Origin of the sequence: Mycobacterium basiliense (genome assembly GCF_900292015.1) — a bacterium.
Lineage (GTDB): Bacteria > Actinomycetota > Actinomycetes > Mycobacteriales > Mycobacteriaceae > Mycobacterium > Mycobacterium basiliense.
Genome location: NZ_LR130759.1, coordinates 2,476,061 through 2,706,746, shown reverse-complemented (window position 1 = coordinate 2,706,746; position 230,686 = coordinate 2,476,061). Strand labels below are relative to the sequence as shown.

The following is a 230,686-nucleotide window of genomic DNA, read 5'->3' as shown; positions in this document are numbered from 1 at the left end:
ACTACCAGGGCCAGCAGCACGATCACCCGCGTGCGGGCGGGACCGCCAACTGCATCGGCTAATCCCGCCGCAACAGCGCTGCCGTGGCAATTCATCTCACCTGCGGTCCGGCCAGTGCTCAGCACCCGACGCCCGACACTGCTCGTCCATCACATGCAAATGCATTCCCGAGATACCGACCCAGCAAACAGGCGTCGCTACCGGGGACTGCGGAAACGCTGGCTGGGCGCGAGCACCCACAGTCGTCAGATCCAGCCCAAGGCTTGGGGAATCATGTACAGCCCGAACACGATGACCACGAGACACAGCGTGCGCGTGGTGTATTTGCGCAGCCCGCTCATGCGCCACTGCTCGGGTAACGCGTGGGCTTCGAGCACTAGCAGCAAGCCCAGGACAATGGGCAGCAACAGGGCATTCATTACTTCGACATCGACCGCCAAGTTGACCAGATCGACACTGCCCAAGACGAGCACAGCGCCAATGAGGTGGGCGAGCGCGTAGGTGATGTAGAACTTGGCGGTAGCGCGGTTGGGTCGCTGATTGAGGGTGTGCCGCCACCCGAAGACCTCGGATAGCCCCCACGCACCAGCCAGCGAGGCGACGATCGCGGCGACCAAGGCCGCCCCCAGCATCCCCAACCCGAACAAGATGGTGCCGCCGACTCTGCCCAGGTATGGGGTGAGGGCAGTGGAAATCTGGCCGACCGTGTGCAGCGTCGCACCGCCCTGATGTGTCCCCGCGGTCGCGGCAACGGTCACGACCACAGCGATCATGATCAGTTGGGTTAGCACCGCGCCCGCGGCGGTGTCGTAGCGGGCCTGGCGGATCGTGGCGACCGACAGTTGCTTGTCCACCACCGCGCCCTGCTGGTAGAAGACCATCCAGGGCATGATGACCGCACCAACATTGGCGGCCACCAACAGTAGGTAGGAAGAATTCCCCAGCGGCATCGACGACAAGCCCGCCAACAATGCGTCCAGCCGCGGACGGGCCATCACCATGGCCGCCAGAAACGCCAACTCGGCAGCACCGATGGCCAGGCCGATGCGTTCGACGCGCCGATAACTACCGGTCAGCGCCAACGCCAGCAGCATCACGGTGGCAATCGGGATGCTGACCCAGCGGGACACACCGAAGAGTTCACCAACCCCCGCCACCCCGGCGAACTCCGTCAGCAGTGCTCCGATCGCCGAGGCGAACAGGGTGAATGCCGACAACCACGCCCACCCGCGACCAAACCGCTCCCTGATCAGGGCACCGTGTCCCCGCCCGGTGACGATGCCCAGCCGCACGGTCATCTCTTGGACGACGTAGAGAATCGGCATCAGGATCAGTTGGGGCAGGACCATCCGATAACCCCACCCGGCGCCCGACTGCGCAGCAGTAATGAGCGATCCCGCGTCGGTGTCGGCCAGCATGACCACCAGGCCGGGGCCCCACACCGCGAGCAGCCCCCACCGGAGCCACACGCCACGCCGATACACCGATTCCGCTGGCAGACGGCCGATCTCGTCCGCGGGTTCGGATGTATCTGTCACGGCCAACTCATCCTTTGGTTGCCATTGCGGCTTGATCGGCCACGAGCCGCCCCAACCTCCGAAAGACTGCCAGCCCGGGCATGTGTACGACAACTGCACGATGTTCGCCGAACACTGCGCCCCAGTCGTCCTCGCCGATATCGACGCCCAGCCGGCTTAGCAAACCGCCGACGAAATCGGCGATTCGGCGGTAGTGGTCGGTGACCATGTCCCCACCTGGCAGGGACCGTCGCGCATCTTCTGTCACGCGAGTTAGGCCCCGAAACATGTCGTTCAACAGAACCGTGAACACGGCCACAGTGTCCATGTTCAAGAGAAATGGAAATGTCGCATTCGGTACTCGCTGAGGTGTGTGATCCGCACCACGGGTGCCAACAACGGCGCGCCAGTAACAATGCAAAAGCTTGATGAGATGAGCTAACAGGCGCACCATGACCGGATGGTTGTTTCCATTTGTGCTGCGGGCCCAGCCACGCCCTCGCCGCGAGCAACATGACCGACACGGGTGCCACCCGCGTGGCGGTCTATTTCGACTTCGACAACATCGTGATCTCACGCTACGAGCAAGTGCACGGCCGGAACACGTTTCATAAGGACAAGGCGAAGGGCCTCGAGGAGGACCGAGTCAAGTTGGCGACCGTCGACCTCGGCGCAATCATCGACTTCGCCTCTTCATTCGGCACCCTGGTACTTACCCGCGCCTACGCGGACTGGTCCGCCGATGTCAATGCCGGCTACCACGGTCAGCTCGTGGGCCGCGCCGTCGACCTGGTGCAGCTCTTTCCAGCGGCCGCCTACGGAAAAAACGGGGCGGACATCCGCTTGGCCGTTGATGCGGTGGAGGACATGTTCCGGCTTCCCGACCTCACGCATGTGGTGATCGTGGGGGGCGACTCCGACTACATCGCTCTTGCGCAACGCTGCAAACGTCTCGGTCGCTATGTCGTGGGGATCGGCGTCGCTGGAGCCAGCAGCCAGTCGCTGGCCGCCGCCTGCGACGAGTTCGTCACCTATGATGCGCTCCCCGGGATACCCACCATCGCTTCGCCATCCCCGCAGCCCAAGAAGCGCAGCCGCCGAGCGAACGCTACCGAAGACGGCGAGCCATCGCCCACCGACGTCCAGACCGCGGCCACCGGCTTGCTCGAACGGGCGCTGCGGATCAGCCAGGAAAAGGACGACACCGAGTGGCTGCACAACTCTGCGGTCAAGGCGCAGATGAAGCGCATGGATCCCTCATTTAGTGAAAAGTCACTCGGATTCAAGTCGTTCAGTGATTTCCTGCGCTCGCGAAGCGACCTGGTCGACCTCGACGAAAGCAGCACCACCAGGCTGGTCCGCCTTCGCAACGACACGTCCTCATGATCGACCCCGAAGCCCCCATGTTCATCGTCATCACCCGTACACGGAACGTCGAAACCTGAAGCACCGAAGGTGAATTCAGTGCGTCCGCAGATCCTGCCAGGCAGGAGAATTCGGTGAGCCGCCAACGCGTCGTCATCGCCGGCCTCGGCGACGTCGGCGTCCTGACCGCGATCAGGCTCGCCCGGCATTTCGACGTCGTCGGGATCTCGGTCAAACCCGCCCTGGTCAGCGGCCAGGAGCTCGGTGTCCGAATCGCTCGCCCGCACGATTGGGCCCGCGACTACTGGATACCGTTCGACCGGTTCCGGCGCCTGGATGCGGTACGCACGATCCAGGCCACGCTGACGGGAGTAGACCTGGCGGCCAGGTGCATATTCGGCCGGCGCGTTGACGGCACGACGATCACCGAACACTATGACGCGTTGGTGATATCGACTGGAGTCAGCAACGGCTTCTGGCGTCAACCGACACTGCAATCCGCCCAGGACATCGGTGCCGACCTGTACACCGCACACCAACGGCTTCGGGCCGCCGAGTCGGTGGCCGTTGTGGGCGGCGGCGGCGCCGCGGTCAGTAGCGCTGTCAACGTGGCTACCACCTGGCCACACAAGCGGATTGACCTCTACTTTCCCGGGGAACGCCCGCTGATTGCCTATCATTCGCGGGTCTGGGAACGCATCGGCGGCCGTCTTGCCGAGCTGGGGGTGGGCCTGCATCCGGGCCACCGGGCCGAGGTTTCCGACGGCTTTACCGGCGATGAGATCACCGGCGGCCCAGTGCACTGGAGCACCGGGCAACCCGAGTCCGCCGCCGCGGCCGTCCTTTGGGCGATAGGGCGGGTGCGACCAAATACCCACTGGTTGCCGCAGCAGCTGCTCGATGAGCGCGGATTCGTATGTGTGACTCCGGAACTGTGCGTACCCGGTCAACGAGGACTGTTTGCCGTCGGAGACGTCGCAGCCACCGATCCACTCCGCAGCTCGGCTCGCAACCGTGGAGATGCACTGGTAGCAAACAACATCCGCGCCCAATTCGCTGGCCGTCGGCTGCATACCTATCGGGCGCCGGACCGCCGCTGGGGTTCGCTACTCGGAATACAGACCGACGGGCTGGAGGTCTTTTTACCCACCGGCCATGCGTTCCGGCTCCCGCCATGGTCGGTGCACCGGGTGGTTATGCCCTGGATCGTCCGGTGGGGCATGTACCACGGCATCCGGGAGAACGATCCGCTGAGATAGCCCCCTTCCGGTGCTATGCCAGCTCGGTGTGCATCAACATGACGTTGTATGCCGACCACAACGAAAGGTTGAAGTACACGTCTTTGCCCGTTGACCAAGGATGCATCATCGGCGCGTAGATGCCGCCGGGCATCTGCCATGACGACACCAGCATTTGCTCCGCACTCCAGGGACCTTGCGGCGCCGGCGCGGTCCGCGCCACCACGTCATTGGCTCCGTTGGTGTACATCACCAAATATTGCTTGAGATAGCTGTTGTACTGGCCCGACATCTCGGCCACCGGGCCGGGGATGACCGGCGTGGCCGCCCCCGGGTTGTTCGGAACCCAGGCGTTGGAGTCGCCGTTCCAGTATTGGTATTTGGTTAGGTCGGGCACGAAGTTCTGCGGAACACGCGCCAGATACGCCGAGCCGCCGCGTCCGGATGGGGTCCCGAACGAGTACAGGTAACCGTCATTGGCCTTGACAAACGCACCCATCTGGAAATTCTCGTTCCCCGGAACAAACTTGGCGCGTCCGCTGTCGGGCCCCGCCGCGCGGATGGTGCCCGGGTAAACGCCCCAGTTCTGGCCGTTGTCTTTTGACACCGCGATACCGGAATAGTTGGTCGACCATTCGCCGTCGCGGCCCCAGTCTCGGATCGACATGAAGTTGATGTATTGGGTTCTACCCACCGAGATACCGGCCGTCGGAATGATGCCTGTCTCCTCCGGTGACCACTTGATGCTGCTGATGATCTGCTTGGAAAAGCCCGGTTGGCGTATCGGCGATCCCGAATATCTGTTGGCGGCATCGCCATTGGCTACGTGGAGTCCATTGGCCAAATCCCGGTCCTGGCTGCGAAACAGCGTGTTGTATCGCCATTGATGTTCCTTGACGGCGCAATAACCGAACGTATCGCCGAAGGCCATCAGCACCTGGTGGTTGGCGGGATCACCGTTGTCCCAAAGGATCCCGAGGTCAGTCCCGGAGATGCCGAATCGGTCGAGAGTCTTGTTGGGACTGTCGGGTCCGGTCACCCATTCGGCGAGCGATGTGGTGGCCCCAGCGAGTGCGGCGCCTGAATCAGGTGCGCCGGGTGGTGGCGCCGGGACCGGCACCGCGTTGGGCGCCGGGGCCGCGGCATTTGGCGCCGGGTTGCCCGGGTTGGGCGGGGTGGGAGCGGGCACCGCCGCTTGGTGCGGAGGGACCGCCGCTTGTTGTTGCAGCGGAGCGCTGCGTCGAGCACCGGGGTTGAGTAAGCGCGACAGTGGACCCAGCCTCGGCAGTGGTGCCCGCTCGTTGGCCCCACGAGGTCTGAGCCCCCGAGTCATCGGGCCCAGCGTCCTGGCCGGCGGTGAGGTCACCACCGCGTTCGGTGGTGGAGGGGCATTGGCCGCATCCCCACTGCAGGGCACCGCGTTTGCTGCCGGCGCCAGACCTACCGCACCGATGAACCCAAATGCGGCCGCCGACGCCACCGATAACGACACGACTCGATGAATCGTCGACATGTCACACCTTCCGAGGGCGGAACGCCATATTGACGACCGCAGTGGGCTGATGTGACGATAGTGATCTATGGGGCCTTTGTGATCGATGATCCCCGGATAGGTATGCGTCCGTGACCGTGTCGCAACGCATTTGTTCGGCCCGGACGCGCGCGGCCTGGACGACTTGGCCTCGGTAGCGGCGGCCGCATGTATCGTTTCGTCTGCGGTGGCGCCGTGGTGGCGATGCCCCGCTGCCGACTGCTACCGGGGCACCGTGCCACGGTAGTGCTATCGGCCGAAGCCTGCGTCGCGCAACGCCTGAGCCATCGAGCCTCCCGGCGCATGTGAAGCCCGGCGGTCGAAACTTCCACCGGCCGGCGGCTTTCGTTGCTGCCGTTGCTGGTTGTTGGCCCGGCCACGGGCCGAGACAGAGGCGGGCTCCGACCGGGTGCGGCCGGCGGACGGTTCGTCGTTGAGCCGCAGACTCAACCCGATGCGCTGGCGTTCGACATCGACATCGATGACCTTTACCCGCACTACCTGCCCGGACCGCACCACCTCGTGTGGGTCGGAGACAAAGCGCTCGGCCATCGCCGAAACATGCACCAGGCCGTCCTGATGCACGCCCACGTCCACGAAAGCGCCGAAAGCGGCGACGTTGGTCACCACACCCTCTAGGACCATGCCCGCCTTGAGGTCGGCCACCTTCTCGATGCCAGCGGCGAAGGTGGCGGTGGTGAAAACCGGCCGCGGATCACGTCCCGGCTTTTCGAGCTCGGCGAGGATATCGGTCACCGTGGGGATCCCGAACCGCTCGTCTGCAAACTCAGCGGGCCGAAGCGATCGCAACGCGGGCGCGTTGCCGATGATTTCGGTCAGCGTGACCCCCGCACGGCTCAAGATGCGGCGAACCACCGGGTAGGCCTCTGGGTGGACACCGGATGTGTCCAGCGGGTCCTCGCCGTCGCGGATCCGAAGGAAACCGGCGCACTGTTCAAATGCCTTGGGCCCCAGTCTCGGAACGTCCAACAGCGCACGGCGATTGGTAAACGGTCCGGTGCCGTCGCGATGGGTGACGATGGCCTCGGCCAGTGATTCGGAGATCCCCGACACCCGGGCCAGCAACGGCACCGACGCCGTGTTCAGATCAACACCCACCGCGTTCACCGCGTCCTCGACCACGGCGTCCAAGCTGCGGGCGAGGATCCCCGGCGTGACGTCATGCTGGTACTGCCCCACCCCGATCGATTTTGGCTCGATCTTCACTAGTTCGGCCAGTGGATCCTGGAGTCGCCGGGCGATTGACACCGCGCCGCGCAACGTCACATCGAGGTCGGGTAGCTCATGGGCGGCGTAGGCGGACGCCGAATACACCGACGCGCCGGCTTCGCTCACCATCGCCTTTGCCGGGACTGCGGCACCGGCGGCACGCATCTCGCCGAGGAGTTCGGTGACCAGAGCGTCGGTCTCACGGGAGGCGGTGCCATTGCCGATCGCGATTAGTTCGACACCGTGACGGGCGACAAGTGCGGCCAGCGATGCCTTGGCCGAATCCCATTGTCGCTGTGGTTGATGCGGGTAGATCGCGCGGGTCTCCACCACCTTTCCGGTGGTGTCGACAACCGCCACCTTGACCCCAGTCCGGAAACCTGGATCCAGCCCGAGAGTCGTGCGCGCCCCGGCCGGAGCCGCAAGCAGGAGGTCTTTGAGGTTTTTCGCGAAGACCACGACGGCGTCCTCTTCGGCACGTTGCTTCAATCGCACGCGAGCGTCGATTGCTGCCGACATCATCATCCTGGTCCGCCACGCGAAGCTGACGGTATCGACCAGCCATTCGGTCGCGGCAGCCTTGGCCGACCTATCGATGCCTAGGGTCGCAGCGATCATGGCGTGGTACCCGTCGTCGTCGCCGCAATCGAAGCTGAGGCCAAGAATCCGCTCTTTCTCCCCGCGCAACACCGCCAGCACCCGGTGTGAGGGCATGGTCTGCAGCGACTCAGCGAACTCGAAGTAGTCACGGAACTTCTGCGCTGCAGCACTTTTAGCGGCATCCGTGGACCACGGCGCGGTCCGTATCGACGCTTGCGACCAGAACTTCTCCCGTATCGCACCGACCAGCTCCGCATCCTCGGCAGCGCGCTCAACCAGGATGTGTCGCGCCCCCTCCAAAGCCGCGGCGGCATCGGCGACGTGTTCGTTGACAAACTCGGCGGCCGCGGATGCCGGGACCAGGGCCGGGTCGGCGAGTAGGCGCTCGGCCAGCGGACCCAGCCCCGCTTCCCGAGCGATTTGTGCCTTGGTCCGCCGCTTCGGTTTGTAGGGCAGGTAGATGTCCTCGACACGCGCTTTGGTGTCGGCCGCCAGTAGCGCTGCCCGCACCTCGTCGGTGAGTTTGCCCTGTTCTTCGATGGACGCCAGCACCGCGGCTCGGCGTTCGTCGAGCTCCCGCAGATACCGCAGGCGCTCCTCGAGGGTGCGCAGCTGGCCGTCGTCCAGGCTTCCGGTGGCCTCCTTGCGGTAGCGGGCAATGAACGGGACCGTTGCACCTTCGTCAAGGAGTCGGACAGCGGCCAGCACTTGGGTCTCCCCTATGGCCAGTTCCTCAGCGAGACGGGCATTTACAGATTTGACGGCGTCGCGTGGCTTCACGCGCTAGGACCCTACCGAATCGGTGCGACACGGTCTGGCAGCCGGGTCTGGCGTGCCGGATGAGAGATCTAGCCGAGCGGATAACGCAGCGCTGACGGGAGGCCGGCCAACTTGGTGACGGCACGTGCCGGCATGGCGCTATACAGCGCCGCCCAGATCGATCGCTCGAGGAAGCTATCGGCGATGAACAGCAACTCGTCGCCGCCTTCAAGCGTGTCGTCCGGTTGCGGAACTTTGACCTCGTCGCCGCGCAGCACGGTGACCAACGCGGTGTTGCTAGGCAGATCCAATTCCCGCACAAGCTTGCCCACCAGCGGATTATCTTCGGGCAGAGTCAGTTTCGTCAGCGCCGCCCGGCCCTCCCGGAGCCCCATCATGCGTACCAGGTGACCCACGTCAATCGCGCCCTCGATTCCAGCCACCATGGCACCAGGCGTTGAGACAGCTACGTCGATACCCCAAGCCTGGCCGAACAGCCACTCGTTGCGCAGGTCGTTGATCCTCGCCACCACCCTGGGCACACCGAATTCGGTCTTGCCGAGTAGACCCACTACCAGGTTGGCTTTGTCATCACCGGTAGCGGCGATCAAAACATCGCAGGTTTGGGCACCGGCCTCCTGCAGGGTGGTCAGCTCGCAGGCGTCGCCATGTAGCCAATCCGCACCAGCAACCGTGTGCGGTTCGAAATCGTTCCGTTCCCGTTCGATCAACAAGATCTTGTGGCCGCGATCCAGCAACTCTTGCGCCAGCGAACGCCCCACCCTGCCCGCGCCGGCAATTCCGATCCGCATCTTTCGAGTCGCCACCCAGCCATCTTGGCCCATCGGCTCGGCTGCTTCACGCAGTACACCGAGCAGGCCGCGAGCCGGGTACTGATTTACTGGCAGCACGCCGATGTCGCAGCCTCGTCAGACCACCTTCGGACGCAGTTCGGGGCAGACAACACCGCCGAGATTACCTCTAGACGGGAACGAATGAGCCTTCAGCAGCTGTACCTCACATTGTTGATCGGTGGGCTCGTGCTGCTGGCCAGCATTGTGGGCACTCGGTTGGCGAGTCGGGTGGGGTTTCCCAGCTTGCTGCTGTTCCTGCTGGTCGGTGTCGTGGTCGGCGAAGACGGGTTCGGCCTTCGATTCGACGACGTGCAACTCGCCCGGAATCTGGGCACCGCGGCTCTGGCCTTGATATTGGTCGAAGGCGGCTTAACCACTCGGTTCAGCGATATCCGGCAGGTCCTTGCACCGGCGGCCACGTTGGCGACCGTCGGCGTGGTCCTCAGCATGGGCATCACCGCGGTTGGTGCGCACCTGCTGCTGCGGGTCGACTGGCAGGTGGCGTTGCTGCTGGGAGCCATCGTCTCCTCCACCGACGCCGCGGCGGTCTTCTCAGTGCTGCGGGTGCTGCCGTTGCCCCGGCGGGTGGCGGGGCTACTCGAGGCCGAATCGGGTTTCAACGACGCGCCCGCGGTGATACTGGTGCTCGCGTTCAGCGCGGTGCCATTTGTGTTCAAGCCCCAGGGTGCGGTCATCTACTTGGTGTTCGAGCTCCTCGTGGGCGCCGCCATCGGATTGGCGATCGGATACCTCGGGGCGTTCGCGCTGCGACGCATCGCGCTGCCCGCCTCCGGCCTGTACCCCATCGCCACCTTTGGCTTGGGTCTGGTCGCGTTCGCCGCAGCCGGTGAAAGTCATGCCAGCGGATTCATTGCCGCCTACCTGGCCGCGGTGGTGTTGGCCAACTCGGGGCTGCCACACCGCGCGGCGACCCGGTCGTTCGCCGAAGGGATCGGCTGGTTGGCGCAGATCGGGCTGTTCGTGCTGCTCGGTTTGCTGGTGGACCCCGGCGCGGTTGCGGTTGACCTGGTGGCCGCTCTTGTCGTCGGACTGCTGCTACTGCTGGTCGCCCGGCCGGTGTCGGTCGTGGTATCGCTGGCCTGGTTCGGTGTGCCGTGGCGAGACCAGGCCTTCTTGTCCTGGGCTGGACTGCGCGGTGCCGTCCCCATCGTGCTTGCCACCTTCCCGGTCGTGGCAGGCGTTCCCGATAGCTATCGGCTACTCAACGTGGTGTTCATGCTGGTGGTGGTCTTCACCCTGATACAGGGTCCCAGCTTGGGCCCGATCGCGCACCGGTTGGGACTGATTTCCCGCGAGGCCACTCGTGAGATCCAGGTTGACGCGGCACCGCTAGACGTGCTGGACGCAGAACTGCTGACCATGACCGTGCAGGCGCCGTCGCGGCTGCACAATGTCACCGTGCTGGAACTGCGGCTGCCCGATCCTGCCGTGATCACGCTGATCATCCGCAATGGACACACGTTCGTCCCAATGCCCGACACCCGCATCCAACGCGGCGATGAACTGCTGATCGTCACTACCAGCAAGACGCGGGCGGCCGCCGAGTCCCGACTTCGCGCCGTCAGCCGGCGCGGAAAACTCGCATACTGGTTCGACGAGTATGGCGAGCCGGACTGATGCCGCCCGAAACGATCGGCCCGCGACTAGGACCCCGAACTCAGCCGCGCGCCCACCGACGACGCCAGGAAGCAACCCAGCGCCGTCCAGCCTTCCCACCCGGCTAGCCCATTCTTGGCCAGCAGCACCAGCGCCACCCCGGCAATGCAAACCAGCGCACCCGCGGCGACGGAACCGGTGCCGGCGCCACCAACCGGACCGTCCCACCACGGCAGCCGCCGATGTTCCAGGGGAGACAGCAGCCAGAACGTCACAGCCATGACGACCGAAAACAGCAGGGCGCGCAATGCAAGCAGGCCCCAGAATCCGGGCTGGTGCACCTCGTAGGCGTCGAGACCGACGGCGTGCAGACAAAACGCGGCAACGGCGATCGCCGGAATGTGCCACAAGTACAGCGTCATTGCGCCGCCGTTGCCCACCGCGACCACGTGCCACACCCGGGGTCTGGCCGCCCACCGCCGGATGACTCCCGATGCCGCGACGAACACACACGACATCCAGATGCAGTGCATCGCGAGCAGCAATGTCGGCGGGGACACATTGGACGATCGCTCGGCGCCGGTCACCACCAGTGACACGTCATACTTTCCCGCTGTGGCCAGCCCCAGCTGCGCGATGAACACGCCCGCTGCGACAACGAGCGCCACCCGAGTGTCGATCAATCGGCGCGCATAGCCCACGCCGATCGCCACCGGAATCAGCCACACGAAGACGAAGTTGGCGACCCCTGACTCCGGAGCGCCAACAGCGAACCGGATCTGGTCGACAACGCCGGCCGCGGTGACCAGCGATGCGATCACGATGGCGACCGCCCGCCCCGTCGGCAACCGTGTCAGGGCCGGCACGAACGCAAGCACCACCAGGTAGACGCCAAGGAACCAGAGCAAGGCCACACCTTCTCGGCCCAGCCCCGCCGCGGATTCGGCACCCAACGTCACGCGCACAACCAGCAACGCAAGCGCCCACAGGGCCAGATACCAGAACACTGGTCGGCACAATCGCAGGGCACGGGCCAGCAGCCAACTGCCCCACGGCGTACCGGAATGCCAGCCATAGCCCCCCGCGGCGCCGCCGGCGAGGAAGAACAACGGCATGATCTGAAGCAGCCACGTGGCCGGCGCCAGTGCGGGCATCTCGCCCAGCAGATTGCCGATCCACACCCCGCGCGAATCAATGGTGGCAAGCAGCAGCGCACAGTGCCCGAACATCACCACCAGCAGCGCGGTCAGCCGCGCTACGTCGACGGCGCGGTCGCGGACGGCTGGAGCGGCATTGGCGAGCCCGGACGGGTGAGACGGGCGAACAGCTAGCGTTGATGCGGGCATGCAACCAGCATGATCGGGCCCAGATGCGCCGCGAATGAGTAGGAATACGCGTCGTGGCGGGATTAGCCGATCAGATTCGTCAGCCAGCTTGGATTTTGCAGATCGACCGACCGGTTTCCGTCCCATACGAACGGCGTACCGCTGGCATTGAACCCGGCCAGTGTCGCGTCGGCATTGGCCGCCTTCGTTTTGGCGGTGCCGACGTCGGTTCCTGACCTGATACAGCTGGTCGCGTCCGCGTTGGCGCCCACGGTTTGGGCCAAATGGGCCAGTTCGGCATCCGTGCGATCAGAGGCGGCCCCTTCCTGCGGCTGAAAGTCGCTGGCGAACAGGCCCGCATAGAAGTCCGTGTAGACCTTGGGATCGTTTTGACTTGCGACGCAGTAGGAGGCCGCCACCGCGCGCGTCGAATAGCTCTTGGTGTGCGACTGGTCGTCGAGGAAGTTGAGCAGGTGATAGCGCACCGCGAGGTCCTTGTTTGCGATCGCGGTATCGATATCGCTCGCATAGGACCTGATGAAGGCACCACACGGCGGGCAAATGGGTTCATTGAAAACATCGATCGTTGTGGGCGCCGAGGAAGTCCCGACAAAGACGCCGTCATCGAGCAGGCGCAGGTCAACGGCATCGGCTGGCGGCGGCGGCGACGGCGCCGAATTCGGCGCGGACCGCTGCCACGGATGGGCAAGCACAATCCCGAGTCCGCCGGCCATAGCGATCACAACGGCAACCGCGAGGCCAACCCAAAGCCAGGGCTTACTACCGGCACCCGAGGGCTGACCCGGCGGTTGGCTCCACGGCGGAGCGCCGGTGCTGCCCGTCTGGGCCACGCCCCAACCCGGCGCACCGGCCCACGGTGTTGGCTGGTGGGGCCCGGCGGGAGCGGTTGGTAACCGAGGCGCCGACGGCGCGGCCCACCCCGAGCTTTGGGGAGCGGCGGCGGTGGGCGCTATGGGTGAGTTGGGTGCAAATCCGCTCGCTGGCGGCCCGCCGAACGACGGTGGCAGCTGCGCCACCTGGCTGCGCTCCAAGATGTTGGTAGCCCGATCCTGGTCGGGTGTCGCCAGCGCCGCATACGCGGCCGAGGACAGGTCACCACAGGTGGCGTAACGATCCGCCGGATCCTTGGCCATGCCGCGGGCGATCACGTCGTCGAACGCAACCGGGATGCCCGGGCGGGCCGCGCTGGGCCGAGGGATCGCCTGGCTCAGGTGTGCCCCCATCACGCTGAGCTGGTCGCCCCGATAGGGCGGGGACCCCGTCATGCACTCGAACAGCACGCACGCCAGCGCGTAGATGTCGGCCCGATAGGTCGCTTCATTGGTGCTGAACCGTTCCGGCGCCATGTAGTAGAGGGTGCCCACGGTGCTGCCAAGCTGCGTCAACTTTTCGTCGGAGGTGGCGCTCGCGATCCCGAAATCGACGAGGTAGGCGAAGTCATCCCCGCTGACCAGGATATTTTCCGGCTTTACGTCACGATGGGTCACCCCCGCGGCGTGCGCTGCGTCCAGCGCCGAGCCGATCTGGCGCACGATCGCCACCGCCCGCGGTGGAGTCAGTGGACCATAGCGCCGCAGCATGGCGGCCAAGTCTTTGCCGTCGATCAGACGCATATCCACATACAGCTGCCCGTCGATCTCGCCGTAGTCGTGAATCGGCACGACATGCGGTTCCTGCAGCCGACCGGCGGTGCGAGCCTCGCGCTGCATCCGCGTGCGGAAGACCGGATCGCTGGACAGCGTCTGGGACATCAGCTTCAGTGCCACGACCCGCTCACGCACGGTGTCCTCGGCTTCGTAGACATCTCCCATGGCGCCGCGCCCGACCAGCCGGCGCAATCGATACGGACCGAACTGCGTGCCCTCACGCGACTCCGCGGTCGTGTCACCCATCGCCGACTCCTCACCCGCCTTTCCACGCAGCAAACCGACTACGGGCGCCGTCGCGCCGTGGTTATCGACCGCGCCGGATCCGATACGCGGTGGCGTGCAGGCATAAGGCTAATGGTTGCGCCATCCGCCGGGCGCGGTGAATGGAGAGAATTCCGATTGCAGGCCGCCATGCTAGTCGGTGTGGACCCGCACGTCGGCTAGTTGTATGGACACCAGCGTCGGGATGGGCAGCGAACGATTGCCAGGGCCGATCGGGTGGACCCACCGCCGCGTGGGAAACAGCAGCCCGCCGGCAGGAACGGGCTCGGTGCAGTAGTGGGCGGCCCGCGCCCAGTGACCGATCACCTCGGGGATGTAGTCGTGGCGGCGCAAGTGACCGCGGCCATCGAAGTAGTAGGTCTGCCGGGGCGAGTGGGTATCGATGTGCGACGGGAAGGTCACGTTCAGCCGCCGCCAGGTCTCCCCTTGCTCCAGCCACGGATCGCCCTGCTGGACCTGCACGCCTTCACGGGTCAACAAGTACGGCGTGCTGAGGTAGTTCCACATGGCATAGCCGGCGAAGTAGACCGAATCCAACGGATCCCATCGAATGTTGCGTCGCATGCCCGAACGGCCGAAGAACGCCGAACGCGGATTTGCCCGTGAGCTGATGACCTCGCCTTCGTCCGTCTCAATCCGCACCGACCCGTGCTCGAAGACCCCACGCTGACCGTCCCGCGGAAACGGGTCCAGAACCGTGCGGGCGTCTTGGACATGGACCGTGATGTGATAGTCGGCCAGCCGGTTGCCGGGCACCCGCGTTCGTAGCAACAGCCCTCCCGTGCGCACCCGCGCTTGAAGCGTGGTGACGCTGCGCCACCGTTGCATACCCCCGTGGGCGTGCACAACCTCGTCCAACAGGGTGCTCATCGGCGACGCTTTCCTGGCTCAACCTGATCGGTGTTCATCGAAACAATCGAACACCATGCCCCACGACCTGTTTGCATGGCAGCGGTTATCCATAGGTGGGCGGTAGCCCGGGATGACTCGCCTGGCGCCCGCGCATGCGAACCAGGCCTTCAACGACAATCGCTCCTAATAGGAACCCGACCAGAACCCAGAGATGCTCGGGCATCTTGGTGGCCGCGTAGGCCGTCATGGCGCCAAACGATCCCAGGCAGGCGACGGCCCCGGTGATCGCGAGCAGTTTGGTTGCACGGCCAGCACGCAGGCGCAGTACAGCGAGGTTGACGGCGGCAAAAATGAGGAGGAATCCGGCCGACCCAATCAGGCTGATGCCCTGGATGTCAACGCCATTCACCACGACCAATGTGCCGGCGGTGGTCGCGAGCAGCCCACCGATCGGCCGATCCCAGACCGGTTTACCCAGGGCGGCAGGTAGTTCACCGTTGCGGGCCATGAGGTACGTGAATTTTCCGGTGCCGTACAGGGTGGCGTTGATCGCGCTTGCCGTTGAAATCACTGCGGCGATCCCGATCAAGATGAAGCCGGCGGAGCCAAGAAACGGCCGCGCCGCGGCGGCTAGCGCGTAGTCCCGGTCGTGATCGATCTGCGCGATATCAAGATTTCCCACCGCAACGAACGCGACCAGAACATACAGCCCGATCACCACCCCGATCGAGATGAGGTAGGCCAGCGGCAGACTGCGTCGCGGATCGCGTGCGTCCTCGGCCGCATTGGCGATGAGCTCAAAACCCTCGTAGCCCAAGAAGATCAGAGCGCCCGCGTAAACGATCACGCCGAAAGAGGGATAGTGCGCCGGGGACACCCGTCCGCCGTCCACAAACGCCAACCCCACAATGCAGAACAGCATCAGGATCGCCAATTTGCCATACACCAGGAACACCTCGGCGCGTCCGACGATGCGCGCGTCGGCCAGGTTCAGGGCGGCAAACACCAGCACCACGGCGCTGGCCAGGCCTCGGCGCCAGGGTCCGTCCGGAACCTCACCCACCAACGCCGCGCTATAGCTGCCGAACGCGACCGCGTACAACCCCAGCATCACGAAGTAGCTCAGCCACAGCAGCACATTGAGTGGGCCGGCGATCGCGGTACCGAAACACTTATCGAGGAAGAATGCGGTGCCCCCGCGGCTCCGGATGCGCACCGACAGCAGCGCCACCAAAGCGCCTACACCGAGCTCGCCCGCTCGCGGTGCCGCGGTGTTGCGGTGGCGCTGCACTGACATGCTCAGCCGCCTTGGCGCCGTAGCCGGTTCGGATCCGAACCGACGTGGTGATCGAGCCAGTCGTGGGTGGCTCGCTTGACCCGGTCTTCCAGGAGGAACCAGAACAGTGCGTAGCCCCACACCAACCCCGCCAAGCCCCAGCCCAACGGGGTCATCAGCGCCCCGTAGACGGCGATCAGGGTGGCGACGGTTTGGGTTCCCACCACCGCGATCAGCAGCATCGGCGCCGGTAGCGGCTGCGACCAGAAGGGGCGGCGACTGCGGGTGACGAAAACGGTGAGATGACCCGAGACCGACAGCTTGAGGAAGATCAGGGTGCGGATCAGCTGCGGATCCAGGCCGAACACCTGGTCGGCGAGGAGCAGGAGTAGGAAGGTCTCCAGGACACCCATCATCCCGAGCGCCGTGGCGATGGTGAGCACGCTACGCATGTCCCAGGCGGCGGGCTTGCTGGCGCCGCGGACGCGGTCGTAGGCGATCGCCAGAATCGCGCCGTCGTTGAGCAGCGCCAGAAACACGATCATGACCGCGGTGACCGGGAAGAAGTTCATAAAGACGATCGCCAGGGTGATCAACAGCAACACACGAATGGTTTCGGCAATCCGATAGGTGGCATAGCTGGTCATGCGGGCGAAGATCTCGCGTGCTTGCCGGATCGCGTGCACGATTACCGACAACCCGTCTGCCAGCAGCACCACGTCGGCCGCAGCGCGCGCCGCATCGGTCGCACCGGCAACGGCGATGCCGGCATCGGCCTGTTTGAGCGCAGGGGCATCGTTGAGGCCGTCGCCCGTCATACCAACGATGTGTCCGCGCGCTTGGAGCAGACGCACGATGCGGAATTTGTGTTCGGGAAACACCTGGGCGAAGCCGGCGGCGGCTTCCACCCGAGTGGTCAATTCGTCGTCGTCGACCGCGGCGTCCAGGGTCTCGGCGTCGAAGATCTTCTCCCCCAAGCCTATTCGGCCGGCGATCTCGCGACCGATGGCGACCTGATCACCGGTGACCATCTTGACCTCGACGCCAAGTTCCCGTGCGGCGGCGATGGTGGCCGCCGAATCGTCGCGCGGCGGGTCGGCCAATGCCAGCACACCTAAGAGTCGCCACACGCCGTCGTCATCGGTGCGGGCGACGCCCAGCGAGCGATACCCGTGGCCGGCGAACCCGTTGACCACATCGCTCACGTCGCCCGCCACGCCATCGGCTCCGTCTCGCCCGCACAGCGTGGCGATGACTTGCGGTGCCCCTTTGCTGACCCGGAAACGTCCCCCGTCGTCATCCTGTACGAGCGCTTCGGTGCGCTTGCTGACCGGGTCGAATGGGGTGAATTCCAGCACCCGCACCGACGGGGGTGCACCGGCCGCGGTCAGCACGGCAAGGTCGATGGCGTCGTTGTCCTCGGCGCGTGAAGCCAACGCGGCCACCAGCAGCAGATCGCGCTCCCCAACTCCCGGAGCGGCCCACCGGCCGGTGAGCGCCAACCGGTTTTGGGTCAGGGTGCCGGTTTTGTCCGAGCACAATAGGTCTACCCCGCCAAGCTCTTCGACGGCCGGAAGGTGGCTGACCACCGCCTGGTGTCGGGCAAGTCGGCGGGCACCAACGGCCATGGTCACCGACAGCACGGCCGGTAGCGCTACCGGCACCGAGGCGATCGTGACGACCAGCGCAAATTCCAGCGTCTGCAACACCGCATTGCCGCGGATCAACGACACCACCACGGTCAACGTCACCAACGCCGCGGCCAGCAGGATGAGATAGTTGCCGATCCGTAACACCGCGCGTTGGAAATGGCTGATCGTGCCCGCGGCACCGACGAGCGTGGTGGTGCGTCCGAAATACGATGCGGCGCCGGTGGCGTAGACCACCGCATCGGCCTCGCCACGGACCAGGATCGATCCCGAATACAGCACCTGCCCCTGCCGGCGCGCTACGGCCAGCGATTCGCCGGTCAGCGCAGACTGGTCCACCTCGAGAGTGACGTCGTCGAGCACTCGCGCATCCGCGGGCACTACATCACCGAGTCGCACCCGCACCACATCGCCGGGCACCAACTCCCGCAGTGCGACGGTTGCCCAGGCACCATCGCGGAGCACCCGCGCCGACGCGGCAAGACGCTCCTTGAGCGCGGCGATTGCGTTGGCCGCCTGGTGCTCTTCAACAAAGGCCACACCTCCGTTCATCATCAGCAACGCCCCGATGATGACCGCGTCGGTCCAATGCTGCGCCGCCAGCGACAACATCAGTGCGGCCTCGATCATCCATGGGATCGGCGCCCAAAAGTAGCCCAGCAACACCAGCACCGGATGGCGTCGTTGCTCGGCAATCTCGTTGGCGCCGTATCGCCGCAGCCGAACAGTCGCCTCCGAAGACGTCAAGCCTTCTGCGGAACTGTCCAATTCGTCAAGCAACTGCCCTAGCGACAGCTTCGTCAATGCGCCGGTGGCGTCTGTCACGCTCGCACCTCTCACCTCGGCTACCACACCGCCACGCGACCACGCCGGCGCTGATTCTTACGGTGACACCGTGTTCGGGCACCGTAAAGGGGCCGAATGACCCCATTGACACGGGCCGCGGTCCCCGCCGCACCCCCGTGGGGCGCTTCGGCGCCTGCATCCCAACCCGATCGGCCGCCGTTGTTGCGGGTACTGAAAGGATCTAAGCCGCGCCACGTGGGGACCATTGCCTCTAACTGGGTTTGCGGCACACCGCCTTCGTTGCCCGCCCGTCTCGGTTCGGTTGAGCCATGCCGGTGACGTGACGAGGAGGCGCGCATGGTCGAGCGCCCAATAGCCGGCCCGGCCCGCAGCATCCAACGCCACAACCGATCGATCGGCATCCAAATAGCCGGCCAGGCATTCGAGTTCGATACCGTGCGATTCATCCGTTGCCCGCGACCACCGGGCCATCGATGGACTCGGTCGGCATCACCGATAAGTTTTCGCGCCGGTGCCGGTCGATATTGGTATGAGGGAAAAGACCATGGTCGCGAGGACCGTCATCGACGCAGTGACCGAAACCGTGTTCGACCTGCTGGCAGATCCGTCGACCCATGCGGCGATCGACGGCACCGGTTGGGTGCGGCAACCTGTCGAGGAGGCCTGCCTGACCGGAACCGGCCAGATCTTTCGGATGCGGATGTACCACGACGATCACCCCAACAAGCACTACGAAATGGCCAACCGGGTCGAGGTGTTCGAGCGACCGCGGGCCATCGGGTGGCTACCCGGGGCCGAACCCCGGCACATCCCCGGTCGCCAAGCGTCCGAGGACGCCCCCATCGAGTACGGCGGGTGGGTCTGGCGCTACGACCTCGAACCGGTCGGTGCCGACCAGACCGCGGTGACACTGACCTACGACTGGTCAGGCGTGCCGCCGCACCAGCGCAACATCGAGTTTCCGCCGTTCGGGCGGCAGCACCTGGACGACTCACTGAAACATCTGGCCGAGCTGGCCGAGCGGGCCTCGCTGCCCTAACACATGTCGGCCGCCTTGTGCTCACGCACTCGGTGTGACCTCGAATTTGCGCATCATGTCGTAGTCTTCGTGGCTGATGATGTGACAATGCCAGACATACGTTCCCACCAGGTCGAAATGAGCAATCACCCGGGTCACCTGGCCAGCCAATGCGATAGCCGTGTCTTTTCTTCCCTGTTCATTGGGTTGCGGCCAAACGGGATCGCCTCTTAACCCATGGAGCTCGAGCCTGGCCCCTTGAAATGTCCGGTCGGGGAAGTGCATTAGCTGCTGGGTTCTATGAACGAGCACACCGTCGAACTGTTGGCGGTTAACGATCTCGAACTGCACCTGATGAAGGTGGATCGGGTGGGCAGAATTCGTCGTATTGTAGATCTCCCAAATTTCGGTGGATCCTTGCCGAATGACCTCGGTGATTTCGTCGGCGTAGAACCGTGAACCGGATGCCAACGACCCCAGCAACACCAGGGTCCGGTCCATGTCGTCACGCAGATTGAATAGCGCCAGTTGACGTACCACCGCTGGATTGTCCCGGGGCAGCGACCGTAGGGGCGCCCGCAGCGAGACCGCCGGACCGAAGTTGCCGGCCTGCACATCCGCGGGCGCGTTGCGCTCGGCGATGTCAAAGCGCATGACCAAGCCGGTGGTCTCGGGATCGGCGATGGGTGCCAGTCCCCCCGCACCATCGGTGATCCGCAATGCCTCTCCGGCGTTGTACACCAATTTCATAAAGTGTTCAGGATCGGCCGGATCCACATAGCCGCGAAACGGCAACTCTGGACCGAGGTTCTTCAACACGATTCGCTGGCCGGCGTGCCCGGTGAAATCAGCGATGATATCCATCCGCTCGGCCGGTGCGATAACCAGCTGGGTTAACCGCACGGGCGAGTTCAAGAATCCGCCGTCCGATCCGATTTGGAAAAATTCCATTCCGTTTGCGAACTCAAGAACGTAGGTGCGCGAGATGGAGCCGTTCAGCAAGCGCAGCCGGTATCGATTTGGCGTCAATTCTATTTTCGGCCAAGCCATCCCGTTGGCCAAAATATGGGTACCGAAGAACTCGTCGAACACCGTCGGATTGGGCCAGTTGCCTACAATTTCTTTCCCGGCGATCGGGTCGATCGGCTCGCCGTGCCGGCCCGGGAGATACAGGTTGCCGCCCGAGTCAAACAATGCATCGTGTAGGACAACCTCGATCATATGGTCGTCATCGGGAATGACCCTGTCCCGGATCATCCGGTCTTCATTGGCGTCTTTGAGTAGATACATCCCGGCCAGGCCCGCGTACACGTTGAGCCGCGTCATACCGACCGTGTGGTCGTGGTACCACAACCCCGCCGCTTCCTGGGTGTTTGCGTAGCGGTAGGTCCGCCCGGTCCAGTCGGGTCCTTTCGTCTGGTAATCCCGTGTGTACCAGGCTTCGGGGTTGCCATCACTTTCGGAAACCGTGTGGCCGCCGTGTAGGTGTATGACCAGGGGCTTTTGCGTAATGAATTGGCCGCTGGGATCGCCAACGTCGGGAATGTGGACCGTCAGGTCAATCGGCAGCAGGTAAGGCGCATCGTTGGGCAGCTGGTTTTGCCATTCCACCGCCAGTGCTTGATGTGATCGGGCGATGATCGTCGGCCCGGGCGAGGCCGTGTGCTCGGCATGCTCAAAGCCGTACACGGTGGTCATCAAGGGGCTGCCGTCGGGCGCCCGCAACCCCATCCACTGCCGTGTCGCCTTGATCGGCACCGTCAGGGTAGTTCCGGGTCTGGGGTGGATTCTGACGGGCTTCGGTAGCGGATTGCGAAACTTCTGCTGGGTGCCGGCGTCCAGCAGAGTCACCGACTTCGCGGGCTCACCCGGGCGTGCGCAGCCGACCAGGCCCCAGCCGGCAAGATTGAGCCCCACAGCGGCTCCGGCGGAAGCCGACGCTCGTAGGAAGCTGCGACGGGTCGGGGTTGGTCCGGTGGTTCTGTGGTCGCCGCTGCTGGTCATTTGGCTTCGCTCTCGAAGGACCGAGGTGCGGTCGCGCGGGCACCATCGTAGGACTCACAGACTATTGCAAACCGCAACACCACGCAGGCCGCGCATTGCGATCACGCCGTCGGCCCGGTCGATACCACGAATGAAACGCCCTATTAGGCAGATTCATTGGAGGTATCGCCCGCTAGCGTAAGCCTTCGGCCGATTCTTCGGCCGACGCGTCGGCGACGGTCAACGGCAACGCCAATTCTTCCAGCGGTCGCTGTTCTGCTGCCACACCGAGCCACAGTTCAACCAGGCCGGCGCCGGCCATCACCACCGCTCCGATGAGGAATGACCAGACCACCAGGCCGCGTTGTCCGGACTCGATCAACTGACCGAACAGCAAGGGGCCGCTGATTCCGCCGATCGCGGTGCCGATCGCGTAGAAGAACGCGATCGCCAGCGCCCGGGTCTCCATCGGGAAGATCTCGCTCACCGTGAGGTATGCAGCGCTGGCACCCGCCGACGCCAAGAAGAACGCCACTGCCAACACCAGGATGAATCCCCAGACGCCGCCGGCCTGGGTCACGAACACCACCGCAAGCACCACCGCCACCACGGCAGACCCGATGTAGCACAACGTGATCATCGGTTTGCGGCCAACGGTGTCGAACAGCCGGCCGAGTATGAGGGGACCGACAAAGTTGCTCAGCGCCCACACGATAAAGAACAGCGGCACCGTTCCGGACGCGACGCCGTAGAAACCACTGAGCAACGTGCCGAGATTGAACGTCACACCGTTGTATAGGAACGCCTGGCCGACAAAGAGTGCCAGTCCCAGGACCGCGCGCCGCGGATAGAGCGTGAACGCCACCCTGGCGATCTCCCAAAACGAAATCGACTTGCGCTGGCGTATTTTAAGCGGGCGCCCTTCGGGCTCCGGAAGCCGTTGGCCGGTGTCGCGCTCCACTTCACTCTCGATCTCGCCGACGATCCGCTCGGCTTCTTGCTCACGTCCGTGAATGAACAACCACCGCGGACTTTCCGGAACGTTGCGCCGCACGAGAAGGACGAAAATCCCGAAGATCGCGCCGACGCCGAACGCCAGCCGCCACCCGATGTTCGGCGGAAAGTTCGACGTATCCAATACCACCAGCGCACCCGCCGCTCCCGCCGCCGAGCCAAGCCAGTAGGTGCCATTGATCACCAAGTCCACCCGACCGCGTACACGCGCGGGAATCAGCTCGTCGATCGCCGAATTGATGGCCGCATATTCGCCGCCGATCCCGGCGCCGGTGAAAAAGCGCGTGATGAAGAAATACCAAGGCGCAAAGGCGAATGCGGTTGCCACGGTGGCGGTCAGATACACCAGCAGGGTCAGCAGGAATAGGTTGCGCCGGCCGAACCGGTCGGTCAGATGCCCGAAGAATAGCGCCCCTAAGCAGGCCCCGGCGATGTAGAACGACGCCGCCACACCGATCTGCGCGGCGCTGAGGTCGATGCCGCTGCTTCGTTCCGTCAGGCGAGACGACACGTTGCCGACCATGGTGACCTCAAGCCCGTCGAGGATCCACACCCCGCCCAACCCGATCACAACGCGCCAGTGGAACCGGCCCCAGGGCAGCCGGTCCAGCCGTTCCGGCACATGGGTCGTGATGGTTCCGGTTTGCGCGCCTGCGCTCATTGCTGCTCCGTTCTAGCTCGACAGAGATGGAACTCGCCACCGCGCCTCGCAAGCCTCGGTCACAGCTAGTCGAGTGCGGGAGGGATGCCACGGCCGCAGTGCCGGCACCAGAGTCACACAGTACTTATCGCCGCGACGTCCGCACTGCGGCCATGGCATGCCCGGCCACCCGCCGCAGGAGCGCTCGCGCCCACACCCGGCGCATCCGCTGTTCACGCAGGCGCGCCGCGGTGGGGCCATTCGATGCCCGCCCGACGGACGCTGACCGCGGTGTGCCCGGACAACGCCCATCCCGGCCGCGGCCGGTCGACCCACGGCCGCGGGTTTGAACATGCGCCGCAGCGGGTGGTTAACTGCGACGGTGCGCAGACAACCAGCGCTGGCGCGACGTTTCTACGATCGGTTCGAGCCGGTGCATGCGGTGACGTACTTCGCGCCCGAAGCCCGGGCGGCGCTCGACGGGTTGGGCTACCGGGGCTTCTGGATGGGCTACTTTGCCGCCCGTTCGGCCCCACTGGGCACCGCGCCACCTGAGGTGGTGACGGCAGTCTTCTACAACTTTGCCCCCGAGCGCGTCACCAAAGCCCTGCCGGCGGCCTGGCAGATCGCCGGTCCCGAAGCCGCGCTGCGTGCCCGGCAGGATTCCGCGGTGGCGGCACTGCGCCGCTACGGGCTCGACTCGGATGAAAACGTCCGCGTCGCAGCGGAATTAGCAGCTAAGGCGGCACGTCATGCTCCCCTGGATGGTCGACCCCTGTTCGCCGGAAATCGCGCACTGCCCTGGCCGGACGAGCCACTGGCCGCCCTCTGGCATGCGACCACGCTGCTGCGCGAACACCGCGGCGACGCGCACGTGGCGGTGCTGACCGCTGCCGGCGTCTCCGGCCGGGAGTCCAACGTGCTGCACGTCGCCGCGGGGCGGACCCCACGCGAATTCATCGTCAAAACCCGCGACTACGACGACGCCGCCTGGCAACATCATGAAGAAGTCCTCGCCGAACGCGGACTACTCAACGCCGACGGGACGCTCACCGCAACCGGCCGGGAGTTGAAAGATCGAATCGAAGCGAACACCGATCGGCTTGCCTTGTCAGCGCTCGACGCCCTCAGCGACGACGAGGTGGAAACCCTATTTCGAGCCCTGACCCCGATCACCCGGGCCGCGGTCGCCGGCGGCGATGTGCCTGCCGTTACGCCGATGGCGTTGAGCCGCGCCGAATTGAACGACGACAGTGCCCATTTGGATTGACAAACCAACCTGTGGGCGCGCAAGACCCCGGCAAACCGTCCGCTGCGCTTAGCGCTTGGTCGCGACATAGAGGCGAACACTGCCAAACCCACCGACCGAATGTTCCCAAACGTCCAAGCCGTATCTATCGAACAGTACCGGCATGTCATGTATTAGGTCGCCGGCCCACTTCCACATCACGATGAGACCGGACCCAAGCAGATTGCCATTTCGGGGGTAGCCGATGTCGACCAACACGATTCGCCCTTGCGGGCGAAGCATCCGGGACAACTCCGACATGGCTCGCTCGCCATCCGGATAGCCGCTGAACGCCATCGTGTTGACCACGGTGTCGAACAAGCCGTCGGGGTAGGGCAATTGTTCGACGTTTGCCCGGCGCAGTTCGGCAACGACCCCTGCCCGCTGGAGATTGCGCCGCGCGATGTGCACCATACGCTCGTTGAGGTCTACCCCGTGGGTCTCGAAGTTCGCCGCATACCGGGTCAGCAACCAGCCAGTGCCGAACGACACCTCGAGCACCCGTGGGCCGCGGATATGGGGCAACGCGGCACTCACCCAGGTCCTCCACACCGGTAGCAGCTTGACCGCAACGTCGTAAGGTCGGGCCAGCCGCGAATACCAACGATCAAACCGCGCGGTGTACGCCTGTTTGTCAGCTGGCTCGTGCGGGTAGACGCCGCCATGTTGGCTCACCAGCTCACCTCCCTTACTCCGGTAGGCTCTCCACAATCGCTGTACACCAACATGATTCGCCGGTACCGCCAATCGCGCCAGCGGACGGCACTAGCCGCCTGGCCGCTGGCCGGTCATGGCTGCGGCCCGGTTTCTTCGGTCAGGCACAACGCCAGGTCGAGCACCGCGGGGATACACGGGTCGGCTATCGAATACAGGATGCGAGGGCCCACGCGGCGCGTGGTAACCATTCTGCGATCAGACAACCGCTGCAGCTGATTCGACACCGCCTGCACCCGCAGTCCCACCCGCCCAGCCAGATCGCCGACCGACACCTCCCCCTCGCGATGCATGGCATGCAGCAATCGAAGTCGAGTGTCGTTGCCCAGCGCCTTGAACAACCCCACCACGGCCTCTGTTTGCTCCGCCGTCACCAACGGCCGCAGCGCAAGCGCCGGCTTGCCCGCGGCCCCGGCCGATCCGGCTGCCGCGCATACCTCAACAGGCGTCATCCTTCCACTATTACACGAGATGATGTAATCCCAAGCCGACCTGGCGCCGATGATCAGCGCGACCATGATCATCGGCTGGCTAAGGATGGCCGGCCTACTAGTCTGGTGCCGTAGACCGATGCGATTCTCCGAGAGGTAACGATATGCCTGCACCATCAGCCGAGGTCTTCGACCGCTTGGGCAAGCTGGCCGCGATCAACGACATCCCCGCGCGCCCGACCAGGACGATCGACGAAGTTTTCACCGGCAAACCGCTGACCACCATTCCGGTCGGCACCGCCGACGACGTCGAGGCGGCATTCGCCGACGCGCGAGCGGCACAGGTCGAGTGGGCGAAGCGTCCGGCCACTGAGCGTGCCGAGGTCATCCGCCGTTATCGGGACCTGGTCATCGACAACCGCGAGTTCCTGATGGATCTTCTGCAGGCCGAGGCGGGCAAGGCCCGGTGGGCGGCGCAAGAGGAGGTCGTCGACCTGATCGCGAACGCCAACTACTACGCGCGTGTTTCGGCAGACCTGCTCAAGCCGCACAAGGTGCAGGCCCTGCTGCCGGGGATCGGCAAAACTACGGTTTGTTATCAGCCCAAAGGCGTGGTCGGGGTGATCTCGCCGTGGAACTATCCCATGACGCTGACGGTGTCGGACTCGGTGCCCGCACTCGTCGCAGGCAACGCGGTGGTGCTCAAACCGGACAGCCAAACGCCCTATTGCGCGCTCGCATGCGCCGAACTGTTGTACAAGGCCGGGCTGCCGCGCGCGCTGTACGCGATCGTGCCGGGGCCGGGCTCGGTGGTCGGTACCGCGATCACCGACAACTGCGACTATCTAATGTTCACCGGCTCGTCGGCCACGGGCAGCCAGCTCGCCGAGCATGCGGGCCGTCGCCTTATTGGTTTTTCGGCCGAACTTGGCGGCAAGAACGCCATGATCGTGACCCGCGGCGCCAACCTGGACAAGGTTGCCAAGGCGGCCACCCGTGCCTGCTTTTCCAACGCGGGTCAGCTCTGCATCTCCATCGAACGGATCTACGTCGAGAAAGATGTTGCTGGCGAATTCACCCGCAAGTTCGGCGACGCCGTACGCAATATGAAGCTTGGCACTGCCTACGACTTCTCGGTCGACATGGGGAGTTTGATCTCCGAGGGTCAGCTGAAGACAGTGTCAGGCCATGTCAATGACGCGACGGCCAAGGGCGCCAAGGTGATTGCCGGCGGCAAAGCCCGGCCCGACATCGGACCGCTGTTTTACGAGCCGACCGTGCTGACCGACGTCACGCAGGAAATGGAATGCGCGGACAATGAGACCTTCGGACCCCTCGTATCGATCTATCCGGTCGACGACGTGGACGAAGCCGTTGCGAAGGCCAACGACACCCCGTACGGGCTCAACGCCAGTGTGTGGGCGGGCTCCACCGCGGAGGGCGAAAAGATCGCCGCCCGGTTGCGGTCGGGGACAGTCAACGTCGACGAGGGCTACGCGTTCGCCTGGGGCAGCCTCAGCGCGCCGATGGGCGGGATGGGCCTATCGGGCGTCGGCCGCCGGCACGGCCCGGAGGGACTGCTGAAATACACCGAATCACAGACGATCGCGACCGCGCGCGTGTTCAATCTTGACCCGCCTCTTGGGCTTCCGCCGACGCTATGGCAAAAGTCGCTGTTGCCCATCGTGCGCACGGTGATGAAGCTCCCCGGCCGAAAGTGACCCCCTCAAGGCGGCTGGAACAACCCGGTGCTGATAAGCGACTATTGACACGTGGACTGTGACGTCGCCCGAGAGGCGCTGTCTGCCCGGATCGACGGTGAACGCGAACCCGTCCCGACTGCCCGGGTCGACGAGCATCTTGCGTCGTGTGTCGACTGCCGTGACTGGTATGCGCGCGCGGTCGAGCAGACGCAGCAGCTGCGCCGCCTCGCCGGGCGCGCACAGGTCTCTTCCGTCCCGCAACCGCGGGACGAACCGTCGGCCAAGATCCGGCTACGCGCGCGGGCAACGGCGACGTGGCAGCGCTGGGCGCTCGGCGTGGTCGGGGTGGTTCAGATCGCGTTGGCTGGCGCGCAGGGTTTCGGCGCCGATGTGGGCATCCCGTCGCGCGGACACCTGCTCAACGAATCGACCGCCTGGTCGGCCGCGCTGGGCGTGGTCATGGTCGTGGCCGCACTGCGTCCGGCGGCCTCGTCCGGGCTGGCCGCCGTGTTGGTGGTGTTCACCGTGGTCCTGTCGGGATTTGTCATCAACGACGCGACGGAGGGCGCGGTGACCGTGCTGCGGCTGATGAGTCATCTGCCGGTCCTGGCCGGAACCGTCCTGGCGCTGCTTGTCTGGCGGGCAACCCGCGCACCCGAGCCCTGGCCGTGGTCGGACGCCGCCCCGTTCTCCGACGACGTCGTGTTGCCTGAGCACGCGACCCGGGGACGCCGCCGCGGTCATCTCCACCCGACCGATGGATCGGCGGCCTGAACACCAACCTAAAGCAATACACCGAACATGATCGTCATCCCGGCCGCCATCAGCGCCTGGCCGAAGATGCCCGAACGGCGATCCGCACATTCCGCCGAATCCCCGTTCTGCGGGGTGAAATACCGGTAGGCCCACACCAGGGCCGCCAGCGCGAACACTAGGGCGATCAACCAATTCACGGCATTGATCCACCCGGGATAGCCGGCGTGCACCGCGGACGCGTGCATTTCCGACATACCGGGCATCGTGCCGCCGTGCTGTCCAGCTTGCTGCCTCGGCAGCAGCCGAGGATTCATCACCGCATACATCCACGCCATCGCCAGCATCATCAGGGTGTGGTAACTGTTGACCACCCGGTGGCGTGCTCCCGCGCGGGACAGGGCGACGACGCTGAACCAGACGGCAGCGAACAGGAAAAACATCATCGGCGCGGTAGTGGGCAACCGCGCACCCCCGGGCCAGGCCATGGCGATCATCGCCGCCGCCATCACGATATGCAGCAGCTGTCCGACGATGCTGGTTGCGCGGCGGTGGCCACCGCCTACCGCAAGGATGAAGCCGCCGGCACTCAGCGCGAAGAGCACGGTAACGACCCACCGCAGGCCCAAATCATGGATCACTGCGGCACCCTCGGGACCTCGGTCTGCTCCGAATCGAATTTCTCCTCCGGTTCGAAAATCTGTCCACCGCCACGAGGTCAGCGCGGACTACCGCACGACGGAGTAATCGCCCTCTTCGGCGAGGGCCGCCTGAACCTGCTCGGCGCTGAGTTCGCCGTCGGTATCGACACGAACGATCGAGGCGCCATCGGTGACCAGGTCGACATCGACTGCGCTCACGCCCGGCAATGCGCTCAAAGCCTCACTGATGGTTCTGACGCAGCTTTGGCAATGCAGCCCGTCGACGGCGAACGTTTGAACTGACATGGTGGTCGGCCTTTCACCTGGGTGTCTTGGGGGTCGGGACGTCGGCGAGTATGCAGTGCGGGGCGCCGCGATCCGCTCGGGAACCGACGGTGCGCAGCCGCAAGCTGTTGGACACTACGAAGAACGACGAGAACGCCATCGCCGCACCCGCGATGAGGGGGTTGAGCAGACCCGCCGCCGCGATCGGGATTGCGGCGATGTTGTAGCCGAACGCCCAGCTCATGTTGATCCTGATGGTGCGCAGGGTGGCCCGGGCCAGGTCGAGCGCCTGCGGCACGATATCGAGGTTGTCACGGACCAGGATGATGTCAGCAGCACCGATGGCGACGTCGGTACCACGTCCGATGGCCAACCCCAGATCCGCAGCCGCCAGCGCCGGCCCATCGTTGATGCCGTCGCCGACCATCGCGACGACTCGGCCGCGGTCACGCAGCTGCTCGATCACATCGACCTTGCCCTCGGGCAGCACCTCGGCGATCACCTCATCGATGCCGACCCGCGCCGCCACCGCTCCCGCGGCGGCCGCGTTGTCGCCGGTGAGCAACACCGTGCGTAGCCCCCTCCGGTGCAGCGCCGCGACCGCGTCGGCCGCGGAGTCCTTGACCGCGTCGGCGACCGCAACGGCCCCACACACAGCGTCGTCGACGGAAACGAAAACGACTGTTTCGCCCCTTCTTTCAGCATCCCAGCGCGCGCGCTTGAGGGCACTGGGCACCGCAGACCTGCGCGACACCCAAGAGGGGCGGCCAACGGTGACCCGGCGCCCATCGACGGTTCCGGTCACACCGCTGCCCGCGATCGCACAAAAGTCGACCACCGAGCGGCGATCATCGGCGGCGGTCATGATCGCTGTCGCCACGGCGTGCTCGGAGGCGGCCTCCACGGCGGCCCCCAGCGCCAGCACCTCGTCGGGTTCCCACCCGTCGGCGGCCACGACGTCGGTCACCGCCAGCTGTCCGGTAGTCAGGGTGCCGGTCTTGTCGAACACCACGGTGTCGACACCGCGGATCGTCTCCAATGCGCGGTATCCCTTGAGAAATATGCCCAACTGCGCTCCGCGACCCGAGGCCACCATCATCGCGGTCGGGGTGGCCAGTCCCAAGGCGCACGGACAGGCGATCACCAACACCGCCAACGCGGCCGAGAAAGCGTAGTCGGACCCCGCACCGCCAAGCACCCAACCCAACAGCGTCAGCAGCGCAATGGCGAAGACCACCGGGACAAACACGGCTGCGATGCGATCGGCCAGCCGTTGCGCATCGGCCTTTTGCGCTTGCGCTTCGCCGACCAACCGGACCATTCCCGCGAACTGGGTATCTGCCCCGACCGCGGCGGCCTCAACGATGAGTCGGCCGTCGCACACGATGGTGCCGCCGATCACGCTGGCACCCGGGTGCGCCCGTACCGGTTTGGCCTCACCGGTCATCGCACTCATGTCGATCACCGCGGTGCCCTCCATCACCAGCCCGTCGGCGGCGATGGTCTCCCCCGGTCGAACGACAAAGCGCTGTTGCTCCTTGAGTTCGTCTGCAGGAATCACCATTTCAGCACCATCAGGCAGCACGATGGTGACGTTCTTGGCGCTCAGCGCCGCCAGCGCTCGCAATGCGCTGCCCGCCCGGGATCTCGCTCGCGCTTCCAGATACCGGCCCGCAAGAACAAACACCGTGACCCCCGCGGCCACCTCGAGATAGATCGCGTCACTGGCCATCAACGCTTGCCAGATCCCGTGGCTGTCGCGGGGCTGGGTGGCCGCGAAAATAGTGTGGAGTGACCAAAACGTGGCGGCGATGATGCCCACCGAGATGAGCGTCTCCATGGCTGCGGCGCCGCGGCGCGCGTTGCGTAATGCGACGCGGTGAAACGGCCAGGCCGCCCACGTCACGATCGGCACAGCCAGCCCGGTGAGCACCCATTGCCATCCGGTGAACCGGGTGCTGGACACTACGGCGAACATCACCGACAAATCGGACAGCGGCACGAACAAGACCGCGGCGACCAAGAGCCGAAGCAACAGCCCGCGCGCCGTCACATCGTCGGAGTCGACCCGATCAACGGGCAGCTGCGCGCGCGGTACCGCCCGGTAGCCCGCCTGGCGCACTACCTCGCACAGGTCCTGGACACCAAAAACCTCCGGGGCGTCGATGGTGGCAACCCGGGTCGCGAAATTCACCGACGCGCGCACACCGTCAACCTTGTTGAGCTTGTTCTCCACCCGGGCGGCGCATGCGGAGCACGACATACCCGACACATCTAGCTCGACTCGGCGAAGCTGCGACGCGTCGGGGTTGGCCGCGACGAATACCGTCATCGTCCTCCCTGTTTGCCTCTACGTCAGCTAGTCGGGCCGCGCCACCGATTGGTTCCCACGGCTTGGCAATCACCGCAATCACCGCGCGCTCACCCGACCAAAGGTACCCGGGCGGCCACGGCAGACCGTTGGGCTGGCCGCGGCCAATCGCCTAAGGTGGCTGCCCGTGGGTGAGCGCTGCGATGACGACGCGGTCACCCGGCTAGCCCTGGCCGCCGCACGCGGCGACGGCGCCGCGCGTCAACGGCTCATCCGGGCAACCGAGCGTGACGTCTGGCGGACCGTCGCGTTGCTGGGCAGCCCAGGCACCGCCGATGATCTCACTCAGGAGACTTTCCGGCGCGCATCGGGATCGTTGCCCCGGTTCACCGGCCGCGCCAGCGCGCGCATCTGGCTACTGTGCCTCGCCCACCGGGTCGTCGTCGATCAACTCCGCCACGCCCAAATCCATGCCCGCTCTGCGCACGATCTCGAGTGGGTTGCCGGCGCGCCACAAGAGCTGGCCGACATCATCGCGGTGCGGTTGCTGCTCGACGGGCTAGCCCTCGATCGTCGGCACGCGTTGGTCCTGACCCAGGTGATCGGGCTGTCCTATACGGAGGCGGCCGAGGTCTGCGGCTGCCCGGTTGGCACCATCCGCTCCCGCGTCGCGCACGCCCGCATTGATCTGCTTAACGCGCAGCACCGCGACGACCAGGTGAGCTAGGCACGCGGCGCTACTTCGAAATGGATTGTGGCGTCGTCATTTCGCCATCCACAGCGTTGGCGATGCCATCGGATTGAGCACGGCGCTTGCGGGGTCTCTAGCCCTCGTCTTGTGCCGTTAACCTCGCCGACTTGCAATTCTGCACCCGCCTATCGATCTGCGATGCCATACTCGCACCCACCAGGCGCCCGGACACAGGTGGAGAAGCGCGAACATGAGCGATGTCATTCAGAATTCGGCCCAATCACCCGCTGCGACTTCGGCCGTCGACGCGACACCAGCCAGCGTCGAGGACGTCCGCACCGGCATGAGCTCTGAGGCCCTGCGCCAGGCGATCGAGGACCACCTGCGCTACACGCTCGGCCGTCCGGCGGCCCTGCTGGAGCCGAAGCACTACTATCGCGCGCTGGCCCTCGCCGTGCGTGACCGCATGCAACAGCGGTGGATGCAGACCACCCAGACCTATCTCGATCTTTCCCGCAAGGTGGCCTGCTATTTGTCGGCAGAGTTCCTGCTGGGCCCGCACCTGGGCAACAACTTGCTCAACCTGCAGATCGAGGAGCAGGCCCGCACCGCGCTGGGCGCTCTGGGTCAAGACCTCGACGAGGTGCTGTCGTGTGAGGAGGAGCCGGGTTTGGGCAATGGCGGTCTGGGCCGGTTGGCCGCCTGCTATCTAGATTCGCTGGCCACCCTGCAGCGACCCGCCATCGGCTATGGCATCCGCTACGAGTTCGGCATCTTCGACCAGGAAATCCGCGACGGCTGGCAGCTGGAGAAGACCGACAACTGGCTGGCCGACGGGAATCCCTGGGAGATCGCCAAGCCCGAATTGAACTATCGGGTCGGCTGGGGTGGCCACACCGAGTCGTATGTCGACGAGCGGGGTTGGTACCGGGTGCGGTGGATTCCGCAGCGCTCCGCCAAAGGGGTGTACTACGGCACCCCGATCCAGGGCTACGGTGTGAACACCTGCAACACGCTGACGCTATGGAGTGCGCGGGCCATCCAGTCGCTGGCCCTGGAGGCCTTCAACGCCGGCGAGTACTACCGGGCGGTGGACGACCAGGTGGTGTCGGAGACCCTGACCAAGGTGCTCTACCCCAACGACGAGCCCGAGATCGGCAAGCAACTCCGGCTGGCGCAGCAGTATTTCTTCGTGTCCTGCTCGCTGCAGGACATCCTGCGCCTGCTCGAGGATTTCGCCCGTCTGCCTGTGCGGGAACTCCCGAATCGGGTGGCGATCCAACTCAACGACACCCACCCATCCATCGCCGTCGCCGAACTCATGCGGCTGCTGGTCGACGAACGCGACCTAGGCTGGGACGAGGCGTGGCGGATCACGGTGGCGACGCTTGGCTATACCAACCACACGCTGCTGCCCGAAGCGCTGGAAACCTGGCCGCTATCCATGTTCGCGCGGTTCCTACCCCGGCATTTGGAAATCATCTACGAGATCAACCGCCGTTTCCTCGACGAGGTACGCGCCCGCTTCCCCGGCGACGAGCAGCGAGCCCAACGGATGTCGCTGATCAGTGAGGACGGCGACCGCAGCATCCGCATGGCCCATCTGGCCACCGTCGGCAGCCATGCCATCAACGGCGTCGCGGCCCTACACTCGGAGCTGCTGAAAACTACTGTGCTCAAAGACTTCTACGAGATGTGGCCGGAGCGGTTCAGCAACAAGACCAACGGGGTGACGCCGCGCCGCTTCGTCGCCCTGGCCAATCCCGGCCTGCGCGGTTTGCTCGACGAGGCTCTCGACCCCGGATGGTTGACCGATTTGGCGCGACTGAGCGAACTGGCACCCCTGGCCGATGACCCGGGGTTGCAACAACGCTGGCGAGCCATCAAGCGGCAGAACAAGGCGCGACTGTCGGACTATGTGCGCGGCCACACCGGTATCGCCCTGGATCCGGACTGGCTCTTCGACATCCAAGCCAAACGCATACACGAGTACAAACGCCAGCACCTCAACGTGCTGCACATCGTCACCGCCTACCTTCGGCTCAAACGCCAGCCGGATCTCGAAATCGCACCGCGCGCCTATATTTTCGGCGGCAAGGCGGCACCCGGCTACCAGATGGCCAAACTCATCATCAAACTGATCAACGCCGTCGCGGAAACAATCAACGCCGACCCGGACGTCAACGACCGCATGCGGGTCGCGTTCATCCCGAACTTCAACGTGCAAAACGCGCAATTGATCTATCCAGCAGCCGATCTCTCCGAGCAGATCTCGACGGCGGGCAAAGAAGCCTCCGGTACCGGGAACATGAAATTCATGATGAACGGCGCGCTGACCATCGGAACCCTCGACGGGGCCAATGTCGAGATGCGCGAGCAGGTCGGAGCGGAGAATTTCTTCCTGTTCGGGCTCACCGTTGAGGAGGTGCACCGTGTGCTCAATCAGGGGTATCGGCCGAGCAGTTTCATCGCGAAAAACGACGAGCTGGCAGCGGTTCTCGAGCTGATCGGCGGGGGCCGGTTCGCACCCGGCGACACCGGGTTGTTTGCTCCGCTGATCGCCAATTTGACCGACCGCGATCCATTTCTGGTCATCGCTGACTATGCCGACTACCTGCACGCGCAGCAGCAGGTCAACACCAGCTGGCAAAGCACCGAAGCCTGGACCCGCAAGTCGATCCTCAACACCGCGCACAGCGGCAAGTTCTCCTCGGACCGCGCGATCGCCGAATACTGCGACGACATCTGGAACATCGCGCCGGTCACGATTTCTGCTTGACTGCCGATAGGCGGCGCCGCCGCGGCGATGTACCGTTCGACCGTGCAGGTCGATGTCATGACTATTCCCCAGCCGCTCGCGCAGGTCGGCGAGGTCGCCAAGCTCACCCAGGCCTCGGGGTTCGACGGTCTGCTGTTCACCGAGACGGGTCGCACCGCCTATCTCAGCGCCGCCGTGGCCGCTCAGGTAGCGCCCGGTCTGCAGCTTTCGACCGGTGTTGCGGTCGCCTTTCCGCGCAGCCCGTTTGTCACCGCAGCCACGACGTGGGAACTGCAAGAGGCCACCAACGGCAACTTCCGCCTGGGCCTCGGAACGCAGGTGCGCAAGCATGTCGAACAGCGCTACGGGGCGGCCTTTAGTCGTCCCGGTCCACGGTTGCGTGACTACGTGCTGGCCGTAAAGGCGTGCTTCGCCGCGTTTCGAACCGGGACTCTCGACTACCACGGCGCGTTTTATGACCTGGACTTCATTACTCCGCAGTGGAACCCGGGCCCGATCGAGGCCCCCGATCCCAAAGTCGACATCGCCGCGGTCAACCCGTGGATGCTGCGCATGGCGGGCGAAGTTGCCGACGGGGTGCACATCCATCCGCTCGGCGAGCCGGGATATCTTGCCCGCCATGTCGCGCCGAATGTCGCAGCGGGGGCGACCAAGTCGGGACGCTCACCATCCGAGGTGGCGGTGATCGTGCCGGTCATGACGATCGTGGGCGACAGCGAAGAAGAGCGCCGCAACGAGCGTGAGTACGTGCGGGCCAGCCTCAGCTTCTACGGCAGCACACCCAACTACGCGTTCATCATGGACGAGGCAGGGTTCGAGGGGACAACCGCCCGGATCCGCGAGAAGCAGAAGGCGGGCGACTTCACGGGCATGACGGCCCAGATCACCGACGAGCACATTGCCGCCTTCGCCACCGAGGCGACCTGGGACGGCTTGGCAGACGCGCTGCTGGCCAAGTACGAAGGAAGCGCGACGCGCATCGTGTTGTACAACGCGATCGGCGACCCGCAGCGCTTTGCGCGATATGGTGAGGTCGCACAACGCATTTCGGCCCGCTAGCCGGTAGCTGGGATAACGTTCACCCGTGGCGCCCGACAGCCGTTGGCGGAATGTGCCGCCAAGATCGCCACTTCTGTCGCATTCGACACTAGAGTGCTGTCCGTGGGTACAAAGTTGTTAGCCAACGGCCGAGGCCGCTGGTTGGCAATCGTGACCTCGCTGGTGGTGGCCGGCGGCATGTTCTACGCCCAAAACGCCGAGCATCGATGTTGCACCCCGACCCCGTCGCCGTCGCCGACGCCGGGCCCCGTGGTGGCCGCACCGGCACCGCCCAACACCCCGCAGGTGGCCAGTCCGGCCGAGGCGCAGTCCCTGCAGGCCTTGGCGGCAGCGGTGGCCGACACCCCGGTGACGGCCCAGCAATTCCAAGTCGCGCTGCCCGCCGGCATCGCACCGGAGAACGGGCTGCAGGTCAAGACCATCTGGGCCGCCCGCGCGATCAGCGTGCTGTTTCCCGAAATCACCACGATCGGCGGCTATCGCCAGGATGCGCTGCCGTGGCACCCCAATGGGCTGGCCATCGACGTGATGATCCCGAACTTTCACACCCTTGAAGGGATCGCACTCGGCAACCAAATCGCCGGGTATGCCTTGGCGAATGCGAAGCGATGGGGTGTGCTGCATGTGATCTGGCGACAGAAGTTGTACCCGGGCATTGGTGCGCCGAGCTGGACCGCCGACTACGGCTCGGAAACCCTCAACCACTACGACCACGTTCATATCGCCACCAACGGCGGTGGTTATCCGACCGGGAAAGAAACATATTTCATCGGATCGATGAATCCCGCACCGTCGCAGTGACCCCGGCGTCGCTCGGCGACCCACCATCACTTTCGGAGACCGCATTAACCATCCGGTGCCGGAAAAATGGAACACTACAGGCATGACAGCAGGCCCCAGCATGGTGCGTTCGGCGACTCCGGATGATGCCGCCGCGTGTATTGCGATATACCGCCCCTACGTGGAGGACACGGCAATCAGCTTCGAAACCGAAGTTCCGAGCGTGTCCCAGATGGCAGCGCGTATTGCCTCGGCCCGCGAGTCCCACGAGTGGCTCGTCCTCGAGGTCGCCGATCAGGTCATCGGCTATGCCTACGCGCACATATTCAATCCGCGAGCCGCCTACCAATGGTCGACCGAAACCAGCATCTACGTCGCCAACACTCACCGTGGCACCGGCGGCGGGCGCAAACTCTACGCACAACTGCTGCACCGACTCACCGAGCGCGGCTACCGCCGCGCCTTCGCCGGCATCACCCAACCCAACGAAGCCAGCAACGCGCTTCATCGATCCTTCGGCTTTCAGGACACGGGCCTCTACCGCCGCGTCGGTTGGAAACACCACCGTTGGCACGACGTGGCGTGGATGCAACTCGATCTGGCTCCCAGTGAGCAGGACCGCCCGCCGACGCCAATCACCTAGTCCAGCACGGGTGGGCGGGGTGCGCCTTGAGGTACCAAGCCACCCGAGGAGATCCTTGCCGGGCTCCCGGCAATTCGAGAAGCTGGATCAGGCTGACGGGCCAGGCCGGCGCGGTCCCACGAGAATTGCACACCTGTCAACAACGCAGCGGAGGCAAGGCTATGGGTACGCCCCCATTCATGGTGTTCGACAGCGCGCCCGACGCGTGTGCACCGTATAGCCATGCTGTCGAAAGCGACGGCTGGTTATGGATCACCGGTCAGATGCCCAACTACCCCAACGACCACACAAAGCCGCTCCCTGCGGGGATCGAGGCCCAGACCCGAAACGTGTCGCAACCGCGGTGGTGGTGCGTAAGGTACGCCCCGAACATGTCGAGGCCTATCGAGCTTGGCAATCTGAAATAGACGCCGCAACCAGCGAGAGTCCCGGGTTCATCGGAACCGAGACGATTCCCCCGGTACCGAATGTCCATACGACTGCGTGACCATCTTTCGATTCGATTCCACCGAGAACCTGTCGTGTTGGATGCAGTCCGAACGACGCCGCGAGTTGATCGCACGTGGCGAGCGCCCGCTGCAGGCTCCGCCGACGAACACACCATGGTCGGTGGCCGACCGACCGTCCACACGGTCACCGTTGTCGCCTACGCGACTCGCCGCGGAAAAGGCCATCGAGGCCGCGGCGCGGTCGTTCGACGGCGTCACCGGCTACGAACTTCTCCAACCAGCTCACGACGGGGGCGAGTGGACGAGTCTGTATCGGTTCACCGGGCCGCGTCGCTACGCCGATGAGTGGCTCACAGTTTCTGGCTCAATCCCGGTGTGCCGACTCGGATCACCATTCGAGGAGCCGTCCTGGTCGTCGTGCTCTACGTCGGTGCTGCTTGGCTTTGGGCGCTGATAACGCTTTGAACGCCGGGCTCCGGTCATGGGTCGCGCCCTGGCCGGCGCCTATTCGGTGCCGAAGGCAAAAACCGTTGTCGAATCGTAGGTCTGGTCCGGGTTGAGCATGGTGCTCGGGAAGTTGGGGTGATTCGGCGAATCCGGGTAATGCTGGGTCTCCAGCGTAAATCCTGCACCCTGCCGGTAGATATGCCCGCTGGTCCCCGTGAACGTCCCGTCGATGAAGTTGGACGTGTAGAACTGCACACCGGGTTCGGTCGTCAAAACAGTCATGGTGCGCCCCGTCTGCGGATCCTGGGCCCTGGCCGCCTCCACCAGCCCGGTGTTGTTGCCACGGTTGATCACCCAGTTGTGGTCATAACCGTGGCCCAGTAGCAACTGTGGATCATTCGCGGTGATTTGCGCGCCGATGGCGGTCGGTGAGGTGAAATCGAATGGTGTGCCCAGCACCGGGCTGATCTGACCGGTCGGAATCATTGTGGGGTCGATTGGCGTGTAATGGTCGGCATCGATAGTTATCTTCTGGTCGTAGATGTCGAGCGTGCCCTCTCCCGCCAGGTTGAAGTAGCTGTGATTGGTCAGGTTGATCACGGTGGGCGCATCGGTGGTCGCGTGGTAGTCGATGCGCAGTCGGTTCTTCTGGTCCAGGGTGTAGGTGACGGTCGTCGTCAGCGTCCCAGGAAACCCCATTTCGCCTGCAGGACTAACGTATTGGAGTTTCACAGCCACGCCGTTGTTACCGTTGTCCTGACTGGCCTGCCACACCTTGGTATCGAATCCGGCGGTACCGCCGTGCAGGCTGTTGCCGTTGTTGTTGATGGGCAGGTGATACTCGTCGCCGTTCAAAGAAAATGCTCCCTTGGCGATCCGGTTACCGTACCGGCCGATGATCGCACCGAAATACGTCTTGGCGGATCCGGTGTTGTCCAGGTAGCCGGCCAGGTTCGGAAAGCCCAGCACCACGTTATCGACCTGCCCGGTGCGATCGGGGACCTCGATCGATTGAATGATGCCACCGTAGTTCAGGATTCGTACCCGCATGCCGTGCCCGCTGGTCAGCGTATAGCGATTGACCGGGCGTCCATCCACCCGACCGAATGGCTCGCTGGTGATCGCCGGCGGCACAGCGGATATCGACTCAGCGCCGCCGTTAGAGGTGGGGTTCGTTGTGGTGTTACTACATGCCGCCAAGCCCGCTACGCCGACGGTTGAGATCAGTTGACGTAAGCGTTTGCCGCCCATGGGCGCTCCTCGCACTCGATGACCGTAATCATGGTGCCGGTCGCGATACCGACTCTCAAGGGGTGAGACTTCCCGGGCGAGTTGTTGGCACACACCATGCGTCCAGCGCCGCAGGCCGGCACCGTCAACCTTCGGCGGCTGTCGTAGCTCGACGTTAGCGCGAGGACCTAAGTGCGATGCGTGTTTGGGTTTGAGCCGCCCCTGCAGTGGCTTTGAGCGTGCGAAGCAGGCGGTCTAGGTCCGCGGTGTCACGGACCCGGATGTGAAGGAGGTAGTCATAGGGACCGGTTACGTGCACGGCATCGTTGATCGCGGCGTCCTTGGTCGCCCACGCGAGGAATTCGTGCCCATCCTGATCGGGTCGAAGACGCACGTCCACGAATGCCTCGATGCCCCCGCCGGGGACGTTTTCTGCGGCAAGAACTGCGCGGTAGCCGATGATGACGCCGGCCGTCTCCAGTTTCCGGATCCGGGCTCCGACAGCGTTCGTACTCAGCCCGATGGTGCGTCCAAGAGCGCTGAAAGATGCTCTGCCGTCCGTCGCCAAAATGGCGATAATTTCACTGTCGATAGCATCCATACCGAGAATCTACTTGCTGCGCTGAGATATTTGTCGTCGGCGGGGAAAACTAGCGCGACAGTGGGTAGCTATGACAACTGTTGTGGAGATTGCATCAGCGTTAGGGGTCGGAATAGCTGCCGGGCTTGGGGTCGCCGTGCCATTGGGTGCGATCGGCGTGCTGCTCCTACGCGAGGGCGTTGAGCAAGGCGTTCGTCGCGCTATTCCGGCGGCAATCGCAGTGTCGTGTGTCGACGTGATGTATTGCGCCGCAGCAATTCTTGTTGGGACCGTCGCGGCGCCGACGGTCAATCAGTTGGGTGCCTGGCCCAAGGTCATCGGCGCAGTACTCCTGCTTATCGTCGCTGCGGTGGGGATAGCGTGCGGGTTACGTCGGTCTGAGCAGCCAACGGAGCCTTCGCGACCATCGCTGAGTAGCAGCCGATTCGGGCTCTTTTTTGGTCTGACCGCGATGAACCCCGCCACGCTGGTCTACTTCACCGCCGTAGCTGCGACGCTGGCGCACTCGTTGCATTCCACTACGGCAATCGCCGTTACTGCCGGGGTGGGGCTGGCGTCGTTACTGTGGCAGTCGTTGCTGGTGTGGGCCGGTGCATTGCTTGGGAGTCGTGCCACTGCCTATACCCGCCGCTTCACCGTCCTTGTCGGCAACGTCGTCGTCGCCGCTTTCGGGGCGGTCATGCTCGTGTCCGCGACGCTGTAATGTATCGCCTGCCGGCCGTGGCACCGACAAGGCGCAGGCCGAAACCGAACGAGGAATTGTCAAAAACCCGGGGTGCCTTTTCGCCGAGCGTGACGTCAGTGCGAAAAAACCGCCGAAATCTCGCAGTGAGTTCACGCTCGGTGTGTCAAGTTTCGGTACCCGCTTGACGAACGAGTTCCGGTAGGTGCTTTACAGGGCTTGCGCCTTGGTGGTTAAGGGCGTTTCCCGCGTCGGTGCGGTGGGCGCCGGTCAAGGGGCCGGGGTCAAGGCTCGGCCCTCGGGCCGACCGCGCAGCGGCGTGGCCTTGACCCCGGGACCGTCCGGCGCATCCTGGCGCGGCTTGCGGGGACGACCATGCGGGGTGGCGAAGGCGCCGTGTTGCTTGGCCCGGTCATGGCGGATCGCGTGCGTGCGCACAATCGTGCTCTGGTGGCTGATCTGCACCGAGCCGGCCACGATCGACACCTCGACTTGCTTTTTGCGCCATGGCCTTCCGGCCCGATACATGGTCCCGGCGAAAGATACATCTCCGTTGTTGTCGACGACCCTGGTCACCACGATCCCGCTCGTCACCGGCCGAGCCGTCCGCCGGCCCTGACGCGGCGGGCGCGGTGTGCTGTCGGCAGCCTTGCGCTGCGCGTGCGAGGCGACCAGCACGTCGCGGTGATAGATCTGCACCAAGTTGTCGGCCACCACGGCCTGCACCGGCTCACCGGCCAACACGATGGGCACCCGATACCGAAACCCCGCCAACCGGATCGCCCCGTGTTGATCCACCCACCGCTGCACACCGGCACTGCGCAGATCCGCACGCAGGGATGCGGCGCGCCACTGCCCATTGGTCGCGACCGCCGCAACGGGCTTCACGACCACGAGTTCGGGACCAGTAGCGAATGCGAACCGCTGCGCCGGTGGTCGCATTCCCAGCGACTGATGCGGGCGCTCGGTGTTGTAATAGCCCACCCACCGATCCAAGGCTGCCTGCAGCTCGGCGATGGTGGCGAACACCCGATCGGCGTCGGTGAAGAATTCCCCACGCATCGTCTTATGAAGGCGCTCAACCTTTCCCGTTGTGGTGGGCGAGCGCGGCGCGGTCAACACATGCCGGATCCCGTTCTCCACGCAGACCCGATCAAACAACACCTCCGACGACGAACCGCCCGGGCCGAACCGCCCCGTGAACACCTTCCCGTTGTCGGTCAAAATCTGCTCGGGTACACCATGGCGGGCCAGGGCACCCAGCAGCGCCTCACAGACCGGCTGCGCCGTGGCGCGCGCGACAACCTTCGCCGACACCACAAACCGGGAGTTGTCATCGATACCGGTCACCACCTTTACCTCCACCCCGTCACGCAGATGGACCCCGCCCACCACGTCCATCTGCCACAACTCCATCGGTCGGCCCCGCTCCCACCGCTTGTAATCACCACGCCGCCGACGACGCTTGGCCGGGTCAATGCGCCCGTTGCGTACCAACGCCCGATACACACTCGAGCGCCCTGGTACCGGCGCCACACCCTCGCGACCGAGCTCGTAGACGATGCGGGTAGGACCCCAACGCGGATGGGCGTCACGTAAAACCAACACCCGTGCCTCCACCGCGGCCGCCATCTGATGCGGACACCCATGCGGACGCGACGACCGATCCTTCAGATTCAGCACCGCCCCATCGCGCGCATACCGCCGCAGCCAGGTGTGCACCGTCTGCCGCGACACCCCATAGCGGCGGGCAACAGCGCTGATCACAGCCCCATCCAAGACCTCAAGCACCGCCCGATAACGCATCTCGGACACCCGCAACTCCCGCAACATGCCGGCCCCTTCCGCAGTCCACACACGACCACGAAAGAAGCCATAACCCACCAGCCGCAACCAACCGGGTGTAAAGCACCTACCGGAACCGTTGTCGCGGACCTACCGAAACCGCGTCCCAGAACCGTCAAGCACCAACCGGAACCACAATGTCAAGCATGAGCCGGAATCGCACACATCGCACACACGGGGGCGGTTCGAACAGCGCAGAACAAAGCGGCTCCGGATTTCTCCGAAACCGCCTCGGAAACCGCCTCTGACCTCTGTCGGGCTGACAGGATTTGAACCTGCGACCACTTGACCCCCAGTCAAGTGCGCTACCAAACTGCGCCACAGCCCGGTGCCACCGATGAGTCCACCGACGGCAGGTCGAAAGCCTACCTCAGCCCCGGGCCAAGCTCGCCAAAGGCCTAGCCGACCTGCCCGACGCGCCCGGCCCGCGCCCACACCAGCGACGAGCACACCGTGCGCCCGTCGGGCAGGGCCAACTCGGACGACAGGGTCAACCGATCGCCGTCGAGGTCGCTATGCCGCAGATGCAACCGGCCCAGGTAGTTGGGTATCAGGGACAGTTTCGCCTCATGCCGGATATCGCCGGTCGCCTCATCGACGAAATAACGTCCGCTGTAGGCCAGGTATCCCAGCGCGGCAGCGGCGGCCTGCTCGGGGGTGCCCCCGCTGGCAACCGGGCGGTCGTAGTCGGGCCGTCCGGATGACTGGATCTGCGCCGACATGTAGCCGTCGGGGGTGTACATGATCAGGCCCTGGGCATCTTCGCCGTGCGGGTAGCGGATCGGCCCATCGGGGCCTTCGCGCTCCACATAAGACACCAGCTCCCAGGCTCCAACCAACTTGTCGCGCAACGCTGCTGTCATGGGAACTCCTCCTCATGCCGTGGTTTTAAACCAGGCGTTGACTTTGTCCACCCAGGCCAGCAGCGCCTGGGTCAGCTCTTGTTCGCGGCCATAGAACCGCTGAGCGGGCACCGGCACGCTGACGGCCACCAGCTGATCGGTCACCGCCGGCACTACCGTCCCGATCGCGCAGATGCCGTTGGTTTGCTCCTCCCGGTCGTAGGCCACCCCTTCGGCCACGATGCGCCGCAGCTCCTCTCGGAGGGCCGCCCGATCGGTAAGGGTGTGGGCGGTCAGCGGCATCAGCCGGGTCGGCAGCGCCTGAGCTTGCCGCTCGGGCGGTAGCGACGCCAGCAGTGCCTTGCCGTTGGCGCAGCAGTACAGCGGAAACGACTCCCCCACCGAACTCACCGCCCGCAACCGACGCGGCGGAACGACCTGATCGATGAAGTTAGCTCGGTCCCCGTCCAGGATGGACAGGTCGACGGTCTCGTCCAGCTGACGCGACAGCTCGGTCAGGAAGGGGTGCAGATCCGCCACCACGCCGTGCTGCACGGTGCTGGCCATGCGCGCTATCTCCGGCCCCAGTCGGTAAGGCCCCCGCGCACCGCGCGAGCCCACCAGGCCCTCGTCTTCGAGTGCGTTGAGGATCCGGCTCACCGTGGACCGGGCCATGCCCACTCGCTCGCCGATCTCGGCTTGGCTAAGACCGCCGGGGTGCGCTTGCAGCACCCGCAGGATCTCGGCCGCGCGGGCGATCACCTGGATTCCGCCGCGGGCGTCGGGTGCCTCACTGTTTGCGCTCATCGGGGAATTCCTCTCACGACCTAGCGGGCAGACTCAGCAGTGCCTCGGTTTCCTCCGCCGACGCCACCGGCAAGTCCAGGGCCTCGACAATGCGCACCGTGCGCGCCTCCAGCGCCGGATTGCTCGGCGCCAACTCACCCTTACGCAGATACAAGGTGTCCTCCAGACCCACACGTGCATTACCGCCCAGGGCCAGACCCATCGCGGTCAGTTCCACGTTGGACCGGCCGACCGCGATGACTTGCCAGCTCGCCCCGGACGGCAGCCGGCGCACCATCGTGAGCAGATTATCGGCGGTGGCGGCCATGCCACCCCGCACCCCGAGCACGATGCTGAACTGCAACGGCTCGGCCAGCAGGCCCTCGTCCCGCGGCCCCAGACACGCCTCCAGGTGCCCGGTGTCATAGATTTCCAACTCCGGCTTGATGTCCAGTTCGAGCATCCGCGCCGCGAGTCGCCGGACACCATCGGGAGGATTGCGGAACTCGCCGTCCCCAAAACTCATCGAGCAGGGGTTGAGCGTAGCCATCGGCGGCCGTAGCTCCACCAACTTTTCGCGGTCCTCGAACGGCACCGCCAACCCGACCCCGGTCGATAGCTGGATCAGGATCGGGCAGCGCTCACCGATCAGGTCCATGGTCTGACGCGCGATCGCGAGATCTGCTGTAGGCCTCTCGTTTTCATCTCGCAGATGGATATGGGCCACCGCGGCACCAGCGTGGTAGGCCTGCTCGACCGCAATCGCGATCTCCTGCGGAGAGGTTGGCAACGACGGATTGTCGGCTTTGGTCGCGATGGGGCCGGTGGGCGCGACCGTGATCACCACGCTCATGACGCCCTCCACTCGGGATGGGCGATGGTGACCAGCAGCAACGCATCCCGGTCCGAGCGGTTGTGGATCGATCGAACTTCACCTTTGGCGAAATGCACGCTGTCTAGGCGCCCCAACACCGTCTCGGAATCGGCGGTGGCGATGATCAACTCGCCGTCGAGCACGACATAGACGGTCTCTTCACGTGTGGCCGTCCACTCGGCCTCCGCGCCCGGGCGATAGCGCGAGACTCCGACCCAGAATCGCTCGGTGTGCCCGGCCTCGTGCCCCTGCAGCCGCACCGTGTCCACATCGTGGTGCGCCGCGGCCACATACGTTGGGGCCTGCGACGCTCGGGTCACGTTCATCAGGACCCCGTCTCGATCCGGTAGCTCCCGGTGGGATCGACCATCGCCACCAACCGCACAATGCAGCCGTCACCACCCACCCAGCGCCAGGGGAACGCGGCGAAGGTGACCCGCTTGCCGGTGACCTTGTCCACGTCGCCACCGATATTTTCGAAGCCATAGATACCATTGGACAGGATTTCGCGGTGGCATGGCTCCCACTCGGGGAAGTCGTCGAGCACCTTGCGGCCGGTCTCCTGCTCGTATTCGCGTACCGCCCAGGGCAATAGACCGCCCTGGGATTCGGCGGGGCCGTGGGGTGCGATCGCCGTAGCCAGCGGGTGATCCAGGGCCTGGGTATCGGTGCCCACCGCCTTGACGCCCTTGGCGGCAAACCACTCCCCGGCCTCTTTGTAGAAGCCCGGCGAATAGGCGTAGTACTCGGCACTGTCGGCGTATTTGTGATGCCAGCCGGTGTTGACGATGACGATGTCGCCCGCTCGGATCCGCGGCGTGGCCCGCTGCAGATCCTCGGCGGTGACGACGCCCCACTTGCTCTTCGGGATCGAAACGACCACGCCGGTGCCGAAAAAGGCGCTCAGCGGGATCTCGTCGAGAAACGGAGTTCCTTCGACGACGTGCGCCGGCGCGTCAATGTGGGTGCCGGAATGCATGACGGTGGTGATCTTTTGGGTGAGCACTCGGCTTTTGGCCATACCGTGCAATCGCTCGATCTTGACATCTTCGAAGTACGGCCACGCCGGCACTCCGTGCCCCCACGGATGCGACAGGTCATAGAACTCCAACTTTGACTCGGCGTCGCCGAGGGGCCAGCTGAACGCCATCGCTAAAACGTCCTTTCTCGTGTGAGCTGTGCACTGATGTGCTCGGCAAGCCGCGCCGCAGTGCGTTCCCGAGCACCCGCAGGCCATGCAAGAAAGCCGCGTCCCGTGCGTGCCCCAAGTCGCCCTTCGGCAACCAGCGTGCGCAGCAGTGGGCTGGCATACGGGTCGCTGTTGAGGCTGGGGATCACCGCATCGTGGATGGCCAAGGTGAGATCCAAGCCGATGTAGTCGGCGTTTTCCAAGGGACCCAGCGCCGCCAACCGCAGTCCAATGGTGTTGCGTACCACCAGATCCACCGTTTCGGCATCACACACCCCCTCGTCGACGAGTGCGATCGCCTCCCGCCACAACGCGTGCTGGAGCCGATTCCCGATGAATCCGGGGAGATCGCGTTCAACGCGCACGGGCAACTTCCCGGCTTCGGTGAGCAGCGCGATCACGCGATCGGCCGTTTCCGGTGCGGTGCGGGCGCTGGGTATCACCTCGACGATCGGGATGAGATCTGGCGGGTTCCAGAAGTGCGTCCCGATCGCGCGGCTGCCGTCGTCGACCCGCTCCGTGACGGCACGAATCGGCAACACCGAGGTGTTGGTCGCCAGCACGGCAGCAGGTGCGAGATCGGCTAGTTGCGCGAAGAGTTCCTGCTTGATGGCAAGGTCTTCGATGATCGCCTCGACGACCAGGTCGGCGTTGCGCACCGCAGCGGCCAAGTCGCCGGTTGCGCTTACAGACCCGTGTTCGGCACCCGTGACTTGGCCGGCCTCGGCGGCCGCGATGGCAAGGATTTCGGTCTTGGTGTCGGTGACGACGACATCGAGCCCAGCCGAGGCCAATACGCCGGCGATGCGGCGGCCCATCAGACCGGCACCGACGATCGCGGCACGCGAAAACCCGTGGCCGGGTGGCTGAGTCAGCATGCCGTATACCCCCCGTCCAGATACATCACCTGGCCGGTGAAAAAGCTGGATGCATCGCTGAGTAGATAGACCAGCGCGCCGAGGAAATCCTCCGGTTCAGCGAAGCGGCCCAGCGGGATCCGGGCGAACATCGCTTCTCTGGTCGTCCGGCCCTTTTCGTTGTCGGCGTACATCCACTCGGTCAGCTCGGAGCGGAAAACCGTAGGGGCAATTGCATTTACTCGGATACCGTGGGCGCCCCATTCCGCGGCCAGCGACTTGGCGAGCAGGTCGGTGCCTGCTTTGGACGGGCAGTAGGCGCTGTATCCGGCGGCGCTACCGAGCGCCCCGCGAACCGAGGACACCAGCACGATGCTGCCGCCGTCGCCTTGTTCGAGCAGCACCCGTCCGGCTGCCTGACAGACCAGCCAGGCCCCGCGGACATTGGCGTTCATCACCTTGTCGAAGTCGTCCACGCTCATCTCGGTGATGGACTCGACATGGTTCATGCCTGAGGCCACCAACACCCCGTCTAGACGGCCATGGCGGCTGACTGCGGCCTCGACCATGGCCTGCGCGTCCTCCGGTGTCGCGGGCCGGCGTGCGACCACTGCGACGTCGTCCAGGCCGGCGTCATTGATCAGCTCGGCCAGGCCGGCCACGTTGCCACCAGCCAGGGTCAACCGGGCACCGCCCTCGGCGAGTGCGCGAGCGGCGACGCTGCCCAGGGCACCGGTCGCCCCGGTGATCAATATCGATTTGTCCTGCACGCTGAACCGCGTCGCTGCCTGGTTGGTCGCCTGGTGCATGGCCCTCATGGTGCACCTTCCTTACTCCCACAATACGGGTGATTACACCCGATATATGAGAGATCGTAGGGACGCTTCGGTCGCCAAGTCAACGAGATAATCCTGTGATATAGGTGTCAATGTTCGTATCGCGGGAAGTATCAAGCCGCATCGGGCGTGTTCGGCCGCAAGCCGCGACCATCACCGCGTGCCCCCGCCGCAACTCAGCGGCGCTTAGTGCCCCGCTTTTCCCGAACCCGGACATTGACGCGGATCGGGCTGCCGTCAAATCCGAACGTCTCGCGCAGCCGCCGCTCCAGGAACCGTCGGTAACCGGCCTCCAGAAATCCCGTGGTGAACAATACGAACGTCGGCGGCCGGGCGGTGGCCTGAGTGGCGAAAAGAATACGGGGCTGTCTGCCGCCCCGCACTGGAGGCGGCGTAGCCGCCACCACCTCCTTGATCCAGCTATTCAGCGGACCGGTGGCGATCCGGGTGTCCCACGACGCCAGGGCGCTCTCCATCGCCGGCACCAGCTTTTGCAGCGCGCGTCCGGTCTTGGCGGAGACATTGACCCGCTGGGCCCATCGCACCTGCACCAATTCCCGATCGATCTCACGCTCCAGCAGTTCGCGGCGATCCTCGTCGATGAGGTCCCACTTGTTGTAGGCCAGCACCAACGCCCGCCCGGCCTCGATCACCATGGACAGCACCCGCAGATCCTGTTCGGTGAGCGGCTGCGAGGCGTCGATCAGCACGATCACCACCTCGGCGGCGTCAATAGCGCCGTGGGTACGCACCGAAGCATAAAACTCGTGTCCGCTGGCCTGGCCGACCTTGCGGCGCAAGCCCGCGGTGTCCACGAATCGCCAGACCTTGCCGCCCAGGTCGATCAGCGAGTCCACCGGATCGACCGTGGTGCCCGCGACCTCATGCACGACCGAGCGCTGGTCACCGGCCAGCTTGTTCAGGAGAGAGCTCTTGCCCACATTGGGTTTGCCAACCAGCGCCACCCGTCGGGGCCCGCCGCCCGCCGATGCCAACTCGCCCACCTCGGGCAACGCAGCCAGCAACTCGTCGAGCAAATCCGCCACGCCGCGGCCGTGCATGGCACTGATCGGATGGGGTTGGCCCAGGCCCAATGACCACAGGGCCGCCGCGTCCGCTTCTGCCTTGTCGCTGTCAACCTTGTTGGCGGCCAGAAAGACCGGTTTACCCGAGCGCAGCAGGATGCCGGCAGCTGCCTCGTCCGCCGTGGTGGCACCGACGCTGGCATCCACCACCAGGACCACCGCGTCAGCGGTGCGCATGGCCACCGACGCCTGCTCGGCCACCAGTTGCTGCAGGCCCTTGGCATCCGGCTCCCAGCCCCCGGTGTCCTGCACGACAAACCGGCGTCCGCTCCACAGCGCGTCGTAGGAGACGCGGTCTCGCGTCACACCTGGAACGTCTTGCACCACCGCCTCACGCCGACCCAGAATCCGATTGACCAGAGTCGATTTGCCGACGTTGGGCCGACCCACTATGGCCACGACCGGCGCCGATCCAGACGCCCCCAGCTCTTCGAGATCGGAATCGCTAAGTTCCCAATCGCTTTCGTCTACCCACGTGCCGTCCTTGGTCACCGCACCGCTCCGCTTCGCTGAGTCACCAAGTCCTGCAGGTGAGCGATCACTTCGGCCTCGGTCATCTCGCTGGTGTCCACGACGATCGCATCAGCGGCGGCACGCAATGGCGACACCGCACGTGTGGAATCGAGGTGGTCGCGGCGGCGCACGTCGGCCAGCACCGAGTCGTAGTCGTCCACCAAACCCGCCGCAATGTTTTGGGTATTGCGTCGCCGCGCCCGGGTCTCCGCCGACGCGGTTAAAAAAATCTTGACGGGCGCGTCCGGGAACACCACGGTCCCGATGTCACGCCCCTCCACCACAATGCTGCCCGGCCCCCGCGCCATCGCCCGCTGCAGGTCCACCAGCCGGGTCCGCACCGCGGGTACCGCCGAAACCGCCGAAACCGCACGGGTTACCGCGTCGCCCCGGATCTCTGACGAAACATCTTGTCCAGCAAGGTAGAACCGACTTGCGTTGGGGTCATAACCAACCGACAGCTCCACGGCCGAAGCAAGATCCGCGACGCCCTCGGCATCGTCCGGGTCCACTCCAGCGCGTAGCACCGCCAATGTCACCATGCGATACATCGCTCCGGTATCCAAGAAACGGGTACCCAGCCCACGCGCCAATCCCTTTGACACCGAGGACTTCCCGGTCCCGGCCGGACCATCGATCGCGATAACCACATCGTCACTCACGTCGTTCGTTCCGCTCGCTCCGCTCACAGCCCGATGGTTCGCTGCACTCCCGTCACTCACGTCGTTCGTTCCGCTCGCTCCGCTCACAGCCCCACCGCTTTGTATAGGTGCCCAATCTCGTCTCGCCGCAGCGCCCGAACGGTGCCCGGCCGCTGCTTGCCCAACGACACCGCACCAATGTCGGTGCGCACCAAAGCCTCCACTGGAAATCCCACCGCGGCTAGCATCCGGCGCACGATTCGATTGCGTCCCTCGTGCAACGTCACCCTCACCAATGTTCTGCCGGGTATGGCGTCGACAACGGCGAAGCCGTCCACGGCCACCGGTCCGTCCTCCAACTCGATTCCCGCCCGCAGCTTTTTGCCCAGGCCGCGAGGCACCGCACCGGTCACAGTCGCCAAATACGTCTTGGGTACCTCGTGCGAGGGATGCATCAGCCGGTGCGCCAGCTCGCCGTCGTTGGTCAGCAGGATCAGCCCCTCGGTGTCGGCGTCGAGCCGTCCAACGTGAAACAGTTTCTTATTGCCCCGAACTTTCCGTTCGATCAGGTCGCCGATACAAGGCCGGCCACGATCGTCGGACATGGTCGAGTGCATGCCGCGCGGCTTGTTCAGCGCCAGGTACACCAGCGTGTCGTCGAGCACCACCCTGGCGCCGTCGACCCGGATCACCGAGAGGTTCGGGTCAACCCGAGTGCCCAATTCGGTCACCACATGTCCGTCCACCTCGACCCGGCCATCGACGATCATCTTTTCCGCAGCCCGCCTCGAAGCAACCCCGGCCTGAGACAACACTTTCTGCAAACGAGTCCCCTCAGCGGGCTCAAAATCCACCATCAGTCGCGGTCCACGTCAAACGTCAACGTAGGGTCGGCCATCTGACCGCCGGAGAGCTTCATGAACCGCGGCTCATTGTCCAGTGACGCGCTCAAATCTTCGATGGTATCGACGTCGGGAAGCAGCGGTGCGATATCGGGAAGGTCCGACAGCGACGTCAAACCCAAACGTTCCAAAAACATCTCGGTGGTGGCGAACGTTACGGCACCAGAGTCCTCGTCTGCGCCGACCTCGGTAATCAGGCCGCGCGCAAGCAGGGTTCGCATTACGGCGTCCACGTTGACCCCGCGCACCGCGCTCACCCGCGCACGAGTCACCGGCTGGCGGTAGGCCACCACGGCCAGCGTCTCCAACGCGGCCCGAGTGAGCTTGGTCCGCGCGCCATCCAGCAACAGCTTCTCGACATACGGCGCGAAACGGGCACGCGTATACAGCCGCCAGCCCTCATCGCTGTGCCGTAGTTCGATTCCGCTGTCGCGTTCGGTGAGCTCGTCGGCCATCAGCCGCAGCTTCGCGGCGACCCGGTAGACCGGTTGTTCGGTGACCGAGGCCAGCGCCTCGGCAGTCACCGGGGTGTCCACCACCAACAGCAGCGCCTCGAGCACCGAACCGAGTTCAACCGGGTCCATCTCCGCGGGCTCGGCGATATCGGGGATGCCATAGCTCAGGTCGTCCGCGGGCGCGTCCTCAGTCACCAGCGCCGCTCCATTCTCATCACTGTGTCCCCCGCAAGCGGGCGGCGCCCCCGCTGCATCGTCGTCGCCGGAGCGGATCATCATTGGTCTCGCACTTCTACCAAGGCTTCGCTGGTCGGCCGATCCCCGGTCCACGACACCTGGAGCGCGCCAAGGGGCTCTGACTGGTCGAATGCTACCGCCCGGGACCGATACAGTTCGAGCAGCGCCAGGAACCGTCCGACCACCTGCATCGACGTCTGGCAATCGGCGACCAACTCGGAAAATGAAGCCCATTGGCCGCTGCCCCGTGCTTCTAACAGCGTCAGCAACTGTTTGGCCTGCTCGGCAACCGAGACCGTCACTTGGTGCAGGTGCCCGGTGGCCACGGTCGGCACCGGCCTCGGGGTCAAGGCCACCGCGGCGATCTGGGCGAACCGTTGAGCATCGACGCCCAGCATCACCTCCGGCAGCAGGCCGGCAAACCGCTCTTCAAGAGACACCGCGCGCGGATAACTGCGCAACGCGGTGGCCTCCAACTCGGCGAACATCTCCGCGACGTGCTTAAACGCCCGATACTGCAACAGCCGAGCAAACAGCAGGTCGCGGACCTCGAGCAAGGCCAGATCCTCTTCGTCGTCGACCTGCCCGCTCGGCAACAACCGGGCCGCCTTGAGATCCAGCAAGGTCGCCGCGACCACTAAAAATGCCGTGGTCTCCTCGAGGTCCAGGTGGGCGCCAATCGCTTTGGTGTAGGCAATGAAATCGTCGGTGACCTGGTGTAACGCCACTTCGGTGACATCGAGGCGATGGGCGAAGATCAGCTGTAGCAGCAGATCGAACGGTCCCTCGAAGTTGGTCAGCCTGACTCGGAATCCATCGGCGTAACCGTCCGGGTAGCCGTTTTGGGGTTCCGCCGTCGAGTTCGCGGTGCCGTTCACACGCCGAATCGGTCGATGAACTCGCGAGCCAACGCCCGGTAAGCGATGGCACCGCTGGACTTCGGGGCCCAGGTGGTGATGGGTTCGCCGGCGACACTGGTTTCCGGGAAGCGAACCGTGCGGGTGATCACGGTATCGAACACTAGGTCACCGAACCGCTCCACGACACGGGCCATCACCTCTCGGGAGTTGACCGTGCGCGGGTCGTAGCGGGTGAGCAAAATCCCGCTGATATCCAGCTTGGGGTTCAGCCGGTCGCGCACCTTGTCGACGGTGTCGGTCAGCAATGCCAGACCACGCAGCGAAAAGAACTCGCATTCGGTCGGGATGACCACACCATCCGCGCAGGCCAGCCCATTGACGGTGAGCAGGCCCAACGACGGCTGACAATCGATCAGCACATAGTCATAGCGGTCCAGCAGTGGGTATAGCGCCCGACCCAAAGTCTGTTCCCGACCCACCTCATTGACCAGCTGAATCTCCGCCGCCGACAGGTCGATGTTGCTGGGCACCAGATCCATGTTTTTCATCCGGGTGTGGATCAATACGTCGTCGATCGACACCCGAGGCTCCACCAGCACGTTGTGGATCGTCTTTTCCAGCTCGTAGTGCGGCACGCCCAAGCCAGCGGACAGCGCGCCCTGAGGATCCATGTCCACCAGCAGCACCCGCCGGTCATACTCGGCTAGGGCGGCACCGAGGTTGATTGTCGACGTGGTTTTGCCGACGCCACCCTTCTGGTTGCACATCGCGACGACCTTGGCCGGGCCATGCGAGCTGCGCGGCGTGGGTTCAGGGATCGCCCGCGGCGGCCTTCCGGTCAGGCCGACCTCAACGCCACTGTCGGGGTGGTGGTTCATACCCGGTCGCGGGGCGTCGTAACGCACGTCAGGGTGGACATTGCAGGAAAGTCTAACGGCTGCATCCGCCTGCGCAGGGAGACCCGCGGGCAATCATCACCGCCTTGTGATTGCGTCCCTCGGACCCGGATTCCGGATGGCCGGGCGATGCCGAACGGCTGCGGCTCGCGCGGCCTCGCTGCCGGGACACCGTAGCGCGGGCCCGTCACGGCCAAGCCTGATCTCCAGGGCCTGAAATCCGGCCGGCACAACGCCGCAACAGATTTCAACACGGCGTCCAAATCGGCCCGACCGATCGGTATAGGAATTGCAAATTCGAATTTTTTACAAGACGCGTTGGAAATTAGCCAAGTAATTGGGATCGGCCCCCTCAGCAAGGCCACTCTGTGAAACGATTCCCATGCCAGTTGCGCTGAAACGCCAAGGCGCACATGGTCAAACTGCAGGTAGGTCAAGCGTATGACGACCTGTCCCCCAATTGGGGGACAGGCGGTTGTCATTCGGTGGACAAAAGATATCTTGGCCTGCGGAATTAACGTGGATTTAACATAGAATGGTTGTTTCTCAACCCATATCGACGGTAAAAACTAATGCGCTAGGACACTGTTACCTCGATTAATTACTTACCGACGAAGGCGTCGCGCCCGAGCATCAGCCCAATCGCTAGGCGGTCCCCAATGACACTCGATCTAACGTTGCCGAATTCCGGCGTACGTTGCCGGCGCCCGTAATGGGCGCAGCTGTCATTGCGCTCAGTGACAGCGTCCCGACCCCCCCATCGGACTATGGAGCACTACCTCCCGAAATCAATTCAGGTCGAATGTATTGCGGCCCAGGGTCGGCATCACTGCTCGCAGCTGCGGGAGCCTGGGACAGCTTGGCCGCGGAACTGTATTCGACGGCGGCTGGCTACGGCTTGGTGATCTCAGAGCTGCCCACCATGTGCTGGTTCGGGCCGGCGGCGGACGCGATGGTCGCCGCGGCATTGCCGTTCGTCGGCTGGCTCAGCACCACCGCGACACTGGCCGAACAAGCGGGGATGCAGGCCAGGGCGGCTGCGGCGGCGTACGAAATGGCGTTTGCCATGACGGTGCCCCCATCGGTGATCGCGAGCAACCGGGCCCTGTTGCTCGCGCTTGTCGCGACCAACTGGTTCGGCCAGAATTCCGCAGCGATCGCCGCCACCGAGGCCCAGTACGCCGAGATGTGGGCCCAGGACGCCGCCGCTATGTACGAATACGCTGGCTCCGCGGCAGCAGCTTCGACGCTAACCCCGTTCACAACGCCGCCCCACACCACGGCCCCAGGCGGCATCGCCCGGCAGGCCGCCGCCGCGGCGAGCAAACCCGCGACGGTGCTGTCCGAAGCTGCCGCGCGGCTGGCGTCGTCCTATTCGCTGGCCAGCCAGCTCGGACAGCAGTTCGCGCTGGGGGCATCGGGTGACGCGCAAAAGTATTGGATCGAGATTTTGAGCGCCCTGGCGACGACGGAGGGGTTCATCTACGACGGCGGCGGATTAACTCTTAACGCGCTGCAGGTGGTCGGCGCGATGCTGTTTGCTCCTGCGGTGGCAGCGGCCGATGCGGTTGCCGGCCCGGCCGGGGCCGCCGCACTGTCGGCCCTAGCACCGTTGGGCGCGGGTCCCCCGGTGGTGGCCAGCGCCGGTCTGGCCTCGGCGATCGGGCCGATGTCGGTGCCACCGGCGTGGTCCGCTCAGGCCGCAGTGTCCCAGGCGCGGACCGTGGCGTTGTCACTTCCCCAAACAAACGCCGAGACGGCGGGACTGTCCGGGCTACTTCAAGGCATGCCTATGCGGGCGCAAGGCCAGCATGGCCGCAACTTCGGACGCCGATACGGGGTACGACACCGAGTGGTATGTCGTCCACCGAGTGCGGGATAGCGCATTGATGAACACAACAGGAAGGCAAAACAGCGGGTGCGTACGACGTCCCCGAACGACAGGTCCAGCGATGAACAGTCCGACACCACTTGAAACGCTGCATCAAAAAAGTTGGATTCGCCTTGGGCTCAACAATATTGGGATGTTTACAACGCTTCAGGAGTTCATAGGAAGCGACATGGTGCCAGCAGCAATGCAATTCGAGTTGTCATCGGTGGCCGAAGCCAAGGCCGCAGCCCATGACCAGACAAGGAGTTCGTAGCAATGGATTTTGGGGCGTTGCCGCCGGAGATCAACTCTGGCCGCATGTATTCCGGGCCGGGTTCGGCGCCGTTGGTAGGTGCCGCTTCGGCCTGGAACCAGTTGGCCGCTGAGCTGACGCTCACCGCGGAGGGCTACGAGCGAGTACTCAAGACGCTGCAGGGCGAAGAGTGGTTTGGCCCCGCGTCGATGTTGATGATGGAAGCGGTCACCCCATATGTGGTGTGGATGCGCACCACGGCCGCTAACGCTGAGATGGCGGCCAAACAGGCCGAGGCCGCGATCGCTGCATTCGAAACCGCCGTCGCGGGTGTGGTTCCCCCGCCGCTCATCGCGGCCAATCGAGTTGAGCTGACCTCCCTGATGGCAAAGAACATTTACGGCCAATACACCGCGGCAATCGCCTCCCTGGAAGCGCAATACGCCGAGATGTGGGCACAAGACGCGCGGGCGATGTACAGCTATGCGGGGTCCTCGGCGAGTGCCGCGCAATTGACTCCATTCAACCCGCCGCCGGAAACCGCCAATCCCGCCGCGACGGCGCTGCAAACCGCCGCCACCAAGAGCGCCGCTGCCACCGCCGCGGGCGCGGCACAGAGCACCCTATCGGGGCTGATTTCTGAACTGCCGAACACATTGTCGAATCTGACATCTCCGTTCTCCTCGTTGTTGAGCTCCGCGGGATCGGCTCCGGAATGGCTGGACTGGCTGGTGAATTGGTACTTGCCGATCTCGCAGCTTTTCTACAACACGGTCGGTCTGCCGTATTTCGGCATTGGTATCGGAAACAGCCTCATCACGTCATGGCGGGCGCTGGGGTGGATCGGTCCCAACGTCGCCGCCGATGCCGCGGCCGGAGCACCAGGTGTCGCCGCCGCCCTGCCCGCGCTAGGCGGTGCCGGTTCGGTATCAGCCGGGATGGGCAACGCAGCCTCGCTGAGTAAGTTGTCGGTGCCGCCCACCTGGGCCGATGCCGGCGCGAGTCTCGCCCCTGCCGCGAAGTCCGCCCTACCCCTGGCCAGCGACATCGTCAATCCACCCGAGGCCGCTGCGCCCGGAAGCCTGTTGGGCGGCATGCCGCTCGCCGGCGCGGGTACGGGCGCGGCCGGTGCGGGTCCCAAGTACGGATTCCGGGTCACCGTGATGTCACGCCCCCCCTTCGCGGGCTGATAGCGAACGCCCTGGGCCGGTTGCCTACCGGACCGGCCGCCCCAAAGGTAGCGGTGTGACATGCTTTCCCGGCAGAGGCCTGTTGCGAGGAGCTGACGCCATGGACGGCACGGACGCAGACCCACGCGGCGACGCCCAACGAATCGACGCGAGACTGCTGCGGATCGCCGGCGTATGCGTGCTGGGCTCGATGATGGCGATCGTGGACACGACGGTCGTCACCGTTGCACAGCGCACCTTCGTCGCCACCTTCCATTCCACGCAGGCCATCGTGGCGTGGACCATGACCGGCTACACACTGGCCCTGGCCGCTGTGATCCCGTTGGCGGGTTGGGCGGCCGACCGGTTTGGCACCAAGCGTCCGTTCATCGGCTCCTTGCTTTCTTTCACGTTCGGCTCGCTGCTGTGTGCGATGGCACCAAACATCGCTGTGCTCATCGCATTCCGGGTCGTTCAGGGCCTCGGGGGCGGCATGCTCATGCCGCTGGTGCTGACCATCTTGACCCGGGAGGCGGGTCCCCAGCGACTCGGCCGAGTCCTGGCTATCCTGGGCGTTCCGATGCTCCTGGGCCCGGTCTTCGGCCCGGTCCTGGGCGGCTGGCTGATCGATAGCTTCAGCTGGCAGTGGATCTTCTGGATCAACGTGCCGATCGGCCTGACCACCGTAGTACTGGCCGCGATCGTGCTCCCCCACGACGAGCCGACACCGTCGGAAACCTTCGATGTGGTCGGCATGCTGCTGCTATCACCCGGGCTGGCGGCGTTCCTCTACGGGGTCTCGGCGCTACCCGGCCGCGGCACCGTCGCCGATCACCACGTATGGATACCGGCCACCGCCGGTCTGGCGTTGATCATCGCCTTCGTCCTCCATGCGCTCTACCGAGCGGACCACCCGCTAATCGACCTGCGCCTGTTCGAAAACCGCACCGTCACCCTGGCCAACGCGGCAATGTTTCTCTTCGCAACTTCCTTCTTCGGCGCCGGGTTGCTGTTTCCCAGCTTCTTCCAGGAATTGCTGCACCAGAGGCCTTTACAGGCCGGGATGAGCCTGGTACCCCGCGGAATCGGAGCCATGGTCACGATGCCCATTGCCGGCGCGCTGATGGACAAGCGCGGAGTCGGACGGGTCTTGATGGTCGGCGTTACACTCATCGCCTTGGGCATGGGCGTTTTCGCCTTCGGGGTCGCGCTGCGGGCCGACTACCTGCCAACCCTGGTGATCGGACTGGCCATCATGGGTTTGGGCATGGGCGCCACAATGATGCCGCTTTCTGCGGTGGCAGTACAGACCTTGGCGCCGCATCAGATTGCGCGAGGGTCGACACTAGTCAATGTCAATCAACAAGTGGCGGCATCTATCGGAACGGCTCTGATGTCGGTCATATTGACCAGCCAGTTCAACCGCAGCGCAAACATTCCCATCGCACGCCAGATCGACGGCCTACGCGAGGAAGCCGCCCGCCGCGGCGTGCCGATTGACCCACTGACGCTGCCCGCGCCGGCCCGGGCCCCGGACTTTCCGATCAACCTGATGGACGACCTCTCGCACGCCTACACCGTGGTTTTCGTCGTCGCCGTCGCATTGGTGGCGTTGACATTTGTTCCGATAGCGTTTCTTCCAACAACACCCGCCGCCCACGATGCCCGGCAGCCCAACTAGCGCTGCCCCGCTTCGATGTCGAAGTCGATCGGTAGCGCCAGCGGCCCCGTGATTGGCGTGAACGGCTTCCACGGTGCAGGACCGGCAAGCCGTGGATTGAGCATGCGCTGGGTCATAACCCGCAATGCCGCAACGAGTTCAGCTCTGGCCAGGTTTGCACCCAGGCACAGATGCAAGCCGGATCCAAAGGTCAACATCGGGGCGGGATTGTCCCGGGCGACATCGAGGCGGTTCGGGTTCTCGTACACGTCAGGGTCCCGATTTGCCGCGGCGGTGTTAACGATAACTAGGGTTCCAGCCGGAAAGACCACCCCGCCCAGCTCCACATCCTCGTAGGCTTGTCGGATGGTGGACAACGCTATCGGAGTGTGCCGCATCAGCTCCTCGACCGCTGCCGGCATCAACTGAGGCTGATCGGCCAACAATGCCCATTGCTCGGGGTAATCGCAGAGCACCTGCACCGCCGCAGACAGCTGATTTCGGGTGGTATCCGTCCCGGCCGACAGCAGCACACTAACCACCCCACACAGCTCCTCGCGGGTGAGTCTATCGCCGTCCTCCTCCACCGTGATCAACTCGGAGATCAAGTCATCCCCGGGACTCACAGCGCGCTGATCGACCATATCGACGATGTACGCATCAAGCTCGTCATAGGCCTTCATGATGACATCCTCATTGCCGGCAACTCGCCAGGTGAAGAGCATGAAGATGGCGTCCGCCCAGCCCGAGAACAGCCGCCAATCCTGCAGCGGAGCACCAATCAGGGCGCAGATGACCGGGATTGGATACCGCCGGGCGATGTCCTCGACGACGTCACACCTGCCCACCGAGATCAGCGGATCCACCAGGCCGGACATCAACTCTGTCATCATCGTGTCCAACCGTGCTAACGACCGGGGGCCAAACGATGGCGAAACACACCGACGCAACCGGTGATGTTCGGCCCCCTCCAGACTGGGCAGGCTCTTGCCGAACCGGTCCCACAACCGCCCAGACGTAACACCCTGGGCGGCCAGAAAGAATCCCCTGGGCACACCGAACCTGCTATCCCGCAACACACTTCGAACCAGTTCATAGCTGAGAATCTCCGGACCACGCTGTCCCATGGCGATCGGCGCGCGCTGCAGCGCCGCACTCATCCTCCGGTGGGCCTCTTCCGGCGTTTGGGCGTCCTCATAGGCGATAGGCGGCAGGTCGGCTTCGAACACGCTTGGGCACATGGGAATAAAGACCTTACGTTTGCAATCTATGGGCGTCCAGGACAAGATCACGCACGACCGTGGCCGGCATGGGCGACGACGAGCGCGAGAGCAGATTCGCCGCGGAGCTAATGACCACCGGCCGTTCCTCGTCGGAGTCGGGTAGGCGCCCATGTGTGCCACGAACTGCGGCGCCGTTGAGCGCGACGACGTTCATCGTGTAGCGAAGTCCGAGAGCCTTTGTGGCCAGTGCCGCTGCCGCTTTAGCCTTGGCGGCCCGATCGTCGGGGTTCATCAAGAGTTCGGCCGGGTCGTAGCCGGGCTTGCGGTGAATGTCCACGCACGGCGCGAACTCCGGGGCCCGACCGTCGTCGAGCCAGTAATAATAGGTGAACCACGCGGCGGGTTCCGCAATCGCCACCAACTCACCCGATCGGGGGTGATCAATGGCTAACGCCTGCTGTGCGTTTCGATCCAGCACCGTATCCACACCGTCCAGGTCGCTGACCGCACTGGCCACCCGGGCGACATCGGCCTCGTCGCGCACGTAAATATGGGCGGCTTGATGGTCGGCGACAGCGAAGGCACGTGACGTCCACGGATCCAGGTACTCGCGGCCCTGCTGCGTGTAGACACGGAGGTAGCCTTCGCGCCGAAGCAATCGGTTGATATCCACTGGATTGTCGGCCGGCGAGATCCCATATTCGGAAACGACGATGGTCGTCATGCCGTGCTCATCGGCATAACTCAGCAGCGGGGCCAGCGCCGCGTCGACCTCCGCAGCGGCGGCTATGGCCAACGGCGAATGCGGACCGAAGCGCTGGAAATCGTAGTCCAGGTGCGGAACATAGGCGGTCAACAGGGTTGGCGAATAACGTTGCAGGATTTCAACGGACGCGTTGACAAGCCACCGCGACGACGTGATGTCAGCCGTTGGACCCCAGTATTGGAACAACGGGAACGTGCCAAGCTTCTCGGTCAAGACATCATGCAGCTCCGGCGGCACCACGTAGCAATCCGGCGACTTGCGACCGTCTTGGTGATACACCGGCCGCGGCGTGATGATCACGTCGTTGCTGGCGTTCATCGCATACCACCAGCCGACGTTCGCCGAGCGATATCCCTCGAAGCGACCAGCCGCCGTCTCCCAGACCTTTTCGCCCATCACCAGCTTGTTGCTTTGACGCCACAGCAGTATTTCCCCCAGATCGCGAAAATACCAGCCGTTGCCGACGATTCCGTGCCGGTTGGGCATCAGCCCAGTGACCATCGACGACTGCACCGAGCAGGTGACGGCCGGGAACACCGGGGAAAGTGCTCGCAACCCGCCCCGAGCGGCGAGCGCAGACAGGTTCGGCATATGCCGCAGTAAGGGTTGCGTGAGGCCAACCACATTGACTAGCAGCACACGTTGGGTCACGCCGGGTCCCGCACACACATCAGCTCGTCAAGCCAACTGATTTCGGCCGCGAGGTCTTCTGCCAGGCTTCCCATGCGCAAGGAGGACGGAAGGACTTCCCAGGTGTACGTCTCGATTTCGATGTGGACAGGCTCCGACAACACCCCTTCGCGCAGCATGGCCATGGTCTCGGTAAGGATGTGTGCGGTATTGCGCAGCGGTGCGGGCGGACTTATGTGCAAGGGTACGTGGTAATGCACACGTGCACTACCGGTTTTCGGTGTTGAACGGTCGCCGAGAGACAGGTCGTCCCGAAACCACTGGCGACCGTCACCGTCGACGCCGAAAACCTGATGCAGATACGGGGAATTGGCGAATTCGGCAAATGCGTCAGCAATTTTCCCATCGGCCAGGTCGTCGATCTGGATGGCGTTGGAGGCCTGTATCTTGACCACGTCGAAGCCAATGCTGGATAGCCCGGCCAGCACCTCCGCGGTGTTCTCGTGCATCACCGCTAGATGGCAGATATCCAGACAAAGGCCGACGTGTTGTGGATCCACCCCCGCCCCGCCGAACCAGTCAATGGCGTCGCGACAGGACCCGATTACACAGCCAGGCTCCGGTTCGATGGCCAATCTGATCCGATGTCCCGACTCTGCTTCGATGCGTTGTAGTTCATCGCTCAGCGTGCGAAGGTGCTGCCGCGATGAAGCGTCCGACTCGTCGTCCCATGGGGCGCTCCAGCCCAACGGCAGTGTCGAGATGGAGCCACACTCCCCTTCGGGCAATAGATCGCTGAGCACCTCCGCACAGTTGCGGGTGTACGCCAATCGGGTCGACTCGGCCCAATTTGGTTGATAAACCGCGTGTTTTATCGTATCGCCGTGAAAGTCGCCGTAAGGAAAGGCGTTCATGGTGACCACGGCGAGCCCGTTGTCCGCGAGTACCTGGGCCAGGCGACGACGCCCGGGACGGTCCTCCGCCAGTTGGGCCATCGTACGGGCGGGTAACCACAGCCCAACGCCGAGTTGCTCGACATGGGCGAGCTCCCGCGCCGCGGAAAACAGCGACACCAGTCGGTGTTCCAGCGCTGAGAGGCTGTCGGCAGCAACGACATTACTGCAGTAGGACAACATTACGGCTTTTCCCCGCGGTTGATCGTGTTGCCGGCAAACGCGGCTTCCTGATCTTCGCTGAGTAGTCGAAGTTGACCGCTCTGGCCATAGAACTCGACCGGATTTCGCCACATGACGCGATCGACGTCGTCGTCGCTGAACCCGCCGACCAGCATTGCCTGCGCGGTCTTTGCCGTCTTAAGCGGGTCGGACCGTCCCCAATCCGCCGCCGAATTGACGATGATTCGTTCCAGCCCGAAGCGCTGCATTAAGACGACCATCCGCTCCTCATCCATTTTGGTGTCCGGATAAATCGAGAATCCCATCCAGCACCCGCTGTCCCGGGCGGGCTCGATGGTGACCTCGTTGAGGTGGTCCAGCAGCACCATGCCCGGATTGATGCCGACCCGCTTGACCATGTCGATACTGGCCACGGTCCCACCGAGCTTGTCACGATGCGGGGTGTGCACCAGTGCGGGCATGTCGCGTTCGGCCGCCATTTCCAACTGGGTTTGGAATACTGCGGTTTCGTCGGGTGTCATCGAGTCGTAGCCGATCTCGCCGACAGCGACCACCCCGCTCTTGGACAGGTACCGCGGTACCTGCTCGAGCACTTTGCGGCAGCGGCTATCGTTGGCTTCTTTAGGATTTAGTGCGATGGTGCAGTTGTGGGCAATTCCGAACTGGGAAGCGCGATAGCGTTCCCACCCGATAAGGCTGTCGAAATAGTCGATGAACGATGCCGCGTCAGTGCGGGGCTGCCCGAGCCAGAATGCAGGTTCCACGATGGCGCGGACCCCTGCTGCATACATCGTCTCGTAGTCGTCGGTGGTACGAGACGTCATGTGAATGTGTGGATCGAAGATCCTCACCGGGCTACCTCCGACTTGGTGGCGGTCAGGTTTTGCAGCGTCTGTGCGTCGTCCGGTACGGAGCGGCCGGCCGCGCGACGTTCACTGATGTAATCCCTTACCATGCGCCCTAACTCAGGGTCAGCTCGATTGCTCAGGCCGTATACGGCACTCAACGGGACTTCCATGAAGATCAACTTCATCACACCGTGGCGCCAGGTGTGTTGACCCAGAAACCGTGACCCGAAGCCACCGAGCGCCGCAGCGACTAGCCGCGGATCGTTGCACCGCAGGGCATCCTCGGTCAGTTCAACACCGGCCGCCGTCGCCACCGGTCCCAGCCTGCCGTCCAGCGCCGACAACTCCAGGCCACGCAGCACCGCAAGGCGTTCATCGCTGTCGCCCCATTGGTAGAGCTTTCCGATGAGCGGGCCGACCGTCTCGTCAAAGGTCTCGGCCACCAACGTGGTGAGCAGCTGCACCCGAGCAAGGAGCGCCGCGTCGCCGGATGCCCGCGACATCGCACGCTCCGCCCCGGAGAAGCGCTCCACGATCTTATCTGGGCTGCGGCGGATTTCTGCTGCAGCGTCCTCGATCCAGGAACGTGTTCCGATCGGCAACCTCGCCAGGTTGATCGCTCGCATGCTCCGGCGCGCCACATTTGGTGCATCGTGCGAATGACGGGGTAGTTCGACTGACGCGACCCCAGCAAACCCGGTACCGTCCAGTGCGTCCATAACGGCGCCCAGATCAACCTCACCGTAGCCGAATTCGAGGTGTTCATGCTTGAGAGGTGTCATGTCGTCGAGATGGACATTGACCAACTTGTCGCCGAGATCCACGATGGCGGTCTGCGCGCCGGCCGGCTCGGTCATCACACAATGACCGACGTCGAGCGTGATGCCCAGCCGCGGAGGATCATCCAGCGCCCGGCACACGTCGAGCGCTTGTGCCACGGTCTCCACGAACATGCCGGGTTCGGGCTCGAACCCGAGCGTGACCGCCCGACGGTCGGCGTAGTCCACCACCTGCGCCAGCCGACTCACCAACTGGTCGCGCGTGGCAGCGGGATCGGTGTAGCTGACCGGATAGCCCGACCACAGCGACACGCAGGTTGCTCCCAGGTCGGCGGCGATATCGATGGCCCGCCGCAAAAATTCGATGCGAGGCTCGGCGGCGACGTCAACCAATGACGGCTTGTGCTTGTTGCGCGGATCCAGCAGGTAGCGCGCCCCGGTTTCGACCGCCACCGTCAGCTCATACGTGTCCAGCGAGGCACGAAGGGCGCCGAGCTGAGCGCCGAGATCGGAGTCGAACGGCCGCACGTGCGGATAGCCGATAGTCAAGGCGACGGCGGTATACCCCTGCTCGGCGATCAGCGCGAGTGCATCGGCAAGCGGGTGATCGGCCAAGCTATTTGTGTTGTAGCCAACGCGCATTAGGTCACCTCAGTGGGTTTTGACGCGGACACTTTGAGCCGCAAGCCGATTGCCAGCCCACATAGCGCGAGCATGGCGTGCGGTCGCGGTGCACGCGCGGCCAACATCGCCTGCACCGCGATCGTCGAAGCGATACCGCTGCGCACCGCACCCCGGATCACCTCCGCGGTGGGCCGCTGCCACGCCCTGAACAAGCCGGGGCCGAAGGACCACGCGTACACTGCCGCCGCCGGGGCCGCGCGTCGACCCGCCGCGCTGAGCATCGCCGCGGTGATTACCGCGGCACCCATCCCCCCGACCATCACCGGTAGGTCGCGATGGGAACCGGTGACCTCGCTTCGGGATAGCACCGTGATCGCGGTGGTGTGCCCACCGACAACCGACGCCGCAACCAGCGCACGACGATGATTCGGGCCGGCACCCAGCAGAACATCAAAGAACCGGCAACTCGACATGACCAACGGCCCGGCGGCGGTGTCCTTGGCGGCTAGGTCATAAGTGGCCACGCACAACGCGATTCGGCCCCCGGCAGTCAGCCCGTCGCGTCCCGCGGCTGCCGTTGCGGTCGCCAGTCCCGCCCCAGCGAGCGTGGCCGCGGTCGCTAGTGCCGTGCCGGCTGGCACTTGACCAGACGGTATGGGCCGCTCGGGGCGTTCGATCGCGTCCCGCTCGCGGTCGGCCCAGTCGTTGAGCACCATGCCGCTCCAATACAACAACGCCGACGCCAATGGCAGCGCCAGACGCCGCCCGGTCAGCGGACGTCCCGACCAGATCGCACCCACAATGCTGTCGCCGAGCACGGTAAGCGCGGCGGGCGCCCTCATCAGGTCGAGGTACGCCTTGACCTTCACGGTCAGCCGAACGACTTCGATGACGACGAAAAAGACCTAGCCCAGGCCACCAGCGCTTCGTACTGCGCCGCAAGGGAATGCGTTGACGAAGCCCACGGCTCCTTGAAGAAAAAGCCCAGCTGCCCCACGATGCCGTGCACACCGCGAATTCGGGCCATCGCCAGCAGGCGCGCCACGTCGAGAACCAAGGGCGCCGCCAATGCCGAATCCGGTGCGGACCAAATCGTCTGCAGCGTGATCTGCCCGCCGAGAAATCCGGTGGCATGCACGTAGTCCCATGCGACCTTCGTTTCCCCGAGGTCTGGCACGTAGTCGATGTGCAGCGGAGCGGTGACGTTACCGCCCAGCATGTCCTGAATGCCCCGCTGCTTGCTCGCGAGCTTGGACTGGACAGCGATCGGATCGGCCAGCGTGGCCCCGTCACCGCCACCGAGCAAGTTCGACCCGGACCACGACTGGACGTTCATTGCGCGGTTGGCGAACATCGGTGCCAGCACGGTGCGCAACAATGTCTGCCCGGTCTTGGCATCCTGACCCGCGCAGAGCAGGCGGGAGTTGTCTGCCAATCGGTGCACCGCGGGAATGCCCAGTGTGGGCGATGGGGTGAAACACGAGTATGCGGCGCCGACCCGCACCGCGGCAAGCGCGGTTAACGCGCTCGCCGGCAACACAGCACGGTTCTTCTCGCAAACGGCCGCCCGCAGCAGATCCGGCTCACGATATTCAGGTAGGTCGGCCACCGGCGGCTGGGTGGAAGCCACATCGATGACAATCAGTACATCGAGGGCATGGCGCGCGACGAAGGACGCCATCGCGTCGCTGAGGCGGTCGATCAGTTCGGCCTGCGTGCTCGCTCCGGCGGTGGCGGGATCCGGCGTGGCCACGCATGCCGGCCCGATGATCTCTTCGTCGGTGGCCGCCAGTCGATCCGCCACCGCGGCTACCACGCGGTGCGGTAGCAGTCCCGCCTCGACCAGCGACTCCGCTCGCTTGACCAACGGGATGCTAGTGAGATCACGTCCACCCACCACGAAATCGGAATACTTCGGCAATGGCACTTTGGCAAAGTCGGAATTGCCTGTCACACAGCCAGTCTCAGCTACCAGACCCGCGCTGAGTGCATACAAACCCACGATCGAGGTGGTGGCCACCGATCCTCGCGCTCCGCTGAGCCACAGACCGCAGCGCCGCGCCCCAGCTACCTGGGATCTGGTGGCGTACTGGTCCATAGAGCCCTTCCCGTTTGCAAACGTCGCGAAAACTCCGCGTGTCAAACTAGGTTTTCTAGGCAATTGATGCTAGCACCGCCGGGCGCGGTTGGTGCTCTACTCAGCGAGGTCCCAGTAACCTAGTAGCGTGAATCGTCGCGAACCGGACTCTGGCGGACCACGATGAGCTGGAAACAACGCTTTGCCCCGTTACGGTGGTCGGTCTGGCGCATGCTGCCGGCGATGCCCAAGATCGCCCAGACGGGTCAGATCGGCGACGGTCGCGAGAGTGCGGTCGTCGACTACGTGCTCAAGCACGCCCAGGCCGGCGATATCGACGACGTGTTGGCCACCATCGACGAGTTCGCCTACAACAAGTCGTACCTGTTCAATGTCGGCGACGAGAAGGGGCAACTCCTCGATTCGGCGGTGCGACGATCCAACCCCGCCCTGGCGCTCGAATTGGGCACTTACTGCGGGTACGGCGCGCTGCGAATCGCCCGCGCCGCTCCGAACGCCAAGGTCTTCTCGGTCGAACTCGTCGAAGCCAACGCCGCCAATGCCCGGCGAATCTGGGCTCATGCCGGCGTGACCGACCGAGTGACGTGCGTGGTGGGCACCATCGGAGACGGCGGACGAACACTCGATACGTTGACCAATGAACACGGATTCGCTTCCGGTGGTGTTGATTTCGTGTTCATCGACCACGATAAGAAGGTCTATCTAGACGACTTGCAGCGCATTTTGGACCGGCGCTGGTTGCATCCGGGCTCCATCGTGGTGGCCGACAATGTCAAGGTGCCGGGTGCGCCGAAGTATCGCGCTTACATGCGCACACAACAAGGCGCGCGATGGAGCACCGTCGAGCACAGGGCGCACCTGGAATACCAGGCCCTGGTACCCGATCTGGTGCTCGAATCCGAATACCTGGGCTGATCTGCCAGAGGAGCGCCGCGCAAGGTTGGGCACACCCGCAACGGATTAAGTGGCCCGCGGGTGCGCTCCGGCCCACACCTCCCGCAGCGCGTGCACGGTGACCAGGGTGTAGATCTGTGTTGTGGTCACCGAGGCGTGGCCGAGCAACTCCTGCACGACCCGCACATCCGCACCACCCTCAAGCAAGTGGGTAGCGAACGAATGCCGCAGCATGTGTGGCGACACACCAGACGTGATGCCGGCGCGCTCGGCGGCATCCTGAAGTACCTGCCACGCGCTTTGCCGGGACAATCGGCCACCCCGAGCGTTGAGAAAAATCGCTGGTGTTCCGCGGCCCCGCCGTGCCAAATCGGGGCGTCCCCGCACCAGGTAGGCATCCAGCGCGCCCACCGCTGGACGTCCCACCGGCACCAGCCGCTGTTTACCACCCTTGCCGCGCAACAACACCGCCCGGGCTTGGGTGTCGATGTCGTCGACATCGAGGCCGACGGCCTCGGAGATCCGCGCCCCGGTGGAATACAACAGTTCCAGTAGCGCCCGGTTGCGCAGGGTCAGCGGGCCGTCGGCCGGGTTATCGCCACCGGCGCCCTCCAGCAGTGCCAGCACCTCATCGACCGTCAGGCTCTTAGGCAGCCGCCGTCCCGGTGTCGGCGGCCGCACCGCGCGCGCCACGTCCAGATCTGCCAGCCCCTCGGCCGCGGCAAACCGGTGCAACCCGCGCACGGCGATCAGCGCTCGAGCCGCAGATACCGCCGACAGCGCGGTCGCCCCAGATTCGGGATCGCCCCGACGCAACGACACCAGAAACTCGCTGACGTCATCCTCGCCCACCTTGGCCAAATCGGTGATCCCCCGGTCTTCGAGGTGCTTGGAATAGCGGCGTAAGTCTCGACGGTAGGAACTCAACGTATTCGGCGCAACGCCCCGCTCGATCGTCAGATGATCGAGATAACCCTGCAGTTGTGTCTGCAGAGCAAGCGTGGTCAACGCGCGGTCTTTCGCGCCATGAACGACGTGGGCTTGTCCATCCACGGGCTCTGCAAAGGTCGCGGCTGGATTCTTCCCATGGTCACCATCTGCGTCGCCAAAATTCCTGCAACCGCAATGGCATTGACGATTTCGCCGGTGAGCACCTTCGCTACGACCTCGGCGAGGGGAAACCACTGCAACGTCATGTCCGCCTCTTCGTGGTGCGCCTCTGGGCGCTCTGCGGCACTGAGACCGGTGGCCAAGTACACCCGCACCGACTCATCGCTAAAGCCCGGTGTGGAGGCCAGATCGACCAGCACCTGCCAGGTGGTGGCCTGCAACCCGGCCTCCTCCTGCAGCTCGCGTGCTGCGGTCAGATGCGGAGGCTCTCCCGAGGCGTCCAGCAGGCCCGCGGGCAGTTCCCAGAGCCGTCGCCCCAGTGCGTGGCGGTATTGATAGACCATCGCGATGTTCCCGTCGTGATCCATCGCCACTATGGCAACCGCACCGTAGTGCTCCACGACTTCTCGGACCGCAGTGGTGTCGCCGGGCATGCGCACCCGGTCCCGGCGCAGCGCGAAGATGGCACCCGTGTATATGGTTTCGGACGACGTGGTCTCGAAATCGTGTTCAGCCACGAGACGCGGGCTCGGGTAGCGGCTGCCCGACACTGCCTCGATGCTCGTTGCCGTTGGACACCCGCTCGGGAATCTCGGGGATATCGACAGGCAGCAGTTCGCCCGCCTTGTAGTCGATGGCCGCCTTGACGAACGCGACAAACAACGGATGCGGCCGGGTAGGCCGGCTTTTCAGTTCCGGGTGTGCTTGCGTGCCCACCAGGAATGGGTGCAGGTCTCGCGGGTACTCGACGAACTCGACCAGATGGCCGTCGGGTGAGGTCCCACAGAACCGAAGTCCGCTTTCCGCGATGCGATCCCGGTAGGCGTTGTTGACCTCGTAGCGGTGCCGGTGCCGCTCGGATACCTTGGTTGTTTGATACGCCTCGGCCACAATCGAATCCGGCTCCAGCACCGCGGGATAGGCGCCCAGGCGCATGGTGCCGCCCAGGTCGGCTTCGCCGGCGACGATATGTTTCTGATCGGCCATGGTTGAGATAACCGGATCCGGTGTGTCCGGTTCGAACTCGGCCGAATTTGCCTCAGCCAACCCTACCGAACGGGCGGCATCGATCACGATGCATTGCAGTCCGAGGCACAATCCCAGCACCGGCACGCCCCGCGCCCGGGCGTATGCGATGGCGGCAATCTTGCCCTCGATGCCCCGAATGCCGAACCCGCCAGGAATCAGCACCCCGTGAACATCACCCAGCGCGGCCGCGACACCGCCGTCGGTCTGGCAATCGTCGGAGCCGACCCAAAGTATTTCTACCTTGGCCCGATGCTTGAACCCGCCGGCACGCAACGCCTCCATAACCGACAGGTAGGCGTCCGACAGCTCAACGTATTTACCCACCAGAGCAATTCGCACGGTGTCGTGCGGTTCATGTACCCGGCGCAACAGGTCGTCCCATTCGGTCCAATCCACGTCGCGGAACGGCAGGTTGAGCCGACGCACCACGTAGGCGTCAAGTTCCTCCCGATGCAACACCTTGGGGATGTCGTAGATCGAGGGTGCATCCGGGGTGGAGATGATGCCGTCTATGTCGACGTCGCACATCAAAGCGATCTTGTTCTTCAGGGCTTCGGGGACCTCGCGGTCACAACGCAATATCAGTGCATCCGGGGTGATACCGATACTGCGCAGGGCCGCGACCGAGTGCTGGGTCGGCTTGGTCTTGAGTTCACCCGAGGGAGCCAGATAGGGCACCAGCGACACATGCAAGAAGAAGACGTTCTCCCGGCCGAGGTCGTGGCGGACCTGGCGGGCTGCCTCCAAGAAGGGCTGCGATTCGATATCCCCAACGGTGCCGCCGATTTCGGTGATGACGACATCGGGGCGATGACCGGCGGCGTTCGGTTCGGCCATCTCGAGGATGCGGCGTTTGATTTCGTCGGTGATGTGAGGGATCACCTGAACCGTGTCACCGAGGTACTCGCCCCGACGTTCTTTGGCGATCACTGTCGAATACACCTGGCCGGTAGTGACATTGGCGGAACCGGACAGGTTGCGATCAAGGAACCGCTCGTAGTGGCCGACGTCGAGATCGGTCTCCGCGCCGTCTTCGGTGACGAAAACCTCGCCGTGTTGAAACGGGTTCATGGTGCCCGGGTCCACATTGAGGTACGGGTCGAGCTTTTGCATCGTGACCTGCAACCCGCGGGCGGTCAACAGCTGACCGAGGCTACTTGCGGTTAGCCCCTTGCCGAGCGAGGACGCGACACCGCCGCTGACGAAGAGGTGCTTGGTGGCGGTTTGCGGATGCTTGCGCAAATGAGCGACCTCCGTGAAGACGGGCAGGGCGTGCGGTATAGCCGTTACTAGCTGGGCCTGCCGACCCACGGAAACCCACCCTAACACCCGCGGCGCCGCGCCGCGGCTAACACGCCCGACCGGATCGTCAGGTAGCTCCGGGTGAATTACTGGGGAATTGTGACCGCTGTCGCGCCGCGACCGATGCCGTACTGCCCCGGACGCCCCCCGTTGACCAGGTCCTGCAACGCCAGCACGGTGGTGATCCGACCGGGCGCACCATCAACGTCGTCAACGGTGCTGATCGTGGCCGCCATGCCGGTGTCGGCGCGGGTCACGGCGACCGCCGCGCCGCCAGTCGACGACCCGTCGCGGCCGGCGAGCACGGTGCCGGAACCGTGCGGTGCCAGGGCCGCGGCGAACCGTGCCACGCTGACTCCCTGATTGCCGGCGTCGGCCGGCAGCGCACCGCCGGTGATGACGATGGCAGCATTTGCCGCTGCCAGGTGGTCGCTGGGCTGATAGGTGATGAATCCGGTTTCACGCAGAGCGCCCAGCACGGTATCGCGCTGAGTGTCGTCGACAGTGGTGCCGGCGGGCGCATCCGGCTTGGCGCTGATCAGCAAGGCGATCCCGAGCAGGTCGCCGGCCTGTGAACCCTGGTCGACGAGCGTGGTGCTCAATTGGGTCCCGGCCGGCAGGATGGACGAGTTCACCACGGATCGCAGTTTCTCCGCAGAGTGAGCTTCGACGAACTCCTGCGTCAGCGACACGGTACCGGTAACCGAACCACCAGCCCGCCCGACGACCTTCGCCACCGCGGCAACGTCATCGTCGTTAGCGTCCGGGGTTCGGAAGATGATCACCGTCTTGCCGCCCAGCGCGTCATGTACTATTCGGCCCACCATCTGATTATCGAAATTGTTTGCCGCACTAAGCTTTTGATTCAGCACGTTGCGCTGGTCGTTGAGTCCGTTGATCTGCGCATACAGATCGCGCTTCTCGTTACGCAGGCTGGACAGCAAGGTATCCGAAAAAAAGCCCGAACCCAGCACAACGCCGATTGCCAGTGCCAAAAATACGGCGGCCAGCGAGATCGCATGTTGGCGTAACGAGATCATGAACGCACCGTCCTAGCTCACCAAGTTCTGCACCCAGAGGGTGAACCGGTTCCAGTAGTCGATGATCCAGTGCACCACCACGCCGTCGGTGCGCGACACCCACAAGACCACGATGATGGCGATCAGCATGGTCAACGCCAACAGCGCGATGGCGCCACCCGAAATATGGTTGCGATACAGGGTCGAGACGGCCTTGGCGTCCACCAGCTTCTCCCCCACCCGCAGCCTGGTCAGGAAGGTGGACGGGTTGCTCTGAGTCCGGGTCCGGTCGAAGAACGTCTCAATATTGGCGGTGTGACCGGCGGTGACCAACAGCGCGGCGCCATGGTGATCGGCGAGCAACAACGCCAGATCGGCCGCCGAACCCGCGGCCGGGAACGTCATCGCCCCGACACCAAGGTCCTGAATCCGCTCCAGGCCGGGCGCGTGGCCGTCGGCATCGGCGGGCAACACCACCTGGGCACCGCACTTGAGGACCTCGGTGCTGATTTGGTCGGGATCACCGACGATGAGTTGCGGACGATAGCCAGCCTTGCGCAGCACATCCGCGCCGGTACCAACACCGACCAGTACCGGCTGGTACTCCTTGATGAACGGCTTGAGGGCTTTCAGATCATCGGCGGCGGTGGGCTCTTCGGCAACGATTACCACGTGGCGCCGGCGCATGTCGACGTCGATGTCGGGGATGCCGATACCGTCGATCAGCAGTGGGCTTTCGCTGCGGATGAACTCAATCGTGTTGCCGGCGAAGGCCTCCAAATGAGCGGCTAGCCCACTCTTGGCTTCCCGCATCAGATCGGCAATATCGTGGTCGGTGCGTTCGGTGCCGCGGATCAGCCGACGGTCGCCGGAGTACACGCCGCCCTCGAAAAGGCGGATCTTGGCGCCGTCTTTGATCTTCTTGAAGACTTCCGGTCCGGTCTCGTCGATAAGGGCGATGCCGTTGTTGACCAACACTTCCGGGCCGAGGTTTGGGTAGCGGCCCGAGACCGATGAGGATGCGTTGACAACGGCAGCGACGTCGGCTTCCACCAGCGCATCCGCGGTGATGCGGTCCAGGTCCAGGATGTCGAGGACCACGATGTCGCCGGGACAAATCCTGCGCAGCAGGCGGTCGACATTCTTGTCCACTCGAGCGGTGCCTGTGAGGCCTGGCCGGGCGGTGTTACGAGATAGAAGCGCTGACATCTTCATGGGGGGATTCTGTCGGTGATGCCCGGTTGGAGCGGGGAGGCGCGCCGTAACAGGAGCCCCATAAGTTATATGACGTCACACCTGTCACACCAGCGTGTGCACGCCGACGGCGGGAAGTTGGCCGAATCGTTGCCGTAATTGCACGAAACCTTGATCGTCGGCGGTTAGATCTCGTCGTTTTGGGCGGCGTCGAGCAACTCCCGGGCATGGGCGCGGCCGCTGTCGGACTCGCCCAGTCCGGCCAGCATCCGGGCCAACTCGGCGACCCGCTCATCGCTGGTCAGGCGCCGCACGCCGCTGGCACCGTCACGTCCGGTGCCGTGCACCATCAGGTGCACATCGGCATAGGCCGCGACCTGTGGCAGATGTGTCACGACGATGACTTGGTGGGTACGCGCCAACCGAGCCAGACGCCGTCCGATCTGGACGGCGGCCCAGCCGCCGACTCCGGCGTCGACCTCGTCGAACACCATGGTGGTGCCGGCGGCCGACGCGGCCAGCACAACTTCGAGTGCCAGCATCACCCGGGACAGCTCACCGCCGGACGCGCTTTTGGCCAGCGGCAATTCGGTCATCCCGCGGTGCGCGGCGAAGCCGAACTCGACCTGATCGATGCCGTCGACACCGGCACGGACCCGCTCGCCCGTGGGCAACGTCAACGCGGCGGGATCACCCTCGTCGGCGAGGTCGGTGTTGACCGCGATGGTGAATGCGGCGTCCGCCATTGCCAAAGCGGACAGCTCGGCAGTGACCTCTTTGGCCAGCCGCTTAGCGCCTTTACGCCGAATATTGCTCAGATCACCCGCAGCTTGGGCCAATTCGCGTCCCAGTTCGTCGGCCTGGCGCTCCAACGCGGCCAGGCCTTCTTCCGACACATCGAGCTGGGCCAGCTGGGCGCGAGACTCCTGCGCCCAACGCAGCACCCCATCGACGTCGGCGGCGTATTTGCGCGTCAACGTGCGCAGCTGGGCTTGACGGGCAAGTTTGGCATCCAGTGCGCTGGCGTCGGCCGGCAATTCATCCGCGTAGTCGCCCAGCTCACCCACCGCGTCAAGGACCACCGTCAGCGCTTCGCCGATTTGTTCGGCCAGGGCCCGCAACGTGGCGTCGTCGGTGGACTCCAGCGCCGCTCTTGCCCGCCCGAGGCAATCCACAGCGCTGGGCCCGAATGTGTCGTCCGACATGCCCGACAGCGCCGCACGTGCCATCGACGCGGCTTCCCGCAGCGTATCCAGCTCGGAAAGTCGGACGATATCGGCGACCAACGCATCGTCCTCTCCCGGCTGCGGGTCCACAGTGTCGATCTCATTCAGGGCAAAGTGCAATCGATCCGCCTCTTGGGCCAGCTCGCGGGCCCGGTTGCGCCTGTCGATGAGATCGCGCCGCGCCGATAGCCACGCATCGCGCAGCTTGCGGTACCGCTCCAGCGCGGGGACGCTGGCGGCAAAACGGTCCAGCGCGCCGCGTTGCTCCTCGGGGCGCATCAACCGCAGCTGATCGTTTTGCCCGTGCAGGGCGAGCAGCTCGTTGGTAAACCCACTAAGCGATTTGGCGGGCACACTGCGACCACCGAGGTAGGCGCGCGACGGCCCGCTGCTGGCGACCGAGCGCAGCGCGATCACGCTGCCGTCCTCATCACGTTGTGACCCAGACGCATCCAGGATCTCCTCCAGCCGTGCGACCATGGCATCATCGAGATCGATTGTGGTGAAACGACCTTCCACAACGGCACGCTCGGCGCCGGAGCGCACGCGGGTGGGGTCCGCCCGGGCACCGCCGAGTAGATGCAACCCGGTGACCACCATGGTCTTCCCGGTGCCGGTCTCGCCGGTGAGTACCGTCAGGCCGCGATCGAACTCGGCGTTGGCGGAGCTGATGGCGCCCAGCGAGTCGATTCGAATTTCCGTTAGCACCAGTTACTTCCCGCGCCAGCCTGTCACCGGCAACTGGAACTTGGTCACCAGACGGTCGGTGAATGGCGCGCTGTCCAACCGGGCCCATTTCACCGGTGTGGCACAGCGCGTCACCTCGAGCCGCCCCCCGGCGGGTATCAACATTTCCCGGCGTCCGTCGCAGAACACCAGCGCATCATGACCGTCGGCCTCGATCTCGATGGCGATGGTGGCTTCCGGACTGGTGACCATCGGTCGACCGAACAACGCATGCGCATTGTTGGGCACGACCAGGATGGCTTCGAGGTCCGGCCACAACACCGGACCGCCCGCGGAGAACGCGTAGGCCGTAGACCCAGTGGGCGTGGATACCAGCACCCCGTCGCAGCCGAAGGTCGACACGGGTCTGCCGTCGATTTCGATGACCACCCCGAGCACGCCCAGCCGGGGGCCCTTCTCCAGGCTGGCCTCGTTAAGAGCCCAGCCCTGGGCGAGGACGCCGCCCGCGTGCCGCACCACGATGTCGAGCGTCAGCCGGTCCTCCACCCGGTAGTCGCGCGCCACCACGTGCTCAAGCACCAGGTCAATCGCCTCGGCTTCGGCCTCAGCCAAAAAGCCGATCCGGCCCAGGTTGACCCCCAACACCGGAATATTGGCATTGCGCGCCAGCTCGGCGGCCCGCAGGAAGGTGCCGTCACCGCCTAATACCAGCACCAGTTCGCAACCGTCAGCCGCGTCTGGGTCCGCGTCGACCACCTCGATTTCGACGCCCCTGGCCCGCAGGTAGTCCGGAGACAGGTGCAACGAACCCCGATCGACGGCCTCGGCGGAAAGCGCCCGAAGCGCAATTTCGTTGTCGCCCAGCACCTTCTCGACGCGCCGCGCCGTTTCGGTCGCTTCATCGCGCCCGGTGTGGACCACCAACAAGACGGTGCGTTGAGCGGTCATTCCGGCCCCTCCCTGATCGCCCGCCGCACCGCGTCCGCCAGGTCGTGGCCGACCAGCGCTCGATCGGATTCCGCGCGCAACCACAGGAAGTATTCGACATTGCCCGAGGGGCCGGGTAGCGGGCTGGCGGTGACGCCGAGGGTGTGCCAACCTAGCTGTTCGGCACTCCGCGCAACGGCAACCACTGCATCCGCGCGCAACTGCGGGTCGTGGACTACTCCGCCAGGGCCGACCTGACCCTTCCCCACTTCGAACTGCGGCTTCACCATGGGAACGATATCGGCGCTGGGTGAAGCGCATCCAACCAGCGCGGGTAACACGGTGGCCAATGAGATAAACGACAGGTCAGCGACGATGAGGTCAACGGGCCCGCCGATAACCTCCGGCACCAGGTCGCGGGCGTTGGTCCGCTCCACGACCACCACCCGCGGATCGCTGCGCAACGACCACGCCAGTTGGCCGTAGCCGACATCGGCGGCAACCACCTCGGCGGCCCCGCGATCCAACAGCACCTCGGTGAACCCGCCGGTCGATGCGCCAGCATCCAGGCAGCGGCGGCCGGACACGGCGAGCCCGAACGCATCCAGCGCTCCGATGAGTTTGTGCGCTCCGCGTGAAACCCAACTGCGCTCGCCGTCTGCGGCGACGGTCAGGGCCGCGCTGGCTGCAACGGCGGTGGCCGGCTTGACGGCGGGCAGGCCGTCGATGCGCACCTTGCCCGCGGTGATCAATTCCGCGGCCTGCTGACGAGACCGCGCGAGGCCTCGCCGGACCAGCTCGGCGTCAACGCGGGCACGCCGTGCCACCGTGCACTCAGCCTTTCTCCGCCGACTCCAGGGCCTGCATCAATACGTCGTGTGCCTCGGAGAGCCGGCGGGCGATGTCTTCTAGCTCGGCAAGGGACGGCCCGCTTTCGGCATCGGCGACGTCGGGCAACTGGGCTACCAACGCTTCGATTTCTGAGCGAATCTGTTCGGGATCAATAGTCATTGGACTCCCTACGCTAGTTGCCGGCTAATCACCATGCATCAGCGACCAGTGGCACAAGGCGCCGCGCGCCTGCTCATCGCCGGCCTCGATGCTGAATGACCGACCGTCGAACTGAGCGTTCCACACCGCATTGGCAACCGCCCGCACCACCGATAGATCGTCCCCGCGCTGTTCGCCGTTGGCGCTGACCGTCACCGACCGATCCGCCACGCGCAATTGCCAGCCGGGCTGCGGTGCCACCGCGAGCAGCGTGGGATCTTGGCGCAAGCAGCGCAGGTCGTGTCCGATGTAGGTGGGTCGGTGCGCGGGTTGGGCGTATACCGCGTCACGCGCGCTATTGACCCCCGTCAGCACCATCAGGCTGGGCAGCCCGGCGGCGTTGGCTCCCTCAATGTCGGTGTCCAACCGATCACCGATCACCAGAGGGGCGCGGAAATCACCGCGACCCACCGCGTCCTTCATCAACTGTGGCGCCGGCTTGCCCGCCACTTGGGGCTGCGCGCCGGTGGCGGTGCGCAGCGCTGCCACCAGGGATCCGTTGCCGGGCAAAAGACCGCGCTCGGTCGGCAGGGTGGGATCGACGTTTGCCGCCACCCACAATGCACCTTCCCGAATAGCCAGCGCAGCCTCGGCAAGTTCCGGCCAACCGACGGTCAGTGAAAGGCCCTGGACAACCGCAACGGGATCATCGTCGTGGCGGCGGACCGGGCGCAACCCAACCGCGGTGACCTCATTGGCCAGCGCCTCGGTGCCAACGATCAGCACCTTGGAACCGGGCGGCAACTGGCCGGCCAGCAAGCGAGCGGCACTTTGGGCGCTGGTGACGACGTCGTCACCGGTGGCGGGGAAACCCAGTTCACGCAGGTGCTCGGCAACCTCGTCGGCACTGCGGGAGGCGTTGTTGGTGACAAACAATTTGCGGCTATGGACCTCTGCCAGCGCATCGACGGCGCCTTCGGTGGCGCGGCGGCCACGATACACCGTCCCGTCCAGATCGATCAGCAAGCAGTCGTACTGCTGGGCAATGCTGTTCACCGTTGCTCAGCCCAACTCACTGACCCGATCTTCGGCGTCGGTGACACCTTCGATGTCCGCCGCCGTCGAGTGCAGGAACCATTGCAACGCCTCATCACGACGGCCGAGGGCTAGCAGGGTGTCGGCGTAGGCATAGAACAGCCGCGCCGACGTGGAACCGGTCCGGGTCGGGTCGAGTTGCGGGGTAGACAGCAACGTCAGCGCCTGCGCGAACTGCCCGAGATCGGCGCGCGCGCCGGCAGCGACAATACGCAGTTCATCGGCGTCGTCGCCGGTCAGCTGGGTGGCCTCGGGTCCGCGCGCAAGGTCGATAGCCCGCTCCGGACGGCCCAAACCGCGTTCGCAATCGGCAATCAGCGCCAACAACGCCGACTTGCTGCCCATTCTTCGGGCGGCGCGCAATTCGGCCAGCGCCTGAGCCCAGTCGCCGCATTGGTAGGCCGCGATTCCGACGGCCTCGCGAATCGCGCCGATTCGGCTGGATCGGGCCCGGGCAGCACGGGCATGTTCCAGGGCGGCCTGCGGATCGTCATCGAGCAGCTCCCCCGCGGCAACCAGGTGGCGGGCCACGGCGTCGGCGGTGGCGCGGTCCAAGGTGCTTAGTTCGCGCCGGATCTCGGGCGACAATTGCTTGGCCTCCACCCCAGGCGGGATGGTCGGCGCATCGCGGGTGACGCGGGGAGCATCCGCCGGCGCGGCCTGGGGCTGGGCTGGGCGCGCCCGCCCGGGGCCCGACCAGGAACCGGCGCGGTCGCGCCGTGGACCGCGGCGCGGGGTGTCTGCGGATGTCGATCGCGGTCGTCGCGCACCACGGCGAGCTTCCCTGTCGTCGACCATTCGCTAGAGGTTACGGGCACGTTCGGCCGGCTCACAATCGACGTGCCGCGGTCGCCTTGTCCGCGGTGAACCTCATCGCCCGATCCCCATCGGAGCGGGCACGACCTGGGCATTCCACCTTTCCTCAAGCTGTGCGCAACATCGGCTCAACACACTGAGCCCGATCAGCTTTCCCGCTCCTCGACACCAGCCGACCGCGGGTCACTGAGGTTGACATCGCGATGCGACCAGCGCGGGTGACCGGGGAACCGGACGCTGACGGGGTCGCGGCGCCACCGAATGGGAGGACTGGACATGTCGTTTGTGAGTGTGCTGCCGGATTTGCTGGCTACCGCGGCATCGGATGTGACCGGAATCGGGTCATCGATCCAGGCGGCCAACCTGGCCGCGGCATTACCGACCACCACGGTGACCGCGGCCGGCGCCGACGAGGTATCGGCGGCTATCGCGGCGTTATTCGGCGGCCACGCCCAGCAGTATCAGCAGCTCAGCGCCCAGGTTGCGGGGCTTCATCAACGATTCGTGCAGGCGTTGACTGCGGCTGGGAACTCCTATGCCGCCGCTGAGACCACCAATGTCGAGCAAGTCTTGCTCACCGCCGTCAACACACGATCGGTGGCGCTGACCGGGCGGGCGCTGATCGGCAATGGCGCCGACGCGAGGGCCCCCGGCGGCGACGGCGGGGCCGGCGGCTGGCTCTACGGCAACGGCGGCGCGGGAGCGGCCGGCGCTACGGGTCAGGCCGGCGGGAACGGCGGCGCCGCCGGCCTCATCGGCAACGGTGGCCCCGGCGGCAGCGGCGGCATCGGCGCGGCCGGAGGCAACGGCGGCGCGGGCGGCTGGTTCTACGGCAACGGCGGCGGCGGTGGGATAGGCGGCGCCGGAACTAACAACACGAGCATCGGCGGCAACGGCGGTGGTGGCGGGACGGGCGGTGCCGGCGGTGCCGGCGGCATCTTCGGCGCCGGCGGCCTCGGTGGCGACGGCGGCGCCGGCGGGCACGCCGGCCAACTCGGCGGCGTGGGCGGTTCCGGCGGGACCGCCGGCGCCGGCGGCAATGCCGGCTGCCTCGGCACCGGGGGCGCCGGCGGGAACGGCGGGCTCGGCGGCACCGGCACCACCGGCGGCACCGGAGGAACGGCGGGCAATGGTGGCGTGGGCGGCAACATCTACGGCAACGGCGGCGCCGGCGGCCTGGGCGGGCACGGCGGCGGCGGCTTTTCCGGCGGTAACGGCGGCCTCGGCGGTCACGGCGGCGCCGCCGGGCTGGTCGGGGCCGGCGGAGCCGGCGGCAGCGGCGGCGACGCCAGCGGTGTCCTACTGCCCGCCAATCTCGGCGGGGCCGGCGGTAGCGGCGGCCCCGGCGGAATGCTCTACGGCAACGGCGGCAACGGCGGATCCGGCGGCACGGCCACCGTGTTCGGCGGGCATGGCGGCCAGGCCGGCAACGGCGGGTCGGCTCGATTCATCGGTATCGGCGGGGCCGGCGGCGACGGCGGGATAGGCATGGCCGGCGGCAACGGTGGTGAGGGCGGGCAACTCTTCGGCAATGGCGGAGCCGGCGGCCGGGGCGGATCCGGCTTGGCGGCGTTCTCCCTGTTTGGGCACGACTCACCGGCGGTCGAGCCCGGGCAGGGCGGCAGCGGCGGCAACGCCTACCTCTTCGGCAACGGCGGCGCCGGCGGTACCGGCGGCACCGGTTGGGCGGGCGCAAATGCCCACGACGCGAGTGCGTCCCTGCCCAACTCCCAGACCGGCACCGATGCTGGACCGACCGGCACCCGGGACAACCCGTACGCCGACTACAACGGTTTCACCGGACAGGCGGGCGGCACCGGTGCCAGCGGCGCAACAGGACAAGACGGCGGCGCTGGCGGCTCCGGCGGGGCGGTGTACTCCCAGTCAGGAAACCCATCCGGTGGTCGAGGTGGTGACGGCGGCGCCGCAGGAGCCGGTGGCGCCAACGGCGGTAGCGGCGGTGCCGGCGGCGACGCCGGCGCCACGTCTGACGGTCTCCTGGACACCGTCTGGGGCGGCAACGGTGGTAACGGTGCCAACGGCAGCGCGCCCGGTGGTTCGGGCGGGAACGGCGGGGCCGGCGGCAGCGCCAGCGGCGACGGCAGCGAAAGTTTCGCCGGTTCGGGCGGTACCGGTGGCACTGGCGGGGTCGGCAACTCACCCGCTGGCCTTGGCGGCACTGGTGGCGCGGGGGGCCACGGCGGCCACGCCGGCATGCTGATCGGCAACGGCGGCGCCGGGGGCGCTGGCGGCCAAGGTGGCCTGGGTGGCGCGGGCGCCCAGGGCGGATCCGGGGGCATCGGCGGTGATGGCGGGGCCGCAAACGCCGGCGGCTTTGGCGCCGTCGCGGGCTCTGGCGGCGATGGTGGCGGCGGTGGCTATGGCGGCGCCGGCGGCACAGGTGGCAACGGCGGCGTCGGCGGCAACGGCGGTGCCGGCGGACACCTCATCGGGACCGGCGGTGCCGGCGGCGACGGCGGGGTCGGCGGCATCGGCGGACACGGCGGCAACGGCGGCAACGGCGGCAACGGCGGCAACGGCGGCAACGCCTACGACCCCGAGACAAGCACCGGCGGCAACGGCGGCGACGGCGGCGACGGCGGGCAGGGCGGGCAGAGCGGTCGCGGCGGTGCCGGCGGGTCATCGGGCGGCGCCGGCGGGTCCGGCGGGTTCATCGGCTGGCCCGGTCACTCCGGTAACGCCGGCGCCGGCGGCACTGGCGGCGAGGGCGGCGCCGGCGGCACCCGCGGCACTGGCGGAGCACCTGGTGAAGCCAATGGCGGCTCGATCGACCACGTTCCGGGTAGCGCCGGCGAGGACGGCAACCCAGGCGGCGACGGTGGCACCGGCAGGCATGGATAGCACGTGCTTTCCCCCGCGTCATCGCCGAGAGTTTGCGGGCCGCGTCTTGCCGATCGGGGTCGAGCAATGTCGATGGTGAGCGCGGTACCCGGCGTCGGCAACTCCGCGAATGGGGATTTCTACGGAGGTGCCGGGGGTAACGGCGGCAACGGAGGACTGCTGATCGGCAACGGGGGCGCCGGCGGCATCGGCGGTGCCGGCGGTAACGGCGGTTCCGCGGGTCGACTCATCGGATTCGGCGGAAACGGCGGTGACGCCGGCACCGGTGGCGGTGGCGGTGGCGGCCCAGGCGGCGCGGGCGGTCTCGGAGGCAGCGGAGGCGCTGGCGGAGAAGTCAACAAGGGATTTCTGGTCGGCCGCGACGGCAACAGCGGCCACGGCGGTCTCGGAGGAAATGTCGGTCAACCGGGGCCGGTCGGCTAGCCGTGTCCCTGCCGAGAAGCCCGGTAAACAGCCGATGCATGGTTGCGTCGGGATTTGCTCCACTGTCGTTTCAAGCAGGGTTTTCGAGTGTTGCAGCGGGCGCACCCGCCGGGGCAAACGCGATGTGCAGAGCGGAGGTTTGGAAATGGCTTATCTGATTGCCGCCCCGGAGCTGCTGGCGGCCGCGGCCGCCGATGTGGCCGGCATCGGCTCCAGCGTCAGTGCGGCCAATCTGGCCGCCGCTTTCCCTACCACTGCAGTAACCACCGCCGCGGGAGATGAGGTCTCAGCGGCGATTGCTGCGCTGTTCGGTGCCCACGCTCAGCAATACCTAGCCATCAGCGCACAGATCGCGGTGTTTCACGAGCGATTTGTGCAGGCCTTGACCGGCGCATCCGGCGGGTACGCGACCGCCGAGGCGACCAATGCCTCTCCCCTGCAGGGCCTGCTGGACACCGTCAACTCCCAATCGATGACGCTGACCGGGCGGCTGTTAATCGGCAATGGCACCGACGCGGTAACGCCCGGCGGCACCGGCGGCGCCGCCGGCTGGCTCTGCGGCAACGGCGGGGCCGGCGCGGCCGGCTCCGCAGGTCAGGCAGGCGGCAACGGCGGATCCGCCGGCCTCATCGGCACCGGCGGCAACGGCGGTGCCGGTGGCGCCAACGGCGCGGCAGGCGGCAACGGTGGCGCGGGCGGCTGGCTCTACGGCATCGGCGGCAACGGCGGGATCGGCGGCCCCGGAACCAACAACACCGCTCTGGCCGGCAACGGCGGTGACGGCGGGATCGGCGGGGCCGGGGGCCACGGCGGACTGTTCGGAGCCGGCGGGATGGGTGGCGCCGGCGGGGTCGGCGGACACGCCGGCCAACTAGGCGGCCTCGGTGGTACCGGCGGGACCGCCGGGGTCGGCGGTGCTGCCGGCCATTTCGGCACCGGCGGTGGTGGCGGCCACGGCGGGCTCGGCGGCACCGGGACCAGCGGTGGAACCGGAGGAACTGCCGGTAACGGTGGCGCGGGCGGAACGGTCTTCGGCAATGGCGGCGCCGGCGGGCTTGGTGGCGAGGGTGGAGGCGGCTTCGCAGGCGGCAACGGCGGGCACGGCGGGCAGGGCGGTGCCGCCGGGCTGATCGGCGCCGGCGGATCCGGGGGAAACGGCGGCAACGGTTTGGGCTTCGCGTTGGCCGCCAACGTGGGCGGCGACGGCGGCACCGGCGGTGCCGGCGGCATGCTCTACGGCGACGGCGGTGATGGCGGCTCCGGGGGCGCGGCCACCATATTCGGCGGTCACGGCGGGCTGGCGGGCAATGGCGGGTCCGCCCGGTTCATCGGCACCGGCGGCACCGGCGGAAGCGGCGGGATCGGCATGGCCGGCGGCAATGGCGGTGACGGGGGGCAACTCGTCGGCAACGGCGGCGCCGGCGGGCCGGGCGGACAGGGCCTGGCTGCGATTTCGTCTTTCGCCACTTCGCCAGCCGTCGACCCCGGACAAGGCGGCAACGGGGGTAGCGCCTATCTCATCGGCAACGGCGGCGCCGGCGGAACTGGCGGCACCGGCTGGACCGGCACCGCGGCGACCAACCCCATGATCACCGCCGCAGCCGACAACGGATCACCCATCCCAGATATCCATACGGACTCGGCGACCCCCGTGACCGGTCCATCCGGCGGAGTCGGAAGTCCCGGAAGTTCAACGCAAAATGGGGGCGACGGCGCCGCGGGCGCAAACGTGTACTCCACAGCGGCCGGTCCCACCGGAGGCGCTGGTGGCAATGGCGGCGACGGCGCCAACGGTGGCGCTGGCGGTGCCGGCGGATACGCCAACGGATCGGACACTGCCGCCAGAGCGCATGGCGGCAACGGCGGAAACGGCGGAAACGCTTCCGGCGCGGGCGGTGCCGGCGGCAACGGCGGCGATGGCGGCTCGGCAGATGCGCTCAGTTTCGGCGAGGCCTACGCCGGTTCCGGGGGCAACGGCGGCAACGGCGCCACCGGCGGCAACGGTGGTGCCGGCGGCAACGGTGGTGCCGGCGGCCACGGCGGCAACGCCGGCCAGATCTTCGGCCACGGCGGCCGCGGCGGGGACGGCGGCACCGGTGGAGTAGGCGGAGCCGCCGCCCCGGGCGGCATCGGTGGCGCCGGCGGCACCGGTGGAACCGCGCATGGCGGCATCTACTCGCAGGGGTATCCAGACGGTGGCAACCCCGCCTCAGGAGGTGGCGGGGGCAACGGCGGCAACGCTGGTAGCGCGGGCCCTGGCGGCAATGGCGGTACCGGCGGAAACGGTGGGGCCGGCGCGCACTTCTTCGGATCCGGTGGCGACGGCGGCAACGCCGGCCACGGCGGTGCTGGCGGCTCCGGCGCCGGTGGTGGCGCCGGCGGCGCTGGCGGCGCCGGTGGTAGCGGCGCAGTCCTGGGGGGCACCGGGGGCACCGGGGGCACCGGAGGTACCGGTGGCGACGGCGGTGATGGCGGACATGGTGGTCTCGCCGGCGGAACGGGCGGCCAAGGCGGAATCTTCGGTAGCCCAGGCAACGCGGGCAGCGCCGGTTCGGGCGGAGCGGGCGGCGCCGGAGGACCAGCGGGTGCCGGCGGAGCTCGTGGGGCGACTGGCTCCGGTCCCGGCGGCGTGGCGGGAGCCGAGGGGGCTAGCGGCGGCCAAGGGCACGTGGGTGCAACTGGCTAATCCGGCTGAGCGATGCCACGCTTCAAGGCTCTCTACGCCTGTAGCCGGTCGGGCAGGAGCGGCCAAATGATCGCCGGGCAGTAGGTCGCTATCGCAACGATAGTAAACGCGGCCGCCGTATCGCGGCGCATGCCGTTGTAATCCGCCATCGTTGAGACGACCGATTCGAATGTCCCGCCCGGCTCCACGGCCATTGGGCAGACCGACCTGCCCATCGCCATTGCCGCCGCCGGCTGGCCGTATGCGATGCCGGCGTTGTTGAGGGCCGTCAAGAACGCGTTGCCCATCATGTCAGCGTGAATGGGAGCAGCCATGGTCGCCGACACACCAAACACGCCGGCGGTCAACGCCAGAAGCCGCAGGGTTGCGGCTGCACCGCCCGAACGCCGCGTCCGCATCTCACCGTCCGACTGTGCCGTCATCTCATTTCTCATCTGCCACTTATTGAACACATGCCACTTGGTGCACCGTGACTACAGTGCTCAACAACAGTCACATTGACAACACGAGACGATAAAACTTTGCCCACTAACGCGTTTCGGGAGTAGCTGCGCGGGCGACCGGCACTAGGGCCCGGGCGGTATGTCCCCCGATTGGGGGACATGGGCTGTCACACCGTTGGAGGAACGGGATTTCCCCTTGCAATCAACTGGTCGTGGGATACCGGCGGATCGGGATACCCCCAAGAATTGGTCTCGAAGCGGAAATGGAAAACCAAATTCGCACCGAGCGTTACGAAGTGAGGTTCGCAACATGTCCTACGAGCTCCTGTTCTGCGAGACCGAGGCCACCTACTCCGCTCCGGCGTTCCACGTCGGCGACCCCGAGTGAACTAAAGCTCACTGTTAGACCTTCGGCGGGGGTCTCATCACCTCCCACCCCCCAAGTTCTGAGATCCCCGCCGAAGGACCCCCAACCAGAAAGCCGAACTCGTGTCATACGACCTGCTATTCGACGACAACCAGACCGTTTACTCGTTTACCGTGTTCAGCTGCATCGATACCACCGAGTGAGATAGACACTCGGCCCTAGACCCTTCCGGCGGGGATCTCATCGCCCCCCACCCCCCCAAGTTCTGGGATCCCCGCCGAAGGACCTTCAATAAATAAACAGAGCCTGTCCCGCGCACTCCGGTTCTGCCAGCGCAGACCGAGGACGTTGCGACACCACGAACGAGCTATTGACACATGACCTTCGGCGGGGATCTCATCGCCTCCCACCCCCCATGTTTTGAGATCCCTGCCGAAGGCCCCTAACCGGAACGTCGAGGCCCGTCCGCAAAAAGCTTTCGCTGTACACACAACTGAATACTCACTGATCCCACCCCTGCCAGCGGGGTCTCATCGCCGCCCCCCCTCCCCCTCGCGATGAGATCCCGCTGGATCTTTTTCTTCCGGCCTGTTTTCGCCGCTGTTACTGCTTCCAGCGGACTCCGACTGACTAACGTAAAGCCATGTCGGAACGGCCGAACCTCGGCATTCAGCAACCAACGAAGTCGCTGGTCGGTCCCGATTGGTCGCATTGGCCCGCACGTGTATTGGGTCACGCCGATCCCACCACCATCGGGCACCGCGCCGGGACGCACCGCATCATCTCTCCCGACCAGACCTGGCAGGCGGTCGAACCCCTCCTGGAACCGGCGGGTATTACCCGCGTCGCCGACCTGACCTGGTTAGACGACCTCGGAATTCCGACCGTACAGGCCGTGCGGCCGGCCTCATTGACCTTGTCGGTCAGTCAGGGCAAGGCAACCACCTACCGCGCCGCGCAGGTCTCAGCGGTGATGGAATCCCTAGAAAACTGGCACGCTGAGAACATCGTTCCGGACATACATTCGATGGCCGCAAGAGACCTTGCGGACGTCCTGACCTACGACCCGGCCGACCTCAACCGCCCGGCCGGCAGCTTGTACCACGCCGGGGCGAAGCTCGACTGGATGATCGCGACGACGTTGCTCACCGGCCGGCGCACCTTGGTGCCGTGGCTGGCCACCGTTGTCAATGTGGCCGTCATCGACTCTTGGGGGCCACCCCTGTTCGGCATGGACACCACGGGGCTGGCCTCGGGCAACAGCTACCACGAAGCCACATTGCATGCGCTCTACGAAATCATGGAGCGCCACGGCATGGCCGCCGCCGAGCCGGGATCGACCCTGTTCGAGGTCCCTCTCGACGACATTGTTCAGTCGGACAGCGCCGAGCTGGTGGAAATGATTCACCGGACCGGCAACGAGATTCAGGTCGCCCGCATTGACACCTGGGATGGCTTCTACTGCTTTGCCGCCGAATTGACCTCCCCGATGATGCAGGTCCCGTTCAGCGGAAGCGGACTACACCACGACCCGAATGTGGCTCTGTCACGAGCAATCACCGAGGCCGCGCAATCCCGCCTGACCGCTATCAGCGGAGCGCGTGAAGACCTGCCTTCGGCGATCTACCACAGATTTGCCCGCGTGCACACCTACGCTCCCGCTCGCCGCTCGATGCAGTCGTTGACCACCGCTGAACCTACGCCGTGGCATGTCGAGTGCACCGACTCGCTAGCCGCGCTGCTGGCCTCGGCGACAACCGCGGTGACCGACCGGTCCGGTATTGAGCCGCTGGCGGTGGTGTGCGACTTCGCCGACGCCTGCGTTCCCGTGGTGAAGGTCATCGCCCCCCGCGTATCGGCTTCGGTTGCGTCGCCGATGCGGACCCCGCTACAGGAGCACCAATGAGTTCTCGTGGACGGCTTGTCGTTACCGCAGGGCCAACGATCAGCTCCGACGATATCCATGCCATAGCCCCCAATGCTGAGGTAGTGCCACCGATAGCGTTCGGCGACGCCCTCCGATATGGATTGCGGCCGGGCGACACGTTGCTCGTCGTCGACGGGCTTTTCTTTCAGCAGGCATCAGTGCGGCACAAGGAACTGCTGACCTTGATCGCCGATGGCATCCGAGTCGTCGGATCATCCAGCATGGGAGCATTGCGCGCCGCGGAGCTGCATCCCTTCGGCATGCAGGGGTACGGCTGGGTCTTCACGGCGTACCTCGACGGGGCGTTGGAGGCCGACGACGAGGTGGGAATGGTGCACGGCGCCCCCGAGGATGGCTATCCCGTCTTTGTCGACGCGCTGGTGAATATTCGTCAAACCGTGCAGCGTGGTGTCCAATCCGGTGTGTTGTCAGCGCCCCTGGCCGATCGGCTCATCGAAGCCGCCCGCAGCACAACGTTTACCCAACGCAATTGGAACCGTCTGCTCGATGCGGTCGACGCACCTAACAGTCGTGGCCTGGCAAAACAGCTGAGGTCGCTGCGGGTCGACATCAAACATGCCGACGCGGTGCTCGCGCTGCGGGAGGTCCTCGCTTGTCAAGGCGGGGGCGCGAGACGACCCGGCCCGCCCCCGACCATATGGTCGGAGCGCTGGCGGCAGCGTTGGGCGCCGCCCACACCGGTCTCCGTGGTCCACGAGAGCGGCAGCGGATCCGCCGTCGAGGTCATCGACCTCGACGTACTTTCATTGCTGAGTGTGAGCGCGACCGATCGGTGGGCGTATCTGCCCGCGCTGGAGCAGGTCGCTGCCTGGCACTGGACCTTCACCCACCCCAACGACGACGGCGACGTTGCTGACCGGGCCGCCAAGGCCGCCGCGGAGGTCGCGGCCGAAAGCTATCGACGCGCGCTGGAGACAGTCGCCCACCGCTACGCGGTGACCATCGGCATCATCGACGAGTCGGGCTTTCCCGCTCAGGTCCGGGCCCAATGGCTGACCGCCGAAGAGAATGCGGCCCTCAGCGACGATCCGATTGCGGTGTCGGCCCGGTTGACCACCCGCACGCTCTTTTTTGCTCGCTCGCTGCCGGCAATCGAGCACTTTCTCAACCTGTTGCGTGCCGACGCCCGCTTTCCCAGCTGGCGTAACGAGGCCGCGCGCGCTTTGGCTCGCCGAGACGAATTAGCCAGCCAAAAACCACATTTGAACCTGAGCCGGCCAGATCCCAACCAGCTGAAGGTCCTGTTCGGCAGGCGTTGGGGCACCGAGGTGAACCGCATTGAACTAGCCCAGCGGGGCCTGATGACCGAGGACGCCTTCTACAACGCCGCCACCCTGTTCGCGGTGGCGGCCGCCGACGACCGGTTGCCGGCATTCGAAGTCGGCACCCTGGGCCCCGCCTAGCCACCTCGTCACGCGCGTTTATAGCACGACATACTGAAGACTATTGCGTTGCTGGCGGTCCTAGTTGCCGACCCGACGCCGCATCAGACTCATTACTTGCGGATGCCACGACTGCAAAATCCTGATAAATTCCGGTCGCAACTATAGTATTGATTCCTTCGCCCGACACTTACTGCGCAATTGCGTACGTCGATATTTCACCCGGTTGCGAATTGATGGGAGTTAAAGCGTGTCGTTTGTGATTGCCGCACCGGAAATGGTGTCCGCAGCCGCGAGGGACCTCGCCGAGCTCGGTTCCGCCATCGCAACCGCCAATGCCGCCGCGGCCGCGTCAACCACCTCGGTCCTGTCCGCGGCCTCCGATGAAGTGTCGACCGCCGTCTCGGCGCTGTTCGAGACCTACGCGCACGAATACCAGGCGCTGGGCACCCGGATGGCGGCGTTTCACGATGAGTTTGTACGTACCTTGACCATCGGTGCCGGCTCTTATGCCAGCGCGGAGGCCGCGAATGCTTCTCCGCTGCAGGAGCTGCTCACCGCGATCAACACACCGACCCGGGCGCTCACCGGCCGCCCGCTGATCGGCAACGGCACCGACGGAGCTCCCGGGACTGGCGCCAACGGCGGTGCCGGAGGATTGCTCTGGGGCAACGGCGGCAACGGTGGCTCCGGTGCGTCCGGTCAGGTCGGCGGCAACGGCGGTGCCGCCGGCCTCATCGGGAACGGCGGCAGCGGTGGCGCTGGGGGCATCGGGGCGGCGGGTGGCACCGGTGGAGCGGCAGGCGTTTTCGGTAGCGGCGGCAGCGGCGGCGTCGGGGGGGCCGGTGCCTCCGGCGGTAGTGGCGGTACCGGCGGACTGCTGCTCGGCAGCGGCGGCGCCGGCGGCGCCGGCGGCGTTGGCATGGCGGGCGTCAACGGCGGTGTCGCCGGGCACGGAGGTAGCGGCGGGCACGCGATCCTGTTCGGCGATGGTGGCGCCGGCGGGCAGGGTGGCACCGGCATGGCCGGTGCCGACGCGACCGACCCCACCCCTACCGGGACCGCAGCATCCGGGTCAAACGGCTCCAGCTCGATGGACAACCACGGCCCCGCCACCAACGGTGGCACCGGCGCTAATGGCGGCCCCGGCGAAAATGGTGGAACCGGTGGAACTGGAGGATCTGGTGGGTATTTCTCGCACGTAGTGAGCGAGCCCGGCGGCAACGGCGGCGACGGGGGTAAAGCGGGTACCGGTGGCGCCAATGGCGGCGACGGGGGCGCCGGCGGCTCGGCGACGCCCCAGGAAACAACCGGTATTCAAAACGTCTACGCCGGCAACGGCGGTAACGGGGCCCACGGCAGCGGGCCCGGCGGTGCGGGTGGTGCGGGCGGCAACGGGGGCGAGGCCGAAGCGTTCCATCCCCATACCGACTTCGGCCAAGGTGGGGCCGTGGGGGGTAAGGGCGGCAATGGTGGCAATGGAGCAGCCAGCAACCTTTCCGGCGGCCATGCGGGCACCGCGGGCGACGGCGGGACCGGGGGTAATGCCGGGCTGCTGGCCGGCAATGGCGGCGCCGGGGGCGCCGGGGGCACGGGCGGCGTCGGCGGCACGGGTGCCCCCGGCGGTGACGGCGGTGACGGCGGTGACGGCGGCCACGCGCATGGAAACCTCCCCCTCGGCGGCGACCCCGACGGGTCTTACTCCGCGGTAGGACAAGAGGGAGGATCGGGCGGCCAGGGCGCCAACTCTACGGGTGTCGGCGGCAACGGCGGCGCCGGCGGCGTCGGCGGCAACGGCGGCAACGCCGGGCTGTTGTTCGGACTGGGCGGGGCCGGCGGCGACGCCGGCGATGGCGGCGCGGGCGGCATCGGTGGCGCCGGCGGTGCCGGCGGTGTCGGAGGGGCCGGCGGCAGTGCAGACAGCGGCCTGCTCAACAAGGGCGGCAACGGCGGCAACGGCGGCGGTGGGGGCAACGGCGCGGATGGCGGCAACGGCGGCGCCGCCGGCCAGCTCGGAGGCACAGGCGGCCGAGGCGGACTGATCGGAGTCGAGGGCGTCGACGGCGGGTCCGGTGTCGGAGGCAGGGGCGGCGCCGGCGGGGCCGGCGGCGAATTGGGATCCGGTGGCGCCGGAGGTGTCGCCACTGGCGCCTTGAGCCCAAACGGCGACCCCGGCATCGACGGCGTATCAGGCACGGCGGGCGCGGCCGGCCAGCACGGCTAGAGCGCTGGTGGCTACCCGCCGGGCGCTACTTCGAACACGCTCATTCGTCCCGATTCTTAATGTCGCCCCGGTAGGCTGCGGGGTACAAATTTGCCTGAAACCGGCGCGCTGAATTGACTTCATACGCCGCCGCCCGGCAGCGCCAACACGCACAGTAGCTCAATCGTTATTCCGACCTGGGTGAATTTCGTCGGCCACCCCAATAATCATCAAGGTATGAATATTGTTTTTTCTCATTCGCTACATTCTGCTATTTCCCCGAGTAGCGTTGCCGAGTGTCCAATTTAATGCACACAGGACAATGCGACGGCCAACAAATGATGCGAAAGCCTCCGATCCCGACCATTTCCAGCGCACCGTCGGACGACGACCCGACACCGCGTGCGCGGCCGCCGAGACGGCACGACGCCATACCTCGTCGTCACGGTCATACCTGTGAACCACAAGCACAAGAACGCGTTTGGCCACAACGTCGACGTCAGTGGCGGCGTGCGACCGCGCCCATCCAAACTGGCGCCAGTGACCATTCCGGCGGCCCACGGGCCGGCACAAGTCAACAAGTGATGGGAGCAGCAGATGCCGTTCGTGATCGCGACACCCGAACTGGTGGCGGCGGCAGCAACCGATTTGGCCGGCATCGGTTCGACGATCAACGTCGCCAACGCGGCCGCGTCCGTCCCGACCACCGCGCTGGCGGCCGCTGCCGCCGATGAGGTGTCGGCCGCGGTGGCCGCGCTGTTCGGCAGCCACGCGCAGCAATATCAAACGCTGAGTGCCCAAATTTCAGAGTTTCATGACCGATTCGTGCGTGTCTTAGCCGGCGGTGCTCACACCTACAGCGCCGCGGAGGCCGCCAACGCGTCACCGTTGCAACCACTGCTCGAACTCATCAATGCACCCACCCAGGCCCTCATCGGTCGTCCGCTGATCGGCAACGGCGCCGATGGCGCATTCCCCGGGCAGGACGGCCGCGACGGTGGGCTGTTGTTCGGCAACGGCGGCAACGGCGCCGCGGGAGATCCCAGCCAAACGGGCGGCAACGGCGGGGCCGCAGGGCTGTTCGGCAACGGCGGCAACGGCGGGACCGGTGGCGATTCAGCAAACGGCGGTGCCGGCGGCACGGGCGGACTGTTGTACGGCAACGGCGGCACCGGTGGCCATGGCGGGGTCGGCGTGCACGGGTTCAACGGAGGCATCGGCGGCGCGGGCGGTGCCGGCGGCAGCGCGGTGCTGTTCGGTTCGGGCGGCGCCGGCGGTCAGGGCGGCACCGGTGTGGCCGGCCCGGGTGGGGCCAATCCTCTGGTCTTCGACACCGCCAACCCGGGGCAGAGCGGTCAGAATGTGGACACAACTTCCGACCCGCTTGCAAACCCGTTAGCCGCCCCGGCAGGTGACACCGGCGGAACCGGCAATCCCACACAAAATGGTGGCCACGGCGGAGACGGCGGCACCGCGCAATCCACCAACGCCAACAGCGCCGTCGGCGGCGACGGAGGCGGTGGCGGCGCGGGAGCCAATGGCGGTATCGGTGGAGACGCCGGCGACGGGGTCGCCTCGGGCGTCGCGGCAACCGGCGAGGGCGGCGCCGGAGGGGCCGGTGGCGATGCGCTGGCTCCCGGGGGTAGCGGCGGCAATGGCGGTTTCGGCGGTGATGGCGTCTCGGTCGGCGGGCAAGCAACCGGGGGTACTGGGGGCAAGGGCGGCGCCGGCTTTGGCACCACCGTACCCGGTGGTGACGGATCGGCGGGGGGCAGCGGCGGTCAAGGCGGCAATGGTGGGCTGCTCTTCGGCAATGGCGGCGCCGGTGGTGTTGGTGGCATCGGCGGTGCCGGAGGTGCCGGCGCCGGGGGCGGTGACGGCGGCAATGGTGGTCACGCGGGCTTCGCGATCAGCGATGGCAAAGCCACCGGGCAACTCGGCGGCGGTGGCGGCGACGGCGGCGCCTCCACCGGCGTTGGCGGCATGGGCGGCCGCGGCGGCGACGGCGGTAACGGCGGCGCCGCCGGGTTGCTCTTCGGTACCGGCGGCGCCGGGGGCAACTCCGGCGCCGGCGGTGTTGGCGGTGTCGGCGGTGCCGGCGGCGCCGGTGGGACCGGGGGGATCGGCGGCGGGATCTCAACGAATGACAACTCGTCGGTCGCAGGCGATGGCGGTCACGGCGGCAACGGCGGCGATGGCGCCAACGGCGGCGCCGGCGGAGCTGCCGGCGCCAAGGCCGGGACGGGCGGTCGCGGAGGATTAGTCGGGGGCACCGGCCCAGCCGGCTCGGCCGGTAGTGGTGGAGCCGGCGGAGCGGGAGGCGCCGGCGGCGCGTTCGGCGAGGGCGGTGAAGGCGGTACCGTCGGTGAATCGGGAAACGGGACCCCCGGTGCCCGCGGCAGCAACGGCAATGCCGGTAGCGACGGCGTGTCGGGTGCACACGGCTGATTCCTTCGCACCGGCGCGCCACAGCGGTAGACGCGCGGCGACGGCTTAGCCGACTCGTTCCACCCCGGCGATATTGCGCTTGCCGCGCCGCAGCACCAGCCACCGACCATGCAGGAAGTCCGAGGTTTGCGGTTTCCAGTCGTCGGTGTCGATGCGAGCGTTGTTGACCGAAACGCCGCCTTCGCTGATGGTGCGCCGCGCCGCGCCCTTGCTGGCCGATAGGCCGCTGGCCACCAACAGGTCCACGATGCCGTCTGCGCTACCCGGTTTAAGCTCGGCGATGGTTGTTTCCCGCAGCGCCGCGCCCAGCGTCGCCTCGTCGAGCCGGTCCAGCTCGCCGTGCCCGAACAACGCCCGACTGGCGTGCTCAACGGCTTGGGTGGCCGCCTCTCCGTGCACCAGATTGGTGAGCTCAGCGGCCAGCCGTCGTTGGGCAAGGCGTTGTTGGGGACGTTCGGCGGTCGCCTGTTCCAGCTCGGCCAGCTCGTCGGCGGACAGGAAGGTGAACCAGCGCAGGTACCGGATCACGTCGGCGTCGACGGTATTGACGAAGTACTGATACCAGGCATAGGGACTGGTCAGCTGCGGATCTAGCCACAGGCTCCCACCGCCGGTGGATTTGCCGAACTTTGTGCCGTCGGCGGCGGTCACCAGCGGCACCGTCAGGGCATGTACCGCGGCACCCAGCTTTTGGCGCACCAGACGGACCCCGGCGATGATGTTCCCCCACTGGTCCGAACCGCCAATTTGCAGCGTGCAGCCATGCCGACGGTGTAACTCGACGTAGTCGTTGGCCTGTAGCAGCATGTAGCTGAACTCGGTGTAGGAGATGCCCTCCCCGGCGAGGCGCCGTCTGATCGTGTCGCGATCCAGCATCACGTTGACCGAAAAGTGCTTGCCGACATCGCGTAGAAACTCGATGGTCGACATGGCGGCCGTCCATTCCAGGTTGTTCTCGACGATCGCGCCGTTCGCAGATCCGTCGAAGTCGACAAACCGTTCCAGCTGCCCACGGATCCGCTCGGTCCACTCGGCTACGGTGTCGGAGTCGCGCAGACTGCGCTCCCCCACCTCGCGCGGGTCACCGATCATGCCGGTGGCTCCGCCGGCGAGCACGATGGGGCGGTGACCGGCCCGCTGAAAACGGCGCAACGCCAGCAACGGCACCAGGTGACCGGCATGCAGGCTGGCCGCCGTGGGGTCGAACCCCGCATACACCGTCATGGGGGCCCGCCGCGCTTCGGCGGACAGTTCGTCACGGTCGGTGGACTGCGCGATCAACCCGCGCCAACCCAGCTCCTCGAGGATCCCGCTTGACCCAAAAGACTCAGATGACATCGCGCAAGACTCTAGTCGCTGGCACCCGCTACCGGCGCCCGCGGACTTCGCCGGTAAGCCGACACCTCGGGTCGCCCCGCGAGCCACAACCGCCAGGGCCGGTCGGCGGCCTGACTAATCCCGACCCGTGGTCCCGACTCCGCGCGCAGCGGTTCATGCAGCCGCACCGTCACCGGACTGGCCTCATCGAATAGATCAATCCCGTTGTCGTCCATGGTGATTCCCAACGCAGAGCACAAATTGCCCGGACCACGCGCCAGCGCGGCGGTGCGGACCAATTCACCGCGGCGCGTTCGTGCCACATCGACACCGTCGGCGATGGCGCAGGCCCTAAGCAAGACCGCCGCCGCGGTGCCGTCCGGACCGCACGCGACATTTGCACAGACGTGGATTCCGTGGCTGCGGTAGGTGTAGAGCCGGCCGGGCGGCCCAAACATCACCGCGTTTCGGACGCTGCGGCCCCGGTAGGAATGCGCGGCGGCGTCCGGCCAGGGGCCGTCGGGCATCCCGCCATAGGCCTCGACTTCGACGACGACGCCGCACACACCTCGCCCGGTGATGGTGGCACCGAGCAGTCGGTGCGCGGCGGCGAGCGGATCGACCACCAACTGCTCAGGATTCATCGAAGAGATTGTGCACCATGTCCGTTGACTTTTGCGGGCATGAGGCCCACAATTCAACACATGATGACTTCATCGTCTGATGAATTCTTTCCAGGTGTCTCACAGCCGGCTATCAGCATTGCGCATCTGCGGGTGCTGCGCGGCAAACACACCGCACTACATGACTTTTCGGTTGATATCGCCCGCGGCACCATCACCGGCCTGCTGGGACCGTCGGGCTGCGGCAAGACCACCTTGATGCGCAGCATTGTCGGCACGCAGATCGTGGCGTCCGGCAGCGTGACCGTTCTCGATCAGCCGGCCGGCTCCGGTGCGCTGCGCCGCCAAGTCGGGTACTTACCGCAGGACCCCGCGATTTACTACGACCTGCGGATCATCGACAACGTTCGCTACTTCGCGTCGATCTACGGTTACGACGGCCGAGCCGCCGACGATGCCATCGCGCGGGTGGGTCTGACCGATCACCGCACCGACTACTGCGCCAACCTTTCCGGCGGCCAACGCACCAGAGTGTCGCTGGCGTGCGCCCTGGTGTGCCATCCCGCCCTGCTTGTGCTCGATGAACCCACGGTGGGCCTCGATCCGGTTCTGCGCTTCGACCTTTGGCAGCAGTTCGCCGAATTGGCGAGTGCCGGAACCACATTGCTGGTCTCCAGTCACGTGATGGACGAAGCCGACCACTGCGCTGATTTGTTGCTGATGCGCGACGGCCGCCTGGTGGCGCACACCACCCCGACTCAACTACGAGAGGACACTGGATGCATGTCGCTGGAGGAAGCGTTTCTTTCCATAATCCGACGCACCACGGCGCGCCCAACCGGATAGGTCTGCGGGCATACACCGCCACCACCGCCCGTATCTTGCGCCAGCTGGCAGCCGATCATCGCAGCGTCGCGATGATCCTGCTGGTACCGGTGCTGGTGATCACGCTGATGTATTTCATGTTCCACGATGCACCCCACCCCCCTGACACCCCGACTCCGTTCAACAATGCTTGCCTGATACTGCTGGGCCTCTTTCCGCTCTTCGTGATGTTCATCATCACGTCGATCACGATGCAGCGTGAGCGCGCGTCGGGGACCTTGGAACGCGTACTGACCACACCACTTCGTCGGCTGGACTTGCTGATCGGCTACGGCACGGCTTTCTCGATCGCGGCGGCACTGCAAGCGACGGTGGCGTGCATCATGTCGTTTTGGGTGTTGGGCTTCGACACCGCGGGCAGCCCGATCTGGGTGTTCGTGATCGCGATCGTCAACGCAATTCTCGGCGTCGGGCTGGGCTTGTTGTTCAGCGCCTTTGCCCGTACCGAGTTTCAGGCCGTGCAGTTCATCCCCCTGGTGATGGTGCCGCAGCTGCTGCTGGCCGGCATTATCGTTCCCCGAGCGGTGATGCCCACCTGGTTGGAGTGGATCAGCAACGCGATGCCGGCCAGCTACGCGCTGGAGGCACTACAGCAAGTGGGAGCCCATCCGGAGCTGACCTATGTGGCCATTCGCGACATCGTCGTCGTGCTGGTTTTCGCGGTTGCCTCGCTATGCCTGGCTGCTGCGACCCTGCGGCGACGGACATCGTAACGTGGAGACCATCAACAACGGACGCAGACGACCCGGTCGGCCCGCCGGCAACTCCGACACCAAGGGACGCATCCTGTCCAGCGCGCGAGAGTTGTTTGCGCACAACGGTATCGATAGGACATCGATCCGTGCGGTCGCCGCGGCGGCCGGGGTGGATGCCGCGCTGGTCCATCACTATTTCGGCAACAAGGAACGGCTTTTCGCGGCCGCAATTCGTCTCCCGATCGACCCGACGATCGTGCTAGCACAAATGGCACAGACACCCGTCGACCAACTCGGGCTAAAGCTGCCATCGGTGCTGCTGCCGCTGTGGGATTCGGAGCTGGGCGCCGGGCTCATCGCCACTTTGAGGTCCATCATGGCTGGCTCTGAGGTCGCGCTGGCGAGGTCGTTCATCGAAGAGGTGGTGGCGGCGGAAGTCGGTTCCCGAGTGGACAATCCGGCGGGAACAGGCATGCTGCGTGCCCAGTTCGTTGCCTCGCAGTTATTGGGCGTGGTGATGGCTCGCTACATCTTGAAGATCGAGCCATTCGCATCGCTGCCGCCCGAAATCGTCGCGGAGACGATCGCTCCGAACCTGCAGCGCTACCTCACGGGCGATCTGCCGGAAGACCTGTTGCCGTGAATCCGGCGTGCTCGTCGTCGCCCACGTCACGGGCCTGATCGACCAGCAGGACCGGGATGCCATCCTCGACCGGGTAGGCGCGGCGCAGCCGCGGGTTATAGAGCGCTCTACCCTCATCCACGAGCAAGAGCGGACCCCGGTCAGCCGGGCACACCAGAATTTTCAACAGCTTTTCGTCAAGCATGGGCGGGTTTCTCCCCGATGAGGTCGGCGCGTGCAGCCGAAGTCAGCCGACGGAACTCCCTAGTTGCGGCGTCGAAGAACCACGCTTGGCGCCCCGACTTAGGAACCCCGGCCGCCCGCAGCGCACCCGCGGTTGGACGATAGGTCGCGCCGAGGGATAGCTTTGGCACCACGTGCACGATGTCGGGGCCTACCCCGACCGGCATGGCCGCCACCGCGTCGGTCAAATCGGCCGCGGTGATGGTGGCTCCGGGTCGCAATGTCACCGCTGATATCGCAAGCTCATGACCGCCGACGGAGACGTCGTAGGTGACCGCCAGGTCGACGCCGGTGATGAGTCCGATCGCATCGGTAACCGGCTCGGCATAGACCATTCCGCGCGCGGTGCGCACCACCGACCCGCGCCGTCCTGCCAGCCAGAAATCCCCTTCGTCGTCGCGCCGGAACAGATACTCGGTGGAAATCCAGGTGTCGGCCGGCGCAAAGACCCCGCGTTTGACCGACGCGGTGGGATCGATGGGGCCCCGCGACTGGGCCAGCAGTACGCCGATCTGGTTGACCTCCGCGATCTGGACGAAGCCGAGGTCGTTCTCCAGAATCAGGTCATTCTCGGCGTCGTAGGCGCCCAGCTCAACGCGTCCGGCGCCGGGCAACGGCCGGCCTTTGCTGCCAACCTTGGCGCCGGACACATTGGCCAACACGGCTTGTCCGTCAGTGGTGGCAAAGAACTCGACGACGTGCGCCGGCGCGAACGCGTCGACGACGCGCTCCCACAGCCCGGTGGGCATGCCCGAGCCGATGAACAGGCGTACCGGATGGTTGCCGTGCAAGGCAAAACCCGGGTCGTCAACGACGTCGCGCAGCATCGCCCAGGTGTAGGACACGACGGTGACCCCGTACTGTCGCACTTCCTGGATAAACCGGTCCGAGCGCAGGCCGCGCGAAAGTGCGATGCGGGCGCCACCCACGACGGCACCGCCCAAGCTGACCAGCAGCGCGGACTCATGGTGCAGCGGGGTCAAGCAATACACGGTGTCCTTGCGGTCCAGGGCCGCGGTGGATGCCGTTCCGAAGGCCGACACCGCCCAGCGGTAATTGGTGATCTGCTTGGCAACCAGCTCGCCGCCGATCCCGCTAAACGCGATGAACGCTAGGTCCCGGGCCAGACCGGGGTTCTGCCGATACCAGGCGGGCAGTTGGACAGCATCTGGGTCGATCTGCTCCATGTCGATGACGTCGGCATCCTCCGGCAGGTCCAGATCGCGCGACTCGCCACCGCCCAGCACCAGCACCTGCCCCGGCAACTGGCGGGCGGCACTGAGGTTGGTGGGGTCGGTGATGATCTCGGTCGCTCCCCCGAGCCGAACCTGCGCGGACAGATCGACGTCTTGGCGCATCAACACGGCGACCGCGCCCAACCGGGACAGCGCCGCGATCGCGACCAGGGCGCTGGGCCGGGTCTCCATCAACACGCCCACTCGGTCGCCTTGGCGTACTCCCACTTCGATTAGTCCGCGAACGACGTTGTTGATGCGCCGGTTGACGGCCTCGTAGGTATGCACGCGGCCGTCGAACAACAGGAATTCGCCACGCGGAGCGTCGTGTGCCTGTTCGTCAATAATGCGGCCCAGCGAAATTCGGGTGTGGTCATTGAGCTGTCCGAGTCGGGCCAGACGCGGCAGGGTGCGAACCGTTTCGACGGCCAACGTCCGCACGGAGCGGTTGGCGGCGACGACGGCGTCGGCGGTACCGCGGGCAAGGGCCAGTGCCGCCTCGGAAACCTCTCCGAGGCCGTGCGCGAGCCGCGAGCTCCACACCACCCCGCTGTCGGTGTGTTCGGCCGGCTGCTCGACCATCGGGTTGATGTGGGCCGGCTTGTCACCACCGCTGGAAAGCCAGTCCACCCAATCGGCGACGGTCGGCCAGCTCTGCTGCGCCGCTCTGGATCCAACGACCAGGCCAAAATGGCCGGTCCGGATCAAACATTCGTAAACATCGGTATTGGGAGCCGCTCGCCTGATGCCGCGCACCGAGGCCGGCTGACCGATGTCGTCGACCTCGCCGACGAACGCCAGCACAGGGCAGGTGATGTCGGTGAGTGTCACCAATTGGCCGTTGATGGCAAAGCCGCCGGTCATCATGCGGTTGTGTGCGATGAACTGCTTCAGCAGTTCTGAAATCGCCGGGCCGGACCAGGCAATCCAGCCTTCGCGCTCGAGGAATCTGCGCTGCTGTTCCCGCGGGAGTAGCGCCTCGCGGTCGTGCAGCTGACGTACGAAGTCGACCCGGGCCTTGGCGGTCTTGAGTGGATCCATCATTTGAAAACCCATGCGCGCCATCCAGCTTGGGATGTTCAACCGGTTGAACACGTGATCGGCCATGAAATCGGCGATGCTGGGAGCCATGTTGGCCGGAATACCCATCGGTAGCGCGGCCAGGGTGTCCACAGGCGAGCCGAACGCCACGATGCTGGCGAGGTTCTTGGAGCGCCGATAGGCGGCGACCTGATAGCACCACATCCCGCCTTGCGAGTAGCCGACCAGGTGCACGTCATGGCCGGTGGTCTCGTACACCGTGTCGATGGCCTGGCTGAGGGCAACGATGTGGTCGGCCAGGTTGCGTCGCATGCCGCCCTCAACCTTGTCCGGTGAGCCGAAGTCGATGACCCAGGGATCCAACCCACGCGCGCGCAGGATGCCCACCGCGCCGTCTTCGCGAGTGACGTCCCACATGTCGGCCGACATCATCATCGGGTGCACCATCAGCACCGGCATACCGACGGGTGGCTGACCGGGCCGATTGTCCGGCGGGAAGTATCGTCTGAGCTTGTACATGGGAACGCTCTCGACGATCTGCGAAGGCGAGGGAACGCTGCCCGTTTCCAGGCCTCCGAGACGGAGTACTTCCAAGCCATTCTGGGCTGTGGCCACTAGTCGCTCGACCGGGCGTGTGACCATCGACAAATTGAGATCCACGACTGCTCCTGGGTGCTCCCTTGGTAGGCCTTGACAGCGTGGTCATCATGGCACATCTGCGCGCCGCGCGGTTTTGGTCACGTCGTTTGCGGGGCTGCGCTAACCGGCCCGCGAGCGAGCCGTCTTCGGCCGCTTCACCAGCCGGCGATCGGGAACCGGCCGAGCGCCGATTGAGCACTACCCCGATCGCTTCAGGCAGCACCGCGCGTGGCGAGCATGCCGTACGCCAAATCGGCAACTTCTTGAGCGCAGCCCCATGACAGGGTGACCCCATCGCCACCGTGACCGTAGTTGTGCACGATTCGGCTACCGGGCTGAGCTTCCACCCGCGCCCCATCGCGGCGGAAAGGTCGCAGCCCGACCTGCACTGGACAGAGTGCGTCCGGTTGAGAGCCGCGTAGCGCGGGTAAGAACTCGATGCAGCGATCGAAGATCTCTTGCAGCGGCGGGTAGCCGGTCAGGTCGAGTTCGGTGTCGTGCTGACCTGGTTCAACGAGACCACCCAGCAGGAGCCGATCCGCCCCGCGCGGCACGATGGAAAGGACATTCTGGCCATCGGATCCCGCATCGCTTTCCAACACATGAGCCGCCGTCACCCGCGACTGCCTGGTCCCGTCGTTGACCACCCACAAGAACGCGCCCCGATGCGGATCCACGGTCTCATCCTGGGCCAGCTCGCGGGCGCCCAGCCCGGCGCAATTGACGATGAGCTGCGCGCCGTACTCGGCACACAAACGCTGCTCCTGCTCGATCAAAGGCCCACGGATGCGTCGGCGGTCCGCGACCACGCCTGCAGCCTTAGCCTCGCGCGCCAGCCATACCAGGTACCAGTCGGTGTCAATGGTGGGTGCCAGGTAGCAATAGGAGTCGATCACGCCGGTCGCACGGTTGATGCCGTGGGTGTCGATAAGGGCGGAGTCGTGCACAAATGCGGGCACGAACTGTTCGATCATGGTCATCTTCGCCAACTCGACCGGATCCTCTTCGATGCGGTGGGGGAAGGAGAACACGGCCGGGCGCAGGCTCACGCCGGTGCGGGTGTCGGCGGCGAATTGAGCGAAGCGCAGGTACGAGCGAATCGCCCAGACGGCGGATCGGGCCGGTGCGGCGTGGTCGTCGAGCGCACCGCGCCCCGCCGACGGCCATTCCCACAATGCACCGGCCATCGTCGACACCGTGTCGAGGCCGAACCGGTCGGCGGCGACAATGACCCGCCACCCCCGCTTCGCTAGCACCAGCGCCGTGGTCCATCCGCTGACACCGGCCCCGATCACCACTGCCGTGGGCCGATCGGTGGGCGTCATGACCACACCCGCCCTGCGTTGTTGTCAGCACATCCTGGGGAAAAAACACGATTCACGAGACTGTCTCTCTTCTGCATTAGATGCCGCGAGTACGCGGCAGCGGACCTACCCGGCAGCGCGTTGCCATGGCGGTGGGCACACGGCACACCGCTGGCGGGTCAGCAACGAGAGATGCAGAGACGGGTCAGAACGTTTCGCCCTGTACCCGCGAAGGCCACCTGACCGAGCCGCGGTGGTGCGCGCGCTGTCACCAGCGCCGTTCCGGCCAGTCGAACAACCAAAGCCAGCACCGTAACTACGACGGCGAGCACAACCAAGTGGACCGCCACTCCGGTCTGAACCGCAGCGGCACACGAATGCGTACCCGGTAAGCAGCAATCCGCGTCGGGACGGCTCACGGCCGGAGCCTTCGCAAACAGATTGCCAGCAACGGTAACGAGGGTGGGCGATGCTGGCCTGGCCGCGATGTCACGAACGGGAGCCTGGCAAGCCGCGGCGATACCGAGCAGCCAGCCGACAGCGGCTACGGCAATCAAGTACCGCAGCCACCGTCGTGGGCGGGGCGCTCCAAACTGCATGGCAGCGACAACGGTAACACTCCGTGGGGGGTATATCCCAGAGACAAGACTCCACCACCCCAGCACACGGCGCGCCTGTCGAGGTATATCCGCAGTACACCAACGCATTCCGGCGCAGCTTGCGCCAGGAAAATCATCGCCCGAAAATGCGTCTTCTTCAGATACCCCTACCAGGTAGTGGATCTTGTGGGGCGGCGCACAACCGGCGATGGCTCGGGCCGCCGGTGTCAGCAGCGGGGTCACCCGGTCTGCCGACCTCCCCGTCCCGCCCGCAGAACTGCTACCGGGCGACGGCCCCACCCGGGTCCTCGACAACCCGCGACACATCGCGCCGGTAGTTTTGAGCCGGTGGCACACCTAATCGGGGCCGAAGCGGTACACCTGGCATATCCGACTCAGGTGGTATTCGACTCGCTGACGCTCGGCGTCAACGATGGCGCACGCATCGGCATCGTCGGACGAAACGGGGACGGCAAATCCAGCCTGCTGGGCCTGCTCACCGGGCAGGTGCGCCCGGACTCCGGTCGGGTGACACGGCGCAGCGACTTACGGGTCGGCGCGGTGAGCCAGCAGGACACCTTGGACCCCAGCCGCACCGTTGGCTGGACCCTCGTCGGCGACCAACCGGAACACCAGTGGGCAGGCAAGGCACGCATCCGTGACGTGGTGGCCGGCCTGGTGGCCGACATCGCCTGGGACGCAAAGGTCGCCACACTCAGTGGCGGCCAGCGCCGCCGTGTCCAGCTGGCCAGCCTGCTGATCGGCGACTGGGATGTGATCGCTCTCGACGAACCCACCAACCACCTCGATATCGAGGGCATCACCTGGCTGGCCGACCACCTACAACAACGTTGGGCCCGCACCGCCGGCGGACTCTTGGTGGTCACCCACGATCGCTGGTTTCTCGACGAAGTCGCGACGGCCACCTGGGAAGTGCACGACGGAATTGTCGAGCCATTTGAGGGCGGATACGCGGCGTACGTCCTGCAGCGCGTGGAGCGCGACCGACTGGCCGCCGCGGCCGAGGCCAAGCGGCAGAACCTGATGCGCAAAGAATTGGCCTGGCTGCGTCGGGGCCCACCGGCGCGTACCTCGAAACCCAAATTCCGCATCGAGGCGGCCAACCAGCTGATCGCCGACGTACCCCCGCTGCGGAACACGGTCGAACTGGCCAAGCTGGCGACGGCCCGGCTGGGCAAGGACGTCATCGATCTGCTCGACGTGTCGGTCTCGTTCGAACCGGGTGGGGACCGGCCGGTGCTGCGCGATCTCGAGTGGCGGATCGGCCCGGGTGAACGCACGGGCATCGTCGGAGCCAATGGCGCCGGCAAGTCCACCCTGCTGGGCCTGATCGCCGGCGCCGTCCAACCGGACTCGGGGCGCGTGAAACGCGGCAAGACCGTTCGGTTGGCGGTGCTCGATCAGCAAGGCGACGCGCTAGCGGCGGTCACCGAGGAGCGGATCGCCGACGTGTTGGGCAGACTGCGCGGCGGCTATGAGGTCGACGGCCGCGAGGTCACCCCAACCCAACTGCTGGAACGGCTCGGCTTTGGCCGCGGTCAGCTCTCGGCGCGAGTCAGCGAGCTTTCCGGCGGTCAACGGCGGCGGTTGCAGCTGATGCTCACGTTGCTGTCGGAGCCGAATGTGCTGCTCCTCGACGAGCCCACCAACGACGTCGATACCGACATGCTGACCGCCACCGAGGATCTGCTCGACTCGTGGGCGGGCACCTTGATCGTCGTGTCGCACGACCGCTATCTGCTCGAACGTGTCACCGATCAGCAGTACGCGATTCTGGACGGCCGGTTGCGCCATCTACCCGGCGGCGTCGACGAATACCTGCGGTTGGCGGCTCGTACGACCGCCAGGCCTGCCGAGTCAGCACCGACGCCGCCCCGCACGATGTCGGGCGCACAGCGCCGCGCCACCGAGAAGGAATTGGCCACAATCGACCGGCAACTTGCGCGCCTGGCCGAGCGTATCGCCACCAAGCACACCGAACTGGCCGAGCATGACCACTCCGACCACCTCGGCGTGGCCCGGCTGACCGAGGAGCTGCGCATCCTGGAACAAGAGGTTTCCGCGACCGAGGAGCGCTGGCTGGAACTGTCCGAGGTGCTCGAATGACCGCCTACCGAACGGTGCCCTACCCTCCCGGAGAAGTGTTGCTGGCGCTGCATCGGCGCCGCGGCCCGGTGATTAACGCCGGAGTCGGCCGGCATGGCTTCGTCTATCTGCTGGGCGGGGAGGCGAACAAGTTCGTGTTCGCCAATTCCGACGCATTCAGCTGGCGCGAGACGTTCGAGAGTCTGGTCCCCGTCGACGGACCGACCGCCTTGATCGTCAGTGACGGCCCCGAGCACCGTCGTCGACGCAGCGTTGTGGCACCCGGCCTACGTCACCGTCAGGTCCAGGACTATGTGCAAACCATGGTGGCGACGGCTGACGCCATGATCAACAGCTGGCGACCGGGACAGCGGCTGGACATCTACCAACAATTCCGGACCGCGGTGCGGCGCAGCATCGCGGAGAGCCTGTTCGGCTCGCGGATCGCCGTGCACTCAGACTTTCTGGGCGAACAACTGCAGCCCTTGCTGGACTTGACCCACCGTCCGCCGCAGGTGATGCGGCTTCAGCAACGGTTCAGTACGCCGGGCTGGCGACGGGCGATGGCCGCGCGCAAACGCATCGATGCGCTCATCAACGCGCAAATCGCCAAGGCGCGCACCCATCCCAGACCCGATGACCACATGTTGCAGACCCTGATCAGCGGCCGCTCCGAAGAGGGCCAGCTGTTGAGCGACAACGAGATTCGCGATGAAGTCGTCTCGCTCATTACCGCCGGCTACGAGACCACCAGCGGCGCGTTGGCATGGGCGGCCTACACGCTGCTCACCCTCCCCGGCGCGTGGGATACCGCGGCACAAGAAGTACAGCGAGCGCTCGGTGGCGCAGCGCCGACCGCCGACGACCTTCCCGCGCTCCCCTACCTCAATGGCGTTGTCCACGAAACCCTGCGGCTGTACTCGCCGGGAGTGATCTCGGCGCGGCGGGTACTGCGCGACCTCTGGTTCGACGGACGCAAGATCCCGTCCGGGCGGCTGCTGATCTTCAGCGCGTACGTCACCCATCGACTTCCCGAGTTATGGCCCGCACCAACACAATTCCGCCCGCAGCGGTGGGACCCCGACGCCGCCGGGTACCGCAAACCCGCGCCGCACGAATTCATCCCCTTCAGCGGCGGACTGCACCGATGCATCGGAGCGAGCATGGCTACCACCGAGATGACGGTCATGCTTGCGCGGCTGGTCGCCAGAACCACCCTTCGACTGCCAGCTCAGCGGGTTCGCGCGGCCAATTTTGCTGCGTTGTCACCACGGCCCGGATTGACCGTCGAAGTCGCTGCTTTAGTGCCAGCGAAGTAACACCAATTCGGAGCAGAATCCGGGACCCATCGCCATCATCAGCCCCGGGCTTCCGCTGGCCGGCGGTTTGGCCATGGCGTCGCGCAAGATGTGCAGCACCGAAGCCGACGAGAGGTTGCCGATCTCACCCAGCGAACGCCAGGACAGCTCAAGGGCGTCCGCTGGCAGGCCGAGGCTGTCGGTGATCGCGTCGATGACCTTGGGGCCGCCGGGATGGCTCACCCAGGAGCCAATGTCGTCTTTGGTCAACTGGTGGGCGGCGAGGAAACCGTCCACGTCGTTGGCCAGGTACTGCTCAATGAGGTCAGTGAGGTCGGGCGAAAGTCGCAGTTGAAGGCCTTGGGAACCGACGTCCCAGCCCATTATGTGCAGCGACTCGGGATACAGACTGCTGCGCGAATCGACGATGTCGGGACCGCTGGCTCCGATCTGTTCGGCCCGCCGGTCACCAACGGCGACCACCGCGGCCGCACCATCACCGAACAGCGCGGTTCCGATCAGCCCCGACACGGTGGGTTTGATCGCAGGGTAGGTCAGCGAGCACAGCTCGACGGCAATCACGACCGCGACGCCGTCGGGGTCTCCCCGCAGGTAGTCGTTGAGGCGGGCCACACCCGCTGCACCAGCTACGCAGCCCAGGCCGAACAATGGCATCCTGCGCACATCGGGTCGCAGGCCGAGCCGCCCGGCGATGCGGGCATCTAGCGAGGGCACCGCGATGCCGGTGACCGTGGTAGTGGCGATCATGTCAACGTCTTGCGGCTCCAGCTCGGCCTCATCGAGCGCACCGGTCAAGGCCTCGACGCCGAGGTCCACCGCCTTTTCGATAAAGATCTCGTTGGCATCACCAAAATCAGTCAGCGACGGGTACTGCTCCAACGGCAGAACCAATTGGCGGCTGTTCACCTTGACGGCACCGTGCAGGCGCCGAACGATCTCTTCGTGTTCCTTCAGACCGGGGAACTGGACAAACGAATCGGTGATCTCACTTTGGCTATAGCGGTGCGGTGGCAATGCACCGAACACACCTGCGATGACGCTCATGACCCTGTCCTCAGTTAGCGAATTTGTCAGCCAGCCCACCCAAAGAAGACTTCAAATTTTATCCGTCTTTGTCGGGTCCCGCAAAATCGCCGCTATTCAACATACGTCGCATTCACATCCGGCGATGTCGTCGAAATTCACCGTGGCCGGACAAATTTCACGTCGGCGGTATTACTGACCATCGACGCCGCACAGTCAACAATCTTGACGGCCTGGCGGTGATCCGGCCTAGCCGATCAGCTCACCGCGGAGTCGACCGGCCAATTCACCAACGAGATTCAGTTGTTCGATGACTCGACGGGGCGCGGTGCCACCGCGCGCATCACGCGACGACACCGACCCTTCGATCGTGAGCACCTCGCGAACCCGCGGCGTCAGATCTTTGCTGATGGCGGCCAGCTCGTCGTCGGTCAACTCCTGCAGGCCCACGCCGCGGTTTTCCGCAGCGCGCACCGCCGCGCCCGCGGTCTCATGGGCCGACCGAAACGGGACACCTTGCCGCACAAGCCATTCTGCGATGTCGGTGGCCAAGGTGTAACCGGCGGGCGCCAGAGCCGCCATCCGTTCGACGTGGAAAGTCAGGCTGCCCACCAGTCCCGCCATCGCCGGCAGCAACAGCTGCAATTGAGTTACCGAGTCGAACACCGGCTCCTTGTCTTCCTGAAGGTCACGGTTGTAAGCCAAGGGTTGGGCCTTCAGCGTCGCCAGCAGTCCAGCCAGGTTTCCGATCAAGCGCCCGGATTTTCCGCGGGCCAGCTCCGCGATATCGGGGTTTTTCTTCTGCGGCATGATCGAACTCCCGGTGGACCAGGAGTCGTGCAAAGTCACATAGCCAAATTCCGTCGAACTCCAAATGATGATGTCCTCGGCCAGCCGCGACAGATCGACACCGATCATAGCGAACACGAACGCCGCCTCTGCAGCAAAATCCCGGGCCGCGGTCGCATCGACGGAATTGTCCGCCGCGGCCAAGAATCCCAGATCGGCGGCGATCGCGTCTGGATCCAGGCCCAGCGAAGAGCCGGCCAGCGCGCCCGAGCCGTACGGGGACACTGCCGCACGCTTGTCGAAGTCGACGATCCGCTCCACGTCGCGCAGCAACGGATGAGCATGCGCCAGCAGATGATGGGCCAGCAGGATGGGCTGGGCGGACTGCAAGTGGGTCTTGCCGGGCATGATGGCGGTGGGGTGGGCGGCGGCCTGATCGGCCAGCGCCGTGACGACGTCGAGCACACCGCCGCCGACCCGGCGCACCGCGTCGCGCAACCACATCCGGAACAGGGTGGCCACCTGGTCGTTGCGCGAGCGGCCGGCCCGCAACCGGCCGCCCAGGTCGGACCCGACCCGGTCGATCAGCCCCCGTTCCAGCGCGGCATGCACGTCCTCGTCGCTGGCCAGCGGGCCGAAACTACCGTCGGCAACGTCCTGGGCGAGGCTGTCGAGTCCCACCAGCAAGCCGTCGCGCTGTTCCTCAGTGAGCAGGCCCGCCCGAAAAAGCACCAGCGCGTGGGCCCGGGACGCGGTGATGTCGTAGGGCGCCAGCACCCAGTCGAAGTGGGTGGACTTGCTGAGCGCGGCCAGCGCGTCTGAAGGTCCACCCGCGAACCGCCCGCCCCACAGCGAGCCCTGCCGGGTGCTCATTTCTTCATGCCGAGCAGACACAGAGTCGCATCAATATCCGGCTGTGCGTGCGATTGTGTGTCTGCTCGCGGAGAGAGGGCGGTCACTGTAGGTCCCGGCGAGCGGAGAGTTTGGAGGACAGGCCGTGCACGTAGACAAATCCCTTCGCAGCCGATTGATCGAAGGTGTCACCCTCGTCATAGGTCGCGAGGTTGAAGTCGTACAACGATTCAGCACTGCGCCGACCGTTGACGGCGATGTGCCCGCCGTGCAACACCAGTCGAACCTCACCGGATACGTGCTCCTGCGTCTTGGCGACGAAACTCTCCAACGCGATCTTCAGCGGCGAGTACCACAGACCGTCATAGACTAGCTCGGCCCAGCGTTGATCGGTGTGCCGCTTGAACCGGCCCAACTCACGCTCCAGGGTGACGTGTTCGAGTTCGGTATGGGCGGTGATGAGCACCATCGCCCCCGGCGCCTCGTAAATCTCGCGGCTCTTGATGCCAACCAACCGATCTTCGACGACATCGAGACGCCCGACCCCCTGCGCTCCAGCGCGCCGATTGAGCTCCTCGATGGCCTGCAGCATCGACCTCCGCTTGCCGTCGATGGACACCGGTACACCGCGTTCGAACCCGACGATCACCTCGTCGGGAGTGTTCCAGTTGACGGTGGGGTCTTCGGTGTAGTCGTAGATGTCCTTCGTCGGCGCGTTCCACAAATGCTCGAGGAACCCGGTTTCCACCGCTCGACCCCAGACGTTCTGATCGATCGAGAACGGCGAGCGCTTAGAGACGTTGATCGGGATGGCGTTCTCTTCGGCGAACGCGATCGCCTTCTCCCGCGTCCACGCATAGTCGCGCACCGGTGCCATCACTTCCAGATCCGGCGCCAACGAAGCAAATCCGACTTCAAAGCGAACTTGGTCGTTGCCCTTGCCAGTACAGCCGTGGGCGACAATGCCACCGCCATGCTCGCGTGCGGCCGTAACCAGGTGCTTGGCGATCAGCGGGCGGCTGATCGCGGACACCAACGGGTAACGATCCATGTAGAGGGCGTTGTTCAGGATGGTCGGCAGGCAGTAACCCTCGGCGAACTCGTCGCGGGCGTCCACGACGACGGCCTCCACAGCGCCGCAGTCCAGCGCTCGCTGACGGATGACCTCCATGTCCTCGCCACCCTGACCGAGGTCGATCGCAACCGCCACGACCTCACGGCCGGTCTCCTTGCCGATCCAGCTAATGGCCACCGAGGTGTCCAAACCGCCGGAATACGCCAGGATGACGCGTTCTGACATCAACCAACTCCTTAACTTCGGCAAACCGGCAGCAGTCTATTTCAGGCTTACTTCAAGTCTTCTAAGGCATTCGCCAACTCCGCACCGGTCATCGGCGCGCGGGCCGCCACGAACACGGTGTCATCACCGGCGATCGTGCCCACCACGTAGGGCAGCGCCGCGCGATCGATGGCGCTGGCAAGGTAGTGGGCCCCGCCGGGTGGGGTACGTAACACGGCGAGGTTGGCGCTGGCGTCACTGGACACCAACAGCTCGCCCAGCAGCCGGGACAGCCGGTCGGTGCCCCCGGCAACCCCGCGCACTGGGCTGCCGTCTTCAGGCACGACGTAGACCCCGACTCCCCCGTCGGCTCCCCGCAGTTTCACCGCGCCGAGCTCTTCAAGGTCACGTGACAGCGTGGCCTGGGTTACCTCGATACCTTCTGCGGCCAGCAGCGCCGCCAGCTCGGTCTGGCTGCGGACCGACTCGGTCGACAGGATGGCCACCACGCGGGCCTGGCGACCGGCGCGGGTTGCGCTGATTTCTGGTGCCGCCTTGGCTGTGCCGCTCTTCATCGGGCTCGCTCCAGCAGCCATACCAGCAGGGCTTTCTGGGCGTGCAGCCGGTTCTCTGCCTCGTCCCACACCGCGCTGGCCGGCCCGTCCATCACCGCGTCGGTGATCTCGTCACCGCGATGCGCCGGAAGGCAGTGCAACACAATGGCTTCCGAGTTCGCCAGGCCTAGCAGTCGCTCGTTCACCTGGAATGGTCGAAACGGCTTGACGCGGTCCAGCCCGTCATCCTCCTGCCCCATGGAAGTCCAGGTGTCGGTCACCAAAACGTCGGCGCCGGTCGCGGCGGCCTCGGCGTCGGCAGTCACTGCCACCGAGGCCCCGGTTTCCTGTGCACGCTGTTCGGCCGCGGCCAGCACCGACGGGTCGGGCACAAAACCGCTGGGGGCGGCGACCGTGACGTGGATACCCGCAGTGACCCCACCGAGCATCAACGAGTGGGCCATGTTGTTGGCACCGTCGCCAAAGTAGGACATCCGCAATCCGCTCAGCGACCCTTTGCGCTCGGTGATGGTCTGCAGATCGGCCAACACCTGGCAGGGATGGAATTCATCGGAAAGCGCGTTAACGATGGGCACCGTGGCGGTAGCGGCCATGGCTTCCAGTCGATCTTGACCAAAAGTTCGCCACACGATGGCATCGACATAGCCGGACAACACTTTTGCGGTATCTTGCAGGGTTTCTTCGCGGCCCAGCTGAGTGACGTGGCTGTCGACGACGACGGCATGGCCACCAAGCTGCGCAACACCAATTTCGAAGGAGAACCGAGTTCGGGTCGAGTTCTTATCGAAGATGACCGCGACGCCGCGCGGCCCATCTAGCGGGCGGCGGCCGAACGGGTCGCTCTTCAGTTCGGCCGCAAGCGCGAGGATCTCAGCTTGTTCGGCCGGGGTCAGGTCGTCGTCGCGCAAGAAATGTCTGATCATGACTGTGCTCCGGCGGTGTCGAGGATTCCCGGCAGCTCGGCGACGAAACCTTCGAGCTGCGATTCGGTGATAATCAGCGGCGGTGCCAGCCGAAGGACATTGGGCGCGGCCGCGTTCACCAGGTAGCCGGCGCTGCGGGCCGCCGCCTCAGCGGCCTTGGCGTGCGGAACGGCAAGCACGATTCCGGTCAGCAGCCCGCGGCCGCGGGTATGGTCAATGTCCTTGTGCCCCAGTGACTCAAGTCCGTGCCGCAACGTCTTACCCAGCACCTCGGCGCGGCGAACGAGATCCTCTGCCGCCAACACTCGTAGCACCGCGAGGGCTGCTGCGGTGCACACCGGGTTGCCGCCGAACGTACTGCCGTGCAGGCCGGGTGTGAGCAGGTCGGCGGCGCGCCCCACCGCCAGGCAAGCCCCGATCGGCAGCCCGCCCCCCAGCCCCTTGGCCAAAGTCACCACATCTGGCGTAATCCCGTCGTGTTGGTGGGCGTAGAAGAGCCCAGTACGGCCCATTCCGGTTTGCACTTCGTCAACCACCAGTAGGGTGCCGTTCCGCGCGGTGACGTCGCGCGCGGCCTGCAGATAGCCCGCGGGCGGAACCACGACACCGCACTCGCCCATGATCGGCTCGAGAAAGACCGCGGCAGTCTCCGCGTCGACCGCGGCTGCTAATGCGTCGACATCGCCGTACGGAACGTGGGTGACGTAGCCTGGCAACGGCTCGAACGGCGCTTGTTTGGTCGGCTGTCCGGTCAGCGCCAACGACCCCATTGTTCTGCCGTGGAACGCTTCTTGGGCGGCAACCAGTTTCGAGCGGCCGGTGAGACGTGACAACTTGAACGCGAGTTCATTGGCCTCGGTTCCGGAGTTACAGAAGAATACCCGCGCTTGCGCGTCGGTCTGCAGCAGGGCGATCAATTCCTCGGCCAGCGCGATACCAGGTTCGGTGGCGTATAGGTTGGAAGTGTGACCCAAAGTCGAGATCTGCTGGGTGACGGCCTCGATGACCGCTGGGTGACGATGGCCGAGAACGTTGACCGCGATGCCGCCGAGCAGATCGATATAGGTCTTGCCGTCGAAGTCGGTGACGACGGCGCCGTCCCCGCTGGCCAGCGCGATTGGCGGGGTGCCGTAATTGTTCATCATCACGGCTTCCCACCGCTGCCGAACCACATCGGTATTCGTCTTCAGGTCCGTCACGTGCTCACCACCTTGGTGCCGGTGCCCGCGTCGGTGAATAGCTCAACCAACACACAGTGTTCGACCCGACCATCAATCACGTGCGCGCTGGGCACACCGCCGTTGACAGCACGCAGACACGCTTCGATCTTTGGGATCATGCCCGTTTCCAACGTGGGCAGGAGTTGCGCCAATGTGGCGGTGTCGATTTCACTGACCAACGAATCCCGGTCCGGCCAGCTGGTGTAGAGCCCCTCAACATCGGTGAGCATCAAAAGCTTTTCAGCGCCCAGCGCTTCGGCCAGCGCGGCCGCCGCAGTGTCGGAGTTGATGTTGTGCACCACGCCGTCGGCATCGGGAGCCAGCGTCGACACCACCGGGATGCGCCCCGCACCAATGAGATCGAGCAATGCCACCGTGTTGACCTGGTCCACGTCGCCCACCAGGCCGATGTCGGTGGCTACGCCGTCAACGGTGACGCTGCGGCGCACAGCGGTGAACAGCTGCGCATCCTCGCCGGTGATACCCACCGCGTAGGGTCCATGGGCGTTGATCATGTTGACCAGTTCGCGCCCAACCTGGCCGAATAACACCATGCGTGCCACATCGAGCACTGCCGGTGTGGTGACCCGGAATCCACCCTTGAAGTCACCTTCGATGCCAAGTCGCCGCAGCATTGCGGTGATCTGTGGTCCACCGCCGTGCACAACAACGGGATGCACCCCGCAGTTGCGCAAGAACGCCATGTCCGCCGCGAACGCTTGGCGCAGTGTGTCGTCGATCATCGCGTTGCCGCCGTATTTGACCACGACGATTTTGTCGTGCAGCTGCTTAAGCCAGGGCAGCGCCTCGGCAAGCACCTGAGCTTTGACGCGGGTAGGCAATGCGTCGGTATTCACGGTCATGAGCTGTAGGCCGAGTTCTCTTCGACGTAGGCATGGGAGAGATCGGTGGTCCGAATGGCCGCCTGACCGTCGCCGACACCAAGATCGACGGCAATGTCGATATCGGCCGCTGACAGGTCTACTTCGCGCGCCCCGGGCGCCCCGACCCCATCGATACACACTGCAGAACCATTGAACGACACGCTGATTCGATCGGGATCAAGTGTCACTGGCGCCATCCCCACCGCGGCAAGCACTCGACCCCAGTTCGGGTCTGCTCCGAACACCGCGGTCTTGACCAAGCTGTCACGAGCGATCACCCGGGCCGCGGCCAGCGCGTCGTCGTCGGTGGCGGCACCGGTCACCGTGACGGTGACACGCTTGGTGACACCCTCGGCGTCGGCTTGTAGCTGTGCACACAGGTCATCGCAGATCCGCAGGACCGCTTCATCCAGGTCGTCTTGCGACGGTGCGATTTCGCTGGCTCCCGAGGCCAACAGCAAAACCGTGTCGTTGGTCGACGAACTGCCGTCGATGTCGAGGCGGTCAAAGGTGCGAGCGGCGGCCTTGCGCAGCGCCTGATCGAGTGCCGCCGGCTCGGCAACCGCGTCGGTAGTGAGCACACACAACATGGTGGCCAGTGACGGCGCCAACATGCCCGCACCTTTGGCCATCCCGCCGACCGTCCACTTGTTCCGATGGTGCAGCGCAACTTGTTTGGCCACGGTGTCGGTGGTCATGATGGCGTGCGCGGCCTCATCGCCCCCGGCTAGACCGCCATGCATCTCGTGGACGATGTCAGCGACACCTGCGAGAATTTTGTCCATGGGTAACCGGTCCCCGATCAGGCCGGTGGAGCAGACGGCCACCTCGATAGCCCCGGTCTCGGTTCCCCAGTCCGACAACGCCGCAGCGACCGCCTCGGCGGTGGCATGCGCGTCCTGAAAGCCTCCGGGCCCGGTGCAGGCGTTGGCGCCACCGGAATTGAGGATCACCGCCCGCAAGTGCCCGGTGGCCAGCACCTGCTGAGTCCATAGCACCGGTGCCGCCTTGACCTTGTTGCGGGTGAATACTGCGGCCGCCGCATAGTCGGGGCCTTCGTTGAAGACCAGCGCAAGGTCGCGGGCCCCCGACGCTTTGATCCCCGCGGCTATCCCGGCCGCCCGGAATCCGGCCGGGGCGGTAACGCCCTGAGTGCGCAGCAGCCGCTCGGTTCCGACAACTTCGGTCACGGCGCCACTCCAACCACCGAAAGGCCGTCGGTCTCCGGCCAACCCAATGCCAGGTTCATCGCCTGTACCGCGGCCCCGCCGGTGCCCTTGACCAGATTGTCGATCGCCGAGATCGCCACGAATGTCTCGGCGGCCTCGTCCACCGCCACGGCGATATGCACCGCGTTACTGCCGATCACCGCGCCGGTGCGGGGCAGCTGGCCCTCGGGCATCAGATAGATGAACGGCTCTGGACCGTAAGCCTTTTCGTAGGCCGCCCGCAATTGCGATAGCGGTGCCCGGGTACGCGCGGTGCAGGTGGCCAGGATACCGCGGGCGGTCGGGATAAGGACCGGGTTGAACGACGCCGTAACGTCGCGATCGGTCACACACCGTAGTCCTTGCACGATCTCCGGGGTGTGCCGATGGGCGCCGGCAATGCTGTACGCCCGCGCAGAGCCGATGACCTCCGAGCCGAGCAAGTCGGTCCTGGCGGCGCGACCCGCTCCAGAGGTGCCGCTGACGGCGACCACCGTCACCGCGGGTTCGATCAGGTCCGCCGCCATCGCTGGCAACAATGCCAGCAGTGCCGCGGTCGGATAGCAGCCCGGAACCGCGACGCGACGCGTTCCGCGCAATCGCTGACGCGCGCCAGGCAGCTCCGGCAAACCGTAGGGCCAGCTGCCAGCATGCCGGGAGCCGTAGAACCGCTCCCACGCGTTTGGGTCGGTGAGCCGAAAATCCGCCCCGCAGTCGATGATCAGTGTCTCCGGGCCGAGCTGGTCGGCCAGGGCAGCCGAGTGCCCGTGCGGCAAGGCTAGGAAAACCACGTCGTGCTCGCGCAACACGTCGAGCTCGGTGGGTTCGAGCAGCCGCTGGGCCAGCGGCGTGAGGTGCGGGTGGTGTTCGCCCAGCGAGGTTCCCGCGCTGGCCGCGGCGGTCAACGCACCGATCGTCAGCCGGTCCTCAACAAGCGCCGGATGCCCGAGTAGCAGTCGGAGAATCTCACCACCCGCGTACCCGCTGGCACCCGCAACCGCCACCCTTATCACGTCGGCCATTTCGATGATTTTGCATGGTTATGCAGTTCTTTGCAAATCCATTCTGTGCATTGCCCGGGCGGTGTCGTCGCCGTCAAGCCGTCGGCTTCGGCCCACCGTTCTTGCCGATCCTAGATTGGGCTGGCCGATGTCGGATCGCGGCCTAGATGATGGCAGCCGCCGCGGGTTGGGTGTAGCGCTGCAGCGACCCTCGCGCCCGGGTGACCGCCGCGGGACCATCGGCGCCCGCCGCCCATTCAACGTCCAGCCGCCCTGCACCCAGGCGGTCCTCCAGGGCCGTCAGCTGAGTTGCACGCAACGGCGACGGCTTGCCCGCCGTCAGCAGTGCGAAGTGCAAAAACAACGCATCCTCGTCAGCGCCGAGCCGAACCAGCAACCGAGTGACGTAGCGCAGGCTGATCCACATCTCTGACCAGTCTCCGACTCTGTCCCAGTGGTCAAGCACTTCAACGAAGAGCCGGGCCGCTTCTCTGGGATCGCCGTGCACGCCTCGCGTAGCCGCGGCCTCCATTAATGCGATGCCATACCACCAGAAATTTTGCGCCTGCCCGGCCAACCTCGCGGCCTCGTCAAACAGGGCCAGCGCACGTGCGGGCTCAGACTTCTTGAGCAAGAAGCCCAGGGAAAAATAGGCGCCCGACCGGGTCGTGGGGTTGGCGGTGCTTTCGGCGACCTCCACCGCCTCCCGGCCCGCCAGCAACGCGTCCTCGGAATTGAACAACACGCGCTGACACACCGCCACCGTGCTAAGCGTCTGCGACAGCCGGATCGGATCGCCAACGCGCCGCGCATGATCTGCCGCGCCCCGCCAGTACGCGAGGACACCGTGCACGTCACCCTCGAACAGCGCGACGTCGGTCAGCGCGTCCGCCGGGTAGGCAAAGCGCGCGGTACCAGGGCCGGGAATGCGCCCGGCGGCGAGCGGCGCCAGACGACGTACCCGACCAAAGTCGCCCTGGGCCCAGGCGGCCCGCGCGGCGGTACCCACAACGGCGGCATACAACGGGTGGTCCGCATCGGCGATGTCGATGACGCGCTCGGCCCAACCGGCCACCTCATAGCCGATCCTGAGCGCGCAGAGCTCCGATGCCGACGCGACCAGCCGTAACCCAAGATCGGCGTCTTCATCGGCCATTGCGCACTCGAACGCGGCCCGCAGGTTGTCGTAGTCCGGCAACATCCGCTTGACCCAATCCCGTTCATCGGGACCCTGTACACCAACGCCGGCACGCTCAACAAGCTCGGTGTAATACGTCGCATGCCGCCTCGCATATTGCTCGGCGGTCCCACACTCCTGCAACCGATCTCGCGCGCACGCGCGCAAGGTTTCTAGCAAGCCGTAGCGAGTCCGATCGCTCACGCTGCGCACGACCACCATCGATTTGTCCACTAGCCCAGCTAGTAGCTCGAGCGTGTCGTCCTCGGTAGCACCGTCCAACCCACACACTCCGTGTGCGGCGTCCAGGTCGAACGAGCCAGCAAACACGGACAGGCGGGAAAAAAGGGCTTGCTCGGATTCGCTGAGCAATCTATACGACCAGTCGATGGTCGCGGCCAGGCTCTGCTGGCGAGGAAGCGCCCCGCGCGAGCCGCCGCGCAGGAATTCCAGGCGGTCCAGGCGGCGAACCACGTCGGGGGCACTCATCACCCGCATCCGCGCCGCCGCGAGTTCCACTCCTAGCGGCAGGCAGTCAACCCGCCGACAGATCTCGGCCACCACGCCGTCCGGCTGATCCTCCAGCTTGAAGTCCGGCCGGCCCGCCCTGGCCCGATCGGCGAACAACTGGGTGGCATCGGTCACGGCTAGCGGTGGCGTCACCACGATTCGCTCACCCTCGATGCCCAGGGGTTGCCTGCTGGTGGCCAATACTGACACCCGCGGGCACTGTTGCACGATTCGCTCTACCAGTCTTGCGGCCGCCTCCACGACGTGCTCACAGTTGTCGACGACTACCAATGCCGCACGCGCCCTTAGGTATTCGATTACGGATTCTTCTATGTCCAAGCCCGGTTGTTGCCGCAATCCCAGCGCGGCCGCAACAGTGTGTCCCACCGCGTCGGGGTGATCTAGCGGTGCCAGTTCGCAGATCCATACCCGGTCAGCAGACTCCGCCTGGGCGTCGCGCGCGACCTCCAGCGCCAACCGAGTCTTACCGACACCGCCCACTCCGGTTAGCGTCACCAGCGGGCTCTCCCGCAGGGCGCCGATGACGCTGGCCTGCTCCTGCTGGTGTCCCACGAAGCTAGTCACCCGCCGCGCCAGGCCCGGATGTGCGACCTGCGCCGGCACCGTTGCCGGGTGGCCTGGCCCGGTCCGATCCGGCTGTGGCATCGCGCCGTCGGTCTCGCCGGCAAGGATGTGTTGATGCATCTGCTTTAAGGTCGAACCGGGATCAACGCCGAGTTCGTCAACCAGCCGCTGGCGCATATGCCGGTAGGTGGCCAGCGCGTCGGCTTGGCGGCCGCTGCGGTATTGGGCCAGCATCAATTGACCGGCCAACCGTTCATCCAGCGGGTGGACCGCTAGTTCAGCGGTCAGCCCCGCCAGCAGCTCACTGTGGCGTCCAGTGCGCAATTTGGCGTCGTTGCGGTCCAGTTCCACCGAACGCCGCTCGGACTGCAAAGCGCGCCGCATTTCGTTTGCCCATGGCGTGTCCAGAGATGCAAAGGGTTCGCCACCCCACAGGGCGAGCGAACGATCAAACAGCGCCGCCGCCTCAATCGGGTCCGGGGTCGACCGCGCTTGAGATGCCATTGCTCGGAAGCGGAACAGGTCGATCGACAACGAATCCGCTTCCAGCACATAGCCACCCGAGCCACGCGAAATCACCACGCCACGAACTTCGGCGAGCAACGTTCGCAGCCGAGACACGTAGCTTGTCAACGAACCACGGGCCGAGTACGGCGGCCGGTCCGACCAAACCCGATCAACTAGATGATCCACCGAGACAGGATGGTTCACATCGACCAGCAGCGCGGCCAGCACACACCGCTGACGCGCATGTCCTAGGTCGAGCCGTTGCCCGTCGACCAAGACCTCGACATCGCCGAGCAGGCGGAACTCGACGGTCATTGAGGTACACCCTCTCTGCAAAGGCGCACAGCAAACGGTGTGGCGGGTACTGCGAGCATACGCGGCAATTAGTCGCGCAATGAATATGCCGCAGCATTCGCACCGTCAGATCGACACGCTATACGTCGAGGTGGCATGGTCCGGCATAGCGTCGCAGGCGCGACGCCGCCCGAGCGACTGCGTTCGCCCCGCTGACCTCCCCGCTTGGGCTGGCAGCCAAGCCGTCCGCGCCCACCCGTGCGGTGAGCCCCTGCAGCAGTTCTGCACGTAGCGGCGGGGGCTTGCCCGCGGCGACAACGGCGCTGTGGACAAACAGGGCATCCTCGTCGGCGCCGAGCCGGGCCAACAGACGCGCGACGTAGCGAAGGCACACCCACTGCTCAGCCCAGTCTCCGACGCGATCCCAATGGTCGAGCACCTCGATGAACATTCGTGCCGCGGTTGCCGGATCTCCTTGCACCGCACGTGTTCCCGCGGCCTCCATCAACGCGATGCCATACCACCAGAAATTCTGCACATCCCAGGCGAGCCGAGCCGCCTCGTCGAACAATTCCAGCGCACGCTCGGGCTCGGATTTTTTGAGCAAAAAGCCCAACCCGAAGTAGGCCATCGACTGCGCCGTCGGGTTGGCCATGCGATCGGCGACGGCCACCGCCTCCAGGGCGGCCGGCGAAGCTGCTTCTGTGTTACCCAGCACGCCCTGACAGCCCGCGAGTGCGGAGATCGCTTGCACCAACCGAAGCGGGTTGTCCTCACGCCGAGCGCGATCTACCTCGGCTGCCCAGTACGTTGACGCTTTGCTCGCGTCGCCAACAGCGAGGGCCGCATCGGCCAGCACGTCGGCCGGATATGAGATGCGTGCGCAATCTCGCCTTGGAAGACGATCCTCGGCCAGGGCCACCAGGTGGCGCGCCCGCGAGGAATCACCGAGATTCCAGGCACCCCGCGCCGCCACGCCCACGACCTCGGCGAACAGCCGATGCCCCGGATCGGCAACCGCAACCAGTCGCTCGGCCCAGCCGGCTACTTCGTAACCGACACGCACCCCGATAAGTTCAGGCAACGATGCGATCAGTCGCATCGCAACATCGATTGCGCCGCTGAGCATTGCCCACTCGAACGCCGCGCGCAGATTGTCATTGTCGGGCAGAATCCGCTCAATCCAGTCACGCTCGTCGGGGCCGTGCACACCCACGCCGGCCAACTCGGCGAGTTCGGTGAAGTACATCGCATGGCGTGAGGCATAACGGGAATCACTTCCCTTCTCCTGCAGTCGTTCTCGTGCGTAGGCGCGCAGCGTTTCGAGGATCCCGTACCGGGTCCGGCCAGCAACACTCAGCACGGTCACCATCGATTTGTCGACCAGACTGGCTATCAACTCCAAGGTTTCGTCGTCACCGACGCCGTCTGCACCGCACACCTCGTGAGCGGCATCCAAATCGAAAGACCCCGCGAACACCGAAAGCCTGGCAAAAAACGCTTGTTCGGATTCGGTAAGCAAGTGATACGACCAATCGATTGTCGCGTTCAGACTCTGATGTCGAACGAGCGCTCCCCGCGCACCGCCACGCAGTAGACGCGAATCATTTAGGCGCCGAAGCATATCGGCTGCACTCATCGCCCGCGTGCGTGCCGCGGCCAGCTCTATGCCCAACGGCAGACAATCCACCCGCCAACAAATCTCGGCTACCACCCCCACCGGCTGGTCGTCCAATGTGAAGTCTGGCCGGCTCGCACGAGCCCGGTCGGCGAACAACCGGGCCGCATCCTCCACCGCCATGGGTGGCACCACAATGATCCGCTCACCCTCAATGCCCAACGGTTGCCGGCTAGTCGCCAATACGCAGACGCCGGGGCAGTGCCGTACGATCCGCTGAACCAAGTTCGCGGCAGTCTCAAGCACGTGTTCGCAGTTATCGACCACCAACAGACCTTCTCGCGCCCGCAGGTACCCGATTACCGATTCCTCGATGTCAAGGCCCGGCTGTTGGCGCAACCTCAGCGCCAAAGCAACGGTGTGCCCCACCGCATCAGCGCTGTCCAACGGTCCCAGCTCGCAGATCCACACATTGTCCGCGACGCGCTGCTGCTGCTGGCGCCGAGCTACCTCGAATGCCAACCGCGTCTTGCCCACCCCACCGACCCCAGCCAATGTCAGCAGAGGAGCCTGTCGCAATGCGTCTGCAGCCTGCGCCAATTCTTGTGCGCGACCCACGAAGCCGGTCACGCGCCGCAAGAGACTCGATGCCGATTCAGCACCGACCGGCGCTATCCACGGACCCGAGCCACCCCGCGATGCACCCTCCGATGCCTGCATACCCGGTTCTTCGGCAAGAATGCGCTGATGCACCTGGTGTAGCTCCGGGCCGGGATCCACCCCTAGCTCCTCGGCGAGCCGCTTGCGCATCTCCCAATAGGTGCGCAGCGCTTCCGCGCGCCGACCACTGCGGTACTGGGCCAGCATCAATTGGCCCGCAACACGTTCGTCCAATGGGTGGGCGCCCAACGTCGTAGCAAGCCCCGCTAGCAGCTCGGCGTGGCGTCCCGCTTTCAAAGCGATGTCGTTGCGGTCCAGTTGTACCGCAAGTCGCTCGTGAACAAGGGAACCGCGAAGGTTGTTCACCCAAGGTGTGTCAAGGAATGCGAGGGGCTGCCCTTTCCACATGTCCAGTGCACGGTCAAGTACATCTGCGGACTCGCCCGGGTCCAGCATCGCGCGTGCCTGGGCAACCAAGTGCCGAAAGCGATGCAAATCCACCGACGCTGCGTCAGTGGTAAGCACATAACCGCTCGACCTACGCGAAATCGACGCACTTTGGGTACCAGCAACCAGATTCCGCAATCGAGACACGTAGCTTGTCAAGGAATTGCGAGCCGAAAAAGGCGGCGCATCCCCCCAAACGCGGTCAATTAACTGCGCCACGGAAATCGTACGGTTCGCCTCGACCATCAACGCGGCGAGCACGCACCGTTGACGCGCATGGCCAAGTTCTAGTCGCCGCCCGTCGACGAGAACTTCCACTTCTCCGAGAAGGCAGAACTCGACCATCATCCGAGTGCAACCCTTCTGCGGAGGCGCGCGGCAATCGCAGCGTATAGGCAATGCGTAACATACGACGCGAATGGCAGTCGTTGTTCGAACAGTATTACAGAGGTCGTATCTCGTCGCTGCCAAATTGTCCCTGTATTGCCCTATGCCTCTATGCCGCACGCCTTTCGGGCATCGGCGCAAGCGACCGCGCCAGCCGGTCCCACCAGCGTCCTTGACCACGGCCTGGTCACCGTCGCGCTCGCGCTGCTTTGACGCCTGCGCGTCAGGCCACTACCTTGGCTTGCAGCCAGTAATGCGGTGTGCCACTCGTCTCAGGCCACCAGGCTACGTACCGACCTGAACGCCGAAGCTAGCGCTTAAGGCCGCCTGGATCGCCAGTTCAAGGTTGGCCAAAGCTGCGCGGATATCGGCCGCTAGACCGAGAGCACCCTGGTCCAAAGCGGTCAAAATGACGCCGCCGGTCTGGCCAAGTCCAGCAGTGGCATTCACAATCCCAGTCACGAGCGTCGTACCTGCCTGCGACAGCCCCGGGAACGCGACACCCAGGGTCGCCCCCAGCGCACTAGTTAATGTTCCGCCAATCTGCGCGGCGGTGTTCTGCCAGATCATGGCGAGTGCTTCTCCCGTTTGCAAGAGCCCGGAAGCACCCGCACCGAAGGTGCCCACCAACGCTTCACCGGTACCGATGAGACCCGAAAGCGCACCGCCAAAGCTGCCCGCCAGCGTTGCACCGGTCTGCGCCAACCCCGATAGCGTGTTGCTAATACCCGCCGTTAGGGCGGTGCTCAGCTCCGCCGACAGGTTCCCACTTAAGCTGGCCGACAAGGCCGTTGATAAGTTGGCGGCCAACTCCGGCAAGCTTCCGCCAAAGGCGCCTGCCAGGGTGCCGGCCAGGGCTTCGCCGGTTTGGACCAACCCGTTGAGCCCGCCGCTAAACGCGCCAACCATCGCCGGAATCGAGCCGCCCAGTCCAGCCTGCAATGCCGCACTTAGCTGGGCCGCCAACGCCGGCACGTTGAAGCCACCCATAAGGCTGGTCGCCAACGACTGTCCGGTCTGGATCAACCCGCTAAGGCCCCCATTAAAGGCGCCCACCAGCGCCGGAACCGAACCGCCCAGGCCGGCCTGTAGCGCCGCGCTCAGCTGGGCCGCCAAAGCCGGCGCATTAAAGCTACCCGCGAGGTTGATTGCCAGCGCCTGTCCGGTCTGGATCAAACCGTTGAGCCCGCCGTTGAGAGCAGCCACGAACGCCGGCGCGTTAAACCCCGCCGCCAAATTGACTGCCACAGCTTGCGTTGTGTCGATCAGCCCATTAAGCCCTGCGTTGAATGCGGCGACCAACGCCGGGGCGTTGAAACTCCCGGCCAAACCTGCGGCGAACGTCTGCCCGATCTGAACCAGGCCATTCAACCCACCACTAAACGCCCCCACCAACTCCGGAAACGCCGCACCAAAACTGGCCTGCAACGCCGCATTAAACTGCGCCGCCAACGCCGGCAAACTCAACCCACCAGCCAAATTCACCAGCAGTGTTTGCCCGGCCTGCACCAACCCACTCAACCCACCACCAAAACCAGCCGCCACATTGGCCAACAACTCCTGACCGGCCTGCACCAACCCACTCAACCCACCACTAAACGCCCCCACCAACTCCGGAAACGCCCCACCAAAACTGGCCTGCAACGCCGCATTAAACTGCGCCGCCAACGCCGGCAAACTCAACCCACCACTTAACGCCGCCAGCAGTGTTTGCCCGGCCTGCACCAACCCACTCAACCCACCACCAAAACCAGCCGCCACATTGGCCAACAACTCCTGACCGGCCTGCACCAACCCACTCAACCCACCACTAAACGCCCCCACCAACTCCGGAAACGCCCCACCAAAACTGGCCTGCAACGCCGCATTAAACTGCGCCGCCAACGCCGGCAAACTCAACCCACCAGCCAAATTCACCAGCAGTGTTTGCCCGGCCTGCACCAACCCACTCAACCCACCACCAAAACCAGCCGCCACATTGGCCAACAACTCCTGACCGGCCTGCACCAACCCACTCAACCCACCACTAAACGCCCCCACCAACTCCGGAAACGCCCCACCAAAACTGGCCTGCAACGCCGCATTAAACTGCGCCGCCAACGCCGGCAAACTCAACCCACCAGCCAAATTCACCAGCAGTGTTTGCCCGGCCTGCACCAACCCACTCAACCCACCACCAAAACCAGCCGCCACATTGGCCAACAACTCCTGACCGGCCTGCACCAACCCACTCAACCCACCACTAAACGCCCCCACCAACTCCGGAAACGCCCCACCAAAACTGGCCTGCAACGCCGCATTAAACTGCGCCGCCAACGCCGGCAAACTCAACCCACCAGCCAAATTCACCAGCAGTGTTTGCCCGGCCTGCACCAACCCACTCAACCCACCACCAAAACCAGCCGCCACATTGGCCAACAACTCCTGACCGGCCTGCACCAACCCACTCAACCCACCACTAAACGCCCCCACCAACTCCGGAAACGCCCCACCAAAACTGGCCTGCAACGCCGCATTAAACTGCGCCGCCAACGCCGGCAAACTCAACCCACCACTTAACGCCGCCAGCAGTGTTTGCCCGGCCTGCACCAACCCACTCAACCCACCACCAAAACCAGCCGCCACATTGGCCAACAACTCCTGACCGGCCTGCACCAACCCACTCAACCCACCACTAAACGCCCCCACCAACTCCGGAAACGCCCCACCAAAACTGGCCTGCAACGCCGCATTAAACTGCGCCGCCAACGCCGGCAAACTCAACCCACCACTTAACGCCGCCAGCAGTGTTTGCCCGGCCTGCACCAACCCACTCAACCCACCACCAAAACCAGCCGCCACATTGGCCAACAACTCCTGACCGGCCTGCACCAACCCACTCAACCCACCACTAAACGCCCCCACCAACTCCGGAAACGCCCCACCAAAACTGGCCTGCAACGCCGCATTAAACTGCGCCGCCAACGCCGGCAAACTCAACCCACCACTTAACGCCGCCAGCAGTGTTTGCCCGGCCTGCACCAACCCACTCAACCCACCACCAAAACCAGCCGCCACATTGGCCAACAACTCCTGACCGGCCTGCACCAACCCACTCAACCCACCACTAAACGCCCCCACCAACTCCGGAAACGCCCCACCAAAACTGGCCTGCAACGCCGCATTAAACTGCGCCGCCAACGCCGGCAAACTCAACCCACCAGCCAAATTCACCAGCAGTGTTTGCCCGGCCTGCACCAACCCACTCAACCCACCACCAAAACCAGCCGCCACATTGGCCAACAACTCCTGACCGGCCTGCACCAACCCACTCAACCCACCACTAAACGCCCCCACCAACTCCGGAAACGCCCCACCAAAACTGGCCTGCAACGCCGCATTAAACTGCGCCGCCAACGCCGGCAAACTCAACCCACCACTTAACGCCGCCAGCAGTGTTTGCCCGGCCTGCACCAACCCACTCAACCCACCACCAAAACCAGCCGCCACATTGGCCAACAACTCCTGACCGGCCTGCACCAACCCACTCAACCCACCACTAAACGCCCCCACCAACTCCGGAAACGCCCCACCAAAACTGGCCTGCAACGCCGCATTAAACTGCGCCGCCAACGCCGGCAAACTCAACCCACCACTTAACGCCGCCAGCAGTGTTTGCCCGGCCTGCACCAACCCACTCAACCCACCACCAAAACCAGCCGCCACATTGGCCAACAACTCCTGACCGGCCTGCACCAACCCACTCAACCCACCACTAAACGCCCCCACCAACTCCGGAAACGCCCCACCAAAACTGGCCTGCAACGCCGCATTAAACTGCGCCGCCAACGCCGGCAAACTCAACCCACCAGCCAAATTCACCAGCAGTGTTTGCCCGGCCTGCACCAAACCACTCAACCCACCACCAAAACCAGCCGCCACATTGGCCAACAACTCCTGACCGGCCTGCACCAACCCACTCAACCCACCACTAAACGCCCCCACCAACTCCGGAAACGCCCCACCAAAACTGGCCTGCAACGCCGCATTAAACTGCGCCGCCAGGTCGGGCAGACTGCCACCGAAGTTAGCCAAAATGCTTCCGCCGGTTTGGATTAGTCCGCTAATCCCCCCACTGACGTTTCCAATCAGGTTTGCCGTCACGGTTTGGCCGGTCTGAAGCAGCCCGCTAAATCCGCTATTGAACGCCGCAATCAGCTCAGGAAGACCGAGATCGAAGCTGCCTGACAGTGACGCGCTCAGCTGGGCGCCTAACGAACCACCCAAGGTCAGGGCCTGGGTGAGAGCGGCGTTTGCCTGGGCACTTAGTCCAACGCCGAAGCCCGATATCAACGCACCGAAGTTCTGCAGCGAGTTGCCCATCGCGACGATGGCCTCACCGGTTTGAACCAGCCCCGTGCCGATGCCGGACACGATGGCGCCACCGGTCTGCAACGCTAGACCCGAGACGCCCGAGCCGAAAGCCGTCGCCAGCGAGCTGGCGGTTTGAAGCGCAAGCTCACCCGTCAAACCGGCCATTAGCCCACCACTGAGCTCCGCGCCCACTGCGGCGGCGGCGCTTTGACCCGTTAAGAGGGCAACACCATTCGCTACCTCCGCTTCCAGATACGAAGCGGCGGACCCGCCCATCGCCTTGACGAACGCATCATGGAAGGCCGACGCTTGTGCGCTGACGGCTTGATATTCCTTGCCGAACGTGCCGAATAGCGCTGCGATTGCGGCTGATACCTCGTCCTCCCCCGCAGCCGCCAATGCGGTGGTGGGCGCTGCGACCGCAGCACTCACCTCTTGCAGCGCTGATTGAATACCTGCCAAGTCTTGGGCTGCCGCTTCGAGTACCTCGGGCACCACGTTAACAAAAGACATGTTCATCGTCCCCACGCAAATGAACGGTCTGTAACGCGATGAGGCCCGATCCCATCAGCGAACTCAACGTAATCCGCTGTGGCACAGCAATTGCGGAAAATCATCATTTTCACGTGATTGAACCCATCGCCGCACACTGTGGCCTGAAGGACGAACTCAACTCGGGGTGGCGGGTCCCACTGCTCGGTGCGGCAGCCTGTCAGCGAAGAGGCCGCGTTGCCCCATGTGGAGTGGGCGCCACCGGCTAACAAATTGCCGCATAGTAAATTTCACATCATGCTCGACTCCGCCGTTCCGGCGCTGGACTCCGGCTTGGCATCACGTCGATCATCAGCTGTCTTATCGTGCCGCGCAACATGTTAGACATATTGTGAGCGTCTAGATGAACACACGACAAATAGCGAAGCGGAGACCACCGCGACACCCGGATACCTTGAAAGCCGAAAGGCGAACGCTGAGCGCCCTTTCCACCACAGTGCTAGGCACCACCATCACAACCAACGTCGGGAGTGGTTGCCTAAGAACGCACCGGGTTTGGACTCCTCTTCAATTCCGGGTTACGGCACCGATAGCAATCACGCTGTATACCAATAATTTAGGTTCGTGAGAATCGCGAAGATGCTTTTCGAGGCGTCTTCGCGCAGTTATCCCGTTGACACATTGAGACGGTTCCGGCGAGCGTCGCATGGATCAACGACGAAATGCCGATGGCCCATACGATGTGCACTGCGGATCGGCGTTCCGGCGCACGGGTACTACGCTGGTTTGATTGCCTCAGCAAGTTGGTGGGGCACGTTGTTGACCAGGGTGGGGACCAATCCGCCGAATTGGGTACCGCCAAGGGTCAAGTCGATCGGGATATCGATACCAAGAATTTCGAGCGGCACCGTCGCCGTAATGGGGTGCGGTGGAACGAGAAGCCCCTGGAAGGGCAAATGAATGACGACCGGTATGTTGAGGGGCCCAATGATCGGCACGTCGAACGTCACCGGCAACGCCATATCGACGATGGTTTCGCCATTGAGGAAGCCATCCAGGAAGAGCGCTGGAGCGTCAATGAGACCGCTTGCCACCATAAGTGGATTTCCGGTCGCGACTCCATTTCCAATCGTCGTCCCTGCGGTTGCGAGCCCGTCAAGTCCGGCAACCGGCGCTCCGGCTACCCCGAACAAGACGGATAGCGGCAATCCAAAGTTTGCTCCGAGAACCAGCGCCGGAGGATCTAGGGTTCCCGAGATCGTGGTCGAGATGCTGGTATCTGTGAGCACATTGACGACGTTGGCCAAGTTGTGTGTCATCTGGGCCGGAATCGAACCGGCAGGCAAGAGGTTGCTCAAACCTTGAATGTCTTGACCAGGGATGGCCAGGATCGGGAACAGATCGGCTACCGGTCCCAGCAACCGAATATCGTTCAAGTCGCTGGTATCAAATCCAGTGATAAAGACATTGAGCAAGGCCTTCGTAGCGTCATTGACTGCCAGGTGGTAGTCCCCGGCCGCAAATGCCTGTACAGCGGTTTGCATGTCGGACGGGAAACCGGCCAGCCCGATCTGCAGGTCGCGGCCCGCTTCACCTAAAGATGTACCGATCGTCTGGAAGTCGTCAAACGTGCCGTCGGCGAACTGCTGAGCGTACAAGCCCGGGTTGAAGGCGAGCAGGTTCTGGATGCCGGCTTCGATGGTCTCCGGAAGGAGCACTACCTCGGCGGGGAAATTCTGGATAGCCAGGCTCAGATCCTGCCCAAGCAAGTACGCGTAGCCCTGCTGGTTGGCGATGACCTGACGCAAAAGCGGAAATGGGTCGGCCGCCCAAGCATCGGTGAGGGCCATCAAGTTGGTGTTGGTGTTCACGGCAAGTTGCTGCCATGCACCGCCGGGCGCAGGTGCGGTGGGAGTGCCGCCGCTGGGTGGGAACAGACCCGGCAACAATGCCTGCAGCCCACCCAGGCCGGGCAGGCCAGCGAGGTCCCCGGTGATCGCTCCGATCTGCTCAGACAGCAGCGCGGCTCCGTTGCCACTGATCAGGGCCGACAATGCGGTTCCGACCTGTTGGCCTGCGCCGTCGAAGAACGGGGCAAGCGGCCCGTTGCCGATCAGCGCGGTGAGAGCCCCATTGCCGCCGATGAGCGGACCAAAAAGCCCGCCGGTGCCCCCAAAGACAATCGGGTCCAATAACCCACCACTGCCACCGAGGATCCCTCCTACGCCTCCGGTGCCGGCGCCAAACAGCGCTCCCAACAGCCCGCCGCTGGTTTCCGCGGCGGCCGCTGTGCCACCACCCGTAACGGTGGCCAGTGCGGCGTCGCCCAGTGAGCCTTGCATCATCTGGACAGGCGCATTCACAGCACTCAGGAGGTTCTTTTCCGCGTTGGCCAGTTCGGTGCCGAGATATGCGGCAGCACCGCCATTCAACAACCGCACAAACTCGGCATGAAAGGCTGCCGCTTGGGCGTTGACGGCCTGAAATTCCCGCCCGTAGGTGTCGAAAAGTGTGGCGATGGCGCTCGATACCTCATCGGCGGCCGCAGCTGCCACTCCGGTCGTGGGGCCGGCAGCCGCCCCAGCTGCCGCGCCGAGGGCCGAACGAATGTCGGCCAAACTTGCCGCCGCCGCACTCACCGACTCCGGATCAGCAACCACAAACGACATAGCCATCTCCCCTCGAGGCACGACGCGCAACGCTTCGCGCGAGTACCCGATGGTTGTCGATCCCAAACCCGCGAAGTCGCGTTTTCACCGCCGACCTCGCCGGTTCACGCAAAGTTGTCGGCGCGCGATTAGCCAGGGCAGACGCCCAGGAGCGCCTAACGGCCCCGATACGGCTAGCTGAGCTTAATGGCATTCGCTAGCTGTGCCGAGCCATTCAGCAAGCCAGGAATGATGCCGCCGAACTGCGTACCACCAAGCTGGACTGTTTGCTGGATGGGAGGCCCAACAATGGGCTTGAGCACTGCAGTTGCCTGCACGGGCTGGAGCGGGGTGAGGATGCCACCGACCGGAATGTCCGAGGTTAATGATTCAGTTGTGAACCCCGGAAAGGTGAACAAGTCTGTGGGCAGGTCCAGCGTTATCGTCGCTTCGCCATTGAGGAAACCGTTGGCGATAACTGCCGGCGCATCAATAAGCGCACCGACTGCCCCTCCGATATCACCGGTCTGCACGGCATTGATAAAGGTCGTGGCGCTTTGCAGGGCCGCCTGGCCGGTGACAATCGGGGCGCCGATCGCGTCAAGGGCCAGCGTCAGCGGAAGCCCGGTGGTGAACGAGGGATCTAGTAGGGAAATGTTGGCCAGTATCGACGTGTCGGTAAGCGTCACAAGCACGTTGGTCATGTTCTGCGATATCAGACCCGGTATGCCGACGATCGGGAGGAGGTCTCCCAACGCGCCATTGATGGTGACCACCGGCACGTTGCTGTAATCGAAGCCGGTAAACACGAGGTTGAGGTAGCCCTTGCCCAGGGTCTCGACTGCGCCGGTGACGTCGCCGGCGGCCAGCGCTTGGAAAGCCGCCTGGTAGGCCGAAGGCAAGGCAACCAGCCCGGCGCCAAAGTCCTGGGCCGCGCTGGATAGCGACGTCCCGATGGTGTTGGCGTAGACCAGCTGATTGTCCAGGAACTGGCTCAGGAAGGGCGCGGGGTCCGCATCCCAGGTTGCGCCAAGGCTTTGCAGGTTGGCCCAGGTATTGGTGAAGAGGTCCTGATAGGCACCGCCGACCGTGGCGGCCGGGGCCGCCGCCGCCGCGCTGCTCTGTAGCAACGCCGGTGTAGACACGCCAAGCGCCTGCAGGGCACCAGAGACGCCCGACACACTAAGGGCGGAGCCAGCCGCGGTCTCCAGACTCGCGGGGATCCGCAGCAGCGAGGCCGCGCTGCCTTGGGCCGCGGTCAGGGTTGCCGGTGCTGCCACGGCAACGGCGGCCCCCGCATCCGTAACCGCCCCGGTCGCTGTGGCGACACCCGCCCCGGCGGTAGCCGTAACACCACCGACAGCTCCGCCTACCGCCGCCCCCACGGCAGGGACTACGGGGACCACCTGACTGGGTGTGGCGGCGCCAACATCGATCAACGGGTACCCAAGCAGCGCCTGCGCCGGCGCATTTATCAGGTTGATCAGGGTCTGCTGGGCGTTTACCAACTCGGCACTGACATACGCGCCCGCACCGGTATTTAACAGGGCAACGAACTCGGCATGAAACGCTGCCGCCTGGGCGCTGACGAGTTGAAAATCCTGAGCGAAGGAACCGAACAATCGCGAAACCGCAAGCGATATCTCATCGGCGGCGGCAGCCGCCACCTCAGTGGTAGGGATAGCGGCAGCCGCGGTGGCTTCGCCCAACGCCGAGCGAATTCCTGCCAAATCCCCGGCCGCCGCCGTGACCATGTCCGGAACTGTGCTCACAAATGACATAGCCCTCTCCCATCAATTTAATGTGACGGTCACGCGGTGGTCATGAATGCAAAATGAGAATATGCCGGGCCATCTCGGTGGCGCAGGAAAACACATTATTTTGATCGACTACAGCCGACCAGGCCCTGGCGGCTGGTCCAAGACAAACAAGAGTCGTTCGCCGGTGCCGCTTCCTGACGGCTGGGTGCCGCGGTCAGGCCACAGGCATGACCACAATGTGGTGCCCGCTGGCCGCTCGCGTTCAGCTACGCAGGACGGCGCCGACCCGCTCGGCAGCGCACTGCACCGCAGCGTCTCTAGCCGCACTCGCATCGTCTTCAGTCAGCGTGCGATCTGGCGCGCGAAACCGCAGCGCGAAGGTCAGTGACTTGCGAGCCGCACCGATCTGCGGCCCGGTGAAGACGTCGAACAACTGAATGTCTTCCAGCAGGTCGCCGGCTCCTTCCCGCACGGCATCGGCCACCGACTGGGCGGCGACATCTGCGGCTACCACAAGGCTGACATCCTGGAAAACGGCGGGAAATGGCGACACTCTGGGTGCAGGCAGCGCTTCGGCAATGGGTATTGCATCGAGGTTCAGTTCGATCGCGCACGTACCCTTCGGGAGGCCGGCCCGCTCAATGACGGCCGGGTGCAGTTGCCCCGCATGCCCAACGGGAGTCTCGCCAACCAAAACTTCTGCACATCGCCCCGGGTGCCAAGGCAGATGTTGCGCCGCTCGCAGGGTCACGTCGACACCGCTTGCACGCGCGATGATCCGTACCGCCTCAAATGCATCGGCCGCTTCGACGGCGCGACCGGCACCCCACGGGCCGCGCGACTCGCGCAACCCCGCCAGCACCGCGGCCACATGTTGCGGTTGCCGAGGCAAGGACGCGTCCAACGCCGCAATTTCCCCGTCGGTGGGCCGGCGGTGCACCGGGATCAGCTCGATGCCGCGGGTCTGCTCGGTCGGCTGGACTACCTGGGCAATGGCAAACAACGCAACGTCGATCAAACCGCGGGAAACGTTGCGGCTCAATGCTTCCAGCAGCGCCGGGACCAGGGTCGTGGCCAGCTGCGGACGGTCAGATTCCAGGGGGTTGACCACATTCGTCGTGCTGCGTCGCGGGTCATCGGACGCCAACCCCCACAAGTCGAAAACACCGGCGGGCAGAAACGGTGTCGGCAGGATTTCGACGTAGCCGGACAGTGCCAACGATTTGCCGATTGCGCGACGCCGCCGCTGCCGGGCCGTCAGACCTCGGCCCGCGGGAGCGGCGGGCAGCACCGAAGGAATGACCTCGAGTCCTTCGAGCCGCATCACCTCCTCGACCAGGTCGGCCGGCTGCAGGAGATCCGGGCGCCAACTCGGCGGCGTCACAACCAGCACCCCTTGGCCGTCGTCGGCCACCCCGGCACCGATTTGGGCGAGTCGGCGGGCCGTTGTGCCTTGGGCGTAGTCCACCCCGGAGAAACGGTCCGGTAAGTCCGCAGCGATCCGGATCGGGGGCAGTGACCAGTCGTCTCGTGGCGGTTCTCCCCGCCAATCGGTCAAGGTGGGCGCCACTGTTCCCCCGGCGATATCTGCCAGCAATGCCGCGCACCGATCCAAGGCTGCCACCGAAATGGCCGGGTCGACCCCGCGTTCGTAGCGGCGGGCGGCCTCACTGGGCAGGTGCAACCGCCGTTGGGTGCGCGATACCGCAGCGGGATCCCATATCGCCGCCTCGAGCAGAACATCGGTGGAGTCGGCACGCACCTCGGTGCTCGACGCACCCATCACGCCGCCGATTGCCGCGGTAGCGGCATCGTCGACGATGAGCACGTCTCCCGAGTCGAGCCGGCGTTCGACGTCGTCGAGGGTGACGACGGCCTCGCCGGGCCGGGCAAAGCGCACCGCTAACGCGCCTGCGATCCGGCTGCGGTCGTGCGCGTGCATCGGGTGGCCCAGTTCGAGCATCACGTAGTTGGTCACGTCGACAGCCGGTGAGGTGGCGCGGATGCCGCACAGCAGCAGCCGGCGTTGCAGCCACCAGGGTGACAAGGCGGCCGGATCTATTCCGGTGACCGGACGCAGCGCAAATCGGCGGACCTCGGTTTCGGACTGCACGGTCAACGGCCACGCGGGCCCCTCGACCGGCAATGGCGATACGTCGGCGGGGTCGACGAAGTCGAGGTCGTAGGCGCAGGCGATCTCGCGAGCCAAGCCGCGCACCGACATGCAGTAGCCACGATCGGGCGTGATCGCCAGATGGAATACGACATCGGCCAATCCGAGTACACCGGCGGCGTCGGCGCCGGGCTCGGCGGTGCCAGGGGGCAGCACCAGGATCCCGGAATGGTCTGCGCCCAAACCGAGTTCGGCCGCCGAACAGATCATTCCTGCGGATGTGCGGCCGTAGGTCTTGCGGGCCGTGATGGAAAATCCACCCGGCAGTGTGGTCCCGGGAAGCGCCACAACGACCAGGTCGTCCACAACAAAGTTTGTTGCACCGCAAACGATTTCCTGCTGGCTGTCGCCACCGACGTCTACCAGGCAGGCACGGATCGGCTTCTTGAAGCCGTCGAGCTCCTCGATGTCGGCGACTCGGCCCACGGTCAACGGCCCCTCGACCGGACCGAGCGTGATCACCTCTTCGATCTCGTGGCCGATACGCACCAGCGTCGCCTCTAGTTCGGCAGCGGGTACATCCCAGTCCGGCGCTCCAGCCGAAACAACCTCACGCAACCAGCTGTACGGAACGCGCATCAGGCGCCCACCCCGAACGGCAACGAGAAGCGGACGTCGCCCTCCACCATGTCGCGCATATCGGGAATACCGTTGCGGAACTGCAGTGTGCGCTCAAGGCCCATACCGAAGGCAAAGCCGGAGTACACTTCGGGGTCAATTCCTGCGGCCCGCAGCACGTTTGGATGTACCATTCCGCATCCACCCCATTCCACCCAGTCAGCGCCACCCTTCTTGTTGGCGAACCAAACGTCCACTTCGGCGGACGGTTCGGTGAAGGGAAAGAAGTGCGGGCGGATCCGCGTGCGTGCCAATGGCCCGAACTGGGCGCGGGCAAAGGCATCGAGCGTTCCCCGCAGGTGGGCCATGGTCAGCCCGCGATCCACCGCCAATCCCTCGACTTGATGGAATACCGGCGTGTGGGTGGCGTCGAGTTCGTCGGTACGGAAGGTCCTGCCGATCGAAACGATGTACACCGGCAATTCCCGCTCGAGCAGGGTGCGAACCTGCACCGGCGATGTGTGGGTCCGCAATAGCTGCCGGGAATCCTCCGGCGAGATATAGAACGTGTCCTGCTCGCTGCGTGCGGGGTGGTCGGGCGGGAAATTCAGCGCATCGAAGTTGAACTGCTCGGCCTCGACCTCTGGCCCCTCGGCCAGCTCCCATCCCATCGCGATGAAGGTGTCGGCGATGTGCTCGGCCAATATGGTGATCGGATGCCGCGCGCCGGTCGGCTGGCGAGTCGATGGCAACGTCACGTCGATGCCTTCGGCGACCAGCACGGCCGCGTCACGTGCTGCCCGCAGAGCCGCCAACCGTTGGTCGTAGCCCTGCTGAGCGTCACTGCGGGCGATATTGACCCTCTTGCCGGCGTCGGCTCGCTCCGGCTTGGGAAGGGTGCCCAGCGCCTGCCGCGCGAGTGCCAGCGGTGAGCGATCACCGAGGTGCTCGGTCTTGCTGCGCGCCAACGCCTCTAGGCTGTCGGCGAGCGCGAAGGCCTGTTGGGCGGCATTGACCGCCTTTGCCAATCCTTCCGGCGACAAATCCACGGGTTGATCCCCCACGCGGCGACACTCTCCTTGCTGACGAGGCTGTTCAGGCTGCCCGCATCGTCGCGAGCGGTTGGGCCGCTGGACATCGACGACTACCCGGCCCGGCACGGCGTGACGCAAGTGCCGATCATAGGTCAGCAGTTGGCGATGATCTTATTTGGCTACGGGATTGTCAGCCGCTGGGCACCGGGCAGGGCGCGGTCCCCGAATCTCGACGCCCCTGTACACCGCGCAGCGTTATCCGCCGCGCGATCGAATGCGCGGCCACGGCGCCGGCGATGCCCAGCACCAGTCCATTCGCCGACGTCCAGGTCGTATGAGCCAGCAACAGGAAACCGAACCCCGACGACGCCACCAACAGCGCATACCGCGGCGGCGTCCATCGGATCGGGTGGCTGAACCGCATCGTCATCAACATGCCCAGTGCCAACGCGATCGCGTGGCCGCAGTCGGTGAAACCACCGCCGGTGATCGCGGCGGCGATGCCCAGCGACACCCACCAGCCGACCCATGCCGGCCGCCACCGGCGGGCGATTGTCGCCGTCAGCGCCCCAAGAACCGCCAGGGCACCATAGCTCATCCCCACGTCGCTGACGCGCGTCATCGACCACGGCAGCCAGCCGAACGTGACCGCTCCCGCTAGCGCGCTTGCTACCAGCAATGTCGCCCCGAGATGGCCGACGATAAACGCCGCGGCCAGCCGACCGGTGCGCAAATGTAACTCCGCAAGTGCGAGCAGGCATGCCAGGCACGGCAGCCAAAAGTAGAGCGGCCCCTCATCGATGACAAAGGCGCTGTTCCACAACGTTCCGAGGCGACCGTGCGCCAGGTTGTGCAGGTTCGTGCTCGCGTGCCGAATGGCCCGCTCGTGAGCCTGCGGGCCAAGCATCAAAAGCGCGATACTCACCGAAGCAAGAGCGGCCAAGTAGCTGAGGGTGAACCGGACCCGGGCGAGTCGGAACGCAATCCCGTACATCATCAACATCAACTATGCCTGTACACCTGTTTCGGCCGCGTCACCGGAAGTCGACGGCTCCTTACTAGCACTGAGACGATATATAGCCAAGTCCGGGGGAATGCCGGTGAGCTTGCTGGCAAACATCGGCCGGCGTGCCCGCTTGGCGACGACGCCCATGGCGTCCAGCTCGCTTTGCGGGATCAAGTCCAAGGTGGGGCTCGATATCATGATGCCACCTCTGGTGGCGCGTTCCATAACGCGAGCGGCGATGTTGACGTCGACGCCCAGCCAGTCGGCGGCCAAACGTTGCGGCCGGCCGGTATGAATGCCCACCCGCATTCGGGGCGTGTAACCCTCCACGGTGACGGCTTTCATGGCCTCCTGTGCGACGAAAACAGCCCGCACCGCGACTGTCGGGTTGCGGAACACGGCCATGATCCCGTCACCCATTCGCTTGACGATGTGGCCGCCGGCGTCGAGCAGCGGGGACTCGACGGCGCGCGCCACTTGGCGCAACAAGGTGAGGGCAGCATCGTCGCCAGCATGCAATGACCACGTCGAGAAGCCCACGAGATCAGTGAAGATCAGGGTCACTTCCGGGTTCGCGGGCTTTCGCGAGACCGCCTCGGTCAACGCCTGCCATACCTGCAGGACACCCAGGCTGAGCTCACGAGATGCCGCCTCGCGGTCCCCCATCAGCCGATCGGCGGCGCGGGCCGCGGCACGCGGCCCGCCTTCCCCGGCGGTCGACAAGGGGTCACCGAACTCGGGATCACCCGGTAACAACCGTCGCGCCCGCCGAACGAACGCCACCACGCCCGGGCTGTGGTTGGTCGAACGCAGCCACCGCAATGGGGAATGTCGATGCGATTCGGACGACGCTAGCGCAGTCTCCGCTTCGTCGGGCGCGACGGGCTCTCCACCGACAGCCCCGGCCTCCTCCACCTCGCAAGGGTAGGTGCTTTCGGCGGAGCTAGGCAATCACCGCCGCGGCCGGTTAGCTCACAGCCGCGCCAAACGCCCTGATCATGCGGGGCGTGAGTGATTCGACACGCCTAGAAGCCGGGCACGAAATCGTCGAGCAGGCCAGTGAGCAAGCCGCCGAACTGCGTTCCATCCAATTGGATGGCGGTCGGTGCCCCGCTCGTCGGCGTCAGCGTGAGCGTTGCGACCTGGGTTGGCGCCAGCAGCCCCCCTACCGGAACGCTGATCTCCGCGGAGGTGTATCCCGAACCGTCGGGTGCCGGCATCGCCTGCGATATCGCCGTTTGACCGAGCAGGAAGCCGTACAGCGCACTGCCCGGAGCCTGGATGACCGCGCCGGCGGCCCCCAGGATATCGCCGGTTTGCACGGCGTTGGCGAATGCCGCGCCGCTCGCTTGCAGCGCGGCCGAGGTGGTTATAAACGGCCCCAGCGCACCCACCCCGTACTTGAGCGCGGCGGGCACGGTGAGGGATCCGGAGTCGAAGGTGGCTTGCCCAGTCACCGGCGAGTACGTCCCGTTCAGCGTCAGCGCCACCGGACCCAACGGGGTGTCCATACTCACCGGGTAGCTGATCGGAATGCCAATACCCGGCAGCGGGTCGCCGGGCAGCTCGAGAACGCCGCCACCTAGCGACCCCCCAACCGAGGCGGCCGCCGGGCCGGCGGACCCGGGATCGATCAGTGGGTGCCCCAGCAGCGCCTGCGCGGGCCCATTCACGGCATTCAGCAAACCCTGTTGAATGCTGGACTCGGCATTGGAGTATGCGGCGGCACCGGCGTTCATCAGATTCACGAACTGCTCATGGAACGCCGACGCTTGGACGCTGAGGGCTTGAAATTCCTGAGCGTGCGAGCCGAATACTGCGGTAATGGCAGCCGATACGTCATCCAGGGCCGGCGCCATGATCTCGACCGTGGGCACGGCGGCCGCCGCGTTGGCCGCGTTGAGCGCCGAGCCGATGCTCTCGACGTTCCCGGCCGCGGCCGCCACCATGTCCGGCACCACGTTGACAAACGACATAGCCCGTCTCCTTTGACTGACCGCATACAACCATCAGACAATTACCGAGAGAAACAGTGTGCTGCTGGGCAAACCATACTTGCTCGACATGCTTTTGGCAGCCTTACCGACAAAACACCCCCAGATGGGTGCCCCGGTTTTGCGCGGGTCTGCCGTCGACCCCGCCGACCCGGGCCGATCGACTGTCCGGTCTGGCTTCGCGGGTTGCAACGGTCGGCGTGATCACTTAGTCGCCACGCCGCTGTGGACGCTCGGTAACACCTGCGGTGACACCCGCCCAAAACGTAGACAACATGCGTTGTCAAGTTTATCGTGGGCGCAAATCATGGGTAGGAGGCCGCGATGACTGCCACATCGAGGACACCGGCTGAACCGCTCGGGCCCGACTCGCTGACCTGGAAATACTTTGGCGACCTGCGCACAGGAATGATGGGTGTGTGGATCGGCGCAATCCAGAACATGTATCCGGAGCTGGGCGCCGGGGTGGAGGAACATTCGATCCTGCTGCGCGAACCGTTGCAGCGAGTGGCCCGGTCGGTGTACCCGATCATGGGCGTGGTCTACGACGGCGAGCGAGCCACCCAGACCGGACAGCAGATCAAGGGCTACCACCGCACCATCAAGGGTGTCGATGCTGAGGGGCGTCGTTATCACGCGCTCAACCCGGACACGTTCTACTGGGCCCACGCCACCTTCTTCATGCTCGTCATCAAGGTGGCCGAATACTTCTGCGGCGGTTTGACCGACCGGGAGAAGCGCAAGCTGTTCGACGAGCACGTGCAGTGGTACCGGATGTACGGGATGAGCATGCGGCCGGTGCCCAAATCGTGGGACGAATTTCAGGACTACTGGGATCGGGTGTGCCGCGACGAGCTGGAGATCAACCGAGCCACCCTGGACATCTTGCAGATGCGCATTCCCAAGCCGAAATTTGTCCTGATGCCCACGCCGATATGGGACCAGTTGTTCAAGCCGTTGGTGGCCAGTCAGCGCTGGATCGCGGCCGGTCTATTCGATCCGGCTGTCCGGGAGAAAGCCGGAATGCGCTGGACCCCCGGCGACGAGATACTGCTGCGATTGTTCGGCAAGATGGTGGAGTTCGCATTCCTGGCAGTGCCCGAGGAGATCCGGTTGCACCCGCGCGCGCTGGCCGCCTACCGACGGGCTGAGGGGCGAACTCGTAGCGATGCGCCGTTGGTCGAAGCACCCAGCTTCATGGCGCCGCCGCCTGACCGCCGTGGGCTGCCCATGCACTACTTTCCGCCACGCACGCATCCAGCCAAGGTGCTGCTCGAACGGGCCGGAACACTGGTGCACAGCACTCTGTCGATCGCCGGCCGACGACCGGCGTGGAGACCAAAAAAGGCCCGAAACGTCGCCTGACTTAGCAAGTTCGCCCCTGCACCCGGGCACTTTGATACAGACAAATCGCCGCCGCCGCGGCAACGTTCAGACTCTCCGCTCCCCCAATCATGGGGATACGCACCCGGTGATCGGCCTGCATAGCAATTTCAGCCGACAGCCCATGGGATTCGGGCCCGAACAGCCAGGCCGTGGGGGCACCGAGAAGCCGCTGAGCCTCATCGAGGGACATCTCGCCGTCGACCGCACTGGCTAGCACCCGTAGCCCGGCCGTGCGTAAGGCGGCGACGACGGCAGAGGTGTCGGCTGCGACCACGACCGGGACCGAGAAGATACTGCCGGCCGATGCCCGCACACATTTGCCGTTGTAAGGGTCGACGCTGTGCCCGGCGAGAATCACAGCGGCCGCCCCCATGGCATCGGCGATGCGGATCAGCGTGCCGGCGTTGCCGGGCTCATTGATGTCGACGGCGGTGGCAACCAGCTGCGGCGAACCGGCCAGCACGTCCGCCATCCGGGTCGCCGGCACTTCGCAGACCGCGACCAGGCCCGCCGGAGTGACCGTGTCCGACAGGGCCTTTGCGGCGCGCTCGGTAACCAGGTGTACCGGTGCGTTCTGCTCGGCCAGCAAGGACTGATGGCGTCGGGCCGCAACCTCGGTGGCAAACACGTCCAGGACCAGCCCCCGCGCTGACGCGGCCTCGACGAGATTGGGGCCCTCGGCGAGAAAACGGTTCGCTCGGCGCCGGCCGACGTGACGGTGCAGTTTGACCGCGGCGGCAACTCTGGCGGACCGCTCGGTGAGCACCTGGCTGGGTCTGTCCGCGTTCGGTCCCTGCACAGCCAGCCTTGTCGGTGCTACGCAGCCTCTCCGGACGGGGCGTTGACGTCCTCGGGCAACGCCGCCCGAGCGACCTCGACGAGCGCGGTGAACGCCGCCGGGTCGGTGACCGCGACATCGGCAAGGTTCTTGCGGTCCACCTCGACGCCGGCCGCTTTCAGACCCTGGATCAGCCGGTTGTAGGTGATGTCGTTAGCACGCGCGGCCGCGTTGATCCGCGAAATCCACAACTTCCGGAACTCGCCCTTGCGCGCGCGGCGGTCGCGGTAGGCGTAGTTCAGCGAATGCAGCTGCTGTTCCTTGGCTTTGCGGTAAAGCCGAGACCGCTGGCCGCGATAGCCTTTCGAGGCCTTCAGGATGGAGCGCCGCTTCTTGTGGGCGTTGACTGCCCGCTTTACGCGTGCCATAAGAATTTTTCCTACTCTCGATCGGACGTAATGGTCAGGTACCGGCGTCAGCCGGACGCGCCGGGCGCCGGCTAGCCGTTCAGCAGCGAATTGACCCGCTTGGTGTCGTTGGCCGCCACCGTCGTTCGGCCGTCCAGTCGTCGGGTTCGCTTGCTCGGCTTGTGCTCCAGCAGATGGCGACGGTTGGCCTGCTGCCGGACGATCTTTCCGGTACCGGTGCGCCGGAACCGCTTCGAGGCCCCACTGTGGGTCTTGGCCTTGGGCATGTTTCCTCAGTTCTTCGCTAGCGGGTTAGTTCGATGACGGTGTGACTTCGCCGCCCGCCGGTCCGGCAGGTGGTTCGTCAGGATGCCGAGCTCTGGCTCGCGTTTTTGCGCCGCGGTGGGGTGCCAGCACCATCGTCATGTTGCGTCCGTCCTGCTTGGCAGAGGTCTCGACGAATCCGTACTCGGCAACGTCGGCGCCTAGCCGCTGTAGCAACCGGTAGCCCAACTCGGGCCGCGACTGCTCACGTCCGCGAAACATGATGGTGACCTTGACCTTCGATCCGGCCTCCAAGAAGCGGATTACGTGCCCCTTCTTGGTCTCGTAGTCGTGATCATCGATCTTCGGTCGCAGCTTCTGTTCTTTGACGACGGTCTGCTGCTGGTTCCGGCGGGATTCGCGCGCCTTTTGCGCCGCCTCGTATTTGTACTTGCCGTAGTCCATGATTTTGCAGACCGGTGGCCTGGCGTTCGGGGCAACTTCGACAAGGTCGAGATCGGCATCCGCGGCAACGCGGAGTGCGTCTTCGATACGCACTATGCCTACCTGCTCCCCCCCTGGGCCGATTAGTCGGACTTCAGGTACGCGAATACGCTCGTTGACGCGGGTCTCAGTGCTGATGGGGCCTCCCTGGTTGGTTTTCTATCCGCCGCAGCCAGAGCCTGGACGGGCCGGAATCAGCGGATGGAATGCCCTGCCATCAGCAAAAAAGCCCTGCACCGCAGGGCCCAATGCCGACCGATCGCGGCTCAAAACTTTCAAGCCGCCCGCGCCACGCGCAGAACAGGCATGCCAAGATGCCTGTGACCGGACCGCATAACCTTGGGAAAGGCCTTCAAACCTTCTCGTGGCCTTCTCGTGGCTAGCGGTGGGAGTGGGACTCCACTTAACTGTCCTGGCCTTCGCCGGGATGGTCGCGACGGCCAGTCTAACAGCCATTACCGGTCACACTGGTAATGAGCTGGCCTCAGCGGCGACCCAAGCGCGCGGCGCGAGCACAATCTGGCTACCGCTTCACCGGGATTTTCCCGCTATTAAGGAATATCCTCGCGGTCTGTGACCGTCACAAAGCCTCGCTCGATGGAGAGCAGGTCTACCTCGCGGTATTACTGGGTTCCCGCGGCCGCCGGCTGGACCGTCGGCGTCATCGCGACGCTGTCGCTGCTAGCCAGTATTTCGCCGCTGATCCGGTGGATCATCAAGGTTCCCCGGGAGTTCATCAACAGCTACCTGTTCAATTTCCCCGACACCAGCTTCGCGTGGTCGTTCGTGCTGGCGTTGCTGGCAGCCGCGTTGACCGCGCGCAAACGGATTGCCTGGTTGCTGCTGCTGGGGAATGTGGTTCTTGCCGCTTTCCTGAATGTCGCCGACATCGCCGCGGGCGACAACACCGCCGCCGAGAACTTCGGTGAGAACCTCGGGTTCGCCTTCCACGTGGTCGCCATCGTTGTGCTGGTGCTGGGCTATCGGCAGTTCTGGGCCAAGGTCCGCCGGGGCGCGTTGTTCAAATCGGCCGCGGTGCTGCTCGCCGGCGGCACCATCGGGATCCTGGTGTCCTGGGGGCTGGTCGAACTGTTCCCGGGATCACTCGCCCCGCAGGACCGCTTGCCCTATGTGGCCAACCGGGTGATCGGTTTCGCCCTCGCCGACCCGGAGCTGTTCACCGGCCGACCGCACGTCTTGCTCAAAGTCGTCTTCGGGTTGTTCGGTGCCCTAGCCTTGATCGCCGCGACGATCGTGCTGTTCCAGTCCCAGCGCGCCGAGAACGCACTGACCGGCGAAGACGAATCGGCCATCCGGGGATTGCTCGAGTTGTACGGCAACAATGACTCGCTGGGCTACTTCGCCACCCGCCGCGACAAGTCGGTGGTTTTCGCGCCGAGTGGCCGCGCCGCCGTAACCTACCGTGTCGAGATCGGGGTCTGCCTCGCCAGCGGCGACCCGATTGGCGACCCACGGTCGTGGCCGCAGGCCGTCGACGCGTGGCTTGGGCTTTGCCAAACCTACGGCTGGTCGCCAGGTGTGATGGGCGCCAGTTCGCAAGGGGCTCAAACATATCGAGAGGCGGGTCTGAACGCGCTCGAGTTGGGTGACGAAGCGATCCTTCGGCCCGCCGAGTTCACCTTGTCCGGCCCCGACATGCGCGGGGTGCGCCAGGCTGTGACCCGAGCGCGTCGGGCCGGTCTGACGGTGCGGATCAGACGGCACCGCGATATCCCCACGGCCGAGATGGAACAGACCATCGCCCGCACCGATGCCTGGCGCGACACCGAATCCGAGCGCGGTTTCTCGATGGCCCTGGGCCGGCTTGGCGACCCAATGGACTCCGATTGTCTGCTCGTCGAGGCGCTGGATCCCGACGACGAGGTGGTCGCGATGCTATCGCTGGTGCCCTGGGGCACCACCGGCGTTTCCCTCGACTTGATGCGTCGCTCACCGCAATCTCCGAACGGCACCATTGAACTGATGGTCAGCGAACTCACGCTGCGCGCCGAAAACCTGGGTATCAGCCGTATCTCGCTGAACTTTGCAATGTTTCGGTCCGCCTTCGAGCAGGGCGCCCAACTCGGCGCGGGGCCGGTCGCCCGATTGTGGCGGTGGCTACTGATCTTCTTCTCGCGGTGGTGGCAGATCGAAACGCTCTACCGCTCGAACCAGAAGTATCACCCCCAATGGGTTCCCCGCTACGCGTGCTACGACGACGCGCGGGTGATCCCCAAGGTGGGTGTCGCCTCGGTCATCGCCGAGGGGTTTCTCGTGTTGCCGTTCAGCCGGCGCAAGAAAAACCACACCGGTCACCATCCCGCCGTTCCCGAACGGCTCGCGGCCAGCGGCCTGTTACACCCTGACGGTTCAGCACCCGATGTGAACTTGCTGCAAAACGCGACGCACATCGACGGCCACGGAGGCCGACGCCGCCTGCCCGAGCAGGTACGGGTTCGTCTCGACAAGCTAAAGAAGTTGCAGTACAACGGCATTGAAGCCTATCCGGTGGGCAAGCCACCCAGTCACACCGTCGTACAAGCCGTGGATGCCGACGACCAGGACACCCTGTCGGTTTCCGGTCGAATATTGCGGATACGCAACTACGGTGGCGTCCTTTTCGCTCACCTGCGCGACTGGACAGGCGAAATGCAAGTGCTTCTGGATAATTCACGCTTGCTGCAGGGCCGCGCCGCTGATTTCAATGCGACGATAGATCTCGGCGACCTGGTGGAGATGACCGGGCACATGGGCTCGAGCAAGACCGGAACTCGATCACTGATCGTCACCGACTGGCGCCTGATTGGTAAGTGCCTGCGCCCCCTGCCGAATAAGTGGAAGGGGTTGACCGATCCCGAGGCCCGAGTGCGGACCCGTTATGTCGATCTGGCGGTCAACGCCGAGGCCCGTGAGTTGATCACCGCCCGCAGCTCCGTATTGCGTTCCGTCCGAGAGACATTGTTTGCAAAGGGCTTTATCGAAGTCGAGACCCCGATGTTGCAGCAGGTGCACGGCGGAGCCGCGGCCCGGCCCTTCGTCACCCACATCAACAGCTATTCCATGGATTTGTTCTTGCGCATTGCGCCGGAGCTGTATTTGAAGCGGCTCTGTGTCGGCGGCGTGGAACGGGTATTCGAACTGGGCCGAGCCTTTCGAAACGAGGGCGTCGACTTCAGCCACAATCCGGAGTTCACCCTGCTCGAGGCCTATCAAGCGCATGCCGACTACACCGTGTGGATCGACGGCTGCCGCGAACTCGTCCAGAACGCCGCACAAGCGGCAAATGGAACGTTGACTGCGATGCGGCCCACCGGCGACGGCTACCTCGAGCCGGTTGATATCTCCGGGATCTGGCCGGTAAAGACCGTTCACGATGCGGTGTCAGAAGCGCTGGGTGAACGGATTGACGCCGACACACAGCTGGCCACGCTGCGCAGGTTGTCCGACGCCGCCCGGGTTCCCTACCGGGCACAATGGGACGCCGGCGCGTTGGTCCTGGAGCTGTATGAGCACCTGGTTGAAAGCCGTACCGAGCAACCGACCTTCTACACCGACTTCCCAACCTCGGTGTCGCCGCTGACCCGGCCGCACCGCAGCAAGCCCGGAGTCGCCGAACGTTGGGACCTGGTGGCGTGGGGCGTCGAACTCGGTACTGCCTACAGCGAACTCACCGACCCAATTGAGCAACGGCGCCGTCTGCAGGAACAGTCCCTGCTGGCCGCCGGTGGCGACCCCGAGGCAATGCAGCTTGATGAAGACTTCTTGCAGGCCATGGAATACGCAATGCCACCCACCGGCGGGTTGGGCATGGGCATCGACCGGGTAGTCATGTTGGTCACCGGGCGCAGCATTCGCGAGACGCTGCCCTTCCCTTTGGCGAAGCCGCACTAATCCTAGGCAGCTCAAAACAATTCCTAGAAAACACGGTAGGCGATGCCGCACAATTGATCCGTGACAGCGTCGGTGCCGCCGACCGTGGGGCAGTTGGCGAATGCTCATACCTCGCTCATGCACGGTTGGGTGCCGGTCACGGTGCAAGGCATGACCGCGGCCGTGCTGCTGCTCGCGGTCGGGTGGCGCTCCCCTCAGTGGCGGCTGCGGCGGCTGCCGGCGGTGGTGACCATCGGCGCCGTGACGGCCTGTTGGACCCGCTGGTACGTCGGCGGACTGGCCAATGAGGCTCCCCCGGGCTCGCTGTGGGTCTGGGTCGGTTTACTGAGTGTGGCTATGGCGGTGCTGGTGCTCGGCTGGCGCCGGGCCCGCCGATGGCGCCGCGGCGCGTCGGTGTTGGCCGTACCGCTGTGTGCGCTCAGCGCGGCGTTGGCGCTCAACGTGTGGGTGGGCTACTTCCCCACCGTCCAGGACGCGTGGAATCAACTAACCTCCGGGCCGCTACCCGATCAGACGGATCAGGCCACCGTTGCCGCGATGGTAGGCAAGGGAGAGCTGCCAACGCACGGCAGTGTGGTCCCGGTGGCGATCCCGTCCGATGCATCGCACTTCAAGCACCGCGGCGAACTCGTCTATCTGCCGCCCGCCTGGTTCGCCAGCTACCCCCCGCCCCAGTTGCCGACGGTGATGATGATCGGCGGCCAATTCAACACGCCCGCCGACTGGGCGCGGGCAGGCAGGGCCGTGCATACGGTCGACGCTTTGGCGCGCTCGCACGATGGCAACGCGCCGGTTCTCGTCTTTGTGGACTCCGGCGGCGCGTTCAACAACGACACCGAATGCGTCAATGGCCGACGCGGCAATGCCGCCGATCACCTCACCAAAGACGTCGTGCCCTACATGATCTCGACCTTCGGCGTCAGCGCCGAACAGCACAACTGGGGCATTGTCGGCTGGTCGATGGGCGGTACCTGTGCGGTGGATCTAACCGTCATGCACCCCGACATGTTCAGCAGTTTTGTGGATGTCGCCGGCGATCTCTATCCGAACGTCGGCAACAAGGCGGAGACCATCGCCAGGCTGTTCGGCGGCGACGCCGAGGCCTGGTCGGCGTTCGACCCGACGACAGTGATCACCCGCCATGGCCCCTACACCGGAGTCTCGGGCTGGTTCGCGATCCCCTCTTCGGGTCCAGCCAGCGGGCGCCGCGATATCCCGACTGTCGACACCGCTGCCATGCAGGTAGCCGGGCGTAATGCCGCCGCCAACCCCAGTAACCAAACCGCGGCAGCATATGCGCTGTGCGCGCTGGGCCGCACCAATGGCATCGACTGCGCGGTAGTACCCCAGCCGGGCAAACACGACTGGCCGTTCGCCGACCAGGTGTTCGCAGCCGCCCTGCCGTGGCTGGCAGGCGAGCTGGGCACTCCGCGGGCTCCCCGGATTCCGCTGCCGGGTAGCTCCTCGCCGACCGCACAAGTTGCCCCGGCGGAGAGATAACTCGGTCGCGGCCTCCTACAGCGACGACACCGGTCGCCAATCTTCATCGGCGCCGCTAATCCGTTGTCCTGCGACCGCAGTAACGTTGCGGCATGCCCGACGAACCAGAGACTGCCGACACCACGCCGTCCGCGCAACCCGATGCTGGGTTCGACGCGTCGGGCGTGCCGACCTTCGACTCCGTCCGCGAAAAGATCGAATCGCGCTACACGACGGCACTGGGCGCCACGGAACTCGACGCCGAAACATCCGAAGGGCGGGCTGTCGAGGAAGAGTACGAGCAGCGCCAGCGAGCCGCGGCCGAACGCCTAGCCCAGATCCGCGAGTCGATGCGAACCGATGAGTGACACCGTGCCGACGTTGCGGGTGGGCACCCGGTTCGGGCCCTACCGGCTGGCAGCGACTACTGGGTCGCGGTGGGATGGGCGAAGTCTACGAGTGGCCCATGACACCGTTAAAGACCGCACCGTCGCACTTAAACTGATGGCCCAGCCATTTCAACTCCGAGAACGTGTTTCGGCGACGCATGCAGCGCGAAGCCCACACCGCCGGGCAACTTCAAGAACCGCAGATCGTGCCCCTCCACGACCCACCCAAGATTTCACTGCACCGCGGTCCGGAAGGCAGCGTTGTGATTTGCCAGCATGTGCTCAGCGCGGTGTCCAACGTCGTCCTCGAAGTCAACGTCTGCGCACCGCAGGTGACCGACCAATCCAGTCGAATTGCCGACGCTATGGCAGCCAAAGTACCTGCATGAGGTGGTGATTCGCCGGCAAGGCGAGGACAGTCAGGCACTTACCTTTCGCCGCCGAGTCGGCCGGGTTGTGCTGGCCGACGCGCGTCCGGTGCCGACGACGTCGGCCAGGAATTTGCCGGTGTAGCTTTCTGGCACCGCGGCGACATGCTCCGGCGCGCCTTGGGCGACAACGGTTCCGCCGCCGGCACCGCCCTCCGGGCCCATGTCGATGATCCAGTCCGACGTCTTGATCACGTCCAAGTTGTGCTCGATGACGATCACCGTGTTGCCCTTGTCCACAAGCCCACTGATGACATTCAACAACTTTCGTATGTCGTCGAAATGCAGCCCGGTGGTGGGCTCGTCGAGGATATAGATGGTGCGGCCGGTTGAGCGCTTCTGCAACTCGGACGCCAACTTGACCCGCTGCGCCTCGCCTCCCGACAGCGTCGGTGCGGGCTGGCCGAGGCGGACATACCCCAGGCCGACGTCGACCAACGTCCGCAGATAGCGATGAATGCCGGCGATCGGCTCGAAGAACTCCGCGGCTTCCTCGATCGACATGTCGAGCACCTCGGAGATGGTCTTACCCTTGTAGTGCACTTCAAGGGTTTCCCGGTTATAGCGTGCGCCCTGGCACACTTCGCATGGCACATACACGTCGGGCAGGAAGTTCATCTCGATCTTGATAGTGCCGTCGCCGGTGCACGCCTCACAGCGACCGCCCTTGACATTGAACGAGAATCGACCCGGCTGATAACCGCGAACTTTGGCCTCGGTGGTGGCCGCGAACAGGGTTCGGATCTTGTCGAATACGCCGGTATAGGTGGCCGGGTTGGATCGCGGCGTACGGCCGATCGGCGACTGGTCGACCCGCACTAGCTTGTCCAAGTGGTCAAGCCCCGTGACGCGGGTATGTCGACCGGGGACCTGGCGGGCGCCATTGAGCCGATTCGCCAGCACGGCCGCCAGGATGTCATTGACCAGTGTGGATTTGCCCGATCCGGACACTCCGGTCACCGAGGTGAGCACACCAAGGGGAAACGACACATCGATACCGCGCAAGTTGTGTTCCCGAGCACCCACGACGGTAACTTGCCGCCGCTTGTCGACAGATCGACGGATCGCCGGAATGCCGATGCTTTCCCGGCCCGACAGGTAGGCGCCGGTAATCGAAGTCTGGTTGCGCAGCAGCTCCTGGTATGGGCCACTGTGCACGATGCGGCCACCATGCTCGCCGGCCCCCGGACCGATGTCAACAACCCAGTCGGCGTGCTCGATAGTGTCCTCGTCATGCTCGACCACGATCAGCGTGTTACCCAAATCCCTTAACCGGGTGAGGGTTTCAATGAGCCGGCGGTTGTCACGCTGGTGCAGCCCAATGGAAGGCTCGTCAAGCACATACAACACCCCCACCAGACCGGAGCCGATCTGAGTGGCCAGCCGAATGCGTTGTGCCTCACCACCGGACAGCGTGGCCGCTGCGCGCGACAACGACAGGTACTCCAAACCGACATCGAGCAGGAACCCGAGTCGCGACTGGATTTCTTTGAGCACCTGCCCGGCAATCGCCTGCTCGCGATGACCGAGCGTGAGCGCGTTCAGAAAGTCTGCGCAGTCCGAGATTGACAGTTCGCAGACCTCGGCAATCGATTTGGCGCCCTGGTCCCCTGCCGCCAGCGTCACCGCCAGGATCTCTGGCTTGAGCCGCGTGCCCACACAGACCGGACACGGCACGTCACGCATGAAGCCTTCGTAGCGTTCCTTCATCTGCTCGGACTCGGTCTGAGCCATCTTGCGCTGCAGAAACGCCAGCACGCCCTCGAAATCGGCGTAGTAGGACCGGGTGCGCCCGTACCGGTTTCGGTACCGCACATGGACCTGCTCGTCGGAGCCCTCCAGAATCGCCTTGCGGGCCTTGGCCGGTAGCTTGCGCCAAGGTGTGTCAACGTCGAACCCGAGCGCCTCACCCAGACCCGCCATCATGCGGGTGAAGTATTCAGCGGTGTGGCCCGTGGACCACGGTGCCACCGCGCCGTCGGCCAGCGTGCGATCCGGGTCGGGCACCACCAGCTCGGGGTCAACCTCCTTGCGGATCCCCAGCCCGCTGCATTCCGGGCAAGCCCCATAGGGCGAATTGAACGAAAACGACCGCGGTTCTAGGTCGTCGACCGCGAGCGGGTGCCCATTGGGGCAAGCCAGCTTCTCGGAGAACCGCTGCTCGCGAGGATGATCATGCTCGTCGCGGTCATCGGGGAATTCCAGCACCACGATGCCGTCGGCCAGGTTCAGTGCCGTCTCCACCGAGTCAGTGAGCCGCTGTTTAGCGGCCACTTTGACGGTGAGACGATCCACCACCACCTCGATGTCGTGCTTCTCCTGTTTCTTCAGCTTCGGCGGATCGGTCAGCGGATGAACCACTCCGTCAACCCGCACCCGGCTATAACCCTGCGCATTGAGCTTGTCGAACAGGTCGGCGAACTCCCCCTTGCGGGTACGCACCACTGGCGCCAGCACCAGAAACCGCGTGCCCTCCTCCATGGCCAGCACCTGGTCCACGATTTGTTGGGGCGTTTGGCGCGCGATGCGCTCGCCACAGGTCGGGCAGTGCGGGGTGCCGGCACGCGCATACAGCAGCCTCAGATAGTCGTAGACCTCGGTGATGGTGCCGACAGTCGACCGCGGATTGCGGTTGGTGGACTTCTGATCGATCGACACCGCGGGGGAAAGCCCCTCGATGAAGTCGACGTCCGGCTTGTCCATCTGCCCAAGAAACTGGCGCGCGTACGCCGACAACGATTCCACATAGCGCCGCTGGCCTTCGGCGAAAATGGTGTCGAACGCCAACGAGGACTTACCCGACCCGGACAGCCCGGTGAAGACGATCATCGCGTCGCGGGGCAGGTCAAGGTCGACGCCACACAGATTGTGCTCACGTGCACCCTTGACGATCAGGCGGTCAGCCACGCTGTCCCTTCCCCGAAATACTCAGCTCACACCCAGAAACAAACCTGCCATTGCGCAGGCCGTAGTCCATGCTATGTGCCCTTACCGACAAGCATTCGGGGACCAGTAACGTGACCGCTATGACTGCCTCGGAGAAGCGCCTCGAGCCCAGCGACAACTACACCGGACACGTCGAACCGGGCACCGCGGCCCGACGCACCCTGCCCGGCGCCACCATTGTGAAGGCCTCAGTCGGCCCGATGGACAACAACGCCTACCTGGTGACCTGTTCGGCCACCGGGGATACGCTGCTCATCGACGCCGCCAACGATCCCGACCTGCTCATCGATCTGGTACGCAGCCATACCCCCAAGTTGTCGCTAATCGTGACCAGCCACCAGCACTTCGACCACTGGCAGGCGCTGGAAGCGGTGGCCGCCGCCACCGGCGCGCCCACCGCCGCCCATCAGATCGATGCCGACGCGCTGCCGATCAAACCGGACCGCCTGCTGGCCAACGGCGACAGCGTGCAGATCGGCGAGCTGAGCTTCGATGTCATCCACTTGCGCGGGCACACCCCTGGATCGATCGCGCTGGCGCTCGATGGGCCGGCCACAGGCGAGGTGACGCAGATGTTCACCGGTGATTGTCTGTTCCCGGGAGGCGTCGGCAAGACCTGGCAGCCCGGTGACTTCACCCAACTACTCGACGATGTCACCACTCGGGTGTTTGACGTGTACCCCGACTCCACCATCATCTACCCCGGTCACGGCGACGACACCGTACTGGGCACCGAACGCCCTCACCTGGGCGAATGGCGCGAACGGGGCTGGTAGCGCGACAAACTCTAGGTGGTGTGCACGATCAGCACATCGACCTTGGCCCGACGCGAGACATTGGCCGGCACCGATCCCAGCAACCGGCCCGCGATGGTGCTCAGACCGACGTTGCCCACAACGAGCAGGTCAGCCTTTTCCTCTTCGGCCAGATTCACCAATGCATCCACCGGAGCGCCGACGACCGCCCGCTCCTCGACGTTCTTGGCACCGGCGTTGTGCGCCCGTTCCTTGGCGTCGTGCAGGATCTCGTAGATCGGAGCGGTGCCCGTCACCTTGTAGCTTTCTTCCCTCAGCACATCGGCGGCGCGACCATCCTCATGCTGGGGCAGGTATGCCGAGGCGATGATCAACTTGGTTTCGGAACCTGCGATTTGCGCGGCGCGATCCACCGCACGCATCGACGAGTCCGAGCCGTCGGTTCCTACCACCACGGTCCGATAGGCGGCCATTAACCCTCCCAGTGTCGGTTGCTACGCCAACCCAAGACAGTATCGCTTTGCCAGATCTAGATGGATCAGATTAACCACACCGGAACGGCGTGGCGCAACCTTGCATTTGCCCAGCCAGTGGCGAGCGACGGACACTATTGCCAATGACGACGCAATTCGAGCACTGCTGTGACCGGAAAATCCTCAGCAGCACAGTGCTTTTCACGCGATATCGACCCATCGCGGGGCCGGCGCATGCCAACACCCGCCGATTGGCCGGGTCACATACCCCAACATGGCTGGTGACCAGGATCATCGCGGGAGCCCTACAGTGACAAGCATCATGTCCGTACCAACGCTTGAGCAGGGCACGGCGGCCGTCCTTGAGCCCACTGAGCACCCGCCCGCACGTGGCCGATGGCTAGACCCGTGGGCCGTTGCGTTGCTGGCCACGGCTATCAGCGCCGCCTGGGCCGCGAGGCCGTCTTTGTGGTTCGACGAGGGCGCCACCATCTCGGCGTCGGCAAGCCGGACAGTGCCGGAGCTATGGAAACTACTGGGCCACATCGACGCCGTGCACGGCCTCTACTACCTGTTGATGCACGGCTGGTTCATGATCTTTCCGCCCACCGAATTCTGGTCACGAGTTCCCAGCAGCCTGGCTATCGGGGCGGCGGCCGCGGGCGTTGTGGTGTTCACCAAGCAATTTTCCGGGCGAACTAACGCGTTGTGCGCCGGTGTCGTCTTCGCCATCCTGCCGCGGGTGACGTGGGCCGGGATCGAGGCTCGCTCCTCTGCGCTGTCGGTGGCCGCCGCCGTCTGGCTCACCGTCGTGCTGGTTACGGCCGTGCGGCGGAACAGCCGCTGGCGGTGGCTGCGCTACGCGCTGGTGTTGGTGCTGTCGATCCTGGTCAATCTCAACTTCGGTCTGCTGGTGCTGGTCCACGCCGCACTGCTGCCGCTGTTGGCCCCGGAAAACACACGAAAGTCCCCGGTCATCCGGTGGACGATCGCTACGGTGGCCGCACTCGTGGCGATGACACCGTTCGTGCTGTTCGCCCACGGCCAGATCTGGCAGGTCGGATGGATTTCGGGACTGAACAGAAACCTGTTGCTCGACGTGATGCATAGGCAGTATTTCGACCACAGCGTTCCGTTCGCAATCCTCGCCGGCGTGATCGTTGTCGCGGCTGGTGCGCTGCGCTTGGCCGGCGTGTCAGGGCGCAGCGACGGTACCGGCCCACTCCTGCTGGCCAGCGTGGCGTGGGTGGTCATCCCCACCGCCGTCGTGCTGATCTACTCGGCGATCGTCGAACCCGTTTACTACCCGCGCTACCTGATCCTCACCGCCCCCGGCGCGGCCGTCGTGCTAGCGGTCTGCATCGTCGCCATCGCCCGGAGGCCCTGGTACATCGCCGGAATTGTGGCGCTGCTGGCCGTCGCCGCGTTCCCCAACTACTTCTTCACACAACGGGGGCCCTACGCCAAGGAGGGCTGGGACTACAGCCAGGTGGCGGACCTAATCAGTGCTCATGCCGCCCCGGGAGACTGTCTCCTGGTCGACAACACGGTGCCCTGGAGGCCCGGTCCCGTTCGCGCACTGCTGGCGACCCGGCCGGGCGCCTTCCAGTCCCTGATCGACGTCGAGCGCGGCGCCTATGGGCCCACGGTCGGCACGCTGTGGGACGGGCACGTCGCGGTGTGGCTCACGACGGCCAAAATCAACAAGTGCACCACCGTCTGGACGATCTCCAATCACGATGCGTCGCTACCCGATCATCAAGTGGGGCAATCACTGTCACCGGGTACGGCGTTCGGACGGACGCCCGCCTACCGCTTCCCGAGCTACCTGGGTTTCCACATTGTCGAGCGGTGGCAGTTCCACTATTCGCAGGTGGTCAAGTCAACACGTTGAGTCGTGATCACCCCGGGTGGCTGGGTGGGATACCCGGTAGGAGGACAGGAGTCCGACCCCGGCCAGCACCGTGAAGACCGCGAATAGCCAGCGTGCGGCCGCCACCTCGCCGCCGGTGGCGGTATTCACGACGACACCGGCCAGTCCGGCGCCAAATGCTCCGGAGATCAGCTGCACGGTGTTGATGGCGGCAGCGGCAGCGCCACCCTCGGCGGGGTCGTCGACGGATTGCATGGCGCGGGCCGACAGATGCGGCCAGGCCATCCCGATGCCGAACCCGGCGATCATCAGCGCCCCTGCCCACAGCGCGACAACCCCGATAGGGGCGTCGGCCCGCTGGGTGAATGCGGCCAGCGCCAGACCCGACGCCATTACCAGCGGCGCGATCGCGATCACGCGCCCGATGGTTCGTGGGTTGTTCAGCGATGCGCTGGCGATCTCGCTGACCGTCCAGCCGATCGCCAATGATGCCCCCAAAAAGCCGGCAGCCACCGGCGTCAGGTGCCCCAACCGCTGTCCGAACAGCGGTACATACGTGTCGACCATCACCGCCATCATCTGCATCGCCATGGTCAGATAAATCCATTTCAGCGGCCCGCTGCCAAATACGCTGTGCGGCAATACCGCTGCGTCGCTTCGCCAGTCGACGACCACGGCCAGCCCGACCAACAACACGCCGAGAACGAGCAGTCCGGTGGTTGCCATCCCGTTACGCGGGAGCTGGGCCACGCTGACCGCCAACGCGGCGCTGCCCACCAGCAGCAACGACCACACCGGCACCTTGAGCGCCGGGGGTATCGAGGTTGCATCGCGCGGATCGACCCGGCCCGCGGCTAGCACCATCGTTACCAGCAGAGCCATCGCCGCCGTCAGCATGGCCATGGCGCCAAACGCCCACCGCCACAGTCCTAGTTGTGCAAAGAGGCCACCCGTCGCCGGCCCGACGATCGTCGCGACGCCCCACATCGCCGACACGAGCGCGGATCCGCGAGTCCACAACGAGCGTGGCAGAGCGGCGTTGATCAGCGCATAGCCCAAGCCGGCGAGCAATCCGCCGGCGATCCCTTGGAGGGCACGCCCCGCTATCAGGACCTCCATCGTCGGCGCCGCCCCGCAGACCACACTGGCCACGCCGAAGAGGGCCAATCCCAACAGAAATGACCAGCGCGGGCCCAGGGCACGCAGCATCGAGTTGACCATGGTCGCCGCGACCACGGAGCCAACCAGATACAACGTGGTCACCCAGGCATACAGTCGGCCGCCGCCGATCTCGGCGATCGTGCTCGGCAGCAGACTGATCGTCAAAAACTCGTTGGTCGCGTACATCGCGACACCACCGGCCAGCACGGTGGAGGTCCCCAGATGGGTGGTCAGCAGCTCACGCCAGCTGCCGGCCGGGCTCACCGTGTCGGTCACAGCTACACCGTAGGGGGGAACTCGTGGTTGTGGTTGGCAGGTTACTTCAGACCGGCGGCATCCATCCCGCGCAGTTCCTTCTTGAGATCGGCGATCTCGTCACGGAATCGGGCCGCCAGCTCGAACTGTAATTCCCGCGCCGCAGCCATCATCTGCGCGGTGAGGTCCTTGATCAGGTCCGCCAGCTCCGCGCGCGGCATGCTCGAAGTGTCGCGGCCTTCGAACACGCCCGCGCTCACCGCCCGACCCGGCTCCCCCTGCGCTCTCCGGCCGCGGGAGGCATTGCGCGCCGAGCCGCCGACCGGGACGGCGTCGGCGGCTTCGGTATCGGCGGCCTCGCGATAGACCTGGTCGAGGATGTCGGCGATCTTTTTGCGCAGCGGTTGTGGGTCGATCCCGTTGGCCTCGTTGTAGGCGATCTGCTTGGCCCGCCGCCGTTCGGTCTCGTCGATGGCCTCCCTCATCGAGTCGGTGATGGTGTCGGCGTACATGTGTACTTCCCCCGACACGTTGCGAGCGGCGCGGCCGATGGTCTGGATGAGGCTGCGGGTGGACCGCAAAAACCCTTCCTTATCGGCGTCGAGAATCGCCACTAGCGAGACCTCGGGCAGGTCCAGGCCCTCGCGGAGCAGATTGATGCCGACCAGCACGTCGTACTCGCCGAGCCGTAGCTGGCGCAGCAGCTCCACCCGACGCAATGTGTCGACTTCGGAGTGCAGATAGCGCACCCGGATGCCCAGTTCCAGCAGGTAGTCGGTGAGGTCTTCGGCCATCTTCTTGGTCAGCGTCGTCACCAGCACCCGCTGGTCGGCCTCGGCCCGCCTGCGGATCTCACCGATCAGGTCGTCGATCTGCCCCTTGGTCGGCTTGACCACGACTTTGGGATCCACCAGGCCGGTAGGCCGAATCACCTGCTCGACGAACTCGCCTCCGGTCTGACTGAGTTCATAGGGCCCTGGGGTTGCCGACAGATATACCGTCTGCCCGATCCGGTCGGCGAACTCCTCCCATTGCAGCGGGCGGTTGTCCACCGCCGAGGGTAGCCGGAACCCGTACTCCACCAAGTTGCGCTTCCGTGAAATGTCGCCTTCGTACATGCCGCCGATCTGTGGGACGGTGACGTGAGACTCGTCGATGACCAGCAAGAAGTCCTCGGGAAAATAATCCAGCAGCGTGGCAGGGGCTGAGCCAGCGGGCCGTCCGTCGATGTGGCGAGAATAGTTCTCGATCCCCGAGCAAAATCCCACCTGGCGCATCATCTCGATGTCGTAGTTGGTGCGCATCCGCAACCGCTGCGCCTCCAGCAACTTGCCCTGCCTCTCGAGTTCGGCGAGCCGCTCGGCAAGCTCCTCCTCGATCGTGGAGATCGCCTGGGCCATCCGCTCCGGCCCGGCCACATAGTGGGTGGCCGGGAAGATCCGCAGCGACTCGACCTGGCGAATGACCTCCCCGGTCAACGGGTGCAGGTAATACAGCGCTTCGATCTCGTCGCCGAAGAACTCGATACGCACCGCCAGCTCTTCGTAGGAGGGAATGATCTCCACGGTGTCCCCGCGGACCCGAAACGAGCCACGGGTGAACGAAAGGTCGTTGCGGGTGTACTGCACGTCGACCAAAAGTCGCAGCAGTCCGTCCCGCGGCACCTCGGTGCCGACTCGCAACTCGACGGAGCGATCCAGATAGGACTGGGGGGTACCCAGGCCATAAATGCACGACACCGAAGCCACCACCACCACATCGCGCCGCGAAAGCAAGGCCGACGTGGCCGAGTGCCGCAGCCGCTCCACGTCGTCGTTGATCGAGCTGTCCTTCTCGATGTAGGTGTCCGTCTGCGCGATATACGCCTCCGGCTGGTAGTAGTCGTAGTACGACACAAAGTACTCGACCGCGTTGTGCGGCAACATTTCTCGCAGTTCATTCGCCAACTGCGCGGCCAGGGTCTTGTTCGGCGCCATGACCAGCGTGGGACGCTGCAGACGCTCGATCAGCCACGCCGTCGTCGCCGACTTACCGGTCCCGGTTGCGCCCAGCAGCACCACGTCGCGCTCACCCGCCCGGATCCGCCGCTCTAGCTCGTTGATCGCCGTCGGCTGATCTCCGGCGGGAGCGTGCGGGCTGACCACCTCGAAGCGGGCACCGGAGCGCACGACGTCATCAACGGCGCGGTATTCCGAATGGGCGACCGGAACATCTCCGGCGGGGTGCTCGGTGGCAAAGGCCATGACAACCAGGGTAGAACCCGCCACCGACAGGCCCGGCCGGGGCATGCACCCGGCGTGGGTTAGCACCGTGTCCCGACCGCTACCCGGCCACCCGCGCCGAACGACGGTAGAGTGACGCCATCCATCCACCCAAGCACGAGACGTTCGACCTGGTCGCCGGCACCAACACCGATCCGAAGGGCATTGTGCGTGCCGTCGATGAGTACACGGTGCACCCGTGGGGGCTCTACATGGCCCGGCCCACCCCCGGCCGGAGGCAGTTTCACTACCTCGAGTCCTGGCTACTGCCGTCCTTGGGGCTGCGAGCCACGATATTCCACTTCAACCCCGGCCATGAGCGAGACCACGACTACTACCTCGATGTCGGCGAATACCTACCGAGCCAAGCAGTGTGGCGTTCGGAAGATCACTACCTCGACATCGAGGTGCGCACTGGCAATGGGCTGCACCTGGCCGATGTCGACGAACTGCTCGACGCCGTCCGACACGGCCTGCTGACCTCGGATGTCGCCGAGCAAGCGGTACGCCGAGCGTTGAGCGCGGTCGATGGCCTGGCCCGCAATGGCTACGACCTGCCACGTTGGCTGGCTGCCCACGGCATGACGATCAGCTGGCACGGGCCTCGCTGAGCAGGCCGGGGAACCGACCTCAGCGAACTCCACCGGGACAAGGCGCTCAGTTAGGCCCGGCAGCCAAGCCGCAGTGTGGTGAGAACACCGGACCTGCTCGGGCTACTTCGGGTTCACGTCGGGCCCGCGGGCCACGCGACCGGCACGGCCGTCCCACGCTGTCGCGCGATATCAGACGGGCCGGGGCCGCCATCCGATTGAATCTGCCCAATCCCAGGCCCGCCGATAGGCATCGAGAAACCAGGGCTCCTTAACTGCGACATAGCGCTCGACGCCCCCGTCACCGAGCGCGGCGTGCTTTTCGGCTTCACGCTTGACCGCGAGATAGTCGGCGCGGACAGCTGGGTTGGCCGTCAACCAATCGACGAAGAGCAGGGCGAATTGCTGATTGGGCCAGCCATCCACCCGGATGTGCACATTGGTCGGCCGACCAGGATCCGCTGATCCATGAAACCTCTTGTGCCACAGCGCAGGACCGCCACTGTGGTCATAACGATCGATGACGCTGCGCGCGTCGGCCTTATCGTGGTCCATGGTGATCTGGTCGAGGCGCGGGTAGCCGATGGACAACAGCGACTCGACGAGTTCGTCTGCTACCTCTAGTGATTCGACGGTGATCTGAATGTCGATGACGTCCTTGGCCAGGAAATCGGGGTAGTGCGGCACGGCGGTCGACCCGATGTGGTCAACCCGTAACGCCCTGTGACCGCACACGGTTTTCAACCGGGCGATGATGCGTTTCGCCTGGTCCGGCCACGTCGGGTCGGACGGCACCAGCCGCGCCGGTGGCCGCGCGATCACGCGCGCGTTCACGTTGCGTGCGAACGGCAGAATCCGGCAATTCCACACCTCACGTGCCCGCTGGACCAAAACCTCTGGGCTGCTTGAATTGTCCAGCCAAACGTCGGCAACTGCCCGCCGTTGCTCGTCGGTGGCCTGAGCGGCAATTCTGGCCCGGGCGTCGGCTTCCGGCATGCCCCGCTGCTCAACTAGCCGTCGTACACGGACCTCGACATCGGCGTGCACCACCACCACCAACGGGAATAACGGGGCCAACCCCGATTCCACCAGCAACGGAATGTCCTCGACGATAACAGCGTCGTCTGGGACCGCCGCGAGAATCTCCGAACGTCGACGCGCCACCAACGGATGAACGATCCCGTTCAGCACGCCTCTTGCCTGGTCGTTCCGAAACGCCTTGGCTGCCAACGCCGGCCGATCCAGCGCCCCGTCCGGTCCCAAGATGTCAGCGCCAAAGGCACCAACCAGGGACGCCAAACCCTCGGTACCGGGCTCGACTACCTCACGGGCCAGCACATCGCCATCGACGACAACCCCGCCACATTCGGCGAAAGTTGTCGACAGCGCCGACTTCCCAGCGCCGATACCGCCGGTCAGCCCGATTCGCAGCATTGCCTGAACAGCGCCCCGGAGAAACTAAGCGTTGCCGGCGAGCTTTTCCCGTAGCGCGGCCAATTGGGCGTCGCTGGCCAGCGACCCGCCCGCGGCCTTCTCCTGCGGCGCACCGCTGCTCACCGACTCCGAACCGCCGTGCCCGTCTGCCTCGGCCGCGGCGAACTTCTCCATCTGCGTGGTGTGCATCTTGTGCCGACGCTCGGCTTCGGCATAGCGCGCTTCCCACTCGGCCCGCTGAGTGTCGAAACCTTCCATCCACTCGTTGGTGTCGGGGTCGAAGCCCTCGGGGAAGATGTAGTTGCCCTGCTCGTCATAGCTGTCAGCCATGCCGTACTTCGCCGGGTCGAACTCCTCGGTGTAGTCCTCGTTGGCCTGCTTGAGCGACAACGAGATGCGGCGCCGTTCCAGGTCGATGTCGATCACCTTGACCATCGCGTCGTCGCCGACACCCACCACCTGGTCGGGCACCTCGACGTGACGCTCGGCCAGCTCGGAGATGTGCACCAGGCCCTCGATGCCCTCCTCGACGCGAACGAACGCGCCAAACGGCACCAGCTTGGTGACCTTGCCCGGCACGATTTGGCCAATCGCATGGGTGCGGGCGAAGTGCCGCCAGGGGTCTTCCTGCGTTGCCTTCAGCGACAGCGAAACCCGCTCACGGTCCATGTCGACATCGAGAACCTCGACGGTGACCTCGTCACCAACCTGGACCACCTCGGACGGATGGTCAATGTGCTTCCAGGACAGCTCCGAAACATGCACCAGACCGTCCACACCGCCTAGGTCGACGAACGCGCCGAAGTTGACGATCGAGGAGACCACACCCTTGCGGATGGTGCCCTTCTGCAGCTGGTTGAGGAATTCGCTGCGCACCTCGGACTGGGTCTGCTCCAGCCAGGCGCGGCGGCTCAGCACCACATTGTTGCGGTTCTTGTCCAGCTCGATGATCTTGGCTTCGATCTCCTTGCCGATGTAGGGCTGCAGGTCGCGGACTCGCCGCATCTCGACCAGCGAGGCGGGCAGGAAGCCGCGCAGCCCGATGTCGAGGATCAGACCACCCTTGACCACCTCGATGACGGTGCCCTTAACGGCCTCATCCTTCTCCTTGAGCGCCTCGATGGTGCCCCAGGCGCGCTCGTACTGGGCGCGCTTCTTGGAGAGGATCAGGCGGCCCTCTTTGTCCTCCTTGGTGAGAACCAGGGCCTCAACCTCATCGCCGACGGAAACGACCTCATTGGGGTCGACGTCGTGCTTGATGGAGAGTTCTCGGGCGGGGATGACCCCTTCGGTCTTGTAGCCGATATCGAGGAGCACCTCGTCCCGGTCCACTTTGACGATCGTGCCTTCGACGATGTCGCCATCGTTGAAGTACTTGATCGTTTTGTCTATTGCTGCGAGAAAGTCCTCGGCAGAGCCAATGTCGTTGACGGCTACTTGCGGCGAGGTGACGGCGGGACTCGGCATATTGTTGGGTTGCTCCGGACAGGGTTAGGTCGTAGGGACAGTTGGTATTGGTTGCGACCCGCCATCAAGCACCGACGGGCATCTGTCGAGGCTACTCGACAGTGGACATGCTGGACAAACTCGGTTGTCGGTGACCGAGTGTAGACGCCGGGGTGTTCCCGCCGACGGACGGGTCCTGGTGGAGTCCACCTGGGGACCCGGGCAGGCGCGGGCCAGCACACGGGTGCGGTCGCCGGATCACCCCGATCACCGGCGCCCGACGGCCATCAACCACCGATAGTTTTTCCGCGAATTCACCCAACGTTCACCGCCCCGCTCGGCCCCCTCGGCCGCAACAATACTTGCAATGAATTCTGCGAATTCAGTGATCAGAATTTGGCAACTAATACCACTCCGAGAACCAGGAATGCACCGCCGAGAGCCCGCCATACGGTAATCGGGTGCGCATCGACACGAAGCCAACCGAAATGATCAATCAGCAACGACATTATGAGGGCCGCCGTCACCGTGAACCCGATAAACGTTCCCGCGCCAACCCTGTTCACCAATGTCAGACCGGCGTATACCTGAACGGCACCAACGAGGCCACCAACAACGGCCCACCAGGGCATTGTGGCGATGTCTTTAGTGGTCGGCAACGGATTCGGCATGATCAGGAAGGCGCCGATGAAGAACAACGTAATCAGCGCAAATGATATCGCCGAGGCCAGCCATGGGTTGATCATATGTTTGTAAAGTTGACCATTCATTGCCGCCCCGCATGTCTGAAGTGCGCCGCCTAGGATAATGAATGGGATAATCCAGCCTGCGGTCATCTCTCTCCTTATTCGCTGCACTACTCGGCTGCCTACAGTCGTCGAATTCCTCGGGCAAGACTAGGACATCACGATCGAAGGCGCCTCGCGACAAGACCGCCGGCCCGTGCTCTCAGTGTGCCGCCGAGTCCCAGCTGCGGCCGTAGCCAACCGATACGTCCAGCGGGACGTCCAGCGGGTAGGCGCCACCCATCTTGTCGCGCACTAAGGCCTCGACCTGCTCCCGTTCGCCGGCCGCGATTTCAAACAACAGTTCGTCGTGGACCTGTAACAGCATCCGGGATTTCAACCCAGATGCCTTTAGCGCCTTGTCGACTTCGAGCATCGCTACCTTGATGATGTCGGCCGCGCTGCCCTGGATCGGGGCGTTCAGTGCCGCGCGCTCGGCCGCCTCCCGCACCTGGCGATTGCTGCTGTCTAGCTCTGGCAGGTATCGCCGGCGGCCCAGGACGGTCGAGGTGTAGCCGTCCTTGCGGGCCTGCTCCACGACGGAATTCAGGTAGTCGCGCACCCCGCCGAATCGGGCGAAGTATTGGTCCATCTGGACCTTGGCCTCCTCGGTGGAGATCTTGAGCTGAGCGGCCAGCCCGTAGGCGCTCAGACCATAGGCCAGCCCATACGACATCGCCTTAACGCGTCGCCGCAATTCACCGGTGACCTCGTCGATCGGCACATTGAATGCGCGCGACGCCACAAACGAGTGCAGGTCCTCGCCGGTATTGAACGCTTCGATCAGACCCTCGTCTTGCGACAAGTGCGCCATGATCCGCATCTCGATCTGGCTGTAGTCGGCGGTCATCAACTCGGTGTATCCGTCCCCCACGACGAACGCGTCGCGAATCTGGCGACCGGCGTCGGTGCGGATCGGAATGTTCTGCAGGTTGGGTTCGGTCGAGGAAAGCCGGCCGGTGGCCGCGATCGTCTGGTTGAACGTGGTGTGGATTCGCCCGTCGCCGGCCACCGAGTTCAGCAAGCCGTCAACGGTGACTTTCAACCGGGTGACGTCGCGGTGGGCCAGCAGATGCTGAAGAAACGGGTGTCCGGTCTTGTCGAACAACGACTGCAGCGCGTCGGCGTCGGTGGTGTAGCCGGTCTTCGTCCGCTTGGTCTTCGGCATCCCAAGCTCGTCGAACAACACCACCTGCAGCTGTTTGGGTGATCCCAAATTGATCTGCTTGCCGATTACGGCATACGCGGCCTCGGCCGCGTCGCGAATCTGGTCGCCGAACTGGCTTTGCAGCTCCGTCAGCAGCCGTAAGTCGACAGCGATACCGGCGGCTTCCATGCCTGCTAGTACCCGCTGAACCGGCAATTCCATCTCACCTAGCAAGGCGGTGGAGGCGATGCGGACCAGCTCGGCGTCCAGCGCGTCGGCCAGGTCAGTAACCGCCCGGGCCCGCAGGATCAGTGTTTGGATTGCCTGCACGTCAGTATCGTCGTCAAGAAGTGAAAGCTGTTGTTGTTCAGGCGTTTCCGCCCGCAGCTCGCGTCGCAGGTAGCGCAGCGAAAGATCGTCGAGGGTAAAGCTGCGCTGACCCGGCCGGACCAGGTAGGCCGCCAGCGCCGTATCGGAGGCCACGCCCGCAAGCGTCCAACCCCGCCCCCCCAGGTCGTGCATAGCCAGCTTCGCCTCATGCAGGGCTTTGGGTTTCGCCGGGTCGGCCAACCAATCCGCCAACGCTGCGTCGTCCTCGGGAGTCACCGTGCTGGTATCGACGTAGCCGCCCTCCCCGTCAGCGGCCGCAATAGCCACGGCAGTCGCATCCCCACCGTAGGGCTGATGAGTGCCCATGACCGTAAGGCCGGAGCGGCGCCCGTCGCTGGCGTGCTCGGCGAGCCACTGCGCCACCGAGCCGGACTCCAGTGCCCCGCCGCGAACGTCGAACCCCTGGTCAACCTCGGGTTCTACGGCCGCCAACGTGTCGAACAGCCGGTCGCGCAACACCCGGAACTCCAGGTCGTCGAAGAGCCGGTGGATGTGGTCGCGGTCCCAGGGCTGCAGCCGCAGCGCGTCCGGCGTTTGTGCCAGTGGGACGTCGCGCACCAGCTCGGTGAGGTCACGATTGAGGACGACATTGGCCACGTGCGCCCGCAACGCGTCGCCAACCTTGCCGCGCACCGAGTCGATGTTGTCGACCAGCGACTTCAGCGATCCGTACTCGATGATCCACTTCGACGCTGTTTTCTCGCCCACCCCCGGAATGCCGGGCAAGTTGTCGCTGGGGTCACCGCGCAGCGCGGCGAAATCCGGATACTGACTCGGCGTGAGCCCGTATTTCTCGACGACAGCCTCGGGGGTGAAGCGGGTGAGTTCACTGACCCCCTTGCGCGGGTACAACACGGTCACGTCATCGCTGACCAGCTGCAATGAGTCCCGGTCGCCGGTAATGACCAGCACCCGATAGCCCTCGCGTTCGGCCTGGGTGGCCAACGTCGCGATGATGTCGTCGGCCTCGAACCCCGGTTCAGCGAGCACCGTGATGCCCAGCGCGCCTAGGACTTCCTTGGTGATGTCGATCTGTCCGTGAAATTCGTCGGGCGTCGCTGACCGGTTGGCCTTGTAGTCCGGGTAGCGCTCCGCGCGGAAAGTCTTTCTGGATACATCGAACGCCGCGGCGATATGCGATGGTGCTTCGTCGCGTAGCAGGTTGATCAGCATCGCGGTGAACCCGTAAACGGCGTTGGTGGTCAACCCGCCGCGGGTCTTGAAGTTCTCCGCAGGCAGTGCGTAGAACGCACGGAACGCCAGCGAATTGCCGTCCAGCAACATCAGTGTCGGCTGGGCTTGATCCTGGCTGGACTTAGCGGCAGTAGTCACGGCACTCACGGCACACACTCTATGCACCCGGTGCGACGGGCCGTGCGCCCGAACCGGGCCCACCACAGCTTCGGGCAAAACTGCAACACGTTTCAGTTTTGCGGCACCGCTGGGTAGGCTGGCACGGTGCCAGAGGTCACCAATCAAGAACCCGCCATTACCGGATGGTTCGCCACCGACGACGCCGGCAATCCCCATCTGATCGGCAGCAAGTGCCCCGGATGCGGTACCTACGTGTTTCCGCCCCGCAAAAACAATTGCCCCAACCCCGCTTGCGCGGGCGATGCACTAGAGCCCGTTGCCTTGTCGAACCGGGGAAAGTTGTGGAGCTACACGGAAAACCGGTACGCACCGCCACCGCCGTATCCCACGCAGGATCCCTTTGAACCGTTCGCGGTTGCCGCAGTGGAACTCGCCGAAGAAGGGCTGATCGTGCTGGGCAAGGTGGTTGACGGCACGCTGGCTACGGATCTGAAGGTGGGTATGGAGATGGAGCTGACCATCATGCCGTTGTTCACCGACGACGAGGGCGTCGAGCGCATGGTCTACGCGTGGAGGATCGCATGAGTACCCCCGAGCCGCTCTACATTCTCGGCGCCGGAATGCACCCATGGGGCAAATGGGGTAACGACTTCACCGAGTACGGAGTGGTCGCCGCCCGCGCCGCCCTGCGCGAGGCCGGCCTGGACTGGCCCCAGATCCAGCTAGTGGCTGGCGCAGACACCATCCGCAATGGCTATCCGGGCTTTGTCGCGGGCGCCACGTTCGCACAGAAACTCGGCTGGAACGGCGTACCGGTCAGCTCGAGTTACGCGGCGTGTGCCAGCGGTTCGCAGGCGCTACAGAGTGCCCGTGCCCAGATCCTGGCCGGGTTCTGCGACGTCGCACTCGTCATTGGCGCCGACACCACCCCCAAGGGCTTTTTCGCCCCGGTAGGCGGTGAGCGAAAGAGCGACCCCGATTGGCAACGATTCCACCTGATCGGGGCCACCAATCCGGTGTATTTCGCGCTGCTGGCCCGGCGCCGGATGGACCTCTACGGCGCCACCCTCGAGGACTTCGCCCGAGTGAAGGTCAAGAACTCTCGACATGGGCTGCAGAACCCGAATGCCCGCTACCGCAAAGAGGTATCGGTCGAGGACGTGCTGGCTAGCCAGGTGGTGGCCGAGCCGTTGCGCTTGCTGGATATCTGCGCCACCTCTGACGGTGCCGCGGCGCTGGTCGTAGCCAGCGCAAAGTTTGCCCGCGAGCACTGCGGCTCACTCGATGGGGTGCCCTCGGTGCGGGCAGTCAGCACTGTGACCCCGCGCTATCCGCAACACCTGCCCGAATTACCGGATATCGCAACCGATTCCACCGCAGCGGTGGCCGCACCCGGCCGGGTCTTCAAAGATCAGATCCTGGACGCGGCCTACGCCGAAGCCGGTATCGGGCCGGAAGATCTGAGCTTGGCCGAGGTGTACGACCTATCCACCGCGTTGGAACTCGACTGGTATGAACATCTAGGACTGTGTCCCAAGGGCTCGGCGGAGGAGCTGCTGCGCAGCGGCGCGACCACGCTCGGCGGCAAGGTCCCGGTAAATCCATCCGGCGGGCTGGCGTGCTTCGGTGAAGCGATCCCCGCCCAGGCCATCGCTCAGGTCTGCGAGCTGACGTGGCAGCTGCGCGGTCAGGCCACCGGCCGGCAGGTGGAAGGGGCGCGGGTGGGCGTGACCGCCAATCAGGGCCTATTCGGGCACGGCTCATCGGTGATCGTGGCCCGCTAGGCGCGGGTGCGCCGCCATTTTCGCCGAGATCGACGTTTTGCAGGTCGCCTCTCGCACTTTGTCTGCCAAACGTCGATCTCGCGCACCCTGTGCGGGACGCCCCGTCCCGGGCTAGGCGTCGTTGGGCGGGTCCAGGGTTTCCAAGACCACCTCGGCCACCCGCTTCATGGTGGTCCGGCGATCCATGGCCGCCCGCTGAATCCACTTGAACGCCTCCGGCTCGGTCATGCCCTGCTTGGCCTGCAGCAAGCCCTTGGCACGTTCGACCAGCTTGCGGGTTTCCAGGCGGTCGGACAGCGTGGCAACCTCGTTTTCCAGCGCCGTGATCTCTCGGAAACGGCTGACCGCCAGTTCGATGGCCGGAATCAGGTCGCTCACGGTGAACGGCTTCACCAGGTACGCCATCGCTCCGGCGTCCCGAGCACGTTCGACCAGGTCGCGCTGACTGAACGCGGTGAGCACCACGATTGGGGCGATGCGCTTGCTGGCGATCTCAGACGCAGCGTCGATCCCATCCCGGCGGGGCATCTTCACGTCCATGATCACCAGATCAGGCCTGTGCAGCTCGGCCAATTCGACGGCCTCTTGGCCATCCCCGGCTTCCCCGACGATGTCGTACCCCTCCTCCCGCAGCATCTCGGCCAAGTCCATGCGGATGAGCGCTTCGTCTTCCGCGATCAGAACTCGGCGTGTCGGCACAGCGGCGGCGGCGTCGGTGGTGGGGCCGGTCATGACGGATATTGTGTCGTGGCGGGCCGCGATCAGGAACCTTGGGGGGGCGGTGAGTCGGGATGACGACACGAATCCTCTATGGTTGGAAGCTCCTCTAAGGTAGTACCGCGAAGCCGGAACGCTGCACGCCCTCGTATCCCAACTGGCAGAGGAAACGGATTCAAAACCCGTACAGTGTGAGTTCGAATCTCACCGAGGGCACCAGGACAACCTGCGGGTAGCGACGCTGCCCGCAAGCCCGGACATCGCCGTCACGCTGCGTAAACCGGAAGCTCGCCGGTAGGCTTTGAGCCGTGGCGGCGAAGAAGTACGGGGGCCCACGCAGGCGGTGCGACAGCTCGCTCAGCCTGGACTCCGTTGCGGCCGTGCGAGAGCAAACCCGCGACCTGAATTTGCACTACGCACACAGTGCGGCGCGACGGGCCAGGGTGCTCAGCATCGCAGCCTGGCTGGCAGTGATGGTCAGCGCGAGCTTCGTTGTGGTGCAACTTTTTACCGGGGCATGGATCTGGCCCATTTCGTGGATCAACATTGCCGCCGCCGCGGTCTTCGCGATCGTCCCGATGCTGCACCGCTTCGGTGAGCTGGTAGCGCCACTGACTTTTGTGGCCGCGGCCTATATTTCGGTCTTCGCCAGCTGCTGGGGCATCGGCACGGGGTCCGGTGCTCAGCTGTTCTTCCTAGTCGGCGCTTGTCTGGTGGTCCTGGTGCTCGGCATCGAGCACATCGTGCTGGCCAGTGGTCTGGCCGCCCTGGCCGCAGGCTTGATCATCACAGTGGAGTTCGTGGTCCCACGCAACACCGGGTTGGAGCCGGCCTGGGTACAGTCGGTGGGCTTCGTCATCACCACCATTTCTGCCTGCGTCGTGGTGGTGGTGACCGTGTGGTTTGCCCTGCGCGACACCGCGCTGGCCGAAGCGATCATGGAAGGCCAGTACGACCGTTCCGAGGCGCTGCTGGCCAACATGCTCCCAGTGAGCATCGCCGAGCGTCTCAAGGACCCCGGCCGACACGTGATTGCCGACAAGTACGACGAGGCCTCGGTGTTGTTCGCCGACATAGTCGGCTTCACCGAGCGGGCAAGTAGCACCGCGCCGGGTGACCTCGTCCGATTCCTGGACCGCCTTTACAGCGCGTTCGACGAATTGGTGGACAAGCACCAGCTAGAGAAAATCAAGGTCAGCGGTGACTCCTACATGGTCGTCAGCGGTGTGCCGCGGCCTCGGCCCGACCATGCGCAGGCGCTAGCGGACTTTGCGCTCGACATGGTCAACGCCGCCGCCGGACTGAAAGACCCCCACGGTCGTTCGGTGCCCCTGCGGGTTGGCCTGGCCACCGGCCCGGTCGTCGCGGGCGTGGTGGGTTCACGCCGGTTTTTCTATGACGTGTGGGGCGACGCGGTCAACGTCGCATCACGGATGGAGTCCACCGACTCGGTGGGGAAGATCCAGGTGCCCGACGACATCTACGAGCACCTCAAGGCCGACTTTGTTTTGCAGGAACGCGGGCACATCAACGTCAAGGGGAAGGGTGTCATGCGCACCTGGTACCTGATCGGCCGAAAGTCCGTCGAGAAACCCTCTGAGGCGCATGCCGAGGAACCGACCACGGCCCGCGTCTGAGGTCCGACACACCCGCCGGGCGTTTTGGGCACACCCCTTTGCCAGAACCGTCACATGTGTAACACTGCGCCCATGGAAACCCCACCTGTCTCAGGCCCTGTCCCAAGCTTGTTGCCGCATCTGTGGAAGTCGACGCTGGTATCGGGAATCCTGTCGCTGATCCTCGGCGTCCTGATACTGGTCTGGCCGGGAATTTCGGTCCTGGTTGCCGCGGTCGCATTTGGCGTCTACCTGGTATTCACCGGGATTGCGCAGGTTATGTTCGCCTTCAGCCTGCATGTCTCGGCGGGCAGTCGGATCCTGTTGTTCATCAGCGGGGCGGCTTCGCTGATCCTGGCGGTGCTGGCTTTTCGACACTTCGGAAACGCCGTATTGCTGCTGGCCATCTGGATCGGCATCGGGTTCATCTTCCGCGGGGTCGCCACCACCGTTTCGGCTATTAGCGACCCGACGCTGCCCGGCCGCGGATGGTCGATCTTTATCGGGGTGATCAGCCTGATCGCCGGCGTCGTGGTGATGGGCGCACCGTTCGAGTCGATCATTACCCTGGCGATCGTTGTGGGCATCTGGTTGGTGGTGATCGGCACGTTCGAGATCGTGTCGTCGTTCGGCATTCGCAAGGCCGTGGACTCGCTGCGCCGATAGACCCACGGGCGCGCTGATTGACGGTAGCGGCGACGCTACCTCGGTTACTACACTTCGTCGTAGCACGCTATGACGGCCCGCAAGCTCCGGAGATGACAGATGAATGTCGTCGATATTTCGCGTTGGCAGTTCGGTATCACCACCGTCTACCACTTCATCTTCGTTCCGCTCACCATCGGCCTTGCTCCGCTGATCGCCATCATGCAGACGGCATGGGTGATCACCGATAACACCGCCTGGTATCGCCTGACCAAGTTCTTCGGGAAGCTGTTCCTGATCAACTTCGCCATCGGCGTGGCTACCGGAATCGTGCAGGAATTTCAGTTCGGAATGAACTGGAGCGAGTATTCGAAGTTCGTCGGCGATATCTTCGGTGCCCCGCTGGCGATGGAAGGCCTGATGGCTTTCTTCTTCGAATCCACATTCCTCGGACTATGGATCTTCGGCTGGAGCAGGCTGCCCCGGCTGATGCACCTGGCCTGCATCTGGATCGTCGCGATCGCGGTGAACGTGTCCGCGTTCTTCATCATCTCAGCGAATTCGTTCATGCAGCACCCGGTGGGAGCGCACTACAACCCGGCGACCAGCCGCGCCGAGTTGACCAGTATTACCGCGCTGCTTACCAACAACACTGCAATAGCTGCGTTTTCGCACACGGTTCTGGGCTCATTGCTGACCGCGGGGACCTTCGTCGCCGCCGTCAGCGCCTGGTGGCTGGTACGTTCCAAGACCGCCCCCGTCGGGCCCGGCACCCGGGCCATGTATCGCCCGGCGACCATTCTGGGCTGTTGGGTTGTGCTGGTAGCCACGGTCGGGCTGTTCTTCACCGGCGACCATCAGGGCAAGCTGATGTTTCGGCAGCAGCCGATGAAGATGGCTTCGGCGGAGTCGCTCTGCGACACTCAAACCGATCCAAACTTCTCCATCCTGACCGTTGGCCGGCAAAACAACTGCGACGGCCTCACGCGTGTCATCGAGGTGCCCTACGTCCTGCCATTCCTTGCCGAGGGCCGCATGTCCGATGTGACGTTGCAGGGCGTTCGTAATCTGCAGCGGGACTACCAACAACGATTCGGTCCCAATGACTACCGGCCCAACCTGTTCGTCACCTACTGGTCGTTTCGCGCCATGATCGGATTACTCGCGATCCCGGTTCTCTTCGCATTACTTGCCCTGTGGCTGACCCGCGGCGGACGAATTCCCCACCAGCGTTGGTTCGCCTGGATTGCGCTCCTGACCATTCCCGCCCCGTTCTTGGCCAACAGCGCGGGATGGGTGTTTACCGAGATGGGCCGTCAACCCTGGATCGTGGTGCCTAACCCGACCGGTGACCAGCAGGTCCGATTCACCGTCTGGGCGGCGGTATCGGACCATCCCCCCGGCTTCGTAGTCACCTCTTTGGTGACGTTGACGCTGGTCTACGCGCTGCTCGCAATCATCTGGTGCTGGCTGCTCAAGCGCTACATCGTCGAGGGTCCGCAGGAACACGACGCCGAACCGGCCGCACCCAAGGCCACCGACGACGACGAAGTAGCACCGCTGTCGTTCGCCTACTGATGCCGACCGACCCCGGAAGGAGATGACCGGTGGGACTCCAACAACTGTGGTTCGCTGTCATCGGGATGCTCTTCCTCGGTTTCTTGATCCTCGAGGGTTTTGACTTCGGGGTGGGGATGCTGATGCAGCCGTTCGCCCATTTCGGCACCGGCGATCCCGAGATCCATCGGCGCACGGTGCTGAACACCATCGGCCCGGTGTGGGACGGCAACGAGGTCTGGCTGCTCACGGCCGGCGCCGGAATGTTCGCCGCATTTCCCGGCTGGTATGCGACCGTCTTCTCCACGTTGTACCTGCCGCTGTTGGCCATCCTGTTCGGCATGATCCTGCGCGCTGTGGCGATCGAGTGGCGAGGCAAGATCGACGACCCAAAATGGCGGGGCTGGGCGGATTTCGGTATCGCGGCCGGGTCCTGGCTGCCGGCGGTGTTGTGGGGCGTGGCATTTGCCGTCCTGGTGCGGGGCCTGCCCGTCGACGCCGGCGGTCACGTCCACGCCTCGATCGGCGACATACTCAACGCCTATACCCTGCTGGGCGGGTTGGCCACCGCCGGGCTGTTTCTGCTGTACGGCGCGGTGTTCGTCGCGTTGAAGACCGCCGGCCAGATCCGAGACGACGCGTACCGGTTCGCCGTCTGGTTGTCGTTTCCGGTCACGGCACTGGTTGCCGGATTCGGAGTTTGGACCCAACTGGTCTACGGCAAGCAATGGACCTGGGCGGTGCTAGGGGTCGCGGTGGTGGCTCAATTGGCGGCGGTGCTACTGGTATGGAGCCGGGTGTCCGATGGCTGGTCCTTCGTGTGCGTCGCCCTGGTGGTCGCCGCCGTCGTGGTCCTCGTGTTCGGCGTGCTGTACCCGAACCTGGTGCCGTCGACGCTGAATGAGCGCTGGAACCTGACAATCTACAACGCCTCGTCGACCCCGTACACCTTGAAGATCATGACCTGGGTCACGGCGTTGTTTGCGCCACTGACCGTGGTCTACCAGGCGTGGACGTATTGGGTTTTCCGGCAACGGATCTCCGCTGAACGAATACCTCCGCCGATCGGTCTGGCGAGGCGCCCGTCCTGACCGCGAAGCAGAAGTACAGCAGGGCGCCGCTGGACCCGAGGCTGTGGCGCGCCTCGGCGGCATTGCGGCGCTATGTGGTCGCCTCGGTGGCTTGTGGTGTCGTGATCTCCGGCTGCGCCATCGGCTCAGCCATCGTGCTGGCCAGCATCGTTGCGGATGTCGTCAGCGATCAATCGACGCAATGCTTGCGCCGGTGGCTCGGATCGTTGTCAATCTTGTTGGTGCTGTGGGTCTTGCGGGCAGTGACGCACTGGCTGCAAGCGCGCATGAGCCAACGTGGGGCTACTGCGGTGATCGCCGATCTCAGCGTTCAGGTGCTGACGGCGGTGACAGCGCGACAGCCTCGCGAGACGACCGCACACCGTGATGCCGCAGCCGTAGTGGTCACCCGTGGCCTCGACGGTTTGCGGCCCTATTTCACCGGCTATCTGCCCACCCTTCTCCTCGCCGCGATTCTGACCCCGGCCACCGTCGCGGTAATCGCCTGTTACGACCTGAAATCGACGGCGATCGTGGCGATCACGCTGCCGTTGATACCCATCTTCATGGTGCTGATCGGGCTGGCCACCGCGGAGCGATCGGCCGCGTCGCTGACCGCCATGGCAACCCTGCAGGCTCGGTTGCTGGACCTAATCGCCGGGATCCCCACGCTCAGGGCATTGGGCCGCGCCTCGGGGCCACAGCATCGCATCGCCGAACTCAGTGCCGCACATCGCCGTTCCGCGATGGCCACCCTACGGGTCGCCTTCCTGTCAGCCCTGGTGCTCGAATTGCTGGCCACGCTGGGCGTCGCCATGGTTGCAGTCAGCATCGGCCTGCGACTGGTGTTCGGTGAGATGGGCTTGACCGCCGGCCTGACGGTGCTGCTGTTGGCTCCAGACGTCTACTGGCCGCTGCGCCGCATCGGCGTGGAATTCCATGCCGCCCAGGACGGGAGAAGCGCCGCCGACCGGGCGTTTGCTCTTATCGGCAAACCAGCAGCGATGAGGACGGGCAAACTGGCGGTGACCGGCCGGGGCGCACAGATTCGCCTGGAAAGGCTCAGCGTGGCGGGGCGAGACGGCCAATCGCCGGATGACTTGAGCGCGGTGCTCGAACCGACTCGGGTGACGGTGTTGACCGGGCGGAACGGTGCGGGCAAGAGCACCACAATGCAGGTGATCGCCGGGCTCACCGCTCCCTCATCGGGGCGGGTCACAGTCGCCGGGACCGACCTTCGCCAGCTGGCGTTGACCGACTGGTGGCGCCAGCTGTCCTGGTTGCCCCAACGCCCGGTTCTGGTACCGGGAACAGTCCGCGCCAACCTGGTCCTACTGGGCGACCTCCCTGATCTTGCCAGTGCGTGTGCAGCAGCAGGATTCGACGAGGTCATTGCTGAGCTACCCAACGGGTTGGATACCGTTCTCGGCCGCGACGGTGTCGGCCTGTCGCTGGGGCAACGGCAACGCCTGGCGTTGGCCCGGACCCTCGGCTCTCCTGCCCCGGTGCTGTTGCTGGACGAGCCCACCGCGCACCTGGACAGTCACACCGAGAACCACGTGTTGCGAGCCATCGTCGAACGGGCCCGCGCCGGCGCCACCGTCGTAGTCATCGGCCATCGCGAGCCAGTCGTCGCCATTGCCGACCGTGTCGTGGAAGTCACGTCCGACCGGCAGGTGTCCTATGCGCCGAGCTGATCCGCTCCTTGTTGCGGCCGAGTTGCTGAGCCTTCGGCTGCCCCGCATCGCCACCGCAGTGGCGCTTGGGGTGCTGTCATTGGGCAGCGCGCTGGCATTGGCGGGCATCTCGGCGTGGCTGATCACCCGCGCATCACAGATGCCGCCGGTCCTCGATTTGTCCATCGCGGTCGTAGCGGTGCGAACATTCGCAATCTCGCGGGGCGTCTTGCACTATTGCGAGCGACTTGCCAGCCACGACACCGCACTTCGCGCCGCGGGCTCTGCCCGGACACAGATCTATCTCCGATTGGCGGCGGGGCCTGCCGCCGATGCCGTCCGGCTTCCCAGCGGCGACCTGGTGGCGCGGGTGGGCGCCGACGTTGACGCACTGGCCGACGTAGTGGTGCGCGCCCTGGTACCTATCGGCGTCGCCGCTGTGCTGGCGCCGGCCGCGACTGTTGCAGTCGGATTCATCTCCCTGCCCGCCGCTGCGGTCCTAGCGATCTGCCTGATCGTCGCGGGAGTTGTCGCGCCTTGGTTTGCCGGCCGGGCGGCGGCAACGCACGAAGCCCTCGCCCACCAGCATCATGTCGAACGCGACACGTCGGCATTGGTGGCCCTCGAACACGCACCCGAACTTCGCGTCGCCGGTGTCTTGCCCAGCGTCATCGCCGACTCTCGACGGCAACAGCATGCCTGGGGTGACGCCGTCGACACCGCGGCACGACCGGCGGCAATCGCCGAGGCCATACCGACCGCCGCAATCGGGTTCAGCGTGCTCGGCGCGGTGGTGGCCGGGATCGGCCTGGCGCCCGCGGTCGCGCCAACGACACTGGCCGTCCTAATGTTGTTGCCGCTGTCCGCTTTCGAGGCAACGAATGCGCTCCCGGCCGCCGCGGTTCAGCTGACCCGATCACGCATCGCCGCGCGGCGCCTGATCGACCTCGCTCGACGAGATGGCCGGCCGGCAGCGGCTACGCTCGCGCCACACCCGCCGGTGGCCGGCCGGCTCACCGCCGATGTGTCATGCGGCCACTCGATGGCGCAACGAATTCGGGCGACGATTGACCTGGCACCGGGCGCGCGGATCGCCGTGACGGGTCCCAGCGGCGCCGGCAAGACGACATTGTTGATGACGCTGGCTGGACTGCTGCCGCCGCTGTGTGGGCAGGTGCTGCTGGACGAAACGGATCTCGAACGCATCGATGAATCCGAATTGCGCCGCGGTATAGGATTTTTCGCTGAAGATGCGCATATCTTCGCCACCACCGTGCGGGACAATTTGCTGGTTGTCCGGGGCGATCTCGACGATGGCGAGCTGGCCGATGCGCTGGAGCGAGTCGGCCTGGGCGGCTGGCTGGCCGGCTTGCCTGAAGGTCTTTCGACCGTGTTGAGCGGTGGCGCGCAGGCGGTCTCGGCCGGCCAGCGCAGACGGCTACTACTGGCAAGAGCGGTGCTGTCCCCCGCCCCAATCGTGCTGCTTGACGAACCCACCGAGCACCTCGACTCCGTGGACGCCGATTACATCTTGCGCGATCTGTTATCTCCACGTGCTGGTCAAATTCTGGGACCCAGAACAGTCGTGGTGGCCACTCACCACCTGCCCGTGGGGGTATCGCCCAAAGACCTGGGGTGTGTCGAACTCCCGATCGTCAAAGGTGCCGACGACGCGGCACGAACTCCAGTGAGAGCAGCACCACCATCAAGGGCATGACCTGCGTCAGTGAGACCAGCACATAGCGCCGCTCATCAAGCGCGTGGAACTTGCCGAGGTACCGGTACAACGACTCCAACGAGATGAGTGGGTCAAGGAAATGGATCAGCACATAGAAGAGGCGCTGCAGCCGGTTTCTCGTCTGTTGATCGAAGATCTCCGGAAATGCCGCAAATGCAAGCGATAGCCTTTGCGCCCCAGCGTCTTTAGCTGCGGCAATCATGTCGACGCTGAGCCGTTCATCGATTCCATTCGGGGCTCCACGGCGGCGCCACGGCACGTCCAGGGAAAAATCGCTGCCGCCACCGGCGGTGGTAAACCGGTCGAAGCCCTGTACCTGCCCCGAGGCATCCCTGGCGATAATTAGCCGCACCCCTGGGTCTCTGCCTTCCAACACGCCGTCCAGGCTCATGCAAAAGCCGCGATCGGTTCGGGCCCCTTTGGGTGATGCCAGCAACACCTCGGTCAGCTCGGCTCGCTGCCGGTCGCTAAGTTCTTGCTCGGCAACGATCTCGGTGGTTATGCCGCCGTTGTGAGTGCGCTGCACGGCCTGGCGCAGATTTCGGAATTTGCGGCCCACCAGGTTGAAGGTGGGCACGTCGATGACGACGTCTCGCCCGATCGGTATCGTGCGCAGGGATTGACCAACCACCGCCCGGTCAGTCCACAGATCGAGGCGCCGCTCGCTGCAGCCCAGCACAACAATCCGCCAGCCGTGGGTGTGACACATCCCGGCGAAGTCTGCTACCAGCTGAGGAAACTGCGTTTCATCACCGATGGGGTCGCCGGCAACGACTGCAAAACCCATCCGCGTCCGGTATGCCAGCGCCGCTGTGCCGGCCGTGCTGAAGTAGGTGCATTTGCCCGCCTGCATCGCAAACGGCGCCAGTGGGTCCGCGCTGGTCGTGTTGATCAATGCCCATACTCGGGGCAGGTCCTCGGGTCGTGGATGGGACGACGTCGGCCACATCAGCACCATTCCCGACCCGGCGATCAGCGCCTCACCCACCAGGTCGAACGACAGCACGTGCAGGCCCAACCCAGCCACCAGGAAGAAGGCGGCCGCTGTCGCATGCATCGCCGTCACGGGGCGCCCCAGGAAGATACCGCGCGCGATCAATGCCACCGCCGCCAGAATCGTCAGCGACCAACTCAGCCGCCCAGTGGCCTGCCAATCCTCGTGCCGATAGTTGTCGGCCAGCAGCGCGATGAGCCAGCATGCGGCGCAAAATACGGCCAAGGCCCCTACGAAGCGGGCGGTGAACGAATCGAGATGAACAACGACGCGTTCGCGTGCGCGAACGCTCGACACAACGTCGACCAACGACTCTTTCACACCCACCTCCCAACCGATTGCCGATCGGCCGCGCCACCCACTACCAGGAACGTTACGCCTCGATAGGGGCGCGTCGTGCCGGTAATGGAGCGACTAGCGCACGTGTATCCGGATTATCGGCGAGCGGCGGGAAAGTATTTCAGAACGCCTTCTTGCACCACGGTCGCAATGACTTGACCGGAGCGATCAAAGAAGTGCCCCGTGCCTAGCCCGCGTGAATCCGCAGCCACCGGCGAGGATGTGGAATACAGGACCCAATCACCGAAATCCACCTGGCGGTGGAACCACACCGAATGGTTGGCCGAAGCCGCGAAAATGCGGTCAAATCCCCAAGACAGGCCGTGCGTGGTAATCACCGAGTCCAGAACGGTGGTATCCGAGGAATACAACATCGTGGCGGTGTGCAGAACCGGATCGTCGGGCAATGTGCCCAAGGCCTTCACCCAGACCCGGTTGTGGTGAAGCCGCTCCCCTTTGTCGCGCATCACCCAGGACGGGTCATTGGTGTAGCGCCATTCGATCGGCTGCAGCGCGTTGACGAAGTGCGGCACGGTCGCCTCGTAGCCACGCAACAGCTCGCCAATGGGCGGCCTGGTGTGGGGCTCGGCCACCTCCGGCGGTTCGATGGCGTGCTCAAGGCCTTGCCCGCCGGACATGTACGAGATCATGGCCGACGACAGCAGCACACCGTCCTGTACCGCATCCACCCGCCGGTTCGCGAAACGCCGCTCATCGCGCAGCCGTGCCACGTGAAATTCGATGTCCTTGGTGGTATCGCCACCGTTGATGAAATGCACCGAGAGTGCACTGGGCGGTAGATCGTCGCGCGCCAGTGTGCGGCTGCTGGCGACGAACGATTGCGCCATAAGCAACCCACCGAAGGTGCGTAGCGGATTCTTGCTGGGATGAGAGCCGACGAACCGGTCGTCGGCGACGCGGGTAAGGTCTAGCACCGCCAGCAGTTCTTCGAAATCAGTCGTCGGTTCTTCACGCGTATTCGGCTCTTCACCAGCCGGCAAGGACCTGCTCTCCTCTGGACTCGATTGTCCGGCCGCACCCCAGGCTCCGCCACCTGACTATCGCCGGGAAACTCAACTGCCCGATGCCCAGGCGGCACAGGCTAGACGTCGTCCTCCCCGATCCGGTGCACGTGGATCAGGTTGGTCGAGCCTACCGTGCCCGGCGGTGCGCCCGCGACGATGACCACTAGATCGCCGCGCTTGTATCGGCCGAGTTCTAGCAAAGACTTGTCGACCTGTCGGATCATGCCGTCGGTGGACTTCATCTTCGGCACAATGAACGTTTCGGTGCCCCACGTCATGGCGAGCTGACTACGGACCTCGGGCCAGGCGGTGAAAGCCAGCAACGGCAGCGGGGTATGCAGGCGGGCGAGTCGTCGCACCGTATCGCCGGACTGCGTGAACGCGACCAGAGCCTTGGCGTCCAGTCGCTCGCCGATGTCGCGGGCCGCGTAGGAAATCACTCCCCGTTTGGTGCGTGGCACGTGCGTCAGCGGCGGCGCAGCCGTCGAATTTTCCTCGACCGCACACACGATGCGTGACATCGTCTGCACCGCGGCCAGTGGGTACTTCCCCACCGAAGTCTCGCCGGACAACATCAGCGCATCGGCGCCGTCGAGCACGGCGTTGGCGACGTCGGAGGCCTCGGCGCGGGTGGGCCGCGAATTCTCGATCATCGAGTCCAGCATCTGGGTCGCCACGATTACCGGCTTGGCATTTTCCCGGGCTATCTGGATGGCCCTCTTCTGCACCAGCGGAACCTCTTCGAGCGGCAGCTCGACGCCGAGATCTCCCCTGGCCACCATGACGGCGTCGAAGGCCAGCACGATCGCTTCGAGATTATCGATCGCCTCCGGTTTCTCCAGCTTGGCGATCACCGGCACGCGCCGCCCGATTCGATCCATCACCTCGTGCACCAGCTCGACGTCGGACGGCGAGCGCACGAAGGAGAGCGCGACCATATCGACGCCGAGATTCAGCGCGAACGTGAGATCTTCGATGTCTTTTTCCGACAGGGCGGGCGCCGAAACGTTCATACCGGGCAGGGAAATTCCCTTGTTGTTGCTGACCGGGCCGCCTTCGATGACGGTGCAGACGACGTCGTCACCTTCGACATGATCGACCACCAATCCGACCTTGCCGTCGTCGACCAAGACACGGTCACCGGCTACCGCATCCTGGGCCAACCGCTTGTAGGTGGTGGATACCCGGTCGTGGCTCCCCTCGCAATCGCTGACGGTGATCCGAACCGTTTCGCCGTCGGCCCAATACGTGGGCCCGGCGGCAAAGCGCCCGAGCCTGATCTTGGGGCCCTGCAAATCGGCCAATACGCCCACTGCGCGACCGGTGGCGTCGGAGGCTGCCCGGACCTGCTCATAAGAGGCCTTGTGGTCGCTGTAGTCACCGTGGCTGAAGTTCATTCGGGCGACATCCATTCCGACTTCAACCAGTGCCCTGACCACGCCATCTTGCTGGGTAGCCGGGCCAAGAGTGCAGACGATCTTTCCGCGTCTAGTCACGACGACAAAGCATAGTCGCGGTTGGCGGCTGTCGCGGTGCCGCGCCGATAGGCGTGCACTTTTGGTGGCTGGGAAATCCAGCTTGGCTTGCGACAACTGGGAGCATCGACGACACGCCTTGCAGGGGCGCCGACAAAGCGCGCAACCGTACGACAGTTGGTACTGTGTCTTGCAGAAACGCCTCTTCCTCGAGCTCACCCCTAGAGTTCGGTAGCTGGAGAAGCGCGGGCTGGAAAGGGATCCGCACGATGCGTCGAGACATGCTCGGTGCCCGAGCAGACGCGGTCGGCCGGGATTCGGATCGTTCAGCAGATTTCACCCTTGGGGCCGACGGTAGCCAACGTCACCCGGGTATGGCCATACGGGAGTGCATCCCGCACTTGCATCGAGTGCCGACAAATTCTCCGTTTGGAAAGGCGGTGGCATGGGCAACTATTGCGGAATGATCGCATCGCGTCTCGTTCGCATCCTCAGTCCTGCGGTGATCACCGCGTGGGGCGTTGGTGCATCGGTAGTCTCGGCTGTCGGTATGCCGGCCGCGTCCGCCGAACCGTGCCCCAACGTGGAAGTGGTGTTCGCCCGCGGTACCGGTGAGCCTCCTGGCCTTGGCCCGACCGGACAAGCGTTCGTCGATTCCCTGCGCTCTCGCGTCGGCGGAAGGTCGGTGGGCGTATATCCGGTCAACTATCCGGCCAGTGAAGACTGGGACACTGGGCTCGACGGTATTCGGGACGCGGGTGGCCACGTGGTGTCCATGGCGGGCAGCTGCCCGGACACCAAGATGGTGCTCGGCGGCTACTCACAAGGCGCGGCCGTGATGGGCTTCGTCACCTCCGCTGCGGTGCCGGACGGGGTTGACCCTGCGACCGTACCCAAGCCGCTGGCGCCCGATGTTGCCGAGCACGTCGCGGCGGTCGTGTTGTTCGGTACACCAAATGTCCGGGCAATGAACTTCCTCGGCGAACCGCCAATCGTCATCGGTCCGGCGTATCAGGGTAAAACCATCAAGATCTGCGTCCCGGAAGACCCGGTTTGCTCTGATGGGCTCAATTTCGCCGCGCACAACAGTTATGCGGACGACGGGACGGTAGTCGACCAGGGGGTGGCGTTTGCGGCTAGCCGGCTCGGCGCCGATCCGGGCGGGCCGGTGCCGTCGTCATCTGGCTTTGGCAACTGAGTTCGCGACCGCCGAAACAGGCAATTCTGGTCTGCACAGATGCGCTGTCGACAGCGTGCACGAGGAACGGCTGAACTAACACCTACCGGGGCTTTCCCGGTTCGATTACGACCCGAAAGATCCTGGTACTAAAGGAAATCCGGGCAGGTTGCGGACAACCGTCCACGCGATCGTCGCCAGCACGACGGTGATCATCGCCGGCACCGGCAGGGGTGAACGGCCGAGACGACGGCGCAGCACGACCCAAGCTACCAGGATCGGTATGCCGACCAGCAAGAAAACATTGTCATTGATGCTGGCCATGACATCGCCGTGCAGCACATCGTGCGTCATCCGTAGACCACCACAAACGGGGCAGTTCCATCCCGTGAGCAATTTGAACGGACACAGCGGATATGGCGAACGTGCATTGTGCGGGTCGATGAATCCAACATAACCCAGGGCGCCAGCCAACAGCACGGCCGTGCCCGCGGCACCGTAGCGACCAAGGCGCTGACCTCGCTGTCCTGAGGTGGCGGAGGGCGAATCAGGTTCCATCGCGCAGGGGGCGACCCCACGGGTCGCGGGTCTTGTCGGTGAGTATCAGTACCGCGTCAATAACACCCCACACTAGGGCGCCGAGCCCGCAGGTCAACCAGCCGACGAGCAGTTGCGCGATGCCCATCCCGGTATGACCCATGTAGATGCGGCCAATACCAGCAATTCCGAACAGTCCCAGCAGCTGCAGCAGCCCGGCGATTGTTTTCGACTTGTCTGAAAATGGTTGTCCGCTAACAGGATGTCGACCAAACGGCGCAGACGGGCCGTAGTAGCCAGTGGCTGCCGAATATTCCGGGTAATACGGCGGAGGAAAGGGCGGCGGGTATCCGAATTGCTGCTCAGGCGGGCCCGCCCCGGCCGCCCACGACTGGTCAGTCACGGTCTCAGCATGCCAGATCTGGTGGCCTCATGCCGGCGGCCCTTGTCGCCCAACGTGGGCAGACAGCTATTGCCTGGTCCTTCGCCGCCAATTTCTCAGGCGCGAGCGCCAAGGCTGTCGTGTCGAGTCGGCGCTGTCCGGCACCACTTCCCCTGTGGGACTCGGGGTTTCCTCCTCGTCACCACCGGGCGCTCGCTCCGAGACGTCCGCGATGTCAACCTCGGCGGCGGGCTCGGCGTCCTGCTCGAAGTCCCCTGATGCCCCCGCGTCGGTGGACTCGGCGGGCGCAGCCTGAGATTCAGGGGGCTCGGCGTCTTCCGGTACGGCCCGCTCGTCAGCGTTGGCTTCGTCGGCTGGCGGCTGGTCGGGTTCGGGGTGCCCAGGTTCCGCGGCCTTTGCGGGCTCGTCTTGCCCGGGTTCAGCCTGGTCTTCCTCGGCTCCGGCGAGGTCACCCTCGACAGCCTGCACCTCGTCGGCAGCCGGCCCGTCCTCCGTCGTGGCCGCCTCGTCGACTCCGGCTTGGGTCTCCTCGGGCTGAGGCTCGGCAACGTCGGATGCAACGTCGCCGATGTCAGATTCGACGTCGCCAGCCTGGCCGACCTCGCTCTCAACGAACTCGGGATCGACCTCCGCGGGTTCGCCGCCTTCGGCCTCGTCGCCCCCTGCCTCGCGACCCTCAGCTTCCGCGTCATCGGCCGCGACATCCTCGGCCTCGCCGTGCTCTGCTAGTTCAGGCCGTTGGACCTCAGCCGATCCGGCTACCGGCTCAAGTTCCTCCTCGGCCGGCTCAACCTCGGATCCCTGCGGGTCAGCCGTCGCTTCAGCGGACGCAACCTGCGGCTCGTCGGCATCGAGTTCAAGGGCTTCTGCTGCCTCAGCGTCAGCCTCAGCCTCAGCCTGGTGGACATCGTCCTCTGCCTCCCCAGCCTCCGTCACCTCGGTCTCGGGAGCTTCCGGCACGTCAGTGTCACTCGCTTCGACTTCCGCCGGGACAACGTCTTGGTCCTCGTCTTGGTCCTCGACTGGGGCCGATGCCGTTTCCGGCTCGACGACCTCCGCATCCGGTCCCGATTCCCCGGCTTCGGCTGCGGAGCCGTCATCCGCCTCGGCGGTGGGGGCCGCGACGGTCGCAGCGGAATCCGACGCGACCGCCGCGGGTTCGAACTCCACCGCATCATGGACAACTTCGGTGCTGCCTCGCACCGTCGCCGGATCCTCGCGCCCCTTTGGTGCCAACATCACGTACACCACGGCGCCGATAAACACGAAAGTCGATGTAAAGGAATTAATCCGGATCCCGGCGATATGTGTCGCGGCGTCATCGCGGAGCAACTCGACGCAGAATCGGCCGACACAATAAAAGGCCACATAGAGCCCGAACAGTCGGCCGTGACCGATTGCGAAACGACGGTCGAGGTAGATCAATACGGCGAATACCAAAACGTTCCAAATCAATTCGTAGAGGAACGTTGGCTGCACCACCACTGCGACCTGGCCCGTCGAGACGCCATCAAGCGAATGAACGTCGACGAATCCCGACGGGTCACGACGGTAGAAAATCTCCAGACCCCAAGGCAGCGTGGTCTCCCGGCCGTATAACTCCTGATTGAAGTAGTTTCCGAGCCGGCCGATGGCCTGTGCCAACACCACCCCGGGAGCAACGGCGTCCAAGAAGGCCGGCAGGGGTATCCCGCGTCGTCGACAGCCGATCCACGCACCGACGGCACCCAGTGCCACCGCACCCCAGATGCCCAAGCCCCCGTCCCAGATTCGCAGTGCCGCACCAAACCCGGCACCACCCTGGCCGAAGTAGGTCTGCCAATCGGTGGCCAGGTGATATAGGCGGCCACCGATCAAACCCAACGGCACCATCCACAAAGCGATGTCGTAGGCGACACCATGCTCACCGCCGCGAGCGACGAAGCGTCGGTCACTAATGACCAGGGCGACCAGGATGCCGGTGATGATGAACAATGCGTACGCACGAATCGGCAGCGGGCCGAGGTACCAGACACCGCGAGGCGGGCTCGGAAAATATGCCAGCCAGCTCACCGTCATGCCGACATCCTCTGGCGCACACCGGCGGCCAGCTTTTGAGTCAGCGCGCTCAAGCTGGGAAGACCGTCACCGAGTGCCGACACCAGCGCGGAGCCGACAATCACACCGTCGGCGTAGCCCCCGATCTGCGCGGCCTGTTCCTTGGACCGCACGCCCAGACCAACACCGACCGGTATGTCAGACACCGCCCTCACCCTCCCCACCAGTTCGGGAGCGGCCTGCGACACCGCATCGCGCGCCCCGGTCACCCCCATTGTCGACGCCGCATAGACGAAGCCCCGTGACGCCCCAACGGTGGCGGCCAACCGCTCGGGAGTCGATGATGGTGCGACGAGGAAAATGCGGTCGAGTTGATGTTCATTGGATGCCGCCAACCACTGTTGCGCTTCGTCTGGAATCAGATCGGGAGTGATCAACCCTCGTCCACCGGCTGAGGCCAAATCCCGGGCAAACGCATCCACCCCGTAGCGCAGCACCGGGTTCCAATACGTCATCACCACCGCACTGCCACCGGCCTTGCTGATCGCCTCGACGGCAGTCAAGGCATCGCGAGCCCGCACTCCCCCACTCAGCGCGGCCTCGGTGGCCCGTTGGATAGTAGGGCCGTCCATACCCGGGTCCGAATATGGCACACCGACTTCGATTATGTCGCAACCTGATTCGACAAGGGTCTGCATCGCTTGCACCGATGTGGCGACGTTGGGATAGCCGGTGGGCAGATAACCGATCAGCGCCGCACGATTTTCTGCCCGGCACGAATCGAAAACCGGGCCCAGCCTACTGGCTTCGCATTGTTCGACCGTCATCATCTCGCCGACTTGTTCTCATCGTCGTCGGGTGCCAACAATCCGAACCACTTCGCCGCCGTCTCGACGTCCTTGTCGCCCCGCCCCGACAGATTCACCACGATAACCGAATCCCTCCCCAGCTCACGGCCGAGCTTGAGGGCGCCGGCCACCGCATGCGCGGACTCGATAGCGGGGATGATCCCTTCCATCCGACACAACAGGCCGAATGCCTCCATCGCCTCGGCATCCGTGATCGGCTGATAGGTGACCCGCCCGGCGTCTCGGAGCAACGCATGTTCCGGGCCGACTCCGGGATAGTCCAGACCGGCTGAGATCGAATGGGATTCGATCGTCTGCCCGTCCTCGTCCTGCAGCAGGTAGGAATACGAGCCCTGGAACGCACCGGGTGAACCACCGGTGAACGTCGCCGCATGTCGCCCGGTTTCAACACCGTCGCCAGCAGCCTCGTAGCCGACCAGCCGGACCGCGGGATCGTCGAGAAAAGCATGAAAGATACCAATGGCATTGGATCCTCCCCCGACGCAGGCCACCACGGCATCCGGCAGCCTGCCCACCCGATCCTGGATCTGCACGCGTGTCTCCAGGCCGATGATTCGCTGAAAGTCGCGCACCATCGTGGGGAACGGGTGGGGCCCGGCCGCAGTGCCAAAGCAGTAGTACGTAGTTTCGGCGTTGGTGACCCAGTCCCGGAAAGCCTCATTGATGGCGTCTTTGAGTGTTTTCGAACCGGTCTCCACCGAGACCACCTCGGCGCCGAGCAGTCGCATCCTGGCCACGTTAAGTGCCTGCCGTGCGGTGTCGACAGCTCCCATGTAGATGATGCACTCCAAACCGAGCAGGGCGCATGCGGTGGCGGTGGCTACTCCATGCTGGCCGGCACCTGTCTCGGCGATCACCCGGGTCTTGCCCATCCTGCGCGCCAGCAGTGCCTGACCCAGCACGTTGTTGATCTTGTGAGAACCCGTGTGGTTTAAGTCTTCTCGCTTTAGGAAGATTCGCGCCGAGCCGGCGTGCTCGCCAAGCCTGTTTGCTTCATACAGTGGCGACGGCCGACCGGCATAGTGCGCCTGCAACTTATCCAGATTGTCCAGAAAATCCTGGTCGACGCGTTCTTTCTCATAGGCGACGGTGACCTCCTCGATCACCGCCATCAGCGCCTCGGGAACGTAGCGGCCCCCGTAGACGCCGAAGTGACCGCCCGAATCAGGATCGTGGCGGGTTCGTTCGGTGATGGCGGCGCTGGTGCGCGGCAGGTCGGGGAGGGATAGGTCGGCCATCAGTGAAACTCAACTGTGCACGCGGCTCATCGACTGCTAGCGAGCCGGTTTGGGGCAGGACGGGTGGGTACCCGCGGTGACCAGATCGGCAACCGCCGCACGTGGGTCACCGCTCTTGACCAGACCTTCGCCCACCAGTACTGCGTCAGCCCCCGCGCCCGCGTATGCCAATAGGTCAGCAGTGCCGCGCACCCCTGATTCGGCAATCCTGATCACGTTGCTGGGCAGTCCGGGAGCGATTCGTGCGAAACAATCGCGATCGACTGACAGGGTCGCCAGATCGCGGGCGTTGACACCGATTACCTTGGCGCCAGCTTTCAGCGCTCGGTCGGCTTCTTGTTCGGTGTGCACTTCCACGAGCGCGGTCATACCCAGGGATTCCGTGCGGTCCAGCATCGACACCAGTGCCGACTGGTCCAAAGCGGCAACGATAAGCAACAGCATGTCGGCGCCGTGCGCACGTGCCTCGTGTATCTGATACGGCTGCACCACAAAGTCTTTGCGCAGTACCGGAATGGAGACGGCGGCTCGCACCACATCGAGGTCGTCGAGTGAGCCTTGAAAGCGTCGCCCTTCGGTCAAAACGCTGATGATCCGGGCGCCACCGTCCTGGTAGGCCTGTGCCAACAGGGCCGCGTCGGTGATAGGTGCCAGGGTGCCGGCAGACGGACTGGCCCGCTTAACTTCCGCGATGACCCCGATACCCGGTTGGCGCAGGGCGGCCAGCACGTCGAGTGGCGGTGGCGCCGCCGCGGCGGCCGCCTTGATCTCCTCCAGGCTGACCAGTGCTTCGCGTGCCGCAACGTCGGCCCGAACTCCCTCGAGAATGGAGTCAAGCACGGTTGCCGGGCTCATGCCTGATGTTTCCCTTCTCGCCGTGACCCACGATCCGCAGCCGATTGCGACGACGTCCATGAAGGGTAGCGACCGTCAGCGCGAGCTTCGTCACCGACCCTCGGTGTCGGACTCTTTGGGTCGATCCGTCGGATCGTGTCCTTCGTCCAGAGCATCCCAAATCATGCGCTCCGACATGTCCGGCGTGCTGGCGGGCCCGACCGCTTCGGTGTCCTCACCGGCCTCAACACGCTGCGCCAGCGAGCGGCGTGCTGCCGGCGTCGCGTATTTGATGGTAGTCGGATGACCCGATTGGAAAAGCGAAGCCGAACGCATCAACAAAGTGGCGGCGACCAGGGTGCACACGGCGGAGGCCACCGTAATCGCGGCCCCCCAATAGTGCCGTCCGCTGCCGACCAGCGTCATCAGCGGGATGTGGACGAGTTCTGCGCCTCGCACCGCGACATCAGGAACGACCCACAGGCTGAGGCCGAGATAGCCGACCGCAAAGCTCGCCAACGCCAGCAGCGCCGCTAGCCCCCGTAGCCGCCAGCCCCGAACCGCCAGCGCCGCGACCGCTGCGGCCAGCAGCAATATCGCCAGCGGCAGCAGGGCCGTCGACCACGTCCCGCCAGACAGCCTCAGCTCTTTGGGCGGCCCCAACCCGTCGAACGACCGGATAGCAACCCACGGCAGCCGGGACGCCGCCCACAAGCCCCCGGCCGCAATCACCAACAGCAACTGGGCGCCGCCAAGGAATAGCCGGTTACGCCGCAGACCTCGTCGGTCGGATCCGTCATCAGGCACTGCGGCCCGCGTCCGGACTGGCCAAGGTCTCGGCGGCCGCAATCGCGCTCAGCACTGCACGTGCCTTGTTGCGCGCTTCGTTGTATTCGTAATGTCCGTTGGAATCGGCCACCACACCTCCGCCGGCCTGGACGTAGGCGGTGCCGTTGCGGATCAGCGCGGTGCGGATGGCGATCGCAAAATCAGCATTACCGGCGAAGTCAAGGTAGCCGACCACACCGCCGTAGAGACCGCGTCGGGTCTTCTCCACCTCTTCGATCAATTCCATGGCACGCACCTTCGGGGCACCCGACAACGTACCGGCCGGGAAGCAGGCCGTCACCGCGTCCAGGGCCGTGTAGCCCCTGCCGAGCAGACCCGTCACCGTGGATACCAGGTGCATGACGTGGCTGTAGCGTTCGATGTGGCTGTAGTCCTCAACGCGAACGGTGCCCGGCGTGCAGACCCGGCCGAGGTCGTTGCGACCCAAATCGACCAGCATCAGATGCTCAGCCAATTCCTTTTCGTCGGCCAGCAACTCCTTCTCCAGGAGCTGGTCCTCTTCCTCGTTTTGCCCGCGCCACCGCGTTCCGGCGATAGGGTGCGTGGTCGCGCGACCGTCATGGACGGTAACCAATGCCTCCGGACTGGACCCAACGATCGAAAAGTCAATTGTGCCATCGCTCTTCGGCACATTGAGGAGATACATGTAGGGGCTGGGGTTGGTCACCCGCAGCATTCGATAGACATCGATCGGGGCGACATCGGTGTCCACCTCAAAACGCTGGGAGGGTACTACCTGAAAGGCTTCACCCGCCGCGATCTGCTCGACGAGGTAGTCGACGATCTTGCTGTACTCCTCGACGGTGCGCTGCGCACGGTATTGCGGCTCCGGTTTGCTGAACGTGGCGACCGTCGACGGCAGTGACTGATCCAACGCCACTGTCATCACGTCCAATCGCGCAATGGCGTCGTCGTAGGCCCAGTCGACACGTTCGTCGGTACCGTTCCAATTGACCGCGTTGGCGATCAGGGTGATTGTGCCCTCATGGTGATCGACCGCTGCTAAATCGGTTGCCAGCAGTAACAGCATGTCCGGCAACTGGAGGTCATCGATAGCTAGCTCCGGCAATCGTTCCAGCCGGCGCACCATGTCGTAGGCGAAGAACCCAACCATGCCGCCCGACAGTGGCGGCAGCCCCGGCTCGGACCAACTGGGGGCCGCTGTGGCCAGCAGATCCAGCGTCGCCTGCAGCGCACGCAATGGATCCCCGCCGGTTGGCGCATCCTTCGGCACTGCGCCTAGCCATACCGCCTCCCCATCGCGCACGGTCAACGCCGTTGGCGCCCCGGCACCGATAAACGACCAGCGTGACCACGACCGCCCATTCTCGGCCGATTCGAGCAAGAACGTCCCCGGACGGTTGGCGGCGAGCTTGCGGTACGCAGATAGCGGAGTTTCGCTGTCTGCCAAGACCTTGCGAGTCACCGGAACCACCCGGTGCTCTGCCGCCAGCGCCCGGAAACCCTCCCGTGTAATCGTGGAGGCGAGGTTGGGGTGCATCGACCTATCCAACCAGATTTCCCTGATCAGGCCGGACCCGCCTGGCGACGCAGCAGGCCGCCACAGCGGCGTGCGGAGGAGTCAGGCAATCAAACCAAGCCTGGCGACGCAGCAGGCCGCCACAGCGGCGTGCGGAGGAGTCAGGCAATCAAACCAAGCCTGGCGACGCAGCAGGCCGCCACAGCAGCGTGCGGAGAATGATTACCCACCTACCGAGGAGAGTCAGACGCTCGGGCGTAGCCTGGCGGCCATGAAAATTGGTGACAGCGTGGCCGACTTCGAGCTTCCCGATCAGACGGGCACGCCACGCAAGCTGAGCGCTCTTCTTTCCGACGGGCCGGTGGTGCTGTTCTTCTACCCCGCAGCGATGACCCCGGGATGCACCAAAGAAGCCTGTCATTTCCGCGACTTGGCCGCAGAATTCGCCGCCGTCGGCGCCAACCGGGTCGGCATCAGCGCCGATTCCGTTGAGAAACAGGCCAAATTTGCCGACATGCAGCATTTCGACTACCCGCTGCTGTCTGACACCGAGGGCATCGTCGCCAGCCAGTTCGGCGTCAAGCGCGGACTGCTTGGCAAACTGATGCCGGTCAAAAGAACGACGTTTGTCATCGGCACGGACCAGACGGTGCTCAACGTGATCTCCAGCGAGTTCAGCATGGACAGCCACGCCGACAAGGCACTGGAGACACTGCGCGCGCGGACCTAGCTGTTGATATCGAACCGGCCGCGGCGACGTCGTTGCGCCGGCTCGAAGGCTGGCCTGGCTGTCGGCTTACGGGACGATCGCAAGAAACAAATATGCGGCCAGCAACACTAGATGCACCTCCCCCTGCAGCCTGGTCGCTCGCCCGGGTACCACCGTCAATACGCTGACCACCACGGTTAGCACCAACAGCACCAATTCGGTAGAGCCGAGCCCGAGTATCAACGGACCGCTGATCCATAGCGACGCCAGCGCGATGGTCGGGATGGTGAGTCCAATGCTGGCCATCGCCGAGCCGTACGCCAGGTTGAGGCTGATCTGGACACGCCCCTGTCGGGCCGCGCGCACGGCAGCGAGTGTCTCCGGAAGGAGCACCAACATGGCGATCACCACACCGACGAACGACTGCGGAAATCCGGCCGCCGCAACCGCACGCTCGATGATGGGCGACTCCATCTTCGCCAGTCCCACCACCGCGACCAGGGCGACCAACAACAACCCCAGGCTGGTCAGGGCCGCCGGAGTGCTCGGCGGGTCGGCGTGACTGTCATCCTTTGTTGCGCCTTTTTGCGCAACCGGGAGGAAAAAGTCGCGATGACGAACGGTTTGGGTGAACACAAACAGCAGATAAAGCCCCATTGAGGTGACCGCGGCAAACCCGAGCTGGCCGGGCGAGAACTCCGCCCCTGGGTGTGTGGTGGTGAATGTGGGCAGCACCAGACTCAGGGTGGCCAAGGTGGTGACGGTAGCCAGCGCGGTGCCGCTGCCATGTGCGTTGAACATGGCCACGCGGTAGTGCAGCGAACCTATCAGCAACGACAAGCCGGCTATCCCATTGGTGGTGATCATCACCGCGGCGAACACCGTGTCGCGCGCAAGCGTGTCCGCGTCGTGCCCGCCGGACGCCATCAGCGTGACAATCAGGGCGACCTCGATAACGGTGACGGCGACGGCAAGGACCAGCGAACCGAGCGGCTCCCCGACCCGATGCGCGACCACCTCGGCATGATGGACGGCCGCCAGCACCGCAGCGGCAAGCAGCACCGCATCCAGCAAACCCAACACGGGTCCAATTCGCTCGCCCCACGTCACTGCCAACGCAATGAACGCAAGCAGCGGTGCCAACAGGTTCCAGGACAGGCTCTTGAACATCGACCCTCATTCTCGCCGACGCCTCTAGGTGGCTCTTCATTCCCCCAAGCGGTGCAGGAATCCGAGGCGGATGTATGCTGTCTCGACGCGACGGGCGAAAGTCCGGCTCCCATTGGCGCTATGCAAGTATTCGCATCAGGCGTTGCCGCGATCATATTTATACGAAATTGATTGGCGTACAACTGATTTGCGTTCCACGGTCCACGGCGGACGGGCGTGCAGACCACGCTGATCGACTAATGGCTGGGCCGACGCGTAACGCGCGCATCGGCTTTCGGCAAGCCGGATCTTGAACTCGTCAGACCACAATCGAATTGGCCGACCACGATCCGATGTGACCATGACCATCCGCGCCGCCGGACGAGGTCAGGCGGGTCCCGAGCGCATCGGGTGCAGCGTTCCACGTCCCTGCACCTGGCGCGCTGTGAGCTGTCCACCCCACAATCACCACAACACCCGCTCTGCGCAAGTTCCGTGCTTCCCTACCCGTGGCCTCAGTAGCATGCTGACATGCCGAGAAGCGCCGACCAGAGCGGAGGGCACCTCCAGGAAGGCGAGCTGTTCGCCGGGTACACCATTGTGCGGTGGCTGGGTGCCGGCGGAATGGGCGAGGTGTACCTGGCGCAACATCCCCGGCTGCCCCGACGAGACGCACTCAAGATCCTGCCCCGCGAACTCACCGCGGACCTGGAGTTTCGCCAGCGGATCAACCGTGAGGCCGACCTGGCCGCGAGCCTGTACAACGAGCACATTGTCGGCATTCATGACCGCGGCGAATTTCAGGGACAACTCTGGATCTCCATGGACTATGTCGACGGCACTGACGCCGCCCGACTGCTGAGCACCCAGCACCCGTCCGGAATGCCGTACGGGGACGTCATCGAGATCATTTTCGCGGTTGCCGACGCGCTCGATTACGCCCATTCGCGCGGGCTACTGCATCGTGACGTCAAACCCGCCAACATTCTGTTGGGTGAGACCAACCACCGACGACGAATCCTGCTCGCCGATTTCGGGATCGCTCGCGAGGTCGGCGAGATCAGCGGACTAACCGCAACCAACATGCTGATGGGGACCACCGCGTACTGTGCGCCGGAGCAGTTGCAAGGTGCTCATCTCGACGGACGAGCAGATCAGTACGCACTTGGCTGTACCGCGTTTCACCTACTTACCGGCTGCGCACCATTCCAGCACACCAATCCGGCCGTGGTCATCACCCAGCACCTGTCCGCACCACCGCCTCGGGTCAGTGGGTGGCGGCCTGACTTGGCTTCCCTTGACGTCGTCATCGCCCGGGCATTGGCCAAAAACCCTGGTGAACGCTTTTCCACGTGCACGGAATTCGCGGCCGCACTTGCCGGCCAACCGACCGCCGGCCCGGTTCTCACCGAGAACCCGACGGCGTTCATCAACTCGGGGGCGCCGCCGGCGCCCCCGACGTCCCGCAAGGCGCGCAGCACCCGGGTCGCACCGGCGACCCTGATTGCGACGCTGGTCGCGGTTGCTCTGGTGGTTGTCGCGGCCGTACTCGGCATCCAGCTGCTGCGCAACGAATTCGGTACGCCAAGGGGCCCATCCCCCGCTGCCGCAGCACCCAGCGCCTCTGCTTCCACCACATCGACAACGGCACTTCGTTTGTCCAGCTATCTCACCGACGAGTCGGACGTGTTGAGCCCACCCGAGCATGCCATCGTCGACCGGGCCCTCAGCAAGCTCTACGACGACCGGGGCATCCGCCTCTGGGTGGTCTACGTGAAGGACTTCGGTGGTCTCAACCCGGCCAGGTGGGCCGAAAATACAATGCGCGCCAGCGGCTTTGCAGAAAGCGATGCCATACTCGCGGTCGCTACAGACGGGCCGGCGTTCTCCTTCCGGGTGCCTGCCGCAGTCACGGCCGGACGCATCATCGATATCGAACTCATCCGCCGTGAGCGCATCCAGCCGGCGGTTTTCCAACACGAATGGACTCGCGCGGCATTGGCCGCGACTAATGGGCTTGATGTCGCCATCCGATAGCTGACTAGTCCTCTGGTTCCAGCAGCACGTCGGCGTCGAAGCAACTGTGCGCACCGGTGTGGCATGCGCCGCCGACCTGGTCAACCGAAAGCAGCACGGTGTCCCCGTCGCAGTCCAGACGCACCGAATGGACGTGCTGGGTATGCCCCGAAGTCGAGCCTTTGACCCATTGTTCGCGACGGGACCGCGAATAGTAGGTTGCCTCCCGAGTTTGCAGGGTGCGCGCCAATGCGTCATCGTCCATCCATGCGACCATCAAAACGTCGCCGCTGCCGCGCTCCTGAACCACAGCAGCGAACAGTCCGTCAGCGTTTCGTTTGAGGCGGGCCGCGATGGCTGGATCGAGCGTCATCGCACCACAATCCCTTCTGCAGCCATGGCGGCCTTGACCTGCCCTATCGTCAGCTCACCGAAGTGAAAGACGCTGGCCGCCAAGACCGCATCGGCTCCTGCTCCAACCGCGGGTGCGAAATGTTCGACGGCGCCGGCGCCACCGCTCGCAATGACCGGCACCTCGACCGCGGCGCGAACAGCGCGCAGCATCGCGAGATCGAAACCGGACTTGGTACCGTCGGCGTCCATTGAGTTCAGCAGAATCTCCCCCACCCCGAGTTCTGCGCCGCGGGCCGCCCACTGTACGGCGTCGATACCCGTACCACGACGGCCCCCGTGGGTGGTGACCTCCCAACCCGACGGTGTCGGGGGCGAGCCAACAGGCACGGTGCGTGCGTCGACGGACAACACGATGCATTGCGAACCGAATTGTCGCGCCATTTCAGCGAGCAGATCCGGACGAGCGATCGCGGCCGTATTGACCGAGACCTTGTCGGCCCCCGCGCGCAGCAATACGTCGACATCGGCCACGGTGCGCACCCCACCGCCGACCGTTAGCGGGATGAACACCTGCTCGGCGGTGTGACGCACCACCTCTAACATGGTGGCCCTGCCAGACGACGACGCAGCCACGTCGAGAAAGGTCAACTCGTCCGCGCCCGCGGCGTCGTAGGCAGCGGCGAGTTCCACGGGATCGCCGGCGTCTCGAAGGTTCGCGAAATTGACGCCCTTGACCACCCGCCCGTCATCAACATCCAGACACGGGATCACACGTACCGCAAGGCCGCCATCGGTGTACATGTCAGTAATCCTCCGGTTCGCCAATCGCACGCAGCATCTCAAGGATCTCGCCGTGCACGCCGGGTGCTGCGGCCAGCACTGAGCGCGTCTCCGGGGTCCACGGTTCGCCGGTCAGGCCGGTGACAATGCCACCCGCGGCCCGCACCTGGGCCACTCCTGCTGCAAGATCCCAAATGTGGCCGCCGAAACTTATTGCGCCACCTAATATTCCATCGGCAACATAGACCAGGTCTATGCCGGTCGATCCATGCATGCGCAACCGCGACGACACCCGGCTGAGATTCTCCAGTACTGCCAACCGATAGCGCCCCGGGTATGGGCCACGCGAGTCGGCGCTGAAGGTGCCGACTCCGATCAGGCTATCTGCCAGCTTGACCGGGGCCAACGACACTTGTGGCACACCGTTTTTCAGCAGAGGACCGCCGGCAACCGCCGTGTAGCGCTCGTCGATGAACGGCAACCAGGTCAGGCCCGCCACTGGATCGCCATCGTGCAGCAGGGCCAGCAGAATCGCAGCCATCGGCGATCCTGCCGCATAGTTGAAGGTGCCGTCGACCGGGTCCAGCACCCACACCCAGGGCGACTCGACGGCGGTACCACCGAACTCCTCGCCGTGCACGCCAATTCCGGTGGCCGCTTCAAGCGCGGCGACGACCTGCCGCTCAATCGCAAGATCGACTTCGGTCGCGAAGTCGTTGCCCTTCTTGGGGACTGCCGAGTCGGCGCGGTGGCCGTCCACAAACTGCGGTACTACCGCATCCAAAATGGTCGACGCCTTTTCAACGAGCGGGGCCACCCGCGCCGCCAGATCCATCGCGGACCTATTCCCGTACCGCGGCCAGCGCCTGCGGCAAAGTGAACCGCCCGGCGTAGAGCGCCTTGCCCACGATGGCGCCCTCGACCCCACGACCGGAAAGCGTAGCGATGGCGCGCAAATCATCAAGACTGGATACGCCACCGGACGCGATTACCGGCGCCTCGGTCCGGTCCGCGACGGCCGCAAGCAACTCCAGGTTCGGGCCAGCGAGCGTGCCGTCCTTGGTGACATCGGTGACAACGAACCTCGAACACCCCTCACGATCAAGGCGTTCCAGTACGTCCCAAAGGTCGCCGCCGTCGGTTTCCCAGCCGCGCCCACGCAACCGATGCCGGCCCTCGACAATTTGCACGTCCAAACCTACTGCCACCTTATCGCCGTGCTCGGCAAGCATGCGCGCACACCACTGCGGGTTTTCCAGCGCCGCTGTGCCCAGGTTCACCCGGGCACAGCCGGTGGCCAGCGCCGCAGCCAATGAATCGTCGTCGCGGATGCCACCGGACAGCTCGACCTGCACGTCAAGTTTGGCCACCACTTCGGCCAACAATTCGCGGTTGGATCCTCGACCGAACGCGGCGTCGAGGTCGACCAGGTGAATCCACTCGGCGCCGTCTCGCTGCCACCCAAGCGCAGCGTCCACCGCTGAGCCATATTCGGTTTCACTACCGGCCTTGCCTTGCACCAGGCGCACGGCACGACCCTCGACCACGTCGACAGCGGGCAACAAAATTAGCGGCACGATGTTTTCCCTCACAAGCTCTCGACCCAGTTACTCAGTACGGTGGCTCCGGCGTCCCCGCTCTTCTCCGGGTGGAACTGGGTGGCGGCCAGCGGGCCGTCCTCCACCGCGGCCAAGAATGGCACCTGGTGGGTTGCCCAGGTCAATTGCGCATCGGATGCGCCTTCCCATCGCTGCGCCGCATAGGAATGCACAAAGTAAAACCGAACGCCCGCATCCAAACCCTTGAACAACACGCTGCCGGCGGCCGTCCGCACGGTGTTCCAGCCCATGTGCGGGATCACCGGGGCGGCTAGCCTGGTGACAGCGCCGGACCACTGGCCACACCCCTGAGTCTCCACTCCGAACTCCACTCCGCGGGCAAACAGGATCTGCATACCGACGCACACCCCCAGCACCGGCCGCCCTGCCGTGACCCGTTCGGCGATGATTAGCTCACCACCAATTTTCCGCAGACCCGTCATGCACGCTTCGAAGGCACCGACACCCGGCACCACCAGGCCATCGGCGGCCAGGGCCGCACCAGTGTCGGCGGTGACATCGACATCGGCGCCAACCCGTTGCAATGCGCGTTGCGCCGATCGAAGATTGCCCGAACCGTAATCAAGGACTACAACCGATTTCCCTGTCACAAAACACCTTTAGTCGACGGCACGCCTGACACGCGAGGATCGGGCTCGACGGCCTGGCGCAAAGCACGGGCGACGGCCTTGTACTGCGCTTCGGTAATGTGGTGGGGGTCACGACCATAGAGCACGCGCACGTGTAGTGCGATGCGTGCGTTCATGGCCAACGACTCGAACACGTGTCTGTTGATCACGGTGTGGTAAGGCACCGAATTTCCGGCAATAGTGGTGTGCTGCAGGTGATCTGGCTCACCGGTGTGCACACAGTAGGGCCGGCCCGACACGTCTACGGCAGCGTGCGCCAGGGTCTCATCCATCGGGATGAAGGCATCCCCGAACCGGCGAATGCCCTTCTTGTCACCCAGCGCCTGCCCCAGCGCCTGCCCCAGTGCGATCGCGGTGTCCTCGATGGTGTGGTGCGCTTCGATTTCGACATCGCCTTTAGTGCGCACCGTCAGGTCGAAGCTGGCGTGGCTCCCCAGGGCCGTGAGCATGTGGTCGTAGAACGGTACGCCGGTGTCGATATCGACGTTGCCGGCACCGTCTAGATCCAGTTCGATGACGATGTCGGATTCGCGGGTACGGCGTTCGATACGCGCACGCCGGGCGCCGGTGCTTGTCTGGATACCTGTCATGGTGCTCCTACGGTGCTGGCTCCCGCTGGGGCCAGCTCGGTGGCAGCGATCCGGGCGCTTGCCCTCAGGAACGCTTCGTTCTCGTCGGCAAGTCCGGTGGTAACGCGCAGGTAGCCCAGGATCCCGACATCGCGGATCAGCACACCCGCATCCAGATAGCGCTGCCAGACGGCTGGCGCATCGGCGAATTCGCCGAACAGCACGAAGTTCGCGTCGCTGGGAATAACCCGGAAACCCATGCTGGCCAGACTTGCTGACACGCGCTCGCGCTCGGCGATGAGCGTGGCAACGCTACCCAGCGTGTCGTCGGCATGGCGTAGCGCGGCGCGCGCCGCCGCTTGCGTGACCAACGACAAGTGGTAGGGCAGTCGTACCAACAACAGTGCTTCAACTAATGCCGGCGTGGCAACCAAGTAACCCAGTCGACCGCCGGCGAAGGCAAATGCCTTGCTCATGGTGCGACTGACGACGAGCTTGGTCGGGTAGGTCTCGATGAGTTCCACCGCGCTGGGTTGTGACGAGAATTCGGCGTAAGCCTCGTCGACAATCAGGATTCCCGGTGCCACGTCGAGCAGCCTGCGTAGATGCGACAGCGAAACACTCTGGCCGGTAGGGTTGTTGGGGCTGGTAATGAACACGACGTCCGGCCTGCGATCGACAATCGCAGCAACCGCGGTCTCGATATCGAGGCCAAAGTCGTGGGCACGGACCGCTTCCAGCCACTCGGTATGCGTGCCGTCGCAGATGATGGGGTGCATCGAGTAGGACGGCACGAATCCGATCGCGGTTCTGCCCGGCCCCCCGAATGCTTGCAGCAATTGCTGCAGGATCTCGTTGGAGCCGTTGGCCGCCCACACATTTTCGACACCAACCCGGCTCCCCGTTTGTGCAGTCAGGTAGTTGGCCAGATCGGTGCGCAATGCCACCGCGTCGCGGTCCGGGTAGCGGTGCAAGTCAACCGCCGCCTCTCCCACCGAACGCACAACATCGTCAACCAACTCCCGAGTCGGAGGATGTGGGTTCTCGTTGGTATTCAGCCGTACCGGAACCCTTAACTGCGGTGCTCCGTAAGGAGATTTGCCTCGCAAATCATCGCGCAGCGGCAGGTCGTCCAAGGTCGGCTTGGACCCAGATGCTCCGGTCATCGTTCGAACCTCCGCCGTACCGCCTCGCCGTGGGCGGGCAGATCTTCGGCCTTCGCCAGCGTGATCACGTGCCCGGAAACGTCTTTGAGTGCCGCCTCGGTGTAGTCGACGACATGAACGCCACGTAAGAAGGTCTGTACCGAGAGGCCACTGGAGTGTCGGGCACAGCCTGCGGTGGGTAGCACGTGGTTGGAGCCTGCGCAGTAGTCGCCGAGGCTGACCGGAGACCACGGGCCAACGAAAATTGCTCCGGCCGAACGTATCCGACTAGCGACCTGCGGTGCATCTGCGGTTTGGATCTCCAGGTGCTCAGCGGCATAGGCGTTGACAACCTGGACGCCGGCATCCAGATCATCGACCAGGATGATCGCAGATTGGCGACCACGCAGCGCGGCGATCACCCGTTCGCGGTGCACGGTGGTCTGCAACTGGGCCGCCAGTTCGGTGTCGGTGGCGTCGGCCAGATCCTGGCTCGGGGTAACCAGCACGCTGGCAGCCATTTCATCGTGTTCGGCCTGACTGATCAGGTCGGCAGCCACGTGCGCGGGATCGGCCATGTTGTCGGCGAGGATAGCGATCTCGGTCGGTCCCGCTTCGGCGTCGATGCCAACCTGCGAGCGGCACAGCCGCTTTGCTGCGGTGACATATATGTTGCCGGGGCCGGTGATCATGTCAACCGGCACCAATTCCCTGCCGTCGCGGTCGGTGCCACCGTAGGCCAGTAACGCCACCGCCTGCGCCCCACCGACGGACCAAACTTCATCGACTCCCAGTAACCTCGCAGCGGCCAGGATGGTCGGATGTGGCAACCCGTCGAATCGGGTCTGGGGCGCCGACTGCGGCGGGCTCGCTATTACCAGCGAGTCGACACCGGCGGCCTGGGCGGGCACCACATTCATCACCACACTGGACGGATACACAGCGTTACCCCCGGGCACGTACAAGCCCACCCGCTCAACCGGGATCCAGCGCTCGGTGACGGTGGCACCCGGGCCCAGCGTCGTAGTGACGTCGCTACGGCGCTGATCAGTATGCACGGCGCGGGTCCGCTCGACCATCACCTGCAGTGCGTCGCGGACGTCGGGGTCCAGCTCGGATAGCGCGGCGTGCAGTGCGCTGTCCGGCACCCGCACCGCCGGCGGCCGCACACCATCGAAGGACGCGCCGTACTCCAGGGCGGCTTCCGCGCCGCGCTCAGCGACCGCTTGCACGATGGGCCGTACCGACGGCAATACGGCCTCCACGTCGGCTCCCCCGCGCGGCATGGCCGCCCTGAGCCGAGCAGCCGTCAACTCGGCACCTCGTAGGTCGATGCGGGCCAGCAGCGCAGGCGTTGTGCTCACGTTCACCATTGTCCCAGAGCAGCTCAAGTGGATATCCGACCGGTACAGTGCGGGGAGAGTGCCCATGCATGCGAAAGTGAGACACTATGTCCGCAAAGGACCACCCGAACAACGCCCCGGGCGTACCGATGGTGTTCCCGCCCTGGTTTGAACGGTTTCAGATCAAATACATCAACCCTGCGCTCAAACCGATCGCACGCTACCTGCCTGGCACCGCAACTATTACACATCGCGGTCGCAAATCCGGTAAGCAGTACCGCACCATCGTGACCGCCTATCGCAAGGGCGATGTGTTGGCCATCGCGCTGGGCCACGGCAAGACCGACTGGGTCAAGAACGTGCTGGCCGCCGGAGAAGCCGACGTGTGCTTCACCCGGCACCACGTTCACCTCACCAACCCACGGATTCTGCCGGCGGGCTCCGATGGCGACGGATTGCCGTTTATGGCGCGCGCGCAGGTGGGTCGGATGGGGATTTTCGTGGCTGACATCACCTGAGCCCGGTCGCAGGCGTGCGCGGGATTCCGCATGCGCCAGCTCGCGGCGACCCAACCTACATGTCCAGGCCGACGTCCAGGACACGAACCGAGTGGGTTAGCGCACCCACCGCGAGATAGTCCACACCCGTCGCGGCGTACGTCGCCGCGTTGTCCAGACTCAGCCCGCCCGAGGACTCGAGCAGAACCGTTGGTGCCCGGGTGTCCCGTCGCTGCACCGCCGTCTGGGTCTGCCAGACGGGAAAGTTATCCAGCAGTATCAGTTCCGGCTTTTCCGGTAATACGGCATCGAGCTGCTCGAGTGAATCGACTTCGACCTCGCAAGAAAGTTCGGGTGCGGCGGCGCGCACCGCCCGCAGCGCGTCGACCACCGAGCCTGCCGCAGCAACGTGGTTGTCTTTGATCAACGCCTCGTCCCCCAACGCCAACCGGTGGTTGACGCCGCCACCGACGCGCACGGCATATTTCTGCAGTGCGCGCAAACCCGGCAATGTTTTGCGGGTATCGCGGATCTTGGCCTTGGTGCCGTGCACGGCGTCGACCCACGCCGCCGTCGTGGTGGCAATCCCCGACATGTGACAAACCAAATTCAGCATGGTGCGTTCCGCAGTTAGTAGGCCGCGCGTTTCCGCGTGGATCGTCAAGACCGGCTCCCCGGGCTGCACCCGGGCGCCGTCGTCGACCCGATCGAGCACCCGGTATCCGTCTGCTCCGATTACCTCGTCGAGCACCAACAACGCAACATCGACCCCGGCGACCACGCCGGCCTCGCGGGGAACCATTAACGCTGTGGCGGTCGCGCCGGCGGGCACCGTAGCCAGCGTGGTGACATCGGGTCCACAGCTCAGGTCCTCGTCGAGACCACGACGAATGGTCTCTCGAGCGGCGGCCCGTTCACCGTCAGACAGCTTCATCAGCCCACCGCCGCCAACGCCTCCGCGGATACGGTGTTGGGGTCGTCGGCCAACCGGATCATCATGCTGCGCGCCTGGTCAGGTGTGGCATCCAAGCACTCGGCGCGGTGGTGACAACCACGACTTTCGGTGCGCGCCAAGGCGGCGGCGACCACGGCACGGGCGGCCAGAGCCAAAGCCACGTCCTCGAAATCGCGGCGGCTGGCGACACTGCGAACCGGCCCATCCAGCATCGCCGACAGCCATCGCAGCCCGTCGGCGTTGCGCACCACCGACGCTTCCTGACTCATCGCCCGCTGGAGCTCACCCCGTTGCGGCGCGGTGTGCACGAGCGGCTCGGGCCATGTCGCGCGCGATGGCCCAGCCGTCGCCGCGTGTGCGGCCGCTGCCTTCCCGGCGCGTCCACCGACCACCAAACCTTCCAGCAGGCTGTTGGACGCCAGCCGGTTGGCTCCGTGCATGCCGGTGCGGGCCACCTCGCCGGCGGCGAACAAGCCCGGCAGGTCGGTCCGGCCGTACACATCGGTGGTGACGCCGCCACAGCTATAGTGCGCGCCGGGTATCACCGGGATGGGTTGACGGATCGGATCGATACCGGCGGCCCTACACGATGCGGTGACCGTCGGGAACCGCGACTCGAAGCCCTCGATGCCACGCGCGTCGAGGTAAACGCACGGATCGCCGGTGGCTTTCATTCGAGTATCGATAGCGGCCGCGACGACGTCGCGTGGCGCCAGATCACCCATCGGATGAACGCCCGCGGTAATCGAACGACCTTGCCGGTCAAGCAATATCGCGCCCTCCCCACGGACGGCCTCGCTGATCAGCGGCCGCCGGCCACCGCCGCGGCCACCGGCGTACAGCATCGTTGGGTGGAACTGGATGAACTCGAGATCACTAACCGTGACCCCGGCCCATAGCGCCAACGCAATGCCGTCACCGGTCGAACCGTCCGGGTTGGTGGTGGCGCTGTACAAATGCCCTAGCCCGCCGGTAGCCAGGATTACCGACGGCGCGCTGATGACGCCGAGCCCATCGGGGCTGAGCACCAAAACACCCGTCACCGCACTGTCGTCTTGGAGCACCCGCACGGCGACGTGGCTGGTACGGATGTCTAGTAGGGCGGCGGCGTGGTCGAGCGCGCGCTGGACTTCTGCCCCGGTGGCGTCGCCTCCCGCGTGCACGATCCGTCGCCGTGAGTGCCCGCCTTCTCGGGTGAGCGCCCAACGGCCGGGCGCCTTTTCGTCGAACCGCGCTCCCTCACCGACCAGTTCGGTGATCGCCCGAAAGCCGTCGGCGACGATCGAGTACACCGCGTCCGGGTCGCACAGGCCAGCGCCGGCAGCCAGGGTGTCTGCGACGTGCTCGTCGATCGAATCGTTGGAATCCGGCAACACCACCGCGATGCCACCTTGGGCATAGTGCGTCGCCGTGACCCCAAACCGGCCATCCGCCTTGTTGAGGAGGACAACGCGGCGGCCGCGGCGATGTGCGGCCAGCGCAGCCGCCAAGCCGGCGACGCCGGTACCTATGACGACGACGTCGGCCACATCCCGCCACGCGGGACCGGCCCTCATTCGCCGCCGCCCGGCTGCCCGATCTCGATCATCCGCTGCACACTCCGGCGCCCCGCGGCTGCAATGTCGGGGTCGACATGGACTTCGTCGGCACCTTCGACCAGGCAGCGCAGCAAGGCCGCGGGAGTGATCATCTTCATGTACTTGCATGAGGCGCGGTCGTTTACGGCCTGGAAGTCGACTTCCGGCGCCGCCCGTCTCAGCTGATGCAGCATGCCGACCTCGGTGGCGACCAGGACCTTGCGGGCGCGTGTCTCGTGTGCCGCGTCGAGCATCCCACCCGTGGACAAGATCTTTACCCGCTCGGCCGGGAAAGCACCTTCGCCGGCCAGATAGAGCGCCGAGGTGGCGCAGCCGCACTCGGGATGGACGAATAGCTCGGCATCTGGGTTCTCGCTCGCCTGGTGAGTGAGTTCGTCGCCGTTAATCCCGGCGTGCACGTGGCACTCGCCCGCCCAGACGTGCAGATTGGTGCGACCGGTCACGCGGCGCACGTGTGCCCCTAGAAACTGGTCCGGGCAAAACAACACCTCGCGGGCGGGATCGATGGAGGCCACCACGTCCACCGCGTTTGACGAGGTGCAACAGATATCGGTAAGTGCCTTGACCTCCGCCGTGGTGTTGACGTAAGAAACCACGACTGCGTCCGGGTGCTCGGCTTTCCAGGCGCGCAAATCGTCGGGAGTGATCGAGTCGGCCAGTGAGCAGCCCGCCCGTTGATCGGGAATCAGCACCGTCTTGTCCGGGCTCAGAATTTTGGCGGTCTCCGCCATGAAGTGCACACCGCAAAACACGATGGTGTCCTCAGGCGCATCGGCAGCGATACGCGACAACGCCAGCGAATCCCCCACATGGTCGGCGACGTCTTGGATCGCTGGCAGCTGGTAGTTGTGCGCCAGCAGCGTGGCTCCACGCAATCGTGCTAACCGGCGAATCTCCGCGGCCCACCGTGCGTCGCCGTCCACTCCGGCGTAGCCGTCAGGCGAGTTGGTAACCCGGGCAGACATGTCGGTCACGTCACGAACGAGCGTGTCCATGCGATTCAAAACCGTCACGGCGGCTCCTTTTCCGCTAATGAGGTTTTCGACTTATAATCGAAAACATGTCCTATGGTAACACCGCTCACGAAGTTCTGGCTGTCGTGTTTCAAGTTCGCCAAATTGCAGCGGCCCGCGGACAGGGGTTAAGCGCCGGAAAACCGCAGCTTAACGTGCTGTTATGGCAGCGCGCACAGGATCCAGAAAAAGGTGCCTGGTCCCTGCCGGGCGGACGCTTACGCAACGACGAGGACATGACCACCTCGGTGCGACGTCAACTTGCCGAAAAAGTGGATCTGCGCGAGCTGGCCCATTTGGAGCAGCTTGCGGTGTTTTCCGATCCGCATCGGCTGCCAGGTGCCAACCGGATAATCGCATCTACCTTTCTCGGGCTTGTCCCCTCCCCCGCCACTCCGGAGCTGCCGGCGGACACGCGCTGGCATCCGGTGAATTCATTGCCACCGATGGCGTTCGATCACGGCCCGATGGTGGCCCACGCCCGCACCAGGTTGGTAGCCAAGATGTCCTATACCAATATCGGATTTGCTTTGGCCCCAAAAGAATTTGCACTTTCGACATTGCGCGACATTTACGGGGCGGCATTGGGTTATCAGGTCGATGCGACCAACCTGCAACGTGTCCTCGCCCGTCGCAAGGTGATCACCCGCACGGGCACGATTGCCCAGTCCGGCCGCACCGGTGGCCGTCCCGCGGCGTTGTACCGATTTGCCGACTCCCAACTGAGGGTCACCGACGAGTTCGCCGCCCTGCGACCGCCTGGCTAGGTCGGCACCGCCCGCAATCCAACCCGTGCGAGCCGGGCCCGGTATTCGACGGGACACCGGTGGCGGTATTTTCAATCCGCAGAGTTTGCCGATAGCCAGCTGCGAAGTTGCTGCAAAATGCCAACAGCTTCGCCAGACTGTGACCGGTGCCACGCCGCGCCCAAGGTCAATTTCGCCAGCAAATCCTGTAGCTTGTATAAGACTATAAGGGCAAATTAAGAGACGTCGGCGCTCAACGGTCGCCGGCGTTGTTATGACTGGCTAACTACGCTGCCATCCCGTGGAGTTTCGGGACGTTCCAAGCGTGAGAATGCCGAAGGCCATGAAGCATGAAGGGAGCCTTAGTGGTTAAGGGCGCCAACCTGGCAGATGCGCACGCCGAGTGGATCGGAAAGCCGCCGCATGAGGAAGTGCAGCGCAAAGTTCGCCCACTGCTGCCGAGCGACGATCCGTTCTACGAGCCGCCGGCGGGCTACCACCACGCCGCCCCGGGGACCGTGCTGCGCTCACGCGAGGTCGAGCTGGCCTTTCTCGGCGTCATACCGCAGTCAATCACTGCCACCCAGCTGCTGTACCGGTCGACAGACATGCATGGCAACCCCGAGGCGACCGTAACCACAGTGATCTTGCCCGCTGACGTTACCCCAGGTCAGGCCTGCCCACTGGTCTCCTACCAGTGCGCCATCGACGCCATCTCCTCCCGTTGTTTTCCCTCTTATGCGCTGCGACGCGGAGCGAAGGCCATCGGGTCGCTGACCCAATTGGAGATATTGCTGATCACCGCGGCGGTCGCCGAGGGTTGGGCGGTGTCGGTACCTGACCACGAAGGCATCCGGGGGCTTTGGGGATCGCCCTACGAACCTGGCTACCGTGTGCTGGACGGGATACGTGCGGCCCTGAATTCGGAGCGTCTCGCGCTATCTTCGTCAGCACCCATCGGGCTATGGGGTTATTCCGGAGGTGGGCTGGCCAGCGCGTGGGCCGCGGAAATGGCGGGCGAATACGCGCCCGAGCTCGACATTGTCGGGGCAGTGCTGGGATCGCCGGTCGGCGATCTGGGCAATACGTTCCGCCGGCTCAACGGCACCCCGCTTGCTGGTCTGCCGGCCTTGGTCGTTGCCGCGCTGGTGCACGCCTACCCCGGGCTCGACAAAGTGATCAAGCAGCACGCCAACGATGAGGGCCTCGACCTACTGAGGCGGCTCGAAGGGATGACGACGGCGGAAGCGGTCATCCGAGTGGCGAACAAGGACATGGGCGATTTTTTGGACCAACCCCTCGACGACGTCCTCGCCACGCCCGAAGTTGTGCATGTCTTCGACGACATCAAGCTTGGCGCCGCGGTACCAGCACCTCCGGTCCTGATCGTCCAGGCAGTGCACGATTATCTGATCTCCGTCGACGACATCGACGCGCTGGCCGAGCGCTATTCGGCCGGCGGAGCCAGGGTCACCTATCATCGGGACGCCTTCAACGAACACATGGTCCTGCACCCGCTGTCGGCCCCAATGGCGCTGCGTTGGCTCACCGACCGGTTCGCTGGCCTGCCGCTGAGTGAGCACGTGATTCGCACCAAGTGGCCGACCATATTCAACCCCATGACGTACGCGGGTATGGCGCGACTGGCGGTTATCGCGGCCAAGGTGATTACCGGCCGGAAAGTGCATCGCCGTCCGCTCTGATACCCGCTACGACGTGGGGGCTGCTGAGGTCTCCGCCGTCTCGTTCGGTAGCCGCTCGACAGCCGGATAGCCCCCCAGGTCATCGCGTACGGCTCCGGCTGCGATCAATGCGTAGACCAGTGACGCCGTGGCGGCCGGCGACAGCAAGGTGGTCACCACCAACCACGGCTGGCGGGCAAACAACACCGGCGGCGCCTGGGTAACGTAGGTCAACGAGTGCTCACCGGTTGCCAGCACAACGGTATCGAAGTCCAGCACGCCGTAGCGCCACCGCACCACCAACGCACCTACGGCGATCGCCGCTGCGGCAGCACCGGCCAACCCGACCGAGAGCGCTACGACCATCCCCGGACCGCGATGTTCGCGCCACTGCCATGCCAGCACCGACGCCACCACCGCCACCGCACCCAACAAGCCGAGCATTAAGAACGGCGCGATGAAGAAGTTCTGCGATTCGCTGCCTAGATAGTCGTGCACCCGTTCACCGGCGCGGTCGATCGCCACCACCGCGTGGATGGACGGTGCCAGCCACGCCCACAGCCCGCCGATCACCACACCCGTTGCCGACAACCCCAGGACCACAGTGATCATCGCCCGGGTCCTCGACGTACAAGGTGCCTCGCCACACCCGCGACGCTCACTCGTCGGCTGCGACGCCCATGGTCCGGTTGAAACCGGGGCCGTCGAATCTTCGGTCACCGTTGCGTCTCCAAGTCAGCGGAGTCCACCTGTCCATGCCGGGAGCAGCGCGCCCACCAGCCATCGGGGCGGACCTGCACGATCATCCGCCGTCCGCACTGCGCACAGAACCGCGGTGGTTCCAGACCCAATTGGGCCGCCGTGGGCGTCGCCGTACCCGCCAATTCGCCGGTGTAGACGTTGTAGACGCCGGCACTCACCGGAATACCCAGACTTCCCACCTACGATTCCTGGTTTCCTACAAGCTGGCGTTGAGCGCTTTCAATGGCATCTGCAGGTCTTCCAACAGTTCCAGGTCGGCTTCCGCTGGGCGGCCAAGAGTGGTCAGGTAGTTGCCGACGATCACGGCGTTGATGCCTCCTAGGATCCCGCGCTTGGCGCCCAGGTCGCCCAGGGTGATTTCGCGGCCGCCGGCAAAACGCAACATCGTGCGCGGCAACGCCAATCGAAACGCACCCACCGCCTTCAGCGCCTCACTGGCCGGCAACACCTCGAGATCACCGAACGGGGTACCCGGCCGCGGATTCAGGAAGTTCAACGGCACCTCATCGGGGCCCAACTCGGCCAGGTTGGCGGCGAATTCGGCCCGCTGCTCCAACGTCTCACCCATACCCAAGATGCCTCCGCAGCACACTTCCATGCCGGCGTCGCGCACCATCGACAGCGTCTGCCAGCGCTCTTCCCAGGTATGGGTGGTCACAACGTTGGTGAAGTACGAGCGAGCCGTCTCGAGGTTGTGGTTGTAGCGGTGCACTCCCATCGCCGCCAGCTGCTCCACCTGGTCGGCACTCAACATCCCCAACGAGCAGGCGATGTTGATCTCGACCTCGTTGCGGATGGCCTCAATGCCCGCCGCAACTTGAGACAGCAACCTGTCGTCGGGTCCGCGGACCGCGGCGACGATACAGAACTCGGTGGCACCCGACTTGGCTGTCTGTTTGGCCGCCTCCACCAGGCTGGGAACGTCTAGCCATGCGCTGCGCACCGGAGAGCTGAAGAGTCCGGACTGCGAGCAGAAATGGCAATCCTCCGGGCAACCACCCGTTTTCAGGCTGATGATGCCCTCGACCTCGACCTCTGGGCCACACCACCGCATCCGCACCTCGTGCGCCAGCGCCAGCAGCTCTTCTAGCCGGTCATCGGGCAGCTGCAAGACCCGCAGCACCTGTTGCTGGTTCAAACCCTCACCGCGCTCCAGCACCTGCTGCCGGGCTACTGCCAGAATGTCCGAGTCGAGCACGCCATTCCGGCCCGCGTCGGCTGTGGGTTCAGTAGCTGCCTGAGTCACCAAGTACTCCCCTGGTCTTCGTCAAATCCTCGTCCGACCCGACCGCATCGGGCACAGAACTGCCAACTTAGGGTAGCCGTGCACCCCGACGCAGACACGACGCGGTCGTCCGCAGCCCAACGTACTGGGTTTTTGCCGCTTCTTCGGCCCGCCGGCGGTCAGGTGATCAGGTGCTCCACGCGTTTGTTGCCCTCCCAACGGCGCAGGCCGGCAAACCGGCCGTCGATTTGCAATGGGCGTCCCGCAATGCGAAGCGCCCTGCCCAATTGCCCGCCGCCCACTCGGCGCGCCAAGGTGACGTGGGCGGTCCATTTGTTCGGCAGACTGTTGGACATCGGTGCCGGCGAGAGATGTGAACCGCAGAGCCGGTGCACCTCGGCATGCAGTGCCAACAGATCACCCGTCGGCACTAGCAGGCGGGCGAACACGACGTTAGACCGACCGAACAGCACCGGAGCACCAATCGTGCAGCTCAATGGCAGCCGTCTGGCAATTGGACGCAGCACTGCGTCGACGTCGGACTCGATGTGTTCGGCGACGGATAGCGTCACGTGTGGACGACTGGCCGGTGCCTGGCTGGGTATTCCGGCCGCGGCAAGCTCGCCCCAGATGCGACGGATCGCTGCCTCGGTATCGGGGTCGAATACCAGCTCGATCGAATGCACCATCAGCGGGCCAATGCAGCCACCCAGCCGGGGTCGAACGCGCCTGCGCTCATGGCCGCGAAATGCACGGTGTCCGACTCCGCCGCGCCCGCGGGAAGCACGGCCCGCACAGGAGCCATCTGGGCCAAGGCAGACCGATTTGAGGTCTCCACCAATCCAGGATGTGCCGGCCAGCTGCCGATTACCAGTCCAGCGCATAGAACCCTTTGTGCTACAAGCGATTCCAGTGTCAACGCGGTGTGGTTGAGGGTACCCAGTTCTGCGGTGACAACGACCAGCGCCTCAGCACCCAGATCCACCGCGAGGTCGCGCAGCGTCACTCCCGAGTCGGCAAGTTCAACCAGCAGCCCTCCTGCGCCCTCCACCAGCGTCACGCGCCCCGGTCGGTCGAGCCCGCGGATGAGCTGCAACACCTGATCGCGAGTGGGCAAGGGGGCGCCGGCCTGCGCAGCGGCTGCGGCCGGCGCCATCGGCAGCGGATAGCGCGCCAATCCGACGAGTTCGGTTACGCCGGACAGTCGGCCAATCTCGGCGAGATCGTCGTCGCCGGTGTCGGTACCGGTCTGAACCGGTTTACACACCGCCACATCGATGCCGCTCTGGCGCAGGCGTGCGGCCAACGCGGCGGTAGCGATCGTCTTCCCCACGCCGGTATCGGTCCCGGTAACGACCAGGACGGTCAACGGAGTGCCCTGGACGGCCCCCGCAGAACATCGGTTAAGACCTGTCGAGCCAGATCCAGCTCGTCAGACGTCAGCGAGGCGCGCGCCGTCAACCGCAACCGCGACGTCCCGGCCGGCACGGTCGGGGGTCGAAAGCAACCCACCTTCACTCCGGCGTCTAAACAGGCGGTTGCCGCGGCCAGGGCGAGCTCCGGATCGCCCAGGATTACCGACACCACCGCGGATTGGGGGGCTGGCTCCGGCGCCAATTCGCAGATTCGGGCCAGTTCGCGGGCGTGGCGCAACACCGCGTCGGGTCGCCACGCCTCAGCCTTGAGGACCCGCAGCGCGGCCAGCGCCGCGCCCACCGCCGCCGGCGCCAGGCCGGTGTCGAAGATGAACGGCCGGGCGGCGTCGATCAAATGAGCGCGCACCGATGCCGGCCCGAGAACCACACCGCCCTGACTGCCCAGGGCCTTGGACAATGTCGTGGTCAGCACCACATCGGGCGCCCCCGCGAGCCCGACCTCGTGCAGTAGGCCACGCCCGTTTCCCCGTACCCCGAGGCCGTGCGCCTCGTCGACAATGAGCAGCGCTGCGTGCCTGCGACACACGTCGTGCAACTCACGCACGGGGGCCAGCACGCCATCGGCGCTGAATACGGAATCGGTGACCACCACGGCACGCTCTTCCCCGCGTGAGGACAGCGCGGCCTCGACCGCGCCGACATCACGATTCGGCGTGACTACCACCCGCGCTCGCGACAGCCGACACGCGTCCACCAGCGATGCGTGCGAAAAGGCATCGGACACCAGCAGCGACCCCGGGCCGGACAGACCCACGACGGCGCCCAGATTCGCCGTGTATCCGGACGAGAACAGCAGTCCGGCCGCCGCGCCGACGTAGTCGGCCAGCTGGGACTCCAGCTCCTGGTGCAGCTCGGTGTCGCCGGTGACCAGGCGAGAACCGGTGGCACCGGCGCCCCAGACACGCAGCGCCTGGACACCCCCCTCGATGACGTCTGGATGCCGGGACAGGCCAAGGTAGTCGTTGGACGCCAGATCAAGCTCGGTCGACACAGCAGGCCGCGGCCGCAGCAGGCGGCGCAGCCCTGCTTGACGACGCTGTTGCTCCACCGCCTCCAGCCAGGCCAGCGGTGACGTCTCGATCGGTGCTTTCATCGACCTAGAGCCTACGAGAGCCGATGAGCCGTGCTACCTCGACCATCGCGGAGGTGATCTGGGCGATCTCGGCTGCCCCGCAGATGTACGGCGGCATCGCGTAGACGAGGTTGCGGAACGGGCGCAACCACACACCGTGGTCAAGGGCCACCGGAGTGGCGAGCGCCACATCGATCGGACGGTCGCACTCGATGACGCCGATGGCGCCACAGGCCCGCACATCGGTGACCCCGGGCAGCCCGCGGGCGGGATCTAGTCCGGCCGTCAACCCCGCACCTAGCTCGCCGACCCGCGCACGCCAATCCTGCTCGATCAACAGCTCGACGCTGGCGACCGACACCGCACAAGCCAGCGCGTTGGCCATAAAGGTAGGCCCGTGCATCAGCGCACCCGCATCCCCGGTGCTGATGGTGTGCGCGATGTCGGGCGTGCACAAGGTGGCGGCGAGGCTCAGATATCCGCCGGTGAGCGCCTTGCCGACGCACATGATGTCCGGGCTCACCCCAGCGTGGTCGGCAGCAAACAGTTCCCCGGTGCGGCCGAAGCCGGTAGCGATCTCATCGAAGATCAGCAGTACCTCGTGACGTCGGCAGATGTCCCGCAGGTCGGTGAGGTAGCGCGGGTCGTGGAACCGCATCCCACCCGCGCCCTGCACCACCGGCTCGACAACCACCGCTGCCAGCTCCGCTGCATGTGCGGCCAGTTGGTCCTCGAACGCCGTGATGTAGTGCGGGTCGTAGTCGCCTGGCACCTGCGGTGCGAACACCTGCCGGACCAGAATGTCAGTCCACAGAGAGTGCATCCCACCCTCGGGATCGCAGATGCTCATCGGTGTGAAGGTGTCGCCGTGGTAGCCACCCCGCCAGGTCATCAGCCGGTGCTTGGCGGGCCGCCCGCGGCTACGCCAGTACTGCAGGGCCATCTTCACCGCGACCTCCACCGATACCGACCCGGAGTCGCTGAAGAAGACCGTCTCCAAACCCGCGGGAGTGATGTCCACCAGCAACTGGGCTAACCGGGCCGCCGGCTCGTGGGTCAGCCCCCCGAACATGACGTGATTCATAGTGCCAAGCTGCGAGGCCAGGGCCGCGTCCAATACGGGATGCCCGTGACCATGGATCGCAGTCCACCACGAGCTCATCGCATCGAGCACCTCGATCGGGCGGCCGTCCCGGATCAGCGTCAGCCAGGCGCCCTGTGCGGCCACCGCGACCAATGGCGCGAGCACTTCATTGCCGATGGTGCTGTAGGGGTGCCAAAGGTGGGTGGCGTCGATCGCACTGACTTGTTCGGCCGTCAAGCCCGCACTTGATGTTCCTGCCGCAGACATGGAATCCGAGGGTAATCCGCGGCGAATGGGCCACTGTGTGGCCCATTCGGGTTGTGGGCGGGTCGCGCAAAGCCGGGCCATCGGGAAGCATGCAAGGCATGGCTTCGCCGAATCAGCCCGAAGAAACTCCAGGCTCGACTACCGAATCTCCACCGTCGCCCGAAGGTCCGGAAGGTCGGGCACCACAAATCCTCAAGCTGCGCATAGTCCCCTGGGACGTGGCACTTACGGTCATAGTCTCGGCGGTGCTCCTCATCGTGGTCACCAGCACCAGTTGGGCGGCAAGGCTTTTCGCGTTCACCGAAAACGTGTGCATTTCGGAGGATTGCCCACTCGTGCCATTCGGTCTCAACTACTACATCTATCCGGTGATGTGGGGCGGCATCGGGGCGGCCGTGGCCGCCGCGGTGATCGGCCCGTTGATCTCGATGTTGAGGGGCTGGTACATGTCATTCTGGCCAATCATGGCCATCGGCGTCATCACACTGACGTCGGTGTTCGGTTACGCGCTGACCGGCTTCAGCGAAAGCTACGGGCGCTGATCGCAGACACCGACTTTGATCACGCACCGGCAACGTCTGTGAGACCGAAATCACAACTGCCCTTACAGGATTGGGAACCCCCAGTAACCGTCCGGTCACGTTAAGACAAAAAATTCTCCGGAGATCTGGCGGCCCACAAGTTTGGTTGTCAAAGTGGCTGTAGTGACTGGTGTGAATACAGAGGTTTGACATCTGGTTCACGTTCTCGACTGTCATGCAGCGGCGTTGGTCTCGAAACAGAGGTCAACTCGTGAGTCTGCAACGGCGGCGGATGCGCGAGGTCACCGCGCTGACGCACCGGACCCTGACCGGGCCCGCACGTGGGCCGAGGAGAGCCCCTAGGAGATTGGAACCCCGATGAAACGCATCTACGCCTTCGCGATTGGTCTGGCGATGATGACGGCCCCCATGGTGGCCGCCCCCGGTCTCGCGACCGCAGAGCCCGGCGTTCGATCGACGGACTACCAGCAGGTCACCGACGTTGTGATCGCGCGCGGCCTGGCACAGCGCGGCGTGCCGTTCTCCTGGGCCGGCGGCGGCATCACCGGCCCCACCCGAGGCAAGGGCACCGGCATGTACACCGTCGGATTCGACGCCTCCGGCCTGATCCAGTACGCCTACGCCGGCGCCGGGATCAAGCTCCCGCGGTCTTCCGGCGAAATGTACAAGGTCGGCCAGAAGGTCCTGCCACAGCAGGCACGCAAGGGCGACCTGATCTTCTACGGTCCCGAAGGGACGCAAAGTGTCTCGATGTATCTCGGCAACGGGCAGATGCTGGAAGTGAGCGACAGCGTCCAGGTCTCGCCGGTGCGGACCAAGGACATGATGCCCTACCTGGTCCGAGTCCTCGGGACCCAGCAGCAACCACTACAACAAGCTCCATTGCAACAGGCCCCACTGCAACAACAACCGCTACCGCAACAACCGTTGCAGCAGGCCCCGCTGCAGCAGGCACCCACACAGCGGGCGCCACTGCAACAACAACCGCTGTTACAGGCGCCTACCCAGCGGGCGCCACTACAGCAGGCGCCTGCGCCGCAGGCACCCACCCAGCAAGCGCCCACCCAGCTGGCACCCACCCGCCAGGCACCCACACAGCAGGCTCCGGCGCTGCAGGTACCAGCGCAGACAGCACCAATCCAGCTGGCCCCGGTAGGTACCACCGGGTAGCGTCCACAGCCCCAAAATCACCGCCACCTCGCTTCCCTCGTTGACTGCATTGCAGGTCAACGGGCGAAGCAGGTGGCGGTTTCGGTAAATTGGCTGTCGACCATGCAGACCCTGACAACGCCACCAGCACCGATCAATACGCCCAACGCGATGGGAACCCGCACGGCAGGGTTCTATCGGCACGATCTCGACGGCTTGCGCGGGATTGCGATTGCGCTCGTCGCGGTGTTCCACATCTGGTTCGGCCGTGTTTCCGGCGGCGTGGACGTATTCCTGGCGCTGTCCGGATTCTTCTTCGGCGGCAAGATACTGCGTGCGACCCTCAATCCAGATTTGAAGCTATCGCCGATTGCCGAGCTGATCAGGCTGGTACGTCGCCTGCTCCCGGCGCTGGTTGTGGTACTCGCCGGGTGTGCCCTACTCACCATCTTGATCCAGCCGCAGACCCGATGGGAGACCTTCGCGGACCAGAGCCTAGCCAGCTTGGGCTACTACCAGAACTGGGAGCTGGCCAACTCCGCGTCGGACTACCTGCGCGCCGGTGAAGCCGTCAGCCCGTTACAGCACATCTGGTCCATGTCCGTGCAAGGACAGTTCTACATCGCGTTTCTGCTACTGGTCGCCGGCTGCGCCTACCTGTTTCGCGGCCTGCTCCGGGGCGCTCGAGCCCGCCACCTAAGGACCGCATTCGTGGTGCTGCTGATTGCGCTCACGGTCGCGTCATTCGTCTTCGCGATTGTTGCCCACCAGAGCAACCAGTCCACCGCGTATTACAACAGTTTTGCGCGGGGGTGGGAGCTCCTGCTGGGGGCACTCGTCGGTGCGTTGGTGCCCTACATTCGTTGGCCGATGTGGCTGCGTACCCTCGCCGCCAGCATCGCGCTAGTGGTGATCTTGTTCTGCGGCGCCCTGATCAACGGCGTCAAAGAGTTTCCGGGCCCGTGGACCCTGGTGCCCGTAGGCGCCACCATGCTGATGATCCTGGCCGGGGCTAACCGGCACGCCCATCCCAGCACCAGCGATCGACTGCCGCTGCCCAACCGGCTGTTGGCGGCCGGGCCACTAGTGGCGCTGGGTGCGATCGCGTACTCGCTGTATCTGTGGCACTGGCCGCTGCTGATTTTTTGGCTCTCCTACACCGGCCATCGGCACGCAAACTTCCTCGAGGGCGCCGGGATATTGCTGGTCTCCGGACTGCTCGCACACCTGACCACCCGCCACGTCGAGGACCCGCTGCGGTACCGAGCCCCCACCGAGGCCGACGCGGCCACCCCACCGATTCCTTGGCGGATGCGGCTACGCCGCCCGACGATCGTGATGGGATCGGTGGTGGTCCTGCTCGGCGTCACGCTGACCGCAACGTCGTTCACTTGGCGTGAGCATGTGATCATCGAGCGATCCTCCGGCAAAGAGCTCAGCGGGCTTAGCGCCAACGACTATCCCGGAGCCCGCACCCTCATTAATCACGTCCGGGTACCAAAACTGCGAATGCGCCCCACCGTGCTAGAAGCCAAAGGCGACCTGCCGGCGGCCACCAAGGACGGCTGCATCAGCGACTTCGTCAATCCGGCGTTGGTCAACTGCACCTACGGCGACTCAGACGCTGTCCGAACCATCGCGTTGGCCGGGGGCTCGCATGCCGAACACTGGCTACCCGCACTCGACCTGCTGGGCCGGCTCCACCATTTCAAAGTAGTGACATATCTGAAGATGGGCTGCCCGTTGTCCACCGAGGAAGTCCCGCTGATCATGGGCAACAACGCCCCATACCCGCAATGTCGCGAGTGGGTACAAACAACGATGGAGAAGCTGGTCGCCGATCGTCCCAACTATGTCTTCACCACCTCGACTCGACCGTGGAACATCAAACCGGGCGATGTCATGCCGGCCACCTATATTGGCATCTGGCAAACCTTCTCTGACAACAACATTCCCGTCCTCGCCGTTCGGGATACGCCCTGGATGGTCAAAGATGGCCAACCGTTCAAGCCAGCGGATTGCCTGGCCAAAGGTGGCGATGCACAGTCCTGTGGGATCAAGCGGTCCGAACTGCTGTCGGACTACAACACCACTTTGGACTTCGTGAGCCGATTCCCCATCCTCAAGCCGATAGACATGTCGGATGCGATATGCCGCAAGGATTTCTGCCGCGCGGTCGAGGGAAATGTGCTGATCTACCGCGACGCCCACCATCTGACCCCGACCTATATGCGGACCATGGCCCCCGAACTTGGGCGCCAAATCGCGGCGATCACCGGTTGGTGGTGACCTCGACCTCCTGACAAGGTAGGCACCGATACCCCAATTCAAATCAGGGCACAGACACCGGAAACGCTCGGACCCGAACCAACGCGGATAAAGTCAAATGATGTCGCAGAACAACGCCGGGGACTCCGGCGTAACCCCACCCCCGCTGCCCACCGTTTGGCCGGGCACCGCATATCCGCTGGGGGCCACCTATGACGGTGCGGGCACCAACTTTTCGCTCTTCTCCGAGATCGCCGAGAAGGTCGAGCTATGCCTGATCTCGGAGGGCGGTAGCGAATCGCGAATCTCCCTCGAGGAGATCGACGGATACGTCTGGCACGCCTATCTGCCCAATGTCGCGCCGGGCCAACGCTACGGATTTCGGGTCTACGGACCATTCGACCCCGCGGCCGGGCATCGCTGTGACCCGAGCAAGCTGCTGCTCGACCCCTACGGCAAAGCGTTCGACGGCGATTTCATCTTCGGACAGGCACTGTTCTCCTACGACATGCAGACCGTCGACCTGGGCTCGGCCGACCCCGGCATCCCCCCCATGGTCGACTCCCTCGGATACACCATGACCAGTGTGGTGATCAACCCGTTCTTCGACTGGGGTTACGACCGGGCTCCAATGACTCCTTACCACGAGACCGTCATCTACGAAGCACACGTCAAAGGCATGACGCAAACTCATCCGGACATCCCCGAAGAGCTCCGGGGCACCTATGCCGGACTGGCCCATCCCGCAATCATCGATCACCTCAAGTCGCTGAACGTCACCGCCATCGAATTGATGCCGGTACATCAATTCATGCACGACTCACGTCTGCTCGATCTGGGTCTACGAAATTACTGGGGTTACAACACTTTTGGATTTTTCGCCCCACACAATCAGTATGCAGCCAACCGGCAAGCAGGCAGCGCCGTGGGAGAATTCAAGTCCATGGTACGCAGCCTGCATGAGGCCGGCATCGAAGTCATTCTCGACGTGGTGTACAACCACACCGCCGAAGGCAACCGACTCGGTCCGACCATCAACTTCCGCGGCATCGACAACGCCGCCTACTACCGCCTGGTGGACACCGACCTGCGCTGGTATAAGGACTACACCGGCACCGGCAACAGCCTCAACGCCCGCCACCCGCATGTGCTGCAACTGATCATGGATTCGCTGCGCTACTGGGTGATGGAGATGCATGTCGACGGATTCCGCTTCGACCTGGCCGCCACCTTGGCGCGGGAGCTGCACGACGTGGACCGGTTGAGCGCGTTCTTCGATCTGGTGCAGCAGGATCCGGTGGTCAGCCAGGTCAAACTGATCGCCGAGCCGTGGGACGTCGGCGAGGGCGGATACCAGGTCGGGAATTTTCCCGGTTTGTGGACGGAGTGGAACGGGAAATACCGCGATACTGTGCGCGACTACTGGCGGGGTGAGCCCGCGACCCTGGGCGAGTTCGCTTCCCGGTTGACCGGGTCGTCGGACCTCTACGAGGCGACTGGCCGGCGGCCGAGCGCCAGTATCAACTTCGTCACGGCCCACGACGGATTCACCCTGAACGACCTGGTGTCCTACAACGAGAAGCACAACAGCGCCAATGGCGAAGACAATCGCGACGGCGAAAGTCACAATCGGTCCTGGAACTGTGGGGCCGAAGGGCCCACCGACGATCCCGACATCATGGCGTTGCGTCGCCGCCAAATGCGCAACTTCTGGGCCACATTGATGGTCAGCCAGGGCACGCCGATGATCGCCCACGGCGACGAGATCGGACGCACCCAGCAGGGCAACAACAACGTCTATTGCCAAGACTCCGAATTGTCGTGGATGGACTGGTCTTTGGTCGATACGAACTCCGAACTGCTGATTTTTGCGCAAAAGGTAACCACTTTGCGCAAGAACCACCCGGTCTTTCGCAGGCGACGGTTCTTCGAGGGTGAGCCGATCCGAAGCGGTGACGAGGTACGAGACATCGCCTGGCTGACACCGGGTGGCCAAGAGATGACCCACGAGGATTGGAATCGGAGCTTCCACAAGTGCGTTGCCGTCTTCCTCAATGGTGAGGCGATTACCGCGCCCAACGCTCGTGGTGAGCGGGTAGTCGACGACTCGTTCCTGTTGTGCTTCAACGCTCATGACGACACGGTGGAGTTCGTCATGCCGGGCGGCGACTATGCCGACGAGTGGACCGTAGAGCTAGATACCAACGATCCGGTCGGTGACGCCGATCTGGTCGTCACTGCCGAGGACAAGGTTGCAGTTCCTGGACGTTCCCTGCTTGTTCTACGTAAGACCGCATAGCGCATGGCTTTTCCCGTCCTATCGACCTACCGGTTGCAATTGCGTGGTCCATCAAGCGGATTTGGATTCACTTTCTCCGACGCGGAGAACATACTGGAATACCTTGATAGTCTCGGAGTTTCACACCTGTATCTGTCCCCCATCCTGACCGCGGCTCACGGTTCATCCCATGGGTACGACGTCACCGACCCGACGACTGTCTCAGCCGAACTTGGTGGCGCCGACGGTCTAGCGCGGCTATCCGCAGCGGCGCGGGCCCGGGGCATGGGCGTGATCGTCGATATCGTGCCCAACCACGTGGGGATCGATAAGCCGCAGCAGAACATCTGGTGGTGGGATGTGCTGCGATACGGCCGTAATTCCGTCTACGCAGCCTATTTCGACGTTGACTGGGAGCTTGACGAGGACGGTCGAATTGTGCTGCCACTGTTAGGGTCCGACGCAGACGTCGCCGACCTGAAAGTCGACGGTGAGCTGCTCACGCTGGGGGATCTGGCACTTCCCATCGCTCCCGGCACCGGCTCTGGCACCGGGGCCGAAGTGCACGACCGCCAACACTACCGGCTGGTGGGCTGGCGCCGCGGGGTGTGTGGCTATCGTCGCTTTTTTTCGATCACCTCGCTAGCCGGGCTACGCCAGGAAGATGACACGGTCTTTGAGGTCACCCACGCCGAAGTCGCCCGTTGGTTTTCCGAAGGACTCGTCGACGGAGTACGGATCGACCATCCCGACGGCTTGTCTGATCCGAGCGGATATTTGTGCCGGCTGCGTGAATTGCTTGGCCCCAAAGCCTGGATCGTGATCGAGAAGATCCTAGCCGCAGATGAGGCACTGGATCCCACCCTCCCGGTCGCCGGTACCACCGGCTATGACGTGCTGCGGGAAGTAGGCGGACTTTTCATCGACCCCGACGGGGCCCCGCAACTTTCTGCACTCGTCGAAACCAGCGGCCTGCACTATCACGCGATGGCGGCCATGTTGGCCGGGCTCAAGATCCAGGCGGCCACCGACACTCTGGCGAGCGAACTACGCAGACTGCGGCGCAAGATCGTGGCCGCGGCCGGTGCCGATCATCCACTGCTACCCGAGGCGGTCGCCGCGCTATTGACCCATATCGGCGTCTACCGTTGTGACTACCCGAGCCTGGCGGCGATCATGCCCACCGCGTTGGCCGAAACTAGCTCGGCAGCACCTGAGTTAGCTCCCGCGCTGCAGGTGATCGCCACGGCGCTAGCCCAAGGGCAAGAACCGGACACCCGGTTGCAACAGCTCTGCGGCGCGGTGACAGCCAAGGCCAGCGAGGACTGCTATTTCTACCGCGACGCCCGGCTGGTATCACTCAACGAGGTCGGCGGCGAACCGCACAGGTTCGGTGTCGACGCGGCGGAGTTTCATCACCGCGCCGCCACCCGGGCTCGGCTGTGGCCGCAGACTATGACGACGCTGACCACCCATGACACCAAACGCGGCGAGGACGTGCGAGCTCGCATCGGTGTGCTATCGCAGGTGCCGTCGCTCTGGAGCGAGTTCGTCGGTCGCGTGGAGACCCAAGCCCCCTCCCCTGATCCGGCGACCGGGCAGTTCCTGTGGCAGAACATCTTCGGCGTATGGCCGGTCAGCGGGGAAGTCGGCGATAAACTACGCGATCGACTGCACGCCTATTCCGAAAAGGCGATCCGAGAGGCCGCCTGGCACACTTCGTGGAACGATCCAAACACCGCTTTCGAGCAAGCCGTGCACCGGTGGCTGGATATCGTGCTAGACGGACCGGCAGCCGAAGAGCTGACCAAGCTCGTCACTCAACTTAACCCGCACGCCACAAGTGACGCGCTGGGGCAGAAGTTGCTCGCACTGACCGTACCGGGAGTTCCAGACATCTACCAGGGCACCGAGCTGTGGGACGATAGCCTGGTCGATCCAGACAATCGTCGTGAAGTTGACTACGCTATTCGGCGTGATGCGCTGAACGCCCTGCAGCACCCCAAGATTCGGGTTACCACCACCGCGCTACGACTGCGCCGTGCCCGGCCGGACAGCTTCTTGCACGGGGACTACATTCCCGTGCTTGCCAGCGGTGACGCCAGTGATCATATTGTCGCGTTTCGCCGTGCCGACGACATCCTGGTCGCGGTGACCCGCTGGACCGTGCGGCTCCAGGACACGGGCTGGGGTAACACTGCGATCCCACTTCCCGAGGGCACCTGGACAGACACGCTCACCGGAGCCGTAGCCGACGGGAAGACGTCGGCGGCGGTATTGTTCGCGGATTTGCCCGTCGCCCTGCTGGAGCGATCATGACGGAATTCCGGGTCTGGGCGCCCAAACCCGACTCGGTGAGGCTCGACGTCGACGGCGCACTGCACGAGATGACCCGGTCCGACGACGGTTGGTGGCACGCGAGCATCGAGGCGGCGCCCAACGCCCGATATGGATACCTGCTCGACGACGATCCCAAGGTGCTGCCCGACCCGCGGTCACCGCGTCAACCCGACGGAGTGCACGCCCGCTCGCAGTTGTGGGACGCCACCACTGCGACCTGGACTGACGGGGACTGGCCGGGGCGACCGGTCAACGGCGCGGTGATCTATGAGCTGCATCTCGGAACTTTCACTGCGGCAGGCACATTCGATTCCGCGCTGGAAAAGCTGGATTACCTGGTTGACCTCGGCATCGACTTCGTCGAGTTGATGCCGGTCAATTCCTTTGCCGGAACTCACGGGTGGGGATACGACGGCGTGCTGTGGTACAGCGTGCACGAGCCCTACGGAGGCCCCGACGGACTGGTCAGGTTCATCGACGCATGCCACAACCGCGGCCTGGGTGTGCTGATCGACGCGGTGTTCAACCATCTCGGGCCATCGGGCAACTACCTGCCGCGTTTCGCTCCGTACCTATCGTCGGCACGTAATCCTTGGGGAGAGGGCATCAACATCGCCGATGCCGATTCCGACGAGGTGCGCCGCTACATCATCGGGTGCGCGCTGCGGTGGATGCGTGACTTTCACGCCGACGGCCTGCGGCTCGACGCCGTGCACGCGCTGGTGGATACCACCGCGATCTCCATTCTCGAGGAACTCGCCGCTGAAACCGACTGGCTGTCCAAGCAGGTGGGCCGTCCGCTCTCGCTGGTCGCCGAAAGTGACCTCAACGATCCTCGGCTGATCACGCCACGCGACCGTGGCGGTTACGGGATCACCGCGCAATGGGACGACGATATCCACCACGCCATCCACACCGCGGTCTCCGGTGAACGGCAGGGCTATTATGCGGACTTCGGCGCCAATTCTGATTCGATGGCCACGCTGGCGCAGACGCTGCGCCATGGCTTCTTCCACGCCGGCACCTACTCGTCCTTTCGACGGCGCCGCCACGGCCGTCCACTAGACACCTCGGTGATCCCGGCCAGCAGACTGCTCGCCTACACATGTACGCATGATCAGGTCGGCAACCGCGCGCTTGGGGACCGCCCCTCCCACCATCTGACCGGCGGCCAGTTGGCGATCAAGGCCGCGCTGGTACTCACTTCTCCCTACACTGCAATGCTTTTCATGGGTGAGGAATGGGCGGCGTCCACCCCGTTCCAATTTTTTAGCTCCCATCCCGAACCGGAGCTGGCCCGCGCGACGGCAGCGGGACGCAAGGCGGAGTTCGCCGAACACGGGTGGGACGCCAACGATATTCCCGACCCGCAGGACCCGCTGACGTTTCGGCGTTCCAAGCTGGACTGGACCGAGCAGAGCGCAGGTGAACACGCCAAACTGCTCGGCTTTTATCGCGCTCTGATCGCGCTGCGGCATACCGAGCCGGATCTCGCCGATCCCTGGCTCGACCACCTGGTCGTCGACTACGACGAGGAACCGGCCTGGATTGCTGTGCAGCGCGGTCAGTTCGGCATCGTCTGCAATCTGAGCAGCGAATGCACAAGTGTGCCAATCGGAGGTGCGGTGGTGCTGGCGTGGGATGAGCCGACGGCCAGCGACACCAGCACCGAACTACCGGGGCACTCGGTGGCGATACTGCGCTGTGGATAGCTGAATCGACACCCCGGCATTTACACACTGGGTCGTCCGGCACCGTGCACCGCATCGGTGACGGCGTCAGCAAGCGGATCGATCTCGTGGGCCGCCAGATCGGCGATGGTGATCCGAATTCCCGGCGATGTGCGGATACGGTACCGCGATCCCGGCGCTGCGGCCCAGCCCGTGTTGAGCATCCTGGTGATCGCCGCGGTTTCGTCGGCCACGGGAATCCAGACATTGAGACCGGACCGGCCGTGAGCGGTAACGCCGCGATGGGCCAACGCGGCGCACAGCCGGACACGGGTGCCGGTGTAGCGCTCCTCGGCCTGGTGCAGCAAGCGCGTCGCATCGTCGTCGGACCACAAACCGACGGCGAGATCCTGCAGCAGGTGACTCACCCAGCCCGGCCCGAGCCGTTGGCGTCCGTGCACCCGCTCGACAGTGCGGTGATCTCCGGCCAGCAGCGCCAGGCGCAGATCGGGCCCGTAGGCCTTCGACACCGACCGGATGAATGCCCAGTGATCCGTCGACCCGGCCAGGGTGTGCAGCGAAACACCGGCGATGCCGGCACAGTGGTCGTCCTCGACAAGCAGGAGGTCGTCTGCCCGCGCGGCCAGGAGAATGCGCAATTGCGCGGCGCGATCCGCTGACAGCGCCGCACCGGTTGGGTTCTGGGCACGGCTGGTGACAACGACCGCCTTAGCCCCCCGACCCAGGGCGCGGGCCATGTCGGCAACCACTGGACCGTCGTCATCGACACCTACCGGCTCAGCCGAAAGTCGTAGTGCTGCAAACAAATCAAGAATGTTCGCCCAGCCGGGGTCCTCGACAGCAACCCGGTCTCCCGGCCGCAGGTGCGCGGTCAGCGCCCGCTCGATGCCGTCCAACGCGCCGCTGGTCACCGCGAGGTGATCGGCCGGAACGCCATCTGCGGTCAGCGTGGCGCGGGCGTATTGGACCAACCGGGCTGACATCGCCGGACGTCCGTACAGCACGGGCGGAACCGAACTGGCCGGCAATTGGGCGCTGGCGAGCGGTAGTAGCGCGGCGTCCGGATTGCCCGTCGACAAGTCGCGCGCACCCGCAGGCACACCAAGACCAAGCGTCGACCGCGACGTGGTTGCCGGTCGGTCCAGCACCCGAGTGCCGCGACGTCCCCCGGTTTCGACGGCCCCTCGATCTCGAAGTAGTCGGTAGGCCGCCGCCACGGTATTGGCGTTGACGCCAAGTTGGGCGGCGACCTGGCGGATCGGCGGTAGCGCGTCACCCGGCGCCAGGCCGCCTTGAGAAATCGCCTCTTCGACGCTCGCGGCTATGGATTCGGCACCCGTACCCGCTATCCTAGTTTGTACTGACACATTATCAATATGTACTAGTACAGAACGGATAGCAATTAGGTGGACGCCACATACCGCCCGACGAAACGCACGACCCCCACCCGCTACCGCGAGCGCGCGCACTACGACCGTCCGACCGTGCACCGCATCCTTGACGAAGCGTTGATCTGCCATGTCGGCTACGTCAGCGACCACGGACCGGTGGTCTTACCGACCACACACGCACGCCATGGCGAGACGCTGTACCTCCACGGCTCCACCGGCAGTGGCCCCATGCTCGCCGCCAAGCCCGCCGGCTTGCCCATCTGCGTCACCGCCACACTCCTCGACGGGCTGGTGCTGGCCCGCTCGGCCATGCACCATTCGCTGAACTACCGCTCGGTGGTCGTCCTGGGCACGGCACGCCTGGTCGTCAACCGCGACGAGAAGCTGCGGGCCTTCGATGCGCTGCTCGACCACATCCGGCCCGGACGCGCCGCCGACTGCAGGATGCCGAACGCGCGTGAGCTCGCCGCGACGGCAGTGCTCGCCCTGGATCTGGTGGAAGTGTCGGCCAAGGTGCGCCACGGTGGCCCGGTCGATGATCCAGAAGACGGATTGTTGCCGCATTGGGCCGGCGTGGTGCCACTGACCTTGTCGGCCGGAACGCCTGAACCGGCCGACGATCTCGACCCAGCCACTCAGCTGCCCGCCTATTTGCGCTAGCTACAAGAGGTAGCGGTAGGCCGGCGAACCAGGCTCGAGGGGTTCGACGTGAATCTCCGTCGCCCGCATCCGGGCCAGCAGGCCGTCCAGGTCTGCCGCCGATCCCAGCTCGATACCGACCAGTGCCTCGCCGGTGTCCCGGTTGTTGCGCTTGACGTATTCGAACAATGTGATGTCGTCGTTGGGACCGAGCACATCGTCCAGAAACCGGCGCAGGGCACCGGGTTCCTGCGGAAAGTCCACCAAGAAGTAGTGCTTGAGACCCAGGTGCACCAGCGAACGCTCCAGAATTTCGCCGTACCGGGACACGTCGTTGTTGCCACCCGAAATTAGGCACACCACGGTGGACCCGGGCGCGATATCGGCCTCCAGCAAGCCCGCGACCGACAGCGCTCCCGCCGGCTCGGCGATGATGCCCTCGTTTTGATAGAGGTCGAGCATCGCGGTGCACACCGCGCCCTCGTCAACGGTGGTGATCGACACCATATCGCCGGCGGCCGCCAACGCGGCATAAGTCTGCGTCCCGGCCCGACTTACCGCGGCGCCGTCGACGAACTGATCCACGTGGTCCAGCGTCACCGGCTCACCCGCGGCCAGCGCCGCCATCATTGCTGCGGCGCCGGCGGGTTCGATGCCCAACACCGCCGAACCGGTGGTCCGTTCGGCCAGGTAGGTGGTGATTCCGGCGATACATCCACCGCCTCCCACGGGGACTACCACCAGGTCGGGTTCCTCGCCGAGTTCGGCCAGCAATTCGACGGCAATGGTGCCTTGACCGGCGATGGTGCGCAGGTCATCGTACGGCGGTACCAGCGTGGCGCCGGTGCGTTCGACGTCTTCACGCGCCGCCGCTGCCGCCAGATCGTAGGTCGCCCCACCCACGATCAAATCGATGAATTCCCCACCGTGGTAGCGAATTCGGTCGCGCTTTTGTTTGGGTGTCTTGGCCGGGACATAGACCCGACCGCGAACACCCAGTGATCGGCAGGCGAAAGCGAAACCTTGAGCATGGTTTCCCGCGGACGAACACACCACGCCCGCGGCCAACTCCGCTTCGGACAGCTGCACCAGCAGGTTGTAGGCCCCACGCAGCTTGTACGAACGCACCACCTGAAGATCTTCACGTTTGAGGTAGACGGTCGCGCCAGTGATCGCCGATAGCCGATCACTGAGCTGCAGCGGGGTGGGCGTGATGACCGAGGCAATCCGCTTCGCCGCATCGTCGATATCAGCCGCACACAGCGGTGCACGGCGTGGGCTCTGGCTCAGTTCAGCGGACACCGATCAATGGTGCCACGCGACCTACCCGTGCCGACGACGCGGCTCAGTGCGCGGGCGTCAGCACGAACACCGGAATCTGGCGGTCGGTCTTTTTCTGGTATTCAACGTAGTCGGGCCACACCGCGATGGCTCGTTCCCACCAAATGGCCTTCTCGTCGCCGAACACCTCGCGGGCCTGGTAATCGCCGGTGGTGGTGCCATCTTGAAGCTCAACTCGCGGGTTCTGCACGACATTGTGGTACCAAACCGGGTTTTTGGGGGCGCCCCCCAGTGAGGCGACGATCGCGTATTCGCCGTCATGCTCCACCCGCATCAGCGGCGTCTTGCGAAGTTTGCCGGTCTTGGCTCCGACGGTGGTCAGCAGGACGACAGGTTTGCCCTTCATCTCGGTGCCCTCGGTTCCCCCGGATTCCGAGTATTTGTCGGCCTGTTCACGGGACCAGTCGAGCGGGCTGGGCGCATATTCACCTTGGAGTGGCATGCGTACCACTCTAGGGGGCGAGCAAAACCCACTCACCGGGGTCCGGCACCCGGATGTTCGAGGACCCGAAATACGGGTACCGGTAGGCTGAAATCATGACTACCCCTGGCCGATTTCGGGTGTTCGCCGAGCCGAACAACGGTGACGTGCTGATTGCGGGGGTTCCTTGGCCTCGGCACAAATTGTTCGCGGTGATCGCGGGAGTCCTCACTTTGGCACTGCTGGGTGTTGTGACCACCAGCGCGGCACCATCGGTTCTGGGTGCGACCGCAATCGCCATCGGCGTCGCGGTGGTGCTCAAGGTGCTGGGCCAGGTCCAGCGCTAGCCATCGTTCACCGCGTTCTAGCCATCTCGGCAATCGCGTTCACCCGCCGTATCGCCGTCGCGATCTCCTCGGCGAACTGGCGTCGGCGTTGGAAGATCTCTTCGTCATGGGAACCGTCCACCAACTCACGATGGCGGGCCAGCCTGAGCGCGGTCTTGAAAAGCTCCATCGACCGCGATTCCGCGTTGGCGATTCTGCGCTGCAGTTCCCACTGCTTGCCAACGTCAAGGCACTCGGCCAGGAAGGTCTCTTCGTCGAAGGACTCATCCTCGTGAGCCGCCAGCCGGTCGGCAACGATGTGATAGGCGTCCAGGTACGGACGCAGCACCAAATGCGCCAGCAACAGATCGGCGGATTCCAACAGCTGCACGACATCGGCAGCGTTGATTGACTTGGTGACGTCTTCCACCGGCCCAATCAGGCGCACCTCGTCGGCCAGGTCCTTCTCGAATTGGGCGCGTCCGGAGAACAGAAACTCGAACTTCAGCAATTCACGCAGACTGAGCGCCTCATCACGCACGGTCGCGGGCGCGACCGAACCTGCTGCGGACGGCCCCGAGGGCGCCGAGGTGGCAGAGACCTCGGTGGCCGCCAACAGCGCCATCTCGGCAATAGCGCGGTCGACGAGAATGTGGATCGCAGTGTTGCGGTAGAACGCGGCGACGAGGTGCTGATCCTCGCCGATCCCCCAAACCGCCTCGGTGCCGGCGTCATAGACACGGACCACTCCCGAAGCAACCATCTGGTGCAGCGTCCAGCGGATCGTCGAACGATTGGTCAGATCCGCCGCCCCAGCCACCGCCCAGTTCCGGGCCGCGATATAACTCGCCAGGGGGCGCACCGTGGCCAGTACCTCTGTGATCGACAACGACCGATCCGCCCCCAGTAAGGCAAGGCTGACCACAGCGGTGGGAGTAACCGGTGTGGCACGGTTGATCCGGTGTTCCACGTCCAGGGCGATGCGTTCGATTTCGGTGCCGGTCCCGGACTCGTCGGCGCGCAACTCCTCAAGTCGCTTACGTAACGGCAACGGTTCACCGAAGTCGAGGTACGCGCGGCCGAGTCGCTCACCCTGCTGGCGGGCGAGTCGGATCAGAAACCAAAGGTCTTCGGGGCGCTTTACTGCGCCGTAGGCCTCAGTGGTCATCGCCTCCACCTCGTGCAACTGGTCGTACACAATGGAGGTCGGCACCAAATACACTTCCGGACCGTCGATTTCATCGACCGCGTCAGTGATGTATCGCAGGATCCCGAAAACCGGAGGCCGTAGCTTGCCGGTCCGGGTCCGTCCCCCTTCGATCGACCAGGTTAGGTTTGCGTGGTTTTGCACCAGCTGTGCGGTGTAAGCACGCAGCACGTACCGGTAGACGGGGATGTCCTTGGTCTGGCGCCGGATAAAGATCGCCCCGGTTCGTTTGGCGAACCCGCCCATCGGAAAGAAGTTCAAGTTCGCCCCGCCGAAGGTAAGCGCGGGCGAGAGCCGGTTGGCCAGAATCACCTCCGGCAACAGCATGCCGTCCAGGTAGGACCGATGTGAGAAGGCGAACGCCAAAGTCGCCTTGCGATCCAACTTGCGCAGCTGCGCGATCTGGTCTTCGTCAACCAGCACGTCGTAGGCCCGCATCAGCCAGCGGCTAAAACCACGCCATGCCTCCACCGCCCGCTCGTCCAGACTGGCCGCCATTTCCCGCAAGTAGCCGGCGGCTTCGGCGCGCACACTGTCCGGGTCTCGTCCAAGTTCGTCGGCAACCTTGACTAACCGCTCGTCATACCACCGGGCACCTAACAGCTGGACAACCTCGGTCGAATCGGTCGACAACGGCGTTGTCGATTCATCGATAAAACCGGTGCGCTGCAGCAGCTTTCGCACCCCAATCCGGCCGACCTCTCGTGCAGACATCACCGGTCCTCCTATCACACCGGTTGCGCCGACGTCGCAGCTGCCGGTTCGTGGACGTTGTCTCCCGGCTCGGCCGCGTAGAGCTCATCGATCTCGGCGGCGTATTTCGTCACGATAGGCCGACGCTTGAGCTTCATGGTCAGAGTGATCTCGTCTCCACCGGGCTCCCACAACGTCGGCAAGATGCGGAATCGCTTGACCTGTTCCACCCGCGACAGTTTGGCGTTCCCGGCGGCCACACCGGCGGCGATGCCGGCCACCACCTCCGGGTCCGCCGCCAGGGCCGCGGGCGAGGCATCGGAGAGACCGCGCTGCGCCGCGTACGGACCGACGGAGTCAGCGTCGAAAACCATGAGGGCGGTGTTGTACGGTCGCCCATCACCGATCGCGATCATCACACCCACCATGGGACAGGCGGCCAGAATGGTGTTCTCAATGTTGGCCGGCGACATATTCTTTCCGGCCGCATTGATGATCAGCTCCTTCTTGCGATCGACCACCCGCAGATAGCCGTCGGGGTCGATGTCGAAGATGTCGCCGGTATGCAGCCAGCCATCCTCGTCAATCGCTTCGGCGGTCTTGGCTGGTTCCTTGCGGTAACCCTTCATTACCAGCGGACCGCGGACCAAGTACTCGCCGTCTTCGGCAATCTTGCCTTCCAGCCCAGGAAGCAATTTGCCGACACTGCCCAACCGCGAATCGCGCGGGTGGCTGGCGGTAGCGGCGCAGCTGAGCTCGGACATTCCCCAAATCTCGGCGATCGGAATGCCGATGCCGGCGAAGAACGCCAAGGTTTCCTTGGGAATCGGCGCCGCGCCGGAGAGTGCCCACCGCAGTTCGGCGAAGCCAAGCCTTTCGCGCAGCTTCGACAGCACCAACTCATCGGCCCTGGCCCATTCCGCGGCTACCTCGTCGGACATCGGTTCACCCGCGAGCAGGGTTGCCGCGCGTTTGGCAGCCACCGACATCGCCCACGCCACAGCCTGCCGCTTCATCTCGTCGTTCTCATGGCTGATGGTGAATTCGATTCCGGCCTTAAGCTTTTCCCATACCCGCGGCACCGCTCCCCACACGGTTGGCCGAACATCGGGGAGGGCGGTTACGATCGCGCGTCCGTCAGACACCGCGGTAACCTGAGTGCCAAACATCTCCTGCAGGTAGAGGCCGGTCATCCGATCGGCGATGTGCGCCGACGGCAGGAACGACGTCACCCGGTCGCCGAAATGGATCCCCAGCACTTCGTCGATGGCGTATCCCTCGAACAATAGGTTCGTGTGGGTCATCTCCACGCCCTTGGGATTACCCGTGGTGCCGGAGGTGTAGATGAGTGTGACGATGTCATCGGGCTGCACCGCATGCCAGGTTGACTCGAAGTCGAAATCCGCCGGTGCGGCGGCGTACAAATCGCGTACCGAGATCGTCCCTTCCGGTGAACCGTCAATGCACACGATATGTTCAATGGGCGCGCCGCTGGCACGGACGCGGTCGACATACTGCTCCTCGCAGATCACCACCTTTGTGCCCGCGTTGTCGAACACGTAGGTCAGCTGCTCGGCCGGCAACGTGTTGTAAACCGAAAACGAGGTGGCGCCAACGTGTTGCGTGCCCACTTCGAGCGGGTAGAACTCGACCCGGTTCGCCATCATCAGCGAAACCGTATCGCCGCGGCATACTCCCAAACCCGACAATCCCGCGGCCACCTGCCGCACCTGCTGCGCATACTCCGCCCACGTCAGCGCCGTGGTGCCGCCGGGTACCCGCAGCGCAACAGCGTCCGGATCGATCGCGGCGGTGCGCTGGAATGCCTCGCACAGGGTGGTCGGACGCTCGGTTGTGGTCATTTCCCGTCTCCTTCGCACCGATCAGCTTCCCCCAACGTCACAGTGGTGAGCGTACGTCCGCGTCACCAGGGGTGGAATACGTCGACCTAATTCGGTGCGGCCGGGCAGCGGCTGGGTCTAGCTCCCGTCATGGCCAACGTCGTCTCGCGACAGCACGGTCCTCGATCGTCGACCAACCCGCAAACGGCGGCGGCGTCGATATCGGCATCAGACCCGTCCTGCACATCGGCGACACCGCGAACGTGAATCTGCCCGGTTATGATGCCGGCTCGAGCTTCCGATCGACGAAGGGAAACCGCGTGCCCACCGTGTGGACCGTTGAGGAGCATCCACACTGCGGTGTGCAGGCGACGGTGCTGACCGTCGAGGACGGGGGGCGGTTCCGGGTGACTCGGATCGGTGCGGGCCATGGCGTGCCGGTGGTCCTGATCCCGGGGACGTTCGACAACCGGCGGTTATATCTGTGGCCGGGCGGTGGCGGCCTGGCCGAGATGCTGGCCGCCGCCGGCTTCGACGCATGGATTGTCGAACGGCGCGGGACAGGCGGGGTTGCCCTGAGTGCCCAGACCCGCGCCGGGTGGGCGGAGATGGTCAGGGTCGATTTGCCCGCAGCCCAACGGCTGATCAACGCCGAAACCGGCCGATCCGCATTCTGGATCGGCCATTCGTTCGGCGGGGCCGCGCTGGCCCGCGCCGCTGCCGAGACGCTACAGGCGTCCCAGGTCGAGGGATTGGTGCTGGTCAACGCGGCACTCGATATCCCGCTGCTGGCCAATCGGATGGTTGTCGCCGCCGTGACGGCCCGCCTGTGGGGTGGTGTGTTCCCGGCGCGGCGCTTTCGCCTCGGCCCCGAGGACGAGCCGGTCGCCGCCCTCGAAGACGCGGTGTTGTGGGGCGCGACCGAACGCGCCCAAGGCCAGATCGCGGCCAAACTCAACACACTCGACGTGCCGATACTGGCACTTACCTCGCCCCGGGACGCCATCGCCCCGGCGACCCGCTGCCACCGGCTGGCTAGGTCATTCGCCGGCTCCGACCGGCGTATTCAATCGGCCGCGCGCCGGCACGGGTTCGCCCGTAACCACAGCCATGAATCTCCCCTACTACATCCAGGCGCGGCGGCAGACGTCTTTGCCTTCGTGCGTGACTGGCTCACCGCTCGAAGCGGTGCGACCCGGCCGGCAAGTACCGACACCGCGGCGCCGACCGGCCGGCATCGGATCGATTGCACCGCCGAGCTGGACGCGT

At 64.8% G+C, this 230,686-nt stretch carries 188 protein-coding genes, 2 tRNA genes and 2 pseudogenes (2 of these 192 cut by a window edge); 64 read left to right on the top strand and 128 right to left on the bottom strand.

Annotation, left to right across the window (positions count from 1 at the left end; all coding sequences use genetic code 11):
- From MB901379_RS11540 to MB901379_RS11530, 3 genes are all read right to left on the bottom strand, one after another.
- Nucleotides 1-125 carry the 5' portion of an MFS transporter gene (locus tag MB901379_RS11540; protein ID WP_232022052.1) on the bottom strand. The gene continues 1,387 nt to the left of window position 1, outside the view, so 125 of the gene's 1,512 nt are visible here — the first part of the coding sequence; its start codon is at nucleotides 123-125; its stop codon lies off the left edge, out of view.
- 120 nt (nucleotides 126-245) lie between these two features.
- Nucleotides 246-1,538, bottom strand: a complete 1,293-nt coding sequence (locus MB901379_RS11535; RefSeq protein WP_408632344.1) for an NRAMP family divalent metal transporter — start codon at nucleotides 1,536-1,538, stop codon at nucleotides 246-248.
- Nucleotides 1,539-1,545: 7 nt separating this feature from the next.
- Nucleotides 1,546-1,845, bottom strand: coding sequence for a hypothetical protein (locus MB901379_RS11530; RefSeq protein ID WP_158016817.1), 300 nt, complete (start codon nucleotides 1,843-1,845; stop codon nucleotides 1,546-1,548).
- Nucleotides 1,846-2,030: 185 nt separating this feature from the next.
- Here MB901379_RS11530 and MB901379_RS11525 point away from each other — a divergent pair, with 185 nt between their 5' ends.
- Complete coding sequence (locus tag MB901379_RS11525) at nucleotides 2,031-2,903, top strand: NYN domain-containing protein (RefSeq protein WP_158016816.1); 873 nt, start codon at nucleotides 2,031-2,033, stop codon at nucleotides 2,901-2,903.
- A gap of 113 nt (nucleotides 2,904-3,016) precedes the next feature.
- Entirely contained in the window at nucleotides 3,017-4,141 is a 1,125-nt protein-coding gene (locus MB901379_RS11520; protein WP_158016815.1) for an FAD-dependent oxidoreductase, read from the top strand.
- Nucleotides 4,142-4,154: 13 nt separating this feature from the next.
- Here the strand turns inward: MB901379_RS11520 and MB901379_RS11515 are convergent, their stop codons facing one another.
- From MB901379_RS11515 to MB901379_RS11505, 3 genes are all read right to left on the bottom strand, one after another.
- Nucleotides 4,155-5,633, bottom strand: a complete 1,479-nt coding sequence (locus MB901379_RS11515; RefSeq protein WP_232022051.1) for a DUF4185 domain-containing protein — start codon at nucleotides 5,631-5,633, stop codon at nucleotides 4,155-4,157.
- Nucleotides 5,634-5,900: 267 nt separating this feature from the next.
- Nucleotides 5,901-8,261, bottom strand: a complete 2,361-nt coding sequence (locus MB901379_RS11510) for a Tex family protein (RefSeq protein WP_158016814.1) — start codon at nucleotides 8,259-8,261, stop codon at nucleotides 5,901-5,903.
- A gap of 68 nt (nucleotides 8,262-8,329) precedes the next feature.
- Nucleotides 8,330-9,052, bottom strand: a complete 723-nt coding sequence (locus tag MB901379_RS11505; RefSeq protein WP_162334467.1) for a potassium channel family protein — start codon at nucleotides 9,050-9,052, stop codon at nucleotides 8,330-8,332.
- A 183-nt stretch (nucleotides 9,053-9,235) separates the two neighbouring features.
- Here MB901379_RS11505 and MB901379_RS11500 point away from each other — a divergent pair, with 183 nt between their 5' ends.
- On the top strand, nucleotides 9,236-10,732 hold the full coding sequence (locus MB901379_RS11500) for a potassium/proton antiporter (RefSeq protein WP_158016812.1): 1,497 nt from the start codon (nucleotides 9,236-9,238) through the stop codon (nucleotides 10,730-10,732).
- A 26-nt stretch (nucleotides 10,733-10,758) separates the two neighbouring features.
- On the opposite strand, the gene MB901379_RS11495 is transcribed toward MB901379_RS11500, so the two are convergent.
- The 5 genes from MB901379_RS11495 to MB901379_RS11475 all read right to left on the bottom strand — a co-directional run bounded on the left by MB901379_RS11495 (nucleotide 10,759) and on the right by MB901379_RS11475 (nucleotide 18,590).
- The gene (locus MB901379_RS11495; RefSeq protein WP_158016811.1) at nucleotides 10,759-12,057 is read right to left on the bottom strand and encodes an acyltransferase family protein; all 1,299 of its coding nucleotides are present in this window, start codon (nucleotides 12,055-12,057) and stop codon (nucleotides 10,759-10,761) included.
- A gap of 62 nt (nucleotides 12,058-12,119) precedes the next feature.
- Nucleotides 12,120-13,949, bottom strand: coding sequence for a serine/threonine protein kinase PknE (locus MB901379_RS11490; protein WP_158016810.1), 1,830 nt, complete (start codon nucleotides 13,947-13,949; stop codon nucleotides 12,120-12,122).
- A 171-nt stretch (nucleotides 13,950-14,120) separates the two neighbouring features.
- Nucleotides 14,121-14,858 (bottom strand): hypothetical protein, encoded by a 738-nt coding sequence (locus tag MB901379_RS11485; RefSeq protein ID WP_158016809.1) that lies wholly within the window; start codon nucleotides 14,856-14,858, stop codon nucleotides 14,121-14,123.
- 85 nt (nucleotides 14,859-14,943) lie between these two features.
- Nucleotides 14,944-16,137 (bottom strand): APC family permease, encoded by a 1,194-nt coding sequence (locus MB901379_RS11480; protein ID WP_158016808.1) that lies wholly within the window; start codon nucleotides 16,135-16,137, stop codon nucleotides 14,944-14,946.
- A gap of 2 nt (nucleotides 16,138-16,139) precedes the next feature.
- Nucleotides 16,140-18,590, bottom strand: a complete 2,451-nt coding sequence (locus tag MB901379_RS11475) for a plasma-membrane proton-efflux P-type ATPase (RefSeq protein WP_158016807.1) — start codon at nucleotides 18,588-18,590, stop codon at nucleotides 16,140-16,142.
- A 511-nt stretch (nucleotides 18,591-19,101) separates the two neighbouring features.
- Here MB901379_RS11475 and MB901379_RS11470 point away from each other — a divergent pair.
- Nucleotides 19,102-19,611 carry an SRPBCC family protein gene (locus MB901379_RS11470; RefSeq protein ID WP_158016806.1) on the top strand — a complete coding sequence of 170 codons (510 nt, stop codon included), beginning with the start codon at nucleotides 19,102-19,104 and terminating at the stop codon, nucleotides 19,609-19,611.
- Nucleotides 19,612-19,632: 21 nt separating this feature from the next.
- Here MB901379_RS11470 and MB901379_RS11465 read toward each other — a convergent pair whose 3' ends face one another.
- On the bottom strand, nucleotides 19,633-21,594 hold the full coding sequence (locus tag MB901379_RS11465; RefSeq protein ID WP_158016805.1) for a multicopper oxidase family protein: 1,962 nt from the start codon (nucleotides 21,592-21,594) through the stop codon (nucleotides 19,633-19,635).
- A 172-nt stretch (nucleotides 21,595-21,766) separates the two neighbouring features.
- A complete protein-coding gene (locus MB901379_RS11460; protein WP_158016804.1) occupies nucleotides 21,767-23,248 on the bottom strand; it encodes an MFS transporter in 1,482 nt (493 codons plus the stop codon).
- Nucleotides 23,249-23,609: 361 nt separating this feature from the next.
- Between MB901379_RS11460 and MB901379_RS11455 the strand changes: the two genes are divergently transcribed.
- A complete protein-coding gene (locus MB901379_RS11455) occupies nucleotides 23,610-24,497 on the top strand; it encodes an SCO6745 family protein (protein ID WP_158016803.1) in 888 nt (295 codons plus the stop codon).
- A gap of 48 nt (nucleotides 24,498-24,545) precedes the next feature.
- Here the strand turns inward: MB901379_RS11455 and MB901379_RS11450 are convergent, their stop codons facing one another.
- Both MB901379_RS11450 and MB901379_RS11445 read right to left on the bottom strand, forming a co-directional pair.
- The gene (locus MB901379_RS11450) at nucleotides 24,546-25,190 is read right to left on the bottom strand and encodes a class I SAM-dependent methyltransferase (RefSeq protein WP_232022049.1); all 645 of its coding nucleotides are present in this window, start codon (nucleotides 25,188-25,190) and stop codon (nucleotides 24,546-24,548) included.
- 113 nt (nucleotides 25,191-25,303) lie between these two features.
- Nucleotides 25,304-25,681 carry an ArsR/SmtB family transcription factor gene (locus MB901379_RS11445; protein WP_158016802.1) on the bottom strand — a complete coding sequence of 126 codons (378 nt, stop codon included), beginning with the start codon at nucleotides 25,679-25,681 and terminating at the stop codon, nucleotides 25,304-25,306.
- 143 nt (nucleotides 25,682-25,824) lie between these two features.
- On the opposite strand from MB901379_RS11445, the gene MB901379_RS11440 reads away from it, so the two are divergent.
- Nucleotides 25,825-27,381 (top strand): succinic semialdehyde dehydrogenase, encoded by a 1,557-nt coding sequence (locus tag MB901379_RS11440; RefSeq protein ID WP_158016801.1) that lies wholly within the window; start codon nucleotides 25,825-25,827, stop codon nucleotides 27,379-27,381.
- Nucleotides 27,382-27,432: 51 nt separating this feature from the next.
- Entirely contained in the window at nucleotides 27,433-28,137 is a 705-nt protein-coding gene (locus tag MB901379_RS11435) for a zf-HC2 domain-containing protein (RefSeq protein ID WP_158016800.1), read from the top strand.
- 8 nt (nucleotides 28,138-28,145) lie between these two features.
- Here the strand turns inward: MB901379_RS11435 and MB901379_RS11430 are convergent, their stop codons facing one another.
- The 3 genes from MB901379_RS11430 to MB901379_RS11420 all read right to left on the bottom strand — a co-directional run bounded on the left by MB901379_RS11430 (nucleotide 28,146) and on the right by MB901379_RS11420 (nucleotide 31,374).
- Entirely contained in the window at nucleotides 28,146-28,757 is a 612-nt protein-coding gene (locus MB901379_RS11430; protein WP_158016799.1) for a DUF5134 domain-containing protein, read from the bottom strand.
- An 87-nt stretch (nucleotides 28,758-28,844) separates the two neighbouring features.
- Nucleotides 28,845-29,063: a heavy-metal-associated domain-containing protein gene (locus tag MB901379_RS11425; RefSeq protein ID WP_158016798.1), complete on the bottom strand. Its 219-nt coding sequence runs from the start codon at nucleotides 29,061-29,063 to the stop codon at nucleotides 28,845-28,847.
- 13 nt (nucleotides 29,064-29,076) lie between these two features.
- The gene (locus tag MB901379_RS11420) at nucleotides 29,077-31,374 is read right to left on the bottom strand and encodes a heavy metal translocating P-type ATPase (RefSeq protein ID WP_158016797.1); all 2,298 of its coding nucleotides are present in this window, start codon (nucleotides 31,372-31,374) and stop codon (nucleotides 29,077-29,079) included.
- Nucleotides 31,375-31,540: 166 nt separating this feature from the next.
- Here MB901379_RS11420 and MB901379_RS11415 point away from each other — a divergent pair, with 166 nt between their 5' ends.
- The 6 genes from MB901379_RS11415 to MB901379_RS11385 all read left to right on the top strand — a co-directional run bounded on the left by MB901379_RS11415 (nucleotide 31,541) and on the right by MB901379_RS11385 (nucleotide 38,208).
- Nucleotides 31,541-32,080: a sigma-70 family RNA polymerase sigma factor gene (locus MB901379_RS11415; protein ID WP_158016796.1), complete on the top strand. Its 540-nt coding sequence runs from the start codon at nucleotides 31,541-31,543 to the stop codon at nucleotides 32,078-32,080.
- A gap of 214 nt (nucleotides 32,081-32,294) precedes the next feature.
- Complete coding sequence (locus tag MB901379_RS11410; RefSeq protein WP_158016795.1) at nucleotides 32,295-34,823, top strand: glycogen/starch/alpha-glucan phosphorylase; 2,529 nt, start codon at nucleotides 32,295-32,297, stop codon at nucleotides 34,821-34,823.
- 42 nt (nucleotides 34,824-34,865) lie between these two features.
- Nucleotides 34,866-35,882: a TIGR03617 family F420-dependent LLM class oxidoreductase gene (locus tag MB901379_RS11405; protein WP_158016794.1), complete on the top strand. Its 1,017-nt coding sequence runs from the start codon at nucleotides 34,866-34,868 to the stop codon at nucleotides 35,880-35,882.
- A 63-nt stretch (nucleotides 35,883-35,945) separates the two neighbouring features.
- On the top strand, nucleotides 35,946-36,683 hold the full coding sequence (locus MB901379_RS11400; protein WP_232022111.1) for a glycoside hydrolase: 738 nt from the start codon (nucleotides 35,946-35,948) through the stop codon (nucleotides 36,681-36,683).
- An 82-nt stretch (nucleotides 36,684-36,765) separates the two neighbouring features.
- Nucleotides 36,766-37,305 carry a GNAT family N-acetyltransferase gene (locus MB901379_RS11395; RefSeq protein WP_232022048.1) on the top strand — a complete coding sequence of 180 codons (540 nt, stop codon included), beginning with the start codon at nucleotides 36,766-36,768 and terminating at the stop codon, nucleotides 37,303-37,305.
- A gap of 483 nt (nucleotides 37,306-37,788) precedes the next feature.
- Complete coding sequence (locus MB901379_RS11385) at nucleotides 37,789-38,208, top strand: hypothetical protein (protein ID WP_232022047.1); 420 nt, start codon at nucleotides 37,789-37,791, stop codon at nucleotides 38,206-38,208.
- Between the two features lie 50 nt (nucleotides 38,209-38,258).
- Here the strand turns inward: MB901379_RS11385 and MB901379_RS11380 are convergent, their stop codons facing one another.
- The 3 genes and pseudogenes from MB901379_RS11380 to MB901379_RS25010 form a co-directional block, all read right to left on the bottom strand.
- On the bottom strand, nucleotides 38,259-39,452 hold the full coding sequence (locus tag MB901379_RS11380; RefSeq protein ID WP_158016792.1) for an aldose epimerase family protein: 1,194 nt from the start codon (nucleotides 39,450-39,452) through the stop codon (nucleotides 38,259-38,261).
- Between the two features lie 154 nt (nucleotides 39,453-39,606).
- Nucleotides 39,607-39,825, bottom strand: a complete 219-nt coding sequence (locus tag MB901379_RS24575) for an Lrp/AsnC ligand binding domain-containing protein (protein ID WP_232022110.1) — start codon at nucleotides 39,823-39,825, stop codon at nucleotides 39,607-39,609.
- 78 nt (nucleotides 39,826-39,903) lie between these two features.
- Nucleotides 39,904-40,032, bottom strand: a pseudogene (locus MB901379_RS25010) (AsnC family protein); the annotation flags it as partial.
- Nucleotides 40,033-40,102: 70 nt separating this feature from the next.
- Between MB901379_RS25010 and MB901379_RS11370 the strand changes: the two are divergent.
- Nucleotides 40,103-40,735, top strand: coding sequence for a LysE family transporter (locus MB901379_RS11370; protein ID WP_158016790.1), 633 nt, complete (start codon nucleotides 40,103-40,105; stop codon nucleotides 40,733-40,735).
- Nucleotides 40,736-40,984: 249 nt separating this feature from the next.
- On the opposite strand, the gene MB901379_RS11365 is transcribed toward MB901379_RS11370, so the two are convergent.
- From MB901379_RS11365 to MB901379_RS11295, 15 genes are all read right to left on the bottom strand, one after another.
- Nucleotides 40,985-42,547 carry an IS481 family transposase gene (locus MB901379_RS11365; protein ID WP_158019109.1) on the bottom strand — a complete coding sequence of 521 codons (1,563 nt, stop codon included), beginning with the start codon at nucleotides 42,545-42,547 and terminating at the stop codon, nucleotides 40,985-40,987.
- Nucleotides 42,548-42,813: 266 nt separating this feature from the next.
- Nucleotides 42,814-42,887 (bottom strand) — tRNA-Pro (locus MB901379_RS11360).
- 70 nt (nucleotides 42,888-42,957) lie between these two features.
- Nucleotides 42,958-43,422 (bottom strand): lipocalin-like domain-containing protein, encoded by a 465-nt coding sequence (locus tag MB901379_RS11355; protein WP_158016789.1) that lies wholly within the window; start codon nucleotides 43,420-43,422, stop codon nucleotides 42,958-42,960.
- Between the two features lie 12 nt (nucleotides 43,423-43,434).
- Nucleotides 43,435-44,208 (bottom strand): IclR family transcriptional regulator, encoded by a 774-nt coding sequence (locus MB901379_RS11350; protein WP_158016788.1) that lies wholly within the window; start codon nucleotides 44,206-44,208, stop codon nucleotides 43,435-43,437.
- Between the two features lie 13 nt (nucleotides 44,209-44,221).
- The gene (locus MB901379_RS11345) at nucleotides 44,222-45,040 is read right to left on the bottom strand and encodes a BKACE family enzyme (RefSeq protein ID WP_158016787.1); all 819 of its coding nucleotides are present in this window, start codon (nucleotides 45,038-45,040) and stop codon (nucleotides 44,222-44,224) included.
- Nucleotides 45,037-45,387 (bottom strand): beta-D-galactosidase, encoded by a 351-nt coding sequence (locus tag MB901379_RS11340; RefSeq protein ID WP_158016786.1) that lies wholly within the window; start codon nucleotides 45,385-45,387, stop codon nucleotides 45,037-45,039. Before MB901379_RS11340 ends, MB901379_RS11345 begins: the two co-directional genes overlap by 4 nt.
- Complete coding sequence (locus MB901379_RS11335) at nucleotides 45,387-46,211, bottom strand: cyclase family protein (protein WP_158016785.1); 825 nt, start codon at nucleotides 46,209-46,211, stop codon at nucleotides 45,387-45,389. Before MB901379_RS11335 ends, MB901379_RS11340 begins: the two co-directional genes overlap by 1 nt.
- Nucleotides 46,212-46,213: 2 nt before the next feature.
- Nucleotides 46,214-47,128 (bottom strand): 3-hydroxyacyl-CoA dehydrogenase family protein, encoded by a 915-nt coding sequence (locus MB901379_RS11330; protein ID WP_158016784.1) that lies wholly within the window; start codon nucleotides 47,126-47,128, stop codon nucleotides 46,214-46,216.
- Nucleotides 47,122-47,925 carry an SDR family NAD(P)-dependent oxidoreductase gene (locus MB901379_RS11325; RefSeq protein ID WP_158016783.1) on the bottom strand — a complete coding sequence of 268 codons (804 nt, stop codon included), beginning with the start codon at nucleotides 47,923-47,925 and terminating at the stop codon, nucleotides 47,122-47,124. The genes MB901379_RS11330 and MB901379_RS11325 overlap by 7 nt, the downstream gene beginning before the upstream one ends.
- A gap of 194 nt (nucleotides 47,926-48,119) precedes the next feature.
- Nucleotides 48,120-49,520 (bottom strand): ribosome biogenesis GTPase Der, encoded by a 1,401-nt coding sequence (gene der, locus MB901379_RS11320; protein ID WP_158016782.1) that lies wholly within the window; start codon nucleotides 49,518-49,520, stop codon nucleotides 48,120-48,122.
- Entirely contained in the window at nucleotides 49,517-50,203 is a 687-nt protein-coding gene (cmk, locus tag MB901379_RS11315; RefSeq protein ID WP_158019108.1) for a (d)CMP kinase, read from the bottom strand. Before cmk ends, der begins: the two co-directional genes overlap by 4 nt.
- An 83-nt stretch (nucleotides 50,204-50,286) precedes the next feature.
- Nucleotides 50,287-51,039: a pseudouridine synthase gene (locus MB901379_RS11310; RefSeq protein ID WP_158016781.1), complete on the bottom strand. Its 753-nt coding sequence runs from the start codon at nucleotides 51,037-51,039 to the stop codon at nucleotides 50,287-50,289.
- Nucleotides 51,039-51,668, bottom strand: coding sequence for an SMC-Scp complex subunit ScpB (gene scpB / locus MB901379_RS11305; RefSeq protein WP_408632376.1), 630 nt, complete (start codon nucleotides 51,666-51,668; stop codon nucleotides 51,039-51,041). Before scpB ends, MB901379_RS11310 begins: the two co-directional genes overlap by 1 nt.
- A gap of 146 nt (nucleotides 51,669-51,814) precedes the next feature.
- Nucleotides 51,815-52,654 (bottom strand): segregation/condensation protein A, encoded by an 840-nt coding sequence (locus tag MB901379_RS11300; protein ID WP_158016779.1) that lies wholly within the window; start codon nucleotides 52,652-52,654, stop codon nucleotides 51,815-51,817.
- Nucleotides 52,651-53,514, bottom strand: coding sequence for a ParA family protein (locus MB901379_RS11295; protein ID WP_197717893.1), 864 nt, complete (start codon nucleotides 53,512-53,514; stop codon nucleotides 52,651-52,653). Before MB901379_RS11295 ends, MB901379_RS11300 begins: the two co-directional genes overlap by 4 nt.
- Nucleotides 53,515-54,244: 730 nt before the next feature.
- Here MB901379_RS11295 and MB901379_RS11290 point away from each other — a divergent pair.
- The 4 genes from MB901379_RS11290 (at nucleotide 54,245) to MB901379_RS11275 (ending at nucleotide 58,505) form a co-directional block, all read left to right on the top strand.
- On the top strand, nucleotides 54,245-55,414 hold the full coding sequence (locus MB901379_RS11290) for a PPE family protein (RefSeq protein WP_158016777.1): 1,170 nt from the start codon (nucleotides 54,245-54,247) through the stop codon (nucleotides 55,412-55,414).
- 70 nt (nucleotides 55,415-55,484) lie between these two features.
- A complete protein-coding gene (locus tag MB901379_RS24565) occupies nucleotides 55,485-55,676 on the top strand; it encodes a hypothetical protein (RefSeq protein WP_158016776.1) in 192 nt (63 codons plus the stop codon).
- 2 nt (nucleotides 55,677-55,678) lie between these two features.
- Nucleotides 55,679-56,845, top strand: a complete 1,167-nt coding sequence (locus MB901379_RS11280; protein ID WP_158016775.1) for a PPE family protein — start codon at nucleotides 55,679-55,681, stop codon at nucleotides 56,843-56,845.
- 100 nt (nucleotides 56,846-56,945) lie between these two features.
- A complete protein-coding gene (locus MB901379_RS11275) occupies nucleotides 56,946-58,505 on the top strand; it encodes a DHA2 family efflux MFS transporter permease subunit (RefSeq protein WP_158016774.1) in 1,560 nt (519 codons plus the stop codon).
- Here MB901379_RS11275 and MB901379_RS11270 read toward each other — a convergent pair.
- Genes MB901379_RS11270 through MB901379_RS11240 form a run of 7 tightly spaced genes read right to left on the bottom strand, consistent with a single transcriptional unit; the run spans nucleotide 58,502 to nucleotide 66,588 of the window.
- A complete protein-coding gene (locus MB901379_RS11270; protein ID WP_158016773.1) occupies nucleotides 58,502-59,725 on the bottom strand; it encodes a cytochrome P450 in 1,224 nt (407 codons plus the stop codon). The two genes, MB901379_RS11275 and MB901379_RS11270, sit on opposite strands and share 4 nt — an antisense overlap.
- 13 nt (nucleotides 59,726-59,738) lie before the next feature.
- Nucleotides 59,739-61,124, bottom strand: coding sequence for a nucleotide pyrophosphatase/phosphodiesterase family protein (locus MB901379_RS11265; protein WP_158016772.1), 1,386 nt, complete (start codon nucleotides 61,122-61,124; stop codon nucleotides 59,739-59,741).
- Entirely contained in the window at nucleotides 61,121-62,239 is a 1,119-nt protein-coding gene (gene eboE / locus MB901379_RS11260) for a metabolite traffic protein EboE (RefSeq protein WP_158016771.1), read from the bottom strand. Before eboE ends, MB901379_RS11265 begins: the two co-directional genes overlap by 4 nt.
- Nucleotides 62,239-63,090 (bottom strand): TatD family hydrolase, encoded by an 852-nt coding sequence (locus MB901379_RS11255; protein WP_158016770.1) that lies wholly within the window; start codon nucleotides 63,088-63,090, stop codon nucleotides 62,239-62,241. Before MB901379_RS11255 ends, eboE begins: the two co-directional genes overlap by 1 nt.
- Complete coding sequence (locus MB901379_RS11250) at nucleotides 63,087-64,508, bottom strand: TIM barrel protein (RefSeq protein ID WP_158016769.1); 1,422 nt, start codon at nucleotides 64,506-64,508, stop codon at nucleotides 63,087-63,089. Before MB901379_RS11250 ends, MB901379_RS11255 begins: the two co-directional genes overlap by 4 nt.
- Complete coding sequence (locus MB901379_RS11245) at nucleotides 64,508-65,332, bottom strand: SCO3242 family prenyltransferase (RefSeq protein WP_232022046.1); 825 nt, start codon at nucleotides 65,330-65,332, stop codon at nucleotides 64,508-64,510. The genes MB901379_RS11250 and MB901379_RS11245 overlap by 1 nt, the downstream gene beginning before the upstream one ends.
- A gap of 29 nt (nucleotides 65,333-65,361) precedes the next feature.
- Nucleotides 65,362-66,588, bottom strand: a complete 1,227-nt coding sequence (locus MB901379_RS11240; RefSeq protein ID WP_158016767.1) for an inositol-3-phosphate synthase — start codon at nucleotides 66,586-66,588, stop codon at nucleotides 65,362-65,364.
- Between the two features lie 162 nt (nucleotides 66,589-66,750).
- On the opposite strand from MB901379_RS11240, the gene MB901379_RS11235 reads away from it, so the two are divergent.
- Nucleotides 66,751-67,503 (top strand): O-methyltransferase, encoded by a 753-nt coding sequence (locus MB901379_RS11235; RefSeq protein ID WP_158016766.1) that lies wholly within the window; start codon nucleotides 66,751-66,753, stop codon nucleotides 67,501-67,503.
- A 45-nt stretch (nucleotides 67,504-67,548) separates the two neighbouring features.
- On the opposite strand, the gene xerD is transcribed toward MB901379_RS11235, so the two are convergent.
- The 11 genes from xerD to MB901379_RS11180 all read right to left on the bottom strand — a co-directional run bounded on the left by xerD (nucleotide 67,549) and on the right by MB901379_RS11180 (nucleotide 78,859).
- Complete coding sequence (gene xerD / locus MB901379_RS11230; protein WP_158019107.1) at nucleotides 67,549-68,490, bottom strand: site-specific tyrosine recombinase XerD; 942 nt, start codon at nucleotides 68,488-68,490, stop codon at nucleotides 67,549-67,551.
- Nucleotides 68,487-69,110 (bottom strand): NUDIX domain-containing protein, encoded by a 624-nt coding sequence (locus MB901379_RS11225; protein ID WP_158016765.1) that lies wholly within the window; start codon nucleotides 69,108-69,110, stop codon nucleotides 68,487-68,489. The genes xerD and MB901379_RS11225 overlap by 4 nt, the downstream gene beginning before the upstream one ends.
- On the bottom strand, nucleotides 69,103-70,863 hold the full coding sequence (locus MB901379_RS11220) for a CTP synthase (protein WP_158019106.1): 1,761 nt from the start codon (nucleotides 70,861-70,863) through the stop codon (nucleotides 69,103-69,105). The genes MB901379_RS11225 and MB901379_RS11220 overlap by 8 nt, the downstream gene beginning before the upstream one ends.
- 146 nt (nucleotides 70,864-71,009) lie before the next feature.
- Nucleotides 71,010-71,963 (bottom strand): copper transporter, encoded by a 954-nt coding sequence (locus MB901379_RS11215; protein ID WP_158016764.1) that lies wholly within the window; start codon nucleotides 71,961-71,963, stop codon nucleotides 71,010-71,012.
- Nucleotides 71,964-71,975: 12 nt separating this feature from the next.
- Complete coding sequence (gene steA, locus MB901379_RS11210) at nucleotides 71,976-73,157, bottom strand: putative cytokinetic ring protein SteA (protein ID WP_158016763.1); 1,182 nt, start codon at nucleotides 73,155-73,157, stop codon at nucleotides 71,976-71,978.
- Nucleotides 73,158-73,321: 164 nt separating this feature from the next.
- Entirely contained in the window at nucleotides 73,322-75,070 is a 1,749-nt protein-coding gene (gene recN / locus MB901379_RS11205) for a DNA repair protein RecN (RefSeq protein ID WP_158016762.1), read from the bottom strand.
- A gap of 3 nt (nucleotides 75,071-75,073) precedes the next feature.
- Nucleotides 75,074-75,997: an NAD kinase gene (locus tag MB901379_RS11200; protein ID WP_158016761.1), complete on the bottom strand. Its 924-nt coding sequence runs from the start codon at nucleotides 75,995-75,997 to the stop codon at nucleotides 75,074-75,076.
- Nucleotides 75,994-76,803 (bottom strand): TlyA family RNA methyltransferase, encoded by an 810-nt coding sequence (locus MB901379_RS11195; protein WP_158016760.1) that lies wholly within the window; start codon nucleotides 76,801-76,803, stop codon nucleotides 75,994-75,996. The genes MB901379_RS11200 and MB901379_RS11195 overlap by 4 nt, the downstream gene beginning before the upstream one ends.
- 7 nt (nucleotides 76,804-76,810) lie before the next feature.
- A complete protein-coding gene (locus MB901379_RS11190) occupies nucleotides 76,811-76,987 on the bottom strand; it encodes a hypothetical protein (RefSeq protein WP_158016759.1) in 177 nt (58 codons plus the stop codon).
- 24 nt (nucleotides 76,988-77,011) lie between these two features.
- A complete protein-coding gene (locus MB901379_RS11185) occupies nucleotides 77,012-78,022 on the bottom strand; it encodes an HAD-IIA family hydrolase (protein WP_158016758.1) in 1,011 nt (336 codons plus the stop codon).
- 6 nt (nucleotides 78,023-78,028) lie between these two features.
- On the bottom strand, nucleotides 78,029-78,859 hold the full coding sequence (locus MB901379_RS11180; protein WP_158016757.1) for a tetratricopeptide repeat protein: 831 nt from the start codon (nucleotides 78,857-78,859) through the stop codon (nucleotides 78,029-78,031).
- Between the two features lie 294 nt (nucleotides 78,860-79,153).
- Between MB901379_RS11180 and MB901379_RS24150 the strand changes: the two genes are divergently transcribed.
- From MB901379_RS24150 to MB901379_RS24555, 3 genes are all read left to right on the top strand, one after another.
- A complete protein-coding gene (locus MB901379_RS24150) occupies nucleotides 79,154-81,739 on the top strand; it encodes a PE family protein (protein WP_197717886.1) in 2,586 nt (861 codons plus the stop codon).
- A 66-nt stretch (nucleotides 81,740-81,805) separates the two neighbouring features.
- Nucleotides 81,806-82,162 (top strand): hypothetical protein, encoded by a 357-nt coding sequence (locus MB901379_RS25005; protein ID WP_158016756.1) that lies wholly within the window; start codon nucleotides 81,806-81,808, stop codon nucleotides 82,160-82,162.
- A gap of 145 nt (nucleotides 82,163-82,307) precedes the next feature.
- Nucleotides 82,308-84,848 (top strand): PE family protein, encoded by a 2,541-nt coding sequence (locus MB901379_RS24555; protein ID WP_162334351.1) that lies wholly within the window; start codon nucleotides 82,308-82,310, stop codon nucleotides 84,846-84,848.
- Between the two features lie 32 nt (nucleotides 84,849-84,880).
- Here the strand turns inward: MB901379_RS24555 and MB901379_RS11160 are convergent, their stop codons facing one another.
- Complete coding sequence (locus tag MB901379_RS11160) at nucleotides 84,881-85,270, bottom strand: DUF732 domain-containing protein (RefSeq protein ID WP_158016755.1); 390 nt, start codon at nucleotides 85,268-85,270, stop codon at nucleotides 84,881-84,883.
- Nucleotides 85,271-86,301: 1,031 nt separating this feature from the next.
- Between MB901379_RS11160 and MB901379_RS11155 the strand changes: the two genes are divergently transcribed.
- From MB901379_RS11155 to MB901379_RS11140, 4 genes are all read left to right on the top strand, one after another.
- Nucleotides 86,302-87,564 carry a YcaO-like family protein gene (locus MB901379_RS11155; protein WP_158016754.1) on the top strand — a complete coding sequence of 421 codons (1,263 nt, stop codon included), beginning with the start codon at nucleotides 86,302-86,304 and terminating at the stop codon, nucleotides 87,562-87,564.
- Nucleotides 87,561-89,009 carry a TfuA-like protein gene (locus MB901379_RS11150; protein ID WP_158016753.1) on the top strand — a complete coding sequence of 483 codons (1,449 nt, stop codon included), beginning with the start codon at nucleotides 87,561-87,563 and terminating at the stop codon, nucleotides 89,007-89,009. Before MB901379_RS11155 ends, MB901379_RS11150 begins: the two co-directional genes overlap by 4 nt.
- A 256-nt stretch (nucleotides 89,010-89,265) precedes the next feature.
- Nucleotides 89,266-91,212, top strand: coding sequence for a PE family protein (locus tag MB901379_RS11145; protein WP_456319952.1), 1,947 nt, complete (start codon nucleotides 89,266-89,268; stop codon nucleotides 91,210-91,212).
- Nucleotides 91,213-91,788: 576 nt separating this feature from the next.
- Nucleotides 91,789-93,639, top strand: a complete 1,851-nt coding sequence (locus tag MB901379_RS11140) for a PE family protein (RefSeq protein ID WP_158016751.1) — start codon at nucleotides 91,789-91,791, stop codon at nucleotides 93,637-93,639.
- A gap of 45 nt (nucleotides 93,640-93,684) precedes the next feature.
- Here the strand turns inward: MB901379_RS11140 and tyrS are convergent, their stop codons facing one another.
- Both tyrS and MB901379_RS11130 read right to left on the bottom strand, forming a co-directional pair.
- Entirely contained in the window at nucleotides 93,685-94,977 is a 1,293-nt protein-coding gene (tyrS, locus tag MB901379_RS11135) for a tyrosine--tRNA ligase (protein WP_158016750.1), read from the bottom strand.
- Nucleotides 94,978-94,988: 11 nt separating this feature from the next.
- The gene (locus tag MB901379_RS11130; RefSeq protein ID WP_158016749.1) at nucleotides 94,989-95,600 is read right to left on the bottom strand and encodes a DNA-3-methyladenine glycosylase; all 612 of its coding nucleotides are present in this window, start codon (nucleotides 95,598-95,600) and stop codon (nucleotides 94,989-94,991) included.
- Nucleotides 95,601-95,660: 60 nt separating this feature from the next.
- Here MB901379_RS11130 and MB901379_RS11125 point away from each other — a divergent pair, with 60 nt between their 5' ends.
- From MB901379_RS11125 to MB901379_RS11115, 3 genes are read left to right on the top strand one after another with little or no spacing between them, the layout of a single operon-like run.
- Entirely contained in the window at nucleotides 95,661-96,425 is a 765-nt protein-coding gene (locus MB901379_RS11125; protein ID WP_158016748.1) for an ABC transporter ATP-binding protein, read from the top strand.
- Between the two features lie 2 nt (nucleotides 96,426-96,427).
- Nucleotides 96,428-97,177, top strand: coding sequence for an ABC transporter permease (locus MB901379_RS11120; protein ID WP_232022109.1), 750 nt, complete (start codon nucleotides 96,428-96,430; stop codon nucleotides 97,175-97,177).
- Between the two features lies 1 nt (nucleotide 97,178).
- A complete protein-coding gene (locus tag MB901379_RS11115; protein WP_158016747.1) occupies nucleotides 97,179-97,802 on the top strand; it encodes a TetR/AcrR family transcriptional regulator in 624 nt (207 codons plus the stop codon).
- Here the strand turns inward: MB901379_RS11115 and MB901379_RS11110 are convergent.
- From MB901379_RS11110 to lpqS, 4 genes are all read right to left on the bottom strand, one after another.
- On the bottom strand, nucleotides 97,768-97,986 hold the full coding sequence (locus tag MB901379_RS11110) for a Trm112 family protein (protein ID WP_158016746.1): 219 nt from the start codon (nucleotides 97,984-97,986) through the stop codon (nucleotides 97,768-97,770). The genes MB901379_RS11115 and MB901379_RS11110 overlap by 35 nt on opposite strands.
- Nucleotides 97,979-100,942, bottom strand: coding sequence for an acyl-CoA synthetase (locus MB901379_RS11105; RefSeq protein WP_232022108.1), 2,964 nt, complete (start codon nucleotides 100,940-100,942; stop codon nucleotides 97,979-97,981). Before MB901379_RS11105 ends, MB901379_RS11110 begins: the two co-directional genes overlap by 8 nt.
- Before the next feature lie 209 nt (nucleotides 100,943-101,151).
- The gene (locus MB901379_RS11100; RefSeq protein WP_158016744.1) at nucleotides 101,152-102,264 is read right to left on the bottom strand and encodes an FAD-dependent oxidoreductase; all 1,113 of its coding nucleotides are present in this window, start codon (nucleotides 102,262-102,264) and stop codon (nucleotides 101,152-101,154) included.
- Between the two features lie 158 nt (nucleotides 102,265-102,422).
- On the bottom strand, nucleotides 102,423-102,842 hold the full coding sequence (gene lpqS, locus MB901379_RS25425) for a putative copper homeostasis (lipo)protein LpqS (RefSeq protein WP_456319947.1): 420 nt from the start codon (nucleotides 102,840-102,842) through the stop codon (nucleotides 102,423-102,425).
- 348 nt (nucleotides 102,843-103,190) lie between these two features.
- Between lpqS and MB901379_RS11095 the strand changes: the two genes are divergently transcribed.
- Complete coding sequence (locus MB901379_RS11095) at nucleotides 103,191-104,969, top strand: ABC-F family ATP-binding cassette domain-containing protein (RefSeq protein WP_158016743.1); 1,779 nt, start codon at nucleotides 103,191-103,193, stop codon at nucleotides 104,967-104,969.
- Nucleotides 104,970-104,983: 14 nt separating this feature from the next.
- Complete coding sequence (locus tag MB901379_RS11090) at nucleotides 104,984-106,267, top strand: cytochrome P450 (RefSeq protein ID WP_158019104.1); 1,284 nt, start codon at nucleotides 104,984-104,986, stop codon at nucleotides 106,265-106,267.
- On the opposite strand, the gene MB901379_RS11085 is transcribed toward MB901379_RS11090, so the two are convergent.
- From MB901379_RS11085 to MB901379_RS10990, 19 genes are all read right to left on the bottom strand, one after another.
- The gene (locus tag MB901379_RS11085; protein ID WP_158016742.1) at nucleotides 106,250-107,311 is read right to left on the bottom strand and encodes a type III polyketide synthase; all 1,062 of its coding nucleotides are present in this window, start codon (nucleotides 107,309-107,311) and stop codon (nucleotides 106,250-106,252) included. The genes MB901379_RS11090 and MB901379_RS11085 overlap by 18 nt on opposite strands.
- A gap of 228 nt (nucleotides 107,312-107,539) precedes the next feature.
- On the bottom strand, nucleotides 107,540-108,952 hold the full coding sequence (gene argH / locus MB901379_RS11080) for an argininosuccinate lyase (protein WP_158016741.1): 1,413 nt from the start codon (nucleotides 108,950-108,952) through the stop codon (nucleotides 107,540-107,542).
- Nucleotides 108,953-109,034: 82 nt separating this feature from the next.
- Nucleotides 109,035-110,231, bottom strand: coding sequence for an argininosuccinate synthase (locus MB901379_RS11075; protein ID WP_158016740.1), 1,197 nt, complete (start codon nucleotides 110,229-110,231; stop codon nucleotides 109,035-109,037).
- Nucleotides 110,232-110,278: 47 nt separating this feature from the next.
- Nucleotides 110,279-110,785, bottom strand: a complete 507-nt coding sequence (locus tag MB901379_RS11070) for an arginine repressor (RefSeq protein ID WP_158016739.1) — start codon at nucleotides 110,783-110,785, stop codon at nucleotides 110,279-110,281.
- Nucleotides 110,782-111,708 carry an ornithine carbamoyltransferase gene (gene argF / locus MB901379_RS11065; RefSeq protein ID WP_158016738.1) on the bottom strand — a complete coding sequence of 309 codons (927 nt, stop codon included), beginning with the start codon at nucleotides 111,706-111,708 and terminating at the stop codon, nucleotides 110,782-110,784. Before argF ends, MB901379_RS11070 begins: the two co-directional genes overlap by 4 nt.
- The gene (locus MB901379_RS11060) at nucleotides 111,705-112,853 is read right to left on the bottom strand and encodes an acetylornithine transaminase (protein WP_158019103.1); all 1,149 of its coding nucleotides are present in this window, start codon (nucleotides 112,851-112,853) and stop codon (nucleotides 111,705-111,707) included. The genes argF and MB901379_RS11060 overlap by 4 nt, the downstream gene beginning before the upstream one ends.
- 50 nt (nucleotides 112,854-112,903) lie before the next feature.
- Complete coding sequence (gene argB, locus MB901379_RS11055) at nucleotides 112,904-113,791, bottom strand: acetylglutamate kinase (protein ID WP_158016737.1); 888 nt, start codon at nucleotides 113,789-113,791, stop codon at nucleotides 112,904-112,906.
- Nucleotides 113,788-115,002 (bottom strand): bifunctional glutamate N-acetyltransferase/amino-acid acetyltransferase ArgJ, encoded by a 1,215-nt coding sequence (argJ, locus tag MB901379_RS11050; protein ID WP_158016736.1) that lies wholly within the window; start codon nucleotides 115,000-115,002, stop codon nucleotides 113,788-113,790. The genes argB and argJ overlap by 4 nt, the downstream gene beginning before the upstream one ends.
- The gene (gene argC / locus MB901379_RS11045) at nucleotides 114,999-116,042 is read right to left on the bottom strand and encodes an N-acetyl-gamma-glutamyl-phosphate reductase (RefSeq protein ID WP_158016735.1); all 1,044 of its coding nucleotides are present in this window, start codon (nucleotides 116,040-116,042) and stop codon (nucleotides 114,999-115,001) included. Before argC ends, argJ begins: the two co-directional genes overlap by 4 nt.
- Nucleotides 116,043-116,184: 142 nt before the next feature.
- Entirely contained in the window at nucleotides 116,185-119,115 is a 2,931-nt protein-coding gene (locus MB901379_RS11040) for a BTAD domain-containing putative transcriptional regulator (RefSeq protein WP_158016734.1), read from the bottom strand.
- A 118-nt stretch (nucleotides 119,116-119,233) separates the two neighbouring features.
- Entirely contained in the window at nucleotides 119,234-122,164 is a 2,931-nt protein-coding gene (locus tag MB901379_RS11035; RefSeq protein WP_232022107.1) for a BTAD domain-containing putative transcriptional regulator, read from the bottom strand.
- A 327-nt stretch (nucleotides 122,165-122,491) separates the two neighbouring features.
- A complete protein-coding gene (locus MB901379_RS24550; RefSeq protein WP_232022045.1) occupies nucleotides 122,492-127,072 on the bottom strand; it encodes a PE family protein in 4,581 nt (1,526 codons plus the stop codon).
- Between the two features lie 755 nt (nucleotides 127,073-127,827).
- Nucleotides 127,828-129,720, bottom strand: a complete 1,893-nt coding sequence (locus tag MB901379_RS11020) for a PE family protein (RefSeq protein WP_158016732.1) — start codon at nucleotides 129,718-129,720, stop codon at nucleotides 127,828-127,830.
- A 173-nt stretch (nucleotides 129,721-129,893) separates the two neighbouring features.
- Nucleotides 129,894-131,480, bottom strand: a complete 1,587-nt coding sequence (locus MB901379_RS11015) for a PE family protein (RefSeq protein WP_158016731.1) — start codon at nucleotides 131,478-131,480, stop codon at nucleotides 129,894-129,896.
- Nucleotides 131,481-131,721: 241 nt separating this feature from the next.
- Nucleotides 131,722-134,211 (bottom strand): phenylalanine--tRNA ligase subunit beta, encoded by a 2,490-nt coding sequence (pheT, locus tag MB901379_RS11010; RefSeq protein ID WP_158016730.1) that lies wholly within the window; start codon nucleotides 134,209-134,211, stop codon nucleotides 131,722-131,724.
- Nucleotides 134,211-135,254, bottom strand: a complete 1,044-nt coding sequence (pheS, locus tag MB901379_RS11005) for a phenylalanine--tRNA ligase subunit alpha (protein WP_158016729.1) — start codon at nucleotides 135,252-135,254, stop codon at nucleotides 134,211-134,213. Before pheS ends, pheT begins: the two co-directional genes overlap by 1 nt.
- Before the next feature lie 160 nt (nucleotides 135,255-135,414).
- The gene (locus MB901379_RS11000) at nucleotides 135,415-136,221 is read right to left on the bottom strand and encodes a rhomboid-like protein (RefSeq protein WP_158016728.1); all 807 of its coding nucleotides are present in this window, start codon (nucleotides 136,219-136,221) and stop codon (nucleotides 135,415-135,417) included.
- Nucleotides 136,222-136,230: 9 nt separating this feature from the next.
- A complete protein-coding gene (locus tag MB901379_RS10995) occupies nucleotides 136,231-137,145 on the bottom strand; it encodes an adenylate/guanylate cyclase domain-containing protein (RefSeq protein ID WP_232022044.1) in 915 nt (304 codons plus the stop codon).
- 110 nt (nucleotides 137,146-137,255) lie between these two features.
- Nucleotides 137,256-138,206 (bottom strand): PE family protein, encoded by a 951-nt coding sequence (locus tag MB901379_RS10990; RefSeq protein WP_158016726.1) that lies wholly within the window; start codon nucleotides 138,204-138,206, stop codon nucleotides 137,256-137,258.
- A gap of 342 nt (nucleotides 138,207-138,548) precedes the next feature.
- Between MB901379_RS10990 and MB901379_RS10985 the strand changes: the two genes are divergently transcribed.
- Nucleotides 138,549-139,589: an oxygenase MpaB family protein gene (locus MB901379_RS10985; RefSeq protein ID WP_158016725.1), complete on the top strand. Its 1,041-nt coding sequence runs from the start codon at nucleotides 138,549-138,551 to the stop codon at nucleotides 139,587-139,589.
- Nucleotide 139,590: 1 nt separating this feature from the next.
- Here the strand turns inward: MB901379_RS10985 and MB901379_RS10980 are convergent, their stop codons facing one another.
- The 4 genes from MB901379_RS10980 to infC all read right to left on the bottom strand — a co-directional run bounded on the left by MB901379_RS10980 (nucleotide 139,591) and on the right by infC (nucleotide 141,701).
- A complete protein-coding gene (locus MB901379_RS10980) occupies nucleotides 139,591-140,376 on the bottom strand; it encodes a TrmH family RNA methyltransferase (protein ID WP_158019101.1) in 786 nt (261 codons plus the stop codon).
- 50 nt (nucleotides 140,377-140,426) lie between these two features.
- The gene (gene rplT, locus MB901379_RS10975; protein ID WP_158016724.1) at nucleotides 140,427-140,816 is read right to left on the bottom strand and encodes a 50S ribosomal protein L20; all 390 of its coding nucleotides are present in this window, start codon (nucleotides 140,814-140,816) and stop codon (nucleotides 140,427-140,429) included.
- A gap of 71 nt (nucleotides 140,817-140,887) precedes the next feature.
- Nucleotides 140,888-141,082 carry a 50S ribosomal protein L35 gene (gene rpmI, locus MB901379_RS10970; RefSeq protein WP_158016723.1) on the bottom strand — a complete coding sequence of 65 codons (195 nt, stop codon included), beginning with the start codon at nucleotides 141,080-141,082 and terminating at the stop codon, nucleotides 140,888-140,890.
- A 25-nt stretch (nucleotides 141,083-141,107) separates the two neighbouring features.
- Nucleotides 141,108-141,701 (bottom strand): translation initiation factor IF-3, encoded by a 594-nt coding sequence (gene infC, locus MB901379_RS10965; protein ID WP_158019100.1) that lies wholly within the window; start codon nucleotides 141,699-141,701, stop codon nucleotides 141,108-141,110.
- Between the two features lie 459 nt (nucleotides 141,702-142,160).
- On the opposite strand from infC, the gene lysX reads away from it, so the two are divergent.
- From lysX to MB901379_RS24545, 5 genes and pseudogenes are all read left to right on the top strand, one after another.
- Nucleotides 142,161-145,454, top strand: a complete 3,294-nt coding sequence (gene lysX / locus MB901379_RS10960; protein WP_197717884.1) for a bifunctional lysylphosphatidylglycerol synthetase/lysine--tRNA ligase LysX — start codon at nucleotides 142,161-142,163, stop codon at nucleotides 145,452-145,454.
- Between the two features lie 117 nt (nucleotides 145,455-145,571).
- Nucleotides 145,572-146,954, top strand: a complete 1,383-nt coding sequence (locus MB901379_RS10955) for an alpha/beta hydrolase (protein WP_158019099.1) — start codon at nucleotides 145,572-145,574, stop codon at nucleotides 146,952-146,954.
- Nucleotides 146,955-147,046: 92 nt separating this feature from the next.
- Complete coding sequence (locus MB901379_RS10950; RefSeq protein WP_158016721.1) at nucleotides 147,047-147,301, top strand: hypothetical protein; 255 nt, start codon at nucleotides 147,047-147,049, stop codon at nucleotides 147,299-147,301.
- A pseudogene (locus MB901379_RS10945) lies at nucleotides 147,294-147,543 on the top strand (serine/threonine-protein kinase PknH/PknJ); the annotation flags it as partial. The gene MB901379_RS10950 and the pseudogene MB901379_RS10945, both read left to right, overlap by 8 nt.
- A complete protein-coding gene (locus MB901379_RS24545) occupies nucleotides 147,529-147,711 on the top strand; it encodes a sensor domain-containing protein (protein ID WP_232022106.1) in 183 nt (60 codons plus the stop codon). The pseudogene MB901379_RS10945 and the gene MB901379_RS24545, both read left to right, overlap by 15 nt.
- Before the next feature lie 30 nt (nucleotides 147,712-147,741).
- Here the strand turns inward: MB901379_RS24545 and uvrA are convergent, their stop codons facing one another.
- On the bottom strand, nucleotides 147,742-150,657 hold the full coding sequence (uvrA, locus tag MB901379_RS10940) for an excinuclease ABC subunit UvrA (protein ID WP_158016720.1): 2,916 nt from the start codon (nucleotides 150,655-150,657) through the stop codon (nucleotides 147,742-147,744).
- Between the two features lie 119 nt (nucleotides 150,658-150,776).
- Between uvrA and MB901379_RS10935 the strand changes: the two genes are divergently transcribed.
- A complete protein-coding gene (locus MB901379_RS10935; RefSeq protein ID WP_197717883.1) occupies nucleotides 150,777-151,472 on the top strand; it encodes an MBL fold metallo-hydrolase in 696 nt (231 codons plus the stop codon).
- Between the two features lie 11 nt (nucleotides 151,473-151,483).
- Here MB901379_RS10935 and MB901379_RS10930 read toward each other — a convergent pair whose 3' ends face one another.
- Complete coding sequence (locus tag MB901379_RS10930; RefSeq protein ID WP_158016718.1) at nucleotides 151,484-151,924, bottom strand: universal stress protein; 441 nt, start codon at nucleotides 151,922-151,924, stop codon at nucleotides 151,484-151,486.
- A 274-nt stretch (nucleotides 151,925-152,198) separates the two neighbouring features.
- On the opposite strand from MB901379_RS10930, the gene MB901379_RS10925 reads away from it, so the two are divergent.
- Nucleotides 152,199-153,818: a mannosyltransferase gene (locus MB901379_RS10925; RefSeq protein ID WP_174237012.1), complete on the top strand. Its 1,620-nt coding sequence runs from the start codon at nucleotides 152,199-152,201 to the stop codon at nucleotides 153,816-153,818.
- Here MB901379_RS10925 and MB901379_RS10920 read toward each other — a convergent pair.
- Complete coding sequence (locus MB901379_RS10920) at nucleotides 153,807-155,234, bottom strand: MFS transporter (RefSeq protein WP_158016716.1); 1,428 nt, start codon at nucleotides 155,232-155,234, stop codon at nucleotides 153,807-153,809. The genes MB901379_RS10925 and MB901379_RS10920 overlap by 12 nt on opposite strands.
- Nucleotides 155,235-155,275: 41 nt before the next feature.
- Complete coding sequence (gene uvrB / locus MB901379_RS10915; RefSeq protein WP_158016715.1) at nucleotides 155,276-157,456, bottom strand: excinuclease ABC subunit UvrB; 2,181 nt, start codon at nucleotides 157,454-157,456, stop codon at nucleotides 155,276-155,278.
- Between the two features lie 185 nt (nucleotides 157,457-157,641).
- Here uvrB and MB901379_RS10910 point away from each other — a divergent pair, with 185 nt between their 5' ends.
- Nucleotides 157,642-158,085, top strand: a complete 444-nt coding sequence (locus MB901379_RS10910) for a DUF402 domain-containing protein (protein ID WP_158016714.1) — start codon at nucleotides 157,642-157,644, stop codon at nucleotides 158,083-158,085.
- 171 nt (nucleotides 158,086-158,256) lie between these two features.
- Here the strand turns inward: MB901379_RS10910 and coaE are convergent, their stop codons facing one another.
- The 4 genes from coaE to polA form a co-directional block, all read right to left on the bottom strand.
- The gene (gene coaE, locus MB901379_RS10905; RefSeq protein ID WP_158016713.1) at nucleotides 158,257-159,498 is read right to left on the bottom strand and encodes a dephospho-CoA kinase; all 1,242 of its coding nucleotides are present in this window, start codon (nucleotides 159,496-159,498) and stop codon (nucleotides 158,257-158,259) included.
- Between the two features lie 24 nt (nucleotides 159,499-159,522).
- Entirely contained in the window at nucleotides 159,523-160,965 is a 1,443-nt protein-coding gene (rpsA, locus tag MB901379_RS10900) for a 30S ribosomal protein S1 (protein ID WP_158016712.1), read from the bottom strand.
- A 368-nt stretch (nucleotides 160,966-161,333) separates the two neighbouring features.
- On the bottom strand, nucleotides 161,334-161,780 hold the full coding sequence (locus MB901379_RS10895; RefSeq protein ID WP_158016711.1) for a DMT family transporter: 447 nt from the start codon (nucleotides 161,778-161,780) through the stop codon (nucleotides 161,334-161,336).
- Nucleotides 161,781-161,892: 112 nt separating this feature from the next.
- Nucleotides 161,893-164,550 (bottom strand): DNA polymerase I, encoded by a 2,658-nt coding sequence (polA, locus tag MB901379_RS10890; RefSeq protein WP_158019098.1) that lies wholly within the window; start codon nucleotides 164,548-164,550, stop codon nucleotides 161,893-161,895.
- Nucleotides 164,551-164,724: 174 nt separating this feature from the next.
- Here polA and MB901379_RS10885 point away from each other — a divergent pair, with 174 nt between their 5' ends.
- Together MB901379_RS10885 and MB901379_RS10880 are read left to right on the top strand one after the other, a co-directional pair.
- Nucleotides 164,725-165,165 carry a Zn-ribbon domain-containing OB-fold protein gene (locus MB901379_RS10885; protein WP_158016710.1) on the top strand — a complete coding sequence of 147 codons (441 nt, stop codon included), beginning with the start codon at nucleotides 164,725-164,727 and terminating at the stop codon, nucleotides 165,163-165,165.
- Nucleotides 165,162-166,364 carry a lipid-transfer protein gene (locus MB901379_RS10880; protein WP_158016709.1) on the top strand — a complete coding sequence of 401 codons (1,203 nt, stop codon included), beginning with the start codon at nucleotides 165,162-165,164 and terminating at the stop codon, nucleotides 166,362-166,364. Before MB901379_RS10885 ends, MB901379_RS10880 begins: the two co-directional genes overlap by 4 nt.
- A 111-nt stretch (nucleotides 166,365-166,475) precedes the next feature.
- Here MB901379_RS10880 and MB901379_RS10875 read toward each other — a convergent pair whose 3' ends face one another.
- A complete protein-coding gene (locus MB901379_RS10875; RefSeq protein ID WP_158016708.1) occupies nucleotides 166,476-167,096 on the bottom strand; it encodes an ANTAR domain-containing response regulator in 621 nt (206 codons plus the stop codon).
- Nucleotides 167,097-167,223: 127 nt separating this feature from the next.
- On the opposite strand from MB901379_RS10875, the gene MB901379_RS10870 reads away from it, so the two are divergent.
- The 7 genes from MB901379_RS10870 to cydC all read left to right on the top strand — a co-directional run bounded on the left by MB901379_RS10870 (nucleotide 167,224) and on the right by cydC (nucleotide 175,362).
- A tRNA-Leu gene (locus MB901379_RS10870) sits at nucleotides 167,224-167,300 on the top strand.
- An 89-nt stretch (nucleotides 167,301-167,389) separates the two neighbouring features.
- On the top strand, nucleotides 167,390-168,718 hold the full coding sequence (locus tag MB901379_RS10865) for an adenylate/guanylate cyclase domain-containing protein (protein ID WP_158016707.1): 1,329 nt from the start codon (nucleotides 167,390-167,392) through the stop codon (nucleotides 168,716-168,718).
- Nucleotides 168,719-168,772: 54 nt separating this feature from the next.
- Entirely contained in the window at nucleotides 168,773-169,363 is a 591-nt protein-coding gene (locus tag MB901379_RS10860) for an HdeD family acid-resistance protein (protein WP_158016706.1), read from the top strand.
- A 99-nt stretch (nucleotides 169,364-169,462) separates the two neighbouring features.
- Nucleotides 169,463-170,920 (top strand): cytochrome ubiquinol oxidase subunit I, encoded by a 1,458-nt coding sequence (locus tag MB901379_RS10855; protein ID WP_158016705.1) that lies wholly within the window; start codon nucleotides 169,463-169,465, stop codon nucleotides 170,918-170,920.
- A gap of 29 nt (nucleotides 170,921-170,949) precedes the next feature.
- Nucleotides 170,950-171,990 carry a cytochrome d ubiquinol oxidase subunit II gene (gene cydB / locus MB901379_RS10850; RefSeq protein ID WP_158016704.1) on the top strand — a complete coding sequence of 347 codons (1,041 nt, stop codon included), beginning with the start codon at nucleotides 170,950-170,952 and terminating at the stop codon, nucleotides 171,988-171,990.
- Between the two features lie 62 nt (nucleotides 171,991-172,052).
- Nucleotides 172,053-173,666: a thiol reductant ABC exporter subunit CydD gene (gene cydD, locus MB901379_RS10845; RefSeq protein WP_158016703.1), complete on the top strand. Its 1,614-nt coding sequence runs from the start codon at nucleotides 172,053-172,055 to the stop codon at nucleotides 173,664-173,666.
- A complete protein-coding gene (gene cydC / locus MB901379_RS10840) occupies nucleotides 173,653-175,362 on the top strand; it encodes a thiol reductant ABC exporter subunit CydC (RefSeq protein WP_158016702.1) in 1,710 nt (569 codons plus the stop codon). Before cydD ends, cydC begins: the two co-directional genes overlap by 14 nt.
- Here the strand turns inward: cydC and MB901379_RS10835 are convergent.
- The 3 genes from MB901379_RS10835 to pyk all read right to left on the bottom strand — a co-directional run bounded on the left by MB901379_RS10835 (nucleotide 175,301) and on the right by pyk (nucleotide 179,237).
- Nucleotides 175,301-176,716, bottom strand: a complete 1,416-nt coding sequence (locus MB901379_RS10835; protein WP_408632375.1) for a bifunctional lysylphosphatidylglycerol flippase/synthetase MprF — start codon at nucleotides 176,714-176,716, stop codon at nucleotides 175,301-175,303. The two genes, cydC and MB901379_RS10835, sit on opposite strands and share 62 nt — an antisense overlap.
- A gap of 95 nt (nucleotides 176,717-176,811) precedes the next feature.
- Nucleotides 176,812-177,717, bottom strand: coding sequence for an acyl-CoA thioesterase II (locus tag MB901379_RS10830; RefSeq protein WP_158016700.1), 906 nt, complete (start codon nucleotides 177,715-177,717; stop codon nucleotides 176,812-176,814).
- 101 nt (nucleotides 177,718-177,818) lie between these two features.
- On the bottom strand, nucleotides 177,819-179,237 hold the full coding sequence (pyk, locus tag MB901379_RS10825) for a pyruvate kinase (RefSeq protein WP_158016699.1): 1,419 nt from the start codon (nucleotides 179,235-179,237) through the stop codon (nucleotides 177,819-177,821).
- A gap of 424 nt (nucleotides 179,238-179,661) precedes the next feature.
- Between pyk and MB901379_RS10820 the strand changes: the two genes are divergently transcribed.
- Entirely contained in the window at nucleotides 179,662-180,414 is a 753-nt protein-coding gene (locus MB901379_RS10820; protein WP_158016698.1) for a cutinase family protein, read from the top strand.
- A 105-nt stretch (nucleotides 180,415-180,519) separates the two neighbouring features.
- Here the strand turns inward: MB901379_RS10820 and MB901379_RS10815 are convergent, their stop codons facing one another.
- From MB901379_RS10815 to MB901379_RS10780, 8 genes are all read right to left on the bottom strand, one after another.
- On the bottom strand, nucleotides 180,520-180,951 hold the full coding sequence (locus MB901379_RS10815) for a DUF2752 domain-containing protein (protein ID WP_158016697.1): 432 nt from the start codon (nucleotides 180,949-180,951) through the stop codon (nucleotides 180,520-180,522).
- On the bottom strand, nucleotides 180,941-181,333 hold the full coding sequence (locus MB901379_RS10810) for an NINE protein (protein ID WP_232022042.1): 393 nt from the start codon (nucleotides 181,331-181,333) through the stop codon (nucleotides 180,941-180,943). The genes MB901379_RS10815 and MB901379_RS10810 overlap by 11 nt, the downstream gene beginning before the upstream one ends.
- Nucleotides 181,334-181,399: 66 nt before the next feature.
- Entirely contained in the window at nucleotides 181,400-183,391 is a 1,992-nt protein-coding gene (locus MB901379_RS10805; RefSeq protein WP_158016696.1) for a prolipoprotein diacylglyceryl transferase, read from the bottom strand.
- Nucleotides 183,388-184,200: a tryptophan synthase subunit alpha gene (trpA, locus tag MB901379_RS10800; RefSeq protein ID WP_158016695.1), complete on the bottom strand. Its 813-nt coding sequence runs from the start codon at nucleotides 184,198-184,200 to the stop codon at nucleotides 183,388-183,390. The genes MB901379_RS10805 and trpA overlap by 4 nt, the downstream gene beginning before the upstream one ends.
- Nucleotides 184,197-185,477, bottom strand: a complete 1,281-nt coding sequence (gene trpB, locus MB901379_RS10795; protein WP_158016694.1) for a tryptophan synthase subunit beta — start codon at nucleotides 185,475-185,477, stop codon at nucleotides 184,197-184,199. Before trpB ends, trpA begins: the two co-directional genes overlap by 4 nt.
- Before the next feature lie 36 nt (nucleotides 185,478-185,513).
- On the bottom strand, nucleotides 185,514-186,332 hold the full coding sequence (trpC, locus tag MB901379_RS10790; protein WP_158016693.1) for an indole-3-glycerol phosphate synthase TrpC: 819 nt from the start codon (nucleotides 186,330-186,332) through the stop codon (nucleotides 185,514-185,516).
- A 90-nt stretch (nucleotides 186,333-186,422) separates the two neighbouring features.
- Entirely contained in the window at nucleotides 186,423-187,118 is a 696-nt protein-coding gene (locus tag MB901379_RS10785) for a TIGR02234 family membrane protein (protein WP_158016692.1), read from the bottom strand.
- Nucleotides 187,111-188,661 (bottom strand): anthranilate synthase component I, encoded by a 1,551-nt coding sequence (locus MB901379_RS10780; RefSeq protein ID WP_158016691.1) that lies wholly within the window; start codon nucleotides 188,659-188,661, stop codon nucleotides 187,111-187,113. The genes MB901379_RS10785 and MB901379_RS10780 overlap by 8 nt, the downstream gene beginning before the upstream one ends.
- A 250-nt stretch (nucleotides 188,662-188,911) precedes the next feature.
- Between MB901379_RS10780 and MB901379_RS10775 the strand changes: the two genes are divergently transcribed.
- On the top strand, nucleotides 188,912-189,370 hold the full coding sequence (locus MB901379_RS10775; protein WP_158019096.1) for a peroxiredoxin: 459 nt from the start codon (nucleotides 188,912-188,914) through the stop codon (nucleotides 189,368-189,370).
- A 66-nt stretch (nucleotides 189,371-189,436) separates the two neighbouring features.
- Here MB901379_RS10775 and MB901379_RS10770 read toward each other — a convergent pair whose 3' ends face one another.
- Nucleotides 189,437-190,519, bottom strand: a complete 1,083-nt coding sequence (locus MB901379_RS10770; protein ID WP_158016690.1) for a calcium:proton antiporter — start codon at nucleotides 190,517-190,519, stop codon at nucleotides 189,437-189,439.
- A 510-nt stretch (nucleotides 190,520-191,029) separates the two neighbouring features.
- Between MB901379_RS10770 and MB901379_RS10765 the strand changes: the two genes are divergently transcribed.
- Nucleotides 191,030-192,535, top strand: a complete 1,506-nt coding sequence (locus MB901379_RS10765) for a serine/threonine-protein kinase (RefSeq protein ID WP_158016689.1) — start codon at nucleotides 191,030-191,032, stop codon at nucleotides 192,533-192,535.
- 4 nt (nucleotides 192,536-192,539) lie between these two features.
- Here the strand turns inward: MB901379_RS10765 and hisI are convergent, their stop codons facing one another.
- Genes hisI through hisD form a run of 8 tightly spaced genes read right to left on the bottom strand, consistent with a single transcriptional unit; the run spans nucleotide 192,540 to nucleotide 198,956 of the window.
- Nucleotides 192,540-192,887, bottom strand: a complete 348-nt coding sequence (gene hisI, locus MB901379_RS10760) for a phosphoribosyl-AMP cyclohydrolase (RefSeq protein ID WP_158016688.1) — start codon at nucleotides 192,885-192,887, stop codon at nucleotides 192,540-192,542.
- On the bottom strand, nucleotides 192,884-193,669 hold the full coding sequence (gene hisF, locus MB901379_RS10755) for an imidazole glycerol phosphate synthase subunit HisF (RefSeq protein WP_158016687.1): 786 nt from the start codon (nucleotides 193,667-193,669) through the stop codon (nucleotides 192,884-192,886). Before hisF ends, hisI begins: the two co-directional genes overlap by 4 nt.
- Nucleotide 193,670: 1 nt before the next feature.
- A complete protein-coding gene (locus MB901379_RS10750) occupies nucleotides 193,671-194,483 on the bottom strand; it encodes an inositol monophosphatase family protein (protein ID WP_158016686.1) in 813 nt (270 codons plus the stop codon).
- A gap of 7 nt (nucleotides 194,484-194,490) precedes the next feature.
- Nucleotides 194,491-195,228, bottom strand: coding sequence for a bifunctional 1-(5-phosphoribosyl)-5-((5-phosphoribosylamino)methylideneamino)imidazole-4-carboxamide isomerase/phosphoribosylanthranilate isomerase PriA (gene priA / locus MB901379_RS10745; protein WP_158019095.1), 738 nt, complete (start codon nucleotides 195,226-195,228; stop codon nucleotides 194,491-194,493).
- Nucleotides 195,229-195,236: 8 nt separating this feature from the next.
- A complete protein-coding gene (hisH, locus tag MB901379_RS10740) occupies nucleotides 195,237-195,857 on the bottom strand; it encodes an imidazole glycerol phosphate synthase subunit HisH (RefSeq protein ID WP_158016685.1) in 621 nt (206 codons plus the stop codon).
- Nucleotides 195,854-196,486, bottom strand: a complete 633-nt coding sequence (gene hisB / locus MB901379_RS10735; protein ID WP_158016684.1) for an imidazoleglycerol-phosphate dehydratase HisB — start codon at nucleotides 196,484-196,486, stop codon at nucleotides 195,854-195,856. The genes hisH and hisB overlap by 4 nt, the downstream gene beginning before the upstream one ends.
- Nucleotides 196,483-197,631 (bottom strand): histidinol-phosphate transaminase, encoded by a 1,149-nt coding sequence (locus MB901379_RS10730; RefSeq protein ID WP_158016683.1) that lies wholly within the window; start codon nucleotides 197,629-197,631, stop codon nucleotides 196,483-196,485. Before MB901379_RS10730 ends, hisB begins: the two co-directional genes overlap by 4 nt.
- The gene (gene hisD / locus MB901379_RS10725; protein WP_158019094.1) at nucleotides 197,628-198,956 is read right to left on the bottom strand and encodes a histidinol dehydrogenase; all 1,329 of its coding nucleotides are present in this window, start codon (nucleotides 198,954-198,956) and stop codon (nucleotides 197,628-197,630) included. The genes MB901379_RS10730 and hisD overlap by 4 nt, the downstream gene beginning before the upstream one ends.
- Nucleotides 198,957-199,060: 104 nt before the next feature.
- Here hisD and MB901379_RS10720 point away from each other — a divergent pair, with 104 nt between their 5' ends.
- Complete coding sequence (locus MB901379_RS10720; RefSeq protein WP_158016682.1) at nucleotides 199,061-199,471, top strand: nitroreductase family deazaflavin-dependent oxidoreductase; 411 nt, start codon at nucleotides 199,061-199,063, stop codon at nucleotides 199,469-199,471.
- A gap of 55 nt (nucleotides 199,472-199,526) precedes the next feature.
- Here MB901379_RS10720 and nadC read toward each other — a convergent pair whose 3' ends face one another.
- Genes nadC through nadA form a run of 3 tightly spaced genes read right to left on the bottom strand, consistent with a single transcriptional unit; the run spans nucleotide 199,527 to nucleotide 203,016 of the window.
- Complete coding sequence (nadC, locus tag MB901379_RS10715) at nucleotides 199,527-200,384, bottom strand: carboxylating nicotinate-nucleotide diphosphorylase (RefSeq protein WP_158016681.1); 858 nt, start codon at nucleotides 200,382-200,384, stop codon at nucleotides 199,527-199,529.
- Nucleotides 200,384-201,961 carry an L-aspartate oxidase gene (locus MB901379_RS10710; protein WP_158016680.1) on the bottom strand — a complete coding sequence of 526 codons (1,578 nt, stop codon included), beginning with the start codon at nucleotides 201,959-201,961 and terminating at the stop codon, nucleotides 200,384-200,386. Before MB901379_RS10710 ends, nadC begins: the two co-directional genes overlap by 1 nt.
- A complete protein-coding gene (nadA, locus tag MB901379_RS10705; protein WP_158016679.1) occupies nucleotides 201,958-203,016 on the bottom strand; it encodes a quinolinate synthase NadA in 1,059 nt (352 codons plus the stop codon). Before nadA ends, MB901379_RS10710 begins: the two co-directional genes overlap by 4 nt.
- A 47-nt stretch (nucleotides 203,017-203,063) precedes the next feature.
- Here nadA and MB901379_RS10700 point away from each other — a divergent pair, with 47 nt between their 5' ends.
- Together MB901379_RS10700 and MB901379_RS10695 are read left to right on the top strand one after the other, a co-directional pair.
- Nucleotides 203,064-203,783 carry an NUDIX hydrolase gene (locus tag MB901379_RS10700; protein ID WP_158016678.1) on the top strand — a complete coding sequence of 240 codons (720 nt, stop codon included), beginning with the start codon at nucleotides 203,064-203,066 and terminating at the stop codon, nucleotides 203,781-203,783.
- Between the two features lie 344 nt (nucleotides 203,784-204,127).
- Nucleotides 204,128-205,465, top strand: coding sequence for a lipase family protein (locus tag MB901379_RS10695; RefSeq protein ID WP_158019093.1), 1,338 nt, complete (start codon nucleotides 204,128-204,130; stop codon nucleotides 205,463-205,465).
- 6 nt (nucleotides 205,466-205,471) lie between these two features.
- Here MB901379_RS10695 and MB901379_RS10690 read toward each other — a convergent pair whose 3' ends face one another.
- The 7 genes from MB901379_RS10690 to MB901379_RS10660 all read right to left on the bottom strand — a co-directional run bounded on the left by MB901379_RS10690 (nucleotide 205,472) and on the right by MB901379_RS10660 (nucleotide 211,290).
- Nucleotides 205,472-206,056, bottom strand: a complete 585-nt coding sequence (locus MB901379_RS10690) for a DUF2567 domain-containing protein (RefSeq protein WP_158016677.1) — start codon at nucleotides 206,054-206,056, stop codon at nucleotides 205,472-205,474.
- A gap of 104 nt (nucleotides 206,057-206,160) precedes the next feature.
- Nucleotides 206,161-206,385 (bottom strand): biotin synthase auxiliary protein BsaP, encoded by a 225-nt coding sequence (gene bsaP / locus MB901379_RS10685; RefSeq protein WP_158016676.1) that lies wholly within the window; start codon nucleotides 206,383-206,385, stop codon nucleotides 206,161-206,163.
- A gap of 17 nt (nucleotides 206,386-206,402) precedes the next feature.
- Nucleotides 206,403-207,452 carry a biotin synthase BioB gene (bioB, locus tag MB901379_RS10680; RefSeq protein WP_158016675.1) on the bottom strand — a complete coding sequence of 350 codons (1,050 nt, stop codon included), beginning with the start codon at nucleotides 207,450-207,452 and terminating at the stop codon, nucleotides 206,403-206,405.
- Nucleotides 207,453-207,610: 158 nt separating this feature from the next.
- On the bottom strand, nucleotides 207,611-208,120 hold the full coding sequence (locus MB901379_RS10675) for a 2'-5' RNA ligase family protein (RefSeq protein WP_158016674.1): 510 nt from the start codon (nucleotides 208,118-208,120) through the stop codon (nucleotides 207,611-207,613).
- Complete coding sequence (gene bioD / locus MB901379_RS10670; protein WP_158016673.1) at nucleotides 208,120-208,800, bottom strand: dethiobiotin synthase; 681 nt, start codon at nucleotides 208,798-208,800, stop codon at nucleotides 208,120-208,122. Before bioD ends, MB901379_RS10675 begins: the two co-directional genes overlap by 1 nt.
- Nucleotides 208,797-209,960, bottom strand: coding sequence for an 8-amino-7-oxononanoate synthase (locus MB901379_RS10665; RefSeq protein ID WP_158016672.1), 1,164 nt, complete (start codon nucleotides 209,958-209,960; stop codon nucleotides 208,797-208,799). The genes bioD and MB901379_RS10665 overlap by 4 nt, the downstream gene beginning before the upstream one ends.
- Before the next feature lie 4 nt (nucleotides 209,961-209,964).
- Nucleotides 209,965-211,290: an adenosylmethionine--8-amino-7-oxononanoate transaminase gene (locus MB901379_RS10660; protein WP_158016671.1), complete on the bottom strand. Its 1,326-nt coding sequence runs from the start codon at nucleotides 211,288-211,290 to the stop codon at nucleotides 209,965-209,967.
- A gap of 98 nt (nucleotides 211,291-211,388) precedes the next feature.
- On the opposite strand from MB901379_RS10660, the gene MB901379_RS24145 reads away from it, so the two are divergent.
- The 6 genes from MB901379_RS24145 to treZ all read left to right on the top strand — a co-directional run bounded on the left by MB901379_RS24145 (nucleotide 211,389) and on the right by treZ (nucleotide 221,579).
- Complete coding sequence (locus tag MB901379_RS24145; protein WP_197717882.1) at nucleotides 211,389-211,832, top strand: hypothetical protein; 444 nt, start codon at nucleotides 211,389-211,391, stop codon at nucleotides 211,830-211,832.
- A gap of 357 nt (nucleotides 211,833-212,189) precedes the next feature.
- Entirely contained in the window at nucleotides 212,190-213,002 is an 813-nt protein-coding gene (ripD, locus tag MB901379_RS10650; protein ID WP_158016670.1) for an NlpC/P60 family peptidoglycan-binding protein RipD, read from the top strand.
- 102 nt (nucleotides 213,003-213,104) lie between these two features.
- On the top strand, nucleotides 213,105-215,270 hold the full coding sequence (locus MB901379_RS10645) for an acyltransferase family protein (protein WP_174237010.1): 2,166 nt from the start codon (nucleotides 213,105-213,107) through the stop codon (nucleotides 215,268-215,270).
- Between the two features lie 100 nt (nucleotides 215,271-215,370).
- Nucleotides 215,371-217,548 carry a glycogen debranching protein GlgX gene (glgX, locus tag MB901379_RS10640; RefSeq protein WP_158019090.1) on the top strand — a complete coding sequence of 726 codons (2,178 nt, stop codon included), beginning with the start codon at nucleotides 215,371-215,373 and terminating at the stop codon, nucleotides 217,546-217,548.
- A 3-nt stretch (nucleotides 217,549-217,551) separates the two neighbouring features.
- On the top strand, nucleotides 217,552-219,846 hold the full coding sequence (treY, locus tag MB901379_RS10635; protein WP_158016669.1) for a malto-oligosyltrehalose synthase: 2,295 nt from the start codon (nucleotides 217,552-217,554) through the stop codon (nucleotides 219,844-219,846).
- Nucleotides 219,843-221,579, top strand: a complete 1,737-nt coding sequence (gene treZ, locus MB901379_RS10630; protein WP_158016668.1) for a malto-oligosyltrehalose trehalohydrolase — start codon at nucleotides 219,843-219,845, stop codon at nucleotides 221,577-221,579. The genes treY and treZ overlap by 4 nt, the downstream gene beginning before the upstream one ends.
- Nucleotides 221,580-221,599: 20 nt before the next feature.
- On the opposite strand, the gene MB901379_RS10625 is transcribed toward treZ, so the two are convergent.
- The gene (locus tag MB901379_RS10625; protein ID WP_158016667.1) at nucleotides 221,600-222,925 is read right to left on the bottom strand and encodes an aminotransferase class I/II-fold pyridoxal phosphate-dependent enzyme; all 1,326 of its coding nucleotides are present in this window, start codon (nucleotides 222,923-222,925) and stop codon (nucleotides 221,600-221,602) included.
- Nucleotides 222,926-222,964: 39 nt separating this feature from the next.
- On the opposite strand from MB901379_RS10625, the gene MB901379_RS10620 reads away from it, so the two are divergent.
- Complete coding sequence (locus MB901379_RS10620) at nucleotides 222,965-223,609, top strand: pyridoxamine 5'-phosphate oxidase family protein (protein ID WP_158016666.1); 645 nt, start codon at nucleotides 222,965-222,967, stop codon at nucleotides 223,607-223,609.
- Here the strand turns inward: MB901379_RS10620 and ilvA are convergent, their stop codons facing one another.
- Both ilvA and MB901379_RS10610 read right to left on the bottom strand, forming a co-directional pair.
- Nucleotides 223,610-224,890 carry a threonine ammonia-lyase gene (ilvA, locus tag MB901379_RS10615; protein WP_158016665.1) on the bottom strand — a complete coding sequence of 427 codons (1,281 nt, stop codon included), beginning with the start codon at nucleotides 224,888-224,890 and terminating at the stop codon, nucleotides 223,610-223,612.
- A gap of 43 nt (nucleotides 224,891-224,933) precedes the next feature.
- Nucleotides 224,934-225,371: a nitroreductase family deazaflavin-dependent oxidoreductase gene (locus tag MB901379_RS10610; protein WP_158016664.1), complete on the bottom strand. Its 438-nt coding sequence runs from the start codon at nucleotides 225,369-225,371 to the stop codon at nucleotides 224,934-224,936.
- A gap of 95 nt (nucleotides 225,372-225,466) precedes the next feature.
- Between MB901379_RS10610 and MB901379_RS10605 the strand changes: the two genes are divergently transcribed.
- Nucleotides 225,467-225,697, top strand: coding sequence for a hypothetical protein (locus tag MB901379_RS10605; protein WP_158016663.1), 231 nt, complete (start codon nucleotides 225,467-225,469; stop codon nucleotides 225,695-225,697).
- Between the two features lie 7 nt (nucleotides 225,698-225,704).
- On the opposite strand, the gene MB901379_RS10600 is transcribed toward MB901379_RS10605, so the two are convergent.
- Nucleotides 225,705-227,597, bottom strand: a complete 1,893-nt coding sequence (locus tag MB901379_RS10600) for a lysophospholipid acyltransferase (RefSeq protein WP_158016662.1) — start codon at nucleotides 227,595-227,597, stop codon at nucleotides 225,705-225,707.
- Between the two features lie 14 nt (nucleotides 227,598-227,611).
- On the bottom strand, nucleotides 227,612-229,438 hold the full coding sequence (gene fadD11, locus MB901379_RS10595) for a fatty acid--CoA ligase FadD11 (protein WP_158016661.1): 1,827 nt from the start codon (nucleotides 229,436-229,438) through the stop codon (nucleotides 227,612-227,614).
- Between the two features lie 299 nt (nucleotides 229,439-229,737).
- Here fadD11 and MB901379_RS10590 point away from each other — a divergent pair, with 299 nt between their 5' ends.
- Nucleotides 229,738-230,686, top strand: the 5' portion of a protein-coding gene (locus MB901379_RS10590; RefSeq protein ID WP_232022041.1) for an SRPBCC family protein. It continues 398 nt past the right edge of the window; only the first 949 of its 1,347 coding nucleotides appear in the window; its start codon is at nucleotides 229,738-229,740; its stop codon lies beyond the right edge, outside the window.

What these genes read in the sequence shown, in the direction of transcription:
- lysX (WP_197717884.1), top strand. Translation starts at nt 142,161, where the DNA reads ATGGAGAGCAGGTCTACCTCGCGGTATTACTGGGTTCCCGCGGCCGCC.
- MB901379_RS10860 (WP_158016706.1), top strand. Translation starts at nt 168,773, where the DNA reads ATGTGTAACACTGCGCCCATGGAAACCCCACCTGTCTCAGGCCCTGTC.
- lpqS (WP_456319947.1), bottom strand. Translation starts at nt 102,842, where the DNA reads ATGCAGTTTGGAGCGCCCCGCCCACGACGGTGGCTGCGGTACTTGATT.
- polA (WP_158019098.1), bottom strand. Translation starts at nt 164,550, where the DNA reads ATGTTGCTGGACGGCAATTCGCTGGCGTTCCGTGCGTTCTACGCACTG.
- MB901379_RS24150 (WP_197717886.1), top strand. Translation starts at nt 79,154, where the DNA reads ATGTCGTTTGTGAGTGTGCTGCCGGATTTGCTGGCTACCGCGGCATCG.
- MB901379_RS11215 (WP_158016764.1), bottom strand. Translation starts at nt 71,963, where the DNA reads ATGATCTCGTTACGCCAACATGCGATCTCGCTGGCCGCCGTATTTTTG.
- MB901379_RS10660 (WP_158016671.1), bottom strand. Translation starts at nt 211,290, where the DNA reads ATGTCTGCGGCAGGAACATCAAGTGCGGGCTTGACGGCCGAACAAGTC.
- MB901379_RS11245 (WP_232022046.1), bottom strand. Translation starts at nt 65,332, where the DNA reads ATGAGGGCGCCCGCCGCGCTTACCGTGCTCGGCGACAGCATTGTGGGT.
- MB901379_RS10600 (WP_158016662.1), bottom strand. Translation starts at nt 227,597, where the DNA reads ATGTCTGCACGAGAGGTCGGCCGGATTGGGGTGCGAAAGCTGCTGCAG.
- MB901379_RS11350 (WP_158016788.1), bottom strand. Translation starts at nt 44,208, where the DNA reads ATGAGCGCAAACAGTGAGGCACCCGACGCCCGCGGCGGAATCCAGGTG.
- MB901379_RS11015 (WP_158016731.1), bottom strand. Translation starts at nt 131,480, where the DNA reads ATGTCATTTGTGAGCACAGTTCCGGACATGGTCACGGCGGCGGCCGGG.
- MB901379_RS11200 (WP_158016761.1), bottom strand. Translation starts at nt 75,997, where the DNA reads ATGACCGCTCAACGCACCGTCTTGTTGGTGGTCCACACCGGGCGCGAT.
- MB901379_RS24555 (WP_162334351.1), top strand. Translation starts at nt 82,308, where the DNA reads ATGGCTTATCTGATTGCCGCCCCGGAGCTGCTGGCGGCCGCGGCCGCC.
- rplT (WP_158016724.1), bottom strand. Translation starts at nt 140,816, where the DNA reads ATGGCACGCGTAAAGCGGGCAGTCAACGCCCACAAGAAGCGGCGCTCC.
- MB901379_RS10805 (WP_158016696.1), bottom strand. Translation starts at nt 183,391, where the DNA reads ATGACGGTGAGCTGGCTGGCATATTTTCCGAGCCCGCCTCGCGGTGTC.
- rpsA (WP_158016712.1), bottom strand. Translation starts at nt 160,965, where the DNA reads ATGCCGAGTCCCGCCGTCACCTCGCCGCAAGTAGCCGTCAACGACATT.
- MB901379_RS10880 (WP_158016709.1), top strand. Translation starts at nt 165,162, where the DNA reads ATGAGTACCCCCGAGCCGCTCTACATTCTCGGCGCCGGAATGCACCCA.
- MB901379_RS11160 (WP_158016755.1), bottom strand. Translation starts at nt 85,270, where the DNA reads ATGACGGCACAGTCGGACGGTGAGATGCGGACGCGGCGTTCGGGCGGT.
- MB901379_RS10610 (WP_158016664.1), bottom strand. Translation starts at nt 225,371, where the DNA reads ATGCCACTCCAAGGTGAATATGCGCCCAGCCCGCTCGACTGGTCCCGT.
- fadD11 (WP_158016661.1), bottom strand. Translation starts at nt 229,438, where the DNA reads ATGACCACAACCGAGCGTCCGACCACCCTGTGCGAGGCATTCCAGCGC.
- MB901379_RS11530 (WP_158016817.1), bottom strand. Translation starts at nt 1,845, where the DNA reads ATGGACACTGTGGCCGTGTTCACGGTTCTGTTGAACGACATGTTTCGG.
- MB901379_RS24550 (WP_232022045.1), bottom strand. Translation starts at nt 127,072, where the DNA reads ATGTCTTTTGTTAACGTGGTGCCCGAGGTACTCGAAGCGGCAGCCCAA.
- MB901379_RS11035 (WP_232022107.1), bottom strand. Translation starts at nt 122,164, where the DNA reads ATGGTCGAGTTCTGCCTTCTCGGAGAAGTGGAAGTTCTCGTCGACGGG.
- MB901379_RS10925 (WP_174237012.1), top strand. Translation starts at nt 152,199, where the DNA reads ATGGCTGGTGACCAGGATCATCGCGGGAGCCCTACAGTGACAAGCATC.
- trpB (WP_158016694.1), bottom strand. Translation starts at nt 185,477, where the DNA reads ATGGCCGACCTATCCCTCCCCGACCTGCCGCGCACCAGCGCCGCCATC.
- MB901379_RS11240 (WP_158016767.1), bottom strand. Translation starts at nt 66,588, where the DNA reads ATGGACCAGTACGCCACCAGATCCCAGGTAGCTGGGGCGCGGCGCTGC.
- MB901379_RS11330 (WP_158016784.1), bottom strand. Translation starts at nt 47,128, where the DNA reads ATGCTGACTCAGCCACCCGGCCACGGGTTTTCGCGTGCCGCGATCGTC.
- scpB (WP_408632376.1), bottom strand. Translation starts at nt 51,668, where the DNA reads ATGGACCCGGTTGAACTCGGTTCGGTGCTCGAGGCGCTGCTGTTGGTG.
- MB901379_RS10875 (WP_158016708.1), bottom strand. Translation starts at nt 167,096, where the DNA reads ATGACCGGCCCCACCACCGACGCCGCCGCCGCTGTGCCGACACGCCGA.
- MB901379_RS10950 (WP_158016721.1), top strand. Translation starts at nt 147,047, where the DNA reads ATGCCCGACGAACCAGAGACTGCCGACACCACGCCGTCCGCGCAACCC.
- MB901379_RS11180 (WP_158016757.1), bottom strand. Translation starts at nt 78,859, where the DNA reads ATGGTCGACGACAGGGAAGCTCGCCGTGGTGCGCGACGACCGCGATCG.
- MB901379_RS11495 (WP_158016811.1), bottom strand. Translation starts at nt 12,057, where the DNA reads ATGCCCGCATCAACGCTAGCTGTTCGCCCGTCTCACCCGTCCGGGCTC.
- MB901379_RS10855 (WP_158016705.1), top strand. Translation starts at nt 169,463, where the DNA reads ATGAATGTCGTCGATATTTCGCGTTGGCAGTTCGGTATCACCACCGTC.
- MB901379_RS11500 (WP_158016812.1), top strand. Translation starts at nt 9,236, where the DNA reads ATGAGCCTTCAGCAGCTGTACCTCACATTGTTGATCGGTGGGCTCGTG.
- MB901379_RS10935 (WP_197717883.1), top strand. Translation starts at nt 150,777, where the DNA reads ATGACTGCCTCGGAGAAGCGCCTCGAGCCCAGCGACAACTACACCGGA.
- MB901379_RS10645 (WP_174237010.1), top strand. Translation starts at nt 213,105, where the DNA reads ATGCAGACCCTGACAACGCCACCAGCACCGATCAATACGCCCAACGCG.
- MB901379_RS11270 (WP_158016773.1), bottom strand. Translation starts at nt 59,725, where the DNA reads ATGTGCCCAAGCGTGTTCGAAGCCGACCTGCCGCCTATCGCCTATGAG.
- MB901379_RS11420 (WP_158016797.1), bottom strand. Translation starts at nt 31,374, where the DNA reads ATGACGGTATTCGTCGCGGCCAACCCCGACGCGTCGCAGCTTCGCCGA.
- MB901379_RS10665 (WP_158016672.1), bottom strand. Translation starts at nt 209,960, where the DNA reads ATGAAAGCACCGATCGAGACGTCACCGCTGGCCTGGCTGGAGGCGGTG.
- MB901379_RS11505 (WP_162334467.1), bottom strand. Translation starts at nt 9,052, where the DNA reads ATGCGGATCGGAATTGCCGGCGCGGGCAGGGTGGGGCGTTCGCTGGCG.
- MB901379_RS10770 (WP_158016690.1), bottom strand. Translation starts at nt 190,519, where the DNA reads ATGTTCAAGAGCCTGTCCTGGAACCTGTTGGCACCGCTGCTTGCGTTC.
- trpC (WP_158016693.1), bottom strand. Translation starts at nt 186,332, where the DNA reads ATGAGCCCGGCAACCGTGCTTGACTCCATTCTCGAGGGAGTTCGGGCC.
- treY (WP_158016669.1), top strand. Translation starts at nt 217,552, where the DNA reads ATGGCTTTTCCCGTCCTATCGACCTACCGGTTGCAATTGCGTGGTCCA.
- hisB (WP_158016684.1), bottom strand. Translation starts at nt 196,486, where the DNA reads ATGACAGGTATCCAGACAAGCACCGGCGCCCGGCGTGCGCGTATCGAA.
- steA (WP_158016763.1), bottom strand. Translation starts at nt 73,157, where the DNA reads ATGAAGATGTCAGCGCTTCTATCTCGTAACACCGCCCGGCCAGGCCTC.
- uvrB (WP_158016715.1), bottom strand. Translation starts at nt 157,456, where the DNA reads ATGGCCTTTGCCACCGAGCACCCCGCCGGAGATGTTCCGGTCGCCCAT.
- MB901379_RS11075 (WP_158016740.1), bottom strand. Translation starts at nt 110,231, where the DNA reads ATGTCAGAACGCGTCATCCTGGCGTATTCCGGCGGTTTGGACACCTCG.
- MB901379_RS10930 (WP_158016718.1), bottom strand. Translation starts at nt 151,924, where the DNA reads ATGGCCGCCTATCGGACCGTGGTGGTAGGAACCGACGGCTCGGACTCG.
- MB901379_RS11040 (WP_158016734.1), bottom strand. Translation starts at nt 119,115, where the DNA reads ATGACCGTCGAGTTCCGCCTGCTCGGCGATGTCGAGGTCTTGGTCGAC.
- MB901379_RS10815 (WP_158016697.1), bottom strand. Translation starts at nt 180,951, where the DNA reads ATGGAACCTGATTCGCCCTCCGCCACCTCAGGACAGCGAGGTCAGCGC.
- MB901379_RS11250 (WP_158016769.1), bottom strand. Translation starts at nt 64,508, where the DNA reads ATGCGCGTTGGCTACAACACAAATAGCTTGGCCGATCACCCGCTTGCC.
- MB901379_RS11130 (WP_158016749.1), bottom strand. Translation starts at nt 95,600, where the DNA reads ATGAATCCTGAGCAGTTGGTGGTCGATCCGCTCGCCGCCGCGCACCGA.
- ripD (WP_158016670.1), top strand. Translation starts at nt 212,190, where the DNA reads ATGAAACGCATCTACGCCTTCGCGATTGGTCTGGCGATGATGACGGCC.
- glgX (WP_158019090.1), top strand. Translation starts at nt 215,371, where the DNA reads ATGTCGCAGAACAACGCCGGGGACTCCGGCGTAACCCCACCCCCGCTG.
- MB901379_RS11280 (WP_158016775.1), top strand. Translation starts at nt 55,679, where the DNA reads ATGGATTTTGGGGCGTTGCCGCCGGAGATCAACTCTGGCCGCATGTAT.
- MB901379_RS10820 (WP_158016698.1), top strand. Translation starts at nt 179,662, where the DNA reads ATGGGCAACTATTGCGGAATGATCGCATCGCGTCTCGTTCGCATCCTC.
- MB901379_RS10605 (WP_158016663.1), top strand. Translation starts at nt 225,467, where the DNA reads ATGACTACCCCTGGCCGATTTCGGGTGTTCGCCGAGCCGAACAACGGT.
- MB901379_RS11355 (WP_158016789.1), bottom strand. Translation starts at nt 43,422, where the DNA reads ATGACAGCAGCGTTGCGCGACAAGTTGGTTGGAGCCTGGGAGCTGGTG.
- MB901379_RS24145 (WP_197717882.1), top strand. Translation starts at nt 211,389, where the DNA reads ATGGCTTCGCCGAATCAGCCCGAAGAAACTCCAGGCTCGACTACCGAA.
- MB901379_RS11325 (WP_158016783.1), bottom strand. Translation starts at nt 47,925, where the DNA reads ATGAGGGCCATGCACCAGGCGACCAACCAGGCAGCGACGCGGTTCAGC.
- MB901379_RS11410 (WP_158016795.1), top strand. Translation starts at nt 32,295, where the DNA reads ATGAGCGATGTCATTCAGAATTCGGCCCAATCACCCGCTGCGACTTCG.
- coaE (WP_158016713.1), bottom strand. Translation starts at nt 159,498, where the DNA reads ATGCTGCGAATCGGGCTGACCGGCGGTATCGGCGCTGGGAAGTCGGCG.
- MB901379_RS10700 (WP_158016678.1), top strand. Translation starts at nt 203,064, where the DNA reads ATGTCCTATGGTAACACCGCTCACGAAGTTCTGGCTGTCGTGTTTCAA.
- MB901379_RS10730 (WP_158016683.1), bottom strand. Translation starts at nt 197,631, where the DNA reads ATGACCGGAGCATCTGGGTCCAAGCCGACCTTGGACGACCTGCCGCTG.
- MB901379_RS11190 (WP_158016759.1), bottom strand. Translation starts at nt 76,987, where the DNA reads ATGACTATTGATCCCGAACAGATTCGCTCAGAAATCGAAGCGTTGGTA.
- MB901379_RS11515 (WP_232022051.1), bottom strand. Translation starts at nt 5,633, where the DNA reads ATGTCGACGATTCATCGAGTCGTGTCGTTATCGGTGGCGTCGGCGGCC.
- MB901379_RS11370 (WP_158016790.1), top strand. Translation starts at nt 40,103, where the DNA reads ATGACAACTGTTGTGGAGATTGCATCAGCGTTAGGGGTCGGAATAGCT.
- MB901379_RS10675 (WP_158016674.1), bottom strand. Translation starts at nt 208,120, where the DNA reads ATGGTGCATTCGATCGAGCTGGTATTCGACCCCGATACCGAGGCAGCG.
- MB901379_RS11340 (WP_158016786.1), bottom strand. Translation starts at nt 45,387, where the DNA reads ATGAACGTGACCCGAGCGTCGCAGGCCCCAACGTATGTGGCCGCGGCG.
- eboE (WP_158016771.1), bottom strand. Translation starts at nt 62,239, where the DNA reads ATGTTGTCCTACTGCAGTAATGTCGTTGCTGCCGACAGCCTCTCAGCG.
- MB901379_RS10765 (WP_158016689.1), top strand. Translation starts at nt 191,030, where the DNA reads ATGCCGAGAAGCGCCGACCAGAGCGGAGGGCACCTCCAGGAAGGCGAG.
- MB901379_RS11380 (WP_158016792.1), bottom strand. Translation starts at nt 39,452, where the DNA reads ATGGGCGGCAAACGCTTACGTCAACTGATCTCAACCGTCGGCGTAGCG.
- MB901379_RS11105 (WP_232022108.1), bottom strand. Translation starts at nt 100,942, where the DNA reads ATGGTCACACGCCCGGTCGAGCGACTAGTGGCCACAGCCCAGAATGGC.
- MB901379_RS10895 (WP_158016711.1), bottom strand. Translation starts at nt 161,780, where the DNA reads ATGACCGCAGGCTGGATTATCCCATTCATTATCCTAGGCGGCGCACTT.
- MB901379_RS11085 (WP_158016742.1), bottom strand. Translation starts at nt 107,311, where the DNA reads ATGAGCGTCATCGCAGGTGTGTTCGGTGCATTGCCACCGCACCGCTAT.
- trpA (WP_158016695.1), bottom strand. Translation starts at nt 184,200, where the DNA reads ATGATGACGGTCGAACAATGCGAAGCCAGTAGGCTGGGCCCGGTTTTC.
- MB901379_RS11140 (WP_158016751.1), top strand. Translation starts at nt 91,789, where the DNA reads ATGCCGTTCGTGATCGCGACACCCGAACTGGTGGCGGCGGCAGCAACC.
- MB901379_RS11100 (WP_158016744.1), bottom strand. Translation starts at nt 102,264, where the DNA reads ATGACGCCCACCGATCGGCCCACGGCAGTGGTGATCGGGGCCGGTGTC.
- MB901379_RS11295 (WP_197717893.1), bottom strand. Translation starts at nt 53,514, where the DNA reads ATGAACCACCACCCCGACAGTGGCGTTGAGGTCGGCCTGACCGGAAGG.
- MB901379_RS11335 (WP_158016785.1), bottom strand. Translation starts at nt 46,211, where the DNA reads ATGGCGTTCAGCTGGCCCCTCGGCGACGCCGAGTCAAAGTTGGAGTTC.
- MB901379_RS10955 (WP_158019099.1), top strand. Translation starts at nt 145,572, where the DNA reads ATGCACGGTTGGGTGCCGGTCACGGTGCAAGGCATGACCGCGGCCGTG.
- MB901379_RS10710 (WP_158016680.1), bottom strand. Translation starts at nt 201,961, where the DNA reads ATGAGGGCCGGTCCCGCGTGGCGGGATGTGGCCGACGTCGTCGTCATA.
- MB901379_RS11125 (WP_158016748.1), top strand. Translation starts at nt 95,661, where the DNA reads ATGATGACTTCATCGTCTGATGAATTCTTTCCAGGTGTCTCACAGCCG.
- argF (WP_158016738.1), bottom strand. Translation starts at nt 111,708, where the DNA reads ATGATCAGACATTTCTTGCGCGACGACGACCTGACCCCGGCCGAACAA.
- MB901379_RS10690 (WP_158016677.1), bottom strand. Translation starts at nt 206,056, where the DNA reads ATGATCACTGTGGTCCTGGGGTTGTCGGCAACGGGTGTGGTGATCGGC.
- treZ (WP_158016668.1), top strand. Translation starts at nt 219,843, where the DNA reads ATGACGGAATTCCGGGTCTGGGCGCCCAAACCCGACTCGGTGAGGCTC.
- MB901379_RS11345 (WP_158016787.1), bottom strand. Translation starts at nt 45,040, where the DNA reads ATGAGCGTGGTGATCACGGTCGCGCCCACCGGCCCCATCGCGACCAAA.
- MB901379_RS10750 (WP_158016686.1), bottom strand. Translation starts at nt 194,483, where the DNA reads ATGGATCTGGCGGCGCGGGTGGCCCCGCTCGTTGAAAAGGCGTCGACC.
- MB901379_RS11000 (WP_158016728.1), bottom strand. Translation starts at nt 136,221, where the DNA reads ATGATGTACGGGATTGCGTTCCGACTCGCCCGGGTCCGGTTCACCCTC.
- MB901379_RS11020 (WP_158016732.1), bottom strand. Translation starts at nt 129,720, where the DNA reads ATGTCGTTTGTGGTTGCTGATCCGGAGTCGGTGAGTGCGGCGGCGGCA.
- pheT (WP_158016730.1), bottom strand. Translation starts at nt 134,211, where the DNA reads ATGCGCGTTCCGTACAGCTGGTTGCGTGAGGTTGTTTCGGCTGGAGCG.
- hisI (WP_158016688.1), bottom strand. Translation starts at nt 192,887, where the DNA reads ATGACGCTCGATCCAGCCATCGCGGCCCGCCTCAAACGAAACGCTGAC.
- MB901379_RS11460 (WP_158016804.1), bottom strand. Translation starts at nt 23,248, where the DNA reads ATGAGCGCAGGCGCGCAAACCGGAACCATCACGACCCATGTGCCGGAA.
- rpmI (WP_158016723.1), bottom strand. Translation starts at nt 141,082, where the DNA reads ATGCCCAAGGCCAAGACCCACAGTGGGGCCTCGAAGCGGTTCCGGCGC.
- MB901379_RS11290 (WP_158016777.1), top strand. Translation starts at nt 54,245, where the DNA reads ATGGGCGCAGCTGTCATTGCGCTCAGTGACAGCGTCCCGACCCCCCCA.
- MB901379_RS11425 (WP_158016798.1), bottom strand. Translation starts at nt 29,063, where the DNA reads ATGTCAGTTCAAACGTTCGCCGTCGACGGGCTGCATTGCCAAAGCTGC.
- tyrS (WP_158016750.1), bottom strand. Translation starts at nt 94,977, where the DNA reads ATGTCATCTGAGTCTTTTGGGTCAAGCGGGATCCTCGAGGAGCTGGGT.
- argC (WP_158016735.1), bottom strand. Translation starts at nt 116,042, where the DNA reads ATGGCCGACGTGATAAGGGTGGCGGTTGCGGGTGCCAGCGGGTACGCG.
- MB901379_RS11155 (WP_158016754.1), top strand. Translation starts at nt 86,302, where the DNA reads ATGTCGGAACGGCCGAACCTCGGCATTCAGCAACCAACGAAGTCGCTG.
- MB901379_RS11235 (WP_158016766.1), top strand. Translation starts at nt 66,751, where the DNA reads ATGAGCTGGAAACAACGCTTTGCCCCGTTACGGTGGTCGGTCTGGCGC.
- MB901379_RS11465 (WP_158016805.1), bottom strand. Translation starts at nt 21,594, where the DNA reads ATGACCAGCAGCGGCGACCACAGAACCACCGGACCAACCCCGACCCGT.
- cydC (WP_158016702.1), top strand. Translation starts at nt 173,653, where the DNA reads ATGCGCCGAGCTGATCCGCTCCTTGTTGCGGCCGAGTTGCTGAGCCTT.
- argB (WP_158016737.1), bottom strand. Translation starts at nt 113,791, where the DNA reads ATGACCGTGAATACCGACGCATTGCCTACCCGCGTCAAAGCTCAGGTG.
- MB901379_RS25005 (WP_158016756.1), top strand. Translation starts at nt 81,806, where the DNA reads ATGTCGATGGTGAGCGCGGTACCCGGCGTCGGCAACTCCGCGAATGGG.
- argH (WP_158016741.1), bottom strand. Translation starts at nt 108,952, where the DNA reads ATGAGCACCCGGCAGGGCTCGCTGTGGGGCGGGCGGTTCGCGGGTGGA.
- MB901379_RS11395 (WP_232022048.1), top strand. Translation starts at nt 36,766, where the DNA reads ATGACAGCAGGCCCCAGCATGGTGCGTTCGGCGACTCCGGATGATGCC.
- nadC (WP_158016681.1), bottom strand. Translation starts at nt 200,384, where the DNA reads ATGAAGCTGTCTGACGGTGAACGGGCCGCCGCTCGAGAGACCATTCGT.
- MB901379_RS11310 (WP_158016781.1), bottom strand. Translation starts at nt 51,039, where the DNA reads ATGGTGGATTTTGAGCCCGCTGAGGGGACTCGTTTGCAGAAAGTGTTG.
- MB901379_RS10985 (WP_158016725.1), top strand. Translation starts at nt 138,549, where the DNA reads ATGACTGCCACATCGAGGACACCGGCTGAACCGCTCGGGCCCGACTCG.
- MB901379_RS10780 (WP_158016691.1), bottom strand. Translation starts at nt 188,661, where the DNA reads ATGCACCCCAACCTCGCCTCCACGATTACACGGGAGGGTTTCCGGGCG.
- MB901379_RS11110 (WP_158016746.1), bottom strand. Translation starts at nt 97,986, where the DNA reads ATGCTTGACGAAAAGCTGTTGAAAATTCTGGTGTGCCCGGCTGACCGG.
- MB901379_RS11440 (WP_158016801.1), top strand. Translation starts at nt 25,825, where the DNA reads ATGCCTGCACCATCAGCCGAGGTCTTCGACCGCTTGGGCAAGCTGGCC.
- MB901379_RS11275 (WP_158016774.1), top strand. Translation starts at nt 56,946, where the DNA reads ATGGACGGCACGGACGCAGACCCACGCGGCGACGCCCAACGAATCGAC.
- MB901379_RS10720 (WP_158016682.1), top strand. Translation starts at nt 199,061, where the DNA reads ATGTCCGCAAAGGACCACCCGAACAACGCCCCGGGCGTACCGATGGTG.
- MB901379_RS11445 (WP_158016802.1), bottom strand. Translation starts at nt 25,681, where the DNA reads ATGACGCCTGTTGAGGTATGCGCGGCAGCCGGATCGGCCGGGGCCGCG.
- MB901379_RS24565 (WP_158016776.1), top strand. Translation starts at nt 55,485, where the DNA reads ATGAACAGTCCGACACCACTTGAAACGCTGCATCAAAAAAGTTGGATT.
- MB901379_RS11060 (WP_158019103.1), bottom strand. Translation starts at nt 112,853, where the DNA reads ATGATGAACAATTACGGCACCCCGCCAATCGCGCTGGCCAGCGGGGAC.
- MB901379_RS11525 (WP_158016816.1), top strand. Translation starts at nt 2,031, where the DNA reads ATGACCGACACGGGTGCCACCCGCGTGGCGGTCTATTTCGACTTCGAC.
- MB901379_RS11365 (WP_158019109.1), bottom strand. Translation starts at nt 42,547, where the DNA reads ATGTTGCGGGAGTTGCGGGTGTCCGAGATGCGTTATCGGGCGGTGCTT.
- MB901379_RS11485 (WP_158016809.1), bottom strand. Translation starts at nt 14,858, where the DNA reads ATGAGCACCCTGTTGGACGAGGTTGTGCACGCCCACGGGGGTATGCAA.
- MB901379_RS10990 (WP_158016726.1), bottom strand. Translation starts at nt 138,206, where the DNA reads ATGTCGTTTGTCAACGTGGTGCCGGACATGGTGGCGGCCGCGGCCGGG.
- MB901379_RS11470 (WP_158016806.1), top strand. Translation starts at nt 19,102, where the DNA reads ATGAGGGAAAAGACCATGGTCGCGAGGACCGTCATCGACGCAGTGACC.
- MB901379_RS11490 (WP_158016810.1), bottom strand. Translation starts at nt 13,949, where the DNA reads ATGGGTGACACGACCGCGGAGTCGCGTGAGGGCACGCAGTTCGGTCCG.
- hisF (WP_158016687.1), bottom strand. Translation starts at nt 193,669, where the DNA reads ATGTACACCGATGGCGGCCTTGCGGTACGTGTGATCCCGTGTCTGGAT.
- MB901379_RS11145 (WP_456319952.1), top strand. Translation starts at nt 89,266, where the DNA reads ATGGTGTCCGCAGCCGCGAGGGACCTCGCCGAGCTCGGTTCCGCCATC.
- MB901379_RS11150 (WP_158016753.1), top strand. Translation starts at nt 87,561, where the DNA reads ATGAGTTCTCGTGGACGGCTTGTCGTTACCGCAGGGCCAACGATCAGC.
- MB901379_RS11480 (WP_158016808.1), bottom strand. Translation starts at nt 16,137, where the DNA reads ATGTCAGTGCAGCGCCACCGCAACACCGCGGCACCGCGAGCGGGCGAG.
- MB901379_RS11070 (WP_158016739.1), bottom strand. Translation starts at nt 110,785, where the DNA reads ATGAAGAGCGGCACAGCCAAGGCGGCACCAGAAATCAGCGCAACCCGC.
- MB901379_RS10775 (WP_158019096.1), top strand. Translation starts at nt 188,912, where the DNA reads ATGAAAATTGGTGACAGCGTGGCCGACTTCGAGCTTCCCGATCAGACG.